The organism is Klebsiella michiganensis (genome assembly GCA_000963575.1).
Taxonomy (GTDB): Bacteria; Pseudomonadota; Gammaproteobacteria; order Enterobacterales; family Enterobacteriaceae; genus Cedecea; species Cedecea michiganensis_A.
The window spans coordinates 4,381,226-4,609,553 of sequence record CP011077.1 but is presented as its reverse complement, the minus strand read 5'-3'; the positions used below and the strand labels follow the sequence as shown (position 1 = coordinate 4,609,553).

At 53.8% G+C, this 228,328-nt stretch carries 219 protein-coding genes, 3 tRNA genes and 2 pseudogenes (2 of these 224 cut by a window edge); 129 read left to right on the top strand and 95 right to left on the bottom strand.

Translation table 11 applies throughout. The annotated features are described in order from the left end of the window. Positions 1-248 carry the 3' portion of a hypothetical protein gene (locus tag VW41_21360; GenBank protein AJZ91384.1) on the top strand. Its footprint begins 25 nt before the window's first position, so the window shows 248 of its 273 coding nt (coding positions 26-273); its start codon lies off the left edge, out of view; the stop codon is at positions 246-248. A 71-nt stretch (positions 249-319) separates the two neighbouring features. Here VW41_21360 and VW41_21355 read toward each other — a convergent pair whose 3' ends face one another. From VW41_21355 to VW41_21345, 3 genes are all read right to left on the bottom strand, one after another. Then, positions 320-586, bottom strand: coding sequence for a membrane protein (locus tag VW41_21355; protein AJZ91383.1), 267 nt, complete (start codon positions 584-586; stop codon positions 320-322). A 124-nt stretch (positions 587-710) separates the two neighbouring features. Further along, complete coding sequence (locus VW41_21350; protein ID AJZ92046.1) at positions 711-974, bottom strand: membrane protein; 264 nt, start codon at positions 972-974, stop codon at positions 711-713. Positions 975-1,341: 367 nt separating this feature from the next. Next, positions 1,342-1,812, bottom strand: coding sequence for an arginine repressor (locus VW41_21345; protein ID AJZ91382.1), 471 nt, complete (start codon positions 1,810-1,812; stop codon positions 1,342-1,344). A gap of 488 nt (positions 1,813-2,300) precedes the next feature. On the opposite strand from VW41_21345, the gene VW41_21340 reads away from it, so the two are divergent. Further along, on the top strand, positions 2,301-3,236 hold the full coding sequence (locus VW41_21340; GenBank protein ID AJZ91381.1) for a malate dehydrogenase: 936 nt from the start codon (positions 2,301-2,303) through the stop codon (positions 3,234-3,236). A gap of 57 nt (positions 3,237-3,293) precedes the next feature. Here the strand turns inward: VW41_21340 and VW41_21335 are convergent, their stop codons facing one another. The 3 genes from VW41_21335 to VW41_21325 form a co-directional block, all read right to left on the bottom strand. Beyond that, on the bottom strand, positions 3,294-4,361 hold the full coding sequence (locus tag VW41_21335; protein ID AJZ91380.1) for a serine endoprotease: 1,068 nt from the start codon (positions 4,359-4,361) through the stop codon (positions 3,294-3,296). 88 nt (positions 4,362-4,449) lie between these two features. Then, on the bottom strand, positions 4,450-5,820 hold the full coding sequence (locus VW41_21330) for a serine endoprotease DegQ (protein ID AJZ91379.1): 1,371 nt from the start codon (positions 5,818-5,820) through the stop codon (positions 4,450-4,452). A gap of 173 nt (positions 5,821-5,993) precedes the next feature. After that, positions 5,994-6,392 (bottom strand): hypothetical protein, encoded by a 399-nt coding sequence (locus VW41_21325; GenBank protein ID AJZ91378.1) that lies wholly within the window; start codon positions 6,390-6,392, stop codon positions 5,994-5,996. Positions 6,393-6,568: 176 nt separating this feature from the next. On the opposite strand from VW41_21325, the gene VW41_21320 reads away from it, so the two are divergent. The 5 genes from VW41_21320 to VW41_21300 all read left to right on the top strand — a co-directional run bounded on the left by VW41_21320 (position 6,569) and on the right by VW41_21300 (position 10,227). Further along, positions 6,569-7,693 (top strand): hypothetical protein, encoded by a 1,125-nt coding sequence (locus VW41_21320; GenBank protein ID AJZ91377.1) that lies wholly within the window; start codon positions 6,569-6,571, stop codon positions 7,691-7,693. A 227-nt stretch (positions 7,694-7,920) separates the two neighbouring features. Beyond that, positions 7,921-8,349, top strand: a complete 429-nt coding sequence (locus VW41_21315; GenBank protein ID AJZ91376.1) for a 50S ribosomal protein L13 — start codon at positions 7,921-7,923, stop codon at positions 8,347-8,349. A gap of 15 nt (positions 8,350-8,364) precedes the next feature. Continuing rightward, positions 8,365-8,757: a 30S ribosomal protein S9 gene (locus tag VW41_21310; protein AJZ91375.1), complete on the top strand. Its 393-nt coding sequence runs from the start codon at positions 8,365-8,367 to the stop codon at positions 8,755-8,757. A gap of 324 nt (positions 8,758-9,081) precedes the next feature. Further along, the gene (sspA, locus tag VW41_21305) at positions 9,082-9,723 is read left to right on the top strand and encodes a stringent starvation protein A (protein AJZ91374.1); all 642 of its coding nucleotides are present in this window, start codon (positions 9,082-9,084) and stop codon (positions 9,721-9,723) included. A gap of 3 nt (positions 9,724-9,726) precedes the next feature. Beyond that, positions 9,727-10,227, top strand: a complete 501-nt coding sequence (locus tag VW41_21300) for a Clp protease ClpP (protein AJZ91373.1) — start codon at positions 9,727-9,729, stop codon at positions 10,225-10,227. An 83-nt stretch (positions 10,228-10,310) separates the two neighbouring features. Here VW41_21300 and VW41_21295 read toward each other — a convergent pair whose 3' ends face one another. Both VW41_21295 and gltB read right to left on the bottom strand, forming a co-directional pair. Beyond that, positions 10,311-11,729 carry a glutamate synthase gene (locus tag VW41_21295; protein AJZ91372.1) on the bottom strand — a complete coding sequence of 473 codons (1,419 nt, stop codon included), beginning with the start codon at positions 11,727-11,729 and terminating at the stop codon, positions 10,311-10,313. A 9-nt stretch (positions 11,730-11,738) separates the two neighbouring features. Beyond that, a complete protein-coding gene (gltB, locus tag VW41_21290) occupies positions 11,739-16,196 on the bottom strand; it encodes a glutamate synthase (GenBank protein AJZ92045.1) in 4,458 nt (1,485 codons plus the stop codon). A gap of 682 nt (positions 16,197-16,878) precedes the next feature. On the opposite strand from gltB, the gene VW41_21285 reads away from it, so the two are divergent. The 7 genes from VW41_21285 (at position 16,879) to VW41_21255 (ending at position 25,574) form a co-directional block, all read left to right on the top strand. Continuing rightward, complete coding sequence (locus tag VW41_21285) at positions 16,879-17,811, top strand: hypothetical protein (protein AJZ91371.1); 933 nt, start codon at positions 16,879-16,881, stop codon at positions 17,809-17,811. A gap of 61 nt (positions 17,812-17,872) precedes the next feature. Next, the gene (locus tag VW41_21280; protein AJZ91370.1) at positions 17,873-20,215 is read left to right on the top strand and encodes an aerobic respiration control sensor protein ArcB; all 2,343 of its coding nucleotides are present in this window, start codon (positions 17,873-17,875) and stop codon (positions 20,213-20,215) included. Positions 20,216-20,446: 231 nt separating this feature from the next. Continuing rightward, complete coding sequence (locus tag VW41_21275) at positions 20,447-21,100, top strand: isoprenoid biosynthesis protein (GenBank protein ID AJZ91369.1); 654 nt, start codon at positions 20,447-20,449, stop codon at positions 21,098-21,100. Continuing rightward, entirely contained in the window at positions 21,097-21,825 is a 729-nt protein-coding gene (gene mtgA, locus VW41_21270; protein ID AJZ91368.1) for a peptidoglycan transglycosylase, read from the top strand. Before VW41_21275 ends, mtgA begins: the two co-directional genes overlap by 4 nt. 67 nt (positions 21,826-21,892) lie before the next feature. Beyond that, complete coding sequence (locus tag VW41_21265) at positions 21,893-23,020, top strand: XRE family transcriptional regulator (GenBank protein ID AJZ91367.1); 1,128 nt, start codon at positions 21,893-21,895, stop codon at positions 23,018-23,020. Between the two features lie 138 nt (positions 23,021-23,158). Beyond that, positions 23,159-24,427: a gluconate:proton symporter gene (locus tag VW41_21260; GenBank protein AJZ91366.1), complete on the top strand. Its 1,269-nt coding sequence runs from the start codon at positions 23,159-23,161 to the stop codon at positions 24,425-24,427. A 10-nt stretch (positions 24,428-24,437) separates the two neighbouring features. Next, the gene (locus tag VW41_21255) at positions 24,438-25,574 is read left to right on the top strand and encodes a glycerate kinase (GenBank protein AJZ91365.1); all 1,137 of its coding nucleotides are present in this window, start codon (positions 24,438-24,440) and stop codon (positions 25,572-25,574) included. Positions 25,575-25,591: 17 nt separating this feature from the next. Here VW41_21255 and VW41_21250 read toward each other — a convergent pair whose 3' ends face one another. The 11 genes from VW41_21250 to VW41_21200 all read right to left on the bottom strand — a co-directional run bounded on the left by VW41_21250 (position 25,592) and on the right by VW41_21200 (position 33,518). Beyond that, the gene (locus VW41_21250; GenBank protein AJZ91364.1) at positions 25,592-25,864 is read right to left on the bottom strand and encodes a phosphohistidinoprotein-hexose phosphotransferase; all 273 of its coding nucleotides are present in this window, start codon (positions 25,862-25,864) and stop codon (positions 25,592-25,594) included. After that, entirely contained in the window at positions 25,861-26,715 is an 855-nt protein-coding gene (locus tag VW41_21245) for a glmZ(sRNA)-inactivating NTPase (protein ID AJZ91363.1), read from the bottom strand. The genes VW41_21250 and VW41_21245 overlap by 4 nt, the downstream gene beginning before the upstream one ends. A 46-nt stretch (positions 26,716-26,761) precedes the next feature. Next, positions 26,762-27,259, bottom strand: coding sequence for a PTS system nitrogen regulatory protein IIA(Ntr) (locus tag VW41_21240; protein AJZ91362.1), 498 nt, complete (start codon positions 27,257-27,259; stop codon positions 26,762-26,764). Positions 27,260-27,341: 82 nt separating this feature from the next. Continuing rightward, positions 27,342-27,629: a ribosome hibernation promoting factor HPF gene (locus VW41_21235; protein ID AJZ91361.1), complete on the bottom strand. Its 288-nt coding sequence runs from the start codon at positions 27,627-27,629 to the stop codon at positions 27,342-27,344. Positions 27,630-27,651: 22 nt separating this feature from the next. Next, complete coding sequence (locus tag VW41_21230) at positions 27,652-29,085, bottom strand: RNA polymerase factor sigma-54 (protein AJZ91360.1); 1,434 nt, start codon at positions 29,083-29,085, stop codon at positions 27,652-27,654. Between the two features lie 48 nt (positions 29,086-29,133). Continuing rightward, positions 29,134-29,859, bottom strand: coding sequence for a sugar ABC transporter ATP-binding protein (locus tag VW41_21225; protein ID AJZ91359.1), 726 nt, complete (start codon positions 29,857-29,859; stop codon positions 29,134-29,136). Positions 29,860-29,865: 6 nt separating this feature from the next. After that, complete coding sequence (locus VW41_21220) at positions 29,866-30,417, bottom strand: lipopolysaccharide transporter (GenBank protein ID AJZ91358.1); 552 nt, start codon at positions 30,415-30,417, stop codon at positions 29,866-29,868. Next, positions 30,386-30,958, bottom strand: coding sequence for a lipopolysaccharide transporter (locus tag VW41_21215; GenBank protein ID AJZ91357.1), 573 nt, complete (start codon positions 30,956-30,958; stop codon positions 30,386-30,388). The genes VW41_21220 and VW41_21215 overlap by 32 nt, the downstream gene beginning before the upstream one ends. After that, positions 30,955-31,521, bottom strand: coding sequence for a 3-deoxy-D-manno-octulosonate 8-phosphate phosphatase (locus VW41_21210; protein ID AJZ91356.1), 567 nt, complete (start codon positions 31,519-31,521; stop codon positions 30,955-30,957). The genes VW41_21215 and VW41_21210 overlap by 4 nt, the downstream gene beginning before the upstream one ends. A 16-nt stretch (positions 31,522-31,537) precedes the next feature. Further along, on the bottom strand, positions 31,538-32,524 hold the full coding sequence (locus VW41_21205; GenBank protein ID AJZ91355.1) for a D-arabinose 5-phosphate isomerase: 987 nt from the start codon (positions 32,522-32,524) through the stop codon (positions 31,538-31,540). Positions 32,525-32,540: 16 nt separating this feature from the next. Beyond that, positions 32,541-33,518: a calcium/sodium:proton antiporter gene (locus VW41_21200; protein AJZ91354.1), complete on the bottom strand. Its 978-nt coding sequence runs from the start codon at positions 33,516-33,518 to the stop codon at positions 32,541-32,543. A 229-nt stretch (positions 33,519-33,747) separates the two neighbouring features. Between VW41_21200 and VW41_21195 the strand changes: the two genes are divergently transcribed. From VW41_21195 to VW41_21165, 7 genes are all read left to right on the top strand, one after another. Beyond that, positions 33,748-34,563, top strand: a complete 816-nt coding sequence (locus VW41_21195) for an ABC transporter ATP-binding protein (GenBank protein AJZ91353.1) — start codon at positions 33,748-33,750, stop codon at positions 34,561-34,563. 7 nt (positions 34,564-34,570) lie between these two features. After that, positions 34,571-35,353, top strand: coding sequence for an ABC transporter permease (locus VW41_21190; protein AJZ91352.1), 783 nt, complete (start codon positions 34,571-34,573; stop codon positions 35,351-35,353). Positions 35,354-35,357: 4 nt separating this feature from the next. Next, a complete protein-coding gene (locus tag VW41_21185; protein AJZ92044.1) occupies positions 35,358-35,909 on the top strand; it encodes a phospholipid ABC transporter substrate-binding protein in 552 nt (183 codons plus the stop codon). Positions 35,910-35,926: 17 nt separating this feature from the next. Beyond that, positions 35,927-36,556: an ABC transporter substrate-binding protein gene (locus VW41_21180; protein ID AJZ91351.1), complete on the top strand. Its 630-nt coding sequence runs from the start codon at positions 35,927-35,929 to the stop codon at positions 36,554-36,556. Further along, positions 36,556-36,858 carry a phospholipid ABC transporter substrate-binding protein gene (locus VW41_21175; GenBank protein AJZ91350.1) on the top strand — a complete coding sequence of 101 codons (303 nt, stop codon included), beginning with the start codon at positions 36,556-36,558 and terminating at the stop codon, positions 36,856-36,858. Before VW41_21180 ends, VW41_21175 begins: the two co-directional genes overlap by 1 nt. Before the next feature lie 133 nt (positions 36,859-36,991). Continuing rightward, a complete protein-coding gene (locus tag VW41_21170; GenBank protein ID AJZ91349.1) occupies positions 36,992-37,246 on the top strand; it encodes a hypothetical protein in 255 nt (84 codons plus the stop codon). Between the two features lie 53 nt (positions 37,247-37,299). Beyond that, positions 37,300-38,562, top strand: a complete 1,263-nt coding sequence (locus tag VW41_21165; GenBank protein AJZ91348.1) for a UDP-N-acetylglucosamine 1-carboxyvinyltransferase — start codon at positions 37,300-37,302, stop codon at positions 38,560-38,562. A gap of 45 nt (positions 38,563-38,607) precedes the next feature. Here the strand turns inward: VW41_21165 and VW41_21160 are convergent, their stop codons facing one another. Together VW41_21160 and VW41_21155 are read right to left on the bottom strand one after the other, a co-directional pair. After that, positions 38,608-38,871, bottom strand: coding sequence for a transcriptional regulator (locus VW41_21160; protein ID AJZ91347.1), 264 nt, complete (start codon positions 38,869-38,871; stop codon positions 38,608-38,610). Positions 38,872-39,104: 233 nt separating this feature from the next. Then, on the bottom strand, positions 39,105-40,076 hold the full coding sequence (locus VW41_21155) for an octaprenyl diphosphate synthase (protein AJZ92043.1): 972 nt from the start codon (positions 40,074-40,076) through the stop codon (positions 39,105-39,107). Between the two features lie 260 nt (positions 40,077-40,336). On the opposite strand from VW41_21155, the gene rplU reads away from it, so the two are divergent. From rplU to obgE, 4 genes are all read left to right on the top strand, one after another. Beyond that, entirely contained in the window at positions 40,337-40,648 is a 312-nt protein-coding gene (gene rplU / locus VW41_21150; protein ID AJZ91346.1) for a 50S ribosomal protein L21, read from the top strand. A 19-nt stretch (positions 40,649-40,667) separates the two neighbouring features. Beyond that, positions 40,668-40,925, top strand: a complete 258-nt coding sequence (rpmA, locus tag VW41_21145) for a 50S ribosomal protein L27 (GenBank protein AJZ91345.1) — start codon at positions 40,668-40,670, stop codon at positions 40,923-40,925. 90 nt (positions 40,926-41,015) lie between these two features. Further along, positions 41,016-41,981 (top strand): membrane protein, encoded by a 966-nt coding sequence (locus VW41_21140; GenBank protein ID AJZ91344.1) that lies wholly within the window; start codon positions 41,016-41,018, stop codon positions 41,979-41,981. A 16-nt stretch (positions 41,982-41,997) separates the two neighbouring features. Further along, entirely contained in the window at positions 41,998-43,170 is a 1,173-nt protein-coding gene (gene obgE / locus VW41_21135) for a GTPase CgtA (protein AJZ91343.1), read from the top strand. A 32-nt stretch (positions 43,171-43,202) separates the two neighbouring features. On the opposite strand, the gene VW41_21130 is transcribed toward obgE, so the two are convergent. Genes VW41_21130 through VW41_21120 form a run of 3 tightly spaced genes read right to left on the bottom strand, consistent with a single transcriptional unit; the run spans position 43,203 to position 46,353 of the window. Further along, positions 43,203-44,258 (bottom strand): sensor protein BasS/PmrB, encoded by a 1,056-nt coding sequence (locus tag VW41_21130; protein ID AJZ91342.1) that lies wholly within the window; start codon positions 44,256-44,258, stop codon positions 43,203-43,205. Next, the gene (locus VW41_21125) at positions 44,255-44,917 is read right to left on the bottom strand and encodes an XRE family transcriptional regulator (protein ID AJZ91341.1); all 663 of its coding nucleotides are present in this window, start codon (positions 44,915-44,917) and stop codon (positions 44,255-44,257) included. Before VW41_21125 ends, VW41_21130 begins: the two co-directional genes overlap by 4 nt. A gap of 2 nt (positions 44,918-44,919) precedes the next feature. Continuing rightward, on the bottom strand, positions 44,920-46,353 hold the full coding sequence (locus VW41_21120) for a D-alanyl-D-alanine carboxypeptidase (protein ID AJZ92042.1): 1,434 nt from the start codon (positions 46,351-46,353) through the stop codon (positions 44,920-44,922). Positions 46,354-46,604: 251 nt separating this feature from the next. Between VW41_21120 and greA the strand changes: the two genes are divergently transcribed. Then, a complete protein-coding gene (gene greA / locus VW41_21115; GenBank protein ID AJZ91340.1) occupies positions 46,605-47,081 on the top strand; it encodes a transcription elongation factor GreA in 477 nt (158 codons plus the stop codon). A gap of 105 nt (positions 47,082-47,186) precedes the next feature. Here the strand turns inward: greA and VW41_21110 are convergent, their stop codons facing one another. Next, positions 47,187-47,480 carry an RNA-binding protein YhbY gene (locus VW41_21110; protein ID AJZ92041.1) on the bottom strand — a complete coding sequence of 98 codons (294 nt, stop codon included), beginning with the start codon at positions 47,478-47,480 and terminating at the stop codon, positions 47,187-47,189. A 127-nt stretch (positions 47,481-47,607) separates the two neighbouring features. On the opposite strand from VW41_21110, the gene rrmJ reads away from it, so the two are divergent. The 17 genes from rrmJ (at position 47,608) to VW41_21025 (ending at position 66,960) form a co-directional block, all read left to right on the top strand. Further along, the gene (gene rrmJ, locus VW41_21105; GenBank protein ID AJZ92040.1) at positions 47,608-48,237 is read left to right on the top strand and encodes a 23S rRNA methyltransferase; all 630 of its coding nucleotides are present in this window, start codon (positions 47,608-47,610) and stop codon (positions 48,235-48,237) included. 56 nt (positions 48,238-48,293) lie between these two features. Further along, positions 48,294-50,231, top strand: coding sequence for an ATP-dependent metalloprotease (hflB, locus tag VW41_21100; GenBank protein AJZ91339.1), 1,938 nt, complete (start codon positions 48,294-48,296; stop codon positions 50,229-50,231). A gap of 100 nt (positions 50,232-50,331) precedes the next feature. Continuing rightward, a complete protein-coding gene (gene folP, locus VW41_21095) occupies positions 50,332-51,180 on the top strand; it encodes a dihydropteroate synthase (protein ID AJZ91338.1) in 849 nt (282 codons plus the stop codon). Further along, positions 51,173-52,510 (top strand): phosphoglucosamine mutase, encoded by a 1,338-nt coding sequence (gene glmM / locus VW41_21090; protein AJZ91337.1) that lies wholly within the window; start codon positions 51,173-51,175, stop codon positions 52,508-52,510. Before folP ends, glmM begins: the two co-directional genes overlap by 8 nt. A gap of 234 nt (positions 52,511-52,744) precedes the next feature. Further along, positions 52,745-53,077: a preprotein translocase subunit SecG gene (gene secG, locus VW41_21085; protein AJZ91336.1), complete on the top strand. Its 333-nt coding sequence runs from the start codon at positions 52,745-52,747 to the stop codon at positions 53,075-53,077. Between the two features lie 49 nt (positions 53,078-53,126). Next, positions 53,127-53,213, top strand: a tRNA-Leu gene (locus tag VW41_21080). Between the two features lie 59 nt (positions 53,214-53,272). Continuing rightward, positions 53,273-53,349: transfer RNA gene (locus VW41_21075), tRNA-Met, on the top strand. Positions 53,350-53,592: 243 nt separating this feature from the next. Then, positions 53,593-54,015, top strand: a complete 423-nt coding sequence (locus tag VW41_21070) for a ribosome maturation protein RimP (protein AJZ91335.1) — start codon at positions 53,593-53,595, stop codon at positions 54,013-54,015. Between the two features lie 27 nt (positions 54,016-54,042). After that, complete coding sequence (nusA, locus tag VW41_21065) at positions 54,043-55,530, top strand: transcription elongation factor NusA (GenBank protein AJZ91334.1); 1,488 nt, start codon at positions 54,043-54,045, stop codon at positions 55,528-55,530. Between the two features lie 24 nt (positions 55,531-55,554). Continuing rightward, positions 55,555-58,242 (top strand): translation initiation factor IF-2, encoded by a 2,688-nt coding sequence (infB, locus tag VW41_21060; protein AJZ91333.1) that lies wholly within the window; start codon positions 55,555-55,557, stop codon positions 58,240-58,242. Between the two features lie 65 nt (positions 58,243-58,307). Continuing rightward, on the top strand, positions 58,308-58,709 hold the full coding sequence (gene rbfA, locus VW41_21055) for a ribosome-binding factor A (GenBank protein ID AJZ91332.1): 402 nt from the start codon (positions 58,308-58,310) through the stop codon (positions 58,707-58,709). Beyond that, entirely contained in the window at positions 58,709-59,653 is a 945-nt protein-coding gene (gene truB, locus VW41_21050) for a tRNA pseudouridine synthase B (GenBank protein ID AJZ91331.1), read from the top strand. The genes rbfA and truB overlap by 1 nt, the downstream gene beginning before the upstream one ends. 154 nt (positions 59,654-59,807) lie before the next feature. Beyond that, complete coding sequence (locus VW41_21045; GenBank protein ID AJZ91330.1) at positions 59,808-60,077, top strand: 30S ribosomal protein S15; 270 nt, start codon at positions 59,808-59,810, stop codon at positions 60,075-60,077. Between the two features lie 247 nt (positions 60,078-60,324). Further along, positions 60,325-62,454: a polynucleotide phosphorylase/polyadenylase gene (locus VW41_21040; GenBank protein ID AJZ91329.1), complete on the top strand. Its 2,130-nt coding sequence runs from the start codon at positions 60,325-60,327 to the stop codon at positions 62,452-62,454. Positions 62,455-62,571: 117 nt separating this feature from the next. Then, a complete protein-coding gene (locus VW41_21035) occupies positions 62,572-63,456 on the top strand; it encodes a lipoprotein NlpI (protein AJZ91328.1) in 885 nt (294 codons plus the stop codon). 180 nt (positions 63,457-63,636) lie between these two features. Further along, positions 63,637-65,562 carry a DEAD/DEAH box helicase gene (locus VW41_21030; protein ID AJZ91327.1) on the top strand — a complete coding sequence of 642 codons (1,926 nt, stop codon included), beginning with the start codon at positions 63,637-63,639 and terminating at the stop codon, positions 65,560-65,562. 153 nt (positions 65,563-65,715) lie between these two features. Next, on the top strand, positions 65,716-66,960 hold the full coding sequence (locus tag VW41_21025; GenBank protein ID AJZ91326.1) for a tryptophan permease: 1,245 nt from the start codon (positions 65,716-65,718) through the stop codon (positions 66,958-66,960). Positions 66,961-67,001: 41 nt separating this feature from the next. Here the strand turns inward: VW41_21025 and VW41_21020 are convergent, their stop codons facing one another. The 3 genes from VW41_21020 to VW41_21010 all read right to left on the bottom strand — a co-directional run bounded on the left by VW41_21020 (position 67,002) and on the right by VW41_21010 (position 70,035). Further along, positions 67,002-68,009, bottom strand: a complete 1,008-nt coding sequence (locus tag VW41_21020) for a hypothetical protein (GenBank protein ID AJZ91325.1) — start codon at positions 68,007-68,009, stop codon at positions 67,002-67,004. Positions 68,010-68,152: 143 nt separating this feature from the next. Next, complete coding sequence (locus tag VW41_21015) at positions 68,153-69,049, bottom strand: protease (protein ID AJZ91324.1); 897 nt, start codon at positions 69,047-69,049, stop codon at positions 68,153-68,155. Further along, positions 69,040-70,035, bottom strand: coding sequence for a protease (locus VW41_21010; GenBank protein AJZ91323.1), 996 nt, complete (start codon positions 70,033-70,035; stop codon positions 69,040-69,042). Before VW41_21010 ends, VW41_21015 begins: the two co-directional genes overlap by 10 nt. A gap of 253 nt (positions 70,036-70,288) precedes the next feature. On the opposite strand from VW41_21010, the gene VW41_21005 reads away from it, so the two are divergent. After that, the gene (locus VW41_21005) at positions 70,289-70,813 is read left to right on the top strand and encodes a hypothetical protein (protein ID AJZ91322.1); all 525 of its coding nucleotides are present in this window, start codon (positions 70,289-70,291) and stop codon (positions 70,811-70,813) included. Then, a complete protein-coding gene (locus VW41_21000) occupies positions 70,807-71,310 on the top strand; it encodes an acetyltransferase (GenBank protein ID AJZ91321.1) in 504 nt (167 codons plus the stop codon). The genes VW41_21005 and VW41_21000 overlap by 7 nt, the downstream gene beginning before the upstream one ends. Here VW41_21000 and VW41_20995 read toward each other — a convergent pair. Beyond that, complete coding sequence (locus VW41_20995; protein AJZ91320.1) at positions 71,307-71,600, bottom strand: GIY-YIG nuclease superfamily protein; 294 nt, start codon at positions 71,598-71,600, stop codon at positions 71,307-71,309. The genes VW41_21000 and VW41_20995 overlap by 4 nt on opposite strands. 53 nt (positions 71,601-71,653) lie before the next feature. On the opposite strand from VW41_20995, the gene VW41_20990 reads away from it, so the two are divergent. From VW41_20990 to VW41_20980, 3 genes are all read left to right on the top strand, one after another. Further along, complete coding sequence (locus tag VW41_20990; protein AJZ91319.1) at positions 71,654-72,106, top strand: hypothetical protein; 453 nt, start codon at positions 71,654-71,656, stop codon at positions 72,104-72,106. Then, on the top strand, positions 72,103-72,756 hold the full coding sequence (locus VW41_20985; GenBank protein ID AJZ91318.1) for a hypothetical protein: 654 nt from the start codon (positions 72,103-72,105) through the stop codon (positions 72,754-72,756). Before VW41_20990 ends, VW41_20985 begins: the two co-directional genes overlap by 4 nt. Before the next feature lie 78 nt (positions 72,757-72,834). Beyond that, entirely contained in the window at positions 72,835-73,878 is a 1,044-nt protein-coding gene (locus VW41_20980; GenBank protein ID AJZ91317.1) for a membrane protein, read from the top strand. A 111-nt stretch (positions 73,879-73,989) separates the two neighbouring features. Here VW41_20980 and VW41_20975 read toward each other — a convergent pair whose 3' ends face one another. Continuing rightward, complete coding sequence (locus tag VW41_20975) at positions 73,990-74,520, bottom strand: NAD(P)H oxidoreductase (GenBank protein AJZ91316.1); 531 nt, start codon at positions 74,518-74,520, stop codon at positions 73,990-73,992. 121 nt (positions 74,521-74,641) lie between these two features. Here VW41_20975 and VW41_20970 point away from each other — a divergent pair, with 121 nt between their 5' ends. Then, positions 74,642-74,995: an HxlR family transcriptional regulator gene (locus VW41_20970; protein ID AJZ91315.1), complete on the top strand. Its 354-nt coding sequence runs from the start codon at positions 74,642-74,644 to the stop codon at positions 74,993-74,995. A gap of 30 nt (positions 74,996-75,025) precedes the next feature. On the opposite strand, the gene VW41_20965 is transcribed toward VW41_20970, so the two are convergent. The 3 genes from VW41_20965 to VW41_20955 form a co-directional block, all read right to left on the bottom strand. Further along, positions 75,026-75,490 carry a ribonucleoside-triphosphate reductase gene (locus VW41_20965; protein AJZ91314.1) on the bottom strand — a complete coding sequence of 155 codons (465 nt, stop codon included), beginning with the start codon at positions 75,488-75,490 and terminating at the stop codon, positions 75,026-75,028. A gap of 139 nt (positions 75,491-75,629) precedes the next feature. Further along, the gene (locus VW41_20960) at positions 75,630-77,765 is read right to left on the bottom strand and encodes a ribonucleoside-triphosphate reductase (protein ID AJZ91313.1); all 2,136 of its coding nucleotides are present in this window, start codon (positions 77,763-77,765) and stop codon (positions 75,630-75,632) included. Positions 77,766-78,059: 294 nt separating this feature from the next. Next, positions 78,060-78,941, bottom strand: a complete 882-nt coding sequence (locus tag VW41_20955) for a LysR family transcriptional regulator (protein AJZ91312.1) — start codon at positions 78,939-78,941, stop codon at positions 78,060-78,062. 100 nt (positions 78,942-79,041) lie between these two features. Here VW41_20955 and VW41_20950 point away from each other — a divergent pair, with 100 nt between their 5' ends. Then, positions 79,042-79,572, top strand: coding sequence for an oxidoreductase (locus VW41_20950; GenBank protein ID AJZ91311.1), 531 nt, complete (start codon positions 79,042-79,044; stop codon positions 79,570-79,572). A 257-nt stretch (positions 79,573-79,829) separates the two neighbouring features. Here VW41_20950 and VW41_20945 read toward each other — a convergent pair whose 3' ends face one another. From VW41_20945 to treR, 3 genes are all read right to left on the bottom strand, one after another. After that, the gene (locus VW41_20945) at positions 79,830-81,488 is read right to left on the bottom strand and encodes a trehalose-6-phosphate hydrolase (GenBank protein AJZ91310.1); all 1,659 of its coding nucleotides are present in this window, start codon (positions 81,486-81,488) and stop codon (positions 79,830-79,832) included. Positions 81,489-81,683: 195 nt separating this feature from the next. Beyond that, positions 81,684-83,102 (bottom strand): PTS system trehalose(maltose)-specific transporter subunits IIBC, encoded by a 1,419-nt coding sequence (locus VW41_20940; protein AJZ91309.1) that lies wholly within the window; start codon positions 83,100-83,102, stop codon positions 81,684-81,686. 120 nt (positions 83,103-83,222) lie between these two features. After that, positions 83,223-84,170, bottom strand: a complete 948-nt coding sequence (gene treR / locus VW41_20935; protein AJZ91308.1) for a trehalose repressor — start codon at positions 84,168-84,170, stop codon at positions 83,223-83,225. A gap of 498 nt (positions 84,171-84,668) precedes the next feature. On the opposite strand from treR, the gene VW41_20930 reads away from it, so the two are divergent. Then, the gene (locus VW41_20930) at positions 84,669-87,386 is read left to right on the top strand and encodes a magnesium ABC transporter ATPase (GenBank protein ID AJZ91307.1); all 2,718 of its coding nucleotides are present in this window, start codon (positions 84,669-84,671) and stop codon (positions 87,384-87,386) included. A 115-nt stretch (positions 87,387-87,501) separates the two neighbouring features. Further along, on the top strand, positions 87,502-89,892 hold the full coding sequence (locus tag VW41_20925) for a beta-N-acetylhexosaminidase (GenBank protein AJZ91306.1): 2,391 nt from the start codon (positions 87,502-87,504) through the stop codon (positions 89,890-89,892). A gap of 52 nt (positions 89,893-89,944) precedes the next feature. Here VW41_20925 and VW41_20920 read toward each other — a convergent pair whose 3' ends face one another. From VW41_20920 to VW41_20880, 9 genes are all read right to left on the bottom strand, one after another. Further along, complete coding sequence (locus VW41_20920) at positions 89,945-90,331, bottom strand: endoribonuclease L-PSP (protein AJZ91305.1); 387 nt, start codon at positions 90,329-90,331, stop codon at positions 89,945-89,947. Positions 90,332-90,547: 216 nt separating this feature from the next. Next, positions 90,548-91,009, bottom strand: a complete 462-nt coding sequence (locus VW41_20915) for an aspartate carbamoyltransferase regulatory subunit (protein AJZ91304.1) — start codon at positions 91,007-91,009, stop codon at positions 90,548-90,550. A gap of 16 nt (positions 91,010-91,025) precedes the next feature. Next, entirely contained in the window at positions 91,026-91,958 is a 933-nt protein-coding gene (locus VW41_20910) for an aspartate carbamoyltransferase catalytic subunit (GenBank protein ID AJZ91303.1), read from the bottom strand. Between the two features lie 267 nt (positions 91,959-92,225). After that, positions 92,226-92,705, bottom strand: coding sequence for an ArgR family transcriptional regulator (locus VW41_20905; protein ID AJZ91302.1), 480 nt, complete (start codon positions 92,703-92,705; stop codon positions 92,226-92,228). Between the two features lie 176 nt (positions 92,706-92,881). After that, positions 92,882-94,351: an amino acid APC transporter gene (locus tag VW41_20900; protein AJZ91301.1), complete on the bottom strand. Its 1,470-nt coding sequence runs from the start codon at positions 94,349-94,351 to the stop codon at positions 92,882-92,884. 72 nt (positions 94,352-94,423) lie between these two features. Then, a complete protein-coding gene (locus VW41_20895; GenBank protein ID AJZ91300.1) occupies positions 94,424-95,428 on the bottom strand; it encodes an ornithine carbamoyltransferase in 1,005 nt (334 codons plus the stop codon). A 264-nt stretch (positions 95,429-95,692) separates the two neighbouring features. After that, positions 95,693-96,607: a carbamate kinase gene (locus VW41_20890; GenBank protein AJZ91299.1), complete on the bottom strand. Its 915-nt coding sequence runs from the start codon at positions 96,605-96,607 to the stop codon at positions 95,693-95,695. Between the two features lie 13 nt (positions 96,608-96,620). Then, the gene (locus tag VW41_20885) at positions 96,621-97,841 is read right to left on the bottom strand and encodes an arginine deiminase (protein ID AJZ91298.1); all 1,221 of its coding nucleotides are present in this window, start codon (positions 97,839-97,841) and stop codon (positions 96,621-96,623) included. A 649-nt stretch (positions 97,842-98,490) separates the two neighbouring features. Then, on the bottom strand, positions 98,491-99,495 hold the full coding sequence (locus VW41_20880; GenBank protein AJZ91297.1) for an ornithine carbamoyltransferase: 1,005 nt from the start codon (positions 99,493-99,495) through the stop codon (positions 98,491-98,493). A 163-nt stretch (positions 99,496-99,658) separates the two neighbouring features. Between VW41_20880 and VW41_20875 the strand changes: the two genes are divergently transcribed. The 8 genes from VW41_20875 (at position 99,659) to VW41_20840 (ending at position 107,383) form a co-directional block, all read left to right on the top strand. Beyond that, positions 99,659-100,084, top strand: a complete 426-nt coding sequence (locus VW41_20875; protein AJZ91296.1) for an RNase E inhibitor protein — start codon at positions 99,659-99,661, stop codon at positions 100,082-100,084. A gap of 48 nt (positions 100,085-100,132) precedes the next feature. Continuing rightward, positions 100,133-100,894: a tRNA hydroxylase gene (locus VW41_20870; GenBank protein ID AJZ91295.1), complete on the top strand. Its 762-nt coding sequence runs from the start codon at positions 100,133-100,135 to the stop codon at positions 100,892-100,894. An 11-nt stretch (positions 100,895-100,905) separates the two neighbouring features. Next, positions 100,906-101,721 (top strand): topoisomerase II, encoded by an 816-nt coding sequence (locus tag VW41_20865; GenBank protein ID AJZ91294.1) that lies wholly within the window; start codon positions 100,906-100,908, stop codon positions 101,719-101,721. A 93-nt stretch (positions 101,722-101,814) separates the two neighbouring features. Next, a complete protein-coding gene (locus tag VW41_20860) occupies positions 101,815-102,405 on the top strand; it encodes a transcriptional regulator (GenBank protein AJZ91293.1) in 591 nt (196 codons plus the stop codon). Next, positions 102,405-103,907, top strand: coding sequence for a histidine kinase (locus VW41_20855; protein ID AJZ91292.1), 1,503 nt, complete (start codon positions 102,405-102,407; stop codon positions 103,905-103,907). Before VW41_20860 ends, VW41_20855 begins: the two co-directional genes overlap by 1 nt. Positions 103,908-103,916: 9 nt before the next feature. Then, positions 103,917-105,245, top strand: coding sequence for a regulatory protein UhpC (locus VW41_20850; protein AJZ91291.1), 1,329 nt, complete (start codon positions 103,917-103,919; stop codon positions 105,243-105,245). A gap of 138 nt (positions 105,246-105,383) precedes the next feature. Further along, on the top strand, positions 105,384-106,775 hold the full coding sequence (gene uhpT / locus VW41_20845) for a sugar phosphate antiporter (GenBank protein ID AJZ91290.1): 1,392 nt from the start codon (positions 105,384-105,386) through the stop codon (positions 106,773-106,775). Between the two features lie 155 nt (positions 106,776-106,930). Then, positions 106,931-107,383, top strand: a complete 453-nt coding sequence (locus VW41_20840) for a hypothetical protein (GenBank protein ID AJZ91289.1) — start codon at positions 106,931-106,933, stop codon at positions 107,381-107,383. A 21-nt stretch (positions 107,384-107,404) separates the two neighbouring features. Here VW41_20840 and VW41_20835 read toward each other — a convergent pair whose 3' ends face one another. From VW41_20835 to VW41_20820, 4 genes are all read right to left on the bottom strand, one after another. Continuing rightward, a complete protein-coding gene (locus VW41_20835; protein ID AJZ92039.1) occupies positions 107,405-107,914 on the bottom strand; it encodes an acetyltransferase in 510 nt (169 codons plus the stop codon). Positions 107,915-108,035: 121 nt separating this feature from the next. Next, the gene (locus tag VW41_20830) at positions 108,036-110,891 is read right to left on the bottom strand and encodes a valyl-tRNA synthase (protein ID AJZ91288.1); all 2,856 of its coding nucleotides are present in this window, start codon (positions 110,889-110,891) and stop codon (positions 108,036-108,038) included. Positions 110,892-110,897: 6 nt separating this feature from the next. Beyond that, positions 110,898-111,356: a DNA polymerase III subunit chi gene (locus VW41_20825; GenBank protein ID AJZ91287.1), complete on the bottom strand. Its 459-nt coding sequence runs from the start codon at positions 111,354-111,356 to the stop codon at positions 110,898-110,900. Between the two features lie 218 nt (positions 111,357-111,574). Continuing rightward, a complete protein-coding gene (locus tag VW41_20820; GenBank protein ID AJZ91286.1) occupies positions 111,575-113,086 on the bottom strand; it encodes a multifunctional aminopeptidase A in 1,512 nt (503 codons plus the stop codon). Between the two features lie 274 nt (positions 113,087-113,360). Here VW41_20820 and VW41_20815 point away from each other — a divergent pair, with 274 nt between their 5' ends. Both VW41_20815 and VW41_20810 read left to right on the top strand, forming a co-directional pair. Beyond that, complete coding sequence (locus VW41_20815) at positions 113,361-114,461, top strand: lipopolysaccharide ABC transporter permease (GenBank protein ID AJZ91285.1); 1,101 nt, start codon at positions 113,361-113,363, stop codon at positions 114,459-114,461. Then, positions 114,462-115,541: a lipopolysaccharide ABC transporter permease gene (locus tag VW41_20810; GenBank protein AJZ91284.1), complete on the top strand. Its 1,080-nt coding sequence runs from the start codon at positions 114,462-114,464 to the stop codon at positions 115,539-115,541. 633 nt (positions 115,542-116,174) lie between these two features. On the opposite strand, the gene VW41_20805 is transcribed toward VW41_20810, so the two are convergent. Then, positions 116,175-117,404 carry a transporter gene (locus VW41_20805; GenBank protein ID AJZ91283.1) on the bottom strand — a complete coding sequence of 410 codons (1,230 nt, stop codon included), beginning with the start codon at positions 117,402-117,404 and terminating at the stop codon, positions 116,175-116,177. 362 nt (positions 117,405-117,766) lie between these two features. Beyond that, complete coding sequence (locus VW41_20800; protein AJZ91282.1) at positions 117,767-119,269, bottom strand: hypothetical protein; 1,503 nt, start codon at positions 119,267-119,269, stop codon at positions 117,767-117,769. A gap of 125 nt (positions 119,270-119,394) precedes the next feature. Here VW41_20800 and VW41_20795 point away from each other — a divergent pair, with 125 nt between their 5' ends. After that, positions 119,395-121,035 (top strand): dihydroxyacetone kinase, encoded by a 1,641-nt coding sequence (locus VW41_20795; protein ID AJZ91281.1) that lies wholly within the window; start codon positions 119,395-119,397, stop codon positions 121,033-121,035. 34 nt (positions 121,036-121,069) lie between these two features. Here the strand turns inward: VW41_20795 and VW41_20790 are convergent, their stop codons facing one another. Further along, positions 121,070-122,089: an alcohol dehydrogenase gene (locus VW41_20790; GenBank protein AJZ91280.1), complete on the bottom strand. Its 1,020-nt coding sequence runs from the start codon at positions 122,087-122,089 to the stop codon at positions 121,070-121,072. 229 nt (positions 122,090-122,318) lie between these two features. Between VW41_20790 and VW41_20785 the strand changes: the two genes are divergently transcribed. The 7 genes from VW41_20785 (at position 122,319) to VW41_20755 (ending at position 126,110) form a co-directional block, all read left to right on the top strand. Then, positions 122,319-122,984, top strand: a complete 666-nt coding sequence (locus VW41_20785) for a hypothetical protein (protein AJZ91279.1) — start codon at positions 122,319-122,321, stop codon at positions 122,982-122,984. 47 nt (positions 122,985-123,031) lie between these two features. Continuing rightward, a complete protein-coding gene (locus tag VW41_20780; GenBank protein ID AJZ91278.1) occupies positions 123,032-123,709 on the top strand; it encodes a hypothetical protein in 678 nt (225 codons plus the stop codon). Continuing rightward, positions 123,702-124,151 carry a muraminidase gene (locus VW41_20775; GenBank protein AJZ91277.1) on the top strand — a complete coding sequence of 150 codons (450 nt, stop codon included), beginning with the start codon at positions 123,702-123,704 and terminating at the stop codon, positions 124,149-124,151. Before VW41_20780 ends, VW41_20775 begins: the two co-directional genes overlap by 8 nt. A gap of 70 nt (positions 124,152-124,221) precedes the next feature. Further along, positions 124,222-124,650 carry a hypothetical protein gene (locus tag VW41_20770; protein ID AJZ92038.1) on the top strand — a complete coding sequence of 143 codons (429 nt, stop codon included), beginning with the start codon at positions 124,222-124,224 and terminating at the stop codon, positions 124,648-124,650. A gap of 50 nt (positions 124,651-124,700) precedes the next feature. Then, positions 124,701-125,114, top strand: a complete 414-nt coding sequence (locus VW41_20765; GenBank protein AJZ91276.1) for a hypothetical protein — start codon at positions 124,701-124,703, stop codon at positions 125,112-125,114. 3 nt (positions 125,115-125,117) lie between these two features. Continuing rightward, positions 125,118-125,408 carry a hypothetical protein gene (locus VW41_20760; protein ID AJZ91275.1) on the top strand — a complete coding sequence of 97 codons (291 nt, stop codon included), beginning with the start codon at positions 125,118-125,120 and terminating at the stop codon, positions 125,406-125,408. A 150-nt stretch (positions 125,409-125,558) separates the two neighbouring features. Next, entirely contained in the window at positions 125,559-126,110 is a 552-nt protein-coding gene (locus tag VW41_20755) for a hypothetical protein (GenBank protein ID AJZ91274.1), read from the top strand. Between the two features lie 58 nt (positions 126,111-126,168). Here VW41_20755 and VW41_20750 read toward each other — a convergent pair whose 3' ends face one another. Together VW41_20750 and VW41_20745 are read right to left on the bottom strand one after the other, a co-directional pair. Then, positions 126,169-126,768 carry a transcriptional regulator gene (locus tag VW41_20750; GenBank protein ID AJZ91273.1) on the bottom strand — a complete coding sequence of 200 codons (600 nt, stop codon included), beginning with the start codon at positions 126,766-126,768 and terminating at the stop codon, positions 126,169-126,171. Positions 126,769-127,124: 356 nt separating this feature from the next. Further along, positions 127,125-128,183: an oxidoreductase gene (locus VW41_20745; GenBank protein AJZ91272.1), complete on the bottom strand. Its 1,059-nt coding sequence runs from the start codon at positions 128,181-128,183 to the stop codon at positions 127,125-127,127. Between the two features lie 206 nt (positions 128,184-128,389). On the opposite strand from VW41_20745, the gene VW41_20740 reads away from it, so the two are divergent. From VW41_20740 to VW41_20700, 9 genes and pseudogenes are all read left to right on the top strand, one after another. After that, positions 128,390-128,474: transfer RNA gene (locus VW41_20740), tRNA-Leu, on the top strand. A gap of 197 nt (positions 128,475-128,671) precedes the next feature. Continuing rightward, positions 128,672-129,928: an integrase gene (locus tag VW41_20735; protein ID AJZ91271.1), complete on the top strand. Its 1,257-nt coding sequence runs from the start codon at positions 128,672-128,674 to the stop codon at positions 129,926-129,928. Between the two features lie 531 nt (positions 129,929-130,459). Then, positions 130,460-132,016: a restriction endonuclease, M subunit gene (locus VW41_20730; GenBank protein ID AJZ91270.1), complete on the top strand. Its 1,557-nt coding sequence runs from the start codon at positions 130,460-130,462 to the stop codon at positions 132,014-132,016. Beyond that, positions 132,013-133,302, top strand: coding sequence for a hypothetical protein (locus VW41_20725; GenBank protein AJZ91269.1), 1,290 nt, complete (start codon positions 132,013-132,015; stop codon positions 133,300-133,302). The genes VW41_20730 and VW41_20725 overlap by 4 nt, the downstream gene beginning before the upstream one ends. 1 nt (position 133,303) lies before the next feature. Then, positions 133,304-134,479: an anticodon nuclease gene (locus tag VW41_20720; protein AJZ91268.1), complete on the top strand. Its 1,176-nt coding sequence runs from the start codon at positions 133,304-133,306 to the stop codon at positions 134,477-134,479. Beyond that, a complete protein-coding gene (locus VW41_20715; protein AJZ91267.1) occupies positions 134,472-137,573 on the top strand; it encodes a DEAD/DEAH box helicase in 3,102 nt (1,033 codons plus the stop codon). Before VW41_20720 ends, VW41_20715 begins: the two co-directional genes overlap by 8 nt. 193 nt (positions 137,574-137,766) lie before the next feature. Further along, positions 137,767-138,003, top strand: a complete 237-nt coding sequence (locus VW41_20710; GenBank protein AJZ91266.1) for a hypothetical protein — start codon at positions 137,767-137,769, stop codon at positions 138,001-138,003. 508 nt (positions 138,004-138,511) lie between these two features. Further along, a pseudogene (locus VW41_20705) lies at positions 138,512-138,726 on the top strand (hypothetical protein). 595 nt (positions 138,727-139,321) lie between these two features. Further along, entirely contained in the window at positions 139,322-139,582 is a 261-nt protein-coding gene (locus tag VW41_20700) for a hypothetical protein (protein AJZ91265.1), read from the top strand. 70 nt (positions 139,583-139,652) lie between these two features. Here the strand turns inward: VW41_20700 and VW41_20695 are convergent, their stop codons facing one another. Beyond that, positions 139,653-141,068: a deoxyguanosinetriphosphate triphosphohydrolase gene (locus VW41_20695; protein ID AJZ91264.1), complete on the bottom strand. Its 1,416-nt coding sequence runs from the start codon at positions 141,066-141,068 to the stop codon at positions 139,653-139,655. 272 nt (positions 141,069-141,340) lie between these two features. Between VW41_20695 and VW41_20690 the strand changes: the two genes are divergently transcribed. Then, positions 141,341-142,012, top strand: a complete 672-nt coding sequence (locus VW41_20690; protein AJZ91263.1) for a DNA methylase — start codon at positions 141,341-141,343, stop codon at positions 142,010-142,012. Beyond that, on the top strand, positions 142,009-142,854 hold the full coding sequence (locus tag VW41_20685; GenBank protein ID AJZ91262.1) for an 8-oxoguanine DNA glycosylase: 846 nt from the start codon (positions 142,009-142,011) through the stop codon (positions 142,852-142,854). The genes VW41_20690 and VW41_20685 overlap by 4 nt, the downstream gene beginning before the upstream one ends. Before the next feature lie 595 nt (positions 142,855-143,449). On the opposite strand, the gene VW41_20680 is transcribed toward VW41_20685, so the two are convergent. The 4 genes from VW41_20680 to VW41_20665 form a co-directional block, all read right to left on the bottom strand. After that, positions 143,450-144,055: an ExsB family protein gene (locus tag VW41_20680; GenBank protein AJZ91261.1), complete on the bottom strand. Its 606-nt coding sequence runs from the start codon at positions 144,053-144,055 to the stop codon at positions 143,450-143,452. After that, entirely contained in the window at positions 144,052-145,290 is a 1,239-nt protein-coding gene (locus VW41_20675; protein ID AJZ91260.1) for a nucleoside 2-deoxyribosyltransferase, read from the bottom strand. Before VW41_20675 ends, VW41_20680 begins: the two co-directional genes overlap by 4 nt. 600 nt (positions 145,291-145,890) lie before the next feature. Next, a complete protein-coding gene (locus VW41_20670; GenBank protein ID AJZ91259.1) occupies positions 145,891-146,685 on the bottom strand; it encodes a transposase in 795 nt (264 codons plus the stop codon). A gap of 50 nt (positions 146,686-146,735) precedes the next feature. Then, positions 146,736-147,002 (bottom strand): transposase, encoded by a 267-nt coding sequence (locus VW41_20665; GenBank protein AJZ91258.1) that lies wholly within the window; start codon positions 147,000-147,002, stop codon positions 146,736-146,738. A gap of 474 nt (positions 147,003-147,476) precedes the next feature. Here VW41_20665 and VW41_20660 point away from each other — a divergent pair, with 474 nt between their 5' ends. Together VW41_20660 and VW41_20655 are read left to right on the top strand one after the other, a co-directional pair. Then, positions 147,477-147,869, top strand: coding sequence for a Rhs-Related protein (locus tag VW41_20660; protein ID AJZ91257.1), 393 nt, complete (start codon positions 147,477-147,479; stop codon positions 147,867-147,869). Continuing rightward, the gene (locus VW41_20655; GenBank protein ID AJZ91256.1) at positions 147,847-148,278 is read left to right on the top strand and encodes a hypothetical protein; all 432 of its coding nucleotides are present in this window, start codon (positions 147,847-147,849) and stop codon (positions 148,276-148,278) included. Before VW41_20660 ends, VW41_20655 begins: the two co-directional genes overlap by 23 nt. Here the strand turns inward: VW41_20655 and VW41_20650 are convergent. The 6 genes from VW41_20650 to VW41_20625 all read right to left on the bottom strand — a co-directional run bounded on the left by VW41_20650 (position 148,275) and on the right by VW41_20625 (position 152,535). Further along, positions 148,275-148,727, bottom strand: coding sequence for a UDP-3-O-(3-hydroxymyristoyl) glucosamine N-acyltransferase (locus VW41_20650; GenBank protein ID AJZ91255.1), 453 nt, complete (start codon positions 148,725-148,727; stop codon positions 148,275-148,277). The two genes, VW41_20655 and VW41_20650, sit on opposite strands and share 4 nt — an antisense overlap. A gap of 75 nt (positions 148,728-148,802) precedes the next feature. Continuing rightward, positions 148,803-149,327 carry a hypothetical protein gene (locus VW41_20645; protein ID AJZ91254.1) on the bottom strand — a complete coding sequence of 175 codons (525 nt, stop codon included), beginning with the start codon at positions 149,325-149,327 and terminating at the stop codon, positions 148,803-148,805. After that, positions 149,324-149,851, bottom strand: coding sequence for a superoxide dismutase (locus tag VW41_20640; protein ID AJZ91253.1), 528 nt, complete (start codon positions 149,849-149,851; stop codon positions 149,324-149,326). The genes VW41_20645 and VW41_20640 overlap by 4 nt, the downstream gene beginning before the upstream one ends. Positions 149,852-150,321: 470 nt before the next feature. After that, positions 150,322-151,038, bottom strand: coding sequence for a nicotinamide riboside transporter PnuC (locus VW41_20635; GenBank protein ID AJZ91252.1), 717 nt, complete (start codon positions 151,036-151,038; stop codon positions 150,322-150,324). 2 nt (positions 151,039-151,040) lie between these two features. Next, positions 151,041-151,787: a uridine phosphorylase gene (locus VW41_20630; GenBank protein AJZ91251.1), complete on the bottom strand. Its 747-nt coding sequence runs from the start codon at positions 151,785-151,787 to the stop codon at positions 151,041-151,043. Positions 151,788-151,845: 58 nt separating this feature from the next. Then, positions 151,846-152,535, bottom strand: coding sequence for a CarD family transcriptional regulator (locus tag VW41_20625; protein AJZ92037.1), 690 nt, complete (start codon positions 152,533-152,535; stop codon positions 151,846-151,848). A gap of 226 nt (positions 152,536-152,761) precedes the next feature. On the opposite strand from VW41_20625, the gene VW41_20620 reads away from it, so the two are divergent. Together VW41_20620 and VW41_20615 are read left to right on the top strand one after the other, a co-directional pair. Then, complete coding sequence (locus VW41_20620) at positions 152,762-153,094, top strand: hypothetical protein (protein AJZ91250.1); 333 nt, start codon at positions 152,762-152,764, stop codon at positions 153,092-153,094. A gap of 181 nt (positions 153,095-153,275) precedes the next feature. Next, positions 153,276-154,420, top strand: a pseudogene (locus VW41_20615) (adenylate cyclase). On the opposite strand, the gene VW41_20610 reads toward VW41_20615, so the two are convergent. Continuing rightward, the gene (locus VW41_20610) at positions 154,417-155,070 is read right to left on the bottom strand and encodes an ArsR family transcriptional regulator (protein AJZ91249.1); all 654 of its coding nucleotides are present in this window, start codon (positions 155,068-155,070) and stop codon (positions 154,417-154,419) included. The pseudogene VW41_20615 and the gene VW41_20610 sit on opposite strands and share 4 nt — an antisense overlap. A gap of 138 nt (positions 155,071-155,208) precedes the next feature. On the opposite strand from VW41_20610, the gene VW41_20605 reads away from it, so the two are divergent. Continuing rightward, positions 155,209-156,396, top strand: a complete 1,188-nt coding sequence (locus tag VW41_20605) for an MFS transporter (GenBank protein ID AJZ91248.1) — start codon at positions 155,209-155,211, stop codon at positions 156,394-156,396. A 126-nt stretch (positions 156,397-156,522) separates the two neighbouring features. Next, positions 156,523-156,717, top strand: coding sequence for a glycogen synthesis protein GlgS (locus VW41_20600; protein AJZ92036.1), 195 nt, complete (start codon positions 156,523-156,525; stop codon positions 156,715-156,717). A 233-nt stretch (positions 156,718-156,950) separates the two neighbouring features. Here VW41_20600 and VW41_20595 read toward each other — a convergent pair whose 3' ends face one another. Beyond that, positions 156,951-157,208, bottom strand: coding sequence for a hypothetical protein (locus VW41_20595; GenBank protein AJZ92035.1), 258 nt, complete (start codon positions 157,206-157,208; stop codon positions 156,951-156,953). Positions 157,209-157,526: 318 nt separating this feature from the next. On the opposite strand from VW41_20595, the gene murQ reads away from it, so the two are divergent. Both murQ and murP read left to right on the top strand, forming a co-directional pair. After that, positions 157,527-158,435 (top strand): N-acetylmuramic acid-6-phosphate etherase, encoded by a 909-nt coding sequence (murQ, locus tag VW41_20590; GenBank protein ID AJZ91247.1) that lies wholly within the window; start codon positions 157,527-157,529, stop codon positions 158,433-158,435. Positions 158,436-158,437: 2 nt separating this feature from the next. Beyond that, positions 158,438-159,889, top strand: coding sequence for a PTS system N-acetylmuramic acid transporter subunits IIBC (gene murP, locus VW41_20585; GenBank protein ID AJZ91246.1), 1,452 nt, complete (start codon positions 158,438-158,440; stop codon positions 159,887-159,889). 2 nt (positions 159,890-159,891) lie between these two features. Here murP and VW41_20580 read toward each other — a convergent pair whose 3' ends face one another. After that, positions 159,892-160,692: a transcriptional regulator gene (locus tag VW41_20580; protein AJZ91245.1), complete on the bottom strand. Its 801-nt coding sequence runs from the start codon at positions 160,690-160,692 to the stop codon at positions 159,892-159,894. Between the two features lie 9 nt (positions 160,693-160,701). After that, a complete protein-coding gene (locus VW41_20575; protein ID AJZ91244.1) occupies positions 160,702-161,253 on the bottom strand; it encodes a hypothetical protein in 552 nt (183 codons plus the stop codon). On the opposite strand from VW41_20575, the gene VW41_20570 reads away from it, so the two are divergent. The 6 genes from VW41_20570 (at position 161,242) to VW41_20545 (ending at position 165,516) form a co-directional block, all read left to right on the top strand. Further along, on the top strand, positions 161,242-161,481 hold the full coding sequence (locus tag VW41_20570; protein ID AJZ91243.1) for a hypothetical protein: 240 nt from the start codon (positions 161,242-161,244) through the stop codon (positions 161,479-161,481). The genes VW41_20575 and VW41_20570 overlap by 12 nt on opposite strands. A 75-nt stretch (positions 161,482-161,556) precedes the next feature. Then, positions 161,557-162,531 (top strand): taurine ABC transporter substrate-binding protein, encoded by a 975-nt coding sequence (gene tauA / locus VW41_20565; protein ID AJZ91242.1) that lies wholly within the window; start codon positions 161,557-161,559, stop codon positions 162,529-162,531. Between the two features lie 15 nt (positions 162,532-162,546). Continuing rightward, a complete protein-coding gene (gene tauB, locus VW41_20560) occupies positions 162,547-163,314 on the top strand; it encodes a taurine transporter ATP-binding subunit (protein ID AJZ91241.1) in 768 nt (255 codons plus the stop codon). Next, a complete protein-coding gene (locus tag VW41_20555; GenBank protein AJZ91240.1) occupies positions 163,311-164,138 on the top strand; it encodes a taurine transporter subunit in 828 nt (275 codons plus the stop codon). Before tauB ends, VW41_20555 begins: the two co-directional genes overlap by 4 nt. Next, the gene (tauD, locus tag VW41_20550; protein ID AJZ91239.1) at positions 164,135-164,983 is read left to right on the top strand and encodes a taurine dioxygenase; all 849 of its coding nucleotides are present in this window, start codon (positions 164,135-164,137) and stop codon (positions 164,981-164,983) included. Before VW41_20555 ends, tauD begins: the two co-directional genes overlap by 4 nt. Before the next feature lie 125 nt (positions 164,984-165,108). Beyond that, complete coding sequence (locus VW41_20545; GenBank protein ID AJZ91238.1) at positions 165,109-165,516, top strand: phage-like protein; 408 nt, start codon at positions 165,109-165,111, stop codon at positions 165,514-165,516. 53 nt (positions 165,517-165,569) lie between these two features. Here the strand turns inward: VW41_20545 and nepI are convergent, their stop codons facing one another. Continuing rightward, complete coding sequence (gene nepI / locus VW41_20540; GenBank protein ID AJZ91237.1) at positions 165,570-166,751, bottom strand: ribonucleoside transporter; 1,182 nt, start codon at positions 166,749-166,751, stop codon at positions 165,570-165,572. 588 nt (positions 166,752-167,339) lie between these two features. Here nepI and fimA point away from each other — a divergent pair. From fimA to fimF, 6 genes are all read left to right on the top strand, one after another. Beyond that, the gene (gene fimA, locus VW41_20535; GenBank protein AJZ91236.1) at positions 167,340-167,894 is read left to right on the top strand and encodes a type-1 fimbrial protein subunit A; all 555 of its coding nucleotides are present in this window, start codon (positions 167,340-167,342) and stop codon (positions 167,892-167,894) included. A gap of 78 nt (positions 167,895-167,972) precedes the next feature. After that, positions 167,973-168,518: a fimbrial protein FimI gene (locus VW41_20530; protein AJZ92034.1), complete on the top strand. Its 546-nt coding sequence runs from the start codon at positions 167,973-167,975 to the stop codon at positions 168,516-168,518. A 44-nt stretch (positions 168,519-168,562) separates the two neighbouring features. Beyond that, positions 168,563-169,258 (top strand): fimbrial chaperone protein FimC, encoded by a 696-nt coding sequence (locus VW41_20525; GenBank protein AJZ92033.1) that lies wholly within the window; start codon positions 168,563-168,565, stop codon positions 169,256-169,258. Between the two features lie 31 nt (positions 169,259-169,289). Continuing rightward, positions 169,290-171,884 carry a fimbrial protein gene (locus VW41_20520; GenBank protein ID AJZ91235.1) on the top strand — a complete coding sequence of 865 codons (2,595 nt, stop codon included), beginning with the start codon at positions 169,290-169,292 and terminating at the stop codon, positions 171,882-171,884. A 27-nt stretch (positions 171,885-171,911) separates the two neighbouring features. Beyond that, entirely contained in the window at positions 171,912-172,916 is a 1,005-nt protein-coding gene (gene fimH, locus VW41_20515) for an adhesin (protein ID AJZ91234.1), read from the top strand. 9 nt (positions 172,917-172,925) lie between these two features. Then, entirely contained in the window at positions 172,926-173,447 is a 522-nt protein-coding gene (fimF, locus tag VW41_20510) for an adhesin (protein AJZ91233.1), read from the top strand. Between the two features lie 75 nt (positions 173,448-173,522). On the opposite strand, the gene VW41_20505 is transcribed toward fimF, so the two are convergent. The 4 genes from VW41_20505 to VW41_20490 form a co-directional block, all read right to left on the bottom strand. Further along, complete coding sequence (locus VW41_20505) at positions 173,523-174,155, bottom strand: fimbriae Z protein (GenBank protein ID AJZ91232.1); 633 nt, start codon at positions 174,153-174,155, stop codon at positions 173,523-173,525. A 564-nt stretch (positions 174,156-174,719) separates the two neighbouring features. Then, the gene (locus tag VW41_20500) at positions 174,720-175,460 is read right to left on the bottom strand and encodes a hypothetical protein (GenBank protein AJZ91231.1); all 741 of its coding nucleotides are present in this window, start codon (positions 175,458-175,460) and stop codon (positions 174,720-174,722) included. An 8-nt stretch (positions 175,461-175,468) separates the two neighbouring features. Next, positions 175,469-176,176 (bottom strand): diguanylate phosphodiesterase, encoded by a 708-nt coding sequence (locus VW41_20495; protein AJZ91230.1) that lies wholly within the window; start codon positions 176,174-176,176, stop codon positions 175,469-175,471. Positions 176,177-176,428: 252 nt separating this feature from the next. Further along, positions 176,429-177,031: a fimbriae regulatory protein FimW gene (locus tag VW41_20490; GenBank protein ID AJZ91229.1), complete on the bottom strand. Its 603-nt coding sequence runs from the start codon at positions 177,029-177,031 to the stop codon at positions 176,429-176,431. Positions 177,032-177,244: 213 nt separating this feature from the next. Here VW41_20490 and VW41_20485 point away from each other — a divergent pair, with 213 nt between their 5' ends. Continuing rightward, on the top strand, positions 177,245-178,909 hold the full coding sequence (locus VW41_20485) for a chemotaxis protein (protein AJZ91228.1): 1,665 nt from the start codon (positions 177,245-177,247) through the stop codon (positions 178,907-178,909). A 43-nt stretch (positions 178,910-178,952) separates the two neighbouring features. On the opposite strand, the gene VW41_20480 is transcribed toward VW41_20485, so the two are convergent. Continuing rightward, a complete protein-coding gene (locus tag VW41_20480) occupies positions 178,953-179,537 on the bottom strand; it encodes a membrane protein (GenBank protein ID AJZ91227.1) in 585 nt (194 codons plus the stop codon). A 118-nt stretch (positions 179,538-179,655) separates the two neighbouring features. Continuing rightward, a complete protein-coding gene (locus VW41_20475; GenBank protein AJZ91226.1) occupies positions 179,656-179,916 on the bottom strand; it encodes a hypothetical protein in 261 nt (86 codons plus the stop codon). Between the two features lie 99 nt (positions 179,917-180,015). Between VW41_20475 and VW41_20470 the strand changes: the two genes are divergently transcribed. The 3 genes from VW41_20470 (at position 180,016) to VW41_20460 (ending at position 181,903) form a co-directional block, all read left to right on the top strand. Continuing rightward, the gene (locus tag VW41_20470) at positions 180,016-180,285 is read left to right on the top strand and encodes a hypothetical protein (GenBank protein AJZ91225.1); all 270 of its coding nucleotides are present in this window, start codon (positions 180,016-180,018) and stop codon (positions 180,283-180,285) included. Beyond that, positions 180,282-180,935, top strand: coding sequence for a 3,4-dihydroxy-2-butanone 4-phosphate synthase (ribB, locus tag VW41_20465; GenBank protein AJZ91224.1), 654 nt, complete (start codon positions 180,282-180,284; stop codon positions 180,933-180,935). Before VW41_20470 ends, ribB begins: the two co-directional genes overlap by 4 nt. Before the next feature lie 179 nt (positions 180,936-181,114). After that, positions 181,115-181,903 (top strand): dioxygenase, encoded by a 789-nt coding sequence (locus tag VW41_20460; GenBank protein AJZ91223.1) that lies wholly within the window; start codon positions 181,115-181,117, stop codon positions 181,901-181,903. A 33-nt stretch (positions 181,904-181,936) separates the two neighbouring features. Here VW41_20460 and VW41_20455 read toward each other — a convergent pair whose 3' ends face one another. From VW41_20455 to VW41_20445, 3 genes are all read right to left on the bottom strand, one after another. Further along, entirely contained in the window at positions 181,937-183,097 is a 1,161-nt protein-coding gene (locus VW41_20455) for a hypothetical protein (GenBank protein ID AJZ91222.1), read from the bottom strand. 6 nt (positions 183,098-183,103) lie between these two features. Further along, positions 183,104-183,781, bottom strand: a complete 678-nt coding sequence (locus VW41_20450) for a hypothetical protein (protein AJZ91221.1) — start codon at positions 183,779-183,781, stop codon at positions 183,104-183,106. 169 nt (positions 183,782-183,950) lie between these two features. Beyond that, a complete protein-coding gene (locus VW41_20445) occupies positions 183,951-185,435 on the bottom strand; it encodes a membrane protein (protein ID AJZ91220.1) in 1,485 nt (494 codons plus the stop codon). A gap of 212 nt (positions 185,436-185,647) precedes the next feature. Between VW41_20445 and nudF the strand changes: the two genes are divergently transcribed. The 5 genes from nudF (at position 185,648) to VW41_20420 (ending at position 190,191) form a co-directional block, all read left to right on the top strand. After that, complete coding sequence (gene nudF / locus VW41_20440) at positions 185,648-186,280, top strand: ADP-ribose pyrophosphatase (protein ID AJZ91219.1); 633 nt, start codon at positions 185,648-185,650, stop codon at positions 186,278-186,280. Between the two features lie 2 nt (positions 186,281-186,282). After that, the gene (locus tag VW41_20435) at positions 186,283-186,708 is read left to right on the top strand and encodes a dehydrogenase (GenBank protein ID AJZ91218.1); all 426 of its coding nucleotides are present in this window, start codon (positions 186,283-186,285) and stop codon (positions 186,706-186,708) included. A 142-nt stretch (positions 186,709-186,850) separates the two neighbouring features. Beyond that, complete coding sequence (locus tag VW41_20430) at positions 186,851-187,678, top strand: diguanylate phosphodiesterase (GenBank protein ID AJZ91217.1); 828 nt, start codon at positions 186,851-186,853, stop codon at positions 187,676-187,678. After that, a complete protein-coding gene (locus VW41_20425) occupies positions 187,678-188,253 on the top strand; it encodes an esterase (protein AJZ91216.1) in 576 nt (191 codons plus the stop codon). Before VW41_20430 ends, VW41_20425 begins: the two co-directional genes overlap by 1 nt. Positions 188,254-188,298: 45 nt before the next feature. Then, entirely contained in the window at positions 188,299-190,191 is a 1,893-nt protein-coding gene (locus VW41_20420) for a DNA topoisomerase IV subunit B (GenBank protein AJZ91215.1), read from the top strand. A 67-nt stretch (positions 190,192-190,258) separates the two neighbouring features. On the opposite strand, the gene VW41_20415 is transcribed toward VW41_20420, so the two are convergent. The 4 genes from VW41_20415 to VW41_20400 form a co-directional block, all read right to left on the bottom strand. Next, positions 190,259-190,576 carry a quinol monooxygenase gene (locus tag VW41_20415; protein ID AJZ91214.1) on the bottom strand — a complete coding sequence of 106 codons (318 nt, stop codon included), beginning with the start codon at positions 190,574-190,576 and terminating at the stop codon, positions 190,259-190,261. Positions 190,577-190,606: 30 nt separating this feature from the next. Then, the gene (locus tag VW41_20410) at positions 190,607-191,188 is read right to left on the bottom strand and encodes an NADPH quinone reductase MdaB (protein AJZ91213.1); all 582 of its coding nucleotides are present in this window, start codon (positions 191,186-191,188) and stop codon (positions 190,607-190,609) included. 113 nt (positions 191,189-191,301) lie between these two features. Beyond that, positions 191,302-192,666, bottom strand: a complete 1,365-nt coding sequence (locus VW41_20405) for a sensor protein QseC (protein ID AJZ91212.1) — start codon at positions 192,664-192,666, stop codon at positions 191,302-191,304. Next, the gene (locus VW41_20400; protein AJZ91211.1) at positions 192,660-193,322 is read right to left on the bottom strand and encodes a transcriptional regulator; all 663 of its coding nucleotides are present in this window, start codon (positions 193,320-193,322) and stop codon (positions 192,660-192,662) included. The genes VW41_20405 and VW41_20400 overlap by 7 nt, the downstream gene beginning before the upstream one ends. 192 nt (positions 193,323-193,514) lie before the next feature. On the opposite strand from VW41_20400, the gene VW41_20395 reads away from it, so the two are divergent. The 6 genes from VW41_20395 (at position 193,515) to VW41_20370 (ending at position 201,862) form a co-directional block, all read left to right on the top strand. Then, entirely contained in the window at positions 193,515-193,916 is a 402-nt protein-coding gene (locus VW41_20395) for a hypothetical protein (GenBank protein AJZ91210.1), read from the top strand. Between the two features lie 147 nt (positions 193,917-194,063). After that, entirely contained in the window at positions 194,064-196,334 is a 2,271-nt protein-coding gene (locus tag VW41_20390) for a DNA topoisomerase IV subunit A (GenBank protein ID AJZ91209.1), read from the top strand. Positions 196,335-196,424: 90 nt separating this feature from the next. Further along, positions 196,425-197,180: an acyl-phosphate glycerol 3-phosphate acyltransferase gene (locus VW41_20385; protein ID AJZ91208.1), complete on the top strand. Its 756-nt coding sequence runs from the start codon at positions 196,425-196,427 to the stop codon at positions 197,178-197,180. A gap of 62 nt (positions 197,181-197,242) precedes the next feature. Then, positions 197,243-198,655 (top strand): cell division protein FtsI, encoded by a 1,413-nt coding sequence (locus VW41_20380; protein ID AJZ91207.1) that lies wholly within the window; start codon positions 197,243-197,245, stop codon positions 198,653-198,655. A gap of 258 nt (positions 198,656-198,913) precedes the next feature. Continuing rightward, on the top strand, positions 198,914-201,082 hold the full coding sequence (locus tag VW41_20375; GenBank protein AJZ91206.1) for a hypothetical protein: 2,169 nt from the start codon (positions 198,914-198,916) through the stop codon (positions 201,080-201,082). A 117-nt stretch (positions 201,083-201,199) separates the two neighbouring features. After that, entirely contained in the window at positions 201,200-201,862 is a 663-nt protein-coding gene (locus VW41_20370) for an HAD family hydrolase (protein ID AJZ92032.1), read from the top strand. Positions 201,863-201,903: 41 nt separating this feature from the next. On the opposite strand, the gene VW41_20365 is transcribed toward VW41_20370, so the two are convergent. The 6 genes from VW41_20365 to VW41_20340 form a co-directional block, all read right to left on the bottom strand. Further along, positions 201,904-202,785 (bottom strand): phosphonate ABC transporter permease, encoded by an 882-nt coding sequence (locus VW41_20365; GenBank protein AJZ91205.1) that lies wholly within the window; start codon positions 202,783-202,785, stop codon positions 201,904-201,906. After that, positions 202,782-203,651 (bottom strand): phosphonate ABC transporter permease, encoded by an 870-nt coding sequence (locus tag VW41_20360; protein AJZ91204.1) that lies wholly within the window; start codon positions 203,649-203,651, stop codon positions 202,782-202,784. The genes VW41_20365 and VW41_20360 overlap by 4 nt, the downstream gene beginning before the upstream one ends. A 102-nt stretch (positions 203,652-203,753) precedes the next feature. Continuing rightward, positions 203,754-204,695, bottom strand: coding sequence for a phosphonate ABC transporter substrate-binding protein (locus VW41_20355; protein AJZ91203.1), 942 nt, complete (start codon positions 204,693-204,695; stop codon positions 203,754-203,756). Positions 204,696-204,730: 35 nt separating this feature from the next. Then, positions 204,731-205,573 carry a phosphonate ABC transporter ATP-binding protein gene (locus tag VW41_20350; protein ID AJZ91202.1) on the bottom strand — a complete coding sequence of 281 codons (843 nt, stop codon included), beginning with the start codon at positions 205,571-205,573 and terminating at the stop codon, positions 204,731-204,733. A 226-nt stretch (positions 205,574-205,799) separates the two neighbouring features. Continuing rightward, positions 205,800-206,627, bottom strand: coding sequence for a 2,5-diketo-D-gluconic acid reductase (dkgA, locus tag VW41_20345; GenBank protein ID AJZ91201.1), 828 nt, complete (start codon positions 206,625-206,627; stop codon positions 205,800-205,802). A 265-nt stretch (positions 206,628-206,892) separates the two neighbouring features. Next, a complete protein-coding gene (locus VW41_20340; GenBank protein AJZ91200.1) occupies positions 206,893-208,056 on the bottom strand; it encodes an aldehyde reductase in 1,164 nt (387 codons plus the stop codon). 187 nt (positions 208,057-208,243) lie between these two features. On the opposite strand from VW41_20340, the gene VW41_20335 reads away from it, so the two are divergent. Continuing rightward, positions 208,244-209,131, top strand: coding sequence for an AraC family transcriptional regulator (locus tag VW41_20335; protein ID AJZ91199.1), 888 nt, complete (start codon positions 208,244-208,246; stop codon positions 209,129-209,131). A 60-nt stretch (positions 209,132-209,191) separates the two neighbouring features. Here the strand turns inward: VW41_20335 and VW41_20330 are convergent, their stop codons facing one another. Both VW41_20330 and VW41_20325 read right to left on the bottom strand, forming a co-directional pair. Beyond that, a complete protein-coding gene (locus tag VW41_20330) occupies positions 209,192-209,851 on the bottom strand; it encodes a membrane protein (protein AJZ91198.1) in 660 nt (219 codons plus the stop codon). A 176-nt stretch (positions 209,852-210,027) separates the two neighbouring features. Next, positions 210,028-211,215 carry a cystathionine beta-lyase gene (locus VW41_20325; GenBank protein ID AJZ91197.1) on the bottom strand — a complete coding sequence of 396 codons (1,188 nt, stop codon included), beginning with the start codon at positions 211,213-211,215 and terminating at the stop codon, positions 210,028-210,030. A 254-nt stretch (positions 211,216-211,469) separates the two neighbouring features. On the opposite strand from VW41_20325, the gene VW41_20320 reads away from it, so the two are divergent. Beyond that, entirely contained in the window at positions 211,470-212,204 is a 735-nt protein-coding gene (locus VW41_20320) for a biopolymer transporter ExbB (GenBank protein ID AJZ91196.1), read from the top strand. Positions 212,205-212,210: 6 nt separating this feature from the next. Further along, positions 212,211-212,636 (top strand): biopolymer transporter ExbD, encoded by a 426-nt coding sequence (locus tag VW41_20315; protein AJZ91195.1) that lies wholly within the window; start codon positions 212,211-212,213, stop codon positions 212,634-212,636. Between the two features lie 867 nt (positions 212,637-213,503). Here the strand turns inward: VW41_20315 and VW41_20310 are convergent. Both VW41_20310 and VW41_20305 read right to left on the bottom strand, forming a co-directional pair. After that, the gene (locus tag VW41_20310; GenBank protein AJZ91194.1) at positions 213,504-213,887 is read right to left on the bottom strand and encodes a cytoplasmic protein; all 384 of its coding nucleotides are present in this window, start codon (positions 213,885-213,887) and stop codon (positions 213,504-213,506) included. A 4-nt stretch (positions 213,888-213,891) separates the two neighbouring features. Beyond that, the gene (locus VW41_20305) at positions 213,892-214,293 is read right to left on the bottom strand and encodes a hypothetical protein (protein ID AJZ91193.1); all 402 of its coding nucleotides are present in this window, start codon (positions 214,291-214,293) and stop codon (positions 213,892-213,894) included. 93 nt (positions 214,294-214,386) lie between these two features. On the opposite strand from VW41_20305, the gene VW41_20300 reads away from it, so the two are divergent. Both VW41_20300 and VW41_20295 read left to right on the top strand, forming a co-directional pair. Beyond that, the gene (locus tag VW41_20300) at positions 214,387-214,890 is read left to right on the top strand and encodes an RNA helicase (GenBank protein ID AJZ91192.1); all 504 of its coding nucleotides are present in this window, start codon (positions 214,387-214,389) and stop codon (positions 214,888-214,890) included. An 86-nt stretch (positions 214,891-214,976) separates the two neighbouring features. Beyond that, the gene (locus tag VW41_20295; GenBank protein ID AJZ91191.1) at positions 214,977-215,474 is read left to right on the top strand and encodes a hypothetical protein; all 498 of its coding nucleotides are present in this window, start codon (positions 214,977-214,979) and stop codon (positions 215,472-215,474) included. Positions 215,475-215,508: 34 nt separating this feature from the next. On the opposite strand, the gene VW41_20290 is transcribed toward VW41_20295, so the two are convergent. Further along, a complete protein-coding gene (locus VW41_20290) occupies positions 215,509-216,549 on the bottom strand; it encodes an L-glyceraldehyde 3-phosphate reductase (GenBank protein AJZ91190.1) in 1,041 nt (346 codons plus the stop codon). 81 nt (positions 216,550-216,630) lie between these two features. Then, on the bottom strand, positions 216,631-217,482 hold the full coding sequence (locus VW41_20285; GenBank protein AJZ91189.1) for a Fe-S cluster assembly protein HesB: 852 nt from the start codon (positions 217,480-217,482) through the stop codon (positions 216,631-216,633). A 249-nt stretch (positions 217,483-217,731) separates the two neighbouring features. Between VW41_20285 and VW41_20280 the strand changes: the two genes are divergently transcribed. The 8 genes from VW41_20280 to VW41_20245 form a co-directional block, all read left to right on the top strand. After that, positions 217,732-219,237: a methylmalonate-semialdehyde dehydrogenase gene (locus VW41_20280; GenBank protein AJZ91188.1), complete on the top strand. Its 1,506-nt coding sequence runs from the start codon at positions 217,732-217,734 to the stop codon at positions 219,235-219,237. Positions 219,238-219,248: 11 nt separating this feature from the next. After that, a complete protein-coding gene (locus VW41_20275; protein ID AJZ91187.1) occupies positions 219,249-221,177 on the top strand; it encodes a 3D-(3,5/4)-trihydroxycyclohexane-1,2-dione hydrolase in 1,929 nt (642 codons plus the stop codon). A 318-nt stretch (positions 221,178-221,495) separates the two neighbouring features. Further along, on the top strand, positions 221,496-222,482 hold the full coding sequence (locus VW41_20270) for an inositol 2-dehydrogenase (protein ID AJZ91186.1): 987 nt from the start codon (positions 221,496-221,498) through the stop codon (positions 222,480-222,482). Between the two features lie 35 nt (positions 222,483-222,517). Next, positions 222,518-223,447 carry a sugar ABC transporter substrate-binding protein gene (locus tag VW41_20265; protein AJZ91185.1) on the top strand — a complete coding sequence of 310 codons (930 nt, stop codon included), beginning with the start codon at positions 222,518-222,520 and terminating at the stop codon, positions 223,445-223,447. 148 nt (positions 223,448-223,595) lie between these two features. Next, complete coding sequence (locus VW41_20260; GenBank protein AJZ91184.1) at positions 223,596-225,143, top strand: D-ribose transporter ATP-binding protein; 1,548 nt, start codon at positions 223,596-223,598, stop codon at positions 225,141-225,143. An 11-nt stretch (positions 225,144-225,154) separates the two neighbouring features. Continuing rightward, complete coding sequence (locus tag VW41_20255) at positions 225,155-226,183, top strand: sugar ABC transporter permease (protein ID AJZ91183.1); 1,029 nt, start codon at positions 225,155-225,157, stop codon at positions 226,181-226,183. Positions 226,184-226,392: 209 nt separating this feature from the next. After that, on the top strand, positions 226,393-227,526 hold the full coding sequence (locus tag VW41_20250) for a myo-inositol 2-dehydrogenase (protein AJZ91182.1): 1,134 nt from the start codon (positions 226,393-226,395) through the stop codon (positions 227,524-227,526). A 9-nt stretch (positions 227,527-227,535) separates the two neighbouring features. Further along, positions 227,536-228,328, top strand: the 5' end (the start) of a protein-coding gene (locus VW41_20245) for a 5-dehydro-2-deoxygluconokinase (GenBank protein AJZ91181.1). It continues 1,121 nt past the right edge of the window; the window shows 793 of its 1,914 coding nt (coding positions 1-793); it begins with the start codon at positions 227,536-227,538; the stop codon falls past the right edge of the window.

Sequence of the window (228,328 nt, the reverse complement as noted above, 5' to 3'; positions counted from 1 at the left end):
ACCACATCGACGACAACCTGGCTTTCTATCGCCAGTTTGCGGAGCAACTCTCGCTACGTAAAGAGCAGGTTCACGATCTGGATAGCCTGTGGGACGTGGTCACGGCGTCAATGCTGCCGCTGCCCGTGGAGATCGAGTTTGCTCACTTACCTGAGAGTAAGCGGCGTAGATTCGGGGCGCTCATTCTGCTCTTTGACGAGGCAGAAGAAGAACTGGAAGGCCAGCTCCGTTTTAACATTCACGGCTAGCGCGTAATTCGTAGGCATAAAAAAGCCCCCGGCGAACGGGGGCAAAGTCGTAGGACAAGTACGACGAGGGTTTATTTGTACAGCTCTGCTGTTGCATGCCAGGTATCACCGGAACGAGCTTCGGTAATACGGTAAGCAGAGGCACCTTGTTCAGTGGCTTTCTGGGACAATTCCTGACGCATATCCATTGGGGCGCTGCCGACCTGGCTTACAGAAATGGAACCCATGGATTGCAGGCCTTGAGCTTGTTCGCTGTTGATCTGGTGTGCGGCTGCGTTAGCGCCTAAAGAGATAACGGACAGCAGGCTCAGTGCGGCGATAGTTAATTTGGTTTTCATAGTCTTTACTCCTGAAGGTTTAACGTGGCGGCCGGAAGGGCTTACTAGCATTTATTCTACTTAGGGCCGCCGAGGCATAACGTTTCTAACGACATCAATTCAACTGGCTTATGGCTAAGAACGATTATTTGTACAGTTCTGCCGTTGCATGCCAGTGTCCACCAGTGCGGGCTTCGATCACGCGGTAAGCGGAAGCACCATTTTGCTCAGCTTTCTGGTTCAGCATTTCGTGCATATCCATCGGAGAACTGCCGATGTCATCGACGGATACGGTACCCAGTGACTGGCGATTCTGCGCTTGCTGAGCGTCGATAGAGTCAGCGGCGAAAACGCCGAATGACAGAGCGGAGAGCAGGCTGGCGGTAACTAAAGTGGCTTTCATGTTCATGGTTTTTTCCTCGTCGTATTCTTTTGGTTGGGTCATCGTTCTGTGACCCTCATCACGAAATTAAGTATACACTAGTTACGGGAAAAATTAATACCCTGCTAATTGTTGCCTATGCAACTTTAAGTTAACGAAATGATTTTTTATTCCCATAGGTTATTAAAAAGACGTTTTTATCACGGCTTTTTTGTTAAATATAAGTAAAATCATATATATGGGTGAATTTAACTATTTGTGCGGTAGTGTGCAGCACAATGCCCTGTGGAATGGTATTGAAGCAATTCCATACGCTGGATAGAGGTTTGTTTACGGAAGATTACCGAATGCGAGGCCCGCCGTGTAATGACGGCGGGCTGCCAGGAGGAGGAAATTACAGTTCTTGTTCGAACAGCACCAGAATGGCTTCGTACAGCTCTTTCACCGTGAAGTTGTTTGCCGGAGTGGTGAAAATGGTGTCGTCCCCGGCAATGGTGCCAAGAATACCTTCCGCTTTCCCCAGTGAATCCAGCAGGCGAGCAATGAGCTGCGCGGCGCCAGGGCTGGTGTGGATAACCACGACCGCATCGTTATAGTCGATATCCAGAACCAGGTTTTTTAGCGGGCTGGAGGTTGTCGGGACGCCCAGTTCGGCAGGAAGGCAATAAACCATTTCCATTTTTGCATTGCGCGTTCTTACGGCGCCAAACTTAGTCAGCATGCGGGAAACTTTGGATTGGTTGATGTTTTCGAAGCCGTCGTTTTGTAACGCCTGAACTATCTCGCCCTGTGAGCTGAATTTCTCTTCTTTAAGTAATGCTTTGAAAGCCTTTACTAATTCTTCTTGTTTTGAGGAGTTACGCATAAATAACCTATCCTGGGTAAAAGAGATAACATTATTATGCATTTAAATGAATTTTTATGCAAATCGTTCATCTTCCTTCAGATGCCTGATAATACGGCGGCCTGAATACGGTGGAAGAATCATCCGGCGGAGAACAGCCTGAAATAATGTTATGAAAGCGGGCGATTTTATCAAATTTCGTTATCGGCGAACATGCCTGTGTCACGACTCGCAAATAAGCTTCAAAGTAAATTAAATGTTATCAAAATGATGTTGTTTTGGTGTGCGCGGAGGGGTAATGTAACCGCCGTTGATGTAACCACATCAGGTCGTGACCGGGCGCTATGGCGTCGTTCCTCCCGGCGAGTAAATGCAGCAGCAACGCAGTCGATGATTGTTTTATATCGCAATCTGGCGGCGGGAAGATTGTAATTACCTCCTCTCTGGATTATGGTCGCCACCGCATGGAGTTACGGCACGATTTTGCTAACCATAATAAGGAGTTTAGGATGAAAGTTGCAGTCCTCGGCGCAGCTGGCGGTATCGGCCAGGCGCTTGCCCTTCTACTTAAGACCCAACTGCCTTCAGGCTCAGAACTCTCTCTGTATGACATTGCGCCAGTAACCCCAGGGGTTGCGGTGGATCTGAGTCATATCCCGACTGACGTGAAAATTAAAGGTTTCTCCGGCGAAGATGCTACCCCTGCGCTGGTGGGTGCTGATGTGGTGCTGATCTCCGCGGGCGTAGCGCGTAAACCAGGTATGGATCGCTCCGACCTGTTCAACGTGAACGCGGGCATCGTGAAGAACCTGATCGAGCAAGTGGCGAAAACTGCCCCTAAAGCCTGCATCGGTATTATTACCAACCCGGTTAACACCACCGTGGCGATTGCAGCAGAAGTGCTGAAAAAAGCGGGTGTTTACGATAAGAACAAACTGTTCGGCGTTACAACGCTGGATATCATCCGCTCCAACACCTTTGTTGCCGAGCTGAAAGGCAAGCAGCCAACGGATATCGAAGTACCGGTTATTGGCGGCCACTCTGGCGTGACCATTCTGCCGCTGCTGTCTCAGATCCCTGGCGTGAGCTTCACCGAACAGGAAGTGGCTGACCTGACCAAACGTATCCAGAACGCGGGTACTGAAGTGGTTGAAGCGAAAGCCGGCGGCGGGTCCGCAACGCTGTCTATGGGCCAGGCTGCGGCTCGTTTCGGTCTGTCTCTGGTTCGCGCTCTGCAGGGCGAAAGCAATGTTGTTGAATGCGCTTACGTTGAAGGCGACGGCGAGCACGCACGTTTCTTCTCTCAGCCACTGCTGCTGGGTAAAAACGGTATCGTTGAGCGCAAGGCTATCGGCACCCTCAGCGCGTTTGAGAAAAACGCGATGGAAGGCATGCTGGATACCCTGAAGAAAGATATTCAGCTGGGCGAAGAATTCGTTAAGTAATCGACGGCTGGATAAAAAAAACCGGAACTAAGGTTCCGGTTTTTTTATGTCCGCCGTTTAGCTTCCGGCGGGATATTCCTGAACGGTGACCTGCAGCGTGAGCTTCTTGTCTTCACGCATGACTTCAACCGGAATCACTGAGCCCGGACGAATTTCCGCCACCTGGTCCATGGTTTCCAGCGCCGAAATGGCCGGTTTGTGGTTCACCGAGATGATCACGTCGTTAACCTGAATACCGGCCTGCGCCGCCGGACCGTCCGGTGAGACGGCATTAACGATAATGCCTTGTAGCTGATCGATGCCGGTGGACGGCCCATGAAGTGGGGTGATTTCTCTGCCACCAATGCCGATGTAGCCGCGAATAACCCGACCGTCGCGGATAAGCTTGTCCATTATCTTGGTCGCCAACTGGGTAGGTATCGCAAAACCAATCCCTTCTGGCGTTTCCCCGTCATTGCTCTTGTCAAATGACAGGGTGTTGATGCCCATCAGTTCCCCGAGCGAGTTCACCAGCGCCCCGCCAGAGTTGCCGCGGTTAATCGAGGCATCAGTTTGCAGGAACGACTGCCGCCCGGACGGGCTCAGGCCGATGCGTCCTGTGGCACTGATAATGCCCTGGGTCACCGTTTGCCCAAGGTTGTAAGGGTTCCCGATGGCCATAACAACATCGCCAATATGCGGCTGGCGTTTGCCGTTAATAGGAATGATTGGCAGATTGGTGGCGTTGATTTTCAGCACCGCGAGGTCGGTCAGGCTGTCGGAGCCAATAAGCAGTGCTTCAAATACTCGCCCATCCTGGAGCGCGACGATGATCTGCTCTGCATCGTTGATAACGTGCTTGTTGGTGATGATGTAGCCACGTCCATCCATAATAACGCCGGAACCGAGCGTCTTAATTTGCAGCTGGTTTTGGCCGTTATTGCCGACGCTGCGGTTGTACACGTTCACCACCGCCGGAGCAGCACGGCGCACCGCCGGATTAAAGCTCATCGGCGTTTCGTCTGTACTGTCGTATTGCGCAGGTACGAGTGGACCAACGGCTTTGCGTAACGATGGCATCGCGAGCAGCAGCAGCCCCGCAACAATCAGCCCAATGACCACCGAACGTAAGATCTTTAGAAACATGAGTTTGAGTTAATGAGTGAGAGATCGACCGCAGAATAGCACGAGTTGAACGGACATCGTACAGACGATGTCCGTTTCTCTGCTCCGGTTAACGCAACAGCAGATAGAGGCTCTGTTCCCCGCGGACCACATGCAGCGCAATGACCGCCGGCTTGGTTTCCAGCACTTTGCGCATTTCGGCGATGGTATGAATGCGCTCGCGGTTAATGCCGACGATGATATCGTCCTTGTGCAGACCAACCTGAGCCGCAGGTGTGCCTTTATCCACATTATCCAGCCGAATGCCCTTCCCGCCGTCCTTGAGTTGCCCATCGCTTAGCGTAGCCCCTTGCAGCGCAGGCAGGATCATTTCAGCGCTGGCGGAAGAGGCGGTGCTTTTATCCAGCGTGACGCTAACCTCCAGCGGTTTGCCGTCGCGCAGCAGGCCCAGTTTCACTACGGTACCCGGCTCGGTTGTGGCGATTTTTGCTCTAAGCTCGGCGAAACTGCCCAGCGGGTTACCGTTCAGGCTGGTGATGATATCCCCGGCTTTAACACCCGCTTTTGCCGACCCTGACTGAGGCAGGACTTCACTGACAAACGCGCCGCGTTGGGTGGAAAGGTTAAACGCTTTGGCGATGTCAGCGTTCATCTCCATGCCTTTGATGCCCAGCAGGCCCCGTTTGATTTCACCAAATTCCATCAGCTGTTTGGCGAGGGTTTGGGCCATATTGCTCGGGATAGCAAAACCAATCCCTACGCTGCCGCCGGCGGGGGCAAGGATCGCGGTGTTGATGCCGATCAGCTCGCCGTTCAGGTTTAGCAGGGCGCCGCCGGAGTTACCGCGGTTGATTGAAGCATCGGTCTGAATAAAGTTCTCCAGGCCTTCAAGGTTAAGACCGCTGCGGCCCAGGGCGGAAACAATCCCTGAGGTGGCGGTTTGACCGAGACCAAATGGGTTACCTACCGCAACGGCAAAATCACCCACTTTGAGCTTGTCAGAGTCGGCCACTTTGATTTCAGTAAGCCCGGTTGCGTTTTGCAGCTGAAGTAGCGCGATGTCGCTTTGGTCATCCCCGCCAATCAGTTTGGCATCAAACTCACGCCCGTCATTCAGCTGCACGCTGATTTTTTGCGCCTGGTTGATTACATGGTTATTGGTCAGGACATAGCCTTTGGCGGCGTTGATGATGACGCCGGAGCCTAAGCCTTCAAACTGCTGCGGCGTGTCGGAGGGGGCTTCATCGCCGTAGAATTTCTTGAACTCTTCCGGCACTTTCTGGCTGGAAGCTGAGGCGGTGCCTTCAACCTGAACGCTGACAACCGCCGGCAAGACTTTTTCCAGCATCGGCGCAAGGCTTGGCAAAGCCGGCTGGCCTGGAACCTGGGAAGGCAGTGACGCACTTGCCAGAGGGGATACGCCGAGCGTCAGGCCGACGCTTAACGCTAATGCACTCAACAGCCGTGTTTGTTTCTTCATTGGATGCTGGCTCTCGTCACCTGGAAAAAGGAATGCCCACTAACGCAATTGATGTTATTGAAATATCAATCGACTCACAATGGCGTAATAAGAAAGCACAAGACAATTAAATGATAGCTGGGTCAGGAAAGGATGGGGCACTTGAACTGTGCCCCGGAAAGCCAAAGCAGGGATTAATCGCGTTTTGCACCGGCGCGAAGCAGGCCGGAAGCACCGTCTGAATAATCACGCGGCATCTGAACCGGCGCCTGATCGTTACCGGCTTCAGACTCGGCAAGGCGGTTACGGAACGGATTGGCTTCCGCCGTCATTTCCGGCAGCAGGCTGCTGGAGCTTTTCGCCATGTGCTGATAAAGCTGACGATAATCGTGCGCCATGTTATCCAGCAGCTCGGCGCTGCGGGCAAAATGGCTGACTAACTCTTCGCGGTACTCTTCAAGCTCCGCTTTGTTTTTTTCCAGCTCATACTGCAGAGCTTGCTGTTGGCGCAGCTTACGGTTGCCGAAACGCATGGCTACGGCGCCGATAATAAGGCCCACCACTAACCCAATAAGCGCATATTCCCAAGTCATGAACTTCTCCCGTTATCTTGTGATTCCGTAGGGTAATGTAGCCACTATAACCGTTAACCTAAGAGAAGTGGAATCCTGACGCTGCATCGCTTAGGGTAGAACGGCCTTTTTTTCGACAACCGGTTCGAAAATGGCAGTGAACGGCTATCCGATTATAAAGGGAACATAATAATACCATGCAAAATCTCTCTCCTGCATCGCGCTACCAGCAGGCCCTGGCAGAAGGCAGTTTTCAACCTGATGACGTACAGCACGACGCGATTATGCGCCTGGACGCTATCTGGCAGGCATTGTCCGTGGCTCAAACACCTGCGCCTGCCGGTGGGTTGCTGACTAAGTTTGGCAAGCTGTTTAGTAAAAAAGCAGAGCAGGCCGGGAAGGAACCCGCTCGAGGCTTGTATATGTGGGGAGGCGTGGGGCGAGGTAAAACCTGGCTGATGGATATGTTTTTTCAGAGTTTGCCGGGAGAGCGTAAGCTCAGGCTGCACTTTCACCGCTTCATGCTCCGGGTTCATGAGGAGCTGGCGCAGCAGCAAGGCCACTCCGATCCGCTGGAAATCATCGCTGATGGCTTTAAGGCTGAGACAGATGTGCTGTGTTTCGACGAGTTTTTTGTCTCTGACATCACCGATGCCATGCTGCTGGGCACGCTGATGAAAGCGCTTTTTGCGCGAGGTATCACGCTGGTGGCGACGTCGAACATCCCGCCGGATGATTTGTATCGTAATGGGCTACAGCGGGCGCGATTCTTACCCGCCATTGAAGCAATTAAACGCTATTGCGACGTGATGAACGTCGATGCCGGGATTGATTACCGCCTGAGAACGCTAACTCAGGCTCATCTCTGGCTGTCACCGCTGGATACAGCGTCAGCCCAGCAAATGGAAAAGCTTTATGTCGCCCTGGCCGGTACAAAGCGGGAAGGTGCGCCGGTGCTGGAAATCAACCATCGACCAATGGCGACGCTTGGGATAGCGAACCAGACGTTGGCTATCGATTTCAGCACGCTATGCGTGGACGCGCGTAGCCAGCATGATTACATCGCGCTTTCCCGGCAGTTCCACACTGTCCTGCTGTTTAATGTGCCGGTGATGACGATGCTGATGGAGAGTGAGGCGCGTCGTTTTATCGCCCTGGTGGACGAATTCTATGAGCGCCACGTAAAGCTGGTTGTGTCCGCTGAGACCGAGCTATTCGCTATTTATCAAGGGGAAAGACTTAAATTTGAGTTCCAGCGCTGTCTTTCGAGGCTGCAGGAAATGCAAAGCGAGGAATATTTACGCCGCCCTCATCTGCCCTGACGATGAATATGTGATATCAACGACAAATTGTGGTCGATCTTTGAGGTCGACTTCTCTATAATCTTGCGACCCCACGTTACAACCAAAGTTTTTTTCCCAAAACTTTTGTCGTGCCGGCATAGGCTATTCGAAGGGGTAGGTTTGCTGGACAATGTCGCGTGAACCTCGACTGATTTTAAACGTTTGGGTGTTCACCAACGTGTAACTATATATTGGGTAAGCTTTTAATGAAAACTTTTACAGCTAAACCAGAAACTGTACAGCGCGACTGGTATGTCGTTGATGCTGAAGGTAAGACCTTAGGTCGTCTGGCTACTGAACTGGCTCGCCGTCTGCGCGGTAAGCATAAAGCGGAATACACTCCGCACGTTGATACTGGTGATTACATCATCGTTCTGAACGCTGACAAAGTTGCTGTAACTGGCAACAAGCGTACTGACAAAGTGTACTACCACCACACCGGCCACATCGGTGGTATCAAACAAGCGACCTTTGAAGAGATGATTGCCCGCCGTCCTGAGCGTGTGATTGAAATCGCGGTTAAAGGCATGCTGCCAAAGGGCCCGCTGGGTCGTGCAATGTTCCGTAAACTGAAAGTTTACGCGGGCACCGAGCACAACCACGCGGCACAGCAACCGCAAGTTCTGGACATTTAATCGGGATTATAGGCAATGGCTGAAAATCAATACTACGGCACTGGTCGCCGCAAAAGTTCCGCAGCTCGCGTGTTTATCAAACCGGGCAACGGCAAAATCGTTATCAACCAACGTTCTCTGGAACAGTACTTCGGTCGTGAAACTGCCCGCATGGTAGTTCGTCAGCCGCTGGAACTGGTCGACATGGTTGAGAAACTGGATCTGTACATCACCGTTAAAGGTGGTGGTATCTCTGGTCAGGCTGGTGCGATCCGTCACGGTATCACCCGCGCTCTGATGGAGTACGATGAGTCCCTGCGTTCCGAGCTGCGTAAAGCTGGCTTCGTTACCCGTGATGCTCGTCAGGTTGAACGTAAGAAAGTCGGTCTGCGTAAAGCACGTCGTCGTCCTCAGTTCTCCAAACGTTAATTGTTCCTGCCTGTTCAGGCAGCAAACAATTGGCAAAAAACCCGGTCCTGGTACCGGGTTTTTTTATGCCCGTAATTTATATTATTGCCTCTAACATTTTGAAATAATTTGCCTTTTAGGCAAATTCAATATACGACCACCACAAAACCAGTAAAATCTGGTAAACTATCATCCAATTTTCTGCCCAAATGTCGGCATCAAGTTGTTTTCGCCCCGTTTTGTGGCGTCAGCGATGTTTCGGCTAAGCATTGGGTAATAAACGGTCAGGTTAGTCGCCGCTTGCGGCTATTAGCAGTAATTTTCTGGATAAACTTGGAGGTTTTCATGGCTGTCGCTGCCAACAAACGTTCGGTGATGACGCTGTTTTCCGGTCCTACTGACATCTACAGCCACCAGGTACGTATCGTTCTGGCTGAGAAAGGTGTTAGCGTTGAAATTGAGCATGTTGAAACGGATAACCTGCCTCAGGATCTGATTGACCTCAACCCCAATCACAGCGTACCGACCCTGGTTGACCGCGAGCTGACGCTGTGGGAATCCCGCATCATCATGGAATACCTTGATGAGCGTTTCCCGCACCCACCTTTGATGCCGGTTTACCCGGTTGCGCGTGGTGAAAGCCGTCTGTACATGCACCGCATTGAGAAAGACTGGTATTCCCTGATGAACGTGGTGATGAACGGCTCCGCACAGGAAGCGGAAGCAGCGCGTAAGCAGCTGCGCGAAGAGCTATTGAGCATCGCCCCGGTATTTACCCAGAAGCCTTTCTTCCTGAGCGATGAGTTCAGCCTGGTAGACTGCTACCTGGCTCCGCTGCTGTGGCGCTTGCCGCAAATGGGCATTGAGCTGACAGGGGCGGGTTCCAAAGAGATGAAAGGGTATATGACCCGCGTCTTTGAGCGCGATTCCTTCCTGGCCTCTTTGACCGAACCTGAGCGCGAAATGCGTCTGCAGACCCGAGGCTAATTGATGGATATGTCGCAGCTGTCGCCGCGCCGTCCTTATCTGCTGCGGGCCTTTTATGAGTGGCTGCTGGATAATCAGCTCACTCCACACCTGGTGGTAGATATTACGCTGCCGGGTGTACAGGTTCCGATGGAGTACGCGCGAGACGGGCAAATTGTGTTGAACATCGCGCCGCGTGCCGTAGGGAATCTGGAGCTGGCAAATGACGAAGTGCGCTTTAACGCGCGTTTCGGCGGTGTGCCCCGTCAGGTAAACGTGCCTATGGCCGCCGTTCTGGCTATCTATGCGCGTGAGAATGGCGCGGGCACCATGTTTGAGCCGGAAGCGGGCTACGATGAAGACGTGGAAAGCCACAACGATGACCAGCCCGCAGTCGGCGAGTCTGAAACAGTTATGCAGGTTATTGACGGCGATCGCCCGGATCACGGCGATGATGACAATAGCCCGGATGACGATCCGCCGCCGCCTCGCGGTGGCCGCCCCGCACTGCGCGTGGTGAAATAACAAAAAAAGCCAGTCGAAAGACTGGCTTTTTTATGGAGTAATGACGGGGAATCTGGCGGCCGAAGCCGCCAAATTTATAACGCTTACACCTCGAGGAAGTTCAGGATCCCGTCTGCGGCTTTACGTCCTTCGGCAATGGCTGTCACCACCAGATCGGAACCGCGAACCGCATCGCCACCGGCGAAGATTTTTGGATTGCTGGTCTGGAAAGCGTTCTCGCTGCCTTCTGGCGCGATAATACGGCCCTGGCTGTCCAGCTCAACGCTGTGCTGCTCCAGCCATGTCATGCTGTGAGGACGGAAACCAAAGGCCATCACTACGGCATCGGCAGGCAGTACGTGTTCGGAACCGGCGACGATCTCCGGGCGACGACGGCCATTAGCATCCGGCGCACCCAGTTCAGTTCGGGCTACTTTCACACCGCAAACCCGGCCATTAGCGTTAATTTCCACGCCCAGCGGCTGCAGGTTGAACTGGAACTCCACGCCTTCTTCACGCGCGTTTTTCACTTCGCGTTTGGAGCCAGGCATGTTTTCTTCGTCACGACGGTAGGCACAGGTCACATGGGTTGCACCCTGGCGCACTGAAGTACGCACACAGTCCATAGCGGTGTCACCGCCACCCAGCACGACAACGCGTTTGCCTTCCATGCTGACATACGGTTCTTCAGTGGTTTCGCTGAAGCCCATGATCTGCTTGGTATTTGCGATGAGGAACGGCAGGGCGTCATAAACGCCCGGCGCGTCTTCATTTTCAAGGCCACCGCGCATGGACTGATAGGTACCGACGCCGAGGAACACGGAATCGTATTCCCCAAGCAGCTCGTCCATCTGAACATCGCGGCCCACTTCGGTATTGAGTTTGAATTCAATCCCCATCCCGCTGAAGATCTCGCGACGCTTGGTCATTACCTCTTTTTCCAGCTTAAAGGCCGGAATACCGAAGGTCAGCAGACCGCCGATTTCAGGATGTCGGTCGTAAACCACCGCTTTCACGCCGTTACGCGCCAGAACGTCTGCACAGGCGAGTCCCGCGGGACCAGCCCCGATGATCGCCACGCGCTTACCGGTTTGCTTCACGCCGGTCAGGTCTGGCTTCCAGCCCATCTCAATCGCTTTATCGTTGATATAGCGCTCGATGTTGCCGATGGTCACTGCCCCGAACTCGTCATTCAGCGTACAGGAACCTTCACAAAGACGGTCCTGCGGGCAAACTCGACCACACACTTCCGGCAGGCTGTTGGTCTGGTGAGACAGCTCGGCGGCCTCAATGATGCGACCCTCATTGGCCAGTTTTAGCCAGTTTGGAATGTAGTTATGAACCGGGCACTTCCACTCGCAGTACGGGTTGCCGCAGGAGAGACAGCGGTCGGCCTGCGCCTTGGCCTGCCCCTCAGAGAACGGCTCGTAGATTTCCACAAATTCAATTTTGCGGATCTTCAGCGGCTTCTTCGGCGGATCAACGCGCTGCAAGTCGATAAATTGATAAACGTTTTGACTCATCGTGACCTCTTACTGCGCCTGCACCCGCAGCTCAGCTGCGGAACGACTGCGGTGACCCAACAATGCTTTGACATCACTGGACTTCGGTTTAACCAGGGTGAATTTCGAGGCGAATGCCGGCCAGTTGGCCAGGATCTCTTCACCGCGCTGGGAGCCGGTCAGCTGAACGTGCTCGGTGATCATGCCGCGCAAATGCTCTTCATGAATCGCCAGCTCTTCCACATTCAGTAATTCAACCAGTTCCGGGTTTACGCGTTTGCGGAATTCACCGTCTTCGTCCAGTACGTAGGCGAAACCGCCCGTCATACCAGCCCCGAAGTTAACCCCCGTTTTGCCCAGAATACAGACGATACCGCCGGTCATATATTCACAGCCGTTATCGCCGATGCCTTCAACCACGGTAATCGCGCCGGAGTTACGCACTGCGAAACGCTCACCGGCACGGCCTGCGGCATACATCTTCCCGCCGGTGGCGCCGTACAGGCAGGTGTTGCCGATAATGGTCGCCTCGTGGCTGCGGAAGGCTGAGCCTACCGGCGGACGCAGAGAAATCAGCCCGCCCGCCATGCCTTTGCCGACATAGTCGTTGGCATCGCCGGTCAGATGCAGCTCAACGCCGCCCGCGTTCCAGACGCCGAAGCTCTGGCCTGCGGTACCGTTAAAGTGCGCCTTGATTGGGTCAGACGCCAGGCCCTGATCGCCGTGCTGCTGAGCGATGTAGCCGGAGAGCGAAGCCCCGATCGAACGGTCGGTGTTGCGGATATCAAACCAGAAGGTTTTGCTCTGTTTGTCGTCCACATACGCCTGCGCCTGGTTCAGCAGCTGTGCGTTAAGGTCGCCCTTATCAAACGGCGGGTTATGCTCGGTGCAGTACACCGCTTTGCCCGGCATCGGTTCAGCCGTTTTCAGAAGAGCGGATAGATCCAGCTTCTGTTGTTTAGCCGTGAACCCGTCCAGCTCTTTCAGCAGATCGGTGCGGCCAATCAAATCAACCAGACGCTTCACGCCCAGCAGCGCCATCAGTTCGCGGGTTTCGCGAGCAATGAATTCAAAGTAGTTGGTCACTTTGAACGGCAGGCCGTGGTAATGGTTTTTACGCAGCTTGTCATCCTGAGTTGCAACGCCGGTAGCGCAGTTGTTCAGGTGACAAATTCGCAGGTATTTACAGCCCAGAGCAACCATTGGCCCGGTACCGAAGCCGAAGCTTTCTGCCCCAAGAATGGCCGCCTTAATGATGTCGAGGCCGGTTTTCAGGCCGCCGTCCACCTGCAAGCGAATCTTATGACGCAAGCCGTTAGCAACCAGCGCCTGCTGGGTTTCCACCAGACCAAGCTCCCACGGGCAGCCCGCGTATTTCACGGACGACAGTGGGCTTGCGCCGGTGCCGCCGTCGTAGCCGGCAATGGTAATCAGGTCGGCATAGGCTTTGGCTACGCCTGTTGCGATGGTGCCGACGCCCGGTTCGGAAACCAGCTTCACGGAAATCATCGCCTTGGGATTAACCTGTTTCAGGTCGAAAATCAGCTGCGCCAGATCCTCGATAGAGTAGATATCGTGGTGAGGCGGAGGTGAAATCAGCGTTACGCCCGGCACGGAATAACGCAGCTTGGCGATATAAGGCGTTACTTTATCGCCCGGCAGCTGGCCGCCTTCGCCCGGCTTCGCGCCCTGCGCGACTTTGATCTGGATAACGTCGGCATTGACCAGATAAGCAGGCGTCACGCCGAAACGACCGGAAGCAACCTGCTTGATACGGGACACTTTATTGGTGCCGTAGCGCGCCGGATCTTCACCGCCTTCGCCGGAGTTAGAGTTCCCGCCGATGCTGTTCATCGCTTCAGCCAGGGATTCGTGTGCTTCCGGGCTCAGGGCGCCGATGGACATTGCCGCGGTATCGAAGCGTTTGAACAGTTCGGTCGCTGGCTCAACGTCTTCAATCTTGATTGATTCGTCCTGCGGATTCAGCGCAAGCATATCGCGCAGCGTCGCAACCGGGCGCTCGTTAACCAATTTCGCATACTGCTGATAGTCGCTGTACTCGCCGCTTTGTACCGCTTTTTGCAGCGTCTGCACCACGTCCGGGTTGTAGGCATGGTATTCCCCACCGTGGACGAACTTCAGCTGGCCGCCTTGATCAAGCGGTTTACGTACCAGCCAGGCACGTTTGGACAGGTTCAGCAGATCCTGCTGGAAGTCACTAAAGCCCGCGCCGCCGATACGGCTGACCGCACCCTGGAAGCAAAGCTCGGACACTTCTTTGTGCAGACCGACGGCTTCAAACAGCTTAGAGCAACGGTAGGAGGCGATAGTCGAGATGCCCATTTTGGACATGATCTTGTACAGCCCTTTATTGATGCCGTTGCGGTAGTTCTGCATCACGGTGCGGTAGTTTTTGTCGATAGCGCCGTTATCGACCAGCTTCGCCAGGGTTTCATAGGCGAGGTACGGGTAGATAGCCGTTGCCCCGAAACCGAGCAGCACGGCAAAGTGGTGCGGGTCACGGGCGCTGGCGGTCTCAACAATGATGTTGGCGTCACAGCGCAGGCTCTTCTCGACGAGACGCGTCTGGATAGCGCCCACGGCCATCGGGGCCGGAACCGGCAGGCGATTTTTGGCAATATTACGGTCGGACAGCACCAGCAAGACGGTGCCGTTACGTACCATGCGTTCAGCTTCGTCGCAAAGTGCCATCACGGTTTCGTGCAGCGACTTCTCTGTCACGTCATAGGTGATGTCGAGCGTATCGGCGCGATAATGCTCTTCTTCCAGCGTGGTGAGCTGCTGGAAATCAGACCACAGCAGAATTGGCGATTTGAAGCTCAGGCGGTGCGCCTGGCCTTCTGCCTCGCAGAAGACGTTCATTTCGCGGCCGATGCTGGTGGCCAGGGACATGACGTGCGCTTCACGCAGCGGGTCGATTGGCGGGTTTGTCACCTGCGCAAACTGCTGACGGAAGTAGTCGTAAATAATGCGTGGCTGGCTGGAAAGCACGGCGAATGGGGTATCATCGCCCATTGAGCCCACGGCTTCCTGGCCATTTTCGCCCAGCACGCGGATCACTGAATCCAGCTCTTCGCTGCTGTAGTTAAACTGTTTCTGGTAGCTGGCAAGCGTGTCGTCATCCAGTTCCCGCGAGCCCACTTTTTCATCCGGCAGATCTTCAAACGGCACCAGGCGGCGAACGTTGTTCTCCATCCACTCTTTATAAGGATGGCGGCTTTTCAGCTCAGCATCGGTTTCGGCGGAATGCAGAATGCGCCCCACGCGGGTATCAATAACCATCAGTTCGCCCGGACCAACGCGGCCTTTCTCAACCACTTCATCCGGCTGGTAGTCCCAGATCCCGACTTCAGAGGCGCAGGTAATGAGCTTGTCTTTGGTTATCACGTAGCGTGCCGGACGCAGGCCGTTACGGTCCAGGTTACAGGCGGCGAAGCGCCCGTCGGACATCACGATACCGGCCGGGCCATCCCACGGCTCCATGTGCATGGAGTTAAAGTCGAAGAAGGCACGCAGCTCAGGATCCATGTTTGGGTTGTTCTGCCATGCTGGCGGAACCAGCAGACGCATGGCGCGCACGATATCCATCCCGCCCGCCAGCAGCAGCTCAAGCATGTTATCCATGGAACTGGAGTCGGAACCGGTTTCGTTTACGAACGGTGCGGCATCGTGCAGATCGGGGATCAGCGGCGTCTGGAATTTATAGGTACGGGCGCGTGCCCATTGGCGGTTACCGGTGATGGTATTGATTTCACCGTTGTGGGCCAGATAACGGAACGGCTGAGCCAGCGGCCAGCGCGGCACGGTGTTGGTGGAGAAACGCTGGTGGAACAGGCAAATGGCCGATTCCAGGCGCAGGTCCGCCAGGTCCAGGTAGAAGCGCGGCAGATCTGCCGGCATACACAGGCCTTTATAAATGTTCACCAGGTTAGACAGACTGCAGATATAGAAGTCTTTATCTTCCTGGATACGTTTTTCGATACGGCGACGGGCGATAAACAGGCGGCGTTCCATATCACGCGGACGCCAGCCCGCGGGTGCGTTAACGAAAATTTGTTCAATACGTGGCAGAGAGGAGAGGGCGATTTCACCGAGCACGTCTTTATTCACCGGCACTTCACGCCAGCCAACAATAGACAGGGTTTCGTTTTGCAGCTCTTCTTCAACAATGCGGCGGCTGGCGCGGGCAAGCGCGTCATCCTGGTTCAAGAAAATCATGCCAACGGCATAGTTCTTGGCCAAACGCCAATGGCGTTCTTCTGCAACAATGCGGAAGAAACGATCGGGTTTTTGCAGCAGCAGACCACAGCCATCGCCGGTTTTACCGTCGGCAAGGATGGCACCACGGTGCTGCATACGGGCTAGCGCGTGAATAGCGGTACGCACTACCTTGTGGCTAGGTTCGCCTTCTATGTGGGCGATCAGGCCGAAACCACAGTTATCCTTCTCAAGGGATTTATCGTACAACATATCAGTGAACCTCCCCAGGCTCTACGTTACTCCCAACCGTTTGCGCATGGACGCAGCAAGGGCATGGCGACGGGGTTTGCGCATCTTACGCTTGCCTCGCGTGTCGCCCTCTTAATGTCCAACGCATCCGGTGTCACAAGTGTTGAGGACTTGCTTTAGAGGGAATCTCAATTACTGCATAAATATGATGGGCACAGAACCCATCCAGAAAGCTTCCAGCGGATTTCCAACTTATCGGGAAAGAGCACACAGGTCAAATGGCATTCTTATTTATACAGAATTGTACTAAGAGTAGGGTAACGATATGAATATAATGGAATTTTTAGCTTTTTTTCCTGCGGCGATGGCTCGGCGAACGCCGGGCGTTCTGTGATCGTCCTCACTATCCTAAAGCGCTTGAAACTCCAGACCATGCTGGCATGAGTGGTATTGCCAGCATGATATGCTGCTTAACCCCCGTGGAGTGCAGCATGCCACTGTTTTTAACCCCTCGTCATATTCTTTAAATAAAGGGCAACGTCATAAGGAAAAGTAATCAAGTCCGACGTGAATAGAGTTGCACTTATTCTGGGTTTTTATGCAATAGGTAAGGCTGCGCCGAAGCGATTGATCCAGGTCATCGCCGGTGCGAGAAGAAAATGGCAGGCTAGGCCCCTTTTTCGGGACGGCCCATCAGATTATGCAGTTACAGAAATTAGTCAATATGTTTGGCGGCGATCTCTCTCGTCGCTATGGGCAAAAAGTCCATAAACTCACGCTGCATGGCGGTTTCAGTTGCCCTAATCGCGACGGCACTATCGGGCGAGGCGGCTGCACTTTTTGCAACGTGGCCTCTTTTGCAGACGAAGACCAGCAGCATAATTCCATTGCCGAACAGCTCGCACACCAGGCTAGCCGGGTGAATCGCGCTCAGCGTTATCTGGCCTATTTCCAGGCCTATACCAGCACCTGGGCTGAGGTGCAGGTGCTGCGGTCGATGTACCAACAGGCGGTGAGCCAGACCAGCATTGTGGGGCTGTGCGTCGGAACCCGGCCTGACTGCGTGCCCGACAGCGTGCTGGATTTACTCAGCGATTATCATGCACAGGGCTATGAAGTGTGGCTGGAACTGGGGTTGCAGACGGCGAATGACAAAACGCTGCATCGGATTAACCGTGGGCACGACTTCGCTTGTTATCAGGAGACTACATGCCGGGCCCGGGCGCGAGGTTTAAAGGTTTGCGGCCATCTGATTGTCGGTTTGCCCGGTGAAGGCCAGCAGCAATGTATGGATACGCTGGCGAAGGTGGTTGAAACCGGCGTGGACGGCCTGAAGCTGCACCCTTTGCATATCGTGGACGGCAGTACGATGGCCAAAAGTTGGCGAGCAGGTCGCCTGGAGGGGATTGCGCTGGATGAGTACGTCGTCACTGCGGGAGAAATGATTCGCCATACGCCGCTTGATGTGGTGTTCCATCGCATTTCGGCTCACGCCCGGCGTCCAACCTTACTTGCGCCTTTATGGTGTGAGAACCGCTGGGCCGCTATGGTCGATATAAACCGGTATTTGCTGGCGCACGGCGCGCAGGGCTCGGCGCTGGGAACACCGTGGGATCTCTCAGTTCTATCGTAAATCCTGAGCCCGGTTCCTTTTTGCGGTATATTTAGCGCATCCAAGACGAAGGAATCGTTCCATGAAGCAAATTCGGTTATTGGCGCAGTATTACGTTGATCTTATGGTGAAGCTGGGGCTGGTCCGCTTCTCCCTGCTGCTGGCCTCGGCGCTTGTCCTGCTGGCGATGGTGGTGCAAATGGCCGTCACCATGCTGCTGCGCGGCCAGGTTGAAAGTATCGACGTTGTTCGCTCTATCTTCTTTGGTTTGTTGATTACCCCCTGGGCGGTTTACTTCCTGTCGGTTGTTGTAGAACAGCTCGAGGAGTCCAGGCAGCGGCTGTCGAAGCTGGTGGAGAAGCTGGAGGAAATGCGCGAGCGCGACCTCATTCTCAACGTGCAGCTGAAGGACAATATCTCCCAGCTAAATCAGGAAATCGCCGACCGTGTAAAAGCCGAGGCTGAGCGCCAGACCATGCTGGAGCAGCTTAAAGTTGAGATGCAGGAGCGTGAAGAGACGCAGATCCGGCTCGAACAGCAATCCTCTTTCCTGCGTTCTTTCCTCGATGCTTCTCCCGATCTGGTCTTCTACCGCAATGAAGATCGGGAGTTTTCAGGCTGTAACCGGGCGATGGAACTGCTGACCGGTAAGAGCGAGAAACAGCTGATTCACCTTAAGCCGCAGGACGTTTATTCTGCAGAAGCCGCTGATAAAGTGCTGGAAACCGATGAAAAAGTGTTCCGCCACAATGTGTCTCTGACCTATGAGCAGTGGCTGGATTATCCGGATGGGCGCAAAGCCTGTTTTGAAATTCGTAAAGTGCCTTACTACGACCGCGTCGGTAAACGCCACGGGCTGATGGGCTTTGGCCGCGATATTACCGAGCGTAAACGCTACCAGGACGCACTGGAACGTGCGAGCCGGGATAAGACCACCTTTATCTCTACCATCAGCCACGAGCTGCGTACGCCGCTTAACGGCATTGTCGGCCTGAGCCGCATTCTGCTGGACACCGATCTCACCGCCGAGCAGACCAACTATCTGAAAACGATTCATGTCTCTGCCATCACGCTTGGCAATATTTTCAACGATATTATCGATATGGATAAGCTCGAGCGCCGCAAAGTGCAGCTCGATAACCAGCCGGTTGATTTCACCAGCTTCCTGGCCGATCTGGAGAACCTCTCCGGGCTTCAGGCTCAGCAGAAAGGGCTGTCGTTTGTGATGGACCCAACACTACCGCTGCCGCATAAGGTAGTAACGGACGGAACGCGCTTACGCCAGATCCTCTGGAACCTGATCAGCAATGCCGTGAAGTTCACGCCGAAAGGGGGATTGGTCACGGTGCGCGTTCGTTATGAAGAAGAGAGCTGTCTGCGCTTTGAGGTTCAGGACTCCGGGATTGGTATTCCGGTGGACGAGCAGGACAAAATTTTTGCTATGTACTATCAGGTCAAAGACAGTCACGGCGGCAAGCCGGCGACCGGAACCGGGATTGGGCTTGCGGTTTCTCGCCGTCTGGCGAAAAGCATGGGCGGAGACATCACCGTCACCAGCAAGCCGGGTGAAGGATCGCTGTTCACGCTGACCGTTCATGCACCGAGCGTGGCGGAGGAAGTAGAAGACACGCTTGAAGATGACGATATGCCGCTGCCGGCGCTGCACGTACTGCTGGTAGAGGATATTGAGCTTAACGTTATCGTCGCGCGTTCGGTACTTGAGAAGCTGGGCAACAGCGTGGATGTAGCAATGACCGGTAAAGACGCGCTGGAAATGTTTATGCCGGGTGAATATGACCTTGTGCTGCTGGATATCCAACTGCCGGATATGACCGGCCTGGATATCTCCCGCGAACTGAATAAGCGTTTTAGCAAAGATGAGCTGCCGCCGCTGGTGGCGTTAACGGCCAATGTGCTGAAAAACAAGACTGAGTATCTTGAGGCCGGGATGGACGATGTGCTGAGTAAGCCGCTCGCCGTGCCGGCCTTGATGTCGATGATCCAAAAATTCTGGGATAACCAGATAACGGACAAGGAGCCTACGGTGACAAAAGTCGATAGTGAAAAACAGCAAGCGTTACTCGATATTCCGATGCTCGAACAATATATCGAGCTGGTGGGGCCAAAACTCATTACCGATGGCCTGGCGATGTTTGAAAAAATGATGCCGGGTTATTTAGAGGTTCTCGATTCCAATATGACCGCGCGGGATAACAAAGGCGTGGTGGAAGAGGGGCACAAAATAAAAGGCGCGGCGGGTTCCGTTGGTTTGCGGCATTTACAGCAAGTTGCCCAGCAAATTCAATCTCCGGACTTACCTGCGTGGTCTGATAATGTCGGTGAATGGATCGAAGAGCTGAAACAAGAGTGGCAACATGACGTTAGCGTATTAAAGGCGTGGGTTGCTGACGCTGGAAAAAAATGACCCCGGCCAGGCCGGGGTGCGCGAATACTGCGCCAACACCAGGGAAAACAGGGTTGCGCCTTTTTTAGCGTTGAATTATCGAATGGCACAACCAGCAATTCGCGGGCTGTCAGCCATATAAGATAGCAAACCTTATAATATTTGTTACGTGAATCAGTAAAATATGTGAAGCATAGCGATCAAATTAACCTGGTTGAGACTGATTCACCCGGAACGATAAGGAACTGACGGATGAAAAAAATAGGTGTAGTGCTGAGCGGCTGTGGGGTTTATGACGGCAGTGAGATTCATGAAGCCGTATTGACGCTGTTGGCCATTTCTCGCGCAGGGGCGGAAGCGGTTTGCTTCGCGCCGGATAAACCCCAGTCGGATGTGATCGATCATTTAACCGGTGAGCCTGCGACAGAGACGCGCGGCGTTCTGGTGGAAGCTGCGCGTATTACTCGCGGCAATATTCAACCTTTACGTGAAGCTTTGTCAGAAAACCTCGACGCATTGATCGTGCCTGGGGGGTTTGGCGCGGCGAAAAACCTAAGCACCTTTGCTTCACAGGGCGCTGATTGCGAGGTTGACGCCGATCTCCGTCGCCTGGCCCGGGAATGTCACGACCAGGGCAAGCCCCTCGGCTTTATGTGTATTGCCCCGGCGATGTTGCCAAAGATTCTGGATATGCCTCTGCGCCTGACCATCGGCACCGACATCGATACCGCTGAGCTGCTGGAAGCCATGGGGGCAGAGCACATCCCTTGCCCGGTAGACGATATCGTGGTGGATGAAGAACAGAAAGTTGTCACAACGCCTGCTTACATGCTGGCGCAAAACATCGCTGAAGCCGCCGTGGGGATCGACAAGCTGGTTGCCCGCGTGCTGGAACTGAGCGCATGAGTAAAGGGCGTTTCGCGCCGTGGCAGTGGGTTAAGCGCTGGCTGCTGAAAGCTTTTCTGGCGGTTTTGGCCGTGTGGTTCATGGGCATCCTGGCTTTCCGCTTCCTCCCGGTGCCTTTTTCCGCGGTGATGGTAGAACGGCAGTTCAGCGCGTGGTTTAGCGGCAACTTCGGTTACGTTGCCCATTCTGACTGGGTTTCCATGGATGATATTTCGCCGTGGATGGGACTGGCGGTGATCGCCTCTGAGGATCAAAAGTTTCCGGAGCACTGGGGCTTTGATACCGATGCCATAGAAAAGGCGCTGGCCCACAATGAACGAAATGAAAAAAGGGTGCGAGGTGCCTCGACGCTTTCCCAACAAACCGCAAAGAATTTATTTCTGTGGGATGGGCGAAGCTGGCTACGTAAGGGGCTGGAAGCCGGCCTCACGGTGGGACTTGAAACGGCGTGGAGCAAGCGACGTATTCTGACTGTTTATCTCAATATTGCCGAATTTGGTGAAGGCGTTTTCGGCGTTGAAGAAGCCTCCCGTCGCTACTTCAACAAGCCAGCCAGCCGCCTGACGCCGGCCGAAGCCGCGCTGTTGGCTGCCGTCCTGCCTAACCCGATTCGTTTTAAAGCCAATGCGCCCTCAGGCTATATTCGCCAGCGCCAACAGTGGATTTTACGGCAAATGCGTCAGTTGGGCGGCGAATCTTTCCTTGAACAGCATAATTTGAATTAAGTCGTTGCGGCTTTATCGCCGCCGCGCTCAGCGCACTTCCGCCGTCTCCACGACAGGGTAAAACGCTATGATGACCTCTTGCCTGAAAGAAGATACCGCCCGGCAAATTGTCCAGCGCACCATGAACATTATCGATCACTCGGTGAATGTGATGAGCGAACAGGGCGTGATTATTGCCTCCGGCGATCCTCGTCGTCTGCATCAGCGTCATGAAGGTGCTGTGCTGGCCCTGACGGAAAACCGTACCGTGATTATTGATGAAGCCTCTGCCCGGCGCCTTAAAGGGGTTAAACCCGGCATTAATCTGCCCATTGTCTTTCGCCAGAAGATTGTTGGTGTCGTGGGTATTTCCGGTGAGCCAGAGAAAGTGCAGGCTTACGCCGAACTGGTCAAAATGGCGGCCGAGCTGATTCTTGAGCAGGCGGAAATGCTTGAGCAAAATCAGTGGGAAAAGCGCTACCGGGAGCAACTCGCCGCCCAGATTATCTCCGGGCAGCAACGTTTGGTGGAACTGCGCCCGATGGCCAGCGGGCTTGGCATCGATCTTGAACTGCCCCGCATTGCGCTGATGATTAATTTTCCGTCTCAGGACGTTTTGCGCCAGCGGGAGTTGCTGGAGCGCCTCTGCAGTTACGACGGCCAGGCGCTCGTGACGCCCTTCGGCTTTGAACAAATCGCCATGCTACTGCCCCTGGCCGGAGGGCGAGTCGAGGAGCGGCAGGCATTGCTGAAAAAGGCGCTGCGTAAACTTCATTCTCAGCTGCTGGAGCATTTTGAGGTCACCCTTTCAGTCGGTGGTATCTTCGAGGGCGACGATGCGCTACGGCGCTCCTGGCTTAGTGCCGTCGCGCTGCATGAGATGGCCTTACGGCAAAGAATTGGTCGGTCGATTGTGTACTATCAGGATCTTTTATTGCCGGTACTTCTCAATGGGCTTTCCGGCACATGGCAGGCTGATGAAATCGGTGCGGCGTGGAAAACACTTTGTGAAGCTGACACAAAAGGCGTATTGCGCCGTACGCTGCGCTGCTATTTTGAACAGAATTGTGATCTGTCTCAAACGACAAAATTGCTGCATATCCACGTCAATACATTGCGCTACCGGCTAAGTAGAATAGAGTCGATAACGTCTTTAGATATTAATAAGTTAGATTCAGTTCTTCAGCTGTTTATTGGCATGCAGCTTAGTGACTGATTTGTAGCAATCTACAAAAAAGCGTTTCTTTCGCCGCCCATTTTCTGGCGTTTTCTCTCAAGCTATTCACCGCCCGCTCAGGGTAATGTCCCGCCGTACCCTTCTATCTCCCTAAAAAAATCAAAACAGGAGTGATATATGACCACGGTTTCGGCTCTGGGCGCCCTGGTGGCGCTGGTTGTTTCTATTGTTCTTATTTTGCGCAAGGTTCCTCCTGCCTACGGCATGATTGCCGGCGCTCTGGCTGGCGGGCTGGTCGGGGGTGCCGACTTAGTCCAGACGCTTTCGTTGATGATTACCGGGGCGCAGGGGATCACCAATGCGGTACTGCGTATCCTCGGGGCAGGCATACTGGCGGGGGTGCTGATTGAATCCGGGGCCGCCAATACAATTGCCGAAACCATTGTCCGTAAGGTGGGTGAAAAACGAGCGCTGTTCGCTCTGGCGGTGGCGACCATGCTGCTGACTGCCGTCGGCGTATTTATCGATGTGGCCGTGATCACCGTGTCACCTATTGCCCTCGCGATTGCTCACCGGGCCGATATTTCGAAAATGGCTATTCTGCTGGCGATGATTGGCGGCGGTAAGGCCGGTAATGTTATGTCGCCCAATCCTAATACGATTGCGGCGGCCGACGCTTTTCACGTTCCGCTCACAGATTTAATGATGGCCGGCGTGGTGCCGGGCCTGTTTGGCCTGGTGCTGGCCTACTTCCTGGCGAAACGATTGCAGCATCGGGGCTCCAAAGTTGCTATCAATGAACTGATTGCCGGGGAAAAAGAGAAGGCTTTGCCCGCATTTGGCGCGGCAATAGCGGCTCCGCTGGTGGCTATCTGCCTGCTTGCTCTTCGTCCTATCGCCGGCATCAATATCGATCCGCTGGTTGCCTTGCCGATAGGCGGCCTGATTGGGGCTATAGTGATGGGGCAGGGGCGGCAAGCAAACCATTTTATGGTGTCTGGACTGGCGCGCATGTCTCCGGTGGCAATTATGCTGCTGGGGACCGGGACGCTGGCCGGCATTATCGCCAACTCCGGGTTGAAGGATGTACTGATTAGCGGTTTAACGGCATCCGGCATGTCGTCCTACCTTCTGGCACCTTTTTCCGGGGCGCTGATGTCAATGGCTACGGCATCAACAACTGCCGGGACGGCGGTAGCTTCTGCGGTGTTTAGCTCAACGCTGGTCGATATGGGTATTTCTGCACTTGCCGGGGCGGCGATGATCCATGCCGGGGCGACGGTGCTCGATCATATGCCGCACGGCAGCTTTTTCCATGCCACAGGTGGCAGCGTTAATATGCAGGTGCATGAGCGCTTAAAGCTGCTTCCCTATGAAACCGCCGTTGGTTTGGCCATCGCTTTTGTTTCAACCCTGATGTTTGGCGTGTTTAATTTAGCGGGTTAATGAGGTAGCCATGAAAATTGTTATTGCCCCCGATTCTTTTAAAGAGAGCCTGAGCGCGATGCAGGTCGCCGAGGCCATTGAACAAGGATTTCGCGCGATTTACCCGAACGCAGAGTATATCAAGCTACCGATGGCCGACGGGGGAGAAGGGACCGTTGAATCAATGGTGGCCGCGACGCACGGACAAATCATCCCGGTAACGGTTACTGGCCCGCTGGGGCTGCCCGTTGAGGCTTTTTTTGGGCTAACGGGCGACGGTGAGACGGCCATCATTGAGATGGCGGCTGCTTCAGGGCTGCATCTGGTGCAGCCCGAAAAACGTAATCCGCTGCTGACCGGCACTTTTGGCACCGGGGAGCTTATCCTGGCTGCACTGGATCGGGGCGCGCGCAAAATCATTATTGGCATCGGCGGCAGCGCGACCAACGACGGTGGCGCCGGAATGATACAGGCTCTGGGGGCCAGATTGAGTGATGAGCAAGGCAATGAGCTTTGTGCTGGTGGTGCCGCCCTGGCTGAGCTTTCAGTGATTGATGTTAGCCAACTGGATCCTCGTCTGTCGCAGTGCGACATTCTGGTTGCCTGTGATGTGGACAACCCGCTGTGCGGTGAACGTGGCGCTTCAGCGGTCTTTGGGCCACAGAAAGGCGCGACGCCCGAACAGGTTAAACAGCTTGATGCCGCCCTGAGGCATTACGGTGAACAGCTGGAGCGCATCAGCGGTAAGGATGTGATTACTGTTGCCGGCACCGGGGCGGCAGGAGGCATGGGGGCATCTTTGTTTGGTTTGCTTAATGCCCGCCTGCAGCCCGGTGTGGAAATTGTCACCGAAGCTTTGCGTCTTGCCGAGGCTGTTCAGGGGGCGGATCTGGTTGTCACCGGGGAAGGGCGTATAGACAGCCAGACCATTTACGGCAAAACGCCGGTAGGCGTGGCGAGGGTGGCTAAGCGTTTTCATGTGCCGGTTATCGCGCTGGCAGGGGGAATGACGGTCGATTACGGCGTCGTGCATCAGCACGGGCTTGACGCTGTTTTCTCCGTACTTAATCGGGTTCAGACACTGCCGGAGGCGTTGGAAAAGGCCGGAGAGAATATTTGCGTGACGGCGCGTAACGTTGCCGCTGTATGGAAAATAGGGCGCGGTTAGTGCCGCGCACACTGCGATTAGTCTTCGTCGAACCCGGCATTGAACAGAGCAATCACGGCAGCCAGTGCTTGCTCTTCTTCCGGGCCAGTGACTTCTATTTCTATGTGGCCTCCTTTGGCGGAGTCCAGCATCAGGAGTGCAATAACGCTGCTGGCTTCAGCTTCGGTACCTGATTCGTTTCTCAGCATCACTTCCGCGTCAAAACTTTGTACCAGCTCAAACAGTTTCATCGCCGGGCGGGCGTGCATGCCCAGCTTGTTGGTGATTTCAACGGTCTGCTTTACGCTCATGTTTTACGTTTTTCCAGCGTGCGGTGACGGGACTGAACGTTCTTACCGCGTGAGCGGAAGTAGTCGGCCAGTTGTTCTGCAATATAAACCGAACGGTGTTTACCGCCGGTACAGCCAATCGCCACGGTCAGGTAGCTACGGTTGTTGGTTTCCAGCATCGGTAACCATAGCTCAAGATAGCTGCGGGTCTGGTAGATAAAATTGTGTACTTCTGTGTGCCTGTCCAGGAAGGCGGCAACCGGGCGGTCCAGACCGGTCATTGGACGCAGTTTAGGATCCCAGTGCGGGTTCGGAAGAAAACGCACGTCGAACACATAATCGGCGTCGATCGGTATGCCATGCTTAAAACCGAAAGACTCGAACACCATCGTTAGCTCGCGTTCGCGTTTGCCCAGCAGGCGAGTACGCAGCATCTCCGCCAGTTCGTGCACCGACATTTCTGAGGTGTCGATGATCAGGTCTGCACGGGATTTCAGCGGTTCGAGGAGATCGCTCTCTTCGTCAATGGCGCTTTCCAGAGAGAGATTTTTACTGGAGAGCGGATGAAGACGGCGCGTATCGCTGTAGCGGCGGATAAGCGTATTACGATCGGCATCAAGGAACAGCAACTGCGGAGAAAAAGCGTCCGGCAAACTGTCCATTGCGTGCTCGAAGATTTCCGGCGACTCCGGCATGTTGCGCACGTCGATGCTGACGGCAGCAGAGATCTGCCGGTCAGCAAGCGTTTTTGCCAGCTCTGGCAACAGGACAACCGGCAGGTTATCCACGCAGTAGAATCCCATATCTTCCAGTGCGCGCAAGGCTACAGACTTCCCTGAACCTGAGCGGCCGCTGACAATCATCAGCACCATGTAATCATTCCCCCGATTTATCTGTCTGATACATCAAACGCGCCGATTATTCGTTTTCGCTGTCGTTATCGACTTCTGTTTCAGTAATTATCTGGTAAAGCTCTTCGTCGCTGCTGGCTGAGCGCAGTCTGCGGCAAATGGTTTTATCCGCCAGACGCTTGGCCACCAGGGAAAGCGTATGGAGGTGGGTTTTTGTCTGGTCAGCCGGCACCAGGAGCGCAAATAACAGGTCGACCGGTTGATTGTCGATGGCATCAAAAGCGATAGGCGTATCCAACTGGATAAACACACCTACGGCCCGGAGCGTATCCTCCTCCAGCTTGCCGTGGGGAATGGCGATGCCGTTTCCTATACCGGTACTGCCCATACGTTCACGGGTCAGAACGGCCTCGAAAACGACCTGCGGCGGAAGGCCAAGCTGTTTTGCTGCCAGTTCGCTGATAATTTCCAGCGCGCGTTTTTTACTCTGGCAGTGGACGCCACTGCGAGTACATTCCTGGTTAAGGACATTGCTCAGTTGTAGAGCGGAATCGTTGTTCATCATAAGTTCACCTAAGCACTTTTTGTGCAAACGGCCCGCTACTTAAGCAGCGGGCCGGCCATATGCACATCGGATGCCCGGATTATCAGTGTTGTTTTAGTTTATCTTTGTGTTTCGTTAACTGTCGGGCCAGTTTATCAATCAGGCCGTCAATCGCCGCATACATGTCCTGGCCTTCGGCGCTGGCATGCAGTTCTCCACCGTTCACATGCAGCGTAGCATCCGCTGTATGGGTGACTTTTTCCACCTTTAATACAATATAGACCTGGTTGATTCTTTCGAAGTACTGCTCCAGTTTGGCAAACTTCGAGTTCAAAAATTCACGCAGTGCCTCAGTGATCTCGACGTTTTGTCCTGTAATGTTGAGCTGCATAGTGTCTTCCTTATCGGTGAAGTCACACCAGCTGTTTACGCTGGTTTGACGGTGGAATGGATAAAGACTCTCGGTACTTCGCAACTGTGCGGCGTGCCACCATAATACCTTGATCTGACAGCATGGAAGTTAACTTACTGTCGCTCAACGGTTTAGCTGGGTTTTCCGCAGCAATTAACTTCTTCACCAGCGCCCGAATCGCCGTGGAGGAGGCCTCACCGCCGCCTTCGGTATTGACGTGGCTGGAGAAGAAATATTTCAATTCAAAGATGCCGCGCGGGCTATGCAAATATTTCTGAGTGGTGACCCTTGAGATAGTCGACTCATGCATGTCCACCGCCTGAGCAATATCGGCCAGCACCATGGGTTTCATGTGTTCTTCACCGTGCTCAAAGAAGGCCTGCTGCTGTTCGACAATGCAGCGGCTCACGCGCAATAACGTATCATTGCGACTTTCCAGACTTTTAATCAACCATTTCGCTTCCTGCAGGTTACTGCGGATGAACTGCGAGTCGCTGTCATTGCGCGTGCTACCGCTCATGGCTGCATACTGCTGGTTGATTTTGAGGCGCGGAATGCTGTCTGCGTTAAGCTCCACAACCCAGCGCGTCAGGTGTTTGCGCACCAGTACGTCAGGAATAACGTACTCTGGTTCACCTGTTTGTATTGACTGGCCTGGGCGGGGATCCAGGGACTGGATAAGGCACATGGCCTCTTTAAGGGCGTCCTCTTTGATTCGGGTGACCCGCATGAGCGTCCGGAAGTCGTGATTCGCCAGCAGATCTAAATGATCGCTCACGATAAGCCGGGCTTCCGCCAGCCATGGCGTCTCTTTAGCGTATTGAGAAAGCTGAATCAGCAGGCAATCGCGCAAGTCCCGCGCTGCAACGCCAACGGGATCAAAACGTTGTATACGTTTGAGGACGGCTTCCACTTCGTCAAGGGTTACATCGTCGTGGCCCAGGCTTTCCAGAATGTCTTCCAGTGGAACGGTGAGATATCCGGTTTCATCGACCGCATCAACGATGGAGGTCGCAATAGCGGCATCCGTATCGGAAAACGGCGTCAAATCGACCTGCCACATCAGGTAGTCTTGCAGTGATTGGGTGGTTTCGCCCTGGTAGACAGGCAGCTCGTCGTCCAGATAGTCAGTGCCCGTTCCAGAAGGGGTACCGGCGGTGTAAATTTCATCCCAACTGGCATCCAGCGGCAGCTCATCGGGCATCTCTTTCTGCTCGAGGGCTTCACGGGTATCCATTGCTTCGCTCTCAGGCATTTCCTGAGTGTCGATCTCATCATGCAGGTCGGTTTGCTCAAGCAATGGATTACTGTCCAGTGCCTGCTGGAGTTCTTGCTGAAGCTCTAACGTTGAGAGCTGTAGCAGACGGATGGCCTGCTGCAGCTGGGGCGTCATAGCAAGTTGTTGGCTAAGCCGTAATTGCAAACCTTGCTTCATGTTCAGAGCAAACGTCCTCAAATAAGTCGTGTAAGACTTCCCACCCTATCAGAGTCTGAACTCTTCGCCCAGATAGACTCGCTTAACTTGCTCGTCTTCAAGGATTTCTTCCGGTGTACCGTGGGCAATCAGGTGCCCTTGACTAACGATATAGGCGCGTTCGCAGACGGCCAGCGTTTCGCGGACGTTATGGTCAGTAATCAATACGCCGAGGCCGCTGTCGCGCAGGTGCTCAATAATGCGTTTGATATCAATGACGGAAATAGGATCAACCCCGGCAAAGGGTTCATCCAGCAAAATGAATTTGGGGTTTGCCGCTAGCGCGCGCGCGATTTCAACACGGCGACGTTCACCGCCGGACAGTGACTGCCCGAGGTTATTACGCAGGTGCGAGATGTGGAATTCTTCCATCAGCTCGTTGGCACGGTCTTCGCGCTGCTCCGAGGTGAGATCGTCACGAATCTGCAGCACTGCCATCAGGTTATCAAACACGCTCAGGCGGCGGAAAATGGACGCTTCCTGCGGCAAATAACCGATGCCGCGACGTGCGCGAGCATGCAGCGGCAGCAGGCTGATATCTTCTTCATCGATAATGATATTGCCTGCATCGCGTGGCACGATACCCACCACCATGTAGAACGTCGTGGTTTTCCCGGCGCCGTTTGGCCCGAGTAAGCCGACGATTTCACCCGATTTAACGGTCAGGCTGACGTCTTCGACTACGCGGCGGCCTTTGTAGGCTTTGGCCAGGTTTTTCGCAATTAAAGTTGCCATAACGAATCAGTTACTCTTTTTCGGTGCCGGTTGCTGGCCGTTCTTGTTTTGCAACTGAGACGGCACCAGCACGGTGGTCACGCGTTTGCCTTTCTCGCTAAACGCCTGCATTTTTTGCTCTTTCACCAGATAGGTGATTTTGTCGCCGGTAATGTTGCTATCCAACTGCTCAAGATAAGCGTTACCAGTCAGTACAACGAAATCTTTGGCCAGTTCGTAATGCATTGTTGAAGCACGGCCTTTTACCGGCTTACCGCTGTCTTGCATTTGATAGAAAGTAGCAGGATTGCCGTAGCCATCAATCACCTCTTTGCCCTGTTCACCCCCCGGGCGAGTAACAACGACTTTATCGGCGTTGATTTTGATACTGCCCTGCGTCACAACCACATTGCCAGTGAAGGTCACAACGTTGCCCTGCATATCGAGAGACTGCTGATCGGATTCGATATGAATGGGTTGATCGGTGTCACCGGTCAGTGCCCAGGCTGACAGAGGTGCGGCAAATAGCGAACCAAGCAGAACAAGTTTAAGGCTGAGTTTGTTTATTTTGGATTTCATAAGAGGTTTTAACCTTTTCAATCAGCTGTGCAGTTTGGCTGCGTAAGTTGCCACGCATTTTCAGGCCACTGGAATTAAATGTGGTGCCGTACAGAGTAACAAGATCGTCAGAAGCGACATCCTGGGTGATTAAATTCACCTGCGCATTATCCGTCGTGATTTTGCGTAGCTGAGAATCAGGCGTTAGCGCTGTGACGATGACGTTCCCGTACAAATAAAGCATTTTATCATCGGTAAGTTTGGCGCGATCCGCATGAATTTCCCAGGTGGCGATTTTATTTTCATCGTACTGGGTCATGACCGGTTTGGTGAACCATGAAATGCCTGTATCGGAGAAGTATTCAACGTGTTGTGCAATAAGCTTATAATTCAACGCGCCTTGCGGGTTGTATACGACCGTCGTGGAGAATTCACTTTGGTAAGTCGGTGAATCGCTGTTAACGGTGACGCTGGGTTCGTCCTTCTCCGTCAGATTCAGGCCGATAAGCACTAATGCCGCAATGGCAAGCAGGAAAATAATCCAACGTCTGGTCTTGCTCATATGGATTGCCCTTTAGCCTCATCAAGCTTGCCTTGTGCCATTAACAAAATATCGCAGATTTCCCGGACAGCGCCTCGCCCACCGCTGATTCTGGTCACGTAATCCGCTTTTGGCGTCAATAACGGGTGAGCATCAGCAACGGCAACGCTTAAACCAACCCGTTCCATGACTGGCCAGTCGATCAGGTCATCGCCAATGTAGGCAACCCGATCGGGAGAAAGGGCAACCTTTGACAGCAGATCGTGGAACGCTACAAGCTTGTCGGATTGCCCTTGATAAAGATGGGTAATGCCCAAGGTTTCGCAGCGATCTTCCAGCAGTTTTGCTTTCCTGCCTGTAATAATGGCGACTTCAATTCCGGAGGTTAGCGCACAGCGAATGCCATAGCCATCGCGTACGTTGAAGGCTTTCAGCTCTTCACCGCTGTTGCCCATGTAAATAAGGCCGTCAGACATCACGCCGTCAACGTCCAGAATCAGCAGGCGAATCTCTTTCGCCCTCGCTATGACCTGCGCGCTTACCGGCCCGTAGCAGGTATTAAGCAGCGCATCATGGTTACTCATTAAGGCTAATCCTTTTTTAAACTACGCCTGCGCGTAGCATGTCATGCATATGTACCACACCCAGCAATTGGTCGCCATCCGCGACCATAACCGAAGTAATATGGCGTGACTGCATCAGGTTTAATGCATCCACGGCCAATGTGCCAGGGCGTACGCGAATGCCACCCGTTGTCATAACATCCGCAATGCGTAAGGTATGTAAATCGACACCCATATCGAACACGCGACGTAAATCGCCATCGGTAAAGATGCCTTCAATTTTCATCAGGTCATTACAGATGACCGTCATCCCCATATTTTTACGGGTGATCTCCAGCAGCGCATCGCGCAAAGAGGCCTCTTTGCTTACGTGCGGGATATCATCGCCAGTGTGCATGATATCGTTGACGCGGAGTAACAGCTTACGACCCAGCGCGCCGCCAGGATGAGACAGTGCGAAATCTTCAGCGGTAAAACCACGGGCCTTCAGCAACGCCACGGCCAGCGCATCGCCCATAACCAGCGTTGCCGTTGTGCTGGAGGTCGGTGCGAGACCGAGAGGGCAAGCTTCCTGAGGCACTTTGATGCACAGATGGATATCTGCCGCGCGGCCCATAGAGCTTTCCGGCCGGGCGGTCATGCAAATAAGCGGCACCTGCAGGCGTTTTAATACCGGGATTAGCGCCAGAATTTCGTTCGACTCACCGGAGTTAGAAATCGCCAGGACGATATCCTGTGCCGTGACCATGCCTAAGTCACCGTGGCTGGCTTCTCCAGGATGCACAAAGAAGGCCGGCGTGCCGGTGCTGGCAAAGGTTGCGGCTATTTTTTTCCCGATGTGACCCGATTTTCCCATCCCCATTACAACAACTTTACCTGGGCAATAGAATATCTTCTCGCAGGCCAGTGAGAAATCTTCGTTGATGTACTGGTCGAGCTGAGCCAGGCCTTCACGTTCAATATTGAGCACGTCTTTGCCCGCTTGTTGAAAGTCAAAACCCGGTGCTAAATCTATATGAGACATAATTCCCGTTTCCGCTTTATCCGACGACAGGTGGCGCAACAAACCACAGCACCACGATCCATATGATGAATCCACATGTTAACAGAGCGCCCGCGAGCTTGCCGATTTGGCGAGGTTTACGCCAGCAGAGCAGGGCAAAAACAGCACTTACCGCTAACATCAGCCAATAATCTCGGGCAAAAGCGAGCGGGTTCAGGTGGCCGGGTGCGAGCAGTGCAGGGAGCCCAAGCACAAACACCACGTTAAAAATATTCGAACCGATGATATTACCAATCGCAATATCATCTTCGCCTTTGCGCGCCCCGGCGATGGCGGTGGCTAATTCTGGCAGGCTGGTACCAATCGCAATGATCGTCAAACCGATAACCAGTTCACTCACGCCAAAATAATGCGCAAGTACCGAGGCATTATCGATAACCATCCGCGTTGCCATCGGCATGATAACCAAAGCAACACCCAGCCATAAAAACGCAACGGACAGGCTGCCTTCCTGAGGAAGTTCGGCCAGTTGCTCTCGCGTCAGACTATCGACGCCCTGCCGCTCGGCAAGGCGGCCTATTCTAATAATAAAGAGTAGATATAACACCGCGATTGTCAGCAGCATGACACCTTCTACCTGCGTCAGCTCGCCATCATAGAGAAACAGACCTGCCGCGGCACTCACCGCCAACATTAGAGGTAATTCCCGGCGTAGAATATCGGAATTAACGGTAAATGGGTGCAGCAGGGCGGCTAGCCCCAGAATCAGCATAATGTTGGTGATATTTGAACCAATCGCTGTCCCGACGGCCAAATCCAGTTGGCCGTGCAGCGCTGACGTGCTGGCGATGATGATTTCAGGAAGCGAGGTGCCGATGCTGACCACCGTCATGCCAATGATCAGCGGCGGGATGCCGATACTACGGCAAAGGATCGCCGCGGCGAAAACTAAACGGTCGGCGCCATAGACCACCAGAAGTAAACCAATAATTAATAGCGCCGTAGCTAACAGCATGAAAAATCCTTTCTTAGGGTATAATCGCCGATCCTGAGGGCCTGAAGGGTCGGGCAAAACGAAGTGCAGCCTGAGCCTGGCGATAAGTCGTAATTCTGACTTTATGCGGCGGAAAAGTAAAACAAATGCCAGCTTTCGCTAACCTGCGCAGGTAATATTCTGTAAAAATGTTGGGTTTTAGCATCTCTTTGAGGCCATGCTTGCGGGCAAACATAAAAAAGGAAGGTCGATGAGTCAGACAGAAGCGAATCTGGTTGAGATCCGTGGGATGAGTTTCTCCCGTGGGGAACGACAGATCTTCGAGAATATTTCGCTGACCGTACCACGCGGCAAGGTGACGGCGATCATGGGACCATCGGGGATCGGTAAGACTACGCTGTTGAAGCTTATCGGTGGGCAGATCCAACCGGACAGCGGCGAGATCCTGTTTGATGGTGAAAATGTGCCGGCGATGTCGCGCTCACGGCTTTTTACCGTCCGCAAACGCATGAGCATGCTGTTTCAATCCGGCGCCTTGTTTACCGATCTTAACGTGTTTGAAAACGTGGCTTATCCCTTGCGCGAACACCTCAAATTGCCGGAACCCTTGCTGCACAGCACGGTGATGATGAAGCTGGAAGCCGTTGGGCTTCGCGGTGCTGCTGATCTTATGCCTTCTGAATTATCCGGCGGAATGGCGCGCCGTGCCGCCCTTGCCCGCGCTATTGCACTTGAACCAGACCTGATCATGTTCGATGAGCCTTTTGTCGGGCAGGATCCTATTACCATGGGCGTGCTGGTTAAGCTTATTTCTGAGCTAAACAGCGCCCTCGGTGTCACCTGCATTGTGGTCTCACACGATGTGCCAGAAGTATTAAGCATCGCTGATTACGCTTATATTGCTGCCGATCAGCACATTGTTGCGCAAGGTAGCCCCGCGGAACTGCGTGAAAACCACGACCCGCGCGTGCGGCAGTTCCTTGATGGGATTGCTGACGGCCCGGTGCCGTTCCGTTATCCAGCCGGGGATTATCAACAAGATTTATTATCTGGAACGAGGAGCTAAACTGCTCATGCTGCTAAATGCACTGGCATCTATCGGGCGACGTGGGATAAAAACCTGCGCCTCGTTCGGACGTGCCGGACTGATGTTATTCAACGCGCTGGTAGGGAAACCGGAGTTTCGTAAGCATGCGCCGTTGCTGGTTCGTCAGCTTTATAACGTCGGCGTACTGTCGATGCTTATCATCATGGTTTCCGGCCTATTCATCGGGATGGTGCTTGGCTTACAGGGCTATCTGGTGCTGACAACTTACAGCGCTGAGTCGAGCCTTGGCATGCTGGTGGCCCTTTCACTGCTCCGCGAGCTTGGCCCGGTTGTTGCCGCGCTGCTGTTTGCCGGGCGTGCGGGTTCCGCATTAACCGCTGAAATTGGCCTGATGCGTGCGACAGAGCAGCTGTCCAGCATGGAAATGATGGCGGTCGATCCGTTGCGCCGCGTCGTCTCGCCACGTTTTTGGGCTGGGGTGATTTCCTTGCCACTGTTAACGCTTATTTTTGTTGCCGTGGGCGTTTGGGGCGGTGCTCTGGTGGGCGTTAACTGGAAAGGTATTGATGCCGGTTTCTTCTGGTCAGCAATGCAAAATGCGGTCTCATGGCGGCTTGATTTGGTTAACTGCGTGATCAAGAGCGTCGTTTTCGCCATTACCGTAACGTGGATTGCGTTATTCAACGGGTACGATGCTATTCCGACCTCTGCTGGGATTAGCCGGGCAACCACGCGCACCGTTGTGCACGCTTCTCTGGCCGTTTTGGGCCTCGATTTTGTGCTGACAGCACTGATGTTTGGGAATTGAGTTCATGCAAACAAAGAAATTTGAAGTTTGGGTTGGTGCTTTTCTGCTGGTCGCGCTGGTCGCCATTATTTTTCTCTGCCTGAAGGTGGCTAACGTCACTTCTCTGCGCAGCGAACCGACTTATCGGGTATACGCGACCTTCGATAACATCGGTGGCCTGAAAATGAGTTCACCGGTTCGTCTTGGCGGCGTGGTAATCGGCCGGGTTGATGGCATCGCCCTCGATCCGAAAACCTACCTGCCTCGCGTAACGCTGGATATCGAGCAGCGCTATAACCAGATCCCGGACACCAGCTCTCTGGCGATTCGCACATCTGGCCTGCTGGGTGAGCAATATATTGCCCTGAACCTTGGTTTTGACGATCCGGAACTGGGATCATCTATGCTGAAAGATGGCAGCACCATCCAGGATACAAAGTCTGCTTTGGTACTTGAGGATCTTATAGGCCAGTTCCTTTACAAGAGCGGCAACGGCGATAATAAGAATTCTGGCGATGCCGAAGCGCATCCTGCAGGCCATACTGATGCCGCACCGCAGTCAGGTACTACGAATTAATTTAAGAGGAACGAACGATGTTTAAGCGTCTTATGATGGTAGCCATGCTGGTAATCGCCCCGTTTGCGATGGCGGCAGACCAGACCAACCCTTACAAATTAATGAACGAGGCGGCGCAGAAGACCTTTGATCGCCTGAAAAACGAGCAGCCTCAAATTCGACAGAACCCGAATTATCTGCGCGATATCGTCGGCCAGGAATTGCTGCCTTATGTACAGGTAAAATACGCTGGTGCGCTGGTATTGGGGCGTTACTACAAAGAGGCAACGCCTGCCCAGCGTGATGCCTACTTCAAGGCTTTCGAAGAGTACCTTAAGCAGGCCTACGGTCAGGCGCTGGCGCTGTATCACGGCCAGACTTACCAAATTGCCCCCGAGCAGCCGCTGGGTAACGCGGATATCGTGGCGATCCGCGTGACGATTATCGATCCAAATGGGCGCCCACCGGTACGTCTTGACTTCCAGTGGCGTAAGAATAGCCAAACCGGGAACTGGCAGGCTTACGATATGATCGCCGAAGGGATCAGCATGATCACTACCAAACAAAACGAGTGGAGCGATCTGCTGCGCACCAAAGGGATTGATGGTTTGACCGCGCAGCTGCAGTCAATTTCAAAGCAGCCAATTACTCTGGACAGTAAAAAGTAATGGCGGAAGAACTGAGCTGGAAACAGGCCGGCGCTACCTTGCACTTTTCCGGCGAGCTGGATGGCGATACCGTTCAACTGCTCTGGCAGCAGCGCGAGAAAGTGGTCGCGGGTATCACCTGTTTTGAACTGAGCGGCTTAACGCGCGTTGATACCGCTGGTTTATCATTACTCATTCACCTGGCCGCCATTGTCACCCGGCAAGGGCGCGAGATTGAGTTGCAGGGCGCCAGTGATAATTTGCGTACCCTGGCTCAACTCTACAACTTGCCAGAAGCACTGTTGCCGCATCTGGCAGGCTAATGATTTCAGCACGTTACTTTCAAAGCCCTCGAACTGTTAAGTTCCGGGGCTTTTTGCTTATTTAAGCTGGCGCCACTTTCCTCTAAGATGTGTGGCTTATCTCATCATTTATTAATCGACGAATAGATACCCCATGGAAAATCATGAAATTCAGACAGTGCTGATGAACGCGCTGCCCCTCCAGGAAGTCCACGTCTCAGGCGATGGCAGCCACTTTCAGGTGATAGCGGTGGGTGAGTTATTCGCCGAGTTAAGTCGCGTCAAAAAACAGCAAACGGTGTATGCCCCGCTGATGGAATTCATCGCTGATAATCGCATGCATGCCGTTTCTATTAAGACCTATACGCCGGAAGAGTGGGCGCGCGACCGCAAACTAAATGGCTTTTGAATCATCGGCTCAGGCTGGTGATAACGTTTTGAATTTAAAAGAGAGCAGTTTCAATGGATAAATTTCGTGTGCAGGGGCCTACCCGCCTGAGTGGGGAAGTAACAATCTCAGGGGCTAAAAACGCCGCGCTGCCGATCCTCTTCGCAGCCCTTCTGGCAGAAGAGCCGGTAGAGATTCAGAACGTGCCAAAGCTGAAAGACATTGATACCACAATGAAGCTGCTGAGCCAGCTGGGTACCAAAGTCGAGCGTAACGGCTCCGTCTACATTGATGCCAGCGGCGTGAATATTTTCTGTGCACCCTATGAGCTGGTTAAAACCATGCGTGCGTCTATTTGGGCGCTGGGGCCACTGGTTGCTCGCTTCGGCCAGGGGCAGGTTTCTCTGCCTGGTGGTTGTGCCATCGGCGCTCGCCCTGTGGATCTGCACATTACCGGTCTGGAGCAGCTCGGCGCGGAAATTAAGCTGGAAGAAGGCTACGTTAAGGCATCGGTGAATGGCCGTCTTAAAGGGGCCCATATTGTGATGGATAAGGTGAGCGTTGGCGCTACCGTCACCATCATGAGTGCTGCAACGCTTGCGGAAGGCAAAACGGTAATTGAAAACGCCGCTCGTGAACCGGAGATCGTCGATACGGCGAATTTCCTCAACACCCTGGGCGCGAAGATCAGCGGCGCAGGCACCGATCGTATTACGATCGAAGGCGTTGCTCGTTTAGGCGGGGGCGTTTATCGCGTACTGCCTGACCGTATTGAAACCGGGACTTTCCTGGTGGCTGCGGCAATCTCTGGCGGTAAAATTCTTTGCCGTAACGCACAGCCAGATACCCTGGATGCTGTCCTGGCGAAACTGCGTGAAGCTGGGGCTGAGGTTGAAACTGGTGAAGACTGGATCAGCCTTGATATGCATGGTCAGCGTCCAAAAGGCGTGACGGTGCGTACTGCTCCGCACCCGGGCTTCCCTACCGATATGCAGGCACAATTCACCCTGTTGAACCTGGTGGCGGAAGGGACGGGTGTTATCACCGAAACTATCTTTGAAAACCGCTTTATGCATGTGCCTGAATTAATTCGTATGGGCGCACACGCTGAAATCGAAAGTAATACGGTTATCTGCCACGGTGTCGAAAAACTTTCCGGCGCCCAGGTGATGGCCACCGATCTGCGTGCATCTGCAAGCCTTGTTCTTGCGGGCTGTATCGCAGAAGGAACAACGGTGGTAGACCGTATTTATCACATTGACCGCGGTTACGAGCGCATTGAAGATAAACTTCAGGCGCTGGGTGCTAAGATTGAACGCGTGAAGGGTAGCGAGTAAGCGACTTTTCATGGTGATAAAAAGCCGGGGCATGCCCCGGCTTTTTTATTGCTGCCGAATCTTTCTGGTTCGGTCGATAAACTCATTGGTCACCGGATCGTGGTAACGTGAAGGCCAAATGACCTGAGGAGCAACACCTAAAGCCTGAGCGATAATAAACTCTCCTTTAGGCCAGGGGCGTGATAACGCATTGGCGAGCGTTGATGAGCTTAAACCTGACTCACGTGATAAAGCGGCAAGCGACGTTCTCTTTTTTCTCAGGCCAGCAATGATGTCAGCCGGATGCCAGTCCACATACTGATTTTCCATAATCTCTCCCTGTAATCTTACAAGCCCTGCTCTGAACTGAGCGATAACACTGGAAATTTATAGCATAAAAATTTCCAAATAATTCCAGTAAGTGAAAGGAATAATAAATTCTGTGTTTTCATCCGCAAATCTTATGAAATCTGATGAAAATGAGAGAGGGAGTTAAGAGGTGAAAATCGATTATGTGATTTATTGGAAACTTTAGCGCGCCATTAAGCGCGCCAAAGTATAGGCTAACGATCGCGCTGTACTGACATGTGGGCTAAAGAGATCAGTGCTTCACGATAGGGGCTGTCGGGAATAACAGAAAGCGCATCGATAGCTTTATCTGCTTCCTCTTCGGCGCGTTGACGAGTCCATTCCAGAGATCCGCAATCTGACATCGCTTTTAGGACGGGCTCTAGCAGGTGTCGGCCATTTCCCTGCTCGATTGCCTCACGGATCATCTGCGCTTGCTCTGCTGAACCGTTGCGCATGGCGTGCAACAGCGGCAGCGTTGGTTTACCTTCGTTCAGGTCGTCGCCTACGTTTTTACCAAGCGTTTGTCCGTCTGAGCTGTAATCCAGCAGGTCATCTATCAGCTGGAAGGCTGTACCCAGGTAACGTCCATAATCCTGCAGCGCTTTTTCCTGAATCTCTGTTGCCCCTGCAAGAATGCCAGAGCATTGGGCAGCGGCTTCAAACAGACGGGCAGTCTTGCTGTAAATGACCCGCATGTAGCTTTCTTCAGTGATGTCGGGATCATTACAGTTCATCAACTGCAACACTTCGCCTTCGGCAATAACGTTCACGGCCTCTGACATCACCTCCAGCACCTTCAACGAACCGAGGCTGGTCATCATCTGAAATGCTCGCGTATAGATGAAATCACCGACCAGGACGCTTGCTGCGTTGCCGAAAGCGGCATTGGCGGTAGCTTTACCACGGCGCATATCTGATTCGTCCACAACATCATCGTGGAGAAGGGTCGCTGTATGTATGAATTCGATCAGAGCCGCAATTCTGACATGCGCCTGCCCTTCATAAGAAAGCGCTCGCGCAGCGAGTACGGCAATCATTGGGCGGATGCGTTTACCGCCGCCGCTGACAATGTAGTAGCCCAACTGGTTGATCAGTTGGACATCTGAATTCAATTGCTCAAGGATTGTCGCATTGACACCCGCCATATCTTGCGCGGTTAACTCATTAATTTTTTCTAAATTCATCGCAAAAGTCTGGCTTTCGTCCTGTTTATTCCACATCCATATGGCATAACGAGAGGGTTGAGGTTCGATACTGTAGTACAGATTGTACTGAAAAAACGAGGCAGATAAACGGTGTGTGTGCTGTTGCGTTTTTTTTCTACGGTAATTCACGATCGGGCTTGTCAAACCCTCACGATTTGCGTAATATTCGCGCCCTATTGTGAATATTTATAGCGCTACCTGAATCCAATGAAAGGCAAGCGCGGAAAGCGGAGTTTTATATGTACGCGGTTTTCCAAAGTGGTGGTAAACAACACCGAGTAAGCGAAGGTCAGACCGTTCGCCTGGAAAAGCTGGACATCGCAACTGGCGAAACTGTTGAGTTCGCTGAAGTTCTGATGATCGCAAACGGTGAAGAAGTCAAAATCGGCGTTCCTTTCGTTGATGGTGGCGTTATTAAGGCTGAGGTTGTTGCTCACGGTCGTGGCGAGAAAGTTAAGATCGTTAAGTTCCGTCGCCGTAAGCACTATCGTAAGCAAGCGGGCCATCGTCAGTGGTTCACTGATGTGAAAATCACTGGCATCAGCGCCTAAGACCTGAGGAGTAGATTAAATGGCACATAAAAAGGCTGGCGGCTCAACTCGTAACGGTCGCGATTCAGAAGCAAAACGCCTGGGTGTAAAACGCTTTGGCGGTGAAACTGTACTGGCTGGTAGCATCATCGTTCGTCAACGTGGTACCAAATTCCACGCTGGCAACAATGTAGGTTGTGGTCGTGACCACACCCTGTTTGCTAAAGCAGACGGTAAAGTAAAATTCGAAGTTAAAGGCCCGAACAATCGTAAATACATCAGCATCGTTGCTGAGTAAGTTTTTCGGTCCGGTAACGGATGAAAGCCCCGCAACGTGTTGCGGGGCTTTTTACATTGTACGCCTGGTAAATTAAAACAGGGAATGGGCATGGGGCAGCAGGCGGGAATCGGTATTCTTTTAGCGCTAACCACGGCGATGTGCTGGGGGGCGTTACCCATAGCGATGAAGCAGGTGCTTCCGGTAATGGCGCCGCCGACCGTGGTCTTTTATCGATTTCTGATGGCCAGTATCGGGTTGGGCATTTTCCTTGCGATTCGGGGGAAATTGCCGCCGCTCAGAATGTTCCGCAAGCCCCGATGGTTAGTGCTGCTGGCGATCGCCACCGGGGGATTGTTTGGCAACTTTCTGCTCTTTAGTTCTTCCCTGCAGTATTTGAGTCCTACTGCGTCTCAGGTTATTGGCCAGCTTTCCCCTGTAGGAATGATGGTGGCGAGCGTAGTGGTGCTGAAAGAGAGAATGCGTGGCACGCAGATTATTGGTGCCATTATGCTCTTGTGTGGACTGGTGATGTTCTTCAACACCAGTCTTGTAGAGATTTTTACCCGCCTGACGGATTACACTCTGGGTGTTATCTTCGGCGTGCTGGCGGCAACGGTTTGGGTCAGCTATGGTGTGGCGCAGAAGGTGCTATTACGCCGGTTAGCCTCGCAGCAGATCCTCTTTTTGTTGTACGCTTTATGTACTATTGCACTTTTGCCGCTGGCAAAACCAGGTGTGATTTTCCAGCTCAGTAGCTGGCAACTGGCATGTCTGGTTTTTTGCGGTCTGAATACGCTGGTAGGATATGGCGCGCTCGCTGAGGCGATGGCGCGCTGGCAGGCCTCCCAGGTTAGCGCCATCATTACGCTAACCCCGTTGTTTACGTTGCTGTTCTCAGACCTGCTGTCTCAGGCCTGGCCCGAGTATTTCGCCATACCGATGCTTAACCTTGTGGGTTATATCGGGGCTCTCGTGGTTGTGGCTGGTGCGATGTATTCCGCGATTGGCCACCGCCTTTGGGGGCGCTGGCATAAAACCGAAACGGTCACACCGGTGCAGCGTTCGGGCGAATGATTTACGGAGAAGTAAGATGAAGTTTGTTGATGAAGCAACGATCCTGGTCGTAGCAGGTGATGGCGGTAACGGCTGCGTTAGCTTCCGTCGTGAAAAATATATCCCGAGAGGCGGCCCGGACGGAGGTGACGGCGGTGACGGCGGTGACGTCTGGCTCGAAGCAGACGAAAACCTGAATACGCTCATCGATTATCGTTTTGAAAAGGCTTTCCGCGCCGAGCGTGGCCAGAACGGCCAAAGCCGCGATTGTACCGGTAAACGTGGGCATGACGTGACTGTAAAGGTCCCCGTCGGTACCCGAGTTATCGATCAGGGCACCGGTGAAACCATGGGCGATATGACGCAGCACGGTCAGAAGCTGATGGTCGCTAAAGGCGGCTGGCACGGTCTGGGTAACACCCGTTTTAAATCCTCCGTCAATCGTACTCCACGCCAAAAAACGATGGGCACGCCGGGTGAAAAACGCGACCTGCAACTTGAACTGATGCTGCTGGCCGATGTGGGAATGCTGGGAATGCCTAACGCAGGCAAGTCTACCTTTATCCGTGCCGTGTCAGCCGCGAAACCAAAAGTGGCCGACTATCCGTTTACCACGCTGGTGCCAAGCCTGGGCGTTGTCCGTATGGATAATGAAAAGAGCTTTGTTGTCGCGGATATTCCGGGGCTGATCGAGGGCGCTGCTGACGGCGCTGGGCTTGGGATTCGCTTCCTGAAGCACCTTGAGCGCTGCCGCGTGCTGCTGCATCTCATTGACATTGAGCCTATCGATGGCTCCGACCCGGTTGAAAACGCCCGTATCATCGTTGGCGAGCTGGAGAAATACAGCGAAAGCCTGGCGTCAAAACCTCGCTGGCTCGTGTTTAACAAAATCGACCTGATGGATAAAGCGCAGGCCGAAGAGAAAGCAAAAGCCATTGCTGAAGCGCTTGGCTGGGAAGATAAATACTATCTTATCTCCGCGGCCAGCCAGATGGGCGTGAAAGATCTCTGCTGGGATGTCATGACCTTCATCATCGAGAACCCGATTGTCGCAGCCGATGTGGCTAAGCAGCCGGAGAAAGTTGAGTTTATGTGGGATGATTACCATCGCCAGCAGCTCGATGAAATGGAAGCTGAAGCTGAAGAAGACTGGGACGACGACTGGGATGACGAAGACGACGAAGGCGTCGAAATCATCTATCAGAAGTAAGTCCAATGAAAAGGCCGGTTTCCCGGCCTTTTTTATTGAATGTTACCGGGAAGCCAGCAGCCGGCATGCAGACCACCTTCTTCGCGGTTACCCAGTTCAAGATGGCCATGGTGAAGCTGAACAATACGCTGCACAATGTTCAAACCTAGCCCGCTGCCGCCATAGCGCTGATCCATACGCCTGAAGGGTTCAGTGATCTGTTGAAGATATTCGGCTTTAATGCCCGGACCGCTGTCGGTGACGCTCAACAGTGTTCCACCCTCTTTTTCCGCCAACGCCACATGAATTTCGCCTTTTTCCGGGCTATATCGGGAGGCATTTTCCAGCAGGTTACGCAGCATCAAACGCAGCAGTACGGCATCGCCCTGAACGGTCAGAGAGGATGCTGCGGGCCAGATGAGCCTTTGCCCGCGTGGTGCAGCCAGTTCTTCCATTTCCATTTTCAGCGGCGCGATGATGTCGCTACTCCAGACCAGCGTATTGTAATGCCCGCTGGCCAACGCTTGCCCGGCGCGAGAAAGCATCAGGAGTTGCTCAATGGTATGCATGAGCTGATCTATTCGGGTCAGCAACATTGGGGCCTGCGTTACCCCATTTTTTGCCATTAATTCCAGATGCAGCCGGAGACCCGCTAGGGGTGTTCTTAGTTCATGCGCCGCATCGGCCGTGAATAAGCGTTCCTGTTGAATGGTATGATCCAGGCGCCCAAGTAGCTGGTTGAGAGAGTTGGTCACCGCCACCATTTCGTCCATATCTGAAAACATGGGCAGGGGAGTGAGGTTGTCGGCGGAACGGTTAGCCAGGCTCGAGCGCAGCTGATTCAGCGGGCGAGTTATCCAGGTAATTGCCCAGAAAGAGAAAAACAGCGTAAAGGCGACCATGACCAAAGAGGGGACTAGCAGAGAGGCAATCGCTTCGCGGATCTCTTTCTCGACCTGCTGGTTTCGGGCCTTCGCGGACAGCGTCTCACTCACTAAAAAGCCAATCTGCTCACGGCTTTCATGCCAGAGCCAGACGACGCTAATCAGCTGGAAGAAAAGGAGAATAAGCGCCAGCAGGATCATCAGGCGCCGGCGCATGCTGCTCATGAACGGGTTTCCAGCCGGTAGCCAACGCCACGCACGGTTTTGATTCGGTCTTTGCCTAATTTCCGGCGTAAGTTGTGAATATGGACTTCAAGGGTGTTGGAGCCTGGATCATCCTGCCAGCTGTAGATATCCTGCTGCAGCGTTTCGCGGTGGACCGTCTGACCGATTCGCATCATCAGGCGGGTCAAAAGCGCGAACTCTTTGGGCGTAATTTCTACGGCCTGATTGGCGAGCAGGACCTGCTGAGTCTGCAAATTGAGGGTTAAATCGTCTTCCTGGAGCAGGTTGTCGCTATGCCCCTGGTAGCGACGGATCAGCGCCCTCGCACGCGCCTGCAGCTCTGCAAGCGCAAAAGGCTTAACCAGATAATCATCAGCGCCGGAGTCCAGACCATTGACCCTGTCTGCAAGTGCGTCACGAGCGGTCAGGATAAGCACAGGGTTTTTTACCCCGCGACGACGCCACTGACTTAGCAGCGTGGCTCCGTCTTTGTCAGGGAGCCCGAGGTCCAGAATAATCAGGCTGTATTCACCGCTCTGCAGCAGGGCATCAGCCTCCGCGGCCGTCGCGGCGCAGTCCAGCGCATAGCCTTCCCCGCCTAATGCCAGCGCAAGACCTTCCTGTAACAGTAAATCGTCTTCAACAATAAGCAGTTTCATAGCTAGTTATTTTGGTAAATATCCTTGTAAAGCCGGCTTTCGAAGCGCACTAGTGGGATGCGGCGATTACGCTGGTCCGCCGGTTCAACGGCATAGCCGGAGAGGTATTGCACAAAGGCCATGCGCTGCCCACTTGCCGTGGTAATGAAGCCAGCCAGATTATAAACCCCTTGCAACGAGCCCGTTTTCGCCGACACTTTGCCGTCAACGCCCGCCTGATGCAGGCCTGCGCGATACTGCAGGGAGCCATCGTAGCCGGCGAGTGGCAGCATGGAGATAAAGTTTAGCTGATTATCGTTCTGCGCGATGTATTGTAGCACCTGCATCATTGTGGCCGGTGAAATCAGGTTATGACGGGACAGACCTGAACCATCGACGACGATGCTGTTCCCCAAATCTACGCCCGCTTTTTGACGCAATATCTGACGTACGGCATCAGCCCCCGCCCGCCAGGTGCCGGGAACACCCAGTCGGTTATGTCCAATGGTCCTGAATACGGTATCGGCAATCATGTTATCGGATTTCTTGAGCATGATTTTCAGCAGGTCATGCAGCGGGGCTGACTGCTTGCTGGCGATGACGGTGCCTGGCTCATTAGGTTGCGTCTGACGCAGCAGCGTGCCGCTGTAGCCGATCCCTGCCTGCTTGAGCTCATCTTTGATGATGGCGCCTGCATAGCTCGCACCGTCCTGAATGGCAAACGCTAATGGCAGAGGGTCTGCGCGCTGCGTGAGGCATCCCGTCAGCGTATAGCGGTTCAAATCACCTGGCACGACATCCAGTTCACAGTATTGGGCGTCCGGAGAGCCTTTAGCCAGCGTTCTGACCTGACTAAACATCACCACCGGATAATAAGAAGCAATGCGGATATAGGCTAAGTCGTCAGCTTTAGGGGCGCTGTATAAGGAAATTGAGAAGCAGTTGCGATCCACAATGGCGGCGGCTGGAGGAGCACTGAAGCACTGTGTCATGTCGTTCCATGGCCAGCCGGGGGCTTTATCATGGCTGGCAAAAATAGACGTGTCGACCAGCACATTGCCCTTAATCTGTTGGACGCCCGCTTTTTTTAATTCGGCAACCATGTTGCGGATATCCTGACGCTTTAGCGTAGGATCACCGCCGAAACGTGCGATAAGATCGCCGTTAAGTACGCCATTATCGATTTGAGCACGGCTTTCCAGCGTCGTTGTAAAGCGAAAATCCGGGCCCAGCTGAAGGAGCGCCGCCAGCGCCGTAATCACTTTCTGAGTACTGGCAGGCAGTGCCATTTGCTGGCTGTGGTAATCGATGAACGGGCTGGTAGCACCGACTTTTTGCACCATCAGCGCCAGGTTCGCCCCGTCAGGTAACTGGGAGGTGTACTCTTCAACGTTCGCAGCCTGAACATTGATGGCTACGGCAGCGGTCAACCCAATGACAAATCTCAAAAATCGCATAATCTCGCGGTAACGGCCTGGAAACGTGACCGTCATACTACGGTGCATTATGGTGCAAAGTAAACGATGACCCTTAGGGAACTCCAGGGTAAAATACCGGTCAATTTGAAAACTGTTACTGACCTGGAGTTATCACCCCGGGTCGGTTTTCTTTTATTTGTTGCCGGACAGACGCAGGTTACCGGCCATGCTCTTAAGCCAGCGCGGTGTTTTGCCCTGCTGCAGAGGACTGATTTTAAGAGGTATAACAAATGCAACCTATTCCGATGACCTTACGTGGCGCTGAACAACTCCGCGAAGAACTGGATTTCCTGAAGTCCGTTCGTCGTCCTGAAATCATTGCTGCGATTGCCGAAGCCCGTGAACATGGCGATCTGAAAGAAAATGCTGAATATCATGCCGCGCGTGAGCAGCAGGGTTTTTGCGAAGGCCGCATCCAGGATATCGAAGCTAAGCTTTCCAATGCTCAGGTGATCGACGTCACAAGAATGCCAAATAACGGCCGTGTGATTTTTGGGACTACCGTAACGGTATTGAACCTGGACAATGACGAAGAGCTTACTTATCGCATCGTTGGCGATGATGAGGCTGATTTTAAAAAGAATCTTATTTCCGTAAATTCGCCTATTGCCCGCGGTCTTGTGGGTAAAGAATGCGATGATGTTGTTGTGATTCGCACGCCGGGCGGCGATGTCGAATTCGAAATCTTAAAAGTAGAATATTTGTAATTTTTACTACGCTGGCTAAAGGGTTGGCGTATTGTAAAGAAAAGAAAAAGGCCGCATAGCGGCCTTTTATCAACGAACATAGCGTGGCATTTTGCACACCTCTGCTTACTTCGGCAGAGAGATCTTACGCTCTTTAGAAGGGCGATAGAGCACCAGCGTTTTACCGATGACCTGTACGTTACAGGCGCCGGTTTCCCGCACGATGGCATCCACAATTAAGGTTTTCGTTTCGCGATCTTCCGTTGCGATCTTCACCTTGATTAATTCATGGTGCTCAAGCGCTTGTTCAATCTCGGCCAGTACCCCTTCGGTCAAACCATTATTGCCAAGCAGAACCACCGGCTTGAGCGGATGGGCCAGACCTTTCAGGTGCTGTTTTTGTTTAGTACTCAGATTCATCGTATTTTTTTGCTTACGTTGGGATTGAAAACGGTTCATTCTACCGCCATCTCCAGTGTATCGCCAAATCGGCTGTGCTGATTATTAGTTAGCCTGCTATTCACGATGAACAAAGTTGGATATTGAGATGACAGGTAAGAAGCGTTCTGCCAGCTCCAGTCGCTGGCTGCAGGAACACTTTAGCGATAAATATGTTCAACAGGCACAGAAAAAGGGGTTGCGGTCCCGTGCCTGGTTTAAACTTGATGAAATACAGCAAAGTGACAAACTTTTTAAGCCAGGAATGACTATTGTTGATCTTGGTGCTGCACCCGGCGGGTGGTCACAGTATGTTGTGACGCAAATCGGGAATCAGGGGCGAATCATCGCTTGCGATCTTTTACCAATGGATCCTATCGTTGGTGTGGACTTCCTTCAGGGCGATTTTCGTGATGAATTAGTCGTCAAGGCCCTGCTGGAACGTGTTGGTGACAGTAAAGTGCAGGTTGTCATGTCAGATATGGCGCCAAACATGAGCGGGACACCGGCAGTCGATATTCCCCGCGCTATGTACTTGGTTGAACTGGCACTGGAAATGTGTCGGGACGTGCTGGCGCCGGGCGGTAGTTTTGTAGTGAAAGTGTTTCAGGGCGAAGGTTTCGATGAATACCTGCGAGAAATTCGCTCCCTGTTTACGACGGTTAAAGTTCGTAAGCCGGACTCTTCTCGTGCCCGCTCACGTGAAGTGTACATTGTAGCGACCGGGCGCAAACTATAGTACCCTGACGCTGTTTGTTAACACAGTTGTAATATGAGGTTAATCCCTTGAGTGACATGGCGAAAAACCTAATACTCTGGCTGGTCATTGCCGTTGTGCTAATGTCGGTATTCCAGAGCTTTGGGCCCAGCGAGTCAAATGGCCGTAGGGTGGATTACTCCACTTTCCTGTCCGAAGTTAATCAGGACCAGGTTCGCGAAGCGCGCATCAACGGACGTGAAATCAACGTTACCAAGAAAGATAGTAACCGATACACGACTTACATCCCCGTTAATGATCCCAAGCTGCTTGATAATCTGATTACCAAGAACGTGAAAGTTGTGGGCGAGCCGCCTGAAGAGCAGAGTCTGCTGGCAACTATCTTCATTTCCTGGTTCCCAATGCTGCTGCTGATTGGGGTCTGGATCTTCTTTATGCGCCAAATGCAGGGCGGCGGTGGCAAAGGTGCCATGTCGTTCGGTAAGAGCAAGGCGCGCATGCTAACGGAAGACCAAATCAAAACCACCTTTGCTGACGTCGCTGGCTGTGATGAAGCGAAAGAAGAGGTGGGCGAGCTGGTTGAATACCTGCGTGAGCCGAGCCGTTTCCAGAAGCTGGGCGGTAAAATCCCGAAAGGCGTCCTGATGGTCGGCCCTCCGGGTACGGGTAAAACGCTGCTGGCAAAAGCGATTGCTGGTGAAGCGAAAGTACCGTTCTTCACAATTTCTGGTTCTGACTTTGTTGAAATGTTCGTTGGTGTCGGTGCATCTCGCGTGCGCGACATGTTTGAACAGGCCAAAAAAGCAGCACCTTGCATTATCTTTATCGATGAAATCGATGCCGTAGGTCGTCAGCGTGGGGCTGGCCTGGGTGGCGGTCATGACGAACGTGAGCAAACCCTGAACCAGATGCTGGTTGAGATGGATGGCTTTGAAGGTAATGAAGGGATCATCGTTATTGCGGCAACTAACCGTCCTGACGTGCTTGACCCTGCATTGCTGCGTCCTGGTCGTTTTGACCGTCAGGTTGTTGTCGGTCTGCCGGATGTTCGTGGTCGTGAGCAGATCCTGAAAGTGCATATGCGTCGCGTACCGCTTGCTCCGGACATCGATGCTGCAATTATCGCTCGTGGTACACCTGGCTTCTCCGGTGCTGATTTGGCTAACCTGGTGAACGAAGCCGCGCTGTTTGCTGCTCGCGGTAACAAGCGCGTGGTGTCGATGGTTGAATTCGAGAAAGCGAAAGACAAAATCATGATGGGGGCAGAACGCCGCTCCATGGTGATGACGGAAGCGCAGAAAGAATCGACCGCTTATCACGAAGCAGGCCATGCGATTATCGGTCGCCTGGTACCGGAGCACGATCCGGTTCATAAAGTGACGATTATCCCTCGCGGCCGTGCGTTGGGTGTGACCTTCTTCCTGCCTGAAGGCGACGCAATCAGCGCCAGCCGCCAGAAGCTGGAAAGTCAGATCTCCACGCTGTACGGCGGTCGTCTGGCCGAAGAGATCATCTATGGGCCAGAACATGTTTCTACCGGTGCGTCGAACGACATTAAAGTTGCGACTAACCTGGCTCGTAACATGGTGACCCAGTGGGGCTTCTCCGACAAACTTGGCCCGCTGCTGTATGCGGAAGAAGATGGTGAAGTATTCCTGGGCCGTTCAGTGGCTAAAGCGAAGCATATGTCTGATGAGACCGCGCGTATCATCGATCAGGAAGTCAAATCCCTGATTGAACGCAACTATGCTCGTGCTCGCCAGTTGCTGAATGAGAACATGGATATTCTTCACACCATGAAAGATGCATTGATGAAGTATGAAACCATCGATGCACCGCAGATTGACGATCTGATGGCGCGCCGCGAAGTGCGTCCGCCGGCGGGTTGGGAAGATGCGAGCAAAAACAGCAATAATTCTGATAACAACGGTACCCCGAATGCGCCACGCCCGGTTGATGAACCGCGTACGCCAAATCCGGGTAACACGATGTCAGAACAGCTGGGCGACAAATAAGACGCTCACGACGGATGTTTTTGCAGTAATCTATAAACCCCGGGGCCAGCCCCGGGGTTTTTGTTTTTGTATCGCCTAAGACAAACGCAAGGGAAGAAGAATGAAACTCACCGCGCAAGGCTCCACGCTGGATCTCTCTCATCCTCACGTCATGGGGATTTTAAACGTCACGCCGGACTCTTTTTCCGACGGTGGGCAGCACAATTCCCTGGTTGAGGCCCTCAAGCATGCAAACGCGATGATCAATGCCGGGGCGACAATCATTGACGTTGGCGGGGAGTCAACCCGACCTGGCGCGGCCGAAGTGAGTACAGAAGAAGAACTTGAGCGCGTTATTCCGGTGGTCGAAGCGATCGCTCAACGTTTTGAAGTCTGGGTTTCGGTGGATACTTCAAAAGCCGATGTTATTCGCGAATCTGCACGAGTGGGGGCGCATCTTATCAACGACATTCGTTCCTTACAGGAGCCCGGTGCGTTAGCCGCCGCTGCGGAAGCGGGGCTGCCGGTTTGCCTGATGCATATGCAGGGCGAACCGAAAACAATGCAGCAGGCACCGCAGTATGACGATGTGTTTGCCGATGTGAATCGCTTTTTTGTGGAGCACATTGCCCGCTGTGAGGCCGCAGGGATCTCAAAAGATAAATTGCTGCTCGACCCGGGCTTTGGTTTCGGTAAGAATCTCACCCACAATTACCAATTATTGGCCCGCCTTTCGGAATTTCATCGCTATGGTATGCCGTTGCTGGTAGGAATGTCCCGTAAATCAATGGTTGGGCAACTGCTGAATGTAGGCCCGGATCAGCGTCTGAGCGGTAGCCTTGCCTGTGCGGTAATTGCCGCGATGCAGGGGGCTCAAATTCTTCGTGTTCATGACGTAAAAGAGACTGTTGAAGCTATGCGCGTGGTCGAAGCTACGCTTTCAGTGAAGGAAAACAAATACTATGAGTAACCGTAAATACTTTGGCACCGATGGCATCCGTGGCCGCGTGGGTGATGCGCCTATTACCCCTGATTTTGTTCTGAAACTGGGCTGGGCTGCGGGCAAAGTCCTTGCGCGCCATGGTTCGCGTAAAATTATTATCGGTAAGGACACGCGTATTTCCGGCTACATGCTGGAGTCTGCCCTGGAAGCGGGCCTGGCTGCAGCCGGTTTGTCCGCTTCTTTTACGGGGCCAATGCCCACGCCTGCGGTTGCTTATTTGACTCGTACATTCCGCGCGGAAGCCGGGATTGTTATCTCCGCCTCACACAACCCGTTCTATGACAACGGGATAAAATTCTTCTCCATCGACGGGACTAAACTGCCGGATGAAGTCGAGGAAGCTATTGAAGCGGAGATGGAAAAGGATATCACCTGCGTAGACTCGGCTGAGCTGGGTAAAGCCAGCCGCATTGTGGATGCCGCTGGGCGCTATATTGAATTCTGTAAAGGAACATTCCCGAACGAGCTGAGCCTGAATGGCCTTAAAATCGTCGTAGACTGCGCCAACGGCGCGACCTACCACATTGCTCCAAATGTTCTGCGTGAGCTGGGAGCAAAAGTCATTGCCATCGGCTGTGAGCCGGATGGGGTGAACATTAATGAAAAATGCGGCGCAACTGACGTTCGCATGCTGCAAGAGCGCGTGCTGGCGGAAAAAGCCGATCTTGGTATTGCGTTTGACGGCGACGGTGACCGGGTGATCATGGTGGATAACCTGGGGCATAAGGTTGATGGCGATCAGATCCTCTATATCATTGCCCGGGAAGGATTGCGTCAGGGGCAACTTCGCGGCGGCGCCGTGGGGACGCTAATGAGCAATATGGGGCTTGAAGTGGCACTGAAGCAGTTGGGTATTCCTTTTGCCCGCGCCAAAGTTGGCGACCGTTATGTGCTGGAAAAGCTGCAGGAGAAAGGCTGGCGCATTGGGGCAGAAAACTCAGGACACGTTATTCTGCTGGACCAAACGACGACTGGCGACGGTATCATCGCCGGTTTGCAAGTACTCACCGCGATGGTTCGCAATCACATGAGCCTGCACGATCTGTGTAGCGGGATGAAACTGTTCCCGCAGATTCTGGTTAACGTTCGCTTTACTGCAGGCAGCGGCGATCCACTTGAAAATGCAGAGGTCAAACGCGTTACGGCCGAAGTGGAAGAAGCGTTGGGCAACCGTGGCCGAGTGTTGCTGCGTAAATCCGGAACGGAACCGCTGATTCGTGTGATGGTCGAGGGTGAGGATGAAGCCCAGGTTACAGCTTTTGCTCACCAAATAGCAGATGCGGTGAAGGCCGTTTAATATTTTTTCGCCCCAAACTGATTGAAAAGGCGGCAATTGCCGCCTTTTTTACGACTGAGTGCTGATGGTTTGCTGTTTTTTTCCGCAGTCAGTGCATTGTTAATAAATTGCCCTTGCGCACCCGTCAGGCTTTGGTTAGTATTCTCACCCGCTTCAGTGGGTAATGACAAACGTATCCGCTTAACTGGTTTGAAGCAATTTGCGTGCGGTAACCCCGCAAGGAACAGGTTGATTATGTACGAAGCTCTTTTGGTTGTTTTCCTTATTGTAGCGTTAGGCCTTGTAGGTCTTATTATGCTGCAGCAAGGTAAAGGCGCTGATATGGGAGCCTCCTTCGGAGCAGGCGCTTCCGCTACGTTATTCGGTTCAAGTGGTTCTGGTAACTTCATGACCCGCATGACCGGTGTGCTCGCAACGTTGTTCTTTATCCTGAGCCTGGTTCTGGGTAACCTCAGCACCAACAAAACCAGTAAAGGAAGCGAGTGGGAAAATTTAAGTCAGCCAGCACAAACTGAGCAGACTGCGCCAGCGGCACCTACCAAGCCGAGCAGCGATATCCCGCAGTAAGTTTGTCAGCTTCAATGCGGTAACATGAAGGTTATCGTGTTCAAAGAGTGCCGAGGTGGTGGAATTGGTAGACACGCTACCTTGAGGTGGTAGTGCCCGATTGGGCTTACGGGTTCAAGTCCCGTCCTCGGTACCAAATCCTAGCAATTCTTGCATTTAATGCAATTCTGGCGTAGTATTTGCCACGTTTTCGGACGCGGGGTGGAGCAGCCTGGTAGCTCGTCGGGCTCATAACCCGAAGGTCGTCGGTTCAAATCCGGCCCCCGCAACCACTTTCCCTGAGAGTTCTTTTTCAAATATACTGTGAACACCAGTTTCGGTGCCTTCGCGAAGAATTTAGAAAAAAATTCTCCTGGACGGTGTCCGGGCCGCAGTTGCGGCATACAGGGTTCAGTTATATAAAGCCCCGATTTATCGGGGTTTTTTGTTATCTGACTTTAGAATAACTGGGCTATATGCCCTTTTTTTATGTCTTGGGGGTGGGCTTGTCCACATTAGAGCAAAAATTAACAGAGATGATTTCAGCACCGGTCGAAGCACTGGGCTATGAACTTGTAGGCATCGAATTCGTTCGGGGCCGCACGTCTACGCTGCGCATCTATATTGATAGTGAAGATGGCATCAATGTTGATGATTGTGCTGATGTCAGTCACCAGGTCAGTGCCGTACTGGATGTCGAAGATCCCATCACCGTGGCCTATAACCTGGAAGTGTCCTCACCTGGCCTCGATCGCCCAATGTTCACCGCAGAACACTACGTTCGTTTTAACGGCGAAGAAGTGAGCATTGTACTGCGTATGGCTGTGCAAAACCGCCGCAAATGGCAGGGTATTATTAAAGCCGTAGACGGTGAGATGATCACGGTAACGGTCGAAGGAAAAGACGAAGTGTTCGCGCTGAGCAACATCCAGAAAGCGAACCTGGTACCCCACTTTTAATAGTTTGGATTGAGGTGAAAACCCAGGATGAACAAAGAAATTTTGGCTGTTGTTGAAGCAGTTTCCAACGAAAAAGCGCTGCCGCGTGAGAAAATTTTCGAAGCGCTGGAAAGTGCCCTGGCAACGGCGACCAAGAAAAAATACGAGCAAGAGATTGACGTTCGCGTTGAAATCGACCGTAAAAGCGGTGATTTCGATACCTTCCGTCGTTGGGTCATCGTTGAAGAGGTCACTCAACCTACGCGCGAAATCACTCTTGAAGCGGCTCAGTTTGAAGATCCAGCTTTCACCGTGGGTGAATACGTTGAAGATCAGATTGAATCCGTAACCTTTGACCGTATCACTACCCAGACCGCTAAACAGGTTATCGTGCAGAAAGTTCGCGAAGCCGAACGTGCGATGGTAGTCGATCAGTTCCGCGAGCATGAAGGTGAGATCATCACCGGCGTGGTGAAAAAGGTTAACCGTGACAATATCTCCCTGGATCTCGGCAGCAACGCTGAAGCCGTGATTTTGCGTGAAGATATGCTGCCACGCGAAAACTTCCGTCCAGGCGACCGCATTCGCGGCGTGCTGTACGCAGTACGTCCTGAAGCTCGCGGTGCGCAGCTGTTCGTTAGCCGCTCCAAACCTGAAATGCTGATCGAACTGTTCCGCATTGAAGTGCCGGAGATCGGCGAAGAAGTGATCGAAATTAAAGCCGCCGCACGCGATCCTGGCTCTCGAGCCAAAATCGCTGTGAAAACAAACGACAAACGTATCGACCCTGTCGGCGCGTGCGTTGGTATGCGCGGTGCGCGCGTTCAGGCGGTTTCTACTGAGTTAGGCGGTGAGCGTATTGATATCGTGCTGTGGGACGACAACCCGGCGCAGTTTGTTATCAACGCAATGGCACCGGCCGACGTAGCATCCATCGTTGTCGACGAAGACAAACACACGATGGATATCGCGGTAGAGGCAGGCAACCTGGCCCAGGCCATTGGCCGTAACGGTCAGAACGTTCGCCTGGCATCACAGCTGAGCGGCTGGGAACTCAACGTCATGACCGTTGATGACCTGCAGGCTAAACATCAGGCTGAAGCGCATGCGGCTATTGATACCTTTACCAAATACCTCGACATTGACGAGGATTTCGCCACCGTGTTGGTCGAAGAAGGTTTCTCCACGCTTGAAGAACTGGCCTATGTGCCAATGAAAGAGCTGCTGGAAATCGACGGCCTTGATGAAGACACCGTGGAAGCATTACGCGATCGCGCTAAAAACGCGCTCACCACACTGGCTCTGGCGCAAGAAGAGAGTCTTGGCGATAAGAAACCTACCGAGGATCTGCTGAACCTCGAAGGTATGGATCGCCCGCTGGCCTTTAAACTGGCTGCTCGTGGTGTTAGCTCGCTGGAAGACCTTGCCGAGCAAGGTGTTGACGACCTGTCTGATATCGAAGGCTTAACGGATGAGAAAGCCGGCGAACTGATTATGGCAGCGCGTAACATTTGCTGGTTTGGCGGCGAAGCGTAATAAACTGTAGCAGGAAGGAACAGCATGACAGATGTAACCGTAAAAGCGCTGGCCGCAGAGATTCAGACCTCCGTGGACCGCCTGGTACAGCAATTTGCTGATGCAGGGATCCCGAAGTCTGCTGACGACTCCGTTTCGGCGCAAGAGAAACAAACGCTGCTGGCCCACCTGAATCATGAACATGGTTCAGGCCCAAACAAGTTGACTTTACAGCGCAAAACGCGCAGTACTTTAAACATTCCAGGTACCGGTGGGAAAAGTAAATCGGTACAAATCGAAGTCCGCAAGAAGCGCACCTTTGTGAAACGTGATCCGCAAGAGGCAGAGCGCCTTGCTGCGGAAGAACAGGCGCAGCGTGAAGCGGAAGAGCAAGCCCAGCGTGAGGCAGAGGAAGCTGCCAAACGTGCGGCACAAGAAAAAGCTAAGCGTGAAGCTGAAGAACAAGCTAAGCGCGAAGCCGCTGATAAAGCGAAACGTGAAGCTGCGGAAAAAGACAAAGTGAGCAATCAACAAACTGATGAAATGACGAAAGCCGCCCACGCCGAGAAGGCTCGCCGTGAAGCGGAAGCTGCTGAACTGAAGCGTAAAGCTGAAGAAGAAGCCCGTCGCAAACTCGAAGAAGACGCCCGCCGTGTGGCGGAAGAAGCCCGTAAAATGGCAGAAGCTAACGCTGGCGTTTGGGAAGAGCAGGAGAAGGTAGAAGACGACAAGTCTGACTATCACGTCACTACCTCCCAGCACGCTCGCCAGGCTGAAGACGAAAACGACCGTGAAGTTGAAGGTGGTCGTGGTCGTGGCCGTACTGCAGCGAAAGCTCCGCGTCAGAAAAAAGCTGGCGGCAAACACGGTGAGTCTAAAGCAGACCGTGAAGAAGCCCGTGCAGCCGTTCGCGGTGGCAAAGGCAAGCGTAAGCCTAGCAGCCTGCAGCAGGGCTTTACCAAGCCAGCACAGGCCGTAAACCGTGACGTTGTGATTGGTGAAACCATCAGCGTCGCTGAACTGGCTAACAAAATGGCGGTTAAAGGCTCTCAGGTCATCAAAGCAATGATGAAGCTGGGCGCTATGGCGACCATCAACCAGGTTATCGATCAGGAAACCGCTCAGCTGGTTGCTGAGGAGATGGGCCACAAAGTTATCCTGCGTCGTGAAAACGAGCTGGAAGAAGCGGTAATGAGCGACCGTGATACCGGCGCTGCGGCAGAAACCCGCGCACCGGTTGTGACCATCATGGGTCACGTTGACCACGGTAAAACCTCTCTGCTGGACTACATTCGTTCTACTAAAGTTGCTTCCGGTGAAGCGGGTGGTATTACCCAGCACATCGGTGCATACCACGTAGAGACCGACAATGGCATGGTCACCTTCCTGGATACTCCGGGACACGCAGCGTTTACCTCCATGCGTGCTCGTGGTGCTCAGGCAACGGATATCGTTGTTCTGGTTGTTGCCGCTGACGATGGCGTAATGCCACAGACTATCGAAGCTATCCAGCACGCTAAAGCCGCGCAGGTACCGGTAGTCGTCGCGGTTAACAAAATCGATAAGCCAGAAGCGGATCCAGATCGCGTTAAAAACGAACTGTCCCAGTACGGCATCATGCCGGAAGAGTGGGGCGGTGAAAGCCAGTTCATCCACGTTTCTGCAAAAGCAGGTACCGGTATCGACGACCTGTTGGATGCTATCCTGCTGCAGGCCGAAGTGCTGGAGCTGAAAGCCGTCCGTAAAGGTATGGCAAGCGGCGTTGTTATCGAATCCTTCCTGGATAAAGGTCGTGGTCCGGTTGCTACCGTTCTGGTGCGTGAAGGTACTCTGAACAAAGGCGATATCGTCCTGTGTGGCTTCGAATATGGCCGCGTGCGTGCGATGCGTGACGAAATGGGCCGTGAAGTGACCGAAGCAGGTCCTTCTATTCCGGTTGAGATCCTCGGCCTGTCCGGCGTACCTGCCGCGGGTGACGAAGTGACCGTTGTTCGTGACGAGAAGAAAGCCCGTGAAGTTGCTCTGTATCGTCAGGGTAAATTCCGTGAAGTGAAACTGGCTCGTCAGCAGAAATCCAAACTGGAAAACATGTTCGCCAACATGACCGAAGGCGAAGTGTCCGAAGTGAACATCGTGCTGAAAGCCGACGTTCAGGGTTCTGTGGAAGCGATCAGCGACTCCCTGCTGAAACTGTCTACCGATGAAGTTAAAGTTAAAATCATCGGTTCTGGCGTGGGCGGGATCACCGAAACTGACGCTACGCTGGCTGCAGCATCCAACGCCATCCTGGTGGGCTTCAACGTCCGTGCCGACGCTTCTGCGCGCCGCGTAATTGAAGCTGAAAGCCTGGATCTGCGCTACTACTCCGTCATCTATAACCTGATCGACGAAGTGAAAGCGGCGATGAGCGGTATGCTGTCTCCAGAACTGAAACAGCAGATCATCGGCCTGGCTGAAGTTCGTGATGTGTTTAAATCACCGAAGTTTGGCGCGATTGCTGGCTGTATGGTTACCGAAGGTGTGGTGAAACGTCACAACCCAATCCGCGTACTGCGCGACAACGTTGTTATCTATGAAGGCGAGCTGGAATCCCTGCGCCGCTTCAAAGATGACGCAAGCGAAGTCCGTAACGGTATGGAATGTGGTATCGGCGTTAAGAACTACAACGACGTGCGCGTGGGCGATATGATCGAAGTCTTCGAAATTATCGAGATCAAGCGTACCATCTCCTGATAGCCGTACCGCATCAACTATCTTAGGGGGGCCGCGTGCCCCCCGTTTTGTCTGGAGAAATTATTATGGCGAAAGAATTTGGTCGCCCGCAGCGCGTTTCTCAGGAATTGCAGAAAGAAATTGCCATTATCCTGCAGCGCGAAATTAAAGACCCGCGTCTGGGTATGATGACCACCGTTTCTGGTGTAGAAGTCTCCCGTGACCTGGCGTATGCCAAAGTATTTGTGACGTTCCTGAACGACAAAGACGAAGAAGCCGTAAAAGAAGGCATCAAAGTTCTGCAGGATGCGTCGGGCTATATCCGAACTCTGGTGGGCAAGGCTATGCGTCTGCGCATCGTGCCGGAACTGACCTTCTTCTACGATAACTCGCTGGTCGAAGGGATGCGCATGTCTAACCTGGTTTCCAATGTCATCCGTCATGATGACGAGCGTCGCGTGAATACGGACGACAGCAAGGAGGATTGATGAGTCGTCCTCGTCGTCGCGGTCGTGATATTCACGGTGTACTGCTGCTCGATAAGCCTCAGGGGCTTTCGTCCAATGACGCACTGCAAAAAGTAAAACGCCTTTATAACGCAAACCGCGCGGGTCATACCGGTGCGCTGGACCCTCTGGCGACCGGTATGCTACCGATTTGTCTTGGTGAAGCGACAAAGTTCTCCCAGTACCTGCTGGACTCCGACAAGCGTTACCGCGTGATTGCTAAACTTGGGCAGCGGACGGACACATCTGATGCCGACGGCATTGTGGTCCAGGAGCGTCCGGTTAACTTTAGCGCCGAGCAGCTTGCCGCCGCGCTGGAGAGTTTCCGCGGGGACACTGAGCAGGTTCCATCGATGTATTCTGCGCTTAAGCATCAGGGCAAGCCCCTGTACGAATATGCGCGCGCGGGTATTGAGGTTGAACGTGAAGCGCGTCCAATCACGGTGTATGAGCTGCTGTTTATTCGCCATGAAGGGGATGAACTGGAGCTGGAAGTCCACTGCTCTAAGGGAACGTACATCCGTACGATCGTTGACGATCTCGGTGAAAAGCTTGGCTGTGGGGCGCATGTTATCTTCCTGCGTCGTCTGGCAGTAAGTAAATATCCGATTGAACGCATGGTCACCCTAGAGCAGCTCAATGAGATGGTCGAACAGGCCCACCGGCAGGAGCGTGAGCCTGCGGAGCTGTTGGATCCGCTGTTGATGCCGATGGATAGCCCTGCATCAGATTTCCCGCGGGTGAATTTGCTGCCTGAAGTTGCCGTTTACTTTAAAAACGGTAATCCAGTTCGGGTGGCTGGCATTCAGGCCGAAGGGCTGGTGCGCGTCACTGAAGGCGATGAAAAGAAATTCATCGGAATGGGTGAAATCGATGGCGAGGGCCGGGTTGCTCCGCGTCGTCTGGTCGTCGAATATCCCGTCTGACTTTTGCCGCTACCTTGCGGTAAAAGGGCGCTACAGGTAAAATAGCGCGGCTTAACGGCTGGCCGATTGTTTAACAACCGGTTCAGGCGTGCACTGGGGTTGCTGAATTAGAGATCGGCACCCTGTTTATTTATCTATAATGTTGGAGTTGAAAATGTCTCTAAGCGTTGAAGCTAAAGCTAAAATCGTTTCCGAGTTTGGTCGTGGTACTAACGACAGCGGTTCTACCGAAGTTCAGGTTGCACTGCTGACTGCACAGATTAACCACCTGCAGGGTCACTTTGCAGAGCACAAAAAAGATCACCACAGCCGTCGTGGTCTGCTGCGTATGGTTTCTCAGCGTCGTAAACTGCTCGACTACCTGAAACGTAAAGATGTAGCACGTTACACCAGCCTGATCGAGCGTCTGGGTCTGCGTCGCTAATTCTTGCGAGTTTCAGAAAAAGGGGCCTGTAAGGGCCCCTTTTTTCAACCAGACGGCAGCAATTCTATGGAAACTAATGTATTGTTGCTGAGTGTGATCTTTATTGCAGAGGTTCGCGCGGCTAATGAGAGGCTTTACCCGTCAGAGCGGGTTAGGATTGTCATTAGTCGCGAGGATGCGATGAAGGTCGGGTACCAACGGCGGCGCGTGAAGCCACGTGCTGCCCGTCATTTTAAAGGATCTTATTTTGCTAAATCCGATCGTTCGTAAATTCCAGTATGGCCAGCATACGGTCACGCTTGAAACCGGCATGATGGCTCGCCAGGCTACCGCTGCTGTAATGGTAAGCATGGATGACACCGCGGTATTCGTTACCGTTGTGGGCCAGAAAAAAGCCAAGCCAGGCCAGGACTTCTTCCCGCTGACCGTTAACTATCAGGAGCGTACCTACGCTGCTGGTCGTATCCCTGGCAGCTTCTTCCGTCGTGAAGGCCGCCCAAGCGAAGGCGAAACCCTGATTGCGCGTCTGATTGACCGCCCGGTTCGTCCACTGTTCCCTGAAGGTTTCGTCAACGAAGTGCAGGTTATTGCTACCGTTGTTTCCGTAAACCCACAGGTTCACCCTGATATCGTTGCCATGATCGGTGCTTCCGCTGCACTGAGCCTGTCCGGTATTCCATTCAACGGCCCAATCGGTGCCGCTCGTGTTGGTTACATCAATGACCAGTACGTGCTGAACCCGACTGCTGAAGAGCTGAAAACCAGCAAGCTGGATCTGGTTGTTGCCGGTACCGAAAGCGCAGTCCTGATGGTTGAGTCCGAAGCTGAGCTGCTGAGCGAAGATCAGATGCTGGGCGCCGTTGTCTTCGGTCACGACCAGCAGCAGATTGTCATCAAGGAAATCAACGCGCTGGTTGCCGAAGCCGGCAAACCACGTTGGGACTGGCAGCCAGAAGCCGTGAACGAAGCGCTGAATTCACGCGTTGCCGCACTGGCTGAATCCCGCCTGAGCGATGCTTACCGCATCACTGAGAAGCAAGAACGTTATGCTCAGGTTGACGTTATCAAAGCTGACGTTATCGCAACGCTGACTGCGGAAGATGAATCTCTGGATGCAGGCGAACTGTCTGACATTCTGCACGCTATTGAGAAAAACGTTGTTCGTAGCCGTATCCTGGCAGGCGAACTGCGTATTGATGGCCGTGAAAAAGACATGATTCGTGGCCTGGATGTGCGCACTGGCGTTCTGCCGCGTACTCACGGTTCTGCGCTGTTCACCCGTGGTGAAACTCAGGCGCTGGTAACCGCAACTCTGGGTACCGCTCGTGACGCACAGACGCTGGACGAGCTGATGGGCGAACGCACTGACAGCTTCCTGTTCCACTACAACTTCCCTCCGTACTCCGTTGGCGAGACCGGGATGGTAGGTTCTCCTAAGCGTCGTGAAATTGGTCACGGTCGTCTGGCGAAGCGTGGCGTGCTGGCCGTTATGCCAGAAGCTGATAAATTCCCGTACACCGTTCGTGTGGTTTCTGAAATCACCGAATCTAACGGTTCTTCTTCCATGGCTTCCGTGTGTGGTGCTTCTCTGGCACTGATGGACGCTGGTGTGCCTATCAAAGCCGCCGTGGCGGGTATCGCGATGGGCCTGGTGAAGGAAGGCGACAACTTTGTGGTTCTGTCCGACATTCTGGGTGACGAAGATCACCTGGGCGACATGGACTTCAAAGTAGCCGGTAGCCGTGAAGGTATCTCTGCGCTGCAGATGGATATCAAAATTGAAGGTATCACCCGCGAAATCATGCAGGTGGCTCTGAACCAGGCTAAGGGTGCGCGTCTGCACATTCTGGGCGTGATGGAACAGGCTATTGATGCACCGCGTGGCGACATCTCTGAGTTCGCACCACGTATTCACACCATCAAAATCAACCCAGACAAGATCAAAGACGTGATCGGTAAGGGCGGGGCTGTGATTCGTGCGCTGACCGAAGAAACCGGCACCACCATCGAAATCGAAGATGACGGTACTGTGAAAATCGCAGCGACCGACGGTGATAAAGCGAAACACGCTATCCGCCGTATCGAAGAGATCACCGCTGAAATCGAAGTGGGCCGTATCTATAACGGTAAAGTCACTCGTATCGTTGATTTTGGTGCGTTTGTGGCTATCGGTGGCGGTAAAGAAGGTCTGGTTCACATCTCTCAAATCGCTGACAAGCGCGTAGAGAAAGTGACTGACTACCTGCAGATGGGTCAGGAAGTTCCGGTGAAAGTTCTGGAAGTTGACCGTCAGGGCCGCGTCCGTTTAAGCATTAAAGAAGCAACCGAGCAGTCTCCGGCAGAAGGTGCAGCACCAGCTGCGCCAGAAGCTGAGTAAGGTTTGCCAATTAAGCTCTCCATGGTGACATGGAGAGCTGTTTGTTACGGGACAGGATGTCTCGTTTGCAGCCGGGGGACAGGACGTTCATCCATTTGTTGTCTTCGGGAGTAGGAAATGAAGCCTTTTTTGCGCTGGTGTTTCGTTGCGACAGCTATCACGCTGGCCGGATGCAGCAACTCTGCCTGGCGTAAGAACGAAGTATTAGCGGTGCCATTGCAGCCTACGCTGCAGCAGGAAGTGATTCTGGCACGCATGGAACAAATACTTGCCAGTCGGGCTTTAACCGATGACGAACGCGCACAGCTTTTATATGAGCGCGGAGTGTTGTATGATAGCCTCGGTCTGAGGGCTCTGGCGCGTAATGATTTTTCACAAGCGCTGGCCATCCGTCCCGATATGCCTGAAGTATTCAATTACTTAGGCATTTATTTAACGCAGGCAGGCAATTTTGATGCTGCCTATGAAGCGTTTGATTCTGTACTTGAGCTTGATCCAACTTACAACTACGCGCACTTAAATCGCGGTATCGCCCTCTATTACGGTGGTCGTTATCGTTTAGCGCAAGATGATCTGCTGGCGTTTTATCAAGACGATCCCAACGATCCTTTCCGTAGCCTGTGGCTCTATATTGCTGAACGCAATTTGGACGAAAAACAGGCCAAAGTGGCGCTACAACAGCGTCTCGAGAAATCGGATAGAGAGCAATGGGGATGGAATATTGTCGAGTTCTACCTGGGCAACATTAGCGAAAAAGAGCTAATGGAACGCCTCAAGGCGGACGCAACGGATAACACCTCGCTCGCTGAGCATCTCAGTGAAACCAACTTCTATTTAGGTAAGTACTACCTAAGTCTGGGGGATAAGGACAGCGCCAAGGCACTGTTCAAGTTAGCGGTTGCTAACAACGTACACAACTACGTTGAGCATCGTTATGCATTGTTGGAATTAGCGCTCTTGGGCCAGGAGCAAGACGACCTGGCAGAATCGGACCAGCAATAGCTGACGAACAACGATCGTCCCATACACTTTTTAACTAAAGTCATCACCTTCACGGGTGAGGGCGTTTTTGTTCGTTAATCAATCAAATTTGAGCCGGTTCACACTTTTCAATGAAAATTGCAGATCAATTTCACGATGAGTTACGTAGACTGGCCGCCATCAACGAGGCACATGTACTACATGACTGATATCATCGAAACCACTTTTTCTGATCTGGGGCTGCACGCCTCCATCATTCAGGCCCTGAACGATCTGGGCTACGAAAAGCCATCACCAATTCAGGCAGAGTGTATTCCACATCTGCTGAACGGCCGTGACGTTCTGGGTATGGCCCAGACCGGGAGCGGTAAAACTGCAGCTTTCTCTCTGCCGCTGCTGAATAACCTCGATCCTGAGCTGAAAGCACCACAAATCCTGGTGCTGGCCCCGACCCGCGAACTGGCGGTTCAGGTTGCTGAAGCCATGACGGATTTCTCTAAACACATGCACGGCGTGAACGTTGTGGCCCTTTACGGCGGTCAGCGTTATGACGTGCAGCTGCGCGCTCTGCGTCAGGGGCCACAGATTGTTGTTGGTACCCCAGGGCGTCTGCTTGACCACCTGAAACGCGGTACCCTGAACCTGTCCGGCCTGAAAGGTCTGGTACTGGATGAAGCGGATGAAATGCTGCGTATGGGCTTCATCGAAGACGTTGAAACCATCATGGCGCAGATCCCGGCTGAACATCAGACCGCGCTGTTCTCTGCAACCATGCCGGAAGCGATTCGTCGTATTACCCGTCGCTTCATGAAAGATCCTCAGGAAGTGCGCATTCAGTCCAGCGTTACCACTCGCCCGGACATCAGCCAGAGTTTCTGGTCTGTTTACGGCATGCGTAAAAACGAAGCGCTGGTGCGTTTCCTGGAAGCAGAAGATTTTGATGCGGCGATTATCTTCGTTCGTACCAAAAACGCGACTCTGGAAGTAGCTGAAGCGCTGGAGCGCAGCGGTTACAACAGTGCGGCACTGAACGGTGACATGAACCAGGCGCTGCGTGAGCAGACTCTGGAGCGCCTGAAAGATGGTCGTCTGGACATCCTGATCGCCACCGACGTTGCGGCCCGTGGCCTGGACGTGGAGCGTATCAGCCTGGTTGTTAACTACGACATCCCGATGGACTCTGAGTCTTACGTTCACCGTATCGGCCGTACCGGTCGTGCCGGTCGTGCTGGCCGCGCGTTGCTGTTCGTTGAGAACCGTGAACGTCGCCTGCTGCGTAACATCGAACGCACCATGAAGCTGACTATTCCAGAAGTAGAGCTGCCAAACGCAGATCTGCTGGGCGAGCGTCGTCTGGCTAAATTCGCCGCTAAAGTTCAGCAGCAGCTGGAAAGCAGCGATCTGGATCTGTACCGCGGCCTGCTGGCAAAAATTCAGCCTTCTGCTGAAGAAGAGCTGGATATCGAAACTCTGGCTGCAGCTCTGCTGAAAATGGCTCAGGGCGAACGTCCTCTGATCCTGCCACCAGATGCACCGATGCGTCCACGTCGCGAATTCAAAGAGCGTGACGATCGCTTCGAACGCCGTGGCGATCGCAACGACCGCGGTCCGCGTGGCGATCGTAATGACCGTGGCGGTGAAGATCGTCCTCGTCGTGAACGTCGCGATGCTGGCGATATGGAACTGTACCGTATTGAAGTGGGCCGTGATGATGGCGTTGAAGTTCGTCACATCGTTGGCGCTATCGCTAACGAAGGCGATATCAGCAGCCGCTACATCGGTAACATCAAGCTGTTCGGGACTCACTCCACCATCGAACTGCCGAAAGGCATGCCGGGTGAAGTTCTGCAGCACTTTACCCGCACTCGTATTCTGAACAAGCCGATGAATATGCAGCTGCTGGGTGACGCGCAGCCTCGTCCAGAGCGCAGCGGCGAACGCCGTGGCGGCCGTGACGGTGGTCGTGGCTTCGGCGGCGAGCGTCGTGAAGGCGGCCGTGGTCCACGTCGTGAAGGTGCTGGTGCCGGGGCTGGCCGTAGCTTCAGCGGTGAACGCCGTGAAGGTGGCCGTGGCCCGCGTCGTGAAGACGGTGCTGCTACCGCACGTCGTCGCTTCGGTGATGCATAATTGACCTATAATCTGCCGTATTATTTTTAAACGGTAGTGATAAAAGCCCCGGTTATTGCAATCGGGGTTTTTTTTATCCCTTTTGTACTCATGTACTGGTACAATGAGCCGCATAAGACAATTTCGTCGTGCTCAGTTTTTCAGGGATTCGATATGACAACGTTAACCGCCCCCGGCACAAAGCCTTCGTTAATCGGCGGGGTGATGATCATCGGTGGGACTATCATTGGCGCAGGGATGTTTTCTTTACCCGTAGTGATGTCGGGTGCCTGGTTCTTTTGGTCGCTGGCCGCGTTGGTTTTCACCTGGTTCTGCATGCTGCATTCCGGGCTGATGATTCTGGAAGCAAACCTGAACTACCGCATCGGCTCCAGTTTCGACACTATCACCAAAGATCTGCTGGGACGCGGCTGGAACGCGATAAACGGCCTGTCGATTGCGTTTGTGCTGTATATCCTGACCTACGCCTATATCTCTGCCAGCGGCTCCATCCTGCATCATACGTTTTCTGAGATGTCGCTGGACGTGCCCGCTCGCCTGGCGGGGCTGGTCTTTGCGCTGGCTGTGGCGTTTATAGTCTGGCTGAGTACCAAAGCGGTTAGCCGCATGACGGCAATTGTTCTCGGCGCGAAGGTGATCACTTTCTTTCTGACCTTCGGCAGCCTGCTTGGGCACGTCACGCCGACAACGCTGTTTAACGTCGCCGAGAGCAATGCCTCCTACACGCCCTATTTATTAATGACGCTGCCATTCTGTCTGGCCTCTTTTGGCTATCACGGCAACGTGCCTAGCCTGATGAAGTATTACGGCAAAGATCCTCGCACCATTATTCGCTGCCTGGTTTACGGCACGCTGATGGCGCTGGGGCTGTATACCATCTGGCTGCTGGGGACGATGGGGAATATTCCACGCCCTGAGTTTATTGGCATCGCGGAGAAAGGCGGCAACATTGATGTGCTGGTACAGGCGCTGAGCGGCGTCCTCAACAGCCGAAGCCTGGATCTGTTACTGGTGGTGTTCTCTAACTTTGCGGTGGCGAGCTCATTCCTCGGCGTCACGCTTGGGCTGTTCGATTACCTGGCGGATCTGTTTGGTTTTGATGATTCCGCGATGGGGCGTTTGAAAACGGCGCTGCTGACTTTTGTGCCGCCGATTGTCGGTGGCCTGCTGTGGCCAAATGGCTTCCTGTATGCGATTGGCTACGCCGGGCTGGCGGCAACCATTTGGGCAGCCATTGTGCCCGCGCTGCTGGCCAGGGCTTCGCGTAAACGCTTTGGTAGCCCGAAGTTCCGGGTCTGGGGCGGTAAGCCGATGATTGCCCTGATTCTGGTCTTTGGCGCAGGCAATGCGCTGGTACACATTCTTTCTACCTTCGACGTGCTGCCGGTATACAAGTAACTATTAACGGGCCCTCCGACCTGAGAGGGCCCCACACAACGCTAGCCTAGAAGCTCTTCTTTTACCTGCATCGCCAAATCAAACGAATGTAAGCGTGCCTGATGATCGAAAATCTGGCCGTTAACCATAATTTCATCTGCTTCTGTTTCGCGCAGAACGGACTCCAGGCCGTGGCGCACCTTCGCTTTATCTCCTACCAGAGACATGCTCAGCGCCTGCTGGACGCCATATTGCTCAGAGGCAGACCAAAGCTGATGCATATTCTCCACCGGCGGCGGAAGCTGCCCGGTTTCGCCGCGACGCAGGCGAACAAACGCCTGCTGCATGGAAGTAAACAGAAATTCGGCATCCCGGGTACTGTCTGCCGCGACGATATTGATGCACACCATCGCGTAAGGTTTTGCCAGCCGCTCGGACGGCTTGAAGTTCTCGCGGTAAAGCTGTAGCGCCCGGAACAGCATGTCTGGCGCAAAGTGCGAGGCGAAAGCAAACGGCAAGCCCAGCTGTGCCGCCAACTGAGCGCTATACAGGCTGGAGCCAAGTAGCCAGACCGGCACCTTTTCTCCATAACCCGGCACAGGGCGTACATGCGGATTCGGATCGCGGGCATCAAACCAGTCCACCAGTTCAGCGACATCCCGGGGGAAATTATCAACGTCGCCGCTCATATGGCGGCGCAGCGCCATCATAGTACGCTGATCGCTACCCGGCGCGCGGCCAAGTCCAAGATCGATTCGCCCCGGATAGAGCGCATTCAGGGTGCCGAACTGCTCGGCAATCACCAGCGGCGAATGGTTCGGCAGCATCACGCCACCGGAGCCTAAATGTAACGTGGTGGTATTGGCGGCGAGGTAACCAATCAGTACTGAAGTCGCCGCGCTGGCAATGCCGACCATATTGTGGTGTTCCGCCAGCCAGTAACGATGGTAGCCGCGCTTTTCAGCCAGCCGGGCGAGATCCAGAGAGTGGGAAAAAGCCTCCTGCGCCGAGGAGCCTTGAGGGATCGGCGCCAGATCGAGCACCGAGAAAGCAACATTTTTGTCAGTCATAACCGCTCACTTTTGTTACAGCGTAGTCATCAGATTGAAGGTCTTCTTCCAGCCTGGCGCAGGAATACCGCGCCGGCCAGAAAAGCTGCACTCTTAATAGTGCATTAAACGATGACCAAATTTGTTAACAAAGTGAGCTATTATCAGGCACGAAGCTCCAGCCCGGCGACGCGTCGCCAGTAGCCGTTACAGTCGCTGCGGTTGGCCAGCGGCAGCGGTGCCCCGCCGTTTTCGTTGGCCCGGAAGGCGTTCAAAATATCCAGCGTCCCTAAGCCCATTGGCGACAAACGAACAATATCCACCAGTCCTTTCATCGACGTCAGATCATTGCCAAGATTATACACATAGCCGCTCATGGTCTGGATCCCGTTCAGCACGAAGACCTGCTGCTGCTCCTGAGAGCGCATATCCCGGCCATTTGGGTATTTAATGCAGCAGGTTTCACATTCGTCTTTGGCACGGTCTTCAGAGCGTGCGGTGAAGCAGCGGGCGGAATAAGCCAGCGGCAGGTGGCCGTAGCTCAGCACTTCCACTTCGAACTTGTTGCGAATGCCGAGTTCATCACACTGGTTGAGCATATTGGCTAGCCAGTCGCGGGAAAGCTCGACCGGCATACACCAGCGCGTCATGCCCTGCTCCAGCAGCAGGCGCAGCGTAACGGCGTTATAGCAGTTGAGCGCATGTCCGGCGACAAACGGCAATTTGCGTTCGGCGGCCATATTCACGCTGCCGATATCATTGGCTTCAATCAGGAAGTCGCCGTTTTCTACGTAACGCTTCAGTTCGCCTAATTCGGACGGGGCCTGCACCAGTGCAAGCGTGGAAAGCACCACCTGCTTGCCCTGGCCTGCGAGCATTTTCGCCATATCCAGCCAGTCGCCGACTTTGGTTGCCCGGCGCTTGCTGCATACCGCTTCGCCCAGGTAAATAACATCGGCGCGGCTTTTAGCTGCGGCCTGATAAAACTTTTCCAGCGTCTCTTTTGGCCAATAGTAAAGCACCGGCCCTAATGAATATTTCATGCTTTTCCCTACTGCCATTTGCGGTGATAGGCACCGAGCGTTGTTTGCGTGCCTTCGGCCATAGCGCCCAGCGTCTCCATCCAGGCGGATTGCGCCCGGTAGTTTTTAGGATCTGCCATGCAGCGATCGATAGCCTGACGCCAGACTTTTGCCACCTGAGTAACATAGGCCGGGCTGCGCTGACGGCCCTCGATTTTCACCGATGCAATATTGGCGGCGAGCAGCTCCGGCAGCAGTTCGAGCGTGTTAAGGCTGGTGGGCTCCTCCAGCGCGTGGTAAGGCCTGTCGTCAACCAGGTAACGCCCTTTGCAGAGGGTGGGGTAGCCCGCATTTTCGCCGTCTTGATAGCGGTCAATCAGCACATCATTAAGGCGCGATTCCAGCCCCTGGGGCGTCTGTTGCCAGCGCACAAAGCGGGCGGGGGAGCAGGCGCCCACGGTGTTCGGCGACTCGCCGGTAAGGTAAGACGAAAGATAGCAGCGTCCTTCCGCCATAATGCACAGGCTGCCAAAAGCGAAGACTTCCAGCGGCACCGGTGTGACGCGAGCGAGCTGTTTGACCTGATGAATAGAAAGCACGCGCGGCAGCACCACACGGGCAACATCGAAGTGGCGATGATAAAACCGGATCGCTTCTTCGTTGGTGGCTGAAGCCTGCACCGACACATGGCGCTCTATGTGCGGATAGCGCTCAGCGGCATATTCCAGCATGGCTAAATCTGCCAGAATCAGCGCATCGGCACCGAGCTGGGCGGCCATATCAACCGCCCGCTGCCAGCGTGAGTAACCGTCCGGATGTGCGAAAGTATTGATGGCAATATGCAGCTTGCGGCCGCGAAGATGTACATAGCTGACGGCTTCTTGCAGCTTTTTCTCGGTGAAATTGAGGCCGGCAAAATGACGCGCATTGGTATCATCTTTCAGGCCGATGTACACCGCATCTGCACCGTTATCGATGGCCGCTTTCAACGCCGGAAGGTTTCCGGCCGGGCAAAGCAACTCCATAATTTATCCTGAATCAAAGGGGCCATAATGCGGCCCGCGCTGCACAGGGACGGGCAGCAAAATTGTTAACGAACCGGGATTTTAGTTAACCTGTCGGCGACAATTTTTGATTTGGGGCAGAGAAAGGCGTATTGCTTAGAGCTGCGGCCGCCAATTCGGCCCCGCAGCAACCTGCGGAATTGTTGATTTGGCGCGCCATCGGGAATTGTCGTTATGGCAAAATAGCGACAAATCTTTTAAAGGAGTTAAACCCGTGTTCGATAAACTGCGTTCTCGCCTGGTTCAGGCTGGTCCTTCTTTGCTGCGGGTTCCAGTCAAGCTAACCCCTTTTGCCGTTAAGCGTCAGGTACTGGAGCAGGTACTGGGCTGGCAGTTCCGCCAGGCGCTGCAGGATGGCGAACTGGATTTTCTGACTGGCCGCTGGCTGAGTATTGAGGTGCGCGATCTTGGCCTGAAGTGGTTTACTTCCGTTGAGGACAATAAGCTGCTGGTGTGCGACGATGCACCTGCAGATGTGAGCTTTAGCGCTGAGGCTAATGACCTGTTGCTGATAGCCGCTCGCAAGCAAGATCCGGATACCCTGTTTTTCCAGCGTCGTCTGGTCATTGAAGGCGACACGGAACTCGGGTTATATGTGAAGAATCTAATGGATGCCATTGAGCTGGATGCAATGCCTAAACCGTTACGCATCCTGCTATTACAGCTGGCTGATTTTGTTGAGGCGGGTTTGAAACATAACGCCGCCCCTGAAGGTAATTCGATAGGTGAGCCATGTTAATTCGTGTAGAAATTCCCATTGATGCTCCCGGCATCGACGCGCTGCTGCGCCGTTCCTTTGAAGGCGATGGCGAAGCTGAGCTGGTGAAAGCACTGCGGGAAGACGGGCTGTTAACGCTTGGCCTCGTCGCCACCGACGATGAAGGGCAGGTGATTGGCTACGTGGCCTTCAGCCCGGTCGCCGTCGAAGGTGACGAGCTTCAGTGGGTTGGGCTTGCGCCACTGGCGGTAGATGCGTCGGTTCGCGGGCAGGGCATTGCCAAACAGTTGGTATACGAAGGGCTGGATTCTCTGAATGAATTTGGCTATGCCGCCGTGGTCACGCTTGGCTCGCCGGAGATGTACGGCCATCTTGGCTTCCAGCCTGCGGCCCGTTACGGTCTGCACTGTCGCTGGCCGGGCACCGAAGCAGCATTCCAGGTTCATCCCCTGGCGGATGATGCCCTAAACGGCGTAAGTGGCCTGGTGGAGTATTCTGACCACTTCAACAGCGTTTAGCCGGTTTCCCCTTGAAGGCTTGCCAGCAGGTCTTCGAGGGCAACCTTTCCCCCAACCAGCCGTTCTTTCTCTGCCTTGCTCAACTGTTTAATTCGGTACTCGGCCCGCAGCGCCAGCGATCGGTTTCCCACCACCTGGCTAAACACCAAATCCAGCTCCCCCTTGCCACGCAGCGCCTTGGCGCCTTTCCCGGACTGATGCTGGGCAAAGCGGCGCGCTACGTCGGTGGTAATACCGGTATAGAGACGATTATCGGGGCAGCGAATTAAATAGAGATACCAGGAAGTCATAGTGCGGGCGCATAATTAACATTTGTCGCAGAGTATCACTGTTCAGGATGACGATGGAATCACTCAATGCCATCAGCCGCTGGCTGACAAAACAACATGTTCTGAGCTACTGCGTGGGCAGTGGGCACTCGCTTTGGTGTGCCAACGCTTTTTACATCTTCGACGCTGAGCGGGTGGCCTTTTATCTGCTGAGCGAAACCTCGTCCCGCCACGGGCAGCTGATTGGGGAGCAAGCCCCGGTCGCCGGGACGATAAACGGTCAGCCCAAAACGGTGGCGCTTATTCGCGGCGTGCAGTTCCGGGGCGAAATTCGCCTGCTGGCGGCAGAGGAAACGGCTGACTACCGTATTCGCTACCTGAAGCGTTTTCCGATTGCGAAAGTGATGTCGGCCCCGATGTGGGAAATTCGGCTTGATGAGCTAAAAATGACGGACAACACGCTTGGCTTCGGGAAAAAGCTACACTGGCTACGTGACGACCAGGGTAATTCTCAGGAGGCAATATGAGTCGTGTTCTGATAGTCGGTGCCACCGGGCTTGTGGGCGGCCATTTACTCCGCCTGCTTAGCCAGGACTCGCGCATCAGTACGATTGTGGCGCCTACTCGCCGCCCGCTGCCCGTAGCACTGAACAAGGTTGTTAATCCTCACGATCCGCAGCTTTCAGACGCGCTTGCGCAGGTCACGGAGCCGGTTGATACGGTTTTTTGCTGCCTGGGCACAACTCTTCGCGAGGCGGGCAGCAAAGAGGCTTTTATCCTCGTCGATTACACGCTGGTGGTGGACACCGCCCTCGCGGGTTTACGGCTGGGAGCAAAACAGATGCTGGTGGTCAGCGCGCTGGGGGCAAACAGCCGTTCGCCGTTTTTCTACAACCGGGTAAAAGGGGAAATGGAGGACGCGCTGATAGCGCAGAACTGGCCTCGCCTGATTATAGCTCGCCCATCAATGCTGTTGGGACATCGCCAAACCCGACGCTTAAACGAAGTCGTCATGTTACCGATTTTTAAAATGCTGCCCGGAAACCTCAAAGCTATTGAGTCATCAGACGTGGCAAAAGCCCTGCTTTTGGAAGCGTTCAGCCCCGCTCGGGACGGGGTGGCGATTGTTGATTCTGCCGAGTTACGTGCTCGAGCGGCGCACTATTCTGTGGAGTAAACTTTTCAGATCGGCTAGTTGTGGCATAGTATGTCGCCATAAATAATTACCTCGCTAATCAATTTCAGGGGAACGGCCATGCCATTTTCTTCCTCACCCGCACCGGGAACCCGTTCATTTCCGTGGTGGAAGCCCACGCTGTTTTTCCTGGTATTGATCGCCGGGCTTTGGTACGTGAAATGGCAGCCGTATTACGGCAAAGCATTTACCGCCGCGGACACTCACAGTATCGGCAAATCTATCCTCGCTCAGGCGGACGTGAACCCGCTTAAAGCCGCGCTGGATTATGCGATGGTTTATTTTCTGGCCGTCTGGAAAGCGGCGGTGCTGGGCGTTATCCTGGGCTCTCTAATACAGGTGCTTATTCCCCGCGACTGGCTGCTGCGCACCCTGGGGCAGCAACGTCTCCGTGGGACGTTCTTCGGGACGCTTTTCTCTCTCCCTGGCATGATGTGTACTTGCTGTGCGGCCCCGGTGACGGCGGGAATGCGCCGGCAGTCCGTTTCTATGGGCGGAGCACTGGCTTTTTGGATGGGGAACCCGCTGCTTAACCCGGCGACACTGGTCTTTATGGGGTTTGTTCTGGGGTGGCAGTTCGCTTTGGTTCGGTTAGTGGCGGGCCTGGCAACGGTTCTGGGTGTGGCTTTGCTGGTGCAGCGCTGGGTAAAAGATAAGCCGCAAAACATTGAGGCGGTTCCCGCCGTTAACCGTCCGACAGAAGAGGGCGCTTTCCTGATTCGCTGGGGACAAGCGCTGTGGCAGCTGTTCTGGAGCACAATTCCTGTTTATGTCCTGGCCGTGCTGGCGCTTGGCGCAGCGCGCGTCTGGCTATTCCCGCACGCTGATGGCGCAGTTAGCGACTCGCTTTTCTGGGTTATTGCCATGGCGGTGGTCGGCTGCCTGTTCGTCATCCCGACGGCGGCTGAAATTCCTATCGTGCAAACCATGATGCTGGCGGGGATGGGCACGGCTCCGGCATTGGCGCTATTGATTACGCTTCCTGCGGTCAGCCTGCCGTCGCTTATCATGCTGCATAAAGCTTTCCCGGCTAAGGCCTTGTGGTTAACCGGCGGGCTGGTGGCGCTCAGCGGCATTATTGTTGGAAGCCTGGCGCTTATTTGACATTATTTGCTTACCGTTGATAAATAAAAGCCACGTTGTTACGTGGCTTTTTAATAGCCAGGGAAGAGTTCTCGTTACTTTATTGAGAGGGTTGCGGGCTGGTTATAAATATTACAAGGACTGCAGGTAATCAATATATCCTTTGGCGCTACTTTCCAGCTGTTGATCTGACACTTCATATTCGGCACCGTAAAATGCGTAGAATGGCTGGTAATCCGCTTCGACATATTTTGCCGTCATTTCAAACGGCAGGAGTATTTCTTTTAACGAATGGTGATAACGTCCGTCTTGGGAAAAGTCCTCCTCTTTGATCCCAGCGCTTACCGCCAGCGCGAACTTACGGCCTCTGAGCTTATGCCCGCTGGTGGAGCCGTAGGCCCAGCCATAGGTAAAGACTTCATCCAGCCACTGCTTTAACAACGGCGGGCTATTAAACCAGTACAGCGGGAATTGCAGAATAATTTTATCGTGCTGCTCAATCAGTTTTTGCTCACTTGCAACATCAATAACCCCATCCTGATAAGTCTGGTAAAGATTGTGGACGGTATATGACGCCGGATTCTTTTCTACTTCGCTTACCCAGCGTTTATTAATTTTAGATTCATTAATATTGGGATGAATAACAACAATTAACGTCTTCATGGTTAATTCCTCTTGAGATGGCTGACCATCAGCGTTTATTTGATGTTTGCATCATAGGGAGCTTTAAATTAAAGTACAATACTGTCATTGTTGATATGTACTATACCAAAGGATAGTGTCCATGAGCGAAAAGGCTGTGCCGGATTCCTGCGCATTTATGGGCGACACGGGCTTTGCCTACACGCTGTCGCTGGTGAACGGGAAATACAAAATGATCATTCTCTATGCGCTGGCAGAACATAAGCCGGTGATTCGCTTCAACGAGCTAAAACGCTGCATTGAGACTATCTCGTTCAGAACCCTGAGCCTGACGCTGAAAGAGCTGGAAAACGACGGACTGATTATCCGGGATGAATACCCGCAAATTCCGCCCAAGGTGGAGTACAGCCTTTCAGAGCGCGGGAAGTCGCTGATCCCGGTGCTGGACATGATGTGTGAATGGGGAAATGTGCATCGCCATGATGTGCTGAAGTGAAGCTTCCCGCTGGCTATCGGGAAGCCTGTCTTAACGCAGGTGGTGAATGACCTGGTTGCTGCTGCCGCGCCAGATAAGCGCCGGGTCTTTTAAATCCTGAACAAACTTGCCGTCTACCAGCACGTTGATCAATGCCACCACTTCTTGCTGGGCGGCGTCCAGCTCATCAATCTTATACCCCGTCCACACCCAGATGTCCTTGCCCGGGCATTCGGCACGCACGCGCTGCACCAGCTTAAGAATGTCCGGCAGGTTCTGCGGATGCAGCGGGTCACCGCCCGAGAGCGAGATCCCCTGGCGCTTAACGCGGGTGTCGTTCAGGTCGGCAATAATGCGGTCGGCCATTTCTGAAGTAAACGGCATGCCCGAGTTCACGCGCCAGGTGCTTTTGTTGTAGCAGCCGGGGCATTCATGCACGCAACCTGAGACAAACAGCGTACAGCGTGTGCCGGGGCCATTGACGATATCGACGGGATAGTATTGGTGGTAATTCATAAGCCTGACCTGATTGCCCTCACCCCGGCCCTCTCCCACAGGAGAGGGAGAAAACCAGCGCGCGGCGTAAGTATTTACACAGACAGTTCCCTCTCCCCTTAGGGGAGAGGGTTAGGGTGAGGGGAGTTCGCTTTATGGCTTAACCGATCTGCCCGTTGCCCAGATGCTTCACGCGGCGCTTCACCTCTTCCTGCTTGCCGGCGTTAAACGGACGCGCGTCCGGGCTACCGAGATAGCCGCATACCCGGCGGGTAACCGACACGCGGGCCGCATCATGGTTACCGCATTTCGGGCAGGTAAAGCCCTTGCTGGTACATTCGAACTCACCGGTGTACCCGCACTCGTAGCATTCATCGATTGGCGTGTTGGTACCGTAGTAAGGCACATGCTGGTAGCTATAGTCCCACACGTCCTCCAGCGCCCGCAGGTTGTGCTGAATGTTCGGGTACTCGCCGTAGCAAATGAAGCCGCCGTTAGCCAGAGGTGGGTAAGGTGCTTCGAAGTCGATTTTGTCGTAAGGATTCACCTTTTTCTCGACGTCGAGGTGGAAGCTGTTGGTGTAATAACCTTTATCCGTAACGCCAGGCACGACGCCAAACTCGGCGGTATCAAGGCGGCAGAAGCGGTCGCACAGGTTTTCACTTGGCGTGCTGTAAAGGCTAAAGCCGTAGCCGGTTTCTTCTTTCCAGCTATCGGTGGCTTCGCGCAGGCGGGCAACGATGGCAACGGCTTTTTCGCGCAGGGCTTCGCTATCGTAAACATGCTGGTTACCGAACAGGGCATTCACCGTTTCGTGGATGCCGATATAGCCCAGTGAAATGGAAGCCCGGCCGTTTTTAAAGATCTCAGACACGTCGTCGTCGGCCTTCAGGCGTACGCCGCAGGCGCCTTCCATGTAGAGAATGGGGGCAACGCGGGCTTTGACGCCTTCCAGACGGGCAATACGGGTCATCAGCGCCTTACGCGCCAGCTGCAAGCGGTCGTCCAGCAGCTTCCAGAAGGTGGTTTCATCCCCTTTGGCTTCCAGCGCAATGCGCGGCAGGTTCAGGCTGATCACGCCGAGGTTATTACGCCCGTCGTGGATCTGCTCCCCATTTTCTTCGTATACCCCAAGGAAGCTGCGGCAACCCATTGGCGTTTTAAACGAGCCGGTGACTTTCACTACCTGGTCGTAGTTCAGAATGTCCGGGTACATGCGTTTGGAGGCGCATTCCAGTGCCAGCTGCTTAATGTCGTAGTTGGGGTCGCCGAACTTATGGTTCAGGCCGTCGCGAATAGCAAAGACCAGTTTTGGGAACACCGCAGTTTTGCGGTTTTTACCCAGCCCGGCAATGCGGTTGCGCAGAATCGAGGTCTGAATCAGACGGGACTCCCAGCGTGTGCCGAGGCCAAAACCAAAGGTGACAAACGGCGTCTGCCCGTTGGCGGTATGCAGAGTATTCACTTCATATTCAAGGGACTGGAAGGCGTCGTAGCACTCTTTCTCGGTGCGAGAAAGTGCGTACTTATCAGCATCAGGGATCTGCCACTCTTCGGCGATTGCCCGGTGCTTATTAAAACTTTCGGTCACAAACGGGGCCAGCACTTCGTCGATGCGGTTAATGGTGGTTCCGCCATAAATGTGGCTGGCAACCTGAGCGATGATCTGCGCGGTAACGGCCGTTGCCGTAGAGATGGATTTTGGCGGTTCGATCTCGGCGTTACCCATTTTAAAGCCGTGGGTCAGCATGCCTTTGAGATCTATCAGCATGCAGTTGAACATTGGGAAAAACGGAGAGTAGTCGAGATCGTGATAGTGAATATCCCCACGCTCGTGCGCGAGTACCACGTCACGCGGCAGCAGGTGCTGCTTGGCGTAGTGTTTGGCGACGATCCCGGCCAGCAGGTCGCGCTGGGTAGGGATCACCTTGCTGTCCTTGTTGGCGTTCTCGTTGAGCAGGGCAGAGTTGGTCTGCTCAACCAGGCCGCGAATTTCCTGGTTCAGGCGGCCACGTTTTTCGCGCTCAATATCGCGGTCATGGCGATACTCAATATAGGCACGCGCCAGCTGCTTGTAGTTGCCGGCCATGAGCTGGTTTTCCACGGCGACCTGGATCTCGCCGATGTCGACCTGGCTGCGGCCCGCCATCTGCTGACTGACAATGTCTGCGACGGTGGCGCAATAGTCCGCGTCATCGACTCCCGCTGCTTTAGCTGCACGTAGAATGGCTTCTCTGATGCGCTCTGAAGTGAAAGGTACTTTGCACCCGTCTCTTTTCATCACATGCGGTGTCATGATTTCTCCGTTTATTTTTAGGTTATCCACAAAGGTTGGGGCGTATTCGGCGGCGTGTAGCCATTTGTCCTGTCAAAATTTCCCGAAAGCTGGCCCTTTTTATCCACAGATAATCCCCAAACTTATCCTGTGGAAGTCGTCGTTATAATAGTCGATAGATACAACATGTAGGGCCGAGGTGCATTCTAAATTCTATATATAGTGATTTGCATCAAACATGTTTACGCTTTTATTGATGCAGAACAAAGTAAATCGGGGGCGGTAGAAACGACGGGCGTTGTCCAGGGAGGGAAATTATCCGATTAATTTTTCGTATAAATATTCTACAAATACCCGAGTCTTTGGCGGGACTTTTCCTCCGGCGTACTTCACCCAGAGCTGCTGCGGCTCGGTGGCCGTGTTCTGCAAAATCGCCTGTAACTTTCCTTCGGCTATGGGCCTGGTGAGATACCAGTCGGCGAGATAAATAATCCCCATGCCGGACAGCGCGGCATCCACCAATGAATCCGGCGAGGTGGAGATAAACCATGCGGAAGGCTCGTCAAACAGCGTTTCATTATTCATCCACTGCTGAAGGCGCCCGGTACCAGAGTTACGGTGGATGAGACAGCGATGCTCGCTGAGATCTTCCGGCGTTTGTGGCGTACCGTGTTGCGCCAAATAGGCTGGCGATGCCGCCGTAACCATATTCGAGGTATACAGCTCGCGCGCCACCACGCGGTTATCTCTTACCGTGCGATAGCCGATAGCCACATCAATGCGTTCGGCAATCAGGTTTACGCTGCGGGCCTCCATTGATAGCTCAAAGCGAATCAGCGGATAGCGGCGCTGAAACTCGGCGAGGAGAGGCATCAGGCAGTGGCGGCCAAAGCCGGGTATGACGCTGACGCGCAGCAGTCCTGAAGGTTCCGAGCCTGGATTAACTAGCGCCTGGTTCAGCGCCTGCCACAGGGGGGCGACCTCATCACGCAGCGCAGTACCTTCTTCGGTAAGCACGACAAAGTGTGTATTGCGCACAAAAAGCACGATGCCAAGCCGCTGCTCAAGCTGGCGTATGCTTTTGCTCACCGCCGCAGGCGTAACCCCAAGCTGGCGGGCTGCCTCGGAAAAACTCTGGCAGTCCGCCGCCGCCAGAAACGCCGGAATGAGCCGATGAACGTCTGCTGAAAGCATCATGCTTGTAACCTTTAGTTGAAACAGATGTGCCATGTTATGGACTACAGGTAAGGCCTGTCATCTGAAAAGATAGCCCCATCCCAAAAATGAGGCCTGAAAGATGACAAAAGTATTAGTTCTGGCGGCACATCGCGCCCCTGATGAATCCCGTATTAACCATGCTGGCGTGACGGCACTGAAAAGCATTGCGGGCGTCACCGTGCATGAGCTTAAGCGTGAATACCCGGATCACCAGATTGACGTAGCGCGTGAACAGGCGCTGCTGCTGGAGCATGACGCTATCGTGCTGATGTTTCCGTTCTGGTGGTACAGCTCCCCGGCAATCCTCAAAGACTGGCAGGATCAGGTGCTGACTTTCGGTTTTGCCTACGGCACTAACGGCACCGCGCTGCACGGGAAAAAGCTGATGGTCATGACTTCAACGGGCGGCCAGGCAGACGCCTATCGGGCAGAAGGCGCGAACCGTTACACGGTGGAAGAGTTGCTGCTGCCGTTCCACGCGATGGCGAATAAGACAGGTATGATCTGGCAGGCGCCCGCGCTGATCCAGGGGGCGAATACGATTACGGAAGCGCTGATCGATGAGGGCGTTAACGGCTGGCTGAGTCGGGTTCAGGCGCTGAAAGGGTAATTTCTCCCCTCACCCCGGCCCTCTCCCCGGAGGGGCGAGGGGGAAACAAGCGGCAAGAAACATTGTTTATCCCTTCTCCCTTTCAGAGAGAAGGCTATGGGAAACAAGCGCCAGGAAACATTGTTTATCCCTTCTCCCTTTCAGAGAGAAGGCTATGAGGGAAACAAGCGGCAGGAAACAATGTGTATCCCCTCTCCCTTTCAGGGAGAGGGTTAGGGTTAGGGTGAGGGTAATCTTTTCCAACGCAGGCAATCAGGCTAACGCTTGATCCAATACACCGCCTCAAACGGCCTCAGACTCATCTCCGCAGGCTTAGGGGCGGCATCAGCGTAGTTACTCATCAGCACATCCCATTCGCCTTCATGCCCTTCCAGCTGCAGCCATTGCGCTTCCCCGCTAAGGTTAGCGGCAACGATCAGCGTCTGGCCTTCGTGTTGGCGGCTATAGCTCCACACCAGCGGGTGCTCTGGCAGCAGATCCTGATAATTCCCCCAGGTCAGCACCGGCTCAGCCTTACGCAGCTTGATCAATTGCTGGTAGGTATAGAAGACCGAATCTTTGTCTTCCAGCGCCGCTGCGGCGTTGACCGTCTGGTAGTTATCGCACAGGCCAATCCACGGCGTGCCTTCGCTAAAGCCTGCGTTACTGCCGGCATCCCACTGCATCGGCGTGCGGCTGTTGTCGCGCGACTTACTGGCAAGAATAGCCATTAGCGTGTCGCTGTCGCGCCCAAGAGTTCGCAGTTCGGCAAACATATTGAGGCTTTCCACATCGCGGTACTGGTCGATGCTGGAGAAATGCGGGTTGGTCATCCCAATCTCTTCCCCCTGATAGATGTACGGCGTGCCTTGCATGCCGTGCAGCACCATCGCCAGCATCTTCGCGGATGTCGTTCGCAGTTCGCCTTCGTGGCCAAAACGGGACACGATGCGCGGCTGGTCGTGGTTACACCAGAACAGCGCGTTCCAGGCCACGTTATGCATCCCCTGCTGCCAGTGGTTGAAGATGGACTTCAGCTCCACGTAGTCAGGTTTTGCCAGCGTCCATTTCTCACCGCCGGGATAGTCCACCTTCAGGTGATGGAAGTTAAAGGTCATCGACAGCTCGCTGCCGTCCAGGGCGCCATACTTCTGGCAGTTATCCAGCGAAGTGGAGGACATCTCGCCGACGGTCATCAGGCCGAGCGGCTTAAAAGCATCGCGGCTAAATTCCTGCAAAAATTCGTGAATACGTGGGCCATCGGTGTAGAAACGGCGGCCATCGCCACCATTTACGTCGTTCGGGAATGCGAGGTCTTTTGACACCAGGTTAATCACGTCGAGGCGCAGGCCGTCCACGCCGCGGTTGGCCCAGAACTCGCAAACCTTTTTCAGTTCAGCGCGAACCGCCGGGTTTTCCCAGTTAAGGTCTGCCTGCTCAGGCGCGAACAGATGCAGGTAGTATTGACCGGTTTCCGCCTGCCACTGCCAGGCATTGCCGCCAAACTTTGAACGCCAGTTGTTCGGCAGAATATCCGGCGTGCCGTCGCGCCAGATATAGAACTCGCGGTACGGGCTGTGTTTATCCTGCGCCTGCTTAAACCAGTCGTGCTCCGTAGAGGTGTGGTTAAACACCATATCCAGCACCAGGCGAATACCACGCTGGTGGGCTTCTGCTACCAGCAAATCAAAATCTTCCAGCGTGCCGTAGGTCGGATCTATAGCGCAGTAGTTAGCGACGTCATAGCCGTTATCTATCTGAGGCGAGACATAAAACGGTGTAATCCAGAGGGCGTCTACGCCCAGCGTCTTGAGGTAATCCAGACGCTTAATCACGCCCTTCAGATCGCCGGTACCGCTGCCGGTCGTGTCCTGAAAACTCTTCGGGTAAATCTGGTAGATGACACCGTTCTGCCACCACGGAGGAGTGATATTCATAGCGAGTTCCTGCTAGCTGAAGGGGCGTAACTGCCCCGCAAACTGATGGCAAACCTCTGGCGGTGGAAAGAACCTCAAGTGCCATCAAAAAATAAGGAAAATCAAATGGATGATTTTCAGCTGATAACCCACAAAGCGAGAACATACACTTTGCTCTAACGAAAATGGGGGCATTCCTGCCCCCGTGAAATCGACCTACACCACCAGCAGCGTGCCCTGGCGGAATTTACGCTTGTAGACGATAGAGGTCAGGATAATCGGGACGATCACCGCGATAACAATCGCAATGGCGTAGACGCCCCAGAACTTAGGCTGAATGGACAGGATGCCCGGCAGGCCGCCGACGCCAATCCCGTTCGCCATCACGCCGTTCAGGCCGCACAGCAGCCCAGCCAGGCCGGAACCTACCATCGCGCAGAGCATCGGGAAGTGGTACTTCAGGTTGATCCCGTACATGGCCGGTTCGGTTACGCCGAGGTAGGCAGAAATAGCCGCCGGGACGGAGATCTCACGTTCATTCTGCTTGCGGCTGCAGATAATAATGCCGACAACGGCAGAAGCCTGAGCGATATTAGACAGCGCAATCAGCGGCCAGACAGGCGTTCCGCCCAGGCTCTGAATCATCTGCATGTCGATGGCAAGCGTGGTCTGGTGAACGCCGGTAATCACCAGCGGCGCATACAGGAAGCCAAACAGGGCGGCGCCGATAGGGGCGAAGCTGCCGGTCATCAGGTGGCGAACCGCGAAGGCCACGCCGTCGCCGATCATACGGCCAAACGGCCCGATCACGGTGTGCGCCAGGAATACGGCAAGGATCAGAGAACATACCGGCACGATAACCAGATAAAGGTAATCCGGCACGATGCGTTTAAGGCGAGTTTCAATGAAGCCGAGCGCCAGGCCTGCCAGCAGTGCAGGAATAACCTGTGCCTGGTAACCTACTTTCTCAATGGTGAACCAGCCGAAGTTCCAGACTTCCGGGATCTTGGTGCCCAGTTCGTAGGCGTTCATCAGCTGTGGTGACACCAGCGTAACGCCCAGCACGATACCGAGAATAGGCGTGCCGCCCATTTTCTTAACCGCAGACCAGCAAATGCCCACCGGCAGATAGAAGAAGATCGCCTCGCCAATCAGCCACAGGAAGTCATAGACGGTTTTCAACGCCGGATACATCTGGGCAAGGGTTTCCCCGTTGCTCATCGGCAGGTCGCCAATGACGTTGCGGAAGCCAAGGATCAAGCCTCCGCTGATCAGCGCCGGCAGCAGCGGGAAGAAGATCTCTGCAAAGTGAGAGATCAGCTGCTCGTGCCATTTCATGTTTTGGCGGGCCGCCGTTTTAGCCTGCTCTTTGTCAGCGGAGTCGAGTCCGGTCGTGGCAATCAACGCCTTGTAGTAATCATCCACATCGGTACCGATAACTACCTGGAACTGGCCGGCGTTGGTAAAGCAGCCTTTCACCATGGGCAGGTTTTCGATCTCTTTAGGATGGGCATTCTCGGGATGGTTCAGTACAAAACGCAGTCGGGTAATACAGTGACTGACGGTGGCGATATTCTCGCGTCCGCCAACCAGTTCGATCAGTTTATCGATGTCTTGTTGTTTTACTTTGCTCATAAGTAACACCCTGGGTAGGAGGTAATGACCTGTTGTAAGGGTAGCCAGGATTCTATTTTGCGAAAATGGGAACGTTCCCGAAATCGGGCGAAGATCACAAAATCCCGTTTACGGGCGGTTTTATTGCAGGTGGCTTGGGATAACTATCTGCCGCAGCTGCTGACCCTGAGAGATCTGCCCGATCAGCTGTAAAGCCGCGGCGCGACCGGCTTCGGCATAGCCGGGGTCAACGGTGATAATTTCGGGATGCAAAAATTTCATCAACGGCGTGTTCCCGACGCTCGCTAACTGAATATCGCTGCGGTTTTGCTGCTGGAGGTATTTGCTTGCGCCCAGCGCGAGGGTGTCGGTGGCGCACAGCAGGGCGCTGGTTTTCGGGGTCAATACTTCAACCACATGTTCGTAACCCTGCTTCATGGCGAGACCGGGCAGGGCAGCATGCGGAGTAATATCGTGGTCATGGCAAAATGCGAGATAAGCCTGGTGACGGCGATAGCCTGTCGTGACGTCGCCGTGCGGCACACCAAGGAAGCTGATGTCGCGGTGGCCCTGCTGATAAAGTGTGGACATCAGGATGTGAATGGAGCCTTCATCGTCGTAGCATACCGAAGCGAAACCGCTGGCATCCCGCGCCATCAGCACCAGCGTGGAGCGCCAGGGCTGCAGCACTTTCTCGTTAATACCGGTAAAGCCGAACAAAATTACGCCGTCAATATTGCGGCGGCGCAGCATGCCGAGATGTTCCTCCACCATGTCCGGTGAGAACTGACTCTCCATCATTATCGGGTCGTAGCCTTCTTCGTACAGGCGAGGCAGCATGGTTTGTACCGCCAGATTTTCCGACAGGGAGTCCAGACGGGTCACGATAATGGCGACCACTTTGTCGCTTTGCCCACGCATAGCGCGCGCCGAGCGGGAAGGGGAGAACTCATGTTGTTGCATTACCGCTTCAACCCGTTCCCGCGTGCGGGCGCTGACGCCGCTTTCATTGTTCAATACGCGAGAAACGGTAGATTTCCCCACGCCGCTCAGGCGGGCAATATCTTTGATGGTAAGGCGACTTTGCATAGCTGTTCTTTTCCCTGGCGGTCACGGTGCAAATTGGCTCGTTAGACAATGGCGGCTAGCCCTGTTCCTTTTGGGACACGAATGCAGTGATTGTCACTCGTTTGCCACCAACCTGTAATCCGGATTATTTAGAATATACTTACCAAGAGTAAAATTTTAACGCTGTATCCCGTTCCCACCATGGGCAAAATCTGGTTTACAGAAGGTTTAGTTTTACCGGCGTAGTATACCTGGCATTCTCATTATGCCAGAAGGCGTAATGCTATTTTTCTTTCAACGCTACCGGAGATGACATGGAACCCGATCCCAGTCCTCACCCTGAAGTAACAGGAATTTTCCGGTAAGCCACAGGTTAACGCCCGCTGCCTTACCGGTTTTGTAAGGCAGTGACGACCGCTCTCATTTACGTCCCTGCTTGTTGATGCTCTCCTGCCTGGTGCAGCTTTGTTGCGCCTGCAGGAAACTTAGGTACCGCTCAAGACGGTGCTAAGGACGTTTATGCAATTTAAAAACCTCACACGCCAGCTGATGTCCCAGCTAAGCCGCCACCTGCCGCGCCGCCTGGTGCAGCGCGATCCTATGCCTGACGGAAAAGTTGTGGCGAAGGCCGCCGATATTCCAGCGACGCTCACTCAAGCCTGTCTGAAATATGCCGCTGCCAGCGAAGAGCAGCTCTACGTTGAGTTTGGTAGCCACCCGGAAGGGCTGGACGCGCGTGAAGTCGAAAAGGCTCGCGAAACCTATGGCCTGAACCAGATCCCGGCGCAGAAACCCGCCCCGTGGTTTGTGCATCTCTGGGTCTGTTACCGCAACCCGTTCAACCTGCTACTGACGGCGCTGGGGATCTTCTCCTACGCCACGGAAGATGGTCTGTTCGGCGCAAGCGTCATTGCCCTGATGGTGGTGATTTCCACCCTGCTGAACTTCATCCAGGAAACCCGCTCCACCCGTGCAGCGGACGCGCTGAAGGCGATGGTTAGTAATACCGCGACCGTGCTGCGTGTTATCAACGAACAGGGCGAATATGCCTATGTCGAAGTCCCGCTGGACCAACTGGTACCGGGGGATATCGTTAAGCTTGCTGCGGGGGATATGATCCCAGCCGATCTGCGCGTTATGCAGGCGCGTGACCTGTTTGTCGGCCAGGCGTCGTTGACCGGGGAATCTCTGCCGGTCGAGAAAGTCGCCGTCAGCCGCCAGCATGACCAGCACAACCCGCTGGAGTGCGACAACCTCTGCTTTATGGGCACCAACGTGGTGAGCGGCACCGCGCTGGCGATGATTATCGCCACCGGCGGGAACACCTGGTTCGGGCAGCTTGCCGGGCGTGTCACCCAGCAGGAGAGCGAACCTAACGCCTTCCAGCGCGGTATCAGCCGCGTAAGCTGGCTGCTGATCCGCTTTATGCTGGTGATGGTGCCAGTGGTACTGCTGATTAACGGCTTCACCAAAGGTGACTGGTGGGAAGCGGCGCTGTTCTCGCTCTCCGTTGCCGTCGGCCTAACGCCGGAAATGCTGCCAATGATCGTGACCTCCACGCTGGCGCGCGGGGCGGTGAAACTGTCGAAGCAAAAAGTCATTGTGAAACACCTGGATGCCATCCAGAACTTTGGCGCGATGGATATTCTGTGTACCGATAAAACGGGCACCCTGACGCAGGACCGCATCGTGCTGGAAACCCACACCGATATTTTTGGTGAACAAAGCGATCGCGTGCTGCATACCGCCTGGCTGAACAGCCATTACCAGACCGGGCTGAAAAATCTGCTGGACGTGGCGGTGCTGGAAGGCGTCGATGCCGATCACGCCCGCACGGCGGTTGCCCGCTGGCATAAAGTGGATGAAATTCCTTTCGACTTTGACCGTCGTCGCATGTCGGTTGTGGTCTCCGAGCAGGCTGACGTTCATCAGCTTATCTGCAAGGGCGCGCTGCAGGAGATCCTCAATGTGTGTACTCATGTGCGCCACGGCGATGAAATCGTGCCGCTCAGCGAAGGGATGCTGACGCGTATTCGCAGCGTAACCGATTCGCTAAACAGCCAGGGCCTGCGCGTGGTTGCCGTCGCGACTAAATTCTTGCCTGCCCGCAGCGCAGACTACAGCCGCGTGGATGAGTCTGACCTGATCCTCGAAGGCTACATTGCCTTCCTCGACCCACCGAAAGAAACCACGGCTCCTGCGCTGAAAGCGCTGAAAGCCAGCGGCATCGCAGTAAAAATCCTGACCGGCGACAGCGAGCTGGTCGCGGCGAAAGTATGCCGTGAAGTCGGCCTGGAAGTCGGCGATCTGATCATCGGCAGCGACATCGAAGCAATGAGCGATGAAGAGCTGGCGCGCGTGGCGCTGCAAACTACGCTGTTTGCTCGCCTGACGCCGATGCACAAAGAGCGTATTGTCCGCCTGCTGCGCGGTGAAGGCCATGTGGTGGGCTTCATGGGGGACGGGATTAACGATGCACCGGCCCTTCGTGCCGCGGATATCGGTATTTCCGTCGATGGCGCGGTGGACATCGCCCGGGAAGCTGCCGACATTATCCTGCTGGAAAAAAGCCTGATGGTGCTGGAAGAGGGCGTGATTGAAGGCCGTCGTACCTTTGCCAACATGCTCAAGTACATCAAAATGACCGCCAGCTCTAACTTCGGGAACGTCTTCAGCGTGCTGGTGGCCAGCGCCTTCCTGCCGTTCCTGCCGATGCTGCCAATTCACTTGCTGATCCAGAACCTGATGTACGATGTCTCTCAGGTCGCTATCCCGTTTGATAACGTCGACGATGAACAAATCAAGCAGCCGCAGCGCTGGAACCCGGCCGATCTGGGCCGCTTTATGGTGTTCTTCGGGCCACTGAGCTCCATCTTCGACATCGTGACTTTCGGCGTGATGTGGTGGATTTTCAAAGCCAACTCCCCGGAAGCGCAAACGCTGTTCCAGTCCGGCTGGTTCGTGGAAGGCCTGCTGTCGCAGACGCTGATCGTGCATATGATCCGTACCCGCCGCATTCCGTTCCTGCAAAGTCGCCCGGCCTGGCCGCTGATGGTCATGACGCTGCTGGTGATGGCGCTCGGGATCGCGCTGCCGTTCTCCCCGCTGGCGGAGTACCTCCACCTGCAGGCGCTGCCGCTGAGCTACTTCCCACTGCTGGTGATTATCCTGGCGGGATACATGATGTTGACTCAGGCGGTAAAAGGCTTCTACAGCCGCCGTTACGGCTGGCAATAATCCCAAAAAATGGCGAGATGTGATCCACGTCTCGCCGCCGCCTTGCTGAAAAATCCTTCGCGTGATAACAGATTGTTTTTGCTGTTTTCTGGCTCGTCACGTGAAAGGATTATCCATGTTTAAATCGCTTCGTTTTAGCCTGCTGGCCGCAGGTATCGCCGTTGCCTGCCAGGCACAGGCCGCCCCGGCAGGAGATCTGCCGCTTATGCCCTGGCCACAGCAGGTCGAGCTCCCGGCAGCGCAGGGCAGCCTGCCGCTGACTAACGCTGTGTCGATAGCCATTAGCGGCGATAAGCTCGACGGTGCCATTGAGCGCTGGCGGCAGCGTATCAGCCTGCAAACCGGCTGGCAGCTTCAGCCCGCAGCTTCGCAGCCTGCAAAACCTACGATTGCTATTCAAATTAAGCACGCTGTCGACCCGCTGCCTAAAGCAGACAGCGACGAAAGCTACGCCTTAAGCGTTACGGCGGACGGCGTGAAGCTCACCGCTAACACGCGCTTTGGGGCGATGCGCGGCATGGAAACGGTGCTGCAGCTGATTCAAAATGGCCCGCAAAACACGTCGATTCCTTACGTAGACATTAAAGATGTTCCGCGTTTCCCGTGGCGCGGACTGCTGCTTGATTCGGCCCGCCACTTTATGCCGATAAATGACATTCTGCGCCAGCTGGACGGGATGGCCGCCGCCAAGCTAAACGTTTTCCACTGGCACCTGACGGACGATCAGGGCTGGCGCTTTGCATCGACCCATTATCCGAAGCTGCAGCAACTGGCAAGCGACGGGCAGTTTTACACTCAGGAGCAAATGAAGCAGGTTGTACGCTATGCCACTTCGCTGGGCATTCGCGTAGTGCCTGAAATCGACCTTCCTGGCCACGGTTTGGCGCTGGCTGTCGCATACCCGGAGCTGATGAGCGCGCCGGGACCATACCAGATGGAGCGCAACTGGGGCGTGCTGAAGCCGTTGCTTAACCCGGCTAACGAAGCGGCCTACAAATTTGTCGATACGCTGATTGGCGAAGTGACCGCTATTTTCCCGGACAGCTATCTGCATATCGGCGGTGATGAGGTGGATGACACCCAGTGGAAAGAAAACGCCGCCATTCAGCAATTTATGAAGCAGCATAATCTGGCCGACTCCCACGCGCTGCAGACCTATTTCAACCAGCGGCTGGAGAAGATCCTCGAGAAGCATAAACGCCAGATGATGGGCTGGGACGAGATTTATCACCCTGATTTACCGAAGAACATTTTGATTCAGTCCTGGCAGGGGCAGGATTCGCTGGGGGCTATTGCGGCCAACGGCTACAAAGGCATTCTGTCCACGGGCTTTTACCTCGACCAGCCGCAGTCCACCGCCTATCACTACCGCAATGAAATTCTGCCGGTTGGGCTAAACGGGGTGGATCACATCGGCGAAGCCGACAGGGCGCAAAGCTGGTTCTTCAGTATGCCTCGCCTGAAAGGCAGTGCGGTAGAAGGCAGCTTTACGCTGGTGAAAAATGACGGCGGCTGGCGCGGGTTCATCGACTTCAAGGGCAAATCCCGCCGCGCAGTTCACGACGTGAAATGGCTCAATCCCACTCAGGTGACCTTCACGGTGGATACCTGGATGGGGGAAACGCGCCCGGTGGTCACGCTGGAAAACGACAAGCTTAACGGCTACTTCCTGGTGGGCAACGTGCGCTATCCGGCCACCGGACAGAAACTTGAGGGCATCCCGGACGGCAAACAGCCAGTGGTGCCGGGCGAAGCACAGATGAGCAATATTCTCGGCGGTGAAGCGGCGCTGTGGGCGGAAAATGTTATCTCCCCGCTGCTGGACATCAAACTGTGGCCGCGCACTTTCGCCGTCGCTGAGCGGCTGTGGTCGGCTAAAGACGTCACCGATGTGGACAACATGTACCAGCGTATGCAGGCCATTGATGCCTGGTCCACGGTGTCCGTTGGCCTGCGTCAGCATACCGAGTCCGTTACCCAGCTTACGCGCCTCGCCGGTACGCCGGAGATCCTGCCGCTGCAAATCCTCGCGCAGGCCGTCGAGCCCGCGCAGTACTACACGCGCCAGCATCTGAAATTCCAGGCCGGGAATTACAATCACTTTGAGCCGCTGAACCGCTTTGCCGATGCGCGTGGGGCAGAAAGCGGGCAGGTCAGGGCGATTAACGGTTGGGTAGACAAATTGATTGCTGATAGGGAGGACGGGAACAGTGCGGAAGCGCTGCGCCATATCTTCTCTCGCTGGCAGAACAATACCCCGGACGTGCTGGCGCTGATTGACTGCAACTACGTGCTCAAACCGCTTAAGCCGGTTGCCGAGGATGTGGACAAGCTTGCCGGGCTAGGCTTAAGGCTGACGGATTTGGTGGCGAAGCAAGGATCGATCGGTGATGACGAGCTTAAAGCCATTCAGACTCAGTTGGATGCTGCGGCGCAGACTCGGGATGAGGTTGTGATTGCGGCGGTGTATCCGCTGGAAAAACTGCTGCGGGCCGTTGTGAAGTAAGAAAAGAAATGGCCCCGTGAAAGCGGGGCCAGAAGCAAAGCGCTGCGGCGGATTAGCGGCGAACGGCGATAGCTTCGATTTCGATTTTCACGTCTTTTGGCAGACGAGCCACTTCAACGCAGGAGCGAGCCGGGAAAGTTGCGTTGTGTTCGTTGAAGAAAGCTTCGTAGGTGGCGTTCACGTTTGCGAAGTCGTTCAGATCTTTCACGAACACGGTAGTTTTCACGATGTCGCCCACTTTCAGTCCGGCGGACTCAACGATAGCCTTCACGTTTTCCAGGGACTGGCGAGCCTGAGCGGCTACGTCGGCCGGCACTTCACCGGTTTTTGGGTTCACCGGGATCTGCCCGGAAGTGATGATCATGCTCCCGAGATCGACACCCTGAACATAAGGACCGATAGCGGCTGGTGCATTTTCCGTGCTAAGCGTACGTGACATACTTTCTCCTTACTATTGGATATAAATTCCAGTATTGGATATAAACTCCCGCCCATTATATACCCGTCATAATTCAAGTTGCATGTGCGTTGCCTGCATCCGCTCACCCCAGTCACATAGTTATCTATGCTCCTGGGGATTCACGGCCTTGGCGCCTTCCTGAAACTCGAATTATCCAGGGTAGGGGGGCGAGAGGTTGCTTGTCATGAGTCGCCGTTAATCTACCAGAACCACATGGCGGGCGAACTCTTTCTCGCAATACTTACACTTCAGGCTGATATCGTCGGCGCGCTGTTTCACGGCGAACGAAGAAGCCACCGGCTCGTTGTGGCTGATGCAGTTGGTGTTCGGGCACAGCAGCACTTTCTCGATGCGGTCCGGCAGGCTTGGGGTGCTTTTGCCCACCACTTCGTATTCGTCGATGCGGTTAACCGTTGCGTGCGGGGCGTACAGCGCCAGCTGGTTCACCTGCTCGTTGGTCAGGAAGGTATTTTCAATTTTAATCAGATCTTTACGGCCAAGCTCACGGGACGGCAAATTCAGACCGATGGTAATACGCTGGTCGGTTTCGGTCAGCTGGAACAGCGTCAGCAGCTTAAAGCCAACCTGAGCCGGAATGTGGTCGATAACGGTACCGCGCTTGATGGCTTCAACCTGTAATTTATTATCGTGCGTCATCTTCTTGTCCTCTCACTTAAACCAGTTCGCGATTCAACACCAGCGCCAGCAGCGCCTGGCGAGCAAAAATACCGTTCCCGGCCTGCTGGAAGTACCAGGCGTGCGGCGTGCTGTCTACGTCAGTGGTTATCTCATCCACGCGCGGCAGCGGATGCAGTACTTTCATGTTGCCGCGTGCGCCGGTCAGGTCGGCGGCTCGCAGGATAAACTGCGCTTTGACGTTGGCGTACTCAGACGCGTCCAGACGCTCTTTCTGCACGCGGGTCATATACAGAATGTCCAGCTCGCCCACCACTTCGTCGATGGACTCGTGGCGGCTCCAGACAATGCCTTTTTCATCCAGCATGTCGAGAATGTACTGCGGCATCGCCAGCGCAGTTGGCGCGATGAAGTAGAAACGGTTGCCGTTGAACTTCGCCAGCGCCTGGGCTAGCGAATGCACGGTGCGGCCATATTTCAGGTCGCCTACCATGGCGATATTCAGATTCTCCAGCCGGCCCTGGGTTTCCTGGATGGTGAACAAATCCAGCAGGGTTTGGGTCGGGTGCTGGTTCGCACCGTCACCGGCGTTCAGAACCGGGATCTCACCGGAAAATTCGGTGGCCAGGCGAGCCGCGCCTTCCTGCGGGTGGCGCATCACAATGGCGTCAACGTAGGTGCTGATGACGGAGATGGTATCCGCCAGCGTTTCACCCTTCTTGCCCAGCGAGGTGTTGCTGCTGTCAGAGAAGCCCACCACCGAAGCGCCCAGGCGGTGAATGGACGTTTCAAACGAGAGGCGGGTGCGGGTTGATGCTTCAAAGAAACAGCTGGCGATAACCTTGTGCTTCAGCAACTCTGGCTGTGGGTTAGCTTTTAGCTTTGCCGCGGTTGCCAGCACCAGTTCAAGTTCTTCACGACTGAGATCATTGATGGAAATGATGTGTTTTTTATAGAGCGGGTTAGTCATGCTTCTCTCCTGTTCTCGGGCCGACGGGCAAAAAAAAGGCCCCTCAACGAGGGGCCTTAGCAATTTGGGAATTTAGAAATTCGACGGTGCAACGGGAAGAAAAACGCCCCGCCGCGTCTGCTTTCAGACGTCGAGCTGCGACATTTTTTTGAACACAGTAAACCATGCTTCCTCCCGGCAAATTGTGGCGCATTATACGCGCGTGAGTGTTCTCTGCAAGCGCTAAAATCACACTTTTTGGGGTGGCAGCAATCGGTTGCGGTACATTTATGCCAGACCCAACATACGCATGATACGGCGATGCACCAGCGGCGTTTTTTGAACTTCACGCGGCGCAATCCAGACCACGCTGCTACCGGCAACCACGCCCAATATCTCGACGATGGCGTGATGATCGAGAATTTTTGCTATCGCTTTACCGTAGCCTGAAACCGTATGCACCATGACAAATTCACTGTTGTACTCAACGCTTAACACCATCTCGGCCACCGAACGAGCCGCGTTGGGCTGAGGCAAGGTCTGCGGGCTAAGGGCATAGATTTTTTGCCCTTTGGCATTGCGCAATTTTATGACACCCAGCAGCTTGAGCAGGCGGGAGACGGTGGACTGGCTGATGGCCTCGAAGCCGTGCTGTTTCAGGTCATGGCGCAGTTGCTCCTGAGAGTGATAACTCTTGTGGCTGATAAGCTGTTGACACAGCTCGAGCTGGCGCTGCTCTTTCTCGAACGAAAGACGGGATATCCTCATGGTCTCTATACACTCCTGTGATGACCGGTGCGTTTTCATTACGCGGTTGATGATCGTAATCAGTTGATAGAAATGGTCTTTATTTATTTTACCTTTTTAAAATGTCGTCAATTTATTGATATTAAGAGTTTAACGCCACGATTGTGGCGTTAATGGCGTTAATGGCGTTAATGGCGTCAGGCTATCTGTATATTTCCGGTTATGACCAGTTTTAATGTCCATGCGGCCAAAGCAAGAATGGCAACGGCTATCGCCAGTTCGTAGCTTTTCAGCAGCGGCTGGCCCTGGGTTTTTTTCTGCCACAGGAATACCAGAATGCCCGGCATGAATAACAGCGAGCTAAGTAACATCGAATCCCCCGCGGCGTAGCAAAGCCAGAAACCGTAGGCGGTGGCAATGACCCCCAGGACTATGGCGCCAGTGCGTGATTCTCCAGGCCCATAGCGTTCCCCAGTCCAGGCAAGCTTCAGCCCGTAGGCCGCGCTGAACAGGTACGGAGGTAAGATGGCCGCCGTAGCAATGGAGAACAGAGCCTGGTAGCCGGCGGCGTAGAATAGGGTAAGGATCAGGAAGAGTTGAATTAAGCCATTGGTGATCCACAGAGAGAACGACGGTGAATGGCGAGCATTTTCTTTCGCAAATACTTTGGGGAAAATGCCGTCAATCGCCGCGACGCGTGGCAATTCTGCGGCAAACAGCGTCCAGGCGAGCAGCGCTCCGGCTACGGACAGAATCACCCCTCCGGCAACGAATTTCGCTCCCCACGGCCCGACCACATTTTCCAGTACGCCGGCCATGGACGGATTCTTCAGCCCGGCCAGAGAGGCCTGATCGAGAATACCCATCGACAGCACGCTGACCAGCACGTAAATCGCCAGCGCGCCCAGCAGACCAATGACCGTCGCCTTACCGATATCCTCACGTTTTGCGGCCCGGGCGGAAACGACGGTCGCCCCCTCAATGCCGATAAATACCCAGGTGGTTACCAGCATGGTGTTCTTGACCTGATCGAATATTTCCGGACGGGAGCCCTCTACCAGCATCATGCGGCCCCAGAAATCTGCGGTGAACACGCCAATTCGAAAGGCAATCAATACCGCGACAATAAATACCAGCAGGATGATGACCTTTACCACGGTAAGAATGGTGTTGATATAAGCGGCTTCTCGTACCCCGCGAAGCACCAGGGCATGAACCAGCCACAGCACAACGGAGGCGCCAATAATCGAGGGCAGGTTATTCCCGTCGCCAAAAACTGGAATGAAAAAGCTCATGGCGCTGAATAACAATACGGCGTAAGAGACGTTACCGAGCCAGGCGGAGAACCAGTAGCCCCAGGCAGACTGGAAGCCGATAAAGTCGCCAAATCCGGCCCGGGCATAGCTGTAAACGCCACCGTCAAGATCCGGGCAACGGGCGCTGAGATTTTGATAAATAAACGCCAGGCAAAGCATGCCGACGCCGGTAATGGCCCAGCCGATCAGCAGCGCGCCGGGTGACGCTACCGAAGCAAAGTTTTGCGGCAGGCTGAAAACGCCCCCGCCAATCATTGAGCCTATAACCAGAGCTACCAGCGCGCTGAGTCCGAGTTTTCTTTCACTGTTTGTGGAGGTGTCTGCGGCACCTTCATGGGTAACATCGGCCATTTCCTTTTCTCCCGCTGCGTGAGGCAGCATAAGGGCAATACGGGCAGCGGGAGTTCCCACTGCCCGACAGCGTTACGCGCCGAGCGTGGCGACCATCACGGCTTTAATGGTGTGCATACGGTTCTCGGCCTCGTCGAAGACGATGGAGTGTTTTGACTCAAAGACTTCTTCTGTCACCTCCAGCCCCTTCAGGCCGTAGGTTTCTTCGATCTCTTTGCCGACTTTGGTGTGTTCGTTGTGGAAGGCAGGCAGGCAATGCATGAACTTGACGTTCGGGTTACCGGTCGCGTTGAGGACGTTCTGGTTAATCTGGTACGGCGTCATGATGCTTACGCGTTCGGCCCAGGCTTCTTTAGGTTCGCCCATCGAGACCCAAACGTCGGTGTAGAGGAAATCAACGCCCGCGACGCCTTCTTCAACACTGTCCGTCAGCATGATGCGACCGCCGGTTTCTTTGGCGATGGTGCGGCATTGCTCGACCAGCGAAGCCTCAGGCCAGAAGGCTTTTGGCGCGACAAGGCGAATATCCATGCCCATTTTGGCCGCGCCAACCATCAGGGAATTACCCATGTTATTGCGGGCATCACCGAGATAGGCGAAGGAGAGATCCTGAAGTTTTTTACCCGGGGCGTGCTCCAGCATGGTCATCAGGTCGGCGAGGATCTGGGTCGGGTGAAATTCATTGGTCAGCCCGTTCCACACCGGTACGCCCGCGTATTGCCCCAGCTCTTCGACAATGTCCTGGCCATAGCCACGGTATTCAATCCCGTCGTACATCCGCCCCAGCACGCGCGCGGTATCTTTCATGGATTCTTTATGGCCGATTTGCGAACCGCTTGGCCCCAGATAAGTCACCAGTGCGCCCTGGTCAAAAGCGCCAACCTCGAAAGCGCAGCGCGTGCGGGTGGAGGTTTTCTCGAAGATCAGCGCGATGTTTTTACCGCATAGCGTTTTTTTCTCAGTCCCGGCTTGTTTGGCGGCCTTCAGTTCACGGGCAAGGTCGATAAGGTACTGAATTTCTGCCGGTTTGAAGTCGAGGAGTTTCAGGAAATTACGGTTTTTTAGGTTGATAGTCATTTCGTTATCCTTTTGAAGCGCAATTTTTACCCTCACCCCGACCCTCTCCCTGGAAGGGAGAGGGGGCGGCGCGGGTGGCTCTGTTTAGTGCCCGGGCTTTATCCCTTTTCCCTATGAGGGGCGGGGCGCGGCGCGGGTGACTCTGTTTAGTGCCCGGGCTTTATCCCTTTTTCCTTTGAGGGGGAGGGAGCGCGGGTGACTCTGTTTAGTGCTCTGCCTTTATCCCTTCTCCCCCAGGGGGAGAGGGTTAGGGTGAGGGGGTCTTCACCCCGCCCGAATTAACGTGCCTTTCTCCCCGGCCAGAATTGCCGGACCATCCTCCAGCGCGCCGATCCCGGCGATACCGTGGCAGCAGGCGACGAAACGACTGCAGGCGGACACTTTTGGCCCCATCGAACCAGCATCAAAGCTCATCCTTTCAAGTTCGGCTGGCGTCACGCTGGTGAGCGGGCGCTGCGCGGGTGTGCCCCAGTTGAGATAAACCGCATCGGCGTCGGTGAGGATCAGCAGCGCGTCGGCCTCTATCTGGCGGGCCAGCAATGCGGCAGAAAGATCCTTGTCGATGACGGCTTCAATACCGTGGTAGCCGTCGGCTTTCTCCACCACCGGCACACCCCCGCCGCCGTTACAAATGACCAGATGGTCACGCTGGATAAGCGCCGTGATGGCATCGCTTTCGACGATGCGTTTAGGCTGCGGGGAGGGCACCACGCGGCGGAAATACTGGCCATCCGCTTTTACCGACCAGCCTTTATCTCGCACCAGAGCATCCGCCTGCTCCTGGCTGTACACCGGGCCGATATACTTGGTTGGATTACTAAAGGCCGGATCCAGGGGATCCACTTCAACCTGGGTCAGCAGCACGCTGACTTCGCGGTCAGGCAGATTATTTTTCAGCGCCTGCTGCAGCATGTAGCCGATCATTCCCTGGCTCTCAGCGCCGAGAACGTCCAGCGGGTAAGGACTGACGTTTTGGTAGGCGCTGTTTTGCAGGGCCAGCAGGCCGACCTGTGGGCCATTGCCGTGCACCAGCACAACGCGCCAGGCATTGGTGAGCTGGGCGATAGTTTTCGCCGCCAGCTCAATGTTCTTACGCTGTAGGTCGGCTTCCAGCGGCTCTCCGCGCTTCAGCAGTGCATTTCCGCCGAGCGCCACCACCAGGGTGGGTTTCTGTTCCATATGTTTTCCTCCCTTAAATCCCGTCGCGTTCCAGCGGGCAGCTCATGCAGCGCGCGCCGCCGCGTCCGCGCCCCAGTTCATCGCCCGGAATAGGCAGTACGGTGATCCCGGCTTTGTCGTATTTCTCGTTGGTCCAGATATTGCGTTCGTAACCGATGACCACGCCGGGGCGAACGGTCAGCACGTTGTTGGCGTCGTTCCACTGTTCGCGCTCGGCTTCAAAGGCATCGCCGCCGGTGGTGATGAGATTGACCTGATCGATACCCAGCGCTTTTTCGATGGCGTTAACCAGGCTGGTTTCCTGGTGGCGTTTGATGCTGCCGTGGCCGTCAGGCGTTAAAGTCCAGCACTGCACGTCTTTGCGGACGACTTCCGGGTAAACGGAGAAGGTGTCGAGATCGAGATGGGTCATGACGGTATCGAGATGCATACAGGAGCGGTGCTTCGGAAGCTCAACGGCAATCACGCGCGTTGCCTGTTGATGCCTGAATAATGATTCAGCGAGGAACTCTATGCCCTGAGGCGTGGTTCGTTCGGACATGCCAATTAATACCGCCCCTCGGCCAATCACCAATACGTCACCGCCTTCCAGGGTGGCATGGTCGTAATTAATATTTTCGTCGCCGTAATATTTAATGAATTTCCCGTCGGTGAATGCCGGATGCCAGCGATAAATCGCTCTTAAATTATTTGTTTCACGCTGGCGAGCTGCTTTGGCCATCGGGTTAATAGAGACGCCGTTATAAATCCAGCAGGAAGTATCACGGGTAAATAAATGATTAGGCAGCGGCTTCATAATAAAGTCGGTGGTGGCATGAATATCCACTACCATATTTTTAATATACGTCGGAATTTCCCCGTAGGTCAGCCCGCCGGAAAGGCGACGTGCGAGTTCGCGATGCGGCATATCGGCCAGCCAACCGCGAACGTCCGAAGCGAATGCGGGCCCGAGCCGATAGTCTGAAATCTGAGTGTTCAGCAGCCAGGCCTTGGCATCGCTAACATCCAGCGTCTGCGTCAGCAGGTCGGTTAGCAGCAGGACTTCCACGCCCTGGCCACGCAGTGTATTGGCAAAAACGTCGTGTTCTTCACCGGCTCGCTCAACCGAAAGCACATCGTCAAATAATAATTCCTGACAGTTTGAAGGGGTAAGTCTTTTCAGGCTGAGGTTTGGTCGATGCAGCATCACGCTGCGTAACTGACCTATTTCGGAACCGACATAATGTTTGTCCATGACTATTCCTTTGTATTAATTCGGAGATGAATGTGCCTGTGGCGCAATGAATATTGCGTCGCGATTTTAATAACCCGTTAAGTTGTCTTCGTGGCGTATATTAATTTCTTTAAAGCCATTTAATGTGAGGTTTGTCACGCGCTCAAGGTGGTTTTTATTTGTTTTGTTATTAATTGATGGATGTCAGATAACAGTAATTTCACCGGCATTGATGAATGCATAATTATACAGGAAACTGCTTTTAATTATTTTTGAGTGTTAAATGTATGTGAGTTTATTCTTAACGTTGAATATCGCAATGCATTGATTTTATTTGTTTTTTATTTTCTATGTGCATGGTTATTCATTATGGGGTCTGTTTAATGCCGCGAAGAGAAGTGCAGGGAACAATAGTTATTTTTATTTTGGCATTAATGCAGTGAATGCAAACTGTGAGCGCAGCGTATTTATTCTTTTTATTTTAATGAAAACAGACGTTTGGGTGTGTCTTTGAAGGGGAGGGAGATGAGGTTATGTCCTTTTATTGCATAAAAAATGCTAGCCGCGCATCAGATGTGCAACATTTTTAGCAATAACCATGCGGCAGAAAAGAAAACCCCTCAGGCGGAAAGCCGCCGAGGGGCCAGGAGAAGCCCTGGGAGCGAAGAAACTAGTTTGCCAGCGTGGCGACCATCACGGCTTTGATGGTGTGCATCCGGTTTTCAGCCTGGTCGAACACCACGCTGTGAGAAGATTCAAAGACTTCGTCGGTGACTTCCATGCCGCCGTGCAGATCGAACTCCTGCGCCATTTGTTTACCCAGCGTGGTTTGATCATCGTGAAATGCCGGCAGACAGTGCAGGAATTTGACCTGCGGATTGCCGGTTAACGCCAGCATGGCGCTGTTGACCTGATAAGGGCGCAGTAAGGCGATACGTTCGGCCCACTTCTCTTTAGCTTCGCCCATCGAAACCCAGACGTCGGTATAGATGAAATCCGCCCCTTTAACGCCCGCGGCAACGTCTTCGGTTAGCGTGATTTTCCCGCCTGTTTTTTCGGCCATGGCTTTGCATTCGGCGACCAGCTTTTCATCCGGCCAGCAGGCTTTAGGCGCCACCAGGCGTAAATCCAGCCCGGTCAGCGCGGCGGCTTCCAGCATGGAGTTCCCCATGTTATTGCGCGCGTCCCCGGCGTATACCAGCGTCATCTGGCTCAGGCTTTTGCCCGGCAGGTGTTCCTGCATGGTGAGCAAATCCGCCAGCAACTGCGTCGGGTGATATTCGTTGGTCAGCCCGTTCCACACCGGCACGCCCGCATAGCTGGCAAGGGTTTCGACGATATCCTGGCCATAGCCGCGGTACTGGATGCCGTCATAGATACGCCCCAGTACGCGAGCAGTGTCCTTAATTGATTCTTTATGCCCAATTTGGCTGCCGCTTGGGCCGAGATAAGTGACGCGTGCGCCCTGGTCGTAAGCGGCAACTTCGAAAGAGCAACGAGTACGAGTCGAATCTTTTTCGAAGATGAGCGCAATATTTTTACCAGTAAGATGCTGAATTTCTGTTCCTTTTTTCTTATCGCTTTTCAGTTTAGCGGACAGGGTCAGCAATTCGTTCAGTTGGGCAGGGGTAAAATCGAGCAGCTTAAGAAAGTTTTTCTGATAGAAGTGACTCATTTTTTCCTCGCGTGGCGCAAGCCTTGATTGAATTAAAATTCAATTTATATGTATGAATATTCAATTGCAACCCCATGTTCTAAAACTTTGCGGTGAAAGGTGGAGGCAAACCCCGGCGTGTGTGAAAATGAGAGTATCTGCCGACACATTTGAGGAAAGGGCCATGGCAAATCCAGAACTGCTGGAAGAACAGCGCGAAGAAACACGTTTAATCATTGAAGAGCTGCTGGAAGACGGGAGCGACCCGGACGCGCTGTACACCATCGAACACCACCTTTCTGCCGATGATTTCGAAACCCTGGAGAAAGCTGCCGTTGAAGCGTTCAAACTGGGTTATGAAGTGACTGACCCGGAAGAGCTGGAAGTAGAAGAGGGCGATACCGTCATCTGCTGCGATATCCTGAGCGAGTGTGCGCTGAACCCTGAGCTGATTGATGCCCAGGTCGAACAACTGCTGAACCTGGCGGAAAAATTCGGTGTGGAATACGACGGCTGGGGCACCTACTTCGAAGACCCGAACGGCGAAGAGGGTGAAGAAGAAGGCGACGACGAATATCAGGACGAAGACGACGACGGCGTACGCCACTAAAAGTAAGCGGCGTAGCGGCGTTCAGCCGCTACGCATCAGGATATCCTCATGGACTACCAGCAACTTCTCTCCCCGATTACCCAATTCTTGCAATGCCCAACGCCCGAGGCGTGGATCGAAAAAGCCCGTCGCCCGGAAAACCTGCCGCTGTTGTTAACCGATCACATGGTGTGTGAACTTAAAGCCGCGCAAACTGCGATGCTGCTGATCCGCAAATATGTTGCTGATAAAGAAAGCTCACAGGCGCTGCTGGCCTGGCTTCAGCCTTATGAAGCCTTTACCTTCCGCGATGGTGAGGAACCGGATTTTCTCTCGCTCCACAAAGGGCTTAGCAAAAGCATCATGCCGAAGACGGCGAACGGCTGGGGGCAGCAGCTTATCGACAGCATGGTGCTGCTGATCAAAGAAGAACTGCACCATTTTTGGCAGGTGCGGGAAATTATGATTGCCCGTAACATCCCGTACGCCAAAATCACCGCCAGCCGCTACGCTAAAGGTTTACTGAGTGAAACTCGCACTCATGAACCGCTGATGCTGGTCGATAAGCTTATCTGCGGTGCCTACATTGAAGCGCGATCCTGTGAACGATTTGCGGCGCTGGCTCCGCATCTGGATGATGAATTACAGCGTTTTTACCTGTCGCTGTTGCGCTCCGAGGCGCGTCATTATCAGGATTATTTAACCCTGGCAGAGCAGATTGCCGGGGGCGATATCAGCGAACGCGTGCGTATCTTAGGCAAGGTTGAGGCCGTGCTTATCCAAAGCCATGACGACGAGTTTCGTTTCCACAGCGGCGTACCCGCAGAGTAGAAGGATGTATCATGAACTGGACCCACGTCATTATTGCAGGCTACGTCGGGGCTGTAATAGCCGCTGTGGTGGCGGTATTTCGCAAAAAGGGCTGGGTCGGTAAAGTGAGTGCGGTGGTCATTACGCTGGTTGCCATCATGGCGTGGAACATCTTTGACGTAAAATACCTTATTCCTCGCGATCGGGCCGGGCAGGAGCCTGCGGGACTTGATGAGGCTATGGCCCAGATGCCGGTTTACCAGGTGCTGAAAGAGCAAGAGCCCGCGCTGTGGATGTCCATCCGTCAGCAGGCGGTAGAGATGCACCAGCAGGGGAAAACCGAACAGGAAGTGATCGACACCATTCAGCCGCAGATCCTCGCCGTGGAGACGAAACGCCTGCAAAGCGCGACGGATGACAACGTCGTGGCGTTTATGCAGGTGAATATGCAGCAAACGGCAATGGTGCAAAAATCCAGCGATGACGCCTGTTTCCGCTTCCTGTTCCCGGACGTGAAAGGCGGTATCAACTCCACGAAAATTCTGCCTCGCGACGTGACGATGCGCCGTATGCAGGTAGATGCGACGATGATGCGTTCTGCCTACGGTGCGGACAAACACAGCGTTACCGACGCAGAACGCGAGCAGGCTCGAAAAGACATTCAGCCTATCGTGCAGCAATTGACCAAGCGCTACGGGAGCGATCTCCAGCTCATGTCGGACCCGCATAAAGCGGTGGGCAAAGAGGGTCTGGTATGTAACCAGGTTCAGGAGCTGTGGCGCAACGTTCTGCAACTGCCTCCGGCCCGCGCGGCCGGGATCATTCGCCTGTCGGTCGCGCAGGAATAACCCAAAGCACCGGCTCAAAATCGCCTAAGGCTTGAACAGTTACGCGCTTATCGCTAAGGTAAGCGCGTTTTTTTTACCTTCCTGGAAAACATCATGACCGCCATTGCCCTTATCGACGACCACCTTATCGTCCGCTCCGGCTTTGCCCAACTTCTTGGGCTGGAGGCGGATTTTCAGGTTGTGGCCGAGTTTGGTTCCGGGCGCGAGGCGCTGGCGGGGCTGCCGGGGCAAGGCGTGCAGGTATGCATCTGCGATATCTCGATGCCGGACATTTCCGGGCTGGAGCTGCTAAGCCAGTTGCCGAAGGGGATGGCGATCATCATGCTGTCGGTGCACGACAGCCCGGCGCTGGTTGAGCAGGCGCTGAATGCAGGCGCTCGCGGCTTTTTATCCAAACGCTGCAGTCCCGACGAACTCATTGCCGCCGTGCGTACGGTGGCGACGGGCGGCTGCTACCTGACGCCGGACATCGCCATGAAGCTGGCCGCCGGGCGGCAGGATCCGCTGACGAAGCGCGAGCGGCAGGTGGCGGAAAAACTGGCGCAGGGTATGGCGGTGAAAGAGATTGCCACCGAGCTGGGGCTGTCGCCGAAGACCGTGCATGTGCATCGCGCCAACCTGATGGAAAAGCTCGACGTCAGCAACGATGTGGCGCTGGCTCGCCGCCTGTTTGACGGTTGGTAATGCGGCCTTTCTTCTCGCGGCTGATCGCCGTTATCGCCAGTTTTTTTATCTTCTCTGCCGGCTGGTTTTGCCTGTGGAGCATTAGCCTGCATCTGGTGGCGCGCCCGGAGCTGGCGGTCCTGCTGTTCCCCTTTGGGTTACGATTAGGGCTGATGCTGCAATGCCCGCGCGGCTACTGGCCGGTTCTGCTGGGCGCGGAGTGGCTGATGCTTTTCTGGCTCTCCCGGGAAGTGGCGCTGGCACACCTGCCGCTGTTAATGCTGGGCGGGGTGCTCACCGTCCTGCCGGTGGCGCTAATCTCCCGCTATCGCCATCAGCGTGACTGGCGGACTTTGCTGCGGCAGGGGGCGGCGCTGATTGCGGCGGCGCTGCTTCAGTCGCTGCCGTGGCTGAGCCAGGGCAACGATGCCCTGAATGCGCTGCTGCTGACCCTAACCGGCGGCTTGACGCTGGCGCCGACCTGCCTGGTACTCTGGCACTATCTGACCAGCACCGTCTGGCAGCCTCTTGGCCCGGGGCTGGTTTCCCAGCCGGTCAACTGGCGCGGGCGGCATTTAATTTGGTATTTGCTACTGTTTGCCGTCAGCCTCTGGCTGCAGCTGGGCTTACCCGCCGAACTCTCTCGCTTTACGCCGTTCTGCCTGGCGCTGCCGATTATCGCCCTGGCCTGGCACTATGGCTGGCAGGGGGCGCTGATTGCCACCCTGATGAACGCCATCGCGCTGATAGCCAGCCAGACCTGGCACGACCATCCGGTGGATCTTCTGCTCTCGCTGCTGGCTCAGAGCCTGACCGGGCTGTTGCTGGGCGCGGGAATCCAGCGCCTGCGCGAACTTAACCAGTCTTTGCAAACCGAGCTGGCACGTAATCGCCGCCTGGCCGAACGCCTGCTGGAAACCGAAGAAAGCGTGCGGCGGGAAGTGGCGCGCGAACTGCATGACGACATAGGGCAGACCATCACGGCTATCCGCACTCAGGCCGGGATCGTACAGCGGCTGGCGCCAGACAGTGAGGGGGTTAAGCGCAGCGGGGCGCATATCGAACAGCTCTCGCTGGGCGTGTATGACGCCGTTCGCCGTCTGTTGGGGCGCTTACGTCCGCGCCAGCTGGATGATTTATCTCTCGAGCAGGCTGTTCGTTCTCTGATGCGTGAAATGGAGCTGGAGAGTCGCGGCATCGTCAGCCACATCAACTGGCAAATCGATGAGCCTCTGCTCAGTGAAGGGCAGCGCGTGACGCTGTTCCGCGTTTGTCAGGAAGGGCTCAATAACATCGTGAAGCACGCCAGCGCCAGCGCAGTCACGCTCCAGGGCTGGCAGCAGGGCGAGCGGCTCATGCTGGTGATTGAAGACGACGGCAGCGGCCTACCGCCGGGATCCGGGCAGCAGGGCTTTGGGCTCACCGGGATGCGCGAACGCGTGACGGCGCTGGGCGGGACGTTCGCAATCTCCTGTACTCACGGCACGCGCGTCAGCGTTAGTCTGCCACTGCGTTATGCCTAAGGGGCGAGCATGTTTAATTTTTTAAAAGTCCCGGCAAGCGCCGCGCCGCTCAGCGACAAAAGTGAGATTGATGCCCGCTACCGCTACTGGCGTCGTCATATCCTGATCACTATCTGGCTCGGCTACGCGCTGTTTTACTTTACCCGCAAAAGCTTTAACGCCGCCGCGCCGGAAATCCTCGCCACCGGCGTAATGGCTCGCACCGATATCGGCCTGCTGGCGACGCTGTTTTATATCACCTACGGCTTGTCGAAATTCTTCTCCGGGATCGTGAGCGACTTTTCCAATGCCCGCTACTTTATGGGCATCGGGCTGATTGCCACCGGCATGGTAAATATTCTGTTTGGCTTCTCGACCTCGCTCTGGGCGTTTGCGCTGCTGTGGGCGCTGAACGCTTTTTTCCAGGGCTGGGGATCGCCGGTGTGCGCCCGGCTGCTGACGGCGTGGTATTCCCGCAGCGAGCGCGGAGGCTGGTGGGCTGTCTGGAACACGGCGCACAACGTGGGTGGGGCGTTAATCCCGATCATCATGGGCGCTGCGGCGCTGCAGTACGGCTGGCGTGTCGGGATGATGATCGCCGGCGGCCTGGCGATTATCGCCGGATTATTCCTCTGCTGGCGGCTGCGCGACAGGCCACAAACCGTGGGCTTGCCGGCGGTGGGCGACTGGCAGCATGATGCCCTGGAAATCGCTCAGCAGCAGGAAGGCGCGGGGCTGACGCGCAAAGAAATCCTCTACAAGTACGTGCTGGTTAACCCTTACATCTGGCTGCTCTCTCTGTGCTACGTGCTGGTGTATGTGGTGCGGGCGGCGATCAACGACTGGGGCAATCTTTATATGTCCGAAACGCTCGGCGTCGGGCTGGTTACCGCCAACTCAGCGGTGACGATGTTTGAGCTGGGCGGGTTTATTGGTGCGCTGGTGGCGGGGTGGGGCTCGGACAAGCTGTTCAACGGCAACCGGGGCCCGATGAACCTGATCTTCGCCGCCGGTATCCTGCTTTCCGTTGGCTCGCTGTGGCTGATGCCTTTTGCCAGCTACGTGATGCAGGCGGCCTGCTTCTTTACCACCGGGTTTTTCGTGTTTGGGCCGCAGATGCTGATTGGCATGGCGGCGGCAGAATGCTCGCACAAAGAAGCTGCGGGGGCGGCGACGGGGTTTGTCGGATTGTTTGCTTACCTTGGCGCATCGCTTTCCGGCTGGCCACTGGCGCGGGTGATCGACATCTGGCACTGGAGCGGCTTTTTTGCCGTTATCGCCATTGCCGCCGGCATATCAGCTTTGCTGCTGCTGCCGTTCTTAAACGCCCAGGCTCCGCGCGAAGCTGACGAAGCGTGATACGCCTCACCCTTTTACCCGATAAAGGGCAAAACTAAGAAATATTCCCGGTTCGGCCTGGACGCTGTCTCAGGCCAGTTTACTCGCTGATTTTTACAATGCCTGCCATTAAGCAGGTATTCAAATCAGGAGTCATCCATGCTGGCCTTTCTAAACCAGGTGCGCAAGCCCACCCTGGATCTGCCGCTCGAAGTGCGGCGCAAAATGTGGTTTAAACCGTTTATGCAGTCGTATCTGGTGGTGTTTATCGGCTACCTGACGATGTACCTGATCCGCAAAAACTTTAACATCGCCCAGAACGACATGATCTCCACCTACGGGCTGAGCATGACGCAGCTGGGGATGATCGGCCTTGGCTTCTCCATCACCTACGGCGTGGGCAAGACCCTGGTTTCATATTACGCGGACGGCAAAAACACCAAGCAGTTCCTGCCGTTTATGCTGATCCTTTCCGCCATCTGTATGCTTGGCTTCAGCGCCAGCATGGGGGCGGGCTCGGTTAGCCTGTTCCTGATGATTGCCTTCTACGCCCTGAGCGGCTTCTTCCAGAGTACCGGCGGCTCGTGCAGCTACTCGACCATTACCAAGTGGACACCACGCCGCAAGCGCGGTAGCTATCTGGGGATGTGGAATATCTCCCATAACCTCGGCGGGGCAGGTGCGGCCGGCGTGGCTCTGTTTGGCGCTAATTACCTGTTTAACGGCCACGTCATCGGGATGTTTATCTTCCCGTCCGTTATCGCCCTGATTGTGGGCTTTATTGCCCTGCGCTACGGCAGCGACTCCCCTGAGTCCTACGGCCTGGGGACTGCCGAAGAGCTGTTTGGCGAAGAGGTCAGCGAAGAAGACAAAGAAGCTGAAGACAACTCGATGACCAAATGGCAGATCTTTGTTGAGTATGTGCTGAAAAACAAAGTGATCTGGCTGCTGTGCTTCTCCAACATCTTCCTGTACGTGGTGCGCATCGGCATCGACCAGTGGTCTACCGTCTATGCCTTCCAGGAGCTGAAACTCTCCAAAGAGGTCGCGATTCAGGGCTTCACGCTGTTTGAAGTGGGGGCGCTGGTTGGCACCCTGCTGTGGGGCTGGCTGTCTGACCTCGCCAATGGCCGTCGCGCGCTGGTGGCCTGTGTGGCGCTGGCATTGATCATCGCTACGCTGGGCGTGTATCAACATGCCAGCAATCAATATGTTTACCTGGCTTCGCTGTTCGCCCTTGGCTTCCTGGTCTTCGGCCCGCAGTTGCTGATCGGCGTGGCGGCCGTCGGCTTCGTGCCGAAGAAAGCCATCGGCGCGGCAGACGGTATCAAAGGCACCTTCGCCTACCTGATCGGCGACAGCTTTGCCAAACTGGGCCTGGGGATGATTGCCGACGGGACGCCAATCTTCGGCCTCACCGGTTGGGCCGGGACGTTTGCTGCCCTGGATGCCGCCGCAATCGGCTGTATTGTGCTGATGGCCATCGTAGCGGTATTTGAAGAGCGTAAAATTCGCCGCGAGAAAAAGATCCAACAGTTGAAGATCGCTTAAGCACATTTTGAACAGTCCGAGCCCGGCATAACGCCGGGCTTTTTTATGCCTGCGATTAACGCCGGCGCGAGGCATTACCGGGAAAAGTGATTGCGCTATACTGCACGGCATTCATAGATAGCAAATTGTCGTTAAGCTGCCGGGTATCTGAGTTCATGATTTGGATTATGTTAGCCACGCTCTGCGTGGTGTTTATTGTCGGCTTTCGGGTGTTGACCTCTGACTCCCGGCGGGCCATTCGCCGACTGAGTGAGCGGCTGGGGATCGACGTGGTGCCGGTAGAATCAATGATCGATCAAATGGGGAAAGCGCAGGGCGACGCATTTTTGCAGTATCTGCATCGCCCGGATGAGTCCCATTTGCAAAATGCGGCGCAGGTTTTGCTTATCTGGCAGATGGTGATTGTGGACGGCAGCGATCAAAATCTTCAGCAGTGGTACCGGAGGCTACAAAAGGCGCGGCTTGCCACGCCGATTACCGACGCTCAGGTTCGCCTGGCCCTGGGGTTTCTGCGAGAAATGGAGCCGGAGAAGCCTGAGATCACGGCTTTTCAGATGCGCTATAACGGCTACTTTCAGCCCGAAGATGGCGTGCACTGGCTACACTGATGCCCGCCTTTTCCCGGGGGGTTACAGCGTTTTGAGCATGGTGACTTCGCAATCCACATGGCCGGTGCAGCCGAGTGGGGCGGGGATATGCTCAAAGCCTAAATGTTCGTACAGCCCAACGGCTTCTTTCAGAAACGCGGTGGTTTCCAGGTAGCAGCGCCTGAAGCCCTGAGCCCGGGCATGATCCAACGCCTGTAGCGCTAGCTTCTTCGCTAACCCTTTGCCGCGAACCACCGGCAGGAAATACATTTTCTGCAGTTCACAAATGTCCGGTTCGCTACACGATAACGGCGCCACGCCGCCGCCTCCCACCACTTCGCCGTTGATTTCTACCACCCAGTACGCATGGCCTGGCTGGCTGTAGAGCTGATAAAGCTCATCAAGATTAGGGTCGGCGACGGTATAGCCTTTATCGGCGGTCAGGCCGTATTCAGCCGATACCTGGCGAATAACCCGGGCGATAGCCGAATTGTCTTCGGCAGCAATCCGGCGCAGCTGGAGCTTCACATCAACCGGGGCTGTGGTGTTCATCATGTGACTCATAGGCTTAGGGAAGGATAAAAGCAGTTAATAGCACTTCATTACTGAGGGTGCAAGCTGGATAAAAAACGCCCCACACCGAAGTGCGGGGCGAATTATGCCGCGAGCCAGATTACAGGGCGGCGATAACAGCCTGCTGTTCAATCAGCTTAGCTTTTGCGTCGGCAAAGCCTTCGAGACGCTCACGCTCTTTGGCGACAACGTCAGCCGGTGCGCGGGCGACAAAGCCTTCGTTGGACAGTTTGCCTTCGATCTTGCCGATTTCGATTTCGATCTTGGCGACTTCTTTCGCCAGTCGCTCGATCTCAGCGGCTTTATCCACCAGGCCGGCCATCGGGATCAGCAGCTCTGCGCCATCGATAATCTTGGTCACGGAAACCGGGCCTTTATCATCGACAGGCAGAATAGTGATGCTTTCCAGACGAGCCAGGTTCTGCAGGAAGGTGCGGTTTTCGCTCACGCGACGAATAGCCTCTTCGCTACAGCCACGCAGCAGTACGTCCAGACGCTTGCTTGGGGCAATGTTCATCTCGGCGCGAATATTACGCACCGCGGTGATCACGTCCTTCAGCCACTCGGTGTCGGCGAACGCCGCTTCATCAACCTGAGACGCATCGTAGGCCGGGAATTCCTGCAGCATGATGGTGTCTGCGGTGATGCCCTTCAGCACTTTCACGCGCTGCCAGATGGTTTCGGTGATGAATGGAATGATCGGGTGCGCCAGGCGCAGCAGCCCTTCCAGCACGTTCACCAGCGTATTGCGGGTGCCGCGCAGTTCGGCTTCAGAACCACCGTTCATGACCGGCTTGGTCAGCTCCAGGTACCAGTCACAGAACTGGTTCCAGGTGAACTCGTACAGGATGTTGGCCGCGATGTCGAAGCGGTAGCTGTCCAGCGCTTCGCGGTACGCTTTCACGGTGCGGTTAAACTCGGCCAGGATCCAGCGATCGGCCAGAGACAGTACCATTTCGCCGCCGTTGAAACCGCAATCCTGCTCTTCGGTGTTCATCAGCACGAAGCGGCTGGCGTTCCAAAGTTTGTTACAGAAGTTACGGTAGCCTTCGAGGCGCTTCATGTCCCAGTTGATGTCGCGGCCGGTAGAGGCCAGCGCGGCCAGGGTGAAGCGCAGGGCGTCGGTGCCATGCGGCTCGATGCCGTTCGGGAACTGTTTCTCGGTGCGTTTGCGGATTTTCTCCGCGAGCTGCGGCTGCATCATGTTGCCGGTGCGTTTCTCCAGAAGATCTTCCAGAGAGATGCCGTCCACCATGTCCAGCGGATCGATAACGTTGCCTTTGGATTTGGACATCTTCTGGCCTTCGTCATCGCGAATAAGGCCGGTCATGTAGACGGTCTTAAACGGCACCTGCGGCTTACCGTCTTCATCTTTGATGAAGTGCATGGTCAGCATGATCATGCGGGCAATCCAGAAGAAGATGATGTCGAAGCCGCTGACCATTACGCTGGTCGGGTGGAAGGTACGCAGCGCCTCGGTGTTTTCCGGCCAGCCCAGGGTGGAGAAGGTCCACAGGCCAGAGGAGAACCAGGTGTCCAGCACGTCTTCGTCCTGGCGAAGCTCAACGTCGGCACCCAGGTTGTTTTCGGCGCGAACTTCCTCAACGTTCCGGCCAACGTATACGTTGCCTTCAGCGTCGTACCAGGCCGGGATACGGTGGCCCCACCACAGCTGGCGGGAGATACACCAGTCCTGAATATCGCGCATCCAGGAGAAGTACATGTTTTCATACTGCTTAGGCACGAACTGGATGTCGCCCTGCTCGACGGCTTCTACCGCCACTTTTGCCAGCGGCGCGGTACGCACATACCACTGGTCGGTCAGCATTGGTTCGATAACCACGCCGCCGCGGTCGCCGTAAGGCACGGTCAGGTCGTGTGGTTTGATTTCATCCAGCAGGCCCATTTCGTCGAACTTCGCTACCACGGCCTTACGTGCTGCAAAGCGCTCCAGTTTCTGGAATTCAGCCGGGATGTCAGACGCGTAAACGCTGGACTCTTCGCCATTGGTATCAAACACTTCTGCTGCTTCGCGGATATCACCGTCGAAGGTCAGAATGTTGATCATTGGCAGCGCGTGGCGGCGGCCAACTTCGTAGTCGTTAAAGTCGTGCGCCGGGGTGATTTTCACGCAGCCGGTGCCCTTTTCCATGTCCGCGTGCTCGTCGCCCACGATAGGAATGCGGCGGTTAACCAGCGGCAGCACCACGAATTTACCAATCAGATCTTTATAACGCGGGTCTTCCGGGTTAACGGCCACGCCGGTATCACCTAGAACGGTTTCCGGACGGGTGGTGGCGACGATCAGGTAGTCTTTACCGTCTGCGGTTTTTGCGCCATCGGCCAGCGGGTAACGCAGGTGCCACATGGAGCCTTTGGACTCGCGGTTTTCAACTTCGAGGTCGGAAATCGCGGTACGCAGTTTCGGATCCCAGTTGACCAGGCGCTTGCCGCGGTAAATCAGGTCTTCTTTATACAGACGGACGAACACTTCTTTCACCGCGTTGGACAGGCCTTCGTCCATGGTGAAGCGCTCGCGCTCCCAGTCTACGGAGTTGCCGAGACGACGCATCTGACGGGTAATGGTGCCGCCGGATTCTGCCTTCCACTGCCAGATTTTGTCGATGAACGCATCGCGGCCGTAATCGTGGCGAGTTTTACCTTCTTCGGCGGCAATTTTACGTTCTACAACCATCTGGGTTGCGATACCGGCGTGGTCGGTGCCCGCCTGCCACAGGGTGTTTTTGCCCTGCATGCGCTGGTAGCGGATCATGGTATCCATGATGGTTTGCTGGAAGGCGTGACCCATATGCAAACTGCCGGTGACGTTCGGCGGTGGGATCATGATGCAGAAGCTTTCCTGGCTGGTGTCGCCATTCGGTTTGAAGTAGCCCTGCTGTTCCCAGTGCTCGTAAAGCGGCTGTTCGATATCTTGCGGGTTATATGTCTTTTCCATTGTCTGCTATGTCGTTCCCGGCGGGGTATAGGTCGCCGTAGTCAAGTGGAAACCGGCAACGCGATACGCTTTGTAGCGTTCACGGGCCAGTTGTTTCTGGGATTCTTCGTAAGGTACGAAGTCTATCACTTCCAGGAAAGCGGTGGCAAAATCTGCGAACTGCGGCAGCAGACTAATCAGAAGATCGCGCGGTGCGCTGCCCCGGCGCTGAGGCCATGCCAGTTCAACCGGTGCACCATAGCGCGGGCCTTCACCGGCCAGATTGTGCGGGACGAATGCCTGGGCGTCTCGCTGCCAGAGCGCTTCGTCGAGGCGAATCGCCTGCTGTTCGTTCTCGCAGGCGACCAGCACCCGCTTACCTGCACGGAATCTATCCGCAGCCAGCTCGCACACCAGCTGTTCCACGGCACTTAGCCCTTCGGCATGAGTGTCGTTATCCAGCAGGTAAAACGTTGCGTTTTTCATGAGACCAGCTTGTTAAGTTGAATGTTGGTGCCCCTCACCCTAACCCTCTCCCAAAAGGGGCGAGGGACCAAACGGGGTTACATCGCTCCCTTAGTCCAAATGGGCGAGAGAGCGAAACGGACTTGTTTTACGCCCTCTCCCGGGAAGTGGGAGGGGCATAAATCACTTCCCCCTCTCCCTCCCCGGGAGAGGGCCGGGGTGAGGGTAAGGTTTTTTGCTTACTCTTCGCCGTTAAACCCGGAACGGTTCAACAGGAACTGAGACAGCAGGGCGACGGGACGACCGGTTGCGCCTTTTGCCTTGCCGGAGCGCCATGCGGTACCGGCGATGTCCAGGTGAGCCCAGTTGTATTTACGGGTAAAGCGGGACAGGAAGCATGCCGCGGTAATCGCGCCGCCAGGACGGCCGCCAATGTTTGCCATATCGGCAAAGTTGGACTCCAGCTGTTCCTGATACTCGTCACCAAGCGGCAGACGCCATGCGCGGTCACCCGCCTGCTCAGACGCGCTGATAAGCTCATGCGCCAGCGGGTTATGGTTAGACATCAGGCCGGTGATGTGATGGCCAAGGGCAATCACGCAGGCGCCGGTCAGCGTCGCGACGTCGATAACCACTTCCGGCTCGAAGCGCTCGACGTAGGTCAGCACGTCGCACAGGACCAGACGGCCTTCGGCATCGGTGTTCAGGACTTCAACGGTCTGGCCGGACATCGTCGTCAGCACATCACCCGGGCGATAAGCGCGCCCGCCTGGCATGTTTTCACAGCCGGCAAGTACGCCAATGACGTTCACCGGCAGGTTCAGTTCAGCAACCATGCGCATCACGCCGTAAACGGAAGCCGCGCCGCACATGTCGTACTTCATCTCATCCATGCCTTCGGCAGGCTTGATGGAGATACCGCCGGAGTCGAAGGTTAAGCCTTTGCCGACCAGCACAATCGGACGAGCATCCGGGGAGGCATTGCCTTTATATTCAATCACCGACATCAGCGATTCGTTCTGAGAACCTTCGCCTACCGCGAGATAAGAATGCATGCCCAGCTCTTTCATCTGTTGTTCGCCAATCACGCGGGTGACCACGTTTTTGCTGAACGAGTCCGCCAGCTGGCGGGCCTGAGAGGCCAGGTACGCGGCGTTACAGATGTTTGGCGGCATGTTGCCGAGATCTTTCGCGGCTTTGATGCCGGAAGCGATAGCCAGTCCATGCTGAATGGCGCGCTCACCGCTGGTCAACTCACGACGAGTTGGCACGTTGAACACCATTTTACGCAGCGGGCGGCGTGGTTCGGTTTTGTTGGTTTTCAGCTGATCGAAGCTGTACAGCGTCTCTTTAGCAGTCTCAACCGCCTGGCGTACTTTCCAGTAGGTGTTGCGGCCTTTGACGTGCAGTTCGGTCAGGAAGCAAACGGCTTCCATTGAGCCTGTGTCGTTGAGCGTGTTGATTGTTTTCTGAATCACCTGCTTGTACTGGCGCTCGTCGAGCTCGCGCTCTTTGCCGCAGCCAATCAGCAGAATGCGTTCAGACAGCACGTTCGGTACGTGGTGAAGCAATAGGGTTTGCCCTGGTTTTCCTTCCAGCTCACCACGGCGCAGAAGCGCGCTGATGTAGCCATCGCTGATTTTATCGAGTTGTTCTGCGATCGGGGACAGGCGACGCGGTTCAAAGACTCCCACAACGATGCAGGCACTACGCTGTTTCTCGGGGCTACCGCTTTTTACACTGAACTCCATGCACTACGCTCCTGAATCTTAAAGACAACGGCGGGGGCTACAGGCTAGAATTGCAAGCTTTCGTAACTCATCTCCGCTGTTGCGATGACTTCGTGTTAATCTTAACGAATGGATTTACGTTTTCTATTGTGTCTGAACATCGTCCCGTAATGCGAGTTCGCCGGGCTATCTAATCTTAGCGATGTTTTCGACGATTAAAGAGAATAAATGACGTATAAGCGATGAAACAAGCGATTTTCCTGCAAAAAGACTCGTTTCTACAGGCGTATTTAATGTGATTATCATAAAGTATCTGGTTCGGGAGACGCTTAAGAGCCAACTGGCGATCCTTTTCATCCTGCTGCTGATTTTCTTTGCTCAGAAGCTGGTCAGGATCCTCGGTGCTGCCGCCGACGGCGAAATCCCGACAAATCTGGTGTTTTCTTTGCTGGGTTTAGGTGTGCCTGAAATGGCGCAACTGATCCTCCCCCTGAGCCTTTTCCTCGGCTTGCTGATGACGCTCGGCCGCTTGTACACCGAGAGTGAAATCACGGTAATGCATGCTTGTGGTCTGAGTAAAGCAGTACTGGTTAAAGCCGCGATGGTTCTCGCACTCTTCACCGGTATTGTGGCCACCGTAAACGTGATGTGGCTGAACCCGTGGTCCGCTCGTCACCAGGACGAAGTGCTGGCTGAAGCCAGAGCCAACCCCGGCATGGCTGCTCTGGCCCAAGGGCAGTTCCAGGTCGCGACTAACGGCAGCGCGGTGCTGTTTATCGAAAGCGTGAAGGGGAAAGCGTTTAACGATGTTTTCCTTGCCCAGGTACGTCCTAAGGGCAGTACGCGCCCTTCGGTTGTGGTCGCGGACTCGGGCCAAATCTTCCAGCGCCCGGACGGCACGCAGATCGTGAAGTTGAATACCGGCACCCGCTTTGAGGGGACTTCGACGCTGCGCGATTTCCGCATTACAGATTTTAAAGATTACCAGGCGGTGGTGGGGCATCAGGCGGTGATGCTTGATCCCTCCGATATCAGCCAAATGAGCATGACCGAACTGTGGAAGAATCCGGATCCCTCTGCGCGCGCCGAGCTGCACTGGCGCCTGACGCTCATCATGTCGGTGGTGATAATGGCCCTGATGGTTGTCCCATTGAGCGTGGTGAACCCGCGCCAGGGGCGCGTGCTGTCGATGCTTCCAGCCATGCTGCTCTACCTGGTCTTCTTCCTGCTGCAAAGTTCTTTGCGCTCCAGCGGCTCAAAGGAAAAACTGGACCCGATGATTTGGATGTGGGTCGTCAACCTGGCGTATCTGGCGCTGGCCGTTGCCCTGAACCTGTGGGACACGGTACCTATGCGTAAAGTGCGTGCCCGCTTTAGCTATAAAGGAGCGGTTTAAATGTTTGGTGTACTTGACCGTTACATCGGTAAAACCATTTTAAACACCATCATGATGACGCTGTTTATGCTGGTGTCGCTGTCGGGGATTATTAAGTTCGTTGACCAGTTAAAGAAAACGGGCCAGGGCTCTTATTCCGCGGCAGGAGCGGGGATGTACACCCTGCTTAGCGTTCCAAAAGATGTCCAGATCTTCTTCCCGATGGCGGCCTTACTAGGTGCGTTACTGGGGCTGGGGATGCTTGCTCAGCGCAGTGAGCTGGTGGTGATGCAGGCGTCCGGGTACACCCGGATGCAAATCGCCTCCTCGGTGATGAAAACCGCTATCCCGCTGGTGTTGCTGACCATGGCAATCGGTGAATGGGTAGCCCCTCAGGGCGAGCAAATGGCCCGTAATTACCGTGCGCAAATGCTGCTTGGTGGCTCATTGCTGTCCACTACCAATGCCATTTGGGCGAAAGATGGCCATGACTTCGTGTACATCGACCACGTTAACAACGAGTCAGAAATTGCCGGCATCATGATTTACCATTTCAACGGTGAGCGCCGTTTGCTTTCGGTACGCAACGCCGCGTCAGCGAAGTATGACGCCGAGCATAAAGTCTGGCGTCTGTCGCAGGTTGACGAGTCAAACCTCTCCGATCCGAAGCAGATCACCGGGTCACAAACCGTGAGCGGGGAATGGAAAACAAATCTGACGCCCGACAAGCTTGGCGTGGTTGCGCTTGACCCCGACTCGCTGTCGATCAGCGGGCTGTATGATTACACCAGATACCTGAAAACCAGCGGCCAGGATTCCCGACGCTACCAGCTCAATATGTGGAGCAAGATTTTCGCCCCGGTTTCGGTGGCGGTGATGATGCTAATGGCGCTGTCGTTCATCTTTGGCCCGCTGCGTAGCGTGCCGATGGGCGTGAGAGTGGTGACGGGGATAAGCTTCGGTTTTATCTTCTACGTGCTGGATCAGGTGTTTGGCCCGCTAACGCTGGTGTATAACATTCCACCGATTGTGGGGGCGCTGCTGCCTAGCGTGACCTTCCTGCTTATCAGCCTCTGGATGCTGACGAAAAGAGCGGGATAAGTTTACCCTCACCCTAACCCTCTCCCTAAAAGGGAGAGGGGATCTTCCTGATAATACTCTGCTTTTCCTTTGCCTCGAGCTGCAGGCTCGCGACGACACGGTGTTGCTTTTCCCTCTCTCCCTAAAAGGGATAAGGGATCTTCCTGATAATATTCTGCTTTTCCTTTGCCTCGAGCTGCAGGCTTGCCGACGACATGGTGTTGCTTTTCCCTCTCTCCCTAAAAGGGAGAAGGGATCTTCCTGATAATATTCTGCTTTTCCTTTGCCTCTAGCTGCAGGCTTGCCGACGACACAGTGTTGGTTTTCCCTCTCTCCCTAAAAGGGAGAAGGGATCTTCCTGATAATATTCTGCTTTTCCTTTGCCTCGAGCTGCAGGCTTGCCGACGACACGGTGTTGCTTTTCCCTCTCTCCCTAAAAGAAAGGGGGGATCTTCCTGATAATATTCTGCTTTTCCTTTGCCTCGAGCTGCAAGCTTGCCGATGACACGGTGTTGCTTTTCCCTCTCTCCCTAAAAGGGAGAAGGGATCTTCCTGATAATATTCTGCTTTTCCTTTGCCTCGAGCTGCAGGCTCGCGACGACACGGTGTTGCTTTTTCCTCTCTCCCTTTGGGAGAGGGTCGGGGTGAGGGTCATCAGTGGATAAACATCACCGACACACACAAAATCCCAATAATCAGCGTCAGCAGGTTGGCCAGCGAGCGCCACGGCTTCAGTGCGGGCACAAGGTAAGTCGACAGCGTTGGCATAATGAATAAAATCAGGGCAATAAGCGGCCCGCTGATGGCGTAAATCATCGCCAGTGCATTCGGGTTGATATAACACACCACGAAGGTCAGCAGGGAAATCAGGGTAAGGGACAGCGCCCGGCAGAAAGCCCGACTCTTGCTCATCCCGGCGGCGCCCAGCGTGGACTTAACTATCGCCGTCGCCCCTTCGATCACCCCGAAATAGGTGCCCAGGAATGACTTAGACATCGCCACTATCGCAACGATAAAACCTGAAATCCCCAGCCAGGCCGGCGTGCCCGGTACCATCGACAGCGCGGACAGAATAGTCAGACCTTGCGCCTTCGCCGCCGTAATATCCTGGGCTGGAATCGACAGGAAGCAGCTAAACACGAAGAACAGCACGCTGCAGCAAATCACAAAGTAAGCCACTCGCATGATTTTCTTGCAGTTATTCATCGCGCCTTCGCCGTGGCTTTCGCGCTGTGCTACCGCAAAAGTAGAGATAATGGGCGTGTGGCTGAAGGCAAAGACCATCACCGGAATTGACATCCAGATCTCACCCAGCGCGTGCCGGTCGAGGACTAAGCCCTCGGTAAGCAAGGAAGTCTGCCAGCTACTGGTCAAATAGAGGGACAAAAACAGGAAGTAAGCAATCAGCGGGAAAACCAGGAACCCCATTACTTTGATGGTCACCTGCCGCCCCATCAGGAAGATCAGGTTCAGCGCCGCAACGACGCCGAGGCTAACCAACACCCTGATTGTGGTGGTGATCGGCCCGTGTTTGGCCAGTTGCTCGATGAGCGAATTGGTAATCGCGACGGCATAAATCAGGATCACCACGAAGAACGCCAGGAAGTAGAGCCCGGTGATCAGGTTGCCGATAGTTTTGCCGTAGTAATGGGTCACGGCGCTGGTGATGCCGCCGCTGCCCGAGGTTTTCGCCGACAGGATGAACTGACACAGCGCCCGGTGTGGCCAATAGGTCAGCGGGTAGGCAATCAATGCCGTGAGAAGGAGAACGATGGCCCCGGCTGAGCCGAGCTGAATAGGGAGAAAAAGGGTTCCTGCGCCAACGGCAGTGCCATATAAGGCGAAACTCCACAAAGTTTCTTCTTTTGTCCAGAATTTGCGCATTATTTAATCTTTTCTTCTGACTGAGTTCAAAAAACTGGCGTAATCTAGCACAAAATCGCCGTTATCAGTCATGTGGCTGTTATTGCAGGGGTTATTACTCTCTCCCTGGCAGGGAGAGGTGGGCAGGAAAGTGAAGGATGCACAAGTGGCTGGGCAAAAAAGAAAAGTCCTCTCTCCCTGGCAGGGATAGCGGGCAGGAAAGTTAAGGATGCACAAGTGGCTGGGCAAAAAAGAAAAGTCCTCTCTCTCCCTGGCAGGGATAGGGGGCAGGAAAGTGAAGGATGCACAATTGATTGGGCAGAAAAAGAAAAATCCCCTCTCCCTTGAGGGAGAGGGTCAGGGTGAGGGTGAAATCGCAGAAACTACCGCTTACGTCCCCCCATAATGCTGCCCAGCACGCCGCGAATGATCTGGTTCGTCACCTGCCGGGCCGCGCTCTTCGCCATCGTCTGCACCACGCCATCGCGCTTGCCGCCTCGCGGCCCGGTGCTGCCGAACAGAATATCCTTCAGCCCGCCGAGGATCCCGTCGTCCACCGCCACGCTCTGGCCTTTGGCCGGCGGTGCATCTTGCTGCTCTCCCGCGGCCTGCACGCCTTTTTGTAGCATTTCGTAGGCCGACTCCCGGTCAACCACTGCGTCATACTTGCCGTACAGCGGCGAGTGATTCAGCAGGCCGTTACGCTCGTCGTCCGTCACCGGCCCCATGCGCGAACAAGGGGCGATGACCATCGCACGCTCGACCACCGTCGGGCTGCCTTTGGCATCGAGGAAGGAGATCAGCGCCTCGCCGGTGCCCAGCTCCTGAATAGCCTTTTCGGTATCGAAAGCTGGATTCGCCCGCATGGTTTGCGCCGCCGCTTTCACCGCCTTCTGGTCTTTGGGCGTAAAGGCGCGAAGCGCGTGCTGAACGCGGTTACCGAGCTGGCCGAGTACAATGTCGGGCACATCGGCAGGGTTTTGCGTCACGAAGTACACGCCCACGCCCTTGGAACGGATCAGGCGGATCACCTGCTCGATTTTATCCAGCAGAACCTGTGGGGCGTCGTTAAACAGCAGGTGCGCTTCGTCAAAGAAGAACACCAGCTTTGGCTGGTCGAGATCGCCCGCTTCAGGGAGCTGCTCGTAAAGCTCGGACAGCATCCACAGCAAGCTGGCGGCATACAGCTTCGGCATCTGGTAGAGCTTTTCCGCCGACAGGATGTTGATGATCCCTTTCCCGTTTGAGTCGGTGCGCATCCAGTCTTTGATATCCAACATCGGCTCGCCGAAGAAATACTCCGCGCCCTGCTGCTCAAGGGAAAGCAGCCCGCGCTGAATGGCCCCGATGGAAGCGCCGCTGATATTGCCGTACTGCGTCTGGAAGGATTTGGCGTTGTCGCCAATGTACTGGGTCAGGGCGCGCAGGTCTTTAAAGTCCAGCAGCGGCAGGCCCTGGTCGTCAGAAATGCGGAAAATGATTTGCAGCACGCCGCTTTGCACGTCGTTCAGGTTCAGCAGGCGCGCCAGCAGCAAAGGCCCGAGGTCGCACACGGTGGCGCGCACCGGGTGACCTTTCTCCCCGAAGATATCCCACAGCACTACCGGGTTGCCGTGCGGCGACCAGTCCGTCACGCCGATATTGGCAAGCCTTGCGAGGAGCTTCTCAGACTCGGCACCTTCCTCGGCAACGCCGGTTAAATCTCCCTTCACGTCGGCCATAAACACCGGCACGCCTATCTCTGAGAATGACTCCGCCAGCTTCTGCAGCGTAACGGTTTTGCCCGTCCCGGTTGCGCCGGTAATTAACCCGTGGCGGTTCGCCATATTGGGCAGAATATGCAGTTCAGTCTCTTTGGTTCTGGCAATTAGCAGTGGTTCAGTCATGAGCGTTTCCCTGTGGCAACATTTGTCTAAAGCATAGCCTTCCGCACGAATTGAGCATCAGGATCTTCCCATGTTTACCCCAAAGGACTATGCTTGGCAGATCTCTTACACAACCAGGGAAAGCTATGTCCAGATTCTTTTATAACGATCGCCAGCAGTTGGTTAACGATGCCATCGAAGGCGTCATGGTCAGTTCCCGCTACCGCAATCTTGTGCGGCTGGATATCGATCCGGCCATCCGGGTGGTGGCCCGCAGCGACTGGGACAAAAGCAAAGTGGCGATCATTTCCGGCGGCGGCTCCGGCCACGAACCGGCACACGTTGGCTTTGTCGGCAAAGGGATGCTGACCGCGGCGGTGTGCGGCGACCTGTTTGCCTCGCCCAGCGTGGACGCGGTGCTGAACGCCATTGTCGGCGTCACCGGCGATCGAGGCTGCCTGCTGATCGTCAAAAATTACACCGGCGACAGGCTGAACTTCGGCCTGGCCGCAGAAAAAGCCAAAAAACACGGCCTGAAGGTCGAGATGGTGATCGTCGGGGACGACATCTCGCTGCCGGATAACAAACAGCCGCGCGGCATCGCCGGCACGGCGCTGGTGCACAAAATTGCGGGCTATGCCGCAGAGCAGGGCAAATCTCTGGGCGACGTGCGGGACATCGCGCAAAAAGCCTGCGACAGCATTGCCAGCATGGGCGTGGCGATGCAAACCTGCAACCTGCCGGGCAGCGATGAAGAAGAAGGGCGTATTAAAGGCGGCCACGTCGAGCTTGGGCTGGGCATTCACGGCGAGCCGGGCGCCAGTACGGTGAGTACGCAAAACAGTAAAGAAGTGATTGCCACGCTGGTTAAGCACCTGCGCAAAGCGACGGGCAAAGAGAGCGACCTGGCGGTGCTGATCAACAACCTCGGCGGCGTTTCCTCGCTGGAAATGGCGCTGCTGACCAAAGAGCTGATGCATTCGGATCTCGGCCCGCAGATCAAATATCTGTTAGGCCCCGCGCCGCTGGTCAGCGCTCTCGATATGAAAGGTTTCTCGCTCTCCACTATTAAGCTGAGCCCGGACTTTATTCAGGCGCTGGAAGCAGACGTGGAAACCGCGGGCTGGCAGCCGATGGTGAAATACCACCCGATGCCGGAGCAGAAACAGGCGGTCATCCGTGAAGACCACACGGTAAAACCTTCTGCCAATGACGAGGTGAAAGCCCTGGTGGCAAGCGTGACCCAAACGCTGATCGCCCAGGAAAACCACCTCAACGCGCTGGACGCCAAAGTGGGCGACGGTGACACCGGTTCGACCTTTGCCGAAGGTGCGCGCGACATTGCGAACCTGAACGACACAGGCAAGCTGCCGCTGAACGACGCCGCCGCGCTGCTGGGGCTGGTGGGCGAACGGCTGGCAACGGTGATGGGTGGCTCCAGCGGCGTGCTGATGTCGATCTTCTTCACCGCCGCCGGGCAAAAAGTGGGCGAGAAGCAGCCGCTGGCCGAGTCCCTGCTATTTGGCCTGGCGCAGATGAAGCGCTATGGCGGGGCGGACCTGGGGGACAGAACGTTAATCGATGCCCTGCAGCCGGCGCTGGAGGCGCTGAGAGATAAAGACCTGAAGGCCGCCGCAAAAGCAGCAGAGCAGGGCGCAGATGACACGGCGAAGATGCAAAAGGCCAACGCCGGGCGTTCGTCCTATGTCAACAGCGACAACCTCGACGGCGTGAAAGATCCGGGCGCGGTCGCCGTGGCGGCGGTGTTTGCCGGGCTGGTGAAGTAACTAAAAAGGCTCCCGGTTGGGAGCCTTTTTCACATCAGAAATCCGACTTCAGCACTACGCGGTAACGGGCTTTACCGTCGCGAACGTGCTGGATGGCTTCGTTGATTTTCGACATTGGGTACAGCTCGATCTGCGGCTGAACCTTCGCCCGGCCCGCCAGCTTCATCAGCGAACGCAGCTCGTGCGGGGAACCGGTTGCCGACCCGGAGATACTGCGGTCCCCGGCAATCAGGGTGAAGGCCGGCACCTCGAACGGCTTCATCACCGCGCCAACCGTGTGGAAGTTGCCGCCGTACGCCAGCGCCTTGAAGTACGGCATCCAGTCCAGGTCGACATTGACGGTGTTGATAATCAGATCAAACTGACCCGCCAGGGCGGTTAACTCGGCCGGATCGCGGCTGTTCACCACTTTATCCGCACCCATCGCCAGCACTTCTTCTTTTTTGGCCGGGTTAGAGCTGAACGCTGTCACCTCGCAGCCCATAGCGTGCAGCAGCTTGATGGCGATGTGCCCGAGGCCGCCGATGCCTATCACGCCCACGCGGCTGGTGGCGGTGATGTGGTGCATCAGCAGCGGTTTAAACACCGTGATGCCGCCGCACAGCAGCGGCCCGGCGGACGCGATATCAATGGAGTCCGGCAGCGGGATAACCCATTGCCAGTCTGCACGGATTTTATCGGCGAAGCCGCCGCGATTCATAATGGTTGCGGTGCTGCCTTGCTGGCAGTTGATCTGGCTGCCGCTGATACAGGCGTCGCAGTGGCCGCAGCTTCTCGCCGTCCAGCCGATGCCCACGCGTTGGCCAACTTTCAGCCCCTTATTCTTTGCCGACGATCCCAGCGCATGGACACGGCCAATCACCTCATGCCCGGCGACCAGCGGATACTGGGAAAACCCCCATTCGTTGTCGATCATTGACAGATCCGAATGGCAGATACCGCAGTACTCGACCTGCACCTCGACATCCTCCGGCAGCAAATCACCCGCGTCGAAATCCTGAAGCTCCAGCTCCGCACCGGCTTTTGGCGCGGCATAACTTTTGATGACAGACATCGCTCTTCCTCCGTATTGGCTCTGCAACCAGTTTAGAACATTGCGCGGAGGAGGCCTGGGGGCTTGATACTCGGTGGCGGGAAAATAGCCGGTTTATCGCCAAAATGCCCTGGGCCGTTTTCCCCCGTGATGACTGCTGTTTAGCAAATATTTCCAGAGGGTTACTGGGCGTAGTGTGGGTTTTGCGAATTCGCAACGCAACGTTTACCCAACTACAGGAGTATCCACTATGGATTCACAATTTATTGGTTCTGTAATCAATGCCTTGCCGCTGGAGCATATGATCGGCGGCCCGCTGCAGGCGATGATCAAAGCGCAGGTTCAGGCCAGCAAGGCCTACGCCGACTTCTTGCTGTCGGTCTGTATTAAAGACGGTAAAGCGCAGTCCGTGCAGTTCGATTACGACGAAACCATCGTCGATGATAAGGGGGTCATCCAGGGCGTGGTGAAAAAGACCATGAGCATCCCGCTGATGGCCGCTATTTCTCACCCTAACATCAGCATCGAAGAAGGGACTATCGACTTCGAGCTGGAAGTCTCTCAGAGCGAATCCAGCAACAGTAAAACTGAAGCGGATGCCTCCCTTGAAGCCTCCGTTGGCTGGGGGCCGTTCAGCGTCAAAGTTACCGGGCGTGTTTCCCATAAGTCTGAACAAACCCGCTCCACGGATACCCGCGCCAAATACAGTATCCATACCCAGGTTAAGCGCCAGCCACCACCGGAAGCATTGATGCGTGTTATCGACTTCCTGACCGACGCGGCGACGAAGCCTGCCGTTCTCCCGGCTGAAGCGAAAAAGCTGGAATCCAAAAACCTCGACCAGTACCCGGAAACGCCAACGAAAGCTGCCGATCCGGCACCGGCCGGCGGGGGTAATGCCCCGGCTAACCCTTAAACCTACCTTGAGGCTGCTTTGCAGCCTCATTTAACACGGAGCGCACTATGTCGATGAAAGATTGGCTGCGGGGGAATAAGGATAAAAGAGAGGACGCCGAGGATTCAGCCGGAAATATACCCCAGCCGGAGGAGAGTGATTCGCCAGCCGCGGATTCATCTGATGAGTCGGGGCAAACCACACCGCCTGATGGCGAACCGCCAGCAACGCCACCAGCCGGTGGCGGGGGAAATTCGGGAGGGATGCCGATTACCCTGGCAGATATTACTCGAGGAATGCAATACGCGGCTTCATCCGCAAACCAGCTTATTGCCCGTCAGTATATGCAGGCCCTGGAACCGTTCTTTGAGCACGGTGAAGAGGGGCAACTCATCCCGAAAGTCATCGAGATGAAGCTCGACGAGCAGCATCACTTTCATTTGCCGCTGGTGGCTCTGGCGACCCCCCGTGGGCTGATGCTGGAAAAAATGAAGGTATTTCTGACGGTGCGCACCGATGCCGTTGAACAGCATGCTGAATCAGGCACGCCATCCGATGCCGTTAGCAAATTCCACGTCAGCATGTCTCCGTCCAGTCGTGACGGGAGCCGCCGGGATAGCGGTCATGTGGACGTTGAAATGCAGTTCACCGTTCTGGAACCACCGGAAAGCGTGATGCGCCTGATAGACGAATACACCAATCAGGTGCTGCCGAAACTCACCGAGAGGACTGAAAACAATGGCTAATCAACCAACAGTAACCGGCCAGGCCGGCGTGGATTTAATTAAATCTTTCGAAGGCTTACGCCTGGCGAAGTACAAAGACGCCGTCGGCAAATGGACGATTGGATACGGTCACCTGATCCTGGCGACTGAAAATTACGATCGTCCGCTGACGGAACAAGAGGCGGAAAACTTGCTGCGGTCTGACCTTGCGCTGACGGAACGTGGTGTCTATCGCCAGGTCAGCATGGCGCTGAATCAGAATCAATTTGATGCCCTGGTTGCCTTTGCATTCAACGTCGGCCTGGGAAACCTGCAAAATTCGACCCTGTTACGCCTTCTTAATCAGGGCAATTACAGCGCAGCGGCGGACGAGTTTCTTCGCTGGAACAAGGCCGGTGGGAATGTGCTGGCCGGCCTGACACGCCGTCGCGAAGCTGAACGTAAGCTGTTTCTTTCCCTTTAATACCTCAAAGGAACAAACAATGAAAAATCTTATTCGTGGCTTGCTGAGTGTCAGCCTGGCGATAAGTTTTATGGCATCTACTGCCCAGGCCGCTTTGCAAAAATGCGAGGTGGTGGTCGATAGCGCCAATAAAGCCCTGGAAGAACAGGGGCAGCCGAAAGTCAGGGATGTCAAAACGCTGGTCGAACTGCTTCGCCATCTCAATGAGCGGCCTAATTTGCCGCCTCGTTTTGTGACGCGGGACAAAGCCATTAAGGAGGGATGGAGCGGCAAAGAGCAGGACAGTATCTGGGCAGACTGGACGCGCAACAAAACCGTGTTGGGTGGTGACCTGTATACGGGAACGCTGCCTGCCAAAGGGCCCTGGTACAGTGCCGATCTCGACAGCGAAAGGGGGTTGCCATCCCGGCGCCACCTCTTCTTTAACCCGGACAGCAAGGGGCGTTACCTTTCTACCAACAATAACGCCAGCGTTGTGGCGCTTCCACCCTGCGACTAATTTCTTCCCGGCCTCAGTGTTCGCTGAGGCCATCTGCTGATGAGGTGTGTATGGAGATGATTAATCTTCAGGCAATTATCAGCCAGTGTCTTGCCGCACTTGCGGGTTTATTTGGCGGCCTTAGCGTCTCTTTTTTCTGGCAGCCGAAAAAGCTACATCAGCATGGGCGCTTGATGGCTGGAATCATTATTGGGGCGATCAGCGTGAGCATGACCATTACCCTTGGCAGGTTAATCACCCGCTGGCTCGGGATGAACTTCAGCGACAGTGATATTGCTATGGGCATGGGATATGTCATCGGCGCGATAAGCGTCGGCCTGATTGCATGGCTGGCTAACTTTTTTAACCGCCGGGAGGGGCGTGACATTCTTGAAGTTGCCGGAGAACTGAAGCGGGCGGCACGCAATATGTCCGATAACGTTTCGCCTCCTCAGGCATCCACTAAACCGGATACGGAGGAGTGAGTGATGGGCATGAAATTGCTGCTAAGTGCTGAGATTTTATTGAATATCATTATTGCTCTAATTATTTATGTCAGCGCATTAAATGGGCGAGCTTTGGCGCTTCCACTATGGTGTCGAATTGGGCTGCTTATTATGGCGCTGGGGTTGTTGATCCAGTGCGGTATTAATTTTAGCTGGGTGATTTTTAATGTTGCAATAATTAGACAGAAATTCCCATTCTGGATTTTACAGGATATCGGTATGGCCATCGTGGCACTTTATTACTATCTGCAAGTGTCGAGGGATAAAAAGTAGCTATTCCGGGTGGCAAGTCTGCTGCCCGGAATGTTTACCCAGGCCATTTGTCTCTCTTTATACGCCAATTGCCAAATATTTTAACCTGCCGATAAAACTTACTTTGAACCTGCGAATTCGCTTCATTCAACTTAATCGCAGGAGAATAGTATGTTTAATAAAACTCGTTATTGCCGCGTTGTTAAATCATTATCCTTTACTTCTGGCCTGGCTATTTCGTTATTTATTAGCTCAGCCGGAGCATGGGCGGCGAATACCGGACTTGCCTGTACGCTCCCGGCGGGGAATTTTACCGCGGCTAACTGGGTAAGTGCTCAGAAAACAGCGGCAACCAATAACAGCCACCTTGTTGAATGCCATATTGGTAAAGATACCACCTGGTTACAGCAGCGCACGGTGCAAAAACAAGGCAACTGCACGAAACAAGCGACGGCCTCAAGCTGGTCTGACGCGAGCGCAATGTGGCAATCTGTTGGGGCTGATATTAAGACATTCTGTGAGAAGACTGATGTTCCCTCCGGTGAGACCCGCTATGTTATCAAAACTGACATGAAAGGTTCCGGGGCGAAGGTTGGGGAGGTTTACAGCAAGACAAAAGGAAGCGCTGATATTGATGACACGCAGGGTGCCGTGACGGTGCTTGAACGCTACGGCAGCAATAATCAGTGGTATATCCTGACGGGCTATCCGGTTCTTAAATAAAAAAAAGCACCCTGTACCGCAGTATGGGGTGCTTTAACACATTGAATTAAAATGTTTATTATTCTTCGGTGTAAAGCATGGCTGCCTGAGTACGATTAGAGACGTTCAGGCGCCTAAAAATAGACTCCAGATGCGCCTTCACCGTACCCGCACTGATATTAAGCTGGCGGCTGATCTGTTTATTCGATTCTCCCGCCGCAAGCAGTTTCAGTATTTCTTTTTGCCTGTCGCTAAGCAGCGTGCTGGCGTCTCCACTCTCATTCAGGCTGTGGAGGCTTTCATGGGGGAAGCAAAGCATGCCCATCGCGGCTGTTTGCAAGGTTTGTGCTATGGTGGCTGGAGGAGAATCCCGCCGGATTGCCGCCACGGCGTGATGCCGAAGAAACTGCCGCAATTGTGCCGGCTGGTATTTATTGACCAGCATAACGACCGGTACAGAAGGTAATTTCTCGGCGAGTTCATCGAGGAGTTTTAACCCATCATTTTTATTTCCATCACCATCCAGGAGTATTAATGATGCGGGGAATTGGCCTAAACTTAGATAAATGTCTTGCTGGTTGAAAATACCATGAATTTTTATTTCTGGAATGAATGGTTTGAGTGCGGATGTCATGCCTTCAATAAATATTGATTGCCTGTCGATCATCAGAATATGCATTGTTGTTTTTCTCCACAGAGGTGCAGCTATTGAGTTTATTTTTATGAAGAGTATTCAATGCGTGGATCATAATGATAGAGGCTATTTACCATAGGGCTTTTGACCTATGGTAAATATTGGATAATCAAAGGTTTGGTTTTTTATTTAAGAAATATAATATATTCAAGGTGTGTGCGTTAAAATGTATTTTTCGTTAGATTTATAAAATTTAATCCAGGATTAATCTCGAATTAAAGATGAAGGTAAATTATCCGCCTCGTATTTAAACGTGGTTCTCGGTGCCGAACAGAAATGATCTTCAGCCACCTCTCATTGTTTTTGAGTCGGGGAGGCACTGGTTACCCGTGCCCCGTTGGCTAAAGCGTTACCCAGCCACCGCCCTGTTCCGCCGAAGCATAGAGCGCGGCGACGATCTGCTGCACCACATAACCCTGTTCGGCATCGGCCACCATGGCCGCCTCGCCCTGAACGTGGCGAACAAAACTTTCCATGGCGCGGAAATGGCGACGGTCGTCGGCGGCCTCCCGGCGGCGGAGCGTTTCCAGCTTGCCGTCACGGTCGTGGTAAATATGGGCCGGGAACAGCGTGGCACCGGCGCGTTCGCCGCAGAACTCGACGTTCATTTGCGAGGTGTCTTCCACGTTGAGGATAAAGGAGGTGTCCAGGCGCAGAATACCGCCGCCTTCGAACTCGACCACGCCGAACAGCGCGTCTTCCACCGTGTAAAGCGCCGGATCCCACTCGCCGAACTGACCGCTGTTTTTGCTGTTGCCCAGCCTGCGGAAGCTGTGGGCCATCACCCGCGTCACTGTGGGGAAGCCGAGCACATAAAGCGCGGCGTCCAGCATATGAATGCCGAGATCGATCAGCGGGCCGCCGCCCTGGGAATCCTTGCTGATGAAATTCCCCCACGACGGCACGCCGCTGCGGCGCAGCGCTTTGGCCGTGGTGACATAGACATCCCCCAGAGTACCAGCCTGAACCTGCTCGCGCAGCAGGGCGCTGTCCAGCGCAAAGCGATGGTGGAAATTGTAGGCCAGCACCCGATTGGCCTTCTTCGCCGCCCGCCGCATCTCGTCCGCCTGCACCACCGTCATCGCCGGAGGATTTTCGCACAGAACATGGCAACCCGCCTCCAGCGCCTGCATGACGTGCTCGTAGTGCAGACTATTAGGCGAACAAACGCTGACGATCTCCGGCTTCGCCTCACGTAGCATTTGCCCGACATCGTCATACGCCGCCGGGATGCCGAGCTTAGCCGCAAACGCCCGGGTACGCGCCAGGTCGCGCCCGCAGGCCGCCACTAAAGCCAGAGAAGGAATAGTCGCATAGTAAGCCGCGTGTACGTTCTCCGCGATTTGCCCCGGCCCGATGATGGCGACCCGCATGGGGGGAGTGAGGTTTGGGTTGGGCATGGGGGCTCCGTTGAGTGGCCAGGCTGAGAACGAATCTCATCGCAAACGAGCGGGAATGTAAACCGTTGAGTTGTTCATAGTAGGGGCTCGGAGGAAAAGGACAGACCGCTGAAAAATTCAGCACTTAACGCCACTTACGCACAGCGCCGCTTGCAAGGCCGCCAGCGACAGGTATAATCCACAACGTTTCCGCATACCCCTTCAGTGCCGAAGTGGCGAAATCGGTAGACGCAGTTGATTCAAAATCAACCGTAGAGATACGTGCCGGTTCGAGTCCGGCCTTCGGCACCATCGGAACATCAATAGACGTCAACGGACGTCTTTTTTTGTGCCTGAAATCCAGTATCCGCAAGGCTTTCCGCCAAATTTCATTCAACAGATGTCAACTGCGTCTATCCACATCAAGTCGCTTGTGAGTATAGAACCGAGTATATATGCTGGTTCGATAATGATTATATACTCACAGCGGTACATGGAAGGAAACCGTTATGGCTCTTACAGATATCAAAGTACGTACAGCAAAACCCGATACAAAGGAGTACTCGCTTGCTGATGGCGACGGTATGTCGTTGTTGGTACATCCTAATGGGTCCAAGTACTGGCGCTTTCGTTTTCGCTTTGGTGGAAAGCAGCACCTGATGGCATTTGGTGTTTATCCTGAAACTTCTTTAGCCGATGCTCGTCAGAAGAGAGAAGAGGCGAGAAGGTTAGTTGCTGCCGGTATTGATCCCCGTGAACATAAACGCGCAGTGAAAGAAGAGCAGGCAAAAGAAGTTATCACTTTTGAATTTGTTGCCAGAGATTGGCATGCCAGCAATCAAAAGTGGTCAGAGTCCCACAGTGGGCGTGTCCTTAAAAGCCTGGAAGATAATCTGTTCGATGCGATTGGTAAGCGGAATATCGCTGAGTTAAAAACCAGAGATTTACTTATTCCTATCAAAGCCGTAGAGATGTCTGGACGTCTTGAGGTGGCTGCGCGTTTACAGCAACGAACAACAGCAATTATGCGTTTTGCCGTGCAGAGCGGTTTAATTGACTACAATCCTGCACAAGAGATCGCTGGAGCAGTTGCCACAGCTAAACGACAGCATCGTGCTGCACTAGAACTTAACCGCATTCCTGAACTACTCCATCGTATCGACACATATACTGGCAGACCACTAACACGCTTAGCTGTGGAGCTGACGTTGTTGGTCTTCATTCGCTCTAGTGAATTACGTTTTGCTCGCTGGTCAGAAGTTGATTTTGATACTGCCATGTGGACGATTCCGGGTGAGCGTGAACCGCTGGAAGGTGTAAAGCATTCACATAGAGGTTCAAAGATGCGGACTCCACATCTTGTGCCTTTATCCCGGCAAGCTCTCGACATACTGGAAAAGATCAAAAGCATGAATGGCAATCGTGAGCTGATCTTCGTTGGCGATCATGATCCACGTAAACCGATGAGTGAAAACACGGTGAACAAGGCGCTGCGGGTTATGGGGTTCGATACGAAAGTTGAAGTCTGCGGGCATGGTTTTAGGACGATGGCGTGTAGTTCGCTGATTGAGTCGGGTTTGTGGTCGAAGGATGCAGTAGAGAGACAGATGAGTCACCAGGAACGTAACTCTGTGCGTGCGGCTTATATTCATAAGGCCGAGCATTTGGGAGAGCGCAGGTTGATGCTGCAATGGTGGGCGGATTATCTGGATATGAACCGGGAGAAGGGGGTTAGTCCGTTTGATTTTGCAAAGCTTAGTCAGTGATCGACCATGCCTTCTTCTGCATTGTATACATCGTTCTATAAATGCAAGGAGTCACTCGGCTGAATTGAGACACCGTTTCCCTCATTTGGATAAGAACGATAATTAAAAACATGTTCTATCTTAACATGGCCGGTCCAAGCTGTCTTAGCGGCATACCGAGCGTATAGAGATGGGGATATGATCCAAGGGGATTTTGAATGTCACGTTTAGATTAATGTGGATTTTGAAGGGGAGCGGCAGGGTCAGCAGTGGTGCTGATACTGCCAATTCTTGTGGTAGATTATTTTTTTCTTGTTTAGTTAAGTGGAAGCTTTGGAGTGAGAATTGTCGGTATGCCATAGCCTTCTAAAGGTGATGCCTAGCTGGCATAGCTATATACTTTTTGCCATATCGCCCGAATGTCAGCAACTTCATTAGGCTCAGTGAGGGTGGTTGCTCAAAATTCTGCAAGGCTAGATGTTCATTCAATCTGAATCAAAATTAAGCAAGCAATTAAGCATAAATCGAACGATTTTCAACAGGAACAACAGTATGACAAGTATTCAACAACGTGCCGCACTTCAGCGCCAGATCTGGGCTATTGCCAATGAGGTTCGCGGCGCTGTTGATGGTTGGGATTTTAAGCAGTATGTATTGGGAGCCCTATTTTATCGCTTTATCAGCGAGAACTTTACCAGCTACATAGAAGCAGGTGATGACAGCATCAACTACGCAGATCTGCCGGATAGCGTCATTAGCCGAGAGATTAAAGAGGATGCCCTCAAGACCAAGGGCTACTTTATTCGCCCCAGCGATCTCTTCGTAAATGTAGTTAAAAATGCCCATAGCAACGAGAGTCTAAATACCGATCTCGCCCACATCTTTGCTGACATTGAGGCTTCGGCCAATGGGTTTCCTTCAGAACGTGATATTAAGGGGTTGTTTGCCGACTTCGACACTACAAGCAACCGCTTGGGTAACACGGTAAAAGACAAAAACTCCCGTCTGGCTGCGGTACTTAAAGGTGTAGCCGAGTTGGATTTCGGTGATTTTTCAGCGAGCAATATCGATTTGTTTGGCGATGCATACGAGTTTCTTATCTCCAACTATGCAGCCAATGCCGGTAAATCTGGGGGCGAGTTCTTCACCCCACAACATGTGTCCAAGCTGATTGCGCAACTTGCCATGCACGGGCAAACCAGCGTTAACAAGATTTATGACCCGGCCTGTGGCTCCGGTTCACTGCTGTTACAAGCTAAAAAGCACTTTGATGCTCATATCATCGAAGAAGGTTTTTTTGGGCAAGAGATCAACCACACCACCTACAACCTGGCGCGGATGAATATGTTCTTGCACAACATTAATTATGATAAGTTCAATATCCAGTTGGGTAATACCCTGACGGAACCGCATTTTTGTGATGATAAACCCTTCGATGCTATAGTTTCCAACCCACCCTATTCAGTGAGGTGGATAGGTTCTGAAGACCCGACCCTGATCAACGACGAACGTTTCGCCCCCGCAGGCGTATTAGCTCCCAAGTCCAAGGCTGACTTTGCATTCGTGTTGCATGCTCTTAGCTACCTATCCGGCAAAGGTCGTGCTGCCATCGTCTGCTTTCCTGGCATTTTCTATAGAGGGGGTGCCGAGCAAAAAATTAGAAAGTACCTAGTCGATAATAATTTTGTCGAAACCGTGATTTCACTTGCACCAAATCTATTCTACGGCACTACTATTGCTGTGAATATTCTAGTGCTGGCGAAAAATAAAAAAGAGAACACTACCCAGTTTATCGACGCCAGTAACATGTTTAAAAAAGAAACCAACAACAACGTGCTGCTGGATATACATATCGAACAAATCATGCAGGTATTCGAAAGCAAGTCAAATGTGGATCATTTTTCCCATTCTGTATCTTTTGAGACTATAGCTGCCAATGATTATAATTTGTCCGTGAGTAGTTATATTGTTCAAAAAGATAATCGGGAAGTGATAGATATTTCCAAACTCAATGCTGAATTGAAAAACACTGTTAAAAGGATAGATCAACTTCGTACTGAAATTGATGCAATTGTTGCAGAAATTGAATGCGAGGGGTTTGAAATATGAGTCAAGTAAATTATCTGGAGAAACTGCTGAATGGGGCTGATGTGGAATGGAAACCACTTGGAGAAATAGGCGTGTTTATCCGGGGAAATGGAATGCAAAAGAAAGATTTTGTAACTGAAGGTTTTCCTGCTATACATTATGGTCAGATTTATACGAAATATGGATTGTCAGCAACAAAAACATTTACATTTGTAGATGAAGAGTTAGCCATAAAATTGAAGAAAGCTTATAAAAATGATCTCTTATTAGCTACGACATCGGAGAACGATGAGGATGTAGTTAAACCGTTAGCATGGCTTGGCGAGCAGACGGCTGTTTCTGGTGACATGATGGTTTTTAGGCATAGCCAGAACGTTAAGTATCTTGCTTATTATTTTCAAACTAATGTTTTTCAAGAGCAGAAAAGGAAATATATAACCGGTGCAAAAGTTCGTAGAGTTTCAAGTAGTGATTTGGCTAAAATTGTAATCCCAATCCCCTGTCCGAATAATCCTAAAATGTCCTCCGAAATTCAGGCGGAAATTGTTCGTATTTTAGATACTTTCACTGAGCCTACAAGTGGGCTTACCAACGAGCTTATCACCGAGCTTAACATCAGGCGAAAGCAATATAATTATTACCGCGATAAGTTATTAAGCTTTAAAGAGTGTGAGGTGGAGTGGAAAGCATTAGGAGAGGTTGGCGAATTTATTCGTGGAAAACGTTTTACCAAGGCCGATTATGTCGATGATGGGATCAGCGCTATTCACTATGGCGAAATATATACCCTTTATGGTATTTGGACAAAGCATGCGGTTTCAAAAATTCGCCTTGATATGGCTGATTATTTGCGCTACGCAGAGCCTGGTGATGTTGTAATCGCTGGAGTTGGCGAAACAGTTGACGATGTGGGTAAGGCCGTAGCATGGATTGGTAATGAGAAGGTAGCTATTCATGATGACAGCTATGCATTCCGTCATTCGATGAATCCAAAATTCATTTCCTATGTGATGCAAACATCTAAGTTTATAGATGACAAGGCGAAGTATGTTTCTCGAGGGAAAGTTAATCGCTTATTACTTGGTGGGATTGGAAAAGTTAGAATTCCAATTCCATATCCTGACGATCCTGAAAAATCTCTTGCTGAACAAGAGCGTATTGTTGGTATTTTGGATAAATTTGATGCTATCACAAATTCATTAAGTGAAGGTTTGCCGCGCGAAATCGAGCTGCGCCAAAAGCAATATGAATATTACCGTGATTTATTGTTTAGTTTTTCAAAACCAGACTCGGAGGCAGCAGCCTGATATGAGTAAAGTGTTAATGGAAATAGCTGAGGAGCTAAAAAGTACGAATAAAAAAGCACAGTTAATTTATGCTTTTAATGGTACGGGTAAGACTCGTCTTTCGAGGGAGTTCAAACAACTCATAGCCCCCAAAATGGTAAGCAGTGAAGATGGTGAAGAGATAGAACAATTAGTATTATCGCGCAATAAGATTCTCTATTACAATGCTTTTACGGAAGACTTGTTCTATTGGGATAACGATCTGATTGATGATGGTGAACCTAAGCTGAAAATTCAATCCAATACTTTTACGGATTGGGTATTAAAGGATCAGGGACAAGATCAGAACATTATTACGACATTTCAACGTTATACAAATGATAAACTTACTCCACGGTTCAATTCAGAACGAAAAGAACAAAATGACGACGGAAGTGAGGTCACCATCAGAGCCTTTTCTGAAGTTACCTTCTCGATGGAGAGGGGCGATGCGACGAACTCGGGAAATCTAAAAATATCTAAGGGTGAAGAGAGTAATTTTATCTGGAGTATTTTTTATACTTTACTTGAGCAGGTCATTGGCGTGCTCAATGTTGCTGAACCGGAAGATCGGGAAACAGATCAATTCAATCAACTAGAATATGTGTTTATTGATGATCCGGTAAGTTCGCTTGATGAAAATCATTTGATTCAGCTTGCAGTGAACTTAGGTCAATTGATCAAATCGAGTGATTCGAATCTAAAATTTATCGTGTCTACGCACAATGCTCTATTCTACAATGTCCTTTACAACGAGGTTGGAGCCAAGAGTGGTTATATCCTTAGCCGTTTAGATGATGGTACATTTGAGTATGAAGAGAAGCAAGGGGATTCAAATAAAAGCTTTTCCTACCACCTGCATATTAAATCCATTATTGAAAAAGCAGTTATTACCAATAGTGTGCAGCGCTATCATTTTGCGTTGTTGCGTAATTTATATGAAAAAACTGCTAACTTTTTAGGTTATCAAAGATGGTCTGAGCTTTTACCAGAAGATAAAAAGACTTACGCAACACGGGTTATGAATTTTTATCCTCATAATACTTTATCTAACGAAGAGATTACAGAACCAACACCACCTGAAAAAGAGATGGTAGGCCTACTTCTTAGAAATCTTAATACATATGGATATTGGTTACAGGAGCAACAGAATGACTGATTGCACCAAGACCATTACTGAATCAAACAGCTTTGTTATACTCGACAAATATACCCGAGAATGGAATGTTATAGATAGTTATCAAAGCGAAGGAGATTTAGAGCGAGAGCTGATCCAAGATTTAGTCGATCAAGGTTATGAATTCCTTAATGATCTAAATAATCCTGAGGCTCTCCTTGCGAATGTGCGTTTACAATTGCAAACACTTAATAAAGTGCAATTTTCCGAAAGCGAATGGCAACGCTATGTTAAAACATATCTTAATAAGAGTAGCGATACGATTGTGGATAGAACCCGCAAAATCCACGATGACTACATCCACGACTTCGTTTTCGATGATGGTCGTATTAAGAACATCTATCTGCTGGATAAAAAGAACATTTCCCGTAACAAGGTACAGGTGATCAAGCAATTTGAACAAGCTGGTAGTTATGCCAATCGTTACGATGTGACGATTCTGGTTAATGGTTTGCCATTGGTGCAAATTGAGCTGAAAAAACGTGGTGTTGCTATTCGAGAAGCCTTTAACCAGATACATCGCTATAGCAAAGAGAGCTTTAATAGCAATAATTCTCTCTATAAGTATTTGCAGCTGTTTGTAATCTCTAACGGTACTGATAGCCGCTATTTTGCCAACACCATAGCGCGAAATAAAAACAGCTTCGACTTCACTATGAATTGGGCAAAAGCCGATAACAGCCTGATCAAAGATCTTAAGGACTTTACCGCTACCTTCTTTCAGAAACACACGTTGCTGAATGTGTTGCTGCATTATTCAGTACTTGATGTGAGTAATACTCTGTTGGTAATGCGCCCTTACCAAATTGCCGCCACTGAACGCATCATGTGGAAAGTGAAAAGCGCCTTTGAAGCCAAAAACTGGAGCAAACCAGAAAGCGGTGGTTTCATCTGGCATACCACGGGGTCTGGCAAAACCCTCACTAGCTTTAAGGTCGCGCGTTTGGCCACTGAGCTGGAGTTTATCGACAAAGTATTCTTCGTTGTGGACCGTAAAGATCTGGATTACCAGACCATGAAGGAGTACCAGCGCTTTTCGCCAGATAGTGTAAATGGCTCTGATAGTACCGCCGGTCTTAAACGTAATCTGGATAAAGACGACAACAAAATCATCGTCACTACCATCCAGAAGCTCAATAATCTGATGAAAAGCGAAGGTGAGCTGCCTATTTACACCAAACAGGTCGTGTTCATTTTTGATGAGTGCCATCGCAGTCAGTTTGGTGAGGCACAGAAAAACTTGAAGAAGAAGTTTAAACGCTTCTATCAATTTGGTTTTACTGGCACCCCCATCTTCCCACAAAACGCACTTGGCGCAGATACCACAGCAAGCGTGTTTGGCAGGGAATTACACTCGTATGTCATCACAGATGCTATTCGTGATGAAAAGGTGCTCAAATACAAGGTGGACTATAACGATGTTCGCCCACATTTCAAAACTATCGAAACCGAACAAGATGAGAAAAAAATCAGTGCCGCTGAAAACAGGCAAGTGCTGTTGCATCCTGACCGTATTCGCGAAATTACCCTGTACATCCTGAACAATTTCCGGCAAAAGACGCATCGTCTACAAGCGAATGCTAAGGGTTTTAATGCCATGTTTGCGGTGAGCAGCGTGGATGCGGCAAAGCTCTATTATGAGTCGTTCAAAGAGTTGCAAAAGCACAGTAATAAACCATTGAGAGTGGCCACTATCTTTTCGTTTACTGCTAATGAAGAGCAGGATTCTGTGGGGGATATTCAGGATGAAAGTTTTGATGTTTCGGCCATGAATAGCAGCGCTAAAGAATTCTTAAGCGCGGCCATCGCGGACTACAACGTGCTGTTCAAAACTAACTTCAGCATAGACAGCAATGGTTTCCAGAATTATTACCGCGACTTGGCTAAACAGGTTAAAGCCAAGGAAATCGATCTGCTGATTGTGGTGGGCATGTTCCTAACTGGCTTTGATGCTCCAACACTGAACACTCTATTTGTAGATAAAAACTTGCGTTATCACGGTCTGATGCAAGCCTATTCGCGGACCAACCGTATTTATGACGCTACCAAGACCTTTGGCAATATCGTTACTTTCCGTGACTTGGAACAAGCGACCGTGGATGCCATCACTCTTTTTGGTGACAAAAACACTAAAAACGTGGTGCTGGAGAAGAGCTACAAGGAATACATGGAAGGCTTTACCGATGTAGTCACTGGTCAGGCACGGCGTGGCTTTATGGATGTCGTCAGCGAGTTAGAGCAGCTCTTTCCTGATCCCGCTGTAATTGAAAAAGAAGCTGACAAAAAAGCCTTTGCCAAACTTTTTGGCGAATACTTACGTGTAGAGAATGTGCTCCAAAACTACGATGAATTTGCCAGCTTGAAAGCCCTGCAAAGTGTAGATATGCATGATCCTGAAGCCATCGAGGAGTTTAAAGCCGAACACTACTTGGATGATGCAAAGCTGGCCGAGTTGCAAACAATACGCCTTCCAGCCGAGCGCAAGATTCAGGATTATCGCTCGGCCTATAACGACATCCTAGATTGGCAGCGTCGTCAGAAATCAGCAGAGGACAAGGACAAATCTACCATCGACTGGGATGATGTGGTATTCGAAGTGGACCTGCTGAAATCCCAAGAGATTAACCTCGATTACATACTGGAGCTGATCTTTGACCACAACAAAAAAACCAGAAACAAAGCTGATTTAGTTGACGAAGTGCGCCGGTTGATCCGCGCAAGCCTAGGTAACCGTGCCAAGGAAAGCCTGCTGGTTGATTTTATCAATCAAACCGATTTAGATAAGATTAGCGATAAAGCCAGTGTTATAGATGCCTTCTTTGCGTTTGCCCAGATAGAGCAACAGCGCGAAGCTGACGAGTTGATCAGCTCTGAAAATTTGGATGATGAGGCGGCTAGGCGCTATATCACCACCTCGCTTAAGCGCGAATTTGCAAGCGAAAATGGCACCGAACTAAATTCTATCCTACCTAAAATGAGTCCGCTTAACCCACAGTATCTGACCAAAAAGCAGAGTGTTTTTCAGAAAATTGCTGTGTTTGTCGAGAAATTCAAGGGAGTAGGGGGAAACGTTTGATAGATGACCAAAGCAGTCCTTATGGCTGGTCAATATGAAGCTAAGTAGGTTGTGCCCGGCTAATTTGTGAGTTGCTGGAGCAGTTTTTCACACAGTACGCCAGCGTTATTCGCTTTACGCAACTGACGGTGGTACTCACCGAGCCCGGCACGGAATGGGCGTGGCCGGAACGCCGGATTGACAGGGTGCTAATGTGAACGATGCTGAAGACAAGAAAACGTTGCCGTCTTTCTGGCTCGACAGCGACGGTAACGATCAGACTGCCCGGTTCAATTTCTACCGCTTCTGTCAGCTGCTGGAGAAGGCTGGCGGGAAGTCGCTGGGTACAGGTTTATACCCGGACAGTGATCTGGTGCGCTTCAGGCCCGATCCCCATTTAGGTTTTCCATCCGGCGAGCTGAAGTGTGCAGAAACAGATCCGGATAACTAGGATACCCCGCTGACCGTCAGGATAAAATTTCTGGGATTGTACTGCGTGGATTCTCCACTGCCGAATGCTTACTTTGACGATATCAGCTACTAGGGGCGAGAAGGGGCTGATGCAATAATGGCCACGTTCCTCTATATCTTCAATCACCGGCTGATGACGCAGTTTTACCGTATACAGGTACCCCGTAACGTTTGAAGACAGCGGCACGGATAAGTTCTCCCGCAGCCTGATGGCGCTGACCGACATTACCCACAGCCGGGAATTGCCTGCATCACGCCTGCTATCAATTATTCAACCGTTGCTGCATTCAACCCGCACGACTGGAGGTGTGGCCGCAGTGATCCGCATCCAGGCTCCGAATACACAGGTAAAGGTCATCCCGCATCACCCGGCCTGGATGCCTGTGGCTGAATGTGCGCGACTGAAGATTCACGGGGGAATGACGCTGGGTGAACGCCCGATTCTGAGGGATGAAGTCGAAGATGCAAACTATTGCATGCGGATTGAAATGAGCACCGAAGATGCTGATGAGGCGAAAGGGTGGATGCCACGGGTCAGCAGCGCAAGGATGTGTTTGCGTTGCTAAAAACGTACCTAGGGTGTGATTATGATGCCAGCCTGCATCTGACCATCCCCATTCGCCTGCTGCCTCGTCCGAGGCTTGGCGACCCCATTACGAACGATGTGATCCTGCTTTCACGCCGGAAGTTATGGCTGGAGTAGATCGACTGAAAAACTGATATCAGAAGCTAAAAACTCAGTCGACAGCAATATGTCTCCATTGCGCAGGAGCACTGACTATATGGACTGCCGCCTGCACACGCGCGTGTGCAGGCGGCTAATAAAAATAGTTTTTGTTAATGTGCTATTTTTTTTCAGTTGATGAAATTAACTCTAAATTCAGCTGCTTACAGTACAGATGGGCATTAACTTTTAAACCACCTTTGCCTGACCAACTGGCAAGATCTTGGCGGAGCTTGGATAGCCTTGTGCTAGTAATGTAACTTGTCCTAAAACGTTCAAGCTCATCACTAACTAATGTCTGATTTGAATAAACATTCAGCGATGATGCCAAAAACTGGCATAGACGCTCACCTAAAATGAGTACTTCTTTACCATAGATAGTGCGCAATATTCTGATTAAAGCACTGTTTACATCTGGGGTATGTTCTAGTACCAAATCGAGGCGACCAGTATGTAGATCAGTAAGCCATGAGTCATTTGTAATGATCCTATCATTTTGAATATCGTAAAGAACTGAATCCCATGACATTAGGGTAGTATTCAGCAAGCTCTCCACATCTTTTTGAATGATAAAATGATTTTTAAAAGCCCAAGTCTCCTCAAGACTCCAGATATCAATGTCAACACTGAAATCTCTAACTCTGAAGCCACCAAATTTATTTTCAGTTATCTGCTGCAAACCATAATCAGAAAGAGCTCTATGAAGATGTCTCTTGGAACCAGCAAAAACCAAGTCAATATCAGAACGAAACTGGTGAGCCGTAAAAAGACCAATATCACGGATAAGCCCACCAAAAACATACAGACGTGCCTGCTGCGACAGCGCCTTGATTAGCGCCGTCTCGCTTTGTCTACCTCCCCGACCAGATTTGATGTAATACTTTACCCGGCGCTTAAGGAGATTCTCATCTCTGACGACATTCGTACTGGTGGAGTTTTGCGAGTTCATCATGTAATGCTATCAGATAACTGTCAGTCATGCCCGAAATCGCATCAGCGAGCAACTGAGCTTCTTTGTAATGGGCTGGCAAGTCGTTTTTTTGTTCAAAAATACGCCGATAGTTTTCCGAAATGCGACCGTAAACGTAACGACCAAATGGTGTATCCCATTGGGTGCCATCTGTTGCACGACCTTTAATTCCGAGCCAAAGCATATCCATTAGGCCCTTGATATAGTTAGAGCCTTTTAGCTCAAGCTTAAGAACACTACTGTGTTTGTAGCCCCTGGAACTGTCAAATTTCTTCAATACCTTACACAAGTTTCTACCATTGCTTTCAGACACCAAGTCCTTGATTTGGCAGTTGTCATTCAAAAATTTGTCGATATTATCTTTAAATGCGATAACAACCGCATCAACAAGCTCTGCGATGGCGTAGACACGAAACTTTTGCATGCTCATATCATTAAGCTCAGCAGGGGAAAGGTCTTGTTGCGCGTAGGTCGTATGATCTTCTTTGCAATTATCCACAACGCGTTTCGCAACAACATCCTCTTTACAAAGCTGATGACACTGAATGAAATCCATAAGGTCGTGAAATGAGGCAAGCCCTTTTTTCACAATATCTTCAGCATCAAGTACTGAGTAGGCGATGTCATCACAAGCTTCCATTAGGTAGGTAAATGGATGACGAACACCTTCGCACAAGCCAGTTTTTTCCCAGACATCATGCACAACATCTTTCTCTGAAAGGAAGAAACCGTGTTTACTCCATAGCTCGGAATTTGCATCCGACGATATGGGGTACTTGATCATTGATGCTAGGGTGGCATAGGTAAGATTTAGCCCATAATTATCATTTAAAATTTGAAGCTTAGTCACCAAACGAAAGGTCTGAGAATTCCCATCAAAACGACGAAAATCGTCATAAATTTTTTCTTTATACTCTTTAGTCTTTTCAGGCAGGTTTTTTGTAAACCATTCACTCATAGCTTTCTCACCTTGATGCCCAAAAGGTGGATTGCCCATATCATGCACCAAACCAATTGTCGCTAGCAGTGCGGGTACATCGCGCTCTAGGCAGATGTCTTTGCAAACATCCTTGAATACCTCATTTTGAAGCTCAAAAGCCAGTCGCATGCCGATTCCTCTCGACAAATTAGCCACTTCATGTGAATGAGTAAGGCGTGTTCTAACACTATCATTTTTATCCAAAGGAAAAACTTGTGTTTTATCTGCTAACCGACGAGTAGGTGCAGCGAAGAGGATACGGTCAAAATCACGTTCTATCTGCTGCCTACCTTTGGAAGTATCTTGGGATGAATCCTTATTTTCTTTTTTGGGTTTACGACGATTGCTGTTTAAGAGGTCATTCCAATGCATGAGAGTTCCTAATGAAGATGTGGTCCACTAAAGTTTCATACATATTAACAATGGAATATTGTAAAAATCATGATTAACCGCACAAAAAAAAGAACATAACCACATGATATTATTAGTTCTGTAATTATTTTTTAGTCTGAATGCCGTGAAATAAAAATCACAATCATTCCGAATTGTGAAACATTTTTTACCATTCTTTTTGACTACCAAAATCCAGCGTTTGAAGAACAATTAAAATTGACATCATCGTCAAAAATGACGATGATTACCTCATGAGATATCCAGGCGGAAAAGGCAAGTGCTACCAACGGCTCATCAACTTGATGCCCGAGCACCAAACGTACATTGAGACGCACTTAGGCGGAGGCGCAGTTATGCGCAACAAACTTCCCGCTAAAAAAAGTATTGGTGTAGATCTAGATAGCAAAGTCATTGAACAGTGGCGTAAAACAGAGCCATGTATGTGTGAACTCATTAACGATGATGCCCTATCGTTTCTTAGCTCATTTCCATTTAAGGGAAATGAGTTAGTTTACGTTGATCCACCATACGTTCACAGCACCCGGAAACGCAGCCGAATTTATCGGCATGAATACAGTGATGATAACCACCGACAACTGCTTGAAAAGATATTATCACTAACATGTAACGTTATGATTTCTGGATATGAAAACTCTCTTTACAACGAAATGTTAACAAGTTGGCGCTGCGTCAAATTTAACGCAAAAACCCACTCAGGTATTCGAGAAGAAAGCGTGTGGATGAACTATGCTCCACCAGCAAAGCTTCATGATTCACGTTATCTAGGTAACAACTACAGAGAAAGACAAACCGTTGCTCGTCGTCGTGCCCGCTTGTATGACCGGATCGAGCAGATGGAGCAAACAGAGCGTAGTGAATTAATTCAATGGCTGAATACCAAATATGGTCTGGAGACAGTATGACTCAGCGCGGAGCTGTAATTATAGGGCCAACTATAATCAACCTCGATTTTCCTGCAGCTGATCAAGCCATACTACCAGGAGTAATGTGGGGAAAGATTGAAGCATTTCCCTCCCCTGCATACTGGGCTTACCAAGTCTTTGCTCGCCGGTTGGAAGTTAATACAGTTAATTACAAACTGGGGCGGACCTTAAAAGAGGAAGTAGGAGCCTGCTTACTTGGTGGACATGGAATACCTGCAGCAATAGGCATTGCCGCATTTAATCTGTTAAAAGCATATGGAGCATTTGAAGTACCATCTCCTTCAGAAGAGCTTCTTTACGAGTGGCTTTCTCAGCCGATTGATACAGGTAGTAAATTCGTGCGTTACCGTTTCGCAAAGCAGAAATCCCGTTATCTAGCCGCAGCTTTGAACAAATTAGATGTCGAAACACCACCACTTGAATCAGGCCGACTGCTCCGCGACTGGCTAACTACTATTCCGGGTATTGGCTATAAGACAGCATCATGGGTAGCACGAAATTGGCTTGGTGCAGATGATATTGCAATATTAGATATTCACATTCTGCGAGCTGGTCTATTGGCTGGTTTTTTCCCTCAAGACCTAACTGTAGAACGCGATTATCTGAAGCTTGAACAACTGTTCATCCAGTTTAGTGAATCAATGGGAGTGAAAGCCTCAGAGCTGGATGCTCTCATTTGGTACGAAATGCAGGCATCATCAGCTACAGTTTTCACTTTGCTTGAATCCTCGAGAGGTCAACCACTTACAAAACTTAAACCACGTTTAACGCGAGCCAAGAACCGCCAAACCGACACCAGCCAAACAGTCCTCCAGTTTTAAACTGGCGCACCATTCATTGCCTGTAATTCCTAGTGGACAAAAATTACATGCAAACGCTTCTGCTACAAGTGCCATCTGTCCTGTTAAAACACCTGCGTCACGCCATACAAGGCTGTCCGCATTTTCGTATTTAGCTGCGGTCATCCCTGGTTCCGCAATAAGCCTAATAACGATGCCAGATTGAATATCAAGTACTGGCAATAATTCATTGCGTACAACGTCCCTTGTCTGATTTGGCTGTGAAAGTAACGCCAACGCGTGCTTGTCCGGTAAGTAGAGTTGCCACCCATCCATTTCTGGCAAGGAAAGAACAATATGTATAGGGTGAATTGCACCAGCGGAAGGTGCCGGCCGTTGGGTTAGTGCGAAGCCTAAGCGAGAATGCCCTGCAACCATTTCTCTCGCAACTAACCAGAGCCATTCAGAAAGTAAATAATGATCCAATGATCCAAACTCACGTCGTGTTCTACGTGAATCTATCACTGAACGCATTGGCGGCAGTAAATTACCTTCCAATGGAGGTGGTAGAAAAAAAACCTCCTCTATCGGCCATTCAATAGGTCGGTACGTGAGAGGTTGTATGCGCGGAAAAGGGTTACCTAAGTCTGTCCAGTTCATATCCCACTTCATCCAGAACCTGAAAATACTTATTGCACCCACGGCAATTACCGCATGGGATATTAGCTTTGTGACAACTATGCGCCCACGCAAGACCACCCGGAGTGACACCAGAAATTCTAACCAACTCAGTTGTGGAAAGTTCTATTGCTGGGGCTTCAACGATCATGTTGCCTTCCTGGAAAGACATTAACTCACTGATTTTATAAACAAAATCTAGAGTGCCATCTAAATGAGAGCTATCAGACTTCACTGTCCCTATCCAGAGGTGCGTGACACCAAGCGTAATAGCTTTCATTGCAGCAAGTGAAATCAGCATTTGATTACGATAAGGCCACCAATCACTGGACGGTGCGTTAGAATCAGCCTCTGCACCCGCCATATCCCCAGACCCTAAAGAGCTACAATCTACTTTAATGACATGATGATCAATTTTCAGGGCGCTACAGGTCGCACTAGCTGCCTTTATTTCAGCCTCCGCAGCACGTTGACCATAATCTAAAGTAATGGCTATATCTGGTCGTTTCCACCATGCAATTGCGATAGAGTCCATGCCGCCAGAGAGCAATAGAGCTGTCTTCATTTCTGCACCACTGCCCAAAGTGTTTTATAGATTGCAGTAACATAATCCTTGCACAAGATGCATCCTGAGCCAGACATCATTTTTTTGTCTTCATCAGCTTCATTTTCCGCATAGAAGACAACGGGTATATTACATGCTCGAGCGTACCCGACCTCATAGATTGTTCCAGCATCTAAACCGTCACCAATAGCAAAAATGATATCAGCATTTTTTATTCCCTCAAGATCTCTTTCTACAACATCTTCTGCTTTACCATGCCCGACGTCATGATAAGGAGAAAAGACTTTAAACCCTAGATCGCTCAAATTGCGGCGAGCTTGTTCAATCAACCACATCTGTGCCAAAGTAAAGAAAGGGCCTGCGAGATAGACCGAATATGTTTCACCACGTAGAAATTCAGGGGTGGGTGAAATTGCCTTGGGATTAAAATCAGCGAGCCCTTGAGTTGATGGAAATAAACTGTTCTCACAATAATACGCCGTTGCATGAGAAGCTGCATTAGCTGCATCATGAGCAGATTTTTTATTAATCATCCACTGGTATGCAAAATAAGCAACGAACGCATCTCCTGAACCTATTTTGAATACATTACTGGTCTCATAAGCTGGAACCGTGGATATTTTTCCATTATCACATACCAATGCTCCAGCAGGCCCTTGCTTAATTATAATTACTTGCGCATGGCCTTGTTCAAACAAATGGATAGCTTGCTCTTCAACAGATAATTTAGGTTGACCACTCAACGTTGTGGCTTCATAGCGATTGAGAATAAGTGCCAGATTCTTCGCTGTTGAGCCGTTTTGCTTGAACAATTCAGGTTTCGACACATTTTGAGGGTCATAAACGGCGTATTCAGCATCAACTACAGCAGTCCCTTCCAGCATCCCATAACGTAGAACGTTAGTCGCTTGCAATCTAATGTCTGGCATCGATACGGGAGGAACATTATAAATTTTAGGTTCTGACAGGCCATGCTCGTAGTGAAACAAAATAGAACGAGCTAGAGGTTGGATGTCGACATTAAAGCTCTCAAAATAAGCTCTCTCACGAAGTACTTGAGCAACGCTGTTATCCGCGTAAGTGTGAAAATTTACTGGTACTTTGAGATGGGCAAGCGCTGATGCGGCTCGACCGGCAGATCCGAATATATCGTGGTAGCCAGGGTGCAAACAGACTTCATGGTAAGAGCCTCCAACTAATGTCAAAACTCCACTATCTGGTGTATTTGTATTCATTGTGCATAAACCTTAACCATAACCTGCCCACCGTTGATTGAGATTACCCGGGCAACATATGTAGTACCAAGCTCAATGCATTCACGCATGCGCTGAATTTGAGGGGAGGCAATACCACCTGCAACTTGGTTAGCGCCATATATGGCTTCAGTTAAAGATAATCCGTTTTGGTTGCGTTGCTGGATGACCAGTATGTCTCCAGCTTTTAGTAATGGCACAACAGCTGGGTTTGGCGAGCTAAGCTGGGTAGTTATCGTTAATTTTTCACATGTAAGTTCAAAAGTGTCTTGACCAAACTGACCACCAAAGCTTCCACCACCTGAACCGGACATAATGACCTCGAGATTATAGTTAGAGATATGTCGTTAAAATGTATTATGAAAAAAGATCCATTTGTACAAAAAATGACGGTTTTCTGATCATCATCAAACATTGCTTTTGTACCTGGTATCGCCGCTATACCGGCCATCGGGTGATATCTTCACTAGTTGGGAGTATGCCTACCATCGGTCTCTTAAGCGTCTAACACATAAACCCAGTCGCAACATTTTGGGCATACCTTGTCTCCCTGCCAGCAGACATGATGTAAGCACACCCGTTTTAGTTCCACGCACTTTTTGAGATTTCCGGTTTTTCGGCCATCAGCCGGTACTCCTCCGGTGTCAGGTTATTCAGGGATTCATGAGGTCGCTCGCTGTTGTATTCCATCAGCCAGTGCTCTGTGATTTCCCGCGCTTCATTCAGGGTTCTGAACAGATAAAAATCCAGGATTTCTGTCCGGTACGTCCGGTTAAACCGTTCGATAAAGGCATTCTGCGTTGGTTTTCCCGGTTTGATAAATTCCAGCATCACTCCATGCTCTTCAGACCACTGTGCCAGCGTCAGTGAGACCAGTTCTGGTCCGTTGTCCATCCGCAGTTTCAGTGGATAACCCCGGTTTGCCACTATTCTGTCCAGCACTCTGACCACCCGCTGTGCGGGGATATTCAGATCGATTTCTATTGCGAGGGCCTCGCGGTTAAAGTCATCCACCACATTGAAGGTCCGGAAACGTCTGCCGCAGACCAGCGCATCATGCATAAAATCGATGGACCAGCTCTGGTTTAGCGCTTCCGGCGTAGCCAGTGGCGTCGGGTTACGCGCGGGTAAACGCTGTTTTCCCTTGCGACGAAAATTCAGTTTCAGCAGGCAGTAAATCCGGTGAACGCGTTTATGGTTCCAGGTGTTACCCTGCCTGCGCAGCAGCTGGAACAGCTTCTTAAAAACGTATCGCGGGTAGCGCTCTGCCAGCTCAGTCAGCACCTGGATCACCGGTTCATCGCGCCGGGTATCGGGCTGGTAAAAATAGACCGTCCTGCTCAGCGATAACGTCCTGCAGGCCTGGCGAATGCTCATGGTAAATTGCGCAGTCAGGTAACCGACGAGCTCACGCTTTATCGCTGGTTTTAAAGCTTTTTTTCGATGACGTCTTTCAGTGCCCGGCACTCAAGGCTGAGATCAGCAAACATCTGTTTAAGCCTCCGATTCTCGTCTTCCAGATCTTTGATTTTTTTAATATCGGCCGCTTCCATCCCGCCATACTTCGCTTTCCAGTTGTAATAGCTGGCTTCAGAGATACCGGCTTCACGGCAGACATCCTTAACGGTACGTCCGGCTTCGACAGACTTCAGAACGGCAATGATCTGGTGCTCGGTGAATCGGGCTTTACGCATGGTGATCTCCTCACAGGACATAATCAGTATGTCGGAAGATCTCTAAAAGTGAATGGTTCGGTTTACCGGGATACTTACAATTCTCGGGAAAGTGCCGCCAGGGATGTTCCCTTCTGGCGTAAACTGGCGATGATATCTGCCGGATGCCAACCTTTAGCCATGATTCCCTCCTGTAAATTCTTATAGAATTCCTGCTTACTAAATAAGTTAATCTATAAGTGATTCATAAGGCTGAATACGACGAAGAACGTAGCATTACTTCTTCTTAAAAAGTACCAATAAGCCTAATTGAAGAGTTTACTCACCAGGCTAAAATATTACTCCCGCCTCTTCGCTAGTTGCGCGATAGCACACTTTTTGTTTTGCTTTCTTTATCTTGTGGCCAATGACGTTTAAATTAAACAATCATAGTATTTGGTATGATTATGTTTTGATGTAAAGAATAATCCCATGAATAATTAAGGATGAATATTTATGGCTGTGATTCCAATAATGCCGCGCGAAGGTGCTGGTTTAATTATGAAAAATATGCGCGAGGCAAGGTCAAATGGCATGAGCCGAAATATGGCGTTGCCGCAAACGTACTACTGGTTTTATCAAAAAGTTAGAAATAGTGGTCCATGGGATTACAAACAGCAAGACAGAAGTCTGGCTAACTTTGGCAATTTTAACTATGGTGCTGCGGGGTTTGCTGCTGGTATACCCGAAGAAACGCTATTTATTGCCGCGGGATTTGCTCAGACCCGCGCCGGAACATCGCAACCGCAGTGGGGAGCGTGGTATGGTTCATTCCCGTATGGAGACGACCCACACGATCAGTTCTGGATTAAACAGGGAATAGATTATGCCAAACAACACGGTTATTAAGAGTCTGCATTGTATGTTAACCGCTGGGCTGTTATTGCTTGTGGGTGGCTATGCAGCATATCAGTATTACTTCAATGGCCCTCGGGATGATGTGTTTTTCTCCCGTCAAAAAGTCACCGATACTACGTTCCTATATATCACGCGTTACAAAGGTGGTGGCGCTACGGTTTCAGAGGTCTATCGCTATTATCTGGACGGCAATCTATCGGGCGATCCAATGGAGCATCTGAAGAGTCGTGCCCCGTTTCTGGTCTCAGAAGTGAGCAATGCTCAGGTAACGGGCTATGGTAGCCATGTTAACGTCAAACTTACCGGTCGCGTTTATTCGTTTACCAACTCTGATTTGTTCTATTCCGATGGCGTCGCGATTATGCCGGTTATCAGCTTTACCGCTAATGGCGGTCGTTAAAACCCCCGCACCAGCCTCGCCGGGCTCCCGACATACACCCCGGGCACCAGAATATCCTTTGTCACCACGCTGCCTGCGCCAATCACCGCGCCGCTGCAAATATGCTCCGTCAGAATGGTGCTGCCGCTGCCTATGGTGACGTTATTGCCGAGGGTGATGGCTATCCAGCTCTCAGGGTTGGGGTCTGGCCTGCCGCTGCGGAACAGGTCGTTGGCGAAGGTGACGCCGTGGCCGATAAAGCAGTTTTTGCCGGTGGTGACGTTTTCGCACAGGAACGAGTGGGACTGGATGCGGGTGCCGGAGCCGATCACGCAGTGGCGTTGGATCTCGACGAAAGGCCCGACGAATACGCCGGCCTGCAGCGTGCATTCGTAGAGGTTAACCGGCTCCACAACGGTGACATCGTCGCCGGCAATCACGTCGCGGATGCCGCTTTTGAGGATTTTCATACATGCCTGCCCTGGTTCATTAGTCTCGTCCATTAAACAGAAGTCCCGGCCTTCCGGCCAGGACTTTGCAGGCTGCTACTTCGTGTAGAACTTGTAGGTCGCCGTGTAAGGCACTTTCAGCGTCGCGCCAAAGGTCGCCGGGTCGCAAACCGTGGGGCCGGTTACGCCGCCGCGCGTGTCCACGCGCTGGATGCTGCTCACGTTGGCGAACAGGCCCGGCTGCGCGTCGGAAGTGCCGGTTAGCAGTAGCCACGGAATCGAGCCTGTATCTTTCGACGGGCGAGTGCCGCTGAGCGTGCCGGCCACCACGCTGCCGTCCGTGGCCTGCCAGTGCGGGCCGTCGAAGTGTTTGCCGACGAGGTGCTTCAGGCCCTTGTCGCTGAATAGGTCAGCTTCCGGGGCCTGGAACACCCAGCTCCCGGTTTTCGCTTCGGCGTCCGCCGCCGCGCAGCGGTAGATTTGCACCCCGCGGGCATAAAGCTCGGTTTGCAGGTGCTCGCCTTTGGGCACGTCAATAGAAGTCTCTGCCGCGTTCGCCAGGGCCGGAAGCCCGCCCATCATCAGCGCAAGGCACGCAGTCGTGAAGAAGCGCTGGCTCATGACGTGACTCCGCACACCATACGCGCCCCGCCGCCGCCGAGCATTGCCGGGTGGTCAGAGTGGTTGTCGCCGCCGGCGTGGATCATCAGCGAGTGGCCTTTGAGGTCAGACATGCGCAGGCGAGGAGCCAGCACCGGATAGGTTGCGGTGCCGTCGCTGTCGACGTACAGCGCAGGCAGGTCGCCGAGGTGGCCGTTACCCCACGGGCCTTCATGCTTGCCGGTGTGGGCCGGATCTAAGTGGCCGCCCGCCGCCAGGCCAGCCACCATTTTGCCGTCCTGCATGCCGGGGCCGCAGTTCGGATTAGTGTGAACGTGGAAGCCGTGGATACCCGGCGGCAGGCCTTTCAGGTTCGGCGTAAAGACCACGCCGTACTGGGTGGCGTGGTACTCAATGGTGCCCGCCGGGGTGGAAGTGCCGTTGGCGTCCACGGTGTTCATGGCGACCGTGGCGGCCTGTGCCAGTCCGGTGCAGGTGAGGGCGGTAATACCCAGCGCCAGTTTTAGTGTTTTTAACTTATTCATCGTTTAACCCCGTACTTTTATTAGAAGGTGCAAAGAAACAGATGTCGCAAAATTTTGTGCTGCGGGCTTATGCGCGGCAGTAAGCTGGTTATAACAAACTGTTTTGCGGCGTGTGTGATTGCTCTGATAGGTAAAATTGTGGGTTGAAATTCAGCGTGAAGATTTTTAAAAACAGTATTTTCATGAGGTTATCCTGTGGTCGTGAACGATTGAAGGGAAAGGCCTGAATGAAAATAGAAACGGATAGGGCAGTAAAAAGAGAGAGTGAAAAAGACCTACTAACGATCGTTAAAAATTATCTCGCTGCTGTGCCTTAAATAAAGCATAGATGATTGCGCTGAGTCGGTGGCTGGCGGTCGCTTAAAATCGGGAGATTTTTTAAAAGCCTTTAATTTTCATCAGGCTTGATAAATAAGATATATCCGAATAAAAAAGGGCCGCTTAGCGGCCCTTAAAATGAATCAAACGATTTAAGCGAGTGGCCGGGAGCCAATCATTCGGGCGCTCTTGATCCACGCCACCGAGCCCATTACTGCAATCGCCGTCAGCAGGATGTATTCCAGCGACATGGCGTACACGCCCTGGATGGCGTAAATCACCACGCTAATCACGTCGATAACCACCCATAGCAACCAGTTCTCGACGTATTTACGCGTCATCAGCACCATTGCGGCAATCGACAGGACAAGCATCGCGGAATCCCAGAGCGGGAAGGCATCCGGCTGGAGGTGCGGCATCTCAACCGCCACGCCGAGGCTCTGCATAATGCCCACCGCGATGCGGGTCAGCACGGCGAAGACCGGGTCGATGAAAAAGGTCATCAGCGCGATGGCGATCAGGCAAACCGCCGCCAGCGTGAAGGCCTTGCTGCGCGACAGCCAGCGGATTTTCAGCGCGGCCTCGTTGGCCTCGTTCTGGCGGCTCCACGCGTACCAGCCGTACAGGTTGGCGGCGAAGAAGAACACCTGTAGCAGCAGGCTGGCGTAAAGCTGGATCTGGAAGAAGATCGCCGCAAACAGCGTGACGTTAATCAGGCCGAACAGGTAGTTGATGATTTTCTCTTTGCTGGCGAACCAGATACAGAGCAGGCCGAAGACGGTGCCGATGGCCTCGATCCACGAGAGCGCGTAGCCGCCTTCGCCGAGCGGAATGGTGACCATCACATTCTTAATGCTGAAGAAATCCATGATTACTGCTCCTGGCTGTCAAGGTAGAGCGCTTCGAGGGCGAGTAAGATCTCGCGGGATTCACCCTGCAGGCAGGACTGTTCCTGCTGCTGGTAGTTGTTAATGCCTTCTTCCAGATTGCCGCTGTGCTCAACCACGACGTTAAGCACGGAGGCGATGCGCAGGCCGCGTAATGCGCCGACCACCATCAGCGGCGCCGTTTCCATATCCGCGGCGAGAATGCCCTTGCCGGACCAGAACTGGTTAATCTCGCCTTCGCGTTCGGTGTAGAAGCTGTCGTGGCTGCGCACGTAGCCGCAGTGGCTGGCATAGCCCAGGCGTTTCGCCTGCTGAGTCAAATGGTGCACTAGGCCGATGTCCGCACAGGCCGGGTAGCCTTTGTCGATGTACATCTGGCTGGTGCCGTCGTCCCGCACGGCGGCGGTGGCGATCACCAGGTCACCGAGGCGAATATGGTTTTGCATCGCCCCGCAGCTGCCGATGCGGATGAGGTTGGTGACGCCAATCTGGCGCAGCTCTTCCACGGCGATGGCGGTAGAAGGCCCGCCCATGCCGGTAGACATCACCAGGACTTCCACACCGTGAAACCAGCCGTGCAGGGCGCGATATTCCCGGTTGCTGCCAAAATCTTCCACGTTGTCCAGAAACTGTGCGACGTGTTCAACGCGTTTCGGATCGCCCGGCAGGAGCGCATAGCGGGCGTGCGTCATCTCCCGGCTGAGCCGGATATGGGGCTGGAGTTGGGTCATGATATTTACCTGGCGTTAAACGAGCCATTTGGCATGGCTCAGGATTGGCTGCTGTTATTTAATGTTCGGCGTGCTGGCGCAGGCGCTGAGGGTCGAGAACCTGAATCTGCTCGCCGTGAATCGCAATAATATTGTCTTCCCGCAGTTCCGATAAAATGCGGTTAATGCTGCGCGGGGCCACCGCAAACTGCTCGCTTAATTGCTGCTTATTCAGCGGAATGCTGCCCTGCATTGGCTGGTATTTCTGCCACAGCACCAGGCAAATACGCTGATGTAACGAATAAAGAATATCTTCTCCGGCCTTTTTGGAGAGTTGATAATATTGATCGCTCACGGCCTGTAATATTTTTTGATTAAAGTAATTGTCTAATCCCAGCCAGCGAATAAATTCTTCCCGCGTCAGCACTAATAGCGCCGCGTCGCTAACCGCTTCTACCGAGCAGATGTATTGCCGCCGCTCGAAGATTTCCAGCTCACCCAGAATGTCGCCTTTTTTATAGCGCGCCTGGGAGTACTTCCGCCCGTCGTCGGCGGTGGTAAAAACGTCGATTTCCCCTTTAACGATCAGGTGGAATTCATCGCAAATTTCCCCCTGGCGAAAAATCAGCGAACCACGAGGGTAATGTTTTAGCTGCCAGCTGCGCAGAATATCCAGCGGGCAATACTTCAGCAGTTCATACAGCACCGGGTCGCCGGTCACTCTTTCAATGACGCTCAGCCAGTCGCCGGGTCTGCTCTCGTTTTTCATGCTGTTCACTATAAAATTTCCCGTCAAATAAGGACAGGACGCCCGTCCCGCGTTGCCCACAGATTAGCGTGAAAACTGCCAGCGGGATCTGAAATCCGTATTGTCGCCGGGACATTTGTCCCGCCGGGGGGCTGGTGGAGTGGGCGAACTGATTGTTTTTCGTACATACTGTTTTTGTAGTTCACCCAATCTATTAACTGTTTATGATTTTAATCAAGGAGTTAACATGTCTGGTTGGTTCGAATTAAGCAAAAGTAGTGACGGGCAGTTCAAGTTCGTGCTCAAGGCCGGTAACGGGGAAGTGGTGCTCACCAGCGAGCTGTATAAAACCCGCGCCTCGGCGGACAACGGTATTGCCTCCGTGCGCACCAACAGCCCGCTGGATGAACGCTATGACAAGAAGGTTGCCAGCAACGGGAAGTTTTACTTCAACCTCAAGGCCGGGAATCATCAGGTGATTGGCACCAGCCAGATGTACGCCACGGAGCAGTCCCGGGATAAAGGTATTGCCTCGGTGAAAAATAACGGTGGAACCGAAACGGTGAAAGACAAGACTTAACCGGAACCAGGGGCGGCGGGGCAATCCGCGAGCATTCACCTGGGGGATGTTTTCGCGTGATGCTGCCCAGGCCGCCTTTTCCCGGCCGCAGCCTCAATGGCTTGTTGTTTATCGCCGGGAGCCTGGCCGTAAAATGAAAGTTGGATCCACCCCTGCGGCGTATCGCCCTGCAGAACCTCACCTGTCCGCGGCGAGTCAACCGCCCGGGACTGACCTCCAGCAGCTTGTCTCACACCTCAAAGACAAAACCGGCATCGTGCCTGCGCACCTCATCCCGCTGCAGCGCGTGGCCTCGGAGCACAATTGCATCATTGGCGTTCGCCCGGTGGACAAACTGGCGACGGCGCTGATTGAAGCCGGGCATCCGACCAAAGGCTTTCACATTAAGGGCAAAAGCGCCTCATGGGGGCCGCAGGCGGGTTTTATCTGCGTGGAGCAGCGGTTTAGCAAGCTGGAGAACGCCTCGCCGGAGCGGATCGCAAAGTTTAACCTGCAGACGCAGGCCTGCATTGCCGAGGGGCATGCGGCTGCCGTGCCGCTGGACGTGTCGCAAAGTCGCCTGCACGACCTGTTTGCGCAGGGACTTATCGACAAACTGTCCCCAGAGAATGCCGGGGTTTGAGTCATCTCAGGGCCAGTGGCCCGGGCGGCGAGCGCTATGCGTTTGAGGCCCAACGCCTGCCGGGCAGCGGAGAGGCGAGGTATCGAATTTCTCATCACGGCGCGCCTCTGCAGGTGCTTGCCCCACACGCCGAAGCCCGGCCCTTCACCGCAGATTATGACCTGATGGTCATCGCCCCGCACGTCAGTGAGTTAGGGCCGGAAGATAATTTGCAGGTGCCGGATGTGTCCCACCAGGTATTTCGCCAGCGGCTGGAAAATTACCGCACGCTGCCGGAGCATCAGGCGTTGCGCGGGGATTATGACAACCCGGCGAGCTTCTACCGTAAGAGCGATGAGGAAATAGGCAATGCGAGCGAGCGTGCCCGCCGGATGATCGGCGTGCTGAACCAGGCGCTGGTGGGGGAAGGGGAAAAAGTGGTGCATCACGCGACGGATAGCGCCAACCCGGTCACCGATCCGGAGAGCAACTACCCGGCCACGTTCGTGCTGCCGGGTAAAATAGGGCGCTTCGAGCCGGTGTGTATCATTGCCAACAAAGACGATCTTGCGGAGCTGGTGCGGCAGGCCAAGAACGCGGGCTACCACGTCCCGCTGAATCCGCTCTGGGAAAAGGAGGTTCTTGGCGTGCGCAGCGACAGGTTTACTGCCGCGAAGTTAACGCTGGAGGCGGCACAGCTCACAAGGCCGGTGCGGCAGCGCTAAGCTTCTGTCTCCAGACCTGCGGCCACCCATTCCGGGTAGCCGGCATCAAAGCGACGGATCCTGTAGCCTTTTCGACGCAGATATTCGACGGCTTCGACGGAAAGAATGCAGTGTGCTCCCCGGCAGTAGGCGACAATTTCTCTGTCTTTGGGCAGTTCGGCGAGGCGCGCCTCCAGCTCTTTGAGTGGAATATTCAGGGCCCCGGGAAGATGGCCATCGCCAAATTCGTCCTCTGGCCTGACGTCCAGCAGTGTTACCGCACCAGCTTCCAGACGGCTTAACAGTTCATCACGGTTAACCGGTTCCAGCCTCTCGCTGGCATTCTGGTAATCGGCAGCAATGCTGCGAATAGCCTCATTGTGGTATTCGGCAAAACAGCGAAGGCTGGCAATCACGCTTCTGACCGGGCCATCAGCCAGGCGATAGATGATGTGCTTACCGTCGCGCCGGGAGGTCACATAGTTGCCTTTTCGAAGGTTTTGCAGGTGCTGCGAGGTGCTGGCCGTAGACATACCCGTCAGCCCGGACAGCATTTCAACGGACAGTTCTCCTCCGGCGAGATGCTCCAGAATTTCAATCCTCGCGCCATTGCCCAGCAGCCTCGCCAGTTCGCCGAGGTGCGAATACAAAAATTTATCCGGCTGACTCATTGACTCTTCACCTCGTTAACAGCAGCATTCAATCATTCAATTGAATGTTTAAATGATAGCGCAATATGACGAAAAATCCCACCTTCAGAGCAAGGTTTTTCGTCAGCGAATTGTTCAATGTTATACGGGATAAATCCGATGTCATATAAAAACATGTACCGCCAGGTGCTCCTTTTGGTGGGTGCCCAGGCGATTTTTCAGACCGTCTCAGTGCTGGTAATGACGATTGGCGGCCTGGCGGGTGGGCAGCTGACTCCTTCGCCAGGGCTTGCTACGGCGCCGATTGCCGCGATGTTTCTCGGGACTGCGTTGACGACTTTTCCTGCTTCACTGTGGATGGCCAGAGTGGGGCGAAAAACCGGATTTATGACCGGAGCCGCTGCGGGGATAGCTGGCGGTGTGATAGCCGGGTTAGGGATTATGTCTGGATCGTTTCTGCTGCTGTGTGCCGGGACGTTGCTGGTGGGGGTGTATCAGTCTTTTGCTCAGTTTTATCGTTTTGCCGCCAGCGAAGTGGCCAACGATACTTTCCGCCCCAAGGCTATTTCACTGGTTATGACGGGCGGGATTGTCGCGGCGCTGGCGGGACCATTGCTTGCCCGATTCGGCAGCGATCTCATGACGCCACGCTATTTGGGATCCTTCATGATTCTGGCGGGAATCTCCTTTGTTGCGGTGCTTTTGCTTGCCCGTCTTTCCGTTCCCGCGAGCCGGGAAGCCGTCGCTAATCATGCCCCGGCGCGGCCCTGGAGGGCGGTTATCAGTCAGCCTGCTTATTTGACGGCGCTTTTTAGCGCGGCAACAGGTTACGGCATCATGATTCTGGCGATGACGGCCACGCCTCTGGCGATGTCGCACCATCACCATACGCTGGCGCAAACCTCCAGTGTTATTCAACTGCATGTTTTAGCAATGTTTCTCCCCTCTTTCATTACCGGCAAGCTGATTGCCCGCTTCGGCAGTATTCGCGTGATGCTGACCGGTGTGGTGCTATTTGGCTGTGATATTCTGCTGGCGCTGACGGGGACCGGCTTCACCTCGTTTGCCAGCGCACTGATCTTCGTCGGGCTGGGGTGGAACTTCCTTTATATCGGGGGCACTGCGCTGTTAACCACCACGTTTTCTGCGGCGGAAAAGGGCGTGGCGCAGGCGGTCAATGATATGACCATCTTCGTTGTTGGCCTGAGCTGTTCTTTAAGCGCAGGGGCATTACTCGAGTGGCTTGGCTGGGAAAAACTTAATGAACTGCTCCTGCCGTGGCTGGCCCTGTCGGCGATTGTATTGGTATGGCAGGGAAGGCGTCGGCAGTCTGTCGCCGATCGTTGACGCCAGACGGCCCGATCTTTTTGCTAAAAAGCGCATTCATTGTTCAATAAATAATCGCCGGCGGGCCGATACTGAAAACAGAAGCATATGACTTACCCAAAAGTTAACTCACAGAGGGATATGCTGATGAACAGAGACCTACAGGCAGTAAAGAATTTTGATTTTCTGGCGCGCAGCTTCGCGCATATGCAGGCTTCGGGGCAGCAGGTGAATCTCCAGGCCGTGACCGGCAACATGAGTCGCGAGCAAAAAATGTGGTTCTGCGAACGCTTCACCCACTATTGCGAAGAAGAATCCCGGGCCGCCGAGCTCGAACACTGAAATAACGGGCCAGGCGGCCCGTTCAGATTGCTGACAAAGAAGGAAAAAGCGTGGTTTTTCCTTCTTTGTGGTGAGCAGCCGAAAATCAATGAATTGATTTTCCAGTTTATTTTTCTGAAGACAGATTGCAGAATTTTATCCGCATGCGGTTTGTCATCAGTCTTAACGGGCCAGGCGGCCCGTTATTTGTTTTAGCCCTTCAAAACGTCTGTGTCATCCAGGCTCATCGTCAATTATCTGTTATCCGGCTGGGCGCGCACGTTGTTCAGCCCGGTGGTGTTGATCCGGTATGGCTGCCCGTTGCTGGATTTAATCAGTTTCTTGGTCCTGAGTTTTTTAAACACGTCCAGCGTGCAGTCGCTGAGCAGCAACCCTTCGCGGGAATAACATTCAACGGCGTTGACGCGGCCTGACCGGTCGCGGGTATGAACGATTCGTCCCCCTTTCGCTAAAACGTGAAGGGTACGCTGTTCCTGACGGGATAAATTCATGCTGAAAAACCTTTTCATCATCATGTGCAAAACGTGCCAACACAACGCGTGTGTTCGCATCCGGGTTAAGCGCAGTGATAATCAGTCCGGCCTGTGAAGGACGGGGCGCTGATTATCAGATGATGACATTCTCCAGCATCAAGCCTCTGAGTAAGTTTGGTAGAAATAACGGGCAGACAATAACACAGAAAATGACTGATGGAATAATTTGACCGTTATTCCACCGCTAATGGAATAAAATATTCGTGATTACGCGCACGGATATGGAATAAAATATTCCATACTATGCACAACAGAACACACATAACGGATGTCCCGATGAAAATTAACTTAACCCAACTGGTCACCGAAGGCCGCAATCCGGCCAGCGCGGAAATCGACACGCTGCCAACCTTAGAGATGCTTAAAGTTATCAATAACGAAGACAAGCAGGTGCCGCTGGCGGTGGAGGCAACGCTGCCGCAGGTCGCTCAGGTCGTCGATAAAGTGGTGGCTGCTTTCGCCCAGGGCGGCAGGCTGATCTATAGCGGCGCGGGGACGTCCGGTCGGCTGGGGATTCTGGATGCAAGTGAGTGCCCGCCAACATTCGGCACACCGCGTGAGCAGGTTGTCGGACTGATTGCCGGCGGGCATCCGGCCATTCTGCAGGCGGTAGAAAACGCCGAAGACAACCGTGAAATGGGCGAGCAGGATCTGCGTAACCTGAATTTCAGCGCGCGTGACGTGCTGGTGGGGATAGCCGCCAGCGGGCGCACGCCTTACGTGCTGGGGGCCATGGCCTATGCAAAAAGCGTGGGTGCCACCGTCGCCGCAATCTCCTGTAATCCGGGTAGCGAAATGAGCCTGGCGGCGGATATCGCCATCGAGCCCGTCGTCGGCCCGGAAATCGTCACCGGTTCTTCGCGCATGAAAGCCGGGACGGCGCAGAAGTTGATCCTGAATATGATCACTACCGGATCGATGATTCGCAGCGGCAAAGTTTACGGCAACCTGATGGTGGATGTGGAAGCCACCAACGCGAAGCTGATCCAGCGCCAGGTCAATATCGTGGTGGCGGCCACCGAGTGCAGCCCTGAGCAGGCCGAAGCCGCGCTTAGCGCCTGCCGGCGTCACTGCAAGACGGCGATCTTCATGCTGCTGAGCGGCCTGTCTGCCGAAGAGGCAAGCTGTCTGCTGGCGAAAAAACACGGCTTTATACGTGAAGCATTGCGGGGGTTAAACGGATAGCTATGGCGAAAATCACCGGTTCGATGATGGAAGACATCCTGCGCCTGACGGGCGGCAGCGGCAATATCCTTGTCTGTGGCAACTGCATGACGCGCCTCAGGCTGACGCTCAAAAACAGAGATCTCGTTCAGCACGACGACCTGAAGAAAATTCCCGGCGTGATGGGGGTAGTCAACGGCGACGACCAGCTGCAAATTATTCTCGGCCCTGGCAAAGCGCAAACCGCCAGCGAGCTGATGAATAGCTTGTTAAAGCAGGGGGGCCAAAGCGAGCCGGAGAAGGGCGACAGCGCGGATTTGGCCGCGCTCGCCAGCCAGAACAAACAGCAGATGAAGGCGAAGCAGAACAGCGCGGTGCATAACTTCCTCACCAAGTTTGCCACTATCTTCACGCCGCTTATCCCGGGCTTTATTGCCGCCGGGCTGCTGCTGGGGATTGCCACACTGCTACAGCAAACCCTGGTCGTCGAAGGCACAACGCCTGCGGCCTGGCTGACCCAGCTTATCGCCTATCTGAAGGTGTTCAGCGTCGGGCTGTTTACCTTCCTGAGCATTCTGATTGGCTTCAACACCCAAAAGGCCTTCGGGGGCACTGGCGTAAACGGGGCGATCATCGCCTCGCTGTTTATTCTGCGCTACGTGCCGGAAGGCAAAGTGGGCTATTACGCCGGGATGGATACCTTCTTTGGGCTGGCTATCGACCCGCGCGGCAACATTATTGGCGTGCTGCTGGCCTGTATGCTGGGGGCGTGGATCGAACGTCAGGTTCGGCGGATGATCCCGGACAATCTGGATATGATCCTCACCTCGACGATCACCTTATTGATAACCGGGGCAATCACTTTCGTGGCGATCATGCCCATTGGCGGCGAGCTGTTCAAAGGCATGTCGTGGCTGTTTATGCATCTGAACGGTAACCCGTTCGGCACGGCAATTCTGGCCGGGCTGTTCCTGATTGCCGTGGTGTTTGGTATCCACCAGGGTTTTGTACCGGTCTACTTCGCGCTGATGGATGCCCAGGGCTTTAACTCACTGTTTCCGATTCTGGCAATGGCCGGCGCGGGGCAGGTGGGCGCGGCGCTGGCCCTGTTTGCCCGCTCGCCAAAAAATTCTGCCCTGCGCACGCAAATCAAAGGCGCGATTATTCCCGGCCTGCTCGGCATTGGCGAGCCGCTGATTTACGGCGTGACGCTGCCGCGCCTTAAGCCGTTTATCACCGCCTGTATCGGCGGCGGCGTCGGCGGGTTCTTCATCGGGCTGGTGGCCTGGATGGGGCTGCCCGTCGGACTGAATACGGTGTTTGGGCCGTCAGGTTTAGTCTCGATTCCGTTGATGACTTCCCACCAGGGGATCTTCGCCGGGATGGCGGTGTACGTTGCCGGGATTGTTATCGCCTATATCGCCGGGTTTATCATGACCTGGTGCTTTGGCAGTAAGAACGTTGATTTGAGCTGAGTTCACTGCGCTTTTGCGGCCTGGCGCAGCGCGCGCGGCGTTATCTGGAAGCGCTTCTGAAAGCGAGCGGTAAAGCGAGAAGGGCAAAGATAGCCGTTCTCTCTTGCCACTTCGCTTATTGGCGTGTGCGTTGTCTGGATGGCGGCGAGGGCGTTGTTCAGCCTCACGTCATCCAGCAGGTTCTGGAAGCTTTCGCCTTCGGCGGCAAGGTGGCGGCGCAGCGTTGAGGTGGACATAAACAGCTGACGCGCCATTTCCGGGGCCGTCCAGCGTGCGCCGGGGTTCGCCAGCAAAAGGTTCTGGCAGCGGCTAACCAGCGAATCCTGTGGATGAGAGAGAAAAAGATCGCTGATATTGTTCTTCCCCAGCGTCAGCAAAATCGCCATCGCCAGATGCTCTAACACCTGGCCCGGCAGTTTCTTCAGCAGGGCACTTTTTAACTGTTCCCAGCAGAAAACCAGTTCCTCATTCTGCCGTATACAAAAACCACGCTTGCTCTCTTCTTGCGGCTCCAGAGGATAAAACTGCCGGAAGCGCTGAATTAATCCCGGCGGCAGATAGAGCATTTCTGCCAGATAAAAACCGCCCTCAGGGTAATTGGCAATGCCAAATTCATGGCCGGAGGGAAACAGGATTATCTGGCTGTTATTGGCCATATCGCTTTGCTCACCCCAACTCACCGCTTTTTTACCCTGACGAATACGGCACAAGGCAGGCATCAGCAGTTTAACCCGATGAAGAGCGTGGGCCTGATACATGCGAATTTCCTGTATCGCCACGCGCGACTCTGCTTCTGCCTGCATGATAACTCCTTACTTGATACCGTAGACCGGAACCACTTCTGCCGTGGCTATCTTGTTGGCGGTCAGCATGTAGCCGACCAGCGCGCCGCTGGCGTTGCCGTCAATCGGCAGCTGATCGGTTTTCAATGCCCAGACTTTAAAGTGGTAATGATGCGGGAGATCGCCCTTCGGGGGGCATGCGCCACCAAAGCCGGCATAGCCATAATCGTTTCTGCCCTGTACGGCGCCCGCCGGGAGTTTCGTGCCGTCTTTATTTCCCGCGTCGGCGGCAAGGGCGGTCACGGAGACTGGAATATTCACTACCGTCCAGTGCCACCAGCCGCTGCCGGTGGGGGCATCCGGGTCGTAGGCGGTTACGGCAAAACTTTTGGTGCCTTTAGGCGCGCCTGACCAGCTCAGTTCGGGTGACTGATTCCCCCCTGAGCAGCCAAAGCCTTCGAATACCTGCGCTTTTGCAAACGATGCCCCGGTTTTGATCTCGCTACTTTTTACCTGAAACCCGGCGGCCTCGGCGGATAACGACAAAAATGCCAGGGCGGCGACCGCGATATGCTTTTTCATAACGACCTCTTGCTTGTGGGAATAATGCTTATTTTATGGAAGCCGCGAAAGGAATTTCGTGCAGAACGGCGCGCCAATCGTGCCAAAAAGGTCAGAAAGGGTTTAATTGCCGCCGGGAAAGAAACGTTTTTAATCATTTGTTTCCCGCACAGTAAGGCCGGCGTTTTATTTATTGCCGTTCGCTGGCTATCGATTCCCACTTTTTTTCTAAGGACGGAAAGGCATTAGCGATAATTTTTTATTCTTTTATGGAATCGTTGCCGTTGGAAATACTGCTTTCTCCCCCGAGACAGGAGCAGAATCATGGCAGCAAAACGACACTCACTCTGGCTGGTTGCACTGGCCCTTATTGCGGCTCAGGCCCACGCGGTGGATGTCACCGTGGCGTACCAAACCTCCGCCGAACCCGCCAAAGTTGCGCAAGCCGATGACGCTTTTGCCAAAGACAGCGGAGCGAAAGTGGAATGGCGTAAGTTCGACAGCGGTGCGAGCGTGGTGCGGGCCCTGGCATCGGGCGATGTGCAAATCGGCAATATCGGCTCCAGCCCGCTGGCCGTTGCCGCTAGCCAGAACGTTCCCATTGAAGTCTTCCTGCTGGCCTCGCAGCTCGGTAACTCCGAAGCGCTGGTGGTCAAAAAAGGGATTAAAACGCCGCAGGATTTAATCGGCAAACGTATCGCCGTGCCGTTTATTTCGACCACCCACTACAGCCTGCTGGCTTCCCTCAAGCATTGGGGTATCAAGCCGGATCAGGTTCAAATCCTTAACCTTCAGCCGCCGGCGATCATTGCCGCCTGGCAGCGCGGGGATATCGACGCCGCCTATGTCTGGGCTCCGGCTGTGAATGAGCTGGAAAAAGACGGCAACGTACTCACGGACTCGGCGCAGGTCGGCCAATGGGGCTCCCCAACGCTCGATGTTTGGGTGGTGCGTAAAGACTTTGCCGAAAAACACCCTGAAGTGGTCACCGCTTTTGCCCGCAGCGCCGTTGCGGCTCAGAAAGGCTACCTCGACAACCCGGATGGCTGGCTCAAGCAGCCGGACAACCTGGGCAAGCTTTCACGCCTGAGCGGCGTGCCGGCAAGCGACGTGCCGGGGCTGGTGAAGGGCAATACCTATCTGACGGCGAAGCAGCAGGTTGAGCAGCTTAGCGGCCCGGTGAATAAAGCCATCGTGGACACCGCCCACTTCCTGAAAGAGCAGGGCAAAGTACCGGCGGTAGCAACCGACTATAGCCAGTTTGTGACCGACCGCTTCGTGAAGCCGCTGGCGCAGTAAACAGGAGACACGGCGATGCTACAGGTTTCGCATCTCAGCGCGGAGTACGGTGGAAAACCCGTACTCGACGACATTAATCTGACGGTGGACGAGGGCGAATTGCTGGTGGTGCTCGGCCCTTCCGGCTGCGGTAAGACCACGCTGCTTAACCTGATCGCCGGTTTCGTCCCTTATCGTTCCGGCAGTATTACGCTGCAGGGCAAAACGGTTAAAGGGCCCGGCGCCGAGCGTGGGGTTGTTTTTCAGAACGAAGGGCTGCTGCCCTGGCGCTCGGTGCTGCATAACGTAGCCTTCGGGCTACAGCTTGCCGGGCAGGCTAAGCCCGAGCGCGAAGAGATTGCGCTCGACATGCTGCGTAAGGTTGGGCTGGAAGATAAGGCGAAAAACGCCATCTGGCAGCTTTCCGGCGGGCAGCGACAGCGGGTAGGCATTGCCCGGGCGCTGGCGACGAAGCCCCAGCTTTTGCTGCTGGATGAACCCTTTGGCGCGCTGGATGCTTTTACCCGCGAGCAGATGCAAACCTTGCTATTGAAGCTCTGGCACGAGAGCCGCCGTCAGGTGCTGCTGATCACCCACGACATTGAAGAAGCGGTCTTTCTGGCGACGGAGCTGGTCTTGCTGTCGCCGGGCCCTGGCCGCGTGCTGGAACGGCTACCGCTTGATTTTGGCCGCCGTTTTGCCGCCGGGGAGCCGTGCCGCAGCATCAAATCCGATCCGGAATTTATCGCCAAACGTGAATACGTGCTGAGCCGCGTGTTTGATCGCCGGGAGGGCTTCTTATGAGCGTAGTCATTCAGGATAAACCCTCGCGTCGCAAATTAGCGTGGCGCTGGCCGTTTTCACGTCAGCTCACCCTGAGCGCAACCACGCTGGTCGGGCTGGTACTGCTTTGGTGGTGGGTGGCGGCGCAGCACTGGATAAGCCCGCTGTTTCTGCCGCCGCCGGGGCAGGTGCTGGCGAAGCTAATCACCATTGCCGGGCCGCAGGGTTTTATGGACGCCACCCTGTGGCAACATCTGGCTGCGAGCCTGGGGCGCATTCTTACCGCGCTCGCCGCTGCGGTACTGATTGGTATTCCGGTGGGCATTGCGATGGGGCTGAGTCCCACCGTGCGCGGCATTCTTGATCCGCTGATCGAGCTGTACCGCCCGGTGCCGCCGCTGGCCTATTTGCCGCTGATGGTGATTTGGTTCGGCATCGGGGAAACATCCAAAATCCTGCTGATTTATCTCGCGATTTTTGCCCCGGTGGCCATGTCCACCATGGCGGGCGTGCGCAGCGCGAAGCAGGTACGCATTCGTGCCGCTCAGGCACTCGGTGCCTCTCGCTGGCAGGTTATCTGGCATGTGATTTTGCCGGGGGCGCTGCCGGAGATTCTGACCGGGTTCCGCATTGGGCTGGGCGTGGGTTGGTCCACGCTGGTGGCCGCAGAGCTTATCGCCGCCACGCGCGGCCTGGGCTTTATGGTGCAGTCCGCCGGTGAGTTTCTGGCTACCGACGTGGTGCTGGCAGGGATCGGCGTCATTGCCGTCATCGCATTTTGTTTAGAACTGGGGCTGCGGGCGCTACAGCGCCGCCTGACCCCGTGGCATGGAGAAGGGCAATGAGTGAAAAAGTGAACATTAAGCCGTTGGGGCCGTACATCGGGGCGCAGGTTGACGGCGTGGATTTAACGCGCGGCCTGAGCGACAACCAGTTCGAGCAGATTTACCACGCGCTGATCCGCCACCAGGTGCTGTTCTTCCGTGAACAGGAAATCACGCCGGCACAGCAGCGCGCGCTGGCTCTGCGGTTCGGTGACCTGCATATTCACCCGGTTTACCCCCATGCCGAAGGTGTGGCAGAGATCATCGTGCTGGATACCCACAACGATAATCCACCGGATAACGACAACTGGCACACCGACGTGACCTTTATTGAAACACCGCCTGCCGGGGCGATTCTGGCGGCGAAGCAGCTCCCGGAAACCGGCGGAGATACGCTGTGGACCAGCGGGATCGCCGCTTATGAGGCGCTGTCCGAACCGTTTAAAAAACTGTTATCCGGGCTGGAGGCCGAGCACGATTTCCGTAAATCGTTCCAGGAGTACAAGTACGCCCACAACGAAGTGGAGCATCAGCGCTGGCGCGAAGCCGTGGCGAAGAACCCGCCTCTGCGCCATCCGGTGATTCGGACGCATCCGGTCAGCGGCAGGCAGGCGCTGTTCGTCAACGAAGGCTTTACCACCCGCATTGTTAACCTGACGGAAAAAGAGAGCGAGACGCTGCTGGGCTTCCTGTTTGCCCACATCACCAAACCGGAGTTCCAGGTGCGCTGGCGCTGGCAGCAAAACGATATTGCTATCTGGGACAACCGCGTGACGCAGCACTACGCCAATGCCGATTATCTTCCGGCCCGCCGCATCATGCACCGCGCGACAATCCTCGGGGATAAGCCTTTCTGGCGCGGTTAGGCGTGCGAAGGTGTGATTGATATTTGTTCTTTTGGTGGTTGTTATAACCACCAAATTTCACTTCATGGATGAAGTAATGACTAAATGCTGTGCCAACAAGTCCCGTTTTCAGGAGAGAGGAACGTATGAGATATCCTGTGTATTTGCATCAGGCCGAAAGTGGAAGCTGGTCTGGATTTGTGCCGGATATTGAAGGCTGTTATTTCGCCGGAGACACAATCGATGAGGCTATCGATGATGCTCATGGTGCCATTAATACTTATCTGGAATATCAGAGCGAGAAAGGGAAAACGGTGCCCGTAGCCCTGACCATAAATGATCATAAAAATGATGAGAGTTGCCAGGGAGGCGTTTGGGGATTTGTTGATATTGATATTACCAGGTACGAAGGTAAATCGGTAAAACTGAATATCACGCTGCCACAATCCTTGCTGGCGAGAATAGATAGCTATGTCAGCGGTAATGCGGAGTACGCCAGCCGAAGCGGTTTTTTAGCTGAACTGGCTCGTCGTGAATTAACGAAGCGCCTGTAAACTTCTCATCATAAGGCCCGTCCACATGGCGCGGGCCTTATGATTCTGTCACGTTAAGCCCGAACCTTCACCGCGACCAGAAGGGCCGTGAGCAGCATCAGGCTGCCGGAGAGAATGAGCGGTGCCAGCAGGCCGAGGTTATCCAGCGCCAGGCCGCCGACGGCGGCGCCGCAGGTGTTGGCCAACTGAATCACGGCCACCTGAATCGACCCGGCTTTTTCCGCCTGATCCGCGAGGGAACGGGTGATCCACGTTGACCAGCCGACCGGCACCAGCGCAAAGGCCAGCCCCCAGATAATGGCAATCACCGATGCCACGGCTTTGTTCGTCCCCCACAGCACCAGAACGGCTGCGCTGATGGCGAGAATCAGCGGCGCAAAGGCCAGCGCTAGCTTTAACGACCGTTTGAGGATCGGGGCGGAAAGGGAGGTGCCGACGAAGCTGGCGATACCAAAGCTCAGCAGCACCAGCGTCAGGCCATCAACGTCAAAACCCGACAGGGTCATATAAACCGGGCGAATATAGGTAAAGAACGAGAACTGCCCGGCAAAGGCCATGAAGATAGCCAGCATACCCGCCAGCACGCCCGGACGTTTGAGCAGGCCAAACATGTTTTGCTTCTGGTGCGCCGCTTCACCCGGCAGGGAAGGCAGCGCTTTCCAGACCCAAATAATACAGGCGACACCCATCAGGGCGGCGGCATTAAAGACGTTGCGCCAGCCGATGATCCCCCCGAGGAAGCTGCCCAGTGGGGCCGCAATTACTAACGCAATTGATACGGCCCCGAAGATAACGGACAGCGCCTTAGGCACCGTGCGCGCAGGAACAAGGCGCATGGTCAGCGAGGCTGACATGGCCCAGAAACCGCCCAGCGCGAGCCCAAGGCAGGCTCGACCAAGTAGCAACAGAGAGAAATTACCCGCGAACGAAACCAGCAGGCAGGAGGCGGTGAGCAGGACGGCAAAAAGCAGCACCACGCGGCGGCGATCGGTCGAGCCAATCAGGTTGGTGATAAACAGGCTGGCAAACATCGCCACAAAAGCCGTGACCGTGACCGACTGCCCGGCAAGGCCTTCAGAGATATTCAGTTCCTGCGCCATCGGGGTCAACAGGCTAACCGGCAAAAACTCAACGGTTATCAGGCAGGCCACGCAAAACGCGATGGCAAAGACTGCCGACCAGTTGGGGCGGGTTATCGAGGTCGCCGGAATGGCGTGGGGAACGGTTTCATTCATCCTGAAGTCCTGGGTCAATGTTCGGGGGCAAGCCCTCCAGTGTATCACCGCTTGCGCAACGACTTTAACGTTTTGGCAACTTCACTCAGTATTGCGCATTAGGTGTTCAAAATTCGCCTTCCTTGTTTAAACAAAAAACAAACAAATTTAACAAAAAATGAACAATATTCTGGTGCTCAGATAACCATATAACCCCCTAAATAAACGAGCCTTTTATCCCTTTACGCCCGTTTTCCCGAAAGGTTGCCCTGGCTATTTCTTAGGCCTCATTAAGACGGCGCTTATATAACATAAAGAATTGGCATCTATTACTTAATTAAAATTTGGCTTAATTTAGCCACACTTCGTAAGCCATCACGAATATATGAAGATTTCATCTTGAATTATTAAAGATAACTTTATTCGGCCATTAAATAATGTGTCGGGGAAGCGCTTGTCTTTAATTCTAATGAAACCACTGAGCATTCTAAGGAATTCCCACAGGATGTGGGGAATGCGTTATGCGGTCATTTAAGACCGATGATGATTCAAACGGAGTCATGAGGGATGCATGACGCCGATGTGCGTTTTATATATGAAGGAATACCCATGAAATTAAGCAAAATCGCCTCTTCTCTGATCGCAACCGTTGCTCTGGTCAGCAGCGCCGCTAACGCAGCAGATCCTGTAACCGTTAATGGCGGGACCGTACACTTCCAGGGCGAGCTGGTTAACGCCGCTTGCGCAGTGAGCACTCAGTCCGACGGCCAGATCGTTAAACTGGGCCAGTACCGTACCGCAGCTTTCACCAAAGTGGGCGATACCTCTTCCCAGATCCCATTCAACATCGTACTGACCGATTGCGATAGCACCGTTGCGGCCACCGCTTCTGTTGCTTTCACCGGTCAGACTGATGCGACCGACCCAACGCTGCTGGCGGTGAACTCCGGCGGTAACGCAACCACCGCAAAAGGCGTGGGTATCGAGATCCTGGATCGTACCTCTAAGACCCTGTCTCCGAACGGTTCTACCTTCTCTACCGCTCAGAATCTGAACGACGGCGAGAACACCATTCCGTTCACCGCTCGCTATAAAGCAACCGCTGCGACGGCAACTGCCGGTGCTGCGAACGCGGACGCGACTTTCGTAATGAAATACGAATAATCAGCCACGGCTGATTGCTCAGGGATGATTCAGCCTCAGGGACGAGGCTTGTCCGACGCGAGTCCAGAGAGGACGATGATGATAAGGAAAATCCTGCTCCTGGCTATCCTGGTAGCGGTGAATCCCGTTCAGGCAAAGCGCATTGTGGTTATCCACGGTGGGGAAGTGCATATGCAGGGTGAGCTGGTTAACGGCGCCTGCGCCGTCGCGCCTGAAAGTCAGGAAATGACGGTACAAATGGGCCAGTACCCGAGCAATGTTTTTAAAGATGTGGGTAGCTACGCCCCACCCAGCATTCCTTTTACCCTTCGGCTGACGGACTGTCGCCCGGAGGTTTACGACCATGTTGGTATCGCATTCCAGGGTTCCACCCCGGCAGAAGATCCCCAGGTCTTTCTGGCCACGTCCAGCGTAAGTGGCAATGACGCCAGCAGCGGCATTGGCCTGGCGTTATTCGACCAACAGCAGCAACTGATTATTCCCAATAGCGAACCGGCTTCCTATTCGCAGATAACCACGCAGGAGATGAATTTTCATTTTACTGCCCGTTATCGTTCGGTTTCTAAGCATATGTCGCCCGGAAATATTCGCTCCGACATTTGGTTCACGCTGGTTTATCCCTGAACCTCTGCTTCTCCATTCTGGCTATTTTGATGGTACCTGTCGTGATGAACAAATTATATAAAGCCGCTTCGGCACTGATGCTCTCTTTAATGATGATTGCTTTTAATGCGCAGGCCGCGGGCGGTATTGCCCTGGGCGCCACGCGTGTTATTTATCCGGCCGACGCGAAACAGACTTCGCTGGCCATCACCAACAGCGATCCGAAAGAACGCTTCCTGGTGAACTCCTGGATTGAAAACGATCTGGGGCAAAAAGAGAAAAGCTTTGTGGTCACGCCGCCGCTGTTTGTCAGTGAGCCTAAAAGCGAAAATACGCTGCGTATTATCTACGCCGGACCAGCGTTGCCAACGGATCGCGAGTCCATTTTCTGGATGAACGTTAAGGCCATTCCTTCCGTGGATAAAAGCAGCGTGGAGGGAAAAAACGTCCTCCAGCTCGCCGTGCTTTCCCGCATCAAGTTGTTCGTGCGCCCTAAAAATCTGCAGATGCAGCCGGAAGATGCCCTCAAGGAGATTCGCTTCGCGCGCAGCGGTCAGTACCTGAAGGTAAGCAATCCTTCGCCTTACTACGTCTCACTGGTCAACCTGAAAATTGGGAATGAAAAACTGCCTAACACCATGGTGGCACCAAAAAATAGCGTGCAGGTCGCTGTGCCATCTGGCGCTCAGGGGGCGGTGAGCTTCCAGACCGTTAACGACTACGGCGCGGTGACCAAAGCACAAGCGGGTGTCATGCAGTAAAGCCGGGCTGGCAAAGGGAAGCAGGTAAATCATGAAGAGTTCAGTCTCGCGTAAGGTTTTTACGCTAGCGCCGCTGACGGCGACCATTGTGGCCTCGCTCTGGCCTGCGTTCGCTGCCGCTGAGAGTTATTTCAACCCGGCATTTTTATCGGACGATACCGCGGCGGTGGCGGATCTGTCTCGTTTCGAAAAAGGCAGCAGCCAGCCGCCGGGCGTTTATCGCGTAGACATCTGGCGCAACGATGAATTTGTTGCCACCGAAGACGTGCATTTTACTGCGACGGAATCGAAGGTTCCTGCTGCTGAAGCCGTGAAGTCCGGCGGGCTGACGGCCTGTCTTGACGTTGACTGGCTCAAACGGCTTGGGCTGAATATGCTGGCGTATCCTGAGCTGGCAAAATATAAGTCCGGCGAGTGCGTACCCGTGACCACGGCGGTGCCGGGCGCTGAAGTGAGCTATGACTTTTCGCGCCTGCGGCTTGATATTAGCCTGCCTCAGGCCTCTTTAATCAACAGTGCCCGCGGCTACATTCCACCGGACCAGTGGGATGAAGGGATCCCTGCGGGGCTGCTGAACTACACCTTTACCGGCAACCGCGGGACTTACAACGACAGCTACTATCTGAACCTGCAAAGCGGCCTGAACCTGGGCCCGTGGCGCCTGCGCAATAACGGCGCCTGGAACTACACCAGCGGCGATGGCCGCCACCAGAATCAGTGGCAGAACATCAGCACCACGCTGCAGCGCTCGATTATTCCGCTCAAGGGCGAGCTGGTCATGGGCGACAGCAACACCGGCAGCGATGTGTTCGACAGCCTCGGATTTCGCGGGGCACGCCTCTATTCTTCGGACAGCATGTACCCGGACAGCCTGCAGGGCTACGCGCCGACCGTGCGCGGGATTGCCCGTACCAATGCCAAAATTATCGTCCGCCAGAATGGCTACGTGATTTATCAGAGCTACGTCTCCCCGGGCGCGTTTGCCATTAGCGACCTTAACCCGACGTCTTCAAGCGGTGACCTTGAGGTTACGGTAGAAGAGAAAGACGGTTCTCTGCAGAAATACACCGTGCCTTATTCCACAGTACCGATGCTGCAACGTGAAGGCCGGTTTAAATATGACGTGGTCATGGGGGATTTCCGCAGCGGGAATAACCAGCAGGATAAACCGTTCTTTACTCAAGGCACGCTGATTGCCGGTCTGCCGAACGGCTATACCGCCTATGGCGGGACACAGCTTGCGGAACGCTATACCGCCGTCGCCTTGGGTGCCGGTAAAAACCTTGGCGAATGGGGGGCGATTTCACTCGATCTTACCCATGCGCGCAGCAAACTTTCAGATGACAGCGAGCATCAGGGGCAGTCGCTGCGCTTCCTGTATGCCAAATCCCTGAGCGGCTACGGGACTAACTTCCAACTGCTTGGCTATCGCTACTCGACGCGCGGTTTTTACACTCTGGATGACGTGGCCTACCGCAACATGGAAGGCTACCAGTATGAGTGGCAAAACAACGACAGTAACCGCCAGGAGCTGGTGGCGACCAGCTATCACAACCTGCGATACAACAAAAAGGGCCGATTTCAGGTCAACATCTCTCAGTCACTGGGAGATTATGGCTCGGTGTATGTTTCCGGCAGTCAGCAAACTTACTGGGGAACCGATCAGGACAACACCTGGTACCAGCTGGGGTACTCCAGCGGCTGGCGCGGGATCAGCTATTCGCTTTCCTGGTCGTGGAGTAAATCCCTCGGCCTGGCAGACACCAACCGTATCGTTGCATTCAACCTTTCAATTCCGTTTAGCACGCTGCTTGGCCACGGTTATTCGCGCGATACGGCGCTGGATCGTGCCTATGCCACGGTGGCCACAAGCCGCAACTCTGACGGCAAAAACAGTTGGCAAACCGGGGTCGGAGGCACGCTTCTGGAAGGCCGCAACCTGAACTACAGCGTCAGTCAGGGGCATACCAGCAATAACGGCTATTCCGGCAGCGCCACCGCCAACTGGCAGGCCACTTACGGCACCCTTGGCCTGGGCTACAACTACGACCGAAACCAGCATGACTTCAACTGGCAGGCTTCCGGCGGTGTGGTAGGCCATGCGGACGGGGTGACCTTTAGCCAGCCGCTGGGTGACACCAATGTGCTGATTAAAGCGCCGGGCGCTTCCGGCGTCAGCATTGAAAACCAGACCGGGGTGAAAACCGACTGGCGCGGCTATGCCGTCATGCCGTATGCCACGGTCTACCGCTACAACCGCGTCGCGCTGGATACCAACACCATGGACAACCATACCGACATTGAAAATAACGTCAGCAGCGTAGTGCCGACGGAGGGGGCGCTGGTTCGTGCCACCTTCGATGCGCGTATCGGCGTGCGCGCCATCATCACCGTTAAACGCGGCGATCGTCCGGTGCCGTTTGGTTCTGTGGTACGTGAAGAGCAAAGCGGTGTGACCAGCATGGCCGGTGATGACGGGCAGATTTACCTCAGCGGCCTGCCGCTGAAGGGCAAGCTGCTGATCCAATGGGGCGACGGGAAGGGTTCCCAGTGCCGCGCCAACTATTCCCTGCCGGAAGAGAGCCTGAAGCAGGCTGTCGTCATGGCGACCGCTACGTGTTCATAGCGTGCGGAGAGATTCAGGAAGATGACAATGAAACTGAACAATGCGATCGCCGGCGGCCTGCTGCTGGCCTGCGCCGGCCCCGCTGCAGCGACGGTTTGCTCGAATGAAAACGGCATTCCGACGGATATTGCTTATGATTTATCTGACAAATTTAATAGCAGCAATAACAATGTCGGACAGATAGTTACCCTGTCCGAAAAATCAGGCCTGATTGGCGTGAATGCGATTTGCCCGAAGGGGACGTCGGGGACTACCACCAAGCGTAGCTACGTGACAGATTTACCCATTCAGGAAGTGGTGGGTAGCTATAAATACCTGAAAATAAACGATTACCTTAATGGGGCAATGAAAATCAACGACAGCTATGCCGGTGATTTTTATCCGCCTGTAAATTACATGCAGATGGGCTCGCACCCTAACGTGTCGAAGAATAAGCCTTTTGGCGTCACAGACTCAAAACTGGTTTTTCGTCTTAAAGTCACCCGCCGTTTTATCAATATGGTGCCGATTCCACGGCAGACGATGTTCCGTGTCTACGTGACGACGACCACCGCCGATCCGTTAAGTACGGTGGTTTACACCATCAGCTATAGCGGAAAAGTTGAAGTGCCGCAGACCTGTGAGATCAATGCCGGGCAGGTGGTGGAGTTTGATTTTGGCAGCATCGGAGCATCGTTATTCAGCCAGGCCGGGGCCGGCAACCGCCCGCAAAGCGTGACGCCGCAAAGCAAAACGGTGGGCATCAAATGCACCAATATCGATGCCCAGGCTTACCTCACGCTGCGCCTTGAGGCCGAGAAGAGCAGCGGCAACATGATGGTGTCCGATAACAGCGATCTGGGTTTTATCGTGGCGAACGCCAGCGGTACGCCGCTGACGCCAAACAACCTCGGCAGCAAGATTAATTTCCAGCTTGATGACACCGCGGCGGCCAGAGTGGGGATTCGCGCCTGGCCGGTCAGCGTCACGGGTGCCAAACCGAAGGAAGGGCCGTTCACGGCCCGTGGCTATCTGCGTGTTGATTTCGATTAAGGGGGCCAGATGAATAAATGTTTCCTGAGCGCGCTGGCGCTGGTCCCGTTAGTGTTACTGTCCTCGGCGAGAGCGGCGTCTCCGCTAGGTGAGATCAACGTTGAGTTGCGGGGAAATATCGTGGATTACACCTGCGTTGTGGAAACGGGGGGCGACAACAAGACCGTGAAGCTGGGCTCGTGGCCAACCAAACAGCTGCGTACCGCCGGGAGTACCACTCAGGCAATGCCGTTCAACCTAAAACTTACCGGCTGCCCGCCGAGCGGCACCGCATCCATTACTTTCAATGGAAAGAGCACCGGGACGGGATTGCTGGCGCTAAACGCTGCCAGTACGGCTAAGAACGTAGCCATTGAGCTCCTCAATGAGGATAAATCCCGATTGTTGCTGAATAATGCCAGTAAAACGATGCAGGTTGATGCTAACGGGGATGTCACGCTGAAGTTCTGGGCCAACTACATTGCTACGGCGGACAACGCGGATGCCGGGCTGGCCAATGCGGATGCGACGTTTCTGATTAGCTATAACTAAAAATATCTTAATGATTCCAGAAAATAACCGGGAGAAGTTTTCCCGGTATTTCCGCTTCCAGTGCGTGAGGGTCCTTTATAGCAGTTCATGCACCTTGGCATAGTCAATCAGCTCGACGATGGAAGTGAGTCCGAGTTTAGAGAATATATTAGCTTTATGTGCGCTAATGGTTTTATTACTTAGCAATAGTTGCTCAGCAATCTCTTTATTCGATAGGCCATTTGCCAAATAGCGTAAGACGGTGACTTCGCGATTGGATAACGGCATATCGTCCATTGTACCCCGACGAGATTTATGGCTGCTGATAAAATGCAGCGTCTCCGAAGGGAAAAAAGAGTAGCCCGAAAGCAACATTTCAACCGCGTTAAATATATCTTCCTGTTCCTTACGTTTGCTAACAAATCCGTTGGCACCAGCCTGAATGGCGCGTCCAGCGTAAAAAGATTCAGATTTTGACGACAGGAAAAGAATCTTAGTGTTTTCCTGTATTCCTTTGATTCTTTTGAGTAATGTGAAGCCGTCGGTGTTGGGGAGTTCAATATCAAGAATCACCAGATCGACCGGATTCGCTCGCATATAGTCGATAACTTCCCGACCATCATCTGTTTTTAAAACAACGTTAATATCTTTATTTTTCTGGAGCAGCACTTCTATCGACATTCTGACAATAGGGTGTTCGTCCATAATGATTACGGATGCCGGTTTCATTTTTTTTGCCTCGATTGTTTGATAAAAACATCGCGTTGACACAGCGTCAATGGCAGCGAAAGTGATAAACAGTGAGTTGGCGGTTGCCGGTCTTTATGCGGGAACCTCCTTGTTTGTTTTAAAACTTATCCTTTTTTTAAATTTGTTATTCATGGCGGAGAGCTGCTGCCTAAATAACTTCACATTTAAACGTTATAAATGCCCTGGCAAATATAAATATGTGATGAGGTGATTATACAGCGCAGTTTTTGTGGGAAAAGTCTGATGTGTCTGAGGATAATCTGAGTCAATACGAAATGCTGTGTAGTTAATGACCCTTTTTCTAAATTGAATTAACTAACCTAAATTTTAAGTTAGGATGGTTTGAAAGACTTTTTATTGCAGAAAAAATGACATTTAGTTCTGATTGTTGTTAATTTGTTTTGGATCAAAAAGTGCTGAATGGCGTCATAGCGGAAGAATTGCTTCCAGGAATAGTTGTAATTGTTATTATTTTGTATGTTTTTAACCCAAATCAAACATAAAAATTAAGTAAATTCTTAAAATATCTTACCACTCAGTAGGTTAGTTCGAAGGCCGATGTACGTTATTTGCAACAGAAATTTCATGAATCAGATGCAGCAGTTTGCTGCGCTTATCAAGCGCCAGTCGGGCCAGCAAAACGTTGAAGCGGTAAACGACGTAATGATAGGGTTTCTCCAGAAAAAGGGCGATAGATTTCAATGACTCTCCGCGACTTAGCGCCAACAAAATTGCCCATTCTCTAATGGAAAAACCGGGTGTCTCGTACCGCGTGGTCAAATGAGAGTCGCTGCAGCTGAGCGCCTGTTTCAGTTTATCCGGCGGCAGGCGACGTTCTACAAGCTTGCAGTCAACTGCCAGCAGAATAAATCGCATCACTTCAGGCTTTCGCAGCGCGCTGAGCAGCGTAATTTGGGGCTGTGGCGTGGTGATTGTTTGTTGGCGAATTGCCTGTAGCACTTCAAGCGTCGGTGTTTCCAGGCTGTCGAGGTCGATTATCAGACGAGGTACAGGAGAAAGTGTCTGATGCGCGATAACGTCATCCAGAGAAGCGGAAACCGGAATGTTAAGGTGCTGGAAAAGGCTGCCGGTGATTGCGCTGCTGAGAAAGCTATCGGCAGAAATCAGGATGGCGTCGGGCTTCTTTGGTTTTTGTCCCCCAATCAATTGCTGTTGAAGATATTCGAGTCGATCAAAAAAAAGCGGCGCGGTGTAGTTGGAGGGGTTTAGAAAATAATCAGTCCGACTACGACGGTGTTTATTTCGCCTCATAGCTGCGCACATAAGCCTCCTCACAATGACAATGTATCAGAGAGCAGCCGGCGTTTATGCGGCCATAGGTAGCCCTGTCCAAGGCTGGCGCCAGACTGGTGAGCGAGCTCGAGATGTTGTGTGTCTTCGATACCTTCACTGACAACCTGAGGCGATATATCTGCGCATTGTGCAACCAATTGCCGAAGTGCCCGGCGGTTTTTGCTGAGCGTCCAAAATGCGTGTTTATCAATTTTTACTCCGCCGACATCAATGGCGGTGTGGTTAAAGCTTGCAATACAGGCATCGGTAAGGTCATCAAGCCATACCGAAATCTTGCGTTGTTGTAACAGCTTAATTCGCTCACACAGGCAAAGCTGATGCTGCCTGGAGCACGTACCAAAAAGTGGGGCATCCTGTATCTCAATTGTTATCCATGATTCACAAACATCAAGCAGCAGAGTGAATAGCCGATCGTCAATCAGCGCCATTAGGGGAAGGTTAAGGCAGTATTCGCCTGGTTCTTGCAGGGACTTCAGCAGGCCAGCTTGATGGCAGAAAAGTGCCATGCTTTCGGAAACCGGCAGGTGTGCAAAGAAATCGTCAGCGTCGCTCGATGGCGATAGCTGACTGAGTACTTCATGACTAATAACGTGTCCACTAAATAAATTAACAATCGGTTCCAGGCGGAAACCGGATATATGCTGGTTAACAGATAATAAAATGTTATCACTAGAAATATTTATCATTATTTTGTCGCTAATTGTGACAATTATTGCTGAATTGCTGATCGATCAATGACCTGCGAGAAAGAGGCGGTGTACTGTCAGCAGATTTGAAGATTATTCTGAGCGTATTCTCTCAGCGCCACGAATGGGTGAATAGCAGGGATGGCTTATTCCAGGTTGCGAAAATTCGCAACCCTGAAGTGTGAAGGGAGTATTTTTTTTATAATTAAGAGTAATTCCCTGGCATAATAAGAAAATACTTAATAAATAGATTCAATCCAGCAAGAAAGGTAAATTGAGTTTGATATAATTCATGAGTTTATATTGGCTCTTGATATTAAGTTTTTTCATAATCGACAGTCGTTTATCCCGCGCCGCATTTTCATCAATGTGCATAATAAAGGCGGCGTCAATCAGTGAGTAACCGCAGGCCATCAGCTTCAGCAACTCTCGCTCCTGCATGTTGAAATGCCGCGTTGTGCAGTAGTGGCAAATAGATGTAGGCACCGGTAGGGTGTTTTTTTTGCGCCGTTCGGGGTCTACCCACGGCGCCAGCTTGAGCCTGACATCCTCGACCTCATCCTCACGGTAAATAGACGGCAGCATATACAGGCAGGGGCGAAACATCAGGTTTTCCTGGTCCTGCTTTTTGCAGATAAGGATCACCCGCTGATGGCGTGTCGTCTGCGGTATTTTGTAGCAGTTGGCGGTTGACCAGTTGTCATCGAGTGCGAAAAAAACCAGATCCGCGACATCCTGGTGCGCCAACGGTAGGAAATGATAAGTCTCGCTAAACTGATGGCAGAGCTGCTGGATAATAATTTTAATGCCATTTGCAAAATGGCTATTTTTTTCACAGATAGCAACGGTAAGCATGCCTTCCTCCGGGCTGGTTGACTATTAAAAAAATGATAGTGAAAAAAACTCGGGTTATGAATGTGTTACGACTTAACCCCGCAGGCGTGGAGGATGAATTATTGCCAGGCCATTTCCTGGGAGTAGCAGAAAAAACGGCAAAAAAACGCTTTGGGTAAAGTTTTCTGCTGTTACGCCGATGATTAAGACTTGTCTTACAGGGAATGAGAAGCAATGTTAAACCGTATCAAAATCGTTACTAGCTTACTGGTCGTCCTGGGGCTGTTTGGCATTTTGCAGATAGCTTCCGGTGGGTTGTTCTTCAATGCGCTGAAGCAGGACAAAGAAAATTTCACCGTTTTACAAACCATTCGTCAGCAGCAGTCAACGCTGAACGGCAGCTGGGTGGCGCTGCTGCAAACCCGTAATACCCTCAACCGCGCCGGCATTCGCTACATGATGGATGCCAATAAAATTGGCAGTGGCGCAACCGTTGAAGAGCTCATGGCGATTGCCAGCACTTCGCTGAAACAGGCCGAGGTGGAGTGGGCAGCATATGAAGCTTTACCGCGCGACCCACGTCAAAGCGACGCGGCCGCACAGGAAATTAAGCGCAACTATGATATTTATCACGGCGCGCTGGCGGAGCTGATTCAACTGCTCGGAGCGGGAAAAATTAATGAATTCTTCGATCAGCCAACCCAGGGGTATCAGGACGGCTTTGAGAAGCAATACGTTAACTATCTGCAGCAAAACGACCACCTGTATCAGGAAGCGGTCGACAGCAGCAACAGCTCCTACAGCATGGCGATTTGGATCCTGATTGGCGTCCTGATTGTGGTGCTGGTGGTGATCCTTGTGGTCTGGCAGGGGATCCGCACCACGCTTATCTCTCCGCTGAATCGCCTGATCGAAAGTATTCGCCATATTGCCAGCGGCGATCTGGTGCGCAAGATCGACGTGGAAGGCACCAACGAAATGGGGCAACTGGCCGAAAATCTGCGCCATATGCAAAGCGAGTTGGTTATTACCGTGGGCGAGGTCCGCAACGGCGCGAATGCGATTTATAGCGGTGCCAGCGAGATTTCCATCGGCAATAACGACCTCTCTTCTCGTACCGAACAACAGGCAGCTTCGCTTGAGGAAACGGCCGCGAGCATGGAGCAACTGACTGCCACGGTTAAACAGAATGCTGAAAACGCTCGCCAGGCCAGCCAGCTGGCGCTGAGCGCTTCTGAAACCGCACAGCGCGGCGGCAAAGTCGTGGACAATGTGGTGCATACCATGAGCGAAATTGCCGGTAGCTCGCAGAAAATTGCCGACATTATTAGCGTGATTGACGGGATAGCCTTCCAGACCAACATTCTGGCCCTTAACGCTGCCGTTGAAGCTGCCCGTGCGGGTGAGCAGGGGCGTGGTTTTGCCGTGGTAGCCGGGGAAGTGCGTAACCTGGCACAGCGCAGTGCTCAGGCCGCGAAAGAGATCAAAACCCTGATTGAGGACTCGGTCAGCAAGGTTGATACCGGTTCGACGCTGGTTGAAAGCGCCGGGGAAACCATGGGGGAAATCGTTAATGCGGTTACCCGGGTGACCGATATCATGGGAGAGATTGCCTCTGCCTCGGACGAGCAAAGCCGCGGTATCGATCAGGTTGGGCTGGCGGTTGCAGAAATGGACCGTGTCACTCAGCAGAACGCCGCGCTGGTGGAGGAGTCTGCCGCCGCCGCCGCTGCGCTGGAAGAACAGGCCAGCCGACTCACGCAGTCCGTTTCCGTATTCCGTATCGCTCAGGAACGCCAGGCCAAAGCTCAGACCGCTGCGCCGAAGGTTGCCGCGACGACCGCTGCACCGCGTAAAGCCGTGGCCGCAGCGTCTGACGATAACTGGGAAACCTTCTGATTTAACGTCGTTAAATCCACCACGGCGGCCTGTGCTGCCGTGGTTATTTATAAACAAACTCGTAGTTCACAATATAAGAGCCAAGTTTGTTCACCCTCGCCGTGACCCACACGGCATCCATGCCTTGTCTTCGCTCCACAAGCAATGCCGCTTTGCTGGTGCAAAGTTCCTTCCATCTGTCGGTATTGGTGTCTTTAATCCACAGTCCTGCTTCGCAGTGGCCGCTTTTGCCTCTGGCCGGACCTGGAAACTCGACGTCATATTCAGAGAGGTAGCCGATTGTTTTATCGGGGAAGAGATAAACATAAACATCCGCGCTGTTTAATACCAGGACGGTGAACACCGCTGAGTAGCCGAAAAACTTTTCACCTAAATATTTAAGCTTTTTTGTTGAGGGCAGGTGTCGCAGCGAGCCGAGTGTCAATATCAGGCCCATGGAGAACCCAAAGCCGAGGTAAATTCGAAGCTCAGGAAAGTCCTTTACTAAAACGGTGTAGTGGGAAATAGACGTAGCCCAAAGCATGTACCACATGATGGCGATAAAAAAAGACATGAAGACGGCTGTGACCACGAAATTTTTAGAAAAAATATAGCTAAGCAACGTATTTATTTTGCTTTTGACGTCCATGTACAAGATGCACCCAGCCTGTCTGTTTTAACGAGGTTTGATTATTGTCGGCTGTATTTTTTGAGTCTTGAGTCAATCAAGATGAGTCCCCTCGCCGGGCAGACGAGGGGGGGAGATATTACTCGGCGTCTTTCGGGGCTTCGCGGTTTTCCAGTTCGGTCAGACGCTGCTCCAGCAGAGCCAGTTTCTCGCGGGTACGCAGCAATACCTGAGTTTGCACGTCAAACTCCTCGCGGCTCACCAGGTCAAGGCGGGTCAACTGAGACTGGAGGACCTGGCGTACTTTCTTCTCCACATCATCCCCGAATTCACGAATCCCTTTCGGCATTGACTCATGGACCTGGCGGGCGATTTGTTCAATTTTTTTCGGGTCAATCATAGTGGCTTCCATTATCTGGCGGGTTATAGGGCTAATTGTAATGCCTGATTGCCAGGGGATAAACTGGAAATGTTGCCTGTGTAATCGTTGCCCACAAAAATGATTAGCGCTATAGTGAACCTGCTTATTCTCAGGGCGGGGCGAAACTCCCCACCGGCGGTAAATCAGCGAACGCTGAAAGCCCGCGAGCGCTTCAGGCTATGCCTGAAGGTCAGCAGATCCGGTGTAATTCCGGGGCCGACGGTTAAAGTCCGGATGGGAGAGAGTAACGATCACGTCAGGCCCTGGCCTGCCCGCGTTATTTTTTTAGCTCCTAAGACTGCCCTGATTCTGGTAACCATAATATTAATGAGGTTGTTATTACCATGAATCAGACGCTACTTTCTGTATTTGGCACCCCGACTGAGCGCGTTGAGCGTGCTCTTGATGCGCTTCGCGAAGGCCGTGGCGCCATGGTTCTCGACGACGAAAATCGTGAGAACGAAGGCGATATGATCTTCCCGGCTGAAACCATGACCGTTGAGCAAATGGCGCTGACCATTCGCCACGGCAGCGGTATTGTCTGTCTGTGCCTGACCGACGAACGCCGTAAACAGCTCGAACTGCCGATGATGGTCGAAAACAACACCAGTGCTTTCGGCACCGGGTTTACTGTGACTATCGAAGCCGCGCACGGCGTGACAACCGGCGTTTCTGCAGCCGACCGTTTGACCACTGTGCGCGCGGCAATTGCCGATGACGCTAAGCCGAGCGACCTGCACCGTCCTGGCCACGTTTTCCCGCTGCGTGCGCAGCCGGGGGGCGTGTTAACTCGTGGCGGCCATACCGAAGCGACAATCGATCTGGTTTCTCTGGCGGGTTTCAAACCTGCAGGAGTCTTGTGTGAGTTGACCAACGACGACGGCACCATGGCGCGCGCGCCGGAGTGCATCGAGTTTGCCCGTAAACACAATATGGCGGTTGTTACCATCGAAGATCTGGTGGAATATCGTCAGGCGCAAGCGCGTAAAGCTAGCTAAAAAAGTAGAGCCCGGTCGGCACGATCGGGCTTTTGTTGTTCACTCCCACCTCGCTGTTTTTCGTCTTTTCTGACCTGTTCAAAATTTCTGATGATCATCATCATGCTTATCTGAGTTCTTCCCACAAAAATTGGGCGTAATCTGTGTTCATTAAATCTTAGCCATTTAAGGACACCATCATGACAACCCCACGTATGCCCGCGCTGTTTCTAGGCCACGGTAGCCCGATGAACGTGCTGGAAGATAACCGCTATACCCGTGCCTGGGCTCAGCTCGGCGAAACGCTGCCGCGGCCAAAAGCGATTGTGGTGGTGTCAGCCCACTGGTTCACCCGCGGGACGGGCGTAACCGCGATGGAGGCGCCGAAGACGATTCACGACTTTGGCGGTTTCCCGCAGGCGCTGTATGACACACATTACCCGGCTCCCGGCTCGCCTGAACTGGCGCAGCAGCTGGTTGATCTGCTGGCACCGACGCCTGTGGCGTTAGATAAAGAAGCATGGGGCTTTGACCACGGTTCCTGGGGCGTGCTGATCAAGATGTACCCGAATGCGGATATCCCGATGGTGCAGTTGAGTATCGACAGCACCAAACCGGCAGCCTGGCATCTGGAGACCGGCCGTAAACTGGCTACGCTGCGCGACCAGGGCATCATGTTGGTGGCGAGCGGTAACGTCGTGCATAACCTGCGAACTGCGCGCTGGCACGGTGAAAATACGCCTTATCCATGGGCCGAGTCGTTTAACGATTACGTAAAAGCGAACCTGACCTGGCAAGGGCCAGCGGAGCAGCATCCGCTGGTGAACTATCTCAGTCATGAAGGCGGTTCACTGTCTAACCCGACGGCGGAACATTTCCTGCCGCTGCTGTATGTGCTGGGCGCGTGGGACGGCAAAGAGCCGGTGACGATCCCGGTCGACGGGATTGAAATGGGATCGCTGAGTATGCTGTCGGTTGTGGTGGGATAAAAAAAAGCGCCCGATGGGCGCTTTTTTAATGCTTTATTCCACAAAGATATGCGGATAGAAGCGGGAAAGATCCTGCGTAATAAGCTCGCGATCCTCGCGGATGCCGATCCCGGCAGGCAGATCGTTGATGAGCCAGCTACCAATCAGCGTATAACTGTCGCCGAATTTAGGAAGCGGGTAGAACTGTTGGACTATCATACCTTCTTCGCCGTACGGCCCGTCAACGCGCGCGATCTCCTGCCCATTCTCGATGATCTTCACATTGGCGCCTTCCCGGGAGAAGATCGGCTTCACGACGTATTTTTCCATCGGCGGGAAGTTATCTTCGGCGAAATAAGCCGGCAGCAGATTAGGGTGGTCCGGGAACATCTCCCATAGCATAGGTAGCAGGGCTTTATTGGAGATAATGCTTTTCCAGGCCGGCTCTAACCAGCGTACACCTGCATCTTCCAGCTTGGTAGAGAACATTTCACGCAGCATGAATTCCCACGGGTAGAGCTTGAACAGGTTACTGATAACCTGATCCTGCAGGTCGGTAAACTGACCTTTCTCGCCGAGGCCAATCTCCTCAATAAAGAGGAATTCGCTGGCGACCTCTGATTCGGCGGCGCAGTCCTGCAGATATTGCACTGTGCCGCGATCTTCTACCGTGTCCTGGCAGCAGGCAAAGTGCAGCAGATTGAAGCCATGCTGCTGCTTGAGTTCGGCAAAGCGCTCAATCAGCTTTTCCTGCAGGCTGTTGAACTGGTCTGCGCCTTCGGGCAGGTTGCCCGCCGCGACCTGATCTTCAAGCCAGATCCACTGGAAAAAAGCCGCTTCGTAGAGCGATGTTGGCGTATCAGCGTTGTTTTCAAGCAGCTTGGGTTCACCCACGCCATCCCACGCCAGATCCAGGCGGGAATAAAGGGAGGGCTGCTGGCTACGCCATGACTGGCGAACAAATTCCCAGGTGTGTTTCGGAATGCGGAAACGGGTCATCAGCTCGTCGCTGGCCACCACCTTTTCCACGACCTTGAGACACATTTGATGCAGCTCGGCGGTCACCTCTTCCAGGCGTTCAACCTGAGCCAGCGTGAGCTTGTAATAGGCGTCTTCACACCAGTACGGCTCCCCGTACATGGTGTGGAAATTGAAGCCGTATTCCGTGGCTTTTTCACGCCAGTCAGGGCGCTCAACGATAGAAACTCTTTCCATGATTGATTAGCCACCCATCGAACGGCTGGTGCCGGAGGCGGCGCTGCTGCGCTGCATGGTGGACTGCTTAGCAACTGACTCACCAAAGCCACCACGGGTAACCGTTGAGGTTGTGGCGGGTTTTGGCGCCATTGCGCTTTTCGGAACGGTCGTGGTCCGGCCTGGGGTAGCCGCGCCGTAGCTCTTACCGCTGGCATCGGCGTACTTGCCGTAAGCAGGGCTAGCCGGGTTTTTCGAGGTGAACAGCGGCTGCTGCGCAAAGCCCGCGCCGCCGCTCATCAGGCGACCCATCATATAGCCCGCCATCAGCGGCATCCAGAAGCTGCCGCTTTGCTGAGGCTGCGCCTGAGCCTGGCTTTCGCCCGCAAGGCTTGCCTGAGCAGGTGCCTGCTGGCACTGGCCTTCGCCAAACTCGGCGACGCAGGCTTCACGGGAAGCGTACTTCGGTGCCGTGCGCTCGGCTTCTTTCAGGGCGTTGTTATAGGCGGTGGTACATTCCGCGCTTTTGCTCGGGTTTGCCTGCGAGCAGTCGTCCGCGTTTTGATACATTGAGACGGTTTCGTCGCTTTGTTCACAGCCGGCCAGCATAAAGACGGCGGTGACAGCCAACGCCACCGGCGTTAAATGGCGTGCGTTCCAGCTTTTGCGGAACGATGAATGATTTATATTTTTTGTCCGTTTCATTTAATCAGTCCTGAGCCCAGTAGGTTTGGTGCTAAGGATAGGGGATGAACGGTTGAAATTGAAGCGATGTTGGCCTGTTGGCAGGGGATCTTTACGTTGCCTTACGTTCAAACGTGAGACAGAAAAAAAGGGACGTGAAAACACGCCCCTTTCGTTGGCATTCCGGCGATTAATTAGCGAATGGGTTCGCTTTCTTACCGCTGGTGGCCGCTGCCGGAGTGGCATGGGCTGCTTGAGTTGATGCGGCCGCTGGCGTGGTGTTGTAGCCGTCAGCCCGGGCATCCTGCTCTGGTGTTTCTGGGGCAACGCTGTCCGCTGAAGTTGAAACTGGTTTGCCCAGCGTGTTGTTCAGCGCGATCAGATCCTGCTCGTTCAGAGTTCCCAACGCTGACTTGATATTCAGCTGGTTAATCAGGTAGTTGTAACGTGCACTGGAGAGCTGCTGCTTGGCGTTATACAGCGTGGTAGTGGCATCCAGCACGTCAACGATGGTACGGGTACCCACTGAGTAACCGGCTTCCATCGCATCCAGAGAGCTTTGTGCGGACACAACGGCCTGTTTGTATGCGTTGATGGTACTAATAGACGCATTCACGTTGTTAAAGGAAGAGCGCACGGTCTGTACGACGCTGCGGTGTGCGCTTTCCAGCTGCTCGCTGGCGCCAACAAAGTTGTACTGGGCCTGTTTAACCTGAGAGTTCACCTGGCCACCCTGGTACAGCGGCAGTGAGAAGCTCAGGCCAATCTGATTTTGCCCTTTGTAGCTGTTGTCATACGCCGAATTATTCGCGGTTTTTGAACCGTTATAGCTGGTGTTAGACACGCCACTGGATGCGTTCAGGCTCAGCGTCGGCAGGTGGCCGTCTTCAGCCAGGCGAATTTGTTCGCGCGCAAGGTCCTGGCTCAGGCGAGCCTGAAGCAGGCTAAGGTTGCGCTTTTCAGCTTCTTTCAGCAGGTTGTTGACCGCATCTGGCTTGTTGGTTTTGAAACCGTCAACGTTCAGAGAAGCCAGGTTCAGATAGTCGTTACCGGTGACCTGACGCAGGGATTCCACGGCGTTGTCCAGGTTATTACGGGCGGTAACTTCGTTTGCCAGCACGGTGTCGTACTGTGCGCGGGCGTTCTGCACGTCGGTAATGGCAACCAGACCAACGTTAAAACGCTGAGTGGTTTGATCCAACTGGCGATAGATGGCCTGTTTCTGTGCTTCAGTATAGGAAAGCGCATCAATCGCGCTCAGCACGTTAAAATAGGCTGTTGCCGTGTTCAGGATCAGCGACTGTTGATCGGTCTGGAAGCTGACATCCTGGATACCTGCCGTTTTCTCCTGCAGGCTCAAAGCGCGCCATTTAGACATATCAAAAATGGTTTGCGTCAGCTGTAAGGTCGCGCTTGTGGCGTTGGAATTAACACCATTCTGATCGCGGAAACCGTTGCCGTAGGTGTAATCTGCACCCAGACCCAGCTGTGGCAGTAATGGGCTGCGCGCTTCATTAATTTTTTCGAATGCGGCGTCACGGTCAGCAGCGGATTTACGCAGGTCCGGGTTGCTGGTGCGGGCCTGTTGATAAACCTGCAGCAGGTTTTCTGCCTGGCTCATGGCGCTGAAACCCGTTAGGCTCAGACCGATAAGAATGGGGAGCAGTTTCTTCATTTGCATTCCTTGTTGTGAAGCAGAATTATTTTGTTTAACGCCGACAGGAGTCAAATATGATCGCCGATTCTACAGATTCCGTCAGCCGGGCAGGTTGGCGTAAAGTGCCATCTACCTTAATTTTCACCAATCTACCACATCAAAATTGAAAGGGCAGTTACGCAGGGTTGAAATCGCCCGGCCAGCGCCCATTTGCCATCAGGACATCATCTATGAACAAGTCAGAAAAGCTAGCGGCTACTTTCGCCAAAAAGGATGTAGAAATTATTGCACGGGAAACGCTTTATCGTGGCTTTTTTTCACTCGATCTTTATCGTTTTCGCCATCGTTTGTTTAACGGCGAAATGAGTGGCGAAGTCAGGCGCGAAATTTTTGAGCGCGGTCACGCTGCGGTACTGCTACCCTATGACCCTGTGCGCGATGAAGTCGTCCTGATAGAGCAGATCCGTATCGCTGCCTGGGACACCAGTGAGACCCCATGGTTGTTGGAAATGATCGCCGGCATGATTGAAGAGGGCGAAAGCGTAGAAGATGTTGCGCGCCGTGAAGCCGTAGAAGAGGCAGACCTTGTAGTGGGCCGTACTAAACCGGTTCTGAGCTACTTAGCCAGTCCTGGTGGCACCAGTGAAAGACTGTCTATTTTAGTCGGCGAAGTGGATGCCACCAAGGCCAAAGGTATTCATGGCCTGGTGGAAGAAAACGAAGATATTCGTGTTCATGTGGTCAGCCGGGAGCAGGCTTACCAGTGTGTCGAAGAGGGGAGCATCGACAACGCGGCATCGGTCATCGCTTTGCAATGGCTGCAGCTGCATTATGAGCAACTAAGAAAAGAGTGGAATCACTGATTATGAAGCGCTATACCCCTGACTTCCCCGAAATGATGCGTTTGTGCGAAACCAACTTCGCGCAGCTGCGCCGCCTGCTGCCGAAAAATGATGCGGCGGGCGAAACGGTAACCTATCAGGTTAATAGCGCCAGATATCGTTTAACTATCTCAGAATCAACGCGTTATACAACCCTGGTGGAAATTGAGCAAACGCATCCCACGGTGAGTTACTGGAGTCTGCCGTCTATGTCGGTCAGGCTGTATCACGATGCAATGGTCGCGGAAGTGTGTTCAAGCCAGCAGATCTTTCGCTTCAAAGCACGTTATGATTATCCGAATAAAAAGTTGCATCAACGCGACGAAAAGCATCAAATTAACCAGTTTCTTGCTGATTGGCTGCGCTACTGTTTAGCGCATGGAGCAATGGCGGTTCCCGTGTATACCTAGTTTTTTAGGGACGAGGACGGCTAACGGCACAACGACCTGAATAATGGATGGTATTGATCCCGGAATGTTCCGAGCTGCCGCCTGGATATCAGCAGCTCAAGTGTGGTGGGTAGTAAGTGTGCGTGAAACCTAAGGACACCATTTGGAAAGCCTGTTAACCCTTCCTGTGGCCGATGGAGGCCGAATCAGGATATTGCAAATAACCGATACCCATTTGTTCGCTGGAAAGAACGAAACGCTGCTCGGTATTAACACCTGGAAGAGCTATCAGGCGGTACTGAACGCCATTCTCGCCGAACAGCGTGCCTGCGATTTACTGGTGGCAACCGGTGATTTGGCCCAGGATCACAGCGTGGAGGCTTATCAGCACTTTGCTGAAGGGATCTCCAGCATTTCTGCGCCCTGCGTTTGGCTGCCGGGTAACCACGATTTTCAGCCTGCGATGTTTAATGCGCTGCAGGAGGCCGGTATTTCCCCGGCCAAGCGCGTTTATATCGGCGAGCATTGGCAAATCTTGCTGCTGGACAGCCAGGTTTTTGGTGTCCCCCACGGTGAACTGAGCGACTATCAGCTTGAATGGCTTGAGCGACAGTTGGCTGCTGCTCCGGCGCGCCACACGTTACTTCTGCTCCATCATCATCCTCTTCCCGCCGGCTGTAGCTGGCTGGATCAGCATAGCCTGCGCAATGCGGCCGCACTGGATGCGGTGCTCAAGCCCTGGCCACAGGTGAAAACCCTGTTGTGTGGACATATCCATCAGGAACTGGATCTCGACTGGAACGGGCGTAGAATGCTGGCCACGCCTTCGACATGCGTCCAGTTCAAACCCCACTGCGCTAACTTTACGCTCGACACCATTGAGCCGGGGTGGCGCTGGCTAGAACTTTACCCTGACGGCAGCCTGACGACGGAAGTTTGCCGGCTGCAAAGCGGTAAATTTAGCCCTGACACGGCTTCTGAGGGTTATTAATGCCGGCATTACTTTATCTGCACGGGTTTAATAGCTCCCCGGCTTCTGCGAAGGCCACCCGCTTTAAGACGTGGCTGGCGCAGCATCATCCCGAAATAGAAATGATTGTGCCGCAGTTGCCGCCCTACCCGGCAGAGGCCTCCGAGCTGTTGGAGTCTCTGGTGCTTGAGCGCGGTGGTGAGCCGCTAGGCATTGTCGGCTCCTCGCTGGGTGGCTATTACGCGACCTGGCTTTCGCAATGTTTCACGCTGCCCGCGGTGGTCGTTAACCCCGCCGTTCGCCCCTTTGAGCTGCTGGTGGGTTACCTCGGTAAAAACGAGAACCCCTACACCGGGCAGCAATATGTGCTAGAGTCACGCCATATTTACGATCTGAAAGTCATGCAGATTGACCCGTTGGAAGCGCCAGACCTGATTTGGCTGCTGCAACAGACGGGCGATGAGGTGCTTGATTACCGCCAGGCCGTAGCCTACTACGCGCTCTGTCGCCAGACGGTGAAACCCGGTGGCAATCACGCCTTTACTGGCTTCGAAGATTATTTCACACAGATTGTCGACTTCCTCGGCTTACGCTGAGGCCTGACGGCCGATTTCCTGTTTCGCTATCTGAATGAATAAACCATGACGCAATCCTATAATGCCGATGATATAGAGGTACTCACCGGGCTTGAGCCAGTTCGCCGCCGCCCGGGGATGTACACCGACACCACTCGTCCTAACCATTTAGGGCAGGAAGTCATTGATAACAGCGTGGATGAGGCGCTGGCAGGTCACGCTAAGCGCGTGGATGTTATCCTTCACGCCGACCAGTCGCTGGAAGTCATTGATGACGGGCGAGGGATGCCTGTTGATATCCATTCCGAAGAGAAGGTGCCGGCCATTGAGCTGATCCTTTGCCGTTTGCATGCGGGCGGTAAATTCTCGAATAAAAACTACCAATTCTCCGGCGGCCTCCACGGCGTAGGGATCTCTGTGGTTAACGCCCTTTCCAAACGCGTTGAAGTGACCGTCCGCCGCGACGCTCAGGTATACAGCATCGCTTTTGAAAACGGCGAGAAGGTGCAGGATCTGGAAGTGATTGGCACCTGCGGTAAGCGAAATACCGGGACCAGCGTGCACTTCTGGCCGGATGAAAGCTTCTTCGACAGCCCGCGTTTTTCCGTGTCGCGCCTCAGCCACCTGCTGAAGGCGAAGGCGGTATTGTGCCCAGGCGTAGAAATTACCTTTACCGATAAGGTGAATAATACCGAGCAGCGCTGGTGCTATCAGGACGGCCTGAACGACTACCTGTGCGAAGCGGTGAATGGCCTGATTACCCTGCCGGAAGCGCCGTTTATCGGCAATTTTGCGGGTGATACCGAAGCCGTTGACTGGGCGCTGCTCTGGTTGCCGGAAGGTGGGGAATTGCTGACGGAAAGCTACGTAAACCTGATCCCAACCATGCAGGGCGGCACACACGTAAACGGCCTGCGTCAGGGGCTGCTCGATGCGATGCGTGAATTCTGTGAATATCGCAATATTCTGCCGCGCGGCGTGAAGCTCTCTGCGGAAGATATCTGGGAGCGCTGCGCCTACGTGCTGTCGGTCAAAATGCAGGATCCTCAGTTTGCTGGCCAGACGAAAGAGCGCCTCTCTTCACGGCAGTGCGCGGCCTTTGTTTCCGGCGTAGTGAAGGATGCTTTTAGTCTTTGGCTGAACCAGAACGTGCAGGCGGCAGAACAGCTGGCCGAGCTGGCAATTTCCAGCGCTCAGCGTCGGATGCGTGCCGCGAAGAAGGTCGTGCGTAAGAAGTTGACCAGCGGGCCTGCTCTGCCGGGTAAGCTGGCGGACTGTACCGCGCAGGATTTAAGCCGGACCGAACTTTTCCTGGTGGAAGGGGACTCGGCGGGCGGCTCTGCCAAGCAGGCTCGCGATCGCGAGTATCAGGCTATCATGCCGCTGAAAGGGAAAATCCTGAACACATGGGAAGTGTCTTCTGACGAAGTGCTGGCCTCGCAGGAAGTGCACGATATTTCTGTGGCGATCGGCATTGACCCCGACAGTGAAGATCTGAGCCAGCTGCGCTACGGCAAGGTTTGTATTCTTGCGGATGCGGACTCCGATGGTTTGCACATTGCCACGCTGCTGTGTGCGCTTTTTGTACGCCACTTCCGGGCGCTGGTGAAAGGCGGCCACGTTTATGTGGCGATGCCGCCGCTCTACCGCATCGATCTGGGGAAAGAAGTTTATTACGCGCTGGATGAAGAAGAAAAAGCGGGCGTGCTGGAACAGCTTAAGCGCAAGAAAGGCAAGCCAAACGTGCAGCGCTTTAAAGGCCTGGGCGAAATGAACCCGCTTCAGCTGCGCGAAACCACGCTTGATCCGAATACCCGCCGTCTTGTTCAGTTGACCATCAGTGATGAAGACGACCAGCGCACGCTGGCAACGATGGATATGCTGCTGGCCAAGAAACGCTCAGAAGACCGTCGTAACTGGCTGCAAGAAAAAGGTGATATGGCCGATATCGAGGGCTAAACGCTTTTCTCCGAAACGTAAAAGGGATGGCCTGAGCCATCCCTTTTTTGCATTCTTAGTCGCCGGGTTATTTAACCGCTTCTTCGAGAATGCGGATATGCACTTCCAGCACGTCGTCTTTCACGCGGGCGCTATGTTCTTTCATGTGCTTGGTCTGAAGATGGGCCTCCAGATGCGCAACGCTTTCCCATTTTTCCAGCATGAAGATAGAGTCCGGGGCGGTGGTCTGGAACGCGACCTGGGCGTTATGATCGACCAGCGGCGCGTAGCCGTGGCAGCCTTCTTCCTGCAGCACGGTTGGAATAATTTTCTCAAAGGCTGCAATTACCGCCTGGCGATGGTGTGCACCAGGACGCGTACGAATTTCTGCAATCACTGTCAGCATGACTAACTCCTTATGTTATCCGGCAAACAGTTAAGCAAAAATACCAGCCAGATGCTTGCGATATTCTGCTACATAATGTGGCACGTCAGGTGCTTTGATGACGTCATTAGCGATAAAGGTTGGCAGCCCTTCCATACCCAGGAATTGGTTCGCCTTGTGGAACGGAAGATAAACGCCATCTACGCCAACGCCATGGAAAAACTGATCTTTTTCGGTGAAGGCTTCTAAAGGTGCGTTCCACGTCAGGGACATCATGTAGGTTTTGCCCTGAATCAGGCCGCCAGAGCCATATTTTTTAGAGGCGTCTGAGCGGGTACGGCCGTCGCTGGCATACAGTGAACCATGACCTTCGGTGAACACATCGTCAATGTACTTTTTGACCGTCCACGGGGCGCCCATCCACCAGCCTGGCATCTGCCAGATGATGCTGTCTGCCCAAAGGAATTTCTCAACTTCCGCTTTAACGTCGTATTCGCTGTCTGCGCGGGTTACCTGAACATCATGCCCGAGGTCGCGCAAATAGCTTTCCGCGACTTCAGTCATGGTGTCATTAAGCTGGCCGTTGGAGTGGCCGAATTTTTTACCGCCGTTGATAATCAGGATATTGCTCATCGTTAGCCCTTAAATAATTACGTTTGCCAATCATTATAAAGAGGGCAGTACCATGAAAAAACGGCCAAAATGTGCAAAGACTTTTGCTATACCAGCAATAATCAGGCTGAGATCTATCCGTTCCAACGAATGCGAACCCTAAAACCGCCGCTTTCTGCGTTGTCAAAAGTAGCCTGCATACCGTGCAAGGTTGCAATCCGACTGACGATAGATAACCCCAGTCCGCTGCCGGTTTTTAGCTGCCCCGGCGGGCGAAAGAAGCGTTCACCTAAAGAGGCAAGATATTCAGTGTTTACGCCTGGCCCATTGTCGATAACCTCGAGATCATGTTCGTTTAGCATGACGTTCACAACGCTGCCTGCGGGGCTGTAGCGGACCGCGTTATCGAGGATGTTGCGTAGCATCAACCCCAGCAGAAGTGGCTGAGCACGCTGAATCACAGGTTTCTCCAGCATTTGCAGACGAATATCAATGTGTTCTCGCTGGGCGCCGTGCCAGGCTTCCATTACGCTTTCTTGAAGTAGCGTCTGTAGGGAGACGGCTTGCACATCATTAAGTTCGGCCAGAGAGTCCAGGCGGGAAAGCGTAAGCAGCTGTTCAACAAGACGGGAAGCGCGGTCGATTCCGTGATGCAGATGGTTCAGGGCTTGCTGTCTGACCTGAGCATCATCTTCGGCCAGTTGAGCCACCTCTGCCTGTACCTTCAGGGCTGCAAGCGGGGTACGGAGTTCGTGTGCGGCATCGGACGTAAAGCGCCTTTCACGCTGCATAAACGCTTCCGTGCGCTCAAAAAGCTGATTTAGCGCTTCCACCAGCGGCCTGACTTCCAGTGGAAGCGGCTGTGTTGCCAGCCTGCTGTTGTCGCCCGGAGGGCGGTGCTGTAGTTTTTGCGCGAGTTTACGCAGCGGTGCCAGTTCCGAGCCAACTAACCAAATCAGCAGCGCCAACATCAGTGGCAGCACGATTAGCCAGGGCGTGAGCTGAGCAGAAACGACATCCAGGGCCATATCGTCCCTGTAGTCCCACTCCTGACCGACCACGATGCGAAAACGCCCGTCAGGCGTTGTCAGCCACACCAGCCGCCATTGATCGTCGTCATCCTCAAGTTGCGCGTCAGCAAATCCGTCCCTGTGCCATGAATAGGTCAGGCCTTTACCGCTGTCGCCGTCATTGAGCACGAGCTTGCCCTCTGCGGTAAAAATGGCGAAGGCTAATGTGTCATCATCGAGCTTACCCCGATGTTTTTTCAGTATGTTTTTACTGCGCGGAAGCTGTGCCTCGGCGTTGTTTGCGGCATCGAAATCCAGCACGCTTAGCCGCTTAGCGAAAAGCAGTTGTTGCGTGTCGAAGAGCTTGTTGAGTGATTTTCGGGCTTCGTACCACGCGGCGGTACTGGCAAAGGCCGCGGCTGCAAGGGTAAGCACGATAAAGCCGACGGTCAGGCGCGTGCGTAGGCTTTTGGCCAATGTTCTTAGCATGTGTCACCCAACGTATAGCCGATGCCGTGAACGGTGCGAATGAAGCCGCTGCCCAGTTTTTTACGAAGATGGTGGATGTGAACTTCAAGGGCGTTGCGCGAGACTTCATCATCCCAGTTATAGATTTTTTCCTCGATCAGGGTGCGTGGCAGAACGCGCCCTGTGTTCCGCATCAGTAGCTCCAGAAGAGCGAATTCCTTAGGCTTTAGCTGCAGGGGCTCGCCATTGAGGGTGGCGGTGAGATTTGCCGGAGAAAGCACGACGTTACCGTGGGTCAGTTCAGGCTGCGCGTGACCGTGTGCCCGACGGATAAGTACCTGCAACCGAACCGCCACTTCGGTAAGCGCAAACGGCTTACAAAGATAGTCGTCCGCACCTAGTTGCAGCCCCTCAATGCGTTCGTCGATCGTGTCTCTGGCCGTCAGTATCAATACCGGCTCGCTGTAACCTTCTTTCCGCCACGTTCGCAGAATGTCCAGGCCATCCATGCCCGGGAGGCTGAGATCAAGCACTACGGCGTCGTAAGGTGCCTGGCCAAGTGCGGCTTGCCCCTGAGCCCCATCGCTAAACCAGTCAACCGCAAACCCCATCTTGATCAGTCCGGCCTTAATGCCGTCGCCAATCAGCGGGTCATCCTCAATAAGTAACAGGCGCATGGCGCACTCCTTGTGGCTGCCGTTAAGACGTGCAGTAAATACCCGAACTCTTTTCGTGTACAGAAGAAAAGCCTGTGCCTTCGGCAAGGGCCGCAAATACACAATAAAAAATAGTTTCAGCGCCGGGGATTAAGATCCCGCTAAGATTTGGGCGCTTTAATAGGGGTTAAGAAACGAAAGGAGAATAACATTATGAAAAAGACAGCCGTTTTATTCGCCATTATTGCTTTAACCTCAGCCCCTCTTTTTGCTGCGCAGACAGGCGGGTTTGTTGACCCTAATGCCTCTGTACAAACCCAGCCGGTACAGCAAGGCGGCTTCGTCGGGCCGACGGGAAGTAAAACCACGGTAAAACAGGCCAAAACCTTATCTGATGACACCTGGGTGACGCTGACCGGTAAAATAGAGCAGCGTATCGGTGGCGATGATTACATTTTCCGCGATGCAACCGACAGCATCAACGTAGACATCGACCATAAGCGCTGGAACGGCCAAACGGTCACCCCGCAGGACACCGTGGAAATTCAGGGCAAAGTGGACAAAGACTGGAACTCGATTGAAATCGACGTAAAGCAAATTAACAAACTGAAGTAACGCCTAAAATGCGGCTTGCCCATCTGGGCTGCCGCTTCGTATAAAGCTATTCATCGCTATGCCTCAACAGGCCAGATAAGGTACTATCGGCGGCAATTACGCCGATTGTGGCCACAATCGGTTCGTCAGTTTGAGGATGAATGAGCAATGAGTGATTTGACTCATGATGGTGCTGAGCGTCTTGCGCTGCACGAATTCACGGAAAATGCGTATCTCAACTATTCCATGTACGTCATCATGGACCGCGCCCTGCCGTTTATCGGCGACGGGCTTAAGCCGGTTCAGCGTCGAATTGTATATGCGATGTCTGAGCTGGGGCTAAATGCCAGCGCGAAATTCAAAAAATCTGCCCGTACCGTGGGTGATGTGCTGGGTAAATACCATCCGCACGGCGACAGCGCCTGCTATGAAGCGATGGTACTGATGGCGCAGCCGTTCTCTTACCGTTATCCGCTGGTAGACGGGCAGGGGAACTGGGGTGCGCCGGACGATCCTAAGTCCTTTGCGGCAATGCGTTACACCGAGTCTCGTCTGTCGAAGTACGCGGAGCTGCTGCTGAGCGAACTTGGGCAGGGCACGGTAGATTACATCCCGAACTTTGACGGAACGCTGCAGGAGCCCAAAATGCTGCCTGCGCGTTTGCCAAACATTCTGCTTAACGGCACCACCGGCATTGCGGTCGGGATGGCGACCGACATTCCTCCGCATAATTTGCGTGAAGTTGCCCAGGCCGCCATCACGCTGATTGACCAGCCAAAAACGACGCTGGACAGCCTGCTGGATATCGTTCACGGCCCGGACTATCCCACCGAGGCGGAGATCATTACGCCGCGTGAAGATATCCGCAAAATTTACCAGAACGGGCGCGGCTCCATCCGCATGCGTGCTGTGTGGCGGAAAGAAGACGGTGACGTTGTGATTACCGCTCTGCCGCACCAGGTATCTGGCGCTCGTGTGCTGGAGCAGATTGCCAGCCAGATGCGTGCTAAAAAGCTGCCGATGGTGGAAGACCTGCGCGACGAGTCGGATCATGAAAACCCGACCCGGCTGGTGATTGTGCCTCGCTCTAATCGCGTGGACGTTGAGCAGGTAATGAACCATCTGTTCGCCACAACCGATCTGGAAAAAAGCTACCGCGTTAACCTGAATATGATTGGCCTGGACGGTCGCCCGGCGGTGAAAAACCTGCTGGAGATCCTCAGCGAGTGGCTGGTTTACCGTCGTGACACGGTGCGCCGCCGCCTGAACTACCGTCTGGAAAAAGTGCTTAAACGCCTGCATATCCTTGAAGGTTTGCTGGTGGCGTTCCTCAACATTGACGAAGTGATCCACATCATTCGTAGTGAGGATGAGCCGAAGCCGGTGCTGATGTCTCGCTTTGATATCAGCGAAACTCAGGCCGAAGCGATCCTTGAGCTGAAGCTGCGTCACCTCGCCAAACTGGAAGAAATGAAGATCCGCGGCGAGCAGAATGAGCTGGAAAAAGAGCGCGATCAGCTGCAGGGCATTCTCGCTTCCGAGCGTAAAATGAACTCGCTGTTGAAAAAAGAGCTGCAGTCCGACGCCGATACCTACGGTGACGACCGTCGCTCTCCACTGCACGAGCGCGGCGAAGCGAAGGCGATGAGCGAGCATGACATGGTGCCGTCTGAACCGGTTACCATTGTGCTGTCGCAAATGGGCTGGGTGCGTAGCGCAAAAGGCCACGATATTGATGCGCCGGGCCTGAGTTACAAAGCCGGTGACAGCTACCTTGGCTCAGCCAAAGGTAAGAGTAATCAACCCGTGGCGTTCATCGATTCCACCGGTCGAAGCTATGCGCTGGATCCCATCACTCTGCCGTCAGCGCGTGGCCAGGGTGAACCTTTGACCGGCAAGTTGACCCCGCCGCCGGGCGCGACGGTAGACTATGTTCTTATGGCCGCAGACGATCAGAAGTTGCTGATGGCGTCTGATGCGGGCTATGGCTTCGTCTGTACCTTTAACGATGTCGTTTCACGTAACCGTGCTGGTAAGACGTTGATTTCCCTTCCGGATAACGCACGCGTTCTCCCTCCGCTGGAAATCCATAGCGCAGACGACATGCTATTGGCTATCACCGCTGCCGGGCGCATGCTGATGTTCCCGGTGAGTGACTTGCCGGAGCTGTCGAAAGGCAAGGGCAATAAAATAATCTCTATCCCGGCAGCCGAAGCGGCGAAAGGTGAAGATAAGCTGGCACATCTGTTTATCCTGCCGCCGCAAAGCACGCTGACGGTGCATGTCGGGAAGCGTAAAATTAAGCTGCGTCCTGAAGAACTGCAGAAAATTACCGGTGAGCGAGGTCGTCGTGGGACGCTGATGCGAGGTCTGCAGCGCATCGACCGCGTAGATGTCGATTCCCCTATGCGGGCTGGGGCTGGAGACAGCGAAGAATAATCCGGGGCACGGCGGCAACGTTGCCGCCGTCCGGTGTGTTTTACGCTAAAGCCGATATACTAATCAACGGCTTCGGCTCATGAGGTAGTTATGCTAGCGATTGTACGTTTTATTATTGTCGTTATTTACTGCATCCTGGTATGCATCTTTGGTTCAATTTATTGTCTGTTTAGCCCGCGTAATCCGCGTCATGTGGCAACCTTTGGGCACCTTTTCGGGCGTCTGGCGCCGGTATTTGGTCTTAAGGTTGAAACCCGCTTACCTGCCGGGGCAGAAAACCACCCCACCGCGATATACATCGGCAACCATCAGAACAACTACGATATGGTCACCGCCGCAAATATCGTGCAGCCGCCGACGGTCACGGTCGGGAAAAAAAGCCTGGTATGGATCCCGTTCTTTGGTCAGCTTTACTGGCTGACGGGCAACCTGTTGATTGACAGGGATAACCGTGCAAAGGCTCACGGTACTATCTCTCAGGTTGTAGAGCAGATTCGTAAGCGTAATGTTTCTATCTGGATGTTCCCGGAAGGGACCCGCAGCCGTGGTCGTGGCCTGCTGCCGTTTAAAACCGGCGCGTTTCATGCGGCGATTGCCGCCGGGGTGCCAATTATTCCGGTGTGCGTTTCCAATACCAGTAATAAAATTAAGCTAAACCGCTGGAACAACGGTTTAGTGATTGTCGAAATGCTGCCGCCTCTTGATACCAGCGCTTATGGAAAAGATCAGGTGCGTAAGCTGGCCACTGACTGTCGTGAACTGATGATGGCCAAAATCGACGAACTCAATCAAGAAGTTGCCGCGCGTGAAGCTGCCGGCAAAATTGAAAAGAATCAGGCGAGTTAAACCCCGCCTGTGGCGGTATGGTTTGTACCGCCTTTCGTTATTCAGTTTTACATGGAGCAATTATGTCACTCAGTCGGCGTCAGTTTATTCAGGCATCCGGAGTTGCGCTTTGTGCCGGCTCGGTGCCGCTGAGGGCAAACGCGGCAGGGCAGCAGCAACCTTTACCGGTCCCCCCTCTGCTTGAATCTCGCCGTGGCCAGCCGTTATTCCTGACGCTGCAGCGGGCTCACTGGTCATTCACCGGCGGCACGAAGGCGCCCGTTTGGGGCTTTAACGGGCGCTATATGGGGCCAACCATTCGCGTCTGGAGCGGGGATGACGTGAAGATGATTTACAGCAACCGTCTGCAGGAAAATGTTGCGATGACGATTGCTGGCCTTCAGGTGCCGGGTCCGCTGATTGGCGGGGCCGCGCGTATGATGTCACCCAACGTAGACTGGGCGCCTGTCTTACCTATTCGCCAGCGAGCCGCCACGCTGTGGTATCACGCCAATACGCCAAACCGCACTGCCAGGCAGGTTTACAACGGCCTGGCAGGAATGTGGTTGATTGAAGATGAGGTGAGTAAGTCTCTGCCGATCCCTAACCATTACGGCGTGGACGACTTCCCGATCATCATCCAGGACAAGCGGCTCGATAACTTCGGTGCACCAGAGTACCAGGAGCCGGGCAGCGGCGGTTTTGTTGGCGATACGCTGCTGGTGAATGGGGTGCAAAGCCCGTACGTTGAGGTTTCCCGAGGCTGGGTGCGTCTGCGTTTGTTGAACGCTTCAAACTCGCGGCGCTACCAGCTGCAAATGAGCGATGGTCGCTCTATCGCGGTGATTTCCAGCGATCAGGGGTTCCTGCCGGCACCGGTTTCGGTCAAGCAGCTGTCGCTGGCGCCAGGGGAGCGGCGGGAAATTCTTATCGACATGACCGAAGGCAAAGAGGTCTCGATTACCGCCGGTGAAGCGGCCGGGATCATGGATCGCATTCGTGGTTTCTTTGAACCGTCGAGTATTTTGATCTCCACGCTGGTGTTAACGCTGCGGCCTACCGGGCTGTTGCCGCTGGTGACCGACACGCTGCCAATGCGCCTGCTGCCGGAAGAGATTATTGGCGGTAACCCAACGCGCAGCCGTGAAATCACCCTCGGTGACGATCCGGGGATTAACGGCCAGCTGTGGGATATGAAGCGGATTGATATTCAGACTCAGCAGGGTACTTGGGAGCGCTGGACGGTGCGCGCGGACACCCCGCAGTCTTTCCATATTGAGGGTGTCAGTTTCCTGGTGCGCAACGTCAACGGCGCTTCCCCCTTCGGGGAAGACCGCGGCTGGAAGGATACCGTGTGGATCGACGGGCAGGTTGAGCTGCTGGTCTACTTTGGGCAGCCGTCCTGGGAGCATTTCCCATTCCTCTATTCCAGCCAGACGCTGGAGCTTGCCGATCGCGGTTCGATAGGCCAGCTATTGGTTCAGCCAGCGCCGTAGTTTTTACCCTCACCCTAACCCTCTCCCTACAAGGGAGAGGGGATAGCCCGACGATTAATTACGTTTTGTCCTGCTGCTCATTTCCTTATTGCTGCAAGGCGAGGGGATAGCCTGACCGATTCTCTCCCCCTCGCCCCTTTGGGGAGAGGGCCGGGGTGAGGGGCATAAAACTCCAGAATATCCCTTCAAAAAGCAGTCCTAATCGGCGTATAATCGCCGTCCTTTTGTTCATTTCTACCTCATCTTTTCGGAATTCCTATGAGCGTCAAAAGCCTGATCCAGCCGGATCGTGAACTCTTTTCGTGGCCACAATACTGGGCCGCCTGTTTTGGTCCGGCCCCGTTTTTACCCATGTCCCGTTCGGAGATGGATGAACTCGGCTGGGACAGCTGCGACATCATTCTGGTCACCGGCGATGCTTACGTTGACCACCCCAGCTTTGGGATGGCCATTTGTGGCCGCATGCTGGAGGCACAGGGCTTCCGGGTGGGTATTATTTCCCAGCCGGACTGGTCTTCTAAGCAGGACTTTATGCGCCTCGGCAAGCCGAACTTGTTCTTCGGTGTGACCGCCGGGAACATGGACTCGATGATTAATCGCTATACGGCAGACCGTAAACTGCGCCACGATGACGCCTACACGCCGGATAATGTCGCCGGCAAGCGCCCCGATCGTGCTTCTCTGGTCTATACCCAGCGCTGTAAAGAGGCGTGGCGTGATGTGCCGGTGATCCTCGGCGGCATTGAGGCCAGCTTGCGCCGTACCGCGCATTATGACTACTGGTCGGATACCGTGCGCCGCTCGATTCTGGTGGACGCTAAAGCGGATATGCTGATTTTCGGCAATGGCGAGCGCCCGCTGGTGGAAGTGGCACATCGTCTGGCGAATGGAGAAGGGATCGCTGACATTTGCGACGTGCGTAATACCGCCATCATGCGCAAAGAGGCGATGCCCGGCTGGGCAGGCGTAGACTCCACCCGGCTGGATACGCCAGGAAAAATCGATCCTATTCCGCATCCTTACGGGGACGATCTCCCCTGCGCCGACGGCAATCAACCGAAAGATCAAAAGGTGAGTGAAGCTAAAAGCGTTACCGTGCAGCCGCCGCGGCCTAAGCCATGGGAGAAGACTTATGTTCTGCTGCCGTCTTTTGAGAAGGTGAAGGCCGATAAGGTGATGTATGCCCACGCTTCGCGGATCCTGCACCATGAAACCAACCCCGGCTGCGCGCGGGCGCTGATGCAAAAGCACGGCGATCGCTATATCTGGATCAACCCGCCGGCTATTCCGCTTTCTACCGAAGAGATGGACAGCGTGTTTGCGCTCCCTTACCAGCGTGTGCCTCATCCTTCCTACGGCAAGGCCCGCATTCCGGCCTATGAGATGATCCGCTTCTCGGTGAATATTATGCGAGGCTGTTTTGGCGGCTGCTCTTTCTGCTCTATCACCGAACACGAAGGCCGCATTATTCAGAGCCGTTCAGAGGACTCAATCATCAGCGAGATTGAAGCCATGCGCGACAGCGTGCCGGGTTTTACCGGCGTGGTATCCGATCTCGGTGGGCCAACGGCCAATATGTATATGCTGCGCTGTAAATCGCCGCGCGCCGAGCAAACCTGCCGCCGCCTGTCGTGCGTTTACCCGGAAATTTGCCAGCATATGGACACTAACCATCAGCCGACCATCGATCTCTATCGTCGTGCGCGCGATCTTCAGGGGGTGAAAAAGATCTTAATCGCCTCTGGCGTACGTTACGATCTGGCGGTGGCCGATCCGCGCTATATCAAAGAGCTGGCTACTCATCACGTAGGCGGTTACCTGAAAATTGCCCCGGAACATACCGAAGAAGGGCCGCTGTCGAAGATGATGAAACCGGGGATGGGCAGCTATCACCGCTTTAAAGAGCTGTTTGATACCTATTCGAAGCAAGCTGGCAAAGAGCAGTATCTGATCCCATACTTTATCTCCGCGCATCCGGGGACGCGTGATGAGGATATGGTGAATCTTGCCCTGTGGCTGAAGCAGCACCGATTCCGCCTCGATCAGGTACAGAACTTCTATCCGTCGCCGCTGGCTAACTCCACCACCATGTATTACACCGGCAAAAATCCGTTGAGCAAGGTGAGCTATAAAAGCGAGGACATCGTCGTGCCTCGCGGTGACCGCCAGCGCCGTCTCCATAAGGCTCTGCTGCGCTATCACGATCCGGCTAACTGGCCGCTGATTCGCGAGGCGCTGGAGGCTATGGGTAAAAAACACTTAATCGGCGGCAGACGTGAATGCCTGGTGCCTTCCCCGACCCTTGAGGAGATGCGTGAAGCCCGCAGGAATGCGCGTCACGCCCGCCCGGCGCTGACGAAGCATACCCCGCTTGCGCACCAGCGCCGTCCGGCAGCAGCAGGAAAGAGGAAGCCGCATGTGAAGTAACGGCGTGCCTTCATGCCGCTGTCATTTTTTTCTGCGACAAAGAGAAGTGGGAATCCCTGTCCGCCGGGTCCGGTGTTAAGCTGCCCGGCGGCCTCTTTGCTGAAATGAGAAATGAACATGTCTAACCCGCTGTACGTTTTTGACCTCGACCACACCCTGATAGACGCCGATTGCAGCACCCTCTGGAGCCGCTTTCTTTCCCGCGAAGGGCTGATAAAAGATCCTGATTATCTTGCCAAAGAGCACAAGCTGATGCTCGACTATCAGCGTGGTGAAATGAACATTCACGAATACGTTGGCGTGACGCTGGCCCCGCTGGCAGGTATGACAATTCCCGATGTTGATACGCTGGTGGCCCGCTGTGTAGAAACTGATGTTCTGCCGCTGGTTTACCCTGAGGCGAAGCGCCTGATTGCGCAATTACGCGCCCAGGGTCAGCAGATGATGATTATCTCTGCGTCCGTTAGTCTGCTGGTGAAGGCCATTGCGCCACGGCTGGGCATTGAACACGCCATCGGTATCGACCTGGTGACGGGTAATAATGCCTACACCAGCGTGATAAGCGGCGTACCGAGCTATCAGGCAGGTAAAATCACCCGTCTGAAGGACTGGTTACAGGTGAACCCGGAGTACAGCGGGGAACTGACGTTTTATACCGACTCTATCAATGACTTACCGCTTTGCCTTGAGGCCGACAGAGTGCTGATGGTGAACCCTTGCCAGAAGCTTGCCGCTCAGGGCGCGCGCTACGGCTGGCAAACGCTGAGCTGGTCTTTATAGCGGAACCGGGGCATGGAGAAAACCGTGCCCCGGATCAGAGGTTATTGCGGAGAATACAGCGGCACCGGTTTCCCGGTGATATAGCGGCGGCGAAGCCAGGCAGAAATAGTATCCATCGCCATCACCACGCAGACCAGGATCAAAGTAATAAACATCACTACATCCCAGTTCCACAGCCGCATGTTTTCTGCATACACCAGGCCCACGCCGCCGGCCCCGACAAAGCCCAGCACCGCCGCCGAGCGGGTGTTAGATTCAATCTGATACAGGCTGAGGGAGAGAAATGTCGGGAAAGATTGGGTGAAAATCCCGAAGCGGTGCTTCTGAATTCCCGCCGCACCCACGGCGGTTAATCCCCGACTCGGAGAGCGCTCTACCGCTTCGTGCCCCTCGGCATACAGCCTGCCCAGTAAGCCGGTATCCTGCATGATAATTGCCAGCACGCCTGCCAGCGGGCCAAGCCCCACGGCACGCACAAATATCAGCCCCCAAATCGCCATATCAATGCCGCGCAGCAGGTCAAACAGGCGGCGCACCAGCAGCGCAATGATTCTTGCCACCGGGCCCTGCATAATATTGCGGGCGGCAAAGAACGACAGCAGCAGCGCCAGCACCGTGGCGGTGAGCGTCCCGGCAAAAACAATGGCGAGCGTAATGGCGATTTGCGAGAAGTAATAGGCGAACGGCCAGTTAACAAAGTCATGCCAGACAAACATGCGCAGGAAATAGCGCCCAAGCTGAGTCATGCCGGCAAGGATTTGCCCGGAGTCGATGCCGAAAGTGAAGAAGAACCAAACGTAGTAGCCGAGAATGGCTACGGCCAGAAGCCCGATGTGGCGCAAATAGCGCCCCTGCATCCGATAAAGTTCACGGTGCTGCTCACGGCTTTTAGCGATATCCGGTGTTGCCTGTGAAATACTCATTTTTTCCCCTCCAGAACCCAGCGGCGCAGCCTGCCGGACAGGACATCGAGGATAGAAACCACCACAATAATCAGCAGCAGGGTGATGCTGACCTGATCGTAGCGATCGAGTTTAATGTTGGTCATCAGCTCCTGGCCGATCCCGCCTGCGCCAACGAGGCCGAGAATGGTGGAGGAGCGGAAGTTAATCTCAAAGCGCATAAAGCTGTAGGACAGGAAGATAGGTTTCACCTGTGGCCACAGGGCGAAGCGCACGCGCTGAAGTGGTGTGGCACCGCAGGCCACCAGGCCGCGCACAGGTTTGTCGGACGCGCTTTCGATAGCTTCATAAAACAGCTTGGTCAGGCTGCCGATAGTATGTAGCGCAAGCGCCAGAAACCCCGGAATAGCCCCGATCCCGAAGGCCATCACGAACATAACCGCCCACGCCAGTTCTGGCATGGTTCTCAGGAAAGCGACCGAGGCGCGAACGCCGAAGCGCACAACGGGCGGCGTCCAGGTATTGCCGGCGGCGAGAAACGCCAGTACGGCTGCAATACAGGTCGAAACCAACGTCGAAGCCAGCGCCAGCTGCAGAGTTTCCCAAATCAGCGGGAGCTGGATAGGCAGGCGATATCCCCAATAGGCCAGCGAACCTTTGGTATGAACGTCGGCCAGCAGAACCGGGAGGTGCAGCGTCGGCAGGGTTTCAAACATGTAGTCGAGGAAGTTGGGCAGCGATTGCCAGATGGTGGTCAGGCTGAACTCAGCGATATGACCGGCGGTAAGATACAGGCCTACCAGCAGCAAGGACCAAATCAGCGTGTCGCGCTTTTGGCGCATTCTGACCTGGTGATAGTAACGTTCAAATTCCGTATTCAACATCATCACTTATTATCCGGTTTGTTTCCGGTGACGGGTTGCCCCGTCCTGATAAAAAAGCACCCAGGCAGCCTGCCAGGGTGCGATTTTTTATGCGGCGTGCAGCAATTAGCGAGCGCTAACCAGCTCACGCTTCATGTCGATGATCTGCTGGAAGTCAGCCACCGAAGCCGGGCCGATGTGCTGGGTGCCGCCCATCGCCTTCACGAAGCAGCCGTGATCTTCTTTATCCAGTTTTTTCACCGCATCAACCACTTTGGCCTTAAAGTCAGCTGGCAGCTTGTTGCTGACCAGGATCGGGCCGTTCGGGATCAGTGGCGAAGTCCAGATGATGCGGATCTGCTTCATCAGGTCAGGATGATCCATGCGGATCAGGCGGTTGAACGCCCCGGCGGTGTAACCGTCGTTATAGTCGCCAACCATTGAAGCCCAGGTCACCGCGCCAGCAAACTGGCCGTTCAGCACGCCCAGGATGTCCTGTTCGTGGCCACCGGAGAAGGTAATGCTGGAGAAGAAGTTGTTGTACTTGTTATCCGCGTTGCCGCCGAGTTTCTGTTTGAACTCGTGGTTAGGGATCAGGTAGCCAGAGGTGGAGTCTGGATCTGCGAAGCCGAAGGATTTCCCTTTCAGATCTTCGATGGTTTTGTACGGGCTGTCGGCTTTCACGATCACCACAGAGCGGTAGCCGCGGGACTGATCTTTATCGTCAACCGCGATGCCAACGATATCCACCGCTTTCGGGTCGTTCATGTACACCGAAGCGTAGGAAGAAGGGGACATGCTCAGCACCAGGTCGACTTTACCGCCGATCAGGCCCTGAATAACGCCAGAGTAGTCAGAAGAGTTACGCAGTTTAGTGTCGACATTCAGTTCTTTATCCATGAACTGCTTCACACACTGGTTATCACCAATTTGCTGGGTCGCATTCTGCCCGCCGAGGATCCCGAGGTTCAGTTCGCGCGGCTGGTCAGCAGCCATAGCGTGGCCTGCAATCACAAGGCCAGTAATCACTGCAGATAAACGTAATGCGCCAGTCAGTTGCTTTTTCATTATCATTGCCTGTGTTGTATCAATTGGAGAGAGAATTAATGCACTTGATTGATTTCATCGCCGTACAAAAGATGCAGCACGTCGTCCGTTAACATCGACGGATGACCGTCAAACACGATATTTCCTTTTGCAACCCCGATAACGCGGGTGCAGTACTCCTTCACCAGTTCGATGGAATGCAGGTTCACCATCACGCTGATGCCTTGCTCACACACTTCACGCAGCACTTTCATGATGCGTTGGGTATTTTTCGGGTCGAGGGAGGCTACCGGCTCATCGGCCAGCAGAATGCTTGGGTTTTGCATCAGCGCGCGGCAAATGGCTACGCGCTGCATCTGGCCGCCGGATAGGTTCTCGGCGCGCTGCAGGGCATGGGGCAACATGTTCATCCACTCCAGAAGTGAAATCGCGCGGGCGCGGTCTGACTCAGAGAAGACTTTAAACAGGGATTTCAGCGTGGAGGTCTGGCTCAGACGCCCCAGCAGCACGTTAGTCAGCACGTCCAGTCTGGGGACCAGGCAGAAGTCCTGGAAGATCATGCCGCATTCGGTGCGCCACTGGTTCAGAGCGCGACCGCTGAGTTTAGACACATCGTGCGGCATCCCGACTTCCGGAAAGCTGAGGATCTCGCCCGACGTGGCAGAATGCGTACCGTTAAGGATATGCAGCAGCGTGGATTTGCCCGCGCCTGAACGGCCAATCACGCCCACCAACTCACCGGCATGCAGGTCGAAGTTGATGTCGTGCAGCACGGTCTGGTGCGAGTTATAGGCCTTACTCAGGCTCTTAACGCTCAAGACTTTTCGTCCCGGAGCTGACGCAAACTGCGGCAACGACTCCAGGTCAGAGTTGGTAACTACGGCATGGGATCTGTTCATAACCATTCCAAATGAGTTAGCGAAGCTGGCCCTATTTATAGTGGTGTTGTGTGACTTTTTGATTACGGATAAAAGAACAAATAATGAACGCCGAGAAAATTCACTCGGCGATCATACTGATGTGTTACACGTAGAAACCGCTGGGGCGGGGGATGTGCAGGAAATAAAAAAACCACCCGGCCGGTTAAGGCGACGGGTGGTTTGGGGCAGAAAAGAGAAGCCGGGCTTAGCCGACAAACACGTCCGGGTCTGGCCCAAGGCGTTTGCCGCTGTCGAGCTTCGCAATCTCAGCCAGCTCTTCTTTGTCCAGACGGAAGTCGAACACGTCAAAGTTTTCAGCAATACGGGCGGGCGTGACCGATTTAGGGATAACGACCAGTCCGCTATCGAGGTGCCAGCGAATCACGACCTGAGCCGGGGTTTTACCGTATTTGTCCGCTAAATCACGAATGATTTTCTGATCAAACACGCCTTCACCGCCCTGCGCCAGCGGGCTCCAGGACTCCGTCTGGATCTTATGGGTTGCGTTCCAGGCGTGAAGCTGGCGCTGCTGCAGCAGAGGATGCAGCTCAATCTGGTTGATTACCGGGCTAACGCCGGTTTCGTCGATCAGCCGCTGGAGGTGATTAATATTGAAGTTACACACCCCGATACTTTTCGCCAGACCCTCTTTTTGCAGCTCAATCAGTCCTTTCCAGGCTTCAAGATAATGGTCTTTGCTCGGCACCGGCCAGTGCAGCAGGTAGAGATCGACAAAGTCGAGCTGCAGCTTCTCAAGGCTGTCTTCCAGCGCCTGACGCGGGCGTTGCTGGTCGCTGTTCCAGAGCTTGGTGGTAATAAACAGGTCGTCACGGGCAACGCCTGAGCTTTTCAGCGCGTCGCCCACGCCGTCCTCGTTTTTGTAGGCGGCGGCGGTGTCAATGGAGCGGTACCCCACCTCCAGCGCTTTCTCAATGGCTGTCCTGACCTCGGCGTTACTGGCCTGCCAGACGCCGAGCCCAAGCTGCGGCATCACTTTGCCATCCTGGAGTTTAATTAAGGTTGGATGAGTCATGCGTATCTCCTTAATAGTGCGAAAAACACCGGGCAAGCCCGGTGTCAAATGACGGACAAAGCGGAGAAAAGCGTGGTTTTCCCCGCTTTGTGGTTAGCAGCCGAAAATCAACGGATTGATTTTCCGGGTTCATTTCCGGGTACGAAAGGGCGTTTTTCTGTTTGCCTGAGTTGTGTTAGAGAACGAAACACCGGGCAAGCCCGGTGTAAGATTTGTATTAAGTCTAGTCGAAACTCAGGCAACTAAAGCGCCAACCTGGATTCTCTTAGCGAGCCGCTTCGTAAATGCGACGGCTAACGTCCAGCGTGATGTCCTGATGTTCACCCAGCTTAGTCATGCCTTTTTCTTCCAGTTTCACCAGCAGAGCAGGGATGGAGCTGCCGTCCAGGCCGTAGGCGGACAGGCGAGTCGCGGTACCCATTTTTTCGAAGAAATTGCGGGTCGCTTCGATAGCCGCATCAATACGCTCTTCTTCGCTGCCGGAGGTGATGTTCCAGACGCGCTCGGCGTATTGCAGCAGTTTGGCCCGCTTCTCGTTGCGTTTTTCATTCATCAGAGAAGGCAGAACCACCGCCAGCGTTTGGGCATGATCCAGGCCATGCATCGCAGTCAGTTCGTGGCCCAGCATATGGGTCGCCCAGTCCTGCGGCACGCCAGCCCCGATCAGACCATTCAGCGCCATCGTTGCAGCCCACATCACGTTCGCACGCACGTCATAGTTTTCCGGATCTTTCAGCGCTTTCGGGCCATCTTCGATCAGCGTCAGCAGAATGCCTTCAGCAAAACGGTCCTGAACTTTGGCGTTAACCGGGTAAGTCAGGTACTGCTCGATGGTGTGAACAAAGGCATCCACCACGCCGTTAGCAACCTGCTTAGGCGGCAGGGTGTAGGTGTAAACCGGATCCAGAACCGCAAATACAGGCTGAACGAAGTCAGACATAAACGCCTGTTTGTCGCCGGTTGAGCGGCGGGAAACTACCGCACCTTTGTTAGACTCTGAGCCGGTTGCAGGCAGCGTCAGCACGGAACCCATTGGGATTGCGCTTTTTACGTCGTTACCGCGGGTCAGCAGAATGTTCCACGGATCGATATCCTGCGGATAATGCGCCGCTGCAGCGATGAATTTAGTCCCGTCGAGTACGGAGCCACCGCCGACTGCCAGCAGGAAAGTCACGTTTTCTTTACGCGCAATGTCTACGGCTTTCATCAGCGTTTCATAGGACGGGTTAGGTTCGATGCCGCCAAACTCCAGCACGTCGAGGCCTTTCAGCGCATCTTTAACCTGGCCCAGTACGCCAGTTTTAATCACGCTGCCGCCGCCGTAGGTAATCAGTACGCGAGCATCCGCTGGGATCTGGTCACGCAAGTCTGCCAGGGAGCCTTTACCAAACAGGATGCGGGTTGGGGTATGAAGATTGAAGTTATTCATGATGGGTTTCCCGTTCGTTAGATGAGTCACATTGCTAAATCTGATGGCGCTTATTGTGGTCCGCCACCCTGCCTCTCTCAATGCATATTCCTGCCTTTATCTTGCCTGTTTCTCCAAACGACTGGAGAAATCGCAGAATCCATCGCACACTGTAAGCCGGATAAAAAGCGCCGTGGAGACGTAAGTAATGAACCGCCAGGCTATCTGCCAGCAGCTGACGGATAAAATCAATCAGCTGATTTTAAAAGAAAAGAGTGATGTATTTTTTGATGGCGTACGGCTGATGTACGGCACCAAACCGATGGCGCGTACCCCGGTCATGTATGAGCCGGGCATTGTTTTTCTCTTTTCGGGTCATAAAACGGGTTATCTCAATGACCGCGTGTTCCGCTATGACGCCAACGAATACCTGCTCCTGACGGTGCCCTTGCCCTTTGAGTGCGAGACCTTTGCGACGGCCGATGTCCCGCTCGCCGGGATGCGCGTGAAGGTGGATATCCAACAGCTTCAGGATCTGTTGATGGACATCGGTGAAGACGATCTCTTCCGCCCGCAGTCCTGTACTGACGGGATAAACTCTGCCGAACTGTCGGAAGAAATTCTTTGCGCTGCAGAGCGGTTACTGGACGTGTTAGACCGTCCTCTTGATGCCCGGGTGCTGGGCAAGCAGATTATCCGCGAGATCCTCTATCACGTCCTGACGGGGCCTAGCGGCGGGGCGCTACTGGCGCTGGTAAGTCGTCAGACTCATTTTAGTCTGATAAGCCGGGTGCTGCGCCGAATTGAAAATCAGTACACCGAAAACCTGTCGGTGGATCAGCTGGCGGCCGAGGCCAACATGAGCGTTTCAGCTTTCCATCATAACTTTAAGTCGGTGACCAGCACTTCGCCGCTGCAATATCTGAAAACTTACCGTCTGCATAAGGCAAGAATGCTCATGCTGCACGACGGGATGAAGGCAAGCGCGGCGGCTATTCGCGTGGGCTACGAGAGCGCTTCTCAGTTTAGCCGGGAGTTTAAGCGGTATTTTGGCGTGACGCCGGGGGAAGATATGGCGCGGATGCGGGTTATCTAATGGCGTGAAAGCGAAGAGCGAATAAGCCGGGCTTATCCGCTCTTTCTGCAGCAGGCGTGATTAGGCGGCGCTAACCTTTTTTTTCAGTACCACAAACAACGTGCCGACGAGCCCAACAACCAGCAGGGCAACCGGCAAAATCATCAGGAAGGTCATCACCTGATCTTCATGGCGCTTCACAAAGGGGATCATGCTGAGTGCGTAGCCAAGGCTAATCACAACGCCGACCCATAGCAGGCCGCTCAGCCAGTTAAAGAACTGAAAACGACGGTTACTGAGGCCAGAAATACCCGCCATGGTAGGCAGAAGAGTACGCACAAACGCCAGGAAGCGACCCGCGAGCAGCGCCAGCAGTCCGTGGCGGTCAAACATTTGCGTGGCGCGCTGGTGGTACTGGGTTGGCAACTGCTTAAGCCAGCCCTTCACCGTGCGGGTATTGCCGAGCCAGCGCCCTTGTAAATAGCTAAGCCAGCAGCCCAGACTGGCGGCGATGGTTAAGATCACCAGCGTCGGCACAAACCCCATCACACCTTTGGCGATAAGCGCCCCCGCCAGCAGCAGCAGGCTATCGCCCGGCAGAAAGGAAGCGGGAAGCAGTCCATTTTCCAGAAACAGCGTTGCAAACATGACGCAATAGACAATGCCAATCACATGGGGGTCGGCCAGCGCGGCAAAATCGTGATGCCAAAGCGCCTCGACAATATTTTGTATAACAGCCATAGGTATTCCTGTGGAACCGCTTATTGAGTTCGCCCTGAGTATTGCACCCGCAACTTAGGCTCACCTTAATTTCTACACATTGTACTGCTAAAATGTTCGCGACACCTTGATCCCAGGCTCAACAAAATACCGATAATGGCAAAAAAGCGTTCCACGGTTACCTGTAAACGGAATTTTTAGGCAATACGCTGGAAACCTGCTTCCAGATCGGCAATCAGATCGTCCACGTTTTCCAGGCCAATGTGAAGGCGAACCAGGGTGCCGCTAAAGTCGACGCCGCCTGCCGGGCGGATCTCCGCCAACTCCTCAGGCTGATTAGCGAGAATAAGCGATTCATAGCCGCCCCAGGAATAGGCCATGCTGAAATACTCGAAATGATTGAGGTACTGTTCATACTCTTCATCGCTGAGCCGTTTTTTCAGCACAAACGAGAACAGCCCGCTGCTGCCTGTAAAATCACGTTTCCAGAATTCATGCCCTTTACTGCCCGGAAGCGCCGGGTGATTCACTCTTTCTACCTGAGGATGCTTTGCCAGCCATTCGGCCACTTTCAAGCTGCTCTCATGGTGCTGGCGCAGGCGTACACCCAATGTGCGAATACCGCGGCTGGTCATATAGGCGGTGTCTGCATCCAGCATTTGCCCCATCAGATAGGCGTTCTCGCGCAGCTGATCCCAACATCGGGCATTAGATACCGCGGTGCCGACCATCGCATCCGAATGGCCAATTAAATATTTGGTTCCCGCCTGAATTGAGATGTCGATGCCAAACTCTAGTGCCTTAAACAGCACGCCAGCCGCCCAGGTATTGTCGATCATGATGATAGCGTCAGGTGCAACGCGCCTTACCGCCGTGACAATGGCCGGGATATCGTGGACTTCCATCGTAATGGAACCGGGGGATTCCAGAAAAACGACTTTCGTGTTCGGTTGAATCAGGTCGGCAATGCCGGCGCCAATTCCTGGTGCGAACCAACCTGTGCTGACCCCGAGCTTTGAAAGAATTTTGGTACAGAAGTCCTGCGTTGGCTCATAGGCCGTTTCGGTCACCAGAACGTGATCGCCCTGTTCGACAAAGGCCAGAATCGTATTGGCCACCGCAGCGGCTCCACAGGGGAAGAGGGCACAGCCCGCGCCGCCTTCCAGTTCACACATCGCTTCCTGCAACGAGAAATGGGTCAGGGTGCCGCGGCGGCCATAGAACAGCTCGCCCTTAGCGCGATTAGCGGTGGCCTGCTTTTTGGCCTCAACGCTTTCAAAGACGAGGGAAGAGGCGCGCTGGATAACGCTGTTAACCGAACCCTGAGTAAACTTCTTGCTGCGCCCGGCGTTGACCAGCGCCGTTTCGATGTGTTTTTCCGCCATTTCCTGCCCCGTTTAACCATCTGGATGTCTGGACGTAAATTAACACAAAATGCGCAAAGGGCATCATGGCGTTTTTTCAGGTTGGCTAAAAAAGTCATCATTTCGCCAGGGCGTGGCTTTTCCTGCGTAAGCGCAAGGAATGCTTCAACAATTTCCGGCAGTCTGTAAATACTAATGAGAACGACTATCAATTCGATAGTTTTTTGATATATTAGTCTCAGTTTTGACATTTATTTCTCGCTGGAGCGTAAGACGTGACGAGTAACCTGATGCAGACGGATCTGTCCGTTTGGGGTATGTACCAACATGCTGACATCGTAGTGAAGATTGTGATGATTGGCCTGATTCTGGCCTCTGTTGTCACCTGGGCTATCTTTTTCAGTAAGAGCGTGGAGCTCATTACCCAGAAACGTCGCCTCAAGCGAGAGCAGCAGCAGCTGGCTAACGTGCGCTCCCTGAATGAAGCGAGCAGCACCGCCGAAGCGTTTGACAGCAAAAGCCTCAGCGCGCTGTTAATCAATGAAGCCCAGAACGAACTGGAGCTTTCTGCCGGCGTTGAAGATAACGAAGGCATTAAAGATCGTACCGGTTTCCGCCTTGAGCGCCGCGTGGCCGCCGTTGGGCGTCACATGGGCCGTGGTAACGGCTTCCTGGCCACCATCGGTGCGATTTCGCCGTTTGTCGGCCTGTTTGGTACCGTTTGGGGCATCATGAACAGCTTCATCGGTATTGCTCAGTCCCAGACCACTAACCTGGCTGTGGTTGCGCCGGGCATTGCAGAAGCCCTGCTGGCGACGGCAATTGGCCTGGTTGCCGCAATCCCGGCGGTAGTAATCTATAACATCTTCGCGCGTATGATAGGCAGCTACAAAGCGACCCTCAGCGATGTTGCCGCTCAGATCCTGCTGCTACAAAGCCGCGACCTGGACCTGGATGGCACCGCTCAACCGCGTCCGGTGCGTAATACCCAGCAACTGCGAGTAGGTTAATGCCCCATGGCGATGCGTCTGAACGAAAACCTCGATGACAATGGTGAAATGCACGAAATCAACGTTACGCCGTTTATCGACGTTATGTTGGTTCTGCTGATCATCTTCATGGTGGCGGCGCCGCTGGCAACGGTGGACGTGAAGGTTAACCTTCCGGCCTCCAGCAGTGAACCCCAGCCACGCCCTGAGAAGCCGGTTTACCTGTCGGTAAAAGCTGACCATTCGATGTTTATCGGTAATGACCCGGTAAGCAAAGAGTCGATGGTCAACGCGCTGATTGCTGCAACCGAAGGGAAAAAAGACACCACTATTTTCTTCCGCGCGGACAAAACGGTGGACTACGAAACGCTGATGGACGTAATGGATACACTGCACCAGGCAGGGTATCTGAAGATTGGCCTTGTTGGCCAGGAAGTCACTACAGCGAAGTAAGAGGGGCTGACTCTCATCCCGGCCCTCTTCCTCTTGGGAGAGGGTTAAAACGACTCAACTTTATTCTCTCCGTAGTTATTCCGTTCACCCGTAGATCGGTTTTCCCTATACGTTCAGAGCACGGTGAACGTGTCCGGGGGATAACGCCATCCCCCGAACAGCCCCGGCGCCCGGCAAGCTCATCGCCGCTGAAGCGGTAAACCCACCGGCCATCACCCAAACAGTCGGGGTCGTTCGCGATTCGTTCCCGACGATCGCTCTCTTTCGCTGCTCCCGGCAGCTCAACCCCGCCTGAGTTGGGTCATAACCGGGGGCGATGAGAGCCGGGAACAAATCTTCCCCTCACCCCAGCCCTCTCCCCAAAGGGGCGAGGGAGAAAACAACAGCTATGGGAAACATTGTTTATTCCCTCTCCCTTCCAGGGAGAGGGTGAGGGTAGGAAGCGACTGTGACTTTCAGAATTGCTGCGTGTTTAAAGCGAGGCACGGTTCCGGCTTAAATCGCCTCCGTTTTCTCTCCGACTGGTCAGGGGCCGGGCGTCGGGAACGGCCGGAGGCTGAGAGCGTCGGGAACGCGTCTCAGCCGACCCAGGACTGGGAGATAAAACGGAGGTCTGCCGCTTTAGCGGTCGATTTATTTGGCCGGGAGTCCGGGGTCTCGGGGGAGTGACGGTGACTTCCCCGAGTCGTTCACCGGTTCGGTGATGGCATGTAAAACAGAACTGAAAGTGAACGGAACCTTAGCTGAACCTTCATAGAGCGTATTTGTGACTAACAGACAGGCAAAGAGAGAAACCGTTAAATTTTATTACTCTTTAAATTCCCTCGCCCCACTTGGGAGAGGGCCAGGGGGAGAGGCCAACCTCACTCACAGCGTAGAACTCTTCCACGTCTTTTCCGCCAGGCCACGGGTCATCGACAACGTCTGGGCCTCTTGCTCTTTCAGGCGCTGATAATGCCCTTCCAGCCGCTTAATAATTTGCTCTTTAAGCTTCGGGTGATGGCTGAGGATCTCCTCCAGCACGGCACCATACACTTCTTCTTTGGCGCGCCACGGGAAAATTTCACGACGGTTCATCCATTTCAGGTCGATGAGTGCCGAAGTAATATCCGTGATTTCCTGCGTATTACGGGTGATATTTTCATTTTTAAGGCGAATCAGAATAGCTATATTTTTACTTAACGTAAATTCATGGTCTTTATTTTCATCAGGGCTAATTAGCACTGGTTGTTTTTTTATAGGTTCTGCCACAGCACTACTCCTCAATTGAATAACATAATGGCCAGGGTTTTTCCTGGGTCATTTGATTAACCCAAATTTCCTGTTCCTTGCTACTCACCCAGGCGGTTTTGTCTTCGATAAGCATCTGTAAGTCGGCGGCGCTAATAAGTTCTTTTTCAACCAGTTCGCCAATCAGGGCGTGTAACGCCTCTATCCGGACCGCGCACAGCAGGCGTTCTTTAATATGGCGATCGGTTTCTTCAAGCAGGCGATTTTTGGCCTGCCCGGCGTAATGACTACCGCTCAGGATGTTTTTTTCCAGCGTTAAAATCTTATCCTGAACGACTTCCGGCGTGGTACTATTTTCAGCTTCTGCAGGGAGCGTTGAAGGTGCAACAACAGGATAGCGCCGTGGTAAGAAGTGTTCAGGCAGCATCGAATGTGATCCTTTGATATCGGTTCAATATTCAGGTTCAGAGATTCGCGATATGATGCCTCAATTCTAAAATAAAAAAAACAGGAGTTTCTTATGCACAGCATATTTTATTCTATTGTCACAATTTTGATTTTGTTATGCGCGGTGTTGGTTATGCGCAAAGAATTTAGCGCCTCAAATAATAAAAAGAATCGTGCTCCGGGTGAAATACAACCCATCACCTCTAGCGAAGAGCGTGAAGATTATTTCGGCATGTTGATGTCAAAAATTACGCCCAGCTATTATTGGCGTATTAACAGTGAGTATATTGATTTCACTCACGCCACAATTAAAAAAATGCGTATCGACGAACTGACTTCTCAGCCGGTTTTATTTAGCGCCCAGCGCCGCTGCAGTGATTTAAATTCGGCAGTATATAAATATTATGACAATATCAAAAAACGCTGTGCCGAGGGAGAGCAGGTGCCGTTATCGGATATTGAAGTACTGAACCTGCGCCAGTGTTTTAATGAGTTTAGCCGCGACGCTTATCCCGAACTGGTGGCGCTGGTGTGGCCGCAGTACCAGCGGCCGGAGATCGACCTGAACAACGTGTGAGCCTTGCAATTCTGTGCCTGGAGCCCATGCTTAAACGCCGAAATTCGCTATAATGACGGCCTTTTGATATTTCCAGACAGGACATTATGGAACGTTTTATTGAGAATGCGATGTACGCCTCGCGCTGGCTTCTGGCCCCGGTTTACTTCGGGTTATCTCTGGCTCTGCTGGCGCTGACGGTGAAGTTTTTCCAGGAGATCATTCACGTTCTCCCGAATATCTTCTCTATTGCGGAAGCCGACTTAATTCTGACGCTGCTCTCGCTGGTGGATATGGCGCTGGTAGGTGGCCTGTTGGTGATGGTGATGTTTTCCGGCTATGAGAACTTTGTCTCGACGCTGGATATTTACGAAGGTAAAGAGAAGCTGAGCTGGCTGGGGAAAATGGACTCCGGTTCACTGAAGAATAAAGTCGCGGCATCGATCGTGGCCATCTCCTCCATCCATCTGCTGCGTATTTTTATGGACGCTAAAAACGTGCCGGACAACAAACTGATGTGGTATGTGATCATCCACCTGACGTTTGTGCTGTCGGCATTTGTGATGGGCTATCTCGATAAGCTCTCCCGTAGCGCAAAGTATTAAATACTAAGCCCCTGTTTAACTGGGGCTTTTGCTTTTATTTATCCGACGACGCCTGCCACAAATTCAGTTCGCCATCCGCAACGTGGCGGTCAATTCTCTCCAGCTCTTCTGCCGTAAAGTTCATATTATCCAGCGCTTTTACGTTCTCTTGAAGCTGCTCCGGCCGGCTCGCGCCGATGAGCACTGAGGTGACCCGCTGGTCTTTCAGCAGCCAGCTTAGCGCCATTTGCGCCATCGTCTGGCCGCGCTGCTGTGCCATCTCGTTGAGCAAGCGCAGGCTGCTGAGGTTAGCTTCGGTCAGCATCTTTTCATTCAGCCCGCGAATTTTATTGCCTTCAACCTGCATCCTCGAACCTTCAGGAATACCGTTCAGGTATTTGCCGGTCAGCAGACCCTGGGCGAGCGGGGTAAAAGCGATGCAGCCGCTGCCGTTTTGCTGCAGGGTGTCCAGCAGACCGCTTTTATCTACCCAGCGGTTTAACAGGTTGTAGGAGGGCTGGTGAATAAGCAGCGGGATTTTCCATTCTCGCAGCAGATCGGCCATTTTTTGTGTTCTTTCGGAGGAGTAAGAGGAAATACCGACATAAAGCGCTTTCCCGCTTTGCACCGCGTGAGCCAGCGCGCTGGCCGTTTCTTCCATCGGCGTTTTTTCGTCCACTCGATGGGAATAAAAGATATCGACGTACTCCAGCCCCATGCGTCTCAGACTCTGATCCAAACTCGCCAGCAAATATTTGCGTGAGCCGCCGGAGCCATACGGACCTGGCCACATGTCATACCCCGCTTTGGTGGCGATAATCAGTTCGTCGCGGTAGCCGCTGAAATCCTGCTTTAACAGGCGGCCAAAGTTTTCTTCCGCTGAACCCGGAGGCGGCCCGTAGTTATTCGCCAGATCAAAATGCGTAATGCCAAGATCGAACGCGGTGCGCAGCAGATCGCGCTGGGACTCCAGCGGGCTTACGCCGCCGAAGCTGTGCCACAGGCCGAGAGAAAGGGCGGGCAGCTGCAGGCCGCTCTGGCCGCAGGCGCGATACTGCATAGATTGATAGCGTGACGGGCTGGCCTCGTAGGACATGGTGTCTCCTTGGGGTAAGAGTTATTTTTTTGAAACGCTGTTTTCATCTTAACCCTACGGAGACATTCGGCAATCCGAAAATCAGGCCTCCGGTGAAAGTGCGCTGTGGGGCGTGCCCTGAAAATACGCGAGCGCCACCATCAGCGACTGCACCAGACAAAGCGTGGCGGACTGCGAGCGGAAGGCATCGACCTGCGCCTCTTTCACCACGAAACACAGGTCGCTAAACGTCGCGAACGGGCTAATTTGGCTATCCGTAATCACTATCTGGCGGGCCCCGGCCTGCGCGGCAATTTCGCTTACCATCAGCGTTTCTTCGGCATACGGGGAGAAGCTTATCGACACCACAATATCTTTCGCTTTAACCCGGTTGACCTGTTCCCGCAGCATACCGCCAAGCCCGTCCAGCAGCACGGCGCGGCAATCCAGGTGGCTCAGGGCATAGGTCAGATAGGCCGCCACGCTAAAAGAACGGCGCAGGCCGACAACGTAGATGGTGTCGGCTTCGGCCAGCAGTTCAACCGCACGCTGCAGCATTGCTGGTTCGGTGCGGGCGGCCAACTGCTGCAGCGCCTGAGCATTTGAGCGAGCAAACTCCTGCAAAATATCCAGCGGCGTTTCCGGCACGGCTTCGCTGCCCAGCTCACGGAACAGCCTCGCCCGATCCGTGTAGCTTGCCGTCTCTTCCACCAAATTCATGCGAAATAGCTGTTTCATTTCGTTGAACCCGCTGAAATCAAAAGCGTTGGCAAAGCGGATAAGCGTTGAGGGCGGCACTTCCGCCCGTTCGGCAATGGCGGCCACGGTATCAAATGCCACGCTGTTGGTGTTATCCAGCACGTAGCGGGAGACCTGCTGCAGCCTTTTGCTCAGGCTGTCGTAGCGGTCGCGGATCTGCTGCTGGAGTTCGCTCAGGGTTGTTGCCGTGGTCAATTTGCCATCCTCAAAAGTAATTGCTGAAACGTATTTAAGCGTAGTACCGCCAAAAATGAAACAGATGCACCAAATCTGACTGAGGCTGAAACGTCTCTGAGTTCTCAGTCTTTGCACATCATTCTGCGGGTTAACATAAAAACGAAGTATTGATCACAATAATCAACATTTATTTTATTTCAACTTAAAATGGAATGTTTGTTTCATATAGAGTGTGCAGGAGACAACCCTAACAGCAAGAGGCCAGAGATGGAGACGGTAGCGAATTTTATCCACGGTGAATGCGTCGCGGGCGAAGGCCAGCGGGTACAGGCGATCTTCAACCCGGCAACCGGCGCGCAGATCCGCCAGGTCGCCATGAGCACGGCCAGGCAGACCGAGCAGGCCATTGCCGCCGCCCAGCAGGCGTTTCCGGGCTGGGCCCGCCAGTCTCCGCTGAAGCGCGCCCGCGTGATGTTCCGCTTTAAAAGCCTGCTTGAGGAACATATGGACAGCCTGGCGAAGCTCATTAGCGAAGAGCACGGCAAAGTCTATTCTGACGCGGTGGGAGAGCTGACCCGCGGCCTCGAAGTGGTGGAGTTTGCCTGCGGCATTCCGCATCTGCAAAAGGGGGAGCACTCAGCTAACGTGGGCACGGGCGTTGATAGCCATTCGCTGATGCAGCCGCTTGGCGTTTGCGCGGGGATCACGCCGTTTAACTTCCCGGCCATGGTGCCGATGTGGATGTTCCCAATCGCGCTGGCGACCGGGAATACCTTTGTTCTGAAGCCGTCGGAAAAAGATCCGTCGCTGTCGCTGCGGCTTGCTCAGTTGTTGAAGGAAGCCGGGCTGCCGGATGGTGTGTTTAACGTGGTGCAGGGCGATAAAGAAGCCGTGGACGTATTGCTGACCGACCCAAGAGTTCAGGCCGTCAGCTTTGTTGGCTCGACGCCTATCGCCGAGTACATCTACCAGACCGCCTCCGCCCACGGCAAGCGCTGCCAGGCGCTGGGTGGGGCGAAAAACCACTGCATTTTAATGCCGGATGCTGACCTGGAAATGGCGACCAACGCCATTATGGGGGCGGCTTTTGGTGCCGCCGGAGAACGCTGTATGGCGCTCTCGGTGGTGGTCGCCGTGGGGGATGAAACCGCAGAGGCACTGTGCGCGGGGCTGGAAAAGCAGCTTGCTACGCTGCGCGTTGGGCCAGGCCTTGGGCATGAGCCGGAAAACGAAATGGGGCCGCTGATTTCCGCCCCGCACCGGGCTAAAGTGCTGGGCTATATTGATAGCGGAGAACAGCAGGGCGCTACGCTACGGGTGGATGGGCGAGGCCTCAGGCTGGCAGGCCACGAAGGCGGCTATTTTGTTGGCCCTACGCTGTTTGACCATGTCACTTCGGAGATGACCATTTATAAAGAAGAGATCTTCGGTCCGGTGCTGAGCGTGGTGCGCGTGCCGGATTACGCCAGCGCCCTGGATCTTATTAACAAACACGAATACGGCAACGGCACGGCGATTTTTACCCGTGACGGCGGCACAGCAAGACGCTTTACCGAAGAAGTCCTGGTGGGCATGGTTGGCGTGAACGTGCCTATCCCGGTGCCGATGGCTTTCCACAGCTTTGGCGGCTGGAAACGTTCCATCTTCGGGCCGCTGAACGTGCACGGCAGCGATGGCGTGCGTTTCTATACGCGCATGAAAACCGTCACCGCCCGCTGGCCGGAAACCAGCCACCAGCAAGGCTCTGCGTTCTCGATGCCGACGCTGGGCTAAGGGGAGGAAAGATGACAACACAACGCATGACCATGGCGCAGGCGCTGGTCAGGTTTTTAAACCAGCAGTACGTTGAAATCGACGGGCAGGAGCAGCCGTTTATAGAAGGCGTAATGACCATTTTCGGGCACGGCAACGTGCTCGGTCTTGGGCAGGCGCTGGAGGAAGACCCCGGCCACCTGAAGGTGCATCAGGGCTGTAACGAGCAGGGTATGGCGCATATCGCCACCGGTTTCGCGAAACAGCACCGGCGGCAGCGTATCTATGCCGTGAGCTCATCCGTAGGGCCAGGGGCAGCCAACATGGTGACTGCCGCCGCAACGGCCACCGCCAACCGCATTCCGCTGCTGTTATTGCCCGGCGACATATACGCCAGCCGCCAGCCGGACCCGGTGCTCCAGCAAATCGAGCAGTATCACGACCTCAGCATCAGCACCAACGACTGCTTCCGACCGGTGTCCCGCTACTGGGACAGAATCAACCGCCCTGAACAGCTGATGAGCGCCATGATTAGCGCCATGCGAGTGCTTACTAACCCAGCGGATACCGGTGCGGTAACGATTTTCCTGCCGCAGGACGTGCAGGGGGAAGCCTGGGATTACCCGCAAAGCTTCTTTGAAAAACGGGTGCATCATATCGAGCGCCGGCCACCGGATGAAAATCGCCTGCAGGCCGCGCTAAAGCTGATTAGCGGCAAGCGTCGCCCGCTGGTTATCTGCGGCGGCGGGGTTCGTTATTCCGGTGCGCATCGGGCTTTGCAGGATTTTGTGGAGGGCTTCGGGCTACCGTTCGCCGAAACGCAGGCCGGGAAAGGTGCGATTGTAAGCGAGCACTCACTTAATCTGGGGGGAATCGGCGTGACGGGGGGCCTGGCGGCAAACCTGCTGGCTCCGCAGGCGGATTTAATCATTGGCGTGGGCACCCGGCTGACCGACTTTACCACCGGTTCCAAATCGCTGTTTTCACCTGAGGCCGACTTCCTGCTGCTGAACGTGGCTGAATTCGACGCCCTGAAGCTGGACGCCACGCCGCTGGTGGCCGATGCCCGGCTTGGGCTCGAGCAGCTGACTTCCGGCCTGCATCAGGCTGGCTATCACGCGGCCTGGCAGGACGAAGCCGCTCACGCTAAAGCGGTCTGGCGGGATGAATGCCAGCGGCTGTGGGCGCGGCAATGGCAGCCTGGAGAACCCCCGGAAGTGGCGGGCCATCTGGATGAAACGTTGCGGGAATACAGCCGCGAATTGGGGACATCATTGACCCAAACCCGCGTGCTGGGCCTGGTGAACCAGCATATTGAAGATGACGCCATTGTGGTGGGCGCGGCGGGATCGCTACCGGGGGATTTACAGCGCCTGTGGCAGGTAAAAACGCCGGACAGCTATCATCTGGAATACGGTTACTCGTGCATGGGCTACGAGATAGCCGCGGCGGTAGGGGCAAAGCTCGCGCAGCCAGGACAGCCGGTGTATGCGATGGTGGGGGATGGTTCTTACCTGATGCTGCATTCCGAGCTGCAAACCGCCGTCCAGGAAGGGATAAAAATCACCATTTTGCTGTTTGATAACGCGGGGTTCGGCTGCATCAATAACCTGCAAATGGGCCATGGAATGGGCAGTTATGGCACCGAAAATCGCCAGCGGGATCCGCACAGCGGCAGGCTGGATGGCCCGCTGGTGAAGGTGGACTTTGCCCAAAATGCCGAAAGCTACGGCTGCAAAGCCTGGCGGGTCAACAGCGAGTCTGAGCTGCTTGCCGCGCTGGAAGCGTCCCGTCAGGAGCCTGGCCCAACGCTGCTGGACATTAAAGTGCTGCCTAAAACCATGACCCACGATTACGAAGCCTGGTGGCGCACCGGAGATGCCCAGGTGTCGCGCTCGAGCGCCGTGGCTGATGCCGCTGACCAAACCGCGGCTAAGCTCAAACGCGCCCGTCAGTACTAACTTTTTAGCATTCCGTCAGGTCATCTGGCGGAATGTTTATTTCATTTGTGTCTTATTTTCCTCCCGCTCTTCAGCATGGGCGCGCTCTCCCTCTCAAATCCCTTCTCTGTGCAGGTTTTAATTCACTCCGTGTTGTGATTTTGCTAACAAAACACAGCCGATAAATTATCAAAATGTTAACCTCTGCGCAAAAATGAAACTTTCACTCTGCATTAAAATGAAATAAATGTTTTATTTAAGGCGTCGTTATTCAGCTGCATGTGAAGGCCGGAACACCCGGCTCATGACCCTACTGCAACACCACTTTCGGGAGCCGCCATGTTTAACATTGCTTTACTGGGCGCGGGCCGTATCGGCCAAATCCACGCCGCCAATATTGCCGCCCATCCCCATTCCACCCTTTGGTCCGTTGTTGACCCTAATGCAGAAAACGCCGCGCGCATCGCCGAAAAATACCAGGCGCGCCAGCAGAGCGTTGCCCAGGCGATGAGCGATCCGGAGGTTCATGCGGTGCTGATCGCCTCGGCAACCGATACCCACGCCGACCTGATTGAGCTTGCCGCCAAACACGGCAAAGCGATTTTCTGCGAAAAGCCGGTACACCTGGATCTGGCCCGCGTGCGCGACTGCCTGAAAGTTGTAAAAGCCCATAACGTGCCGCTGTTTATCGGCTTTAACCGCCGCTTTGACCCGCAGTTCCGCAGGCTGAAAAACGAAGCGCTGCAGGGGCGTATCGGCACGACGGAATCGCTGGTGATCATCTCCCGCGACCCGTCCCCGCCGCCTGCTGAATATGTCCGTGTCTCCGGCGGCATGTTCCGCGACATGACCATTCACGACTTTGATATGGCCCGCTTCATCATGGGCGAAGAGCCTGTTTCGGTGTACGCGCAGGGCAGCAACCTGGTGGATCCGGCGATTGGCGCCGCGGGCGACATCGACACCGCTTTTATTGTCCTGAAATACGCCTCCGGGGCGCTGGCGACCATCGTTAACAGCCGCCGTTCGGCCTACGGATACGACCAACGCCTGGAGCTCCATGGCTCTAAGGGCCTGCTGACCGCCGGCAATATTCTGGAAAACCAGATCCAATTCTTCGGCGACGGCGGTAACACCCGCGCGTTGCCAGAACACTTCTTCCTCCAGCGCTACAAAGATGCCTATGCCGCCGAATGGCAGCACTTTGTTGCCGTCCTGCGCGGCGAGGCCAAACCCGAGTGCAGCGGCGATGACGGTGAACGCGCCCTGTACCTGGCCGACAAGGCGCTGGAGTCACTGCGTAGCCAGCGCGAAGTTGCTTTGTAACCTCCGAAGACCCTACACATAGAAGAGAGATAACAATGAAAAAGCTCATCCTCGCCGCCCTCATCGCCCTGACCACGGCTCCGGCGCTGGCCGAAAACGAACAGATAGTTTTTAGCACCCCAAACCTTGCGATGCCGTTTGAAGTGCATATGCAGCGCACCGCCGTGCAGGCCGCCAAAGAGATGGGCGTCAAGCTGCAGGTACTCGACAGCCAGGGCAGTTCTCCTAAGCAGGTCGCCGACCTCGAAAACGCCATTACCCGCGGAGCACAGGGGTTTATCGTTTCGCCAAATGACGTTAACGCCGTGTCCAGCGCGGTGGGGGAAATTCAGGACGCAAAACTGCCGGTGGTGACGCTTGACCGCTCGGTAGCCAGCGACAAGCCGGTGCCGCACTTTGGGGCCAACAACTATAAAGGCGGCCAGGCCGTGGCGGACTTTGTGAAAGCCAAATTCCCCGATGGGGCGGATATCGTGCTGCTGACTGGCCAGCCTGGCTCCTCCTCAAATATCGAACGTACCAAAGGGATCCGCGACGGACTGAAAGCCGGAGGGGATAAATACAAGATCGTCGCCGATCAGACCGGAAACTGGATGCGTTCTGAAGGCATGCGCATCGTTGAAAGCGTTCTGCCGTCTCTGCCGAAAAAGCCCCAGGTGATCCTCTCCGCTAACGATGATATGGCGCTCGGCGCGATTGAAGCGCTGCAGGGCCAGGGCATGAAGCCGGGTGAAGTACTGGTGACCGGCTTTGATGCGGTGCCGGAAGCGCTGGCCCGCGTGCGCGATGGCTGGATGGCGGCAACCGCCGATCAACGCCCAGGTTTTGCGGTGAAAACGGCGATGAGCCAGCTGGTGGCCAATATTCGTGAGAAGAAGGCGATTACCGGGGCCGATTACGCGCCCACGATGATCACCAAAGATAACCTCGATCAAGCAGAGCGTATCGGCGAAGCAGGCAAATAATATCCGTCATCTTTCAAGCTGCAGCCGTGTTGGCTGGCTGCCCGCACCCCGGGTACGTAGTTAGCTATGCATCCCGGGGATGCCCTCAGTTGCCGCCGTGCTGCAGCTTGAAATCTAGAGGATATTCGCTGAAATGAGGAGCAGTCTGATGTCGCAACCTTTACTGAAAGTGACCGACCTGGCGAAAAGTTTCTCCGGCGTATGGGCGTTGAGCAGCGCGCAGCTCAGCGTCGGGCAGGGGGAAATCCATGCCCTGCTGGGGGAAAACGGCGCGGGAAAATCCACGCTGCTGAAGGCGCTGGCCGGGGCGCAGCCGCAAACGCGCGGTGAGATCTGGTTTAACGGCGAAGTACTTTCCGTGGATGACTCGCCGGTGGAGCGCCAGAACAAAGGGATTATCACAATTTATCAAGAGTTTAACCTGCTGCCCAATATGACGGTGGCGGAAAACATGTTTCTTGGCCGCGAGCCGCGACGCCGCAACCTGATAGTCGACAGCAAAGCGGTGAATCAGGAAGCGCAGGTCATTCTGGATTATTTGCAGCTTAACGTCGCGCCGACGACCGCCGTGGCCCGCCTCAGCGTGGCCCAGCAGCAGATGGTGGAGATTGCCAGGGCGCTGACGCTGAACGCCCGGCTGATCATTATGGATGAGCCTTCTGCAGCCCTGAGCGACAGCGAAGTTGAGAGCCTGCACCGCGTAGTGCGGGAGCTAAAAGGCCGCGGCGTCAGCATTATTTATGTCACCCATCGCCTGCATGAAGTCTTCCAGCTTTGCGACCGCTTTACCGTTTTCCAGGATGGCCGCTATACCGGCTCCGGCGATGTGGCGGGCACCAACGTGGAGCAAATTATTCGCCTGATGGTTGGGCGCGACGTGGTGTTTAACCGCCGCGACGGCAGCCTCACGCACCATGAAGATAAACCCATCCGCCTGGCGGTGAAGGGATTAAGCCGCGAAAAACCGCCGCTTGATCCACACGGCATCGCGTTGAAAGACATCAGTTTCCACATCCATGCGGGGGAAGTGCTGGGCATCGCCGGGCTGGTAGGCGCCGGGCGCACCGAGGTAGCACGCTGCCTGTTCGGCGCCGACAAATTCACCACCGGTAGCTTCGAGCTGGACGGCAAACCCTACCGGCCGAAAAACCCAATGCATGCGCTGGACCAGGGGATCGCCCTGGTGCCGGAAGATCGTAAAAAAGAAGGCGCGGTGCTGGGGCTGTCTATCCGCGACAACCTGTCGCTCTCCAGCCTTTCGTCCCTGCTCACCTGGCGCTATTTCGTTAGCCCGCGCAAAGAAGATGCGCTGATTGAGGCCTACCGGCAGGCGCTGCAAATCAAAATGGTTAACGCCGAGCAGGAGGTGCGCAAGCTCTCCGGCGGGAACCAGCAAAAAGTGATCCTGGCGCGCTGTATGGCGCTGAATCCGCGAGTGTTGATCGTCGATGAGCCCACTCGTGGCATTGACGTAGGCACCAAATCGGAAGTGCATCAGGTGCTGTTTGATATGGCTAAACGAGGCGTGGCGGTGATCGTTATCTCTTCAGATCTGCCGGAAATCCTCGCGGTGTCGGATCGGATCATCACCCTCAGCGAAGGGCGAGTGACCGGTGAGCTACACGGCGATGAAGCTAACGAAGAACGGCTGATGACCCTGATGGCCATCAACCATAGCGCCTTAAGCGCCGCATAACGGGGGAGCCCATGACGCAGATGATTACCAAAAGCCAGACTCCGGCAAAAAGCGCTTCGCGCTTCGATCCGATCGCTTTCTTTGAGCGTTTCGGGGTGCTGATCTTCATGTTCCTGCTGCTGATCTTCTTCCAGTCGCAGAACAGCAACTTCCTGTCCGAACGCAATATTTTCAACATCCTGACCGAAGTTTCCATTTACGGGATCATCGCGGTGGGCATGACCTTTGTCATTCTCACCGCGGGCATCGATCTCTCGGTTGGTTCGATCCTGGCCGTGTGCGCCATGACCGCGGCCTATGTGATCAAGGGCGACAATTTTACCACCGTCGATCCCAACGCCTGGGGCGGCTTTAGCTGGCTGCTGGGCTTAGGGATCTGCCTGGCGCTCGGCACACTGATAGGCTTCCTGCACGGCCTGGGCGTCACCCGTCTGCGTTTGCCGCCGTTCATCGTCACGCTGGGCGGGATGACTATCTGGCGCGGCCTGACGCTGGTTATCAACGACGGCGCGCCAATCGCCGGTTTTGATGCGGGCTACCGCTGGTGGGGACGCGGAGAAATGCTCGGCATCTCCATTCCTATCTGGATTTTCGCCATTGTCTCGATTCTGGGCTATCTGGCACTGCATAAAACCCGCTGGGGGCGCTTTGTTTATGCCATCGGCGGTAACCCGGAAGCGGCTCGTCTGGCCGGGGTTAACGTGAAGCGCGTGCTGGTAAGCGTGTATGTGGTGATTGGCTGTCTCGCCGGGCTGGCGGGCTTTGTGCTCAGCGCCAGGCTGGGCAGTGCCGAAGCGGTAGCCGGGATCTCCTTCGAACTGCGCGTAATCGCCTCGGTAGTCATCGGTGGTACATCTCTGATGGGGGGCTATGGGCGGATCAGCGGCACGATCATCGGCGCCATCATTATGGGGATCCTGATTAATGGCCTGGTGCTGATGAACGTCTCGGCCTACTACCAGCAGATCATTACCGGGCTGATTATCGTGCTGGCGGTGGCGTTTGATACCTACGCGAAGAACCGCCGAGGGGCGCTGTAAGGATTGCCCCTCACCCTAACCCTCTCCCCAGAGGGGAGAGGAAAAAAGAGGGAACACCATTACAGCTGCCTCTGTTTTCTCTCTTCTCTTTCAGGGAGAGGGGATAAGTGCGGGGATATTTTCAACGCTGCCTCCGTTTTCCCCCTTTCCCTTTCAGGGAGAGGGGCGGGGTGAGGGTAAAGGGCAGGTCACGACTTCAGGAACAACACATGAAAAAGGTCAGAATTGGTTTAATCGGTACCGGCTACATCGGCAAAGCCCACGCCATTGCCTACGCGCAGGCACCGACGGTCTTTGACCTGCAGGGCGAACTGGTTCGTGAAATGGTGGCGGAAGTCACCCCGGAGCTGGCGGCGAAACGCGCCGCGGCGTTTGGTTTTAATCGTTCCACCGGCGACTGGCGCGAGCTGGTGGCGGACCCGAATATCGACGTGGTGGACATCTGCTCCCCGAACCACCTGCATAAAGAGATGGCGCTGGAGGCGATTCGCCACGGCAAGCACGTTTATTCAGAAAAGCCGCTGGCGCTTAACGCCCGGGATGCACGCCTGATGGTGGATGCCGCCGATCTGGCCGGCGTCAAAACGCTAGTGGGCTTTAACTACATGAAGAACCCGACGGCGCAGCTGGCAAAGCAGATCATTGCGCGGGGGGAAATCGGGGAAGTGATCCACTTTTACGGTACCCACAACGAAGACTATATGGCCGATCCTCTGGCCCCTATCCACTGGCACTGTTTTAAAGAAACCGCCGGGCTTGGTGCGCTGGGGGATCTGGCGGCGCACATCGTCAATATGGCGCAGTACCTGGTGGGCGATATCCGCGAAGTCTGCGGCGACCTGAAAATCGTGGTGCCGCAGAGGCCGGCGTCGGCCGGCAGCAGCGAAATGATCGCCGTGGAAAACGAAGATCAGGCCCACGCGATGGTGCGCTTTGAAGGCGGGGCTCAGGGCGTGATCGAAACGTCACGCGTCGCCAGCGGTAGAAAAATGGGGCTGACCTGGACTATCACCGGCACGAAAGGTGCGTTGAGCTTTACCCAGGAACGCATGGCGGAACTGAAGCTTTATCTGCAAAGCGACCCCGAAGGCCGCCAGGGTTTCCGCACGCTGCTGGTTGGCCCGGCCCACCCGGACTATGGCGCATTCTGCATGGGGGCGGGGCACGGGATCGGCTTTAACGATCAAAAAACGGTGGAAGTGCGCGATCTGATTGATGGCATTGCCGCCGACGCTCCGCTGTGGCCGGATTTTGAAGAGGGCTGGAAAGTGTCGCGCATTCTCGATGCTATCGCCCTGTCTCACCAGCAGGGGCGCTGGGTCAACGTATCTGACATTGTCTAAGGACGAAGCATGAAAGAAAAGCAGTTGGATCTGATTTGCATGGGGCGGGTCGCGGTAGATCTCTACAGTCAGCAGATTGGCGCACGGCTGGAAGATGCCAGCAGCTTCGCCCGCTATCTTGGCGGCTCGTCCGGCAATGTTGCCTACGGCACCGCACGGCAGGGGCTGAAATCTTCTATGCTGGCGCGCGTTGGCGACGAACACATGGGGCGCTTTCTGCGTGAAGAACTTAGCCAGGTTGGCTGCGATACCAGCCATTTAATCACCGACCAGGAGCGGCTGACGGCGCTGGTGCTGTTAGGCATCAAAGATCGCGACACCTTTCCGCTGATCTTTTACCGCGACAACTGCGCCGACATGGCCATTACGGCGGACGATGTCAGCGAAGAGTACATTGCCTCCGCCCGCTGCCTGGCTATCACCGGCACGCATCTCTCAAACCCGCGTACCCGGGAGGCGGTGCTGACCGCGCTGAGCTATGCCCGCCGGAACGATGTGCGCACCGTGCTGGATATTGATTACCGCCCGGTGCTGTGGGGGCTGACGTCTCTTGGCGACGGCGAGACGCGTTTTGTTGAAGCCGAGCAGGTCACAAAACAGCTGCAATCGGTTCTGCATCTTTTTGACGTTATCGTCGGTACTGAAGAAGAATTTCACATTGCGGGCGGGTCAACCGACACCCTGGCGGCGCTGAAAAAAGTGCGGCAGAACACCGAGGCGACGCTGGTCTGTAAGCGTGGCGCGCAAGGTTGCTCCGTCTTCCTCGGGCTGATTCCTGATTCCCTGGACGGCGGGATCAACG

What these genes read in the sequence shown, in the direction of transcription:
- VW41_20635 (AJZ91252.1), bottom strand. Translation starts at nt 151,038, where the DNA reads ATGGATTTCTTCAGCATTAAGAATGTGATGGTCACCATTCCGCTCGGC.
- VW41_20255 (AJZ91183.1), top strand. Translation starts at nt 225,155, where the DNA reads ATGACGCAGATGATTACCAAAAGCCAGACTCCGGCAAAAAGCGCTTCG.
- VW41_20950 (AJZ91311.1), top strand. Translation starts at nt 79,042, where the DNA reads ATGACAAAAGTATTAGTTCTGGCGGCACATCGCGCCCCTGATGAATCC.
- VW41_20415 (AJZ91214.1), bottom strand. Translation starts at nt 190,576, where the DNA reads ATGCTGACAGTGATTGCAGAAATTCGTACGCGTCCTGGTGCACACCAT.
- VW41_20300 (AJZ91192.1), top strand. Translation starts at nt 214,387, where the DNA reads ATGCACAGCATATTTTATTCTATTGTCACAATTTTGATTTTGTTATGC.
- VW41_21320 (AJZ91377.1), top strand. Translation starts at nt 6,569, where the DNA reads ATGCAAAATCTCTCTCCTGCATCGCGCTACCAGCAGGCCCTGGCAGAA.
- VW41_20730 (AJZ91270.1), top strand. Translation starts at nt 130,460, where the DNA reads ATGACAAGTATTCAACAACGTGCCGCACTTCAGCGCCAGATCTGGGCT.
- VW41_21335 (AJZ91380.1), bottom strand. Translation starts at nt 4,361, where the DNA reads ATGTTTCTAAAGATCTTACGTTCGGTGGTCATTGGGCTGATTGTTGCG.
- VW41_20965 (AJZ91314.1), bottom strand. Translation starts at nt 75,490, where the DNA reads ATGAATTACCACCAATACTATCCCGTCGATATCGTCAATGGCCCCGGC.
- VW41_20685 (AJZ91262.1), top strand. Translation starts at nt 142,009, where the DNA reads ATGACTCAGCGCGGAGCTGTAATTATAGGGCCAACTATAATCAACCTC.
- VW41_20805 (AJZ91283.1), bottom strand. Translation starts at nt 117,404, where the DNA reads ATGCGCAAATTCTGGACAAAAGAAGAAACTTTGTGGAGTTTCGCCTTA.
- treR (AJZ91308.1), bottom strand. Translation starts at nt 84,170, where the DNA reads ATGCAAAGTCGCCTTACCATCAAAGATATTGCCCGCCTGAGCGGCGTG.
- VW41_21205 (AJZ91355.1), bottom strand. Translation starts at nt 32,524, where the DNA reads ATGTCTCATATAGATTTAGCACCGGGTTTTGACTTTCAACAAGCGGGC.
- VW41_20890 (AJZ91299.1), bottom strand. Translation starts at nt 96,607, where the DNA reads ATGGAACAGAAACCCACCCTGGTGGTGGCGCTCGGCGGAAATGCACTG.
- VW41_20880 (AJZ91297.1), bottom strand. Translation starts at nt 99,495, where the DNA reads ATGAGTCACTTCTATCAGAAAAACTTTCTTAAGCTGCTCGATTTTACC.
- VW41_20460 (AJZ91223.1), top strand. Translation starts at nt 181,115, where the DNA reads ATGACAACCCCACGTATGCCCGCGCTGTTTCTAGGCCACGGTAGCCCG.
- VW41_20820 (AJZ91286.1), bottom strand. Translation starts at nt 113,086, where the DNA reads ATGGAGTTCAGTGTAAAAAGCGGTAGCCCCGAGAAACAGCGTAGTGCC.
- VW41_20745 (AJZ91272.1), bottom strand. Translation starts at nt 128,183, where the DNA reads ATGCCCAACCCAAACCTCACTCCCCCCATGCGGGTCGCCATCATCGGG.
- nepI (AJZ91237.1), bottom strand. Translation starts at nt 166,751, where the DNA reads ATGAATGAAACCGTTCCCCACGCCATTCCGGCGACCTCGATAACCCGC.
- VW41_21035 (AJZ91328.1), top strand. Translation starts at nt 62,572, where the DNA reads ATGAAGCCTTTTTTGCGCTGGTGTTTCGTTGCGACAGCTATCACGCTG.
- VW41_20900 (AJZ91301.1), bottom strand. Translation starts at nt 94,351, where the DNA reads ATGGCCGATGTTACCCATGAAGGTGCCGCAGACACCTCCACAAACAGT.
- VW41_20360 (AJZ91204.1), bottom strand. Translation starts at nt 203,651, where the DNA reads ATGATGTTGAATACGGAATTTGAACGTTACTATCACCAGGTCAGAATG.
- VW41_20960 (AJZ91313.1), bottom strand. Translation starts at nt 77,765, where the DNA reads ATGACACCGCATGTGATGAAAAGAGACGGGTGCAAAGTACCTTTCACT.
- VW41_21315 (AJZ91376.1), top strand. Translation starts at nt 7,921, where the DNA reads ATGAAAACTTTTACAGCTAAACCAGAAACTGTACAGCGCGACTGGTAT.
- VW41_21215 (AJZ91357.1), bottom strand. Translation starts at nt 30,958, where the DNA reads ATGAGCAAGACCAGACGTTGGATTATTTTCCTGCTTGCCATTGCGGCA.
- VW41_20340 (AJZ91200.1), bottom strand. Translation starts at nt 208,056, where the DNA reads ATGAATAACTTCAATCTTCATACCCCAACCCGCATCCTGTTTGGTAAA.
- VW41_20335 (AJZ91199.1), top strand. Translation starts at nt 208,244, where the DNA reads ATGAACCGCCAGGCTATCTGCCAGCAGCTGACGGATAAAATCAATCAG.
- VW41_21140 (AJZ91344.1), top strand. Translation starts at nt 41,016, where the DNA reads ATGGGGCAGCAGGCGGGAATCGGTATTCTTTTAGCGCTAACCACGGCG.
- VW41_20640 (AJZ91253.1), bottom strand. Translation starts at nt 149,851, where the DNA reads ATGAATAAGTTAAAAACACTAAAACTGGCGCTGGGTATTACCGCCCTC.
- VW41_21220 (AJZ91358.1), bottom strand. Translation starts at nt 30,417, where the DNA reads ATGAAATCCAAAATAAACAAACTCAGCCTTAAACTTGTTCTGCTTGGT.
- VW41_20645 (AJZ91254.1), bottom strand. Translation starts at nt 149,327, where the DNA reads ATGAGCCAGCGCTTCTTCACGACTGCGTGCCTTGCGCTGATGATGGGC.
- VW41_21285 (AJZ91371.1), top strand. Translation starts at nt 16,879, where the DNA reads ATGCAGTTACAGAAATTAGTCAATATGTTTGGCGGCGATCTCTCTCGT.
- VW41_21350 (AJZ92046.1), bottom strand. Translation starts at nt 974, where the DNA reads ATGAACATGAAAGCCACTTTAGTTACCGCCAGCCTGCTCTCCGCTCTG.
- VW41_21210 (AJZ91356.1), bottom strand. Translation starts at nt 31,521, where the DNA reads ATGAGTAACCATGATGCGCTGCTTAATACCTGCTACGGGCCGGTAAGC.
- VW41_20405 (AJZ91212.1), bottom strand. Translation starts at nt 192,666, where the DNA reads ATGCTAAGAACATTGGCCAAAAGCCTACGCACGCGCCTGACCGTCGGC.
- VW41_20355 (AJZ91203.1), bottom strand. Translation starts at nt 204,695, where the DNA reads ATGAAAAAGCAACTGACTGGCGCATTACGTTTATCTGCAGTGATTACT.
- rbfA (AJZ91332.1), top strand. Translation starts at nt 58,308, where the DNA reads ATGGCGAAAGAATTTGGTCGCCCGCAGCGCGTTTCTCAGGAATTGCAG.
- VW41_20865 (AJZ91294.1), top strand. Translation starts at nt 100,906, where the DNA reads ATGAACTGGACCCACGTCATTATTGCAGGCTACGTCGGGGCTGTAATA.
- VW41_21130 (AJZ91342.1), bottom strand. Translation starts at nt 44,258, where the DNA reads ATGAGCAGCATGCGCCGGCGCCTGATGATCCTGCTGGCGCTTATTCTC.
- VW41_20325 (AJZ91197.1), bottom strand. Translation starts at nt 211,215, where the DNA reads ATGGCGGAAAAACACATCGAAACGGCGCTGGTCAACGCCGGGCGCAGC.
- VW41_20505 (AJZ91232.1), bottom strand. Translation starts at nt 174,155, where the DNA reads ATGAAACCGGCATCCGTAATCATTATGGACGAACACCCTATTGTCAGA.
- VW41_20625 (AJZ92037.1), bottom strand. Translation starts at nt 152,535, where the DNA reads ATGAAAAACGAGAGCAGACCCGGCGACTGGCTGAGCGTCATTGAAAGA.
- VW41_20670 (AJZ91259.1), bottom strand. Translation starts at nt 146,685, where the DNA reads ATGAGCATTCGCCAGGCCTGCAGGACGTTATCGCTGAGCAGGACGGTC.
- fimF (AJZ91233.1), top strand. Translation starts at nt 172,926, where the DNA reads ATGAATAAATGTTTCCTGAGCGCGCTGGCGCTGGTCCCGTTAGTGTTA.
- VW41_20885 (AJZ91298.1), bottom strand. Translation starts at nt 97,841, where the DNA reads ATGGACAAACATTATGTCGGTTCCGAAATAGGTCAGTTACGCAGCGTG.
- tauD (AJZ91239.1), top strand. Translation starts at nt 164,135, where the DNA reads ATGAGTGAAAAAGTGAACATTAAGCCGTTGGGGCCGTACATCGGGGCG.
- VW41_21250 (AJZ91364.1), bottom strand. Translation starts at nt 25,864, where the DNA reads ATGAGCGTAAAGCAGACCGTTGAAATCACCAACAAGCTGGGCATGCAC.
- VW41_20370 (AJZ92032.1), top strand. Translation starts at nt 201,200, where the DNA reads ATGTCTAACCCGCTGTACGTTTTTGACCTCGACCACACCCTGATAGAC.
- VW41_21180 (AJZ91351.1), top strand. Translation starts at nt 35,927, where the DNA reads ATGTTTAAGCGTCTTATGATGGTAGCCATGCTGGTAATCGCCCCGTTT.
- dkgA (AJZ91201.1), bottom strand. Translation starts at nt 206,627, where the DNA reads ATGACTCATCCAACCTTAATTAAACTCCAGGATGGCAAAGTGATGCCG.
- VW41_20855 (AJZ91292.1), top strand. Translation starts at nt 102,405, where the DNA reads ATGCGGCCTTTCTTCTCGCGGCTGATCGCCGTTATCGCCAGTTTTTTT.
- VW41_20250 (AJZ91182.1), top strand. Translation starts at nt 226,393, where the DNA reads ATGAAAAAGGTCAGAATTGGTTTAATCGGTACCGGCTACATCGGCAAA.
- fimH (AJZ91234.1), top strand. Translation starts at nt 171,912, where the DNA reads ATGAAACTGAACAATGCGATCGCCGGCGGCCTGCTGCTGGCCTGCGCC.
- VW41_20735 (AJZ91271.1), top strand. Translation starts at nt 128,672, where the DNA reads ATGGCTCTTACAGATATCAAAGTACGTACAGCAAAACCCGATACAAAG.
- VW41_21340 (AJZ91381.1), top strand. Translation starts at nt 2,301, where the DNA reads ATGAAAGTTGCAGTCCTCGGCGCAGCTGGCGGTATCGGCCAGGCGCTT.
- VW41_20915 (AJZ91304.1), bottom strand. Translation starts at nt 91,009, where the DNA reads ATGACGCACGATAATAAATTACAGGTTGAAGCCATCAAGCGCGGTACC.
- VW41_20420 (AJZ91215.1), top strand. Translation starts at nt 188,299, where the DNA reads ATGACGCAATCCTATAATGCCGATGATATAGAGGTACTCACCGGGCTT.
- VW41_21295 (AJZ91372.1), bottom strand. Translation starts at nt 11,729, where the DNA reads ATGAGTCAAAACGTTTATCAATTTATCGACTTGCAGCGCGTTGATCCG.
- VW41_21230 (AJZ91360.1), bottom strand. Translation starts at nt 29,085, where the DNA reads ATGAAGCAAGGTTTGCAATTACGGCTTAGCCAACAACTTGCTATGACG.
- VW41_20810 (AJZ91284.1), top strand. Translation starts at nt 114,462, where the DNA reads ATGTTTGGTGTACTTGACCGTTACATCGGTAAAACCATTTTAAACACC.
- VW41_20940 (AJZ91309.1), bottom strand. Translation starts at nt 83,102, where the DNA reads ATGAGCAAAGTAAAACAACAAGACATCGATAAACTGATCGAACTGGTT.
- VW41_21245 (AJZ91363.1), bottom strand. Translation starts at nt 26,715, where the DNA reads ATGGTGCTGATGATTGTCAGCGGCCGCTCAGGTTCAGGGAAGTCTGTA.
- VW41_20400 (AJZ91211.1), bottom strand. Translation starts at nt 193,322, where the DNA reads ATGCGCCTGTTACTTATTGAGGATGACCCGCTGATTGGCGACGGCATT.
- VW41_20295 (AJZ91191.1), top strand. Translation starts at nt 214,977, where the DNA reads ATGGAACGTTTTATTGAGAATGCGATGTACGCCTCGCGCTGGCTTCTG.
- VW41_21300 (AJZ91373.1), top strand. Translation starts at nt 9,727, where the DNA reads ATGGATATGTCGCAGCTGTCGCCGCGCCGTCCTTATCTGCTGCGGGCC.
- ribB (AJZ91224.1), top strand. Translation starts at nt 180,282, where the DNA reads ATGAATCAGACGCTACTTTCTGTATTTGGCACCCCGACTGAGCGCGTT.
- VW41_20280 (AJZ91188.1), top strand. Translation starts at nt 217,732, where the DNA reads ATGGAGACGGTAGCGAATTTTATCCACGGTGAATGCGTCGCGGGCGAA.
- VW41_20525 (AJZ92033.1), top strand. Translation starts at nt 168,563, where the DNA reads ATGAACAAATTATATAAAGCCGCTTCGGCACTGATGCTCTCTTTAATG.
- VW41_20755 (AJZ91274.1), top strand. Translation starts at nt 125,559, where the DNA reads ATGTTTAATAAAACTCGTTATTGCCGCGTTGTTAAATCATTATCCTTT.
- VW41_20330 (AJZ91198.1), bottom strand. Translation starts at nt 209,851, where the DNA reads ATGGCTGTTATACAAAATATTGTCGAGGCGCTTTGGCATCACGATTTT.
- VW41_20975 (AJZ91316.1), bottom strand. Translation starts at nt 74,520, where the DNA reads ATGAAGACGTTAATTGTTGTTATTCATCCCAATATTAATGAATCTAAA.
- VW41_20595 (AJZ92035.1), bottom strand. Translation starts at nt 157,208, where the DNA reads ATGAATTTATCCCGTCAGGAACAGCGTACCCTTCACGTTTTAGCGAAA.
- VW41_21185 (AJZ92044.1), top strand. Translation starts at nt 35,358, where the DNA reads ATGCAAACAAAGAAATTTGAAGTTTGGGTTGGTGCTTTTCTGCTGGTC.
- VW41_20955 (AJZ91312.1), bottom strand. Translation starts at nt 78,941, where the DNA reads ATGATGCTTTCAGCAGACGTTCATCGGCTCATTCCGGCGTTTCTGGCG.
- VW41_20395 (AJZ91210.1), top strand. Translation starts at nt 193,515, where the DNA reads ATGAAAAAGACAGCCGTTTTATTCGCCATTATTGCTTTAACCTCAGCC.
- VW41_20315 (AJZ91195.1), top strand. Translation starts at nt 212,211, where the DNA reads ATGGCGATGCGTCTGAACGAAAACCTCGATGACAATGGTGAAATGCAC.
- VW41_20470 (AJZ91225.1), top strand. Translation starts at nt 180,016, where the DNA reads ATGATTAGCGCTATAGTGAACCTGCTTATTCTCAGGGCGGGGCGAAAC.
- VW41_20850 (AJZ91291.1), top strand. Translation starts at nt 103,917, where the DNA reads ATGTTTAATTTTTTAAAAGTCCCGGCAAGCGCCGCGCCGCTCAGCGAC.
- infB (AJZ91333.1), top strand. Translation starts at nt 55,555, where the DNA reads ATGACAGATGTAACCGTAAAAGCGCTGGCCGCAGAGATTCAGACCTCC.
- VW41_21175 (AJZ91350.1), top strand. Translation starts at nt 36,556, where the DNA reads ATGGCGGAAGAACTGAGCTGGAAACAGGCCGGCGCTACCTTGCACTTT.
- truB (AJZ91331.1), top strand. Translation starts at nt 58,709, where the DNA reads ATGAGTCGTCCTCGTCGTCGCGGTCGTGATATTCACGGTGTACTGCTG.
- VW41_20790 (AJZ91280.1), bottom strand. Translation starts at nt 122,089, where the DNA reads ATGTCTGTCATCAAAAGTTATGCCGCGCCAAAAGCCGGTGCGGAGCTG.
- VW41_20500 (AJZ91231.1), bottom strand. Translation starts at nt 175,460, where the DNA reads ATGTGCGCAGCTATGAGGCGAAATAAACACCGTCGTAGTCGGACTGAT.
- VW41_20375 (AJZ91206.1), top strand. Translation starts at nt 198,914, where the DNA reads ATGAGCGTCAAAAGCCTGATCCAGCCGGATCGTGAACTCTTTTCGTGG.
- VW41_20700 (AJZ91265.1), top strand. Translation starts at nt 139,322, where the DNA reads ATGATTTTTAAAAGCCCAAGTCTCCTCAAGACTCCAGATATCAATGTC.
- VW41_20785 (AJZ91279.1), top strand. Translation starts at nt 122,319, where the DNA reads ATGGATTCACAATTTATTGGTTCTGTAATCAATGCCTTGCCGCTGGAG.
- mtgA (AJZ91368.1), top strand. Translation starts at nt 21,097, where the DNA reads ATGAGTAAAGGGCGTTTCGCGCCGTGGCAGTGGGTTAAGCGCTGGCTG.
- VW41_21010 (AJZ91323.1), bottom strand. Translation starts at nt 70,035, where the DNA reads ATGGAGTTGCTTTGCCCGGCCGGAAACCTTCCGGCGTTGAAAGCGGCC.
- VW41_20995 (AJZ91320.1), bottom strand. Translation starts at nt 71,600, where the DNA reads ATGACTTCCTGGTATCTCTATTTAATTCGCTGCCCCGATAATCGTCTC.
- VW41_20835 (AJZ92039.1), bottom strand. Translation starts at nt 107,914, where the DNA reads ATGAACACCACAGCCCCGGTTGATGTGAAGCTCCAGCTGCGCCGGATT.
- VW41_20530 (AJZ92034.1), top strand. Translation starts at nt 167,973, where the DNA reads ATGATAAGGAAAATCCTGCTCCTGGCTATCCTGGTAGCGGTGAATCCC.
- VW41_20275 (AJZ91187.1), top strand. Translation starts at nt 219,249, where the DNA reads ATGACAACACAACGCATGACCATGGCGCAGGCGCTGGTCAGGTTTTTA.
- VW41_20575 (AJZ91244.1), bottom strand. Translation starts at nt 161,253, where the DNA reads ATGAAAAAGCATATCGCGGTCGCCGCCCTGGCATTTTTGTCGTTATCC.
- VW41_21030 (AJZ91327.1), top strand. Translation starts at nt 63,637, where the DNA reads ATGACTGATATCATCGAAACCACTTTTTCTGATCTGGGGCTGCACGCC.
- VW41_20365 (AJZ91205.1), bottom strand. Translation starts at nt 202,785, where the DNA reads ATGAGTATTTCACAGGCAACACCGGATATCGCTAAAAGCCGTGAGCAG.
- VW41_21260 (AJZ91366.1), top strand. Translation starts at nt 23,159, where the DNA reads ATGACCACGGTTTCGGCTCTGGGCGCCCTGGTGGCGCTGGTTGTTTCT.
- VW41_20665 (AJZ91258.1), bottom strand. Translation starts at nt 147,002, where the DNA reads ATGCGTAAAGCCCGATTCACCGAGCACCAGATCATTGCCGTTCTGAAG.
- VW41_20555 (AJZ91240.1), top strand. Translation starts at nt 163,311, where the DNA reads ATGAGCGTAGTCATTCAGGATAAACCCTCGCGTCGCAAATTAGCGTGG.
- VW41_20825 (AJZ91287.1), bottom strand. Translation starts at nt 111,356, where the DNA reads ATGAAAAACGCAACGTTTTACCTGCTGGATAACGACACTCATGCCGAA.
- VW41_20610 (AJZ91249.1), bottom strand. Translation starts at nt 155,070, where the DNA reads ATGAGTCAGCCGGATAAATTTTTGTATTCGCACCTCGGCGAACTGGCG.
- VW41_20765 (AJZ91276.1), top strand. Translation starts at nt 124,701, where the DNA reads ATGGAGATGATTAATCTTCAGGCAATTATCAGCCAGTGTCTTGCCGCA.
- VW41_20985 (AJZ91318.1), top strand. Translation starts at nt 72,103, where the DNA reads ATGAGTCGTGTTCTGATAGTCGGTGCCACCGGGCTTGTGGGCGGCCAT.
- VW41_20265 (AJZ91185.1), top strand. Translation starts at nt 222,518, where the DNA reads ATGAAAAAGCTCATCCTCGCCGCCCTCATCGCCCTGACCACGGCTCCG.
- VW41_20455 (AJZ91222.1), bottom strand. Translation starts at nt 183,097, where the DNA reads ATGGAAAGAGTTTCTATCGTTGAGCGCCCTGACTGGCGTGAAAAAGCC.
- secG (AJZ91336.1), top strand. Translation starts at nt 52,745, where the DNA reads ATGTACGAAGCTCTTTTGGTTGTTTTCCTTATTGTAGCGTTAGGCCTT.
- VW41_20545 (AJZ91238.1), top strand. Translation starts at nt 165,109, where the DNA reads ATGAGATATCCTGTGTATTTGCATCAGGCCGAAAGTGGAAGCTGGTCT.
- VW41_20795 (AJZ91281.1), top strand. Translation starts at nt 119,395, where the DNA reads ATGTCCAGATTCTTTTATAACGATCGCCAGCAGTTGGTTAACGATGCC.
- VW41_20945 (AJZ91310.1), bottom strand. Translation starts at nt 81,488, where the DNA reads ATGAATATCACTCCTCCGTGGTGGCAGAACGGTGTCATCTACCAGATT.
- VW41_20425 (AJZ91216.1), top strand. Translation starts at nt 187,678, where the DNA reads ATGCCGGCATTACTTTATCTGCACGGGTTTAATAGCTCCCCGGCTTCT.
- VW41_20980 (AJZ91317.1), top strand. Translation starts at nt 72,835, where the DNA reads ATGCCATTTTCTTCCTCACCCGCACCGGGAACCCGTTCATTTCCGTGG.
- VW41_20385 (AJZ91208.1), top strand. Translation starts at nt 196,425, where the DNA reads ATGCTAGCGATTGTACGTTTTATTATTGTCGTTATTTACTGCATCCTG.
- VW41_20770 (AJZ92038.1), top strand. Translation starts at nt 124,222, where the DNA reads ATGGCATCTACTGCCCAGGCCGCTTTGCAAAAATGCGAGGTGGTGGTC.
- VW41_21190 (AJZ91352.1), top strand. Translation starts at nt 34,571, where the DNA reads ATGCTGCTAAATGCACTGGCATCTATCGGGCGACGTGGGATAAAAACC.
- VW41_21325 (AJZ91378.1), bottom strand. Translation starts at nt 6,392, where the DNA reads ATGACTTGGGAATATGCGCTTATTGGGTTAGTGGTGGGCCTTATTATC.
- VW41_20990 (AJZ91319.1), top strand. Translation starts at nt 71,654, where the DNA reads ATGGAATCACTCAATGCCATCAGCCGCTGGCTGACAAAACAACATGTT.
- VW41_21000 (AJZ91321.1), top strand. Translation starts at nt 70,807, where the DNA reads ATGTTAATTCGTGTAGAAATTCCCATTGATGCTCCCGGCATCGACGCG.
- VW41_21120 (AJZ92042.1), bottom strand. Translation starts at nt 46,353, where the DNA reads ATGCGATTTTTGAGATTTGTCATTGGGTTGACCGCTGCCGTAGCCATC.
- VW41_20580 (AJZ91245.1), bottom strand. Translation starts at nt 160,692, where the DNA reads ATGCAGGCAGAAGCAGAGTCGCGCGTGGCGATACAGGAAATTCGCATG.
- greA (AJZ91340.1), top strand. Translation starts at nt 46,605, where the DNA reads ATGCAACCTATTCCGATGACCTTACGTGGCGCTGAACAACTCCGCGAA.
- VW41_20620 (AJZ91250.1), top strand. Translation starts at nt 152,762, where the DNA reads ATGTCTGGTTGGTTCGAATTAAGCAAAAGTAGTGACGGGCAGTTCAAG.
- VW41_20390 (AJZ91209.1), top strand. Translation starts at nt 194,064, where the DNA reads ATGAGTGATTTGACTCATGATGGTGCTGAGCGTCTTGCGCTGCACGAA.
- VW41_20380 (AJZ91207.1), top strand. Translation starts at nt 197,243, where the DNA reads ATGTCACTCAGTCGGCGTCAGTTTATTCAGGCATCCGGAGTTGCGCTT.
- sspA (AJZ91374.1), top strand. Translation starts at nt 9,082, where the DNA reads ATGGCTGTCGCTGCCAACAAACGTTCGGTGATGACGCTGTTTTCCGGT.
- VW41_20605 (AJZ91248.1), top strand. Translation starts at nt 155,209, where the DNA reads ATGTCATATAAAAACATGTACCGCCAGGTGCTCCTTTTGGTGGGTGCC.
- VW41_21265 (AJZ91367.1), top strand. Translation starts at nt 21,893, where the DNA reads ATGATGACCTCTTGCCTGAAAGAAGATACCGCCCGGCAAATTGTCCAG.
- VW41_20435 (AJZ91218.1), top strand. Translation starts at nt 186,283, where the DNA reads ATGAAGCGCTATACCCCTGACTTCCCCGAAATGATGCGTTTGTGCGAA.
- VW41_21255 (AJZ91365.1), top strand. Translation starts at nt 24,438, where the DNA reads ATGAAAATTGTTATTGCCCCCGATTCTTTTAAAGAGAGCCTGAGCGCG.
- VW41_21240 (AJZ91362.1), bottom strand. Translation starts at nt 27,259, where the DNA reads ATGATGAACAACGATTCCGCTCTACAACTGAGCAATGTCCTTAACCAG.
- fimA (AJZ91236.1), top strand. Translation starts at nt 167,340, where the DNA reads ATGAAATTAAGCAAAATCGCCTCTTCTCTGATCGCAACCGTTGCTCTG.
- VW41_21235 (AJZ91361.1), bottom strand. Translation starts at nt 27,629, where the DNA reads ATGCAGCTCAACATTACAGGACAAAACGTCGAGATCACTGAGGCACTG.
- rpmA (AJZ91345.1), top strand. Translation starts at nt 40,668, where the DNA reads ATGGCACATAAAAAGGCTGGCGGCTCAACTCGTAACGGTCGCGATTCA.
- VW41_21280 (AJZ91370.1), top strand. Translation starts at nt 17,873, where the DNA reads ATGAAGCAAATTCGGTTATTGGCGCAGTATTACGTTGATCTTATGGTG.
- VW41_20760 (AJZ91275.1), top strand. Translation starts at nt 125,118, where the DNA reads ATGGGCATGAAATTGCTGCTAAGTGCTGAGATTTTATTGAATATCATT.
- VW41_20780 (AJZ91278.1), top strand. Translation starts at nt 123,032, where the DNA reads ATGTCGATGAAAGATTGGCTGCGGGGGAATAAGGATAAAAGAGAGGAC.
- VW41_20290 (AJZ91190.1), bottom strand. Translation starts at nt 216,549, where the DNA reads ATGTCCTACGAGGCCAGCCCGTCACGCTATCAATCTATGCAGTATCGC.
- VW41_20600 (AJZ92036.1), top strand. Translation starts at nt 156,523, where the DNA reads ATGAACAGAGACCTACAGGCAGTAAAGAATTTTGATTTTCTGGCGCGC.
- VW41_20270 (AJZ91186.1), top strand. Translation starts at nt 221,496, where the DNA reads ATGTTTAACATTGCTTTACTGGGCGCGGGCCGTATCGGCCAAATCCAC.
- nudF (AJZ91219.1), top strand. Translation starts at nt 185,648, where the DNA reads ATGAACAAGTCAGAAAAGCTAGCGGCTACTTTCGCCAAAAAGGATGTA.
- folP (AJZ91338.1), top strand. Translation starts at nt 50,332, where the DNA reads ATGAAACTCACCGCGCAAGGCTCCACGCTGGATCTCTCTCATCCTCAC.
- VW41_21355 (AJZ91383.1), bottom strand. Translation starts at nt 586, where the DNA reads ATGAAAACCAAATTAACTATCGCCGCACTGAGCCTGCTGTCCGTTATC.
- VW41_20690 (AJZ91263.1), top strand. Translation starts at nt 141,341, where the DNA reads ATGAGATATCCAGGCGGAAAAGGCAAGTGCTACCAACGGCTCATCAAC.
- tauA (AJZ91242.1), top strand. Translation starts at nt 161,557, where the DNA reads ATGGCAGCAAAACGACACTCACTCTGGCTGGTTGCACTGGCCCTTATT.
- VW41_20775 (AJZ91277.1), top strand. Translation starts at nt 123,702, where the DNA reads ATGGCTAATCAACCAACAGTAACCGGCCAGGCCGGCGTGGATTTAATT.
- VW41_21225 (AJZ91359.1), bottom strand. Translation starts at nt 29,859, where the DNA reads ATGGCAACTTTAATTGCGAAAAACCTGGCCAAAGCCTACAAAGGCCGC.
- VW41_20720 (AJZ91268.1), top strand. Translation starts at nt 133,304, where the DNA reads ATGAGTAAAGTGTTAATGGAAATAGCTGAGGAGCTAAAAAGTACGAAT.
- VW41_21125 (AJZ91341.1), bottom strand. Translation starts at nt 44,917, where the DNA reads ATGAAACTGCTTATTGTTGAAGACGATTTACTGTTACAGGAAGGTCTT.
- VW41_20475 (AJZ91226.1), bottom strand. Translation starts at nt 179,916, where the DNA reads ATGATTGACCCGAAAAAAATTGAACAAATCGCCCGCCAGGTCCATGAG.
- VW41_21020 (AJZ91325.1), bottom strand. Translation starts at nt 68,009, where the DNA reads ATGACTGACAAAAATGTTGCTTTCTCGGTGCTCGATCTGGCGCCGATC.
- uhpT (AJZ91290.1), top strand. Translation starts at nt 105,384, where the DNA reads ATGCTGGCCTTTCTAAACCAGGTGCGCAAGCCCACCCTGGATCTGCCG.
- obgE (AJZ91343.1), top strand. Translation starts at nt 41,998, where the DNA reads ATGAAGTTTGTTGATGAAGCAACGATCCTGGTCGTAGCAGGTGATGGC.
- VW41_20495 (AJZ91230.1), bottom strand. Translation starts at nt 176,176, where the DNA reads ATGATAAATATTTCTAGTGATAACATTTTATTATCTGTTAACCAGCAT.
- VW41_20445 (AJZ91220.1), bottom strand. Translation starts at nt 185,435, where the DNA reads ATGAAGAAACTGCTCCCCATTCTTATCGGTCTGAGCCTAACGGGTTTC.
- VW41_20260 (AJZ91184.1), top strand. Translation starts at nt 223,596, where the DNA reads ATGTCGCAACCTTTACTGAAAGTGACCGACCTGGCGAAAAGTTTCTCC.
- murP (AJZ91246.1), top strand. Translation starts at nt 158,438, where the DNA reads ATGGCGAAAATCACCGGTTCGATGATGGAAGACATCCTGCGCCTGACG.
- VW41_20750 (AJZ91273.1), bottom strand. Translation starts at nt 126,768, where the DNA reads ATGCATATTCTGATGATCGACAGGCAATCAATATTTATTGAAGGCATG.
- VW41_20675 (AJZ91260.1), bottom strand. Translation starts at nt 145,290, where the DNA reads ATGAATACAAATACACCAGATAGTGGAGTTTTGACATTAGTTGGAGGC.
- VW41_20800 (AJZ91282.1), bottom strand. Translation starts at nt 119,269, where the DNA reads ATGACTGAACCACTGCTAATTGCCAGAACCAAAGAGACTGAACTGCAT.
- VW41_21110 (AJZ92041.1), bottom strand. Translation starts at nt 47,480, where the DNA reads ATGAATCTGAGTACTAAACAAAAACAGCACCTGAAAGGTCTGGCCCAT.
- VW41_20895 (AJZ91300.1), bottom strand. Translation starts at nt 95,428, where the DNA reads ATGACTATCAACCTAAAAAACCGTAATTTCCTGAAACTCCTCGACTTC.
- VW41_21025 (AJZ91326.1), top strand. Translation starts at nt 65,716, where the DNA reads ATGACAACGTTAACCGCCCCCGGCACAAAGCCTTCGTTAATCGGCGGG.
- VW41_20350 (AJZ91202.1), bottom strand. Translation starts at nt 205,573, where the DNA reads ATGAACAGATCCCATGCCGTAGTTACCAACTCTGACCTGGAGTCGTTG.
- VW41_20450 (AJZ91221.1), bottom strand. Translation starts at nt 183,781, where the DNA reads ATGAAACGGACAAAAAATATAAATCATTCATCGTTCCGCAAAAGCTGG.
- rplU (AJZ91346.1), top strand. Translation starts at nt 40,337, where the DNA reads ATGTACGCGGTTTTCCAAAGTGGTGGTAAACAACACCGAGTAAGCGAA.
- VW41_21160 (AJZ91347.1), bottom strand. Translation starts at nt 38,871, where the DNA reads ATGGAAAATCAGTATGTGGACTGGCATCCGGCTGACATCATTGCTGGC.
- VW41_21275 (AJZ91369.1), top strand. Translation starts at nt 20,447, where the DNA reads ATGAAAAAAATAGGTGTAGTGCTGAGCGGCTGTGGGGTTTATGACGGC.
- VW41_20930 (AJZ91307.1), top strand. Translation starts at nt 84,669, where the DNA reads ATGCAATTTAAAAACCTCACACGCCAGCTGATGTCCCAGCTAAGCCGC.
- VW41_20480 (AJZ91227.1), bottom strand. Translation starts at nt 179,537, where the DNA reads ATGGACGTCAAAAGCAAAATAAATACGTTGCTTAGCTATATTTTTTCT.
- VW41_21165 (AJZ91348.1), top strand. Translation starts at nt 37,300, where the DNA reads ATGGATAAATTTCGTGTGCAGGGGCCTACCCGCCTGAGTGGGGAAGTA.
- VW41_20910 (AJZ91303.1), bottom strand. Translation starts at nt 91,958, where the DNA reads ATGACTAACCCGCTCTATAAAAAACACATCATTTCCATCAATGATCTC.
- VW41_20925 (AJZ91306.1), top strand. Translation starts at nt 87,502, where the DNA reads ATGTTTAAATCGCTTCGTTTTAGCCTGCTGGCCGCAGGTATCGCCGTT.
- VW41_20490 (AJZ91229.1), bottom strand. Translation starts at nt 177,031, where the DNA reads ATGCTTACCGTTGCTATCTGTGAAAAAAATAGCCATTTTGCAAATGGC.
- VW41_20860 (AJZ91293.1), top strand. Translation starts at nt 101,815, where the DNA reads ATGACCGCCATTGCCCTTATCGACGACCACCTTATCGTCCGCTCCGGC.
- VW41_21070 (AJZ91335.1), top strand. Translation starts at nt 53,593, where the DNA reads ATGATTTCAGCACCGGTCGAAGCACTGGGCTATGAACTTGTAGGCATC.
- VW41_20655 (AJZ91256.1), top strand. Translation starts at nt 147,847, where the DNA reads ATGCCAAACAACACGGTTATTAAGAGTCTGCATTGTATGTTAACCGCT.
- VW41_20520 (AJZ91235.1), top strand. Translation starts at nt 169,290, where the DNA reads ATGAAGAGTTCAGTCTCGCGTAAGGTTTTTACGCTAGCGCCGCTGACG.
- murQ (AJZ91247.1), top strand. Translation starts at nt 157,527, where the DNA reads ATGAAAATTAACTTAACCCAACTGGTCACCGAAGGCCGCAATCCGGCC.
- VW41_20725 (AJZ91269.1), top strand. Translation starts at nt 132,013, where the DNA reads ATGAGTCAAGTAAATTATCTGGAGAAACTGCTGAATGGGGCTGATGTG.
- VW41_21195 (AJZ91353.1), top strand. Translation starts at nt 33,748, where the DNA reads ATGAGTCAGACAGAAGCGAATCTGGTTGAGATCCGTGGGATGAGTTTC.
- VW41_20840 (AJZ91289.1), top strand. Translation starts at nt 106,931, where the DNA reads ATGATTTGGATTATGTTAGCCACGCTCTGCGTGGTGTTTATTGTCGGC.
- VW41_20630 (AJZ91251.1), bottom strand. Translation starts at nt 151,787, where the DNA reads ATGACCCAACTCCAGCCCCATATCCGGCTCAGCCGGGAGATGACGCAC.
- VW41_21170 (AJZ91349.1), top strand. Translation starts at nt 36,992, where the DNA reads ATGGAAAATCATGAAATTCAGACAGTGCTGATGAACGCGCTGCCCCTC.
- VW41_20715 (AJZ91267.1), top strand. Translation starts at nt 134,472, where the DNA reads ATGACTGATTGCACCAAGACCATTACTGAATCAAACAGCTTTGTTATA.
- VW41_21345 (AJZ91382.1), bottom strand. Translation starts at nt 1,812, where the DNA reads ATGCGTAACTCCTCAAAACAAGAAGAATTAGTAAAGGCTTTCAAAGCA.
- VW41_20570 (AJZ91243.1), top strand. Translation starts at nt 161,242, where the DNA reads ATGCTTTTTCATAACGACCTCTTGCTTGTGGGAATAATGCTTATTTTA.
- VW41_20970 (AJZ91315.1), top strand. Translation starts at nt 74,642, where the DNA reads ATGAGCGAAAAGGCTGTGCCGGATTCCTGCGCATTTATGGGCGACACG.
- VW41_20905 (AJZ91302.1), bottom strand. Translation starts at nt 92,705, where the DNA reads ATGAGGATATCCCGTCTTTCGTTCGAGAAAGAGCAGCGCCAGCTCGAG.
- VW41_20695 (AJZ91264.1), bottom strand. Translation starts at nt 141,068, where the DNA reads ATGCATTGGAATGACCTCTTAAACAGCAATCGTCGTAAACCCAAAAAA.
- VW41_21330 (AJZ91379.1), bottom strand. Translation starts at nt 5,820, where the DNA reads ATGAAGAAACAAACACGGCTGTTGAGTGCATTAGCGTTAAGCGTCGGC.
- VW41_20680 (AJZ91261.1), bottom strand. Translation starts at nt 144,055, where the DNA reads ATGAAGACAGCTCTATTGCTCTCTGGCGGCATGGACTCTATCGCAATT.
- VW41_20875 (AJZ91296.1), top strand. Translation starts at nt 99,659, where the DNA reads ATGGCAAATCCAGAACTGCTGGAAGAACAGCGCGAAGAAACACGTTTA.
- rrmJ (AJZ92040.1), top strand. Translation starts at nt 47,608, where the DNA reads ATGACAGGTAAGAAGCGTTCTGCCAGCTCCAGTCGCTGGCTGCAGGAA.
- VW41_21155 (AJZ92043.1), bottom strand. Translation starts at nt 40,076, where the DNA reads ATGAATTTAGAAAAAATTAATGAGTTAACCGCGCAAGATATGGCGGGT.
- VW41_20830 (AJZ91288.1), bottom strand. Translation starts at nt 110,891, where the DNA reads ATGGAAAAGACATATAACCCGCAAGATATCGAACAGCCGCTTTACGAG.
- VW41_20485 (AJZ91228.1), top strand. Translation starts at nt 177,245, where the DNA reads ATGTTAAACCGTATCAAAATCGTTACTAGCTTACTGGTCGTCCTGGGG.
- VW41_20410 (AJZ91213.1), bottom strand. Translation starts at nt 191,188, where the DNA reads ATGAGCAATATCCTGATTATCAACGGCGGTAAAAAATTCGGCCACTCC.
- VW41_20650 (AJZ91255.1), bottom strand. Translation starts at nt 148,727, where the DNA reads ATGAAAATCCTCAAAAGCGGCATCCGCGACGTGATTGCCGGCGACGAT.
- VW41_20920 (AJZ91305.1), bottom strand. Translation starts at nt 90,331, where the DNA reads ATGTCACGTACGCTTAGCACGGAAAATGCACCAGCCGCTATCGGTCCT.
- VW41_20660 (AJZ91257.1), top strand. Translation starts at nt 147,477, where the DNA reads ATGGCTGTGATTCCAATAATGCCGCGCGAAGGTGCTGGTTTAATTATG.
- VW41_21310 (AJZ91375.1), top strand. Translation starts at nt 8,365, where the DNA reads ATGGCTGAAAATCAATACTACGGCACTGGTCGCCGCAAAAGTTCCGCA.
- VW41_21045 (AJZ91330.1), top strand. Translation starts at nt 59,808, where the DNA reads ATGTCTCTAAGCGTTGAAGCTAAAGCTAAAATCGTTTCCGAGTTTGGT.
- tauB (AJZ91241.1), top strand. Translation starts at nt 162,547, where the DNA reads ATGCTACAGGTTTCGCATCTCAGCGCGGAGTACGGTGGAAAACCCGTA.
- VW41_20305 (AJZ91193.1), bottom strand. Translation starts at nt 214,293, where the DNA reads ATGCTGCCTGAACACTTCTTACCACGGCGCTATCCTGTTGTTGCACCT.
- glmM (AJZ91337.1), top strand. Translation starts at nt 51,173, where the DNA reads ATGAGTAACCGTAAATACTTTGGCACCGATGGCATCCGTGGCCGCGTG.
- VW41_21200 (AJZ91354.1), bottom strand. Translation starts at nt 33,518, where the DNA reads ATGCTGTTAGCTACGGCGCTATTAATTATTGGTTTACTTCTGGTGGTC.
- hflB (AJZ91339.1), top strand. Translation starts at nt 48,294, where the DNA reads ATGGCGAAAAACCTAATACTCTGGCTGGTCATTGCCGTTGTGCTAATG.
- VW41_20870 (AJZ91295.1), top strand. Translation starts at nt 100,133, where the DNA reads ATGGACTACCAGCAACTTCTCTCCCCGATTACCCAATTCTTGCAATGC.
- VW41_21015 (AJZ91324.1), bottom strand. Translation starts at nt 69,049, where the DNA reads ATGGCAGTAGGGAAAAGCATGAAATATTCATTAGGGCCGGTGCTTTAC.
- nusA (AJZ91334.1), top strand. Translation starts at nt 54,043, where the DNA reads ATGAACAAAGAAATTTTGGCTGTTGTTGAAGCAGTTTCCAACGAAAAA.